This window comes from Tsukamurella sp. USMM236 (assembly GCF_037148755.1).
Lineage (GTDB): Bacteria > Actinomycetota > Actinomycetes > Mycobacteriales > Mycobacteriaceae > Tsukamurella.
In genome coordinates this window covers 1-230,686 of record NZ_JBBCSS010000006.1, presented here as the reverse complement: position 1 = coordinate 230,686, position 230,686 = coordinate 1, and the positions used below count along the sequence as shown (strand labels likewise).

The 230,686-nt window shown below is 72.0% G+C and carries 192 protein-coding genes, 4 tRNA genes, 1 rRNA gene and 2 pseudogenes (1 of these 199 cut by a window edge); 100 read left to right on the top strand and 99 right to left on the bottom strand.

Annotated features, from left to right (window positions below; genetic code table 11):
• Nucleotides 1–590 carry the 3' portion of a homoserine O-acetyltransferase MetA gene (gene metA / locus WFK95_RS19790; RefSeq protein WP_336671682.1) on the top strand. The gene continues 325 nt to the left of window position 1, outside the view, so 590 of the gene's 915 nt are visible here — the last part of the coding sequence; its start codon lies beyond the left edge, outside the window; it ends in the stop codon at nt 588–590.
• Between the two features lie 3 nt (nt 591–593).
• Here the strand turns inward: metA and WFK95_RS19785 are convergent, their stop codons facing one another.
• From WFK95_RS19785 to WFK95_RS19760, 6 genes are all read right to left on the bottom strand, one after another.
• A complete protein-coding gene (locus tag WFK95_RS19785; protein WP_336671681.1) occupies nt 594–1,388 on the bottom strand; it encodes a hypothetical protein in 795 nt (264 codons plus the stop codon).
• A gap of 52 nt (nt 1,389–1,440) precedes the next feature.
• Nucleotides 1,441–1,827 carry a hypothetical protein gene (locus WFK95_RS19780; RefSeq protein WP_336671680.1) on the bottom strand — a complete coding sequence of 129 codons (387 nt, stop codon included), beginning with the start codon at nt 1,825–1,827 and terminating at the stop codon, nt 1,441–1,443.
• Nucleotides 1,828–1,832: 5 nt separating this feature from the next.
• Entirely contained in the window at nt 1,833–2,108 is a 276-nt protein-coding gene (locus tag WFK95_RS19775) for a DUF3618 domain-containing protein (protein ID WP_068526462.1), read from the bottom strand.
• A gap of 17 nt (nt 2,109–2,125) precedes the next feature.
• Nucleotides 2,126–3,121, bottom strand: coding sequence for a PE-PPE domain-containing protein (locus tag WFK95_RS19770; RefSeq protein WP_336671679.1), 996 nt, complete (start codon nt 3,119–3,121; stop codon nt 2,126–2,128).
• Nucleotides 3,122–3,203: 82 nt separating this feature from the next.
• The gene (locus WFK95_RS19765; protein ID WP_336671678.1) at nt 3,204–4,004 is read right to left on the bottom strand and encodes an Fpg/Nei family DNA glycosylase; all 801 of its coding nucleotides are present in this window, start codon (nt 4,002–4,004) and stop codon (nt 3,204–3,206) included.
• 12 nt (nt 4,005–4,016) lie between these two features.
• A complete protein-coding gene (locus tag WFK95_RS19760) occupies nt 4,017–4,499 on the bottom strand; it encodes a ribose-5-phosphate isomerase (RefSeq protein ID WP_224645494.1) in 483 nt (160 codons plus the stop codon).
• 479 nt (nt 4,500–4,978) lie between these two features.
• Between WFK95_RS19760 and WFK95_RS19755 the strand changes: the two are divergent.
• A pseudogene (locus WFK95_RS19755) lies at nt 4,979–5,932 on the top strand (M48 family metallopeptidase); the annotation flags it as partial.
• A 248-nt stretch (nt 5,933–6,180) separates the two neighbouring features.
• Here WFK95_RS19755 and WFK95_RS19750 read toward each other — a convergent pair.
• Complete coding sequence (locus WFK95_RS19750) at nt 6,181–6,810, bottom strand: mycothiol-dependent nitroreductase Rv2466c family protein (protein ID WP_336671677.1); 630 nt, start codon at nt 6,808–6,810, stop codon at nt 6,181–6,183.
• 177 nt (nt 6,811–6,987) lie between these two features.
• Here WFK95_RS19750 and pepN point away from each other — a divergent pair, with 177 nt between their 5' ends.
• Complete coding sequence (gene pepN, locus WFK95_RS19745) at nt 6,988–9,555, top strand: aminopeptidase N (RefSeq protein ID WP_336671676.1); 2,568 nt, start codon at nt 6,988–6,990, stop codon at nt 9,553–9,555.
• 60 nt (nt 9,556–9,615) lie between these two features.
• On the opposite strand, the gene WFK95_RS19740 is transcribed toward pepN, so the two are convergent.
• A complete protein-coding gene (locus WFK95_RS19740; protein WP_224645491.1) occupies nt 9,616–10,077 on the bottom strand; it encodes a nuclear transport factor 2 family protein in 462 nt (153 codons plus the stop codon).
• Between the two features lie 96 nt (nt 10,078–10,173).
• On the opposite strand from WFK95_RS19740, the gene WFK95_RS19735 reads away from it, so the two are divergent.
• Nucleotides 10,174–10,497 carry a YchJ family protein gene (locus tag WFK95_RS19735; RefSeq protein ID WP_224645490.1) on the top strand — a complete coding sequence of 108 codons (324 nt, stop codon included), beginning with the start codon at nt 10,174–10,176 and terminating at the stop codon, nt 10,495–10,497.
• Nucleotides 10,498–10,558: 61 nt separating this feature from the next.
• Here WFK95_RS19735 and WFK95_RS19730 read toward each other — a convergent pair whose 3' ends face one another.
• From WFK95_RS19730 to WFK95_RS19715, 4 genes are all read right to left on the bottom strand, one after another.
• Nucleotides 10,559–11,041 (bottom strand): DUF5130 domain-containing protein, encoded by a 483-nt coding sequence (locus WFK95_RS19730; RefSeq protein ID WP_224645489.1) that lies wholly within the window; start codon nt 11,039–11,041, stop codon nt 10,559–10,561.
• Nucleotides 11,028–11,285 carry an aa3-type cytochrome oxidase subunit CtaJ gene (ctaJ, locus tag WFK95_RS19725; protein ID WP_068526454.1) on the bottom strand — a complete coding sequence of 86 codons (258 nt, stop codon included), beginning with the start codon at nt 11,283–11,285 and terminating at the stop codon, nt 11,028–11,030. The genes WFK95_RS19730 and ctaJ overlap by 14 nt, the downstream gene beginning before the upstream one ends.
• A gap of 65 nt (nt 11,286–11,350) precedes the next feature.
• On the bottom strand, nt 11,351–11,941 hold the full coding sequence (locus WFK95_RS19720) for an HNH endonuclease (RefSeq protein ID WP_224645488.1): 591 nt from the start codon (nt 11,939–11,941) through the stop codon (nt 11,351–11,353).
• Nucleotides 11,942–12,087: 146 nt separating this feature from the next.
• The gene (locus tag WFK95_RS19715) at nt 12,088–13,908 is read right to left on the bottom strand and encodes a PAS domain-containing protein (RefSeq protein WP_224645487.1); all 1,821 of its coding nucleotides are present in this window, start codon (nt 13,906–13,908) and stop codon (nt 12,088–12,090) included.
• 78 nt (nt 13,909–13,986) lie between these two features.
• On the opposite strand from WFK95_RS19715, the gene WFK95_RS19710 reads away from it, so the two are divergent.
• Both WFK95_RS19710 and WFK95_RS19705 read left to right on the top strand, forming a co-directional pair.
• Nucleotides 13,987–14,391, top strand: coding sequence for a globin (locus tag WFK95_RS19710; protein WP_224645486.1), 405 nt, complete (start codon nt 13,987–13,989; stop codon nt 14,389–14,391).
• A gap of 11 nt (nt 14,392–14,402) precedes the next feature.
• A complete protein-coding gene (locus WFK95_RS19705) occupies nt 14,403–16,001 on the top strand; it encodes a glycoside hydrolase family 13 protein (protein WP_224645485.1) in 1,599 nt (532 codons plus the stop codon).
• A 13-nt stretch (nt 16,002–16,014) separates the two neighbouring features.
• Here WFK95_RS19705 and WFK95_RS19700 read toward each other — a convergent pair whose 3' ends face one another.
• Nucleotides 16,015–16,500, bottom strand: coding sequence for a DUF4188 domain-containing protein (locus WFK95_RS19700; protein ID WP_224645484.1), 486 nt, complete (start codon nt 16,498–16,500; stop codon nt 16,015–16,017).
• Nucleotides 16,501–16,582: 82 nt separating this feature from the next.
• Between WFK95_RS19700 and WFK95_RS19695 the strand changes: the two genes are divergently transcribed.
• On the top strand, nt 16,583–17,224 hold the full coding sequence (locus tag WFK95_RS19695; protein ID WP_224645483.1) for a MerR family transcriptional regulator: 642 nt from the start codon (nt 16,583–16,585) through the stop codon (nt 17,222–17,224).
• Here WFK95_RS19695 and WFK95_RS19690 read toward each other — a convergent pair.
• The 4 genes from WFK95_RS19690 to ettA form a co-directional block, all read right to left on the bottom strand.
• Nucleotides 17,213–17,857 carry a hypothetical protein gene (locus WFK95_RS19690; protein ID WP_224645482.1) on the bottom strand — a complete coding sequence of 215 codons (645 nt, stop codon included), beginning with the start codon at nt 17,855–17,857 and terminating at the stop codon, nt 17,213–17,215. The genes WFK95_RS19695 and WFK95_RS19690 overlap by 12 nt on opposite strands.
• Complete coding sequence (locus tag WFK95_RS19685; RefSeq protein WP_308011419.1) at nt 17,854–18,291, bottom strand: acyl-CoA thioesterase; 438 nt, start codon at nt 18,289–18,291, stop codon at nt 17,854–17,856. The genes WFK95_RS19690 and WFK95_RS19685 overlap by 4 nt, the downstream gene beginning before the upstream one ends.
• Nucleotides 18,292–18,358: 67 nt before the next feature.
• Nucleotides 18,359–22,579, bottom strand: a complete 4,221-nt coding sequence (locus WFK95_RS19680; protein ID WP_336671675.1) for an NAD-glutamate dehydrogenase — start codon at nt 22,577–22,579, stop codon at nt 18,359–18,361.
• Nucleotides 22,580–22,771: 192 nt separating this feature from the next.
• Nucleotides 22,772–24,445: an energy-dependent translational throttle protein EttA gene (gene ettA, locus WFK95_RS19675; protein WP_224645479.1), complete on the bottom strand. Its 1,674-nt coding sequence runs from the start codon at nt 24,443–24,445 to the stop codon at nt 22,772–22,774.
• A gap of 398 nt (nt 24,446–24,843) precedes the next feature.
• Between ettA and WFK95_RS19670 the strand changes: the two genes are divergently transcribed.
• Genes WFK95_RS19670 through WFK95_RS19650 form a run of 5 tightly spaced genes read left to right on the top strand, consistent with a single transcriptional unit; the run spans nt 24,844 to nt 38,017 of the window.
• A complete protein-coding gene (locus WFK95_RS19670; protein WP_336671674.1) occupies nt 24,844–30,327 on the top strand; it encodes a type I polyketide synthase in 5,484 nt (1,827 codons plus the stop codon).
• Entirely contained in the window at nt 30,324–34,769 is a 4,446-nt protein-coding gene (locus WFK95_RS19665) for a non-ribosomal peptide synthetase (protein ID WP_336671673.1), read from the top strand. The genes WFK95_RS19670 and WFK95_RS19665 overlap by 4 nt, the downstream gene beginning before the upstream one ends.
• Nucleotides 34,766–36,187 (top strand): ABC transporter ATP-binding protein, encoded by a 1,422-nt coding sequence (locus WFK95_RS19660; RefSeq protein WP_336671672.1) that lies wholly within the window; start codon nt 34,766–34,768, stop codon nt 36,185–36,187. The genes WFK95_RS19665 and WFK95_RS19660 overlap by 4 nt, the downstream gene beginning before the upstream one ends.
• Nucleotides 36,184–37,059, top strand: coding sequence for an ABC transporter permease (locus tag WFK95_RS19655; RefSeq protein WP_336671671.1), 876 nt, complete (start codon nt 36,184–36,186; stop codon nt 37,057–37,059). The genes WFK95_RS19660 and WFK95_RS19655 overlap by 4 nt, the downstream gene beginning before the upstream one ends.
• A gap of 19 nt (nt 37,060–37,078) precedes the next feature.
• Nucleotides 37,079–38,017 carry an LLM class flavin-dependent oxidoreductase gene (locus WFK95_RS19650; RefSeq protein ID WP_336671670.1) on the top strand — a complete coding sequence of 313 codons (939 nt, stop codon included), beginning with the start codon at nt 37,079–37,081 and terminating at the stop codon, nt 38,015–38,017.
• A 42-nt stretch (nt 38,018–38,059) separates the two neighbouring features.
• Here WFK95_RS19650 and WFK95_RS19645 read toward each other — a convergent pair whose 3' ends face one another.
• Nucleotides 38,060–38,779 carry a fibronectin type III domain-containing protein gene (locus WFK95_RS19645; RefSeq protein WP_336671669.1) on the bottom strand — a complete coding sequence of 240 codons (720 nt, stop codon included), beginning with the start codon at nt 38,777–38,779 and terminating at the stop codon, nt 38,060–38,062.
• A gap of 262 nt (nt 38,780–39,041) precedes the next feature.
• Between WFK95_RS19645 and WFK95_RS19640 the strand changes: the two genes are divergently transcribed.
• The 6 genes from WFK95_RS19640 (at nt 39,042) to WFK95_RS19615 (ending at nt 49,045) form a co-directional block, all read left to right on the top strand.
• A complete protein-coding gene (locus tag WFK95_RS19640; protein ID WP_336671668.1) occupies nt 39,042–42,938 on the top strand; it encodes a bifunctional nitrate reductase/sulfite reductase flavoprotein subunit alpha in 3,897 nt (1,298 codons plus the stop codon).
• Complete coding sequence (locus WFK95_RS19635; RefSeq protein WP_336671667.1) at nt 42,925–44,607, top strand: NTP transferase domain-containing protein; 1,683 nt, start codon at nt 42,925–42,927, stop codon at nt 44,605–44,607. The genes WFK95_RS19640 and WFK95_RS19635 overlap by 14 nt, the downstream gene beginning before the upstream one ends.
• 126 nt (nt 44,608–44,733) lie before the next feature.
• A complete protein-coding gene (gene nirB / locus WFK95_RS19630; protein ID WP_336671666.1) occupies nt 44,734–47,265 on the top strand; it encodes a nitrite reductase large subunit NirB in 2,532 nt (843 codons plus the stop codon).
• Entirely contained in the window at nt 47,262–47,669 is a 408-nt protein-coding gene (gene nirD, locus WFK95_RS19625; protein WP_224645469.1) for a nitrite reductase small subunit NirD, read from the top strand. The genes nirB and nirD overlap by 4 nt, the downstream gene beginning before the upstream one ends.
• A gap of 44 nt (nt 47,670–47,713) precedes the next feature.
• On the top strand, nt 47,714–48,388 hold the full coding sequence (locus tag WFK95_RS19620) for a hypothetical protein (protein WP_336671665.1): 675 nt from the start codon (nt 47,714–47,716) through the stop codon (nt 48,386–48,388).
• Nucleotides 48,389–48,400: 12 nt separating this feature from the next.
• Complete coding sequence (locus WFK95_RS19615; RefSeq protein ID WP_336671664.1) at nt 48,401–49,045, top strand: hypothetical protein; 645 nt, start codon at nt 48,401–48,403, stop codon at nt 49,043–49,045.
• A gap of 58 nt (nt 49,046–49,103) precedes the next feature.
• Here the strand turns inward: WFK95_RS19615 and WFK95_RS19610 are convergent, their stop codons facing one another.
• From WFK95_RS19610 to WFK95_RS19600, 3 genes are read right to left on the bottom strand one after another with little or no spacing between them, the layout of a single operon-like run.
• A complete protein-coding gene (locus tag WFK95_RS19610; protein ID WP_336671663.1) occupies nt 49,104–49,826 on the bottom strand; it encodes a sirohydrochlorin chelatase in 723 nt (240 codons plus the stop codon).
• A 1-nt stretch (nt 49,827) separates the two neighbouring features.
• Nucleotides 49,828–50,985, bottom strand: coding sequence for a uroporphyrinogen-III synthase (locus tag WFK95_RS19605; protein WP_336671662.1), 1,158 nt, complete (start codon nt 50,983–50,985; stop codon nt 49,828–49,830).
• Nucleotides 50,982–52,394 carry a nitrate/nitrite transporter gene (locus WFK95_RS19600; RefSeq protein ID WP_224645464.1) on the bottom strand — a complete coding sequence of 471 codons (1,413 nt, stop codon included), beginning with the start codon at nt 52,392–52,394 and terminating at the stop codon, nt 50,982–50,984. The genes WFK95_RS19605 and WFK95_RS19600 overlap by 4 nt, the downstream gene beginning before the upstream one ends.
• A 152-nt stretch (nt 52,395–52,546) precedes the next feature.
• On the opposite strand from WFK95_RS19600, the gene WFK95_RS19595 reads away from it, so the two are divergent.
• A complete protein-coding gene (locus tag WFK95_RS19595) occupies nt 52,547–53,752 on the top strand; it encodes a cation:proton antiporter domain-containing protein (protein WP_336671661.1) in 1,206 nt (401 codons plus the stop codon).
• A 37-nt stretch (nt 53,753–53,789) separates the two neighbouring features.
• On the opposite strand, the gene WFK95_RS19590 is transcribed toward WFK95_RS19595, so the two are convergent.
• Nucleotides 53,790–54,368, bottom strand: a complete 579-nt coding sequence (locus WFK95_RS19590; protein ID WP_336671660.1) for a single-stranded DNA-binding protein — start codon at nt 54,366–54,368, stop codon at nt 53,790–53,792.
• A 177-nt stretch (nt 54,369–54,545) separates the two neighbouring features.
• Nucleotides 54,546–57,854, bottom strand: coding sequence for a carboxylic acid reductase (car, locus tag WFK95_RS19585; protein ID WP_224645461.1), 3,309 nt, complete (start codon nt 57,852–57,854; stop codon nt 54,546–54,548).
• 233 nt (nt 57,855–58,087) lie between these two features.
• On the opposite strand from car, the gene WFK95_RS19580 reads away from it, so the two are divergent.
• Genes WFK95_RS19580 through WFK95_RS19565 form a run of 4 tightly spaced genes read left to right on the top strand, consistent with a single transcriptional unit; the run spans nt 58,088 to nt 62,598 of the window.
• Nucleotides 58,088–59,206, top strand: coding sequence for an LLM class flavin-dependent oxidoreductase (locus WFK95_RS19580; RefSeq protein WP_224645544.1), 1,119 nt, complete (start codon nt 58,088–58,090; stop codon nt 59,204–59,206).
• A gap of 18 nt (nt 59,207–59,224) precedes the next feature.
• Nucleotides 59,225–60,334, top strand: a complete 1,110-nt coding sequence (sfnG, locus tag WFK95_RS19575; RefSeq protein WP_224645460.1) for a dimethylsulfone monooxygenase SfnG — start codon at nt 59,225–59,227, stop codon at nt 60,332–60,334.
• On the top strand, nt 60,331–61,518 hold the full coding sequence (locus tag WFK95_RS19570; protein ID WP_224645459.1) for an SfnB family sulfur acquisition oxidoreductase: 1,188 nt from the start codon (nt 60,331–60,333) through the stop codon (nt 61,516–61,518). The genes sfnG and WFK95_RS19570 overlap by 4 nt, the downstream gene beginning before the upstream one ends.
• A gap of 45 nt (nt 61,519–61,563) precedes the next feature.
• Nucleotides 61,564–62,598 (top strand): Atu2307/SP_0267 family LLM class monooxygenase, encoded by a 1,035-nt coding sequence (locus WFK95_RS19565; protein WP_443081578.1) that lies wholly within the window; start codon nt 61,564–61,566, stop codon nt 62,596–62,598.
• A gap of 22 nt (nt 62,599–62,620) precedes the next feature.
• On the opposite strand, the gene WFK95_RS19560 is transcribed toward WFK95_RS19565, so the two are convergent.
• A complete protein-coding gene (locus WFK95_RS19560) occupies nt 62,621–63,277 on the bottom strand; it encodes a maleylpyruvate isomerase family mycothiol-dependent enzyme (RefSeq protein ID WP_224645457.1) in 657 nt (218 codons plus the stop codon).
• A 71-nt stretch (nt 63,278–63,348) separates the two neighbouring features.
• Between WFK95_RS19560 and WFK95_RS19555 the strand changes: the two genes are divergently transcribed.
• Nucleotides 63,349–63,756, top strand: a complete 408-nt coding sequence (locus WFK95_RS19555; RefSeq protein WP_224645543.1) for a MarR family winged helix-turn-helix transcriptional regulator — start codon at nt 63,349–63,351, stop codon at nt 63,754–63,756.
• On the opposite strand, the gene WFK95_RS19550 is transcribed toward WFK95_RS19555, so the two are convergent.
• Nucleotides 63,737–64,411 carry an SPFH domain-containing protein gene (locus tag WFK95_RS19550; RefSeq protein WP_336671658.1) on the bottom strand — a complete coding sequence of 225 codons (675 nt, stop codon included), beginning with the start codon at nt 64,409–64,411 and terminating at the stop codon, nt 63,737–63,739. The two genes, WFK95_RS19555 and WFK95_RS19550, sit on opposite strands and share 20 nt — an antisense overlap.
• 361 nt (nt 64,412–64,772) lie before the next feature.
• Here WFK95_RS19550 and WFK95_RS19545 point away from each other — a divergent pair, with 361 nt between their 5' ends.
• On the top strand, nt 64,773–67,226 hold the full coding sequence (locus tag WFK95_RS19545; protein ID WP_224645455.1) for an alpha/beta fold hydrolase: 2,454 nt from the start codon (nt 64,773–64,775) through the stop codon (nt 67,224–67,226).
• Complete coding sequence (locus WFK95_RS19540) at nt 67,223–68,110, top strand: ABC transporter permease (protein ID WP_336671657.1); 888 nt, start codon at nt 67,223–67,225, stop codon at nt 68,108–68,110. Before WFK95_RS19545 ends, WFK95_RS19540 begins: the two co-directional genes overlap by 4 nt.
• Here the strand turns inward: WFK95_RS19540 and WFK95_RS19535 are convergent.
• From WFK95_RS19535 to WFK95_RS19525, 3 genes are read right to left on the bottom strand one after another with little or no spacing between them, the layout of a single operon-like run.
• Nucleotides 68,103–69,524 carry an aldehyde dehydrogenase family protein gene (locus WFK95_RS19535; RefSeq protein ID WP_336671656.1) on the bottom strand — a complete coding sequence of 474 codons (1,422 nt, stop codon included), beginning with the start codon at nt 69,522–69,524 and terminating at the stop codon, nt 68,103–68,105. The genes WFK95_RS19540 and WFK95_RS19535 overlap by 8 nt on opposite strands.
• A 34-nt stretch (nt 69,525–69,558) precedes the next feature.
• Nucleotides 69,559–70,815, bottom strand: coding sequence for an acyl-CoA dehydrogenase family protein (locus tag WFK95_RS19530; RefSeq protein ID WP_336671655.1), 1,257 nt, complete (start codon nt 70,813–70,815; stop codon nt 69,559–69,561).
• A gap of 26 nt (nt 70,816–70,841) precedes the next feature.
• Nucleotides 70,842–72,359 carry a GMC family oxidoreductase gene (locus WFK95_RS19525; protein WP_224645451.1) on the bottom strand — a complete coding sequence of 506 codons (1,518 nt, stop codon included), beginning with the start codon at nt 72,357–72,359 and terminating at the stop codon, nt 70,842–70,844.
• Nucleotides 72,360–72,539: 180 nt separating this feature from the next.
• Between WFK95_RS19525 and WFK95_RS19520 the strand changes: the two genes are divergently transcribed.
• Entirely contained in the window at nt 72,540–73,559 is a 1,020-nt protein-coding gene (locus WFK95_RS19520; RefSeq protein ID WP_336671654.1) for a helix-turn-helix domain-containing protein, read from the top strand.
• 6 nt (nt 73,560–73,565) lie between these two features.
• Here WFK95_RS19520 and paaI read toward each other — a convergent pair whose 3' ends face one another.
• From paaI to WFK95_RS19505, 3 genes are all read right to left on the bottom strand, one after another.
• Nucleotides 73,566–73,985, bottom strand: coding sequence for a hydroxyphenylacetyl-CoA thioesterase PaaI (paaI, locus tag WFK95_RS19515; RefSeq protein WP_336671653.1), 420 nt, complete (start codon nt 73,983–73,985; stop codon nt 73,566–73,568).
• Nucleotides 73,985–76,036, bottom strand: a complete 2,052-nt coding sequence (gene paaZ, locus WFK95_RS19510; protein WP_336671652.1) for a phenylacetic acid degradation bifunctional protein PaaZ — start codon at nt 76,034–76,036, stop codon at nt 73,985–73,987. Before paaZ ends, paaI begins: the two co-directional genes overlap by 1 nt.
• Nucleotides 76,037–76,124: 88 nt before the next feature.
• Nucleotides 76,125–76,736 (bottom strand): TetR/AcrR family transcriptional regulator, encoded by a 612-nt coding sequence (locus WFK95_RS19505; protein ID WP_224645447.1) that lies wholly within the window; start codon nt 76,734–76,736, stop codon nt 76,125–76,127.
• A 100-nt stretch (nt 76,737–76,836) separates the two neighbouring features.
• Here WFK95_RS19505 and WFK95_RS19500 point away from each other — a divergent pair, with 100 nt between their 5' ends.
• Genes WFK95_RS19500 through paaK form a run of 9 tightly spaced genes read left to right on the top strand, consistent with a single transcriptional unit; the run spans nt 76,837 to nt 84,400 of the window.
• Nucleotides 76,837–77,595, top strand: coding sequence for an enoyl-CoA hydratase/isomerase family protein (locus WFK95_RS19500; protein ID WP_336671651.1), 759 nt, complete (start codon nt 76,837–76,839; stop codon nt 77,593–77,595).
• Nucleotides 77,592–78,443 carry a 3-hydroxyacyl-CoA dehydrogenase family protein gene (locus tag WFK95_RS19495; protein WP_224645445.1) on the top strand — a complete coding sequence of 284 codons (852 nt, stop codon included), beginning with the start codon at nt 77,592–77,594 and terminating at the stop codon, nt 78,441–78,443. Before WFK95_RS19500 ends, WFK95_RS19495 begins: the two co-directional genes overlap by 4 nt.
• 28 nt (nt 78,444–78,471) lie before the next feature.
• A complete protein-coding gene (locus WFK95_RS19490) occupies nt 78,472–79,254 on the top strand; it encodes an enoyl-CoA hydratase-related protein (protein WP_336671650.1) in 783 nt (260 codons plus the stop codon).
• 27 nt (nt 79,255–79,281) lie between these two features.
• Nucleotides 79,282–80,226: a 1,2-phenylacetyl-CoA epoxidase subunit PaaA gene (gene paaA, locus WFK95_RS19485; protein WP_336671649.1), complete on the top strand. Its 945-nt coding sequence runs from the start codon at nt 79,282–79,284 to the stop codon at nt 80,224–80,226.
• 2 nt (nt 80,227–80,228) lie between these two features.
• Nucleotides 80,229–80,525 carry a 1,2-phenylacetyl-CoA epoxidase subunit PaaB gene (paaB, locus tag WFK95_RS19480; protein WP_224645442.1) on the top strand — a complete coding sequence of 99 codons (297 nt, stop codon included), beginning with the start codon at nt 80,229–80,231 and terminating at the stop codon, nt 80,523–80,525.
• A 37-nt stretch (nt 80,526–80,562) separates the two neighbouring features.
• Nucleotides 80,563–81,480: a 1,2-phenylacetyl-CoA epoxidase subunit PaaC gene (paaC, locus tag WFK95_RS19475; protein WP_224645441.1), complete on the top strand. Its 918-nt coding sequence runs from the start codon at nt 80,563–80,565 to the stop codon at nt 81,478–81,480.
• A gap of 1 nt (nt 81,481) precedes the next feature.
• Entirely contained in the window at nt 81,482–81,991 is a 510-nt protein-coding gene (paaD, locus tag WFK95_RS19470; protein WP_336671648.1) for a 1,2-phenylacetyl-CoA epoxidase subunit PaaD, read from the top strand.
• Nucleotides 81,991–83,070, top strand: a complete 1,080-nt coding sequence (gene paaE, locus WFK95_RS19465) for a 1,2-phenylacetyl-CoA epoxidase subunit PaaE (RefSeq protein WP_336671647.1) — start codon at nt 81,991–81,993, stop codon at nt 83,068–83,070. Before paaD ends, paaE begins: the two co-directional genes overlap by 1 nt.
• A gap of 40 nt (nt 83,071–83,110) precedes the next feature.
• Nucleotides 83,111–84,400, top strand: coding sequence for a phenylacetate--CoA ligase PaaK (paaK, locus tag WFK95_RS19460; protein ID WP_336671646.1), 1,290 nt, complete (start codon nt 83,111–83,113; stop codon nt 84,398–84,400).
• A 12-nt stretch (nt 84,401–84,412) separates the two neighbouring features.
• On the opposite strand, the gene WFK95_RS19455 is transcribed toward paaK, so the two are convergent.
• The 5 genes from WFK95_RS19455 to WFK95_RS19435 form a co-directional block, all read right to left on the bottom strand.
• Nucleotides 84,413–86,302 carry a S9 family peptidase gene (locus tag WFK95_RS19455; protein WP_336671645.1) on the bottom strand — a complete coding sequence of 630 codons (1,890 nt, stop codon included), beginning with the start codon at nt 86,300–86,302 and terminating at the stop codon, nt 84,413–84,415.
• Between the two features lie 84 nt (nt 86,303–86,386).
• Entirely contained in the window at nt 86,387–87,571 is a 1,185-nt protein-coding gene (locus WFK95_RS19450; RefSeq protein ID WP_224645436.1) for an alpha/beta hydrolase family protein, read from the bottom strand.
• 86 nt (nt 87,572–87,657) lie between these two features.
• Nucleotides 87,658–88,317: a response regulator gene (locus tag WFK95_RS19445; RefSeq protein WP_224645435.1), complete on the bottom strand. Its 660-nt coding sequence runs from the start codon at nt 88,315–88,317 to the stop codon at nt 87,658–87,660.
• On the bottom strand, nt 88,310–89,935 hold the full coding sequence (locus tag WFK95_RS19440) for a sensor histidine kinase (protein ID WP_336671644.1): 1,626 nt from the start codon (nt 89,933–89,935) through the stop codon (nt 88,310–88,312). Before WFK95_RS19440 ends, WFK95_RS19445 begins: the two co-directional genes overlap by 8 nt.
• 28 nt (nt 89,936–89,963) lie before the next feature.
• Nucleotides 89,964–91,334 (bottom strand): CitMHS family transporter, encoded by a 1,371-nt coding sequence (locus tag WFK95_RS19435; RefSeq protein WP_336671643.1) that lies wholly within the window; start codon nt 91,332–91,334, stop codon nt 89,964–89,966.
• A 131-nt stretch (nt 91,335–91,465) separates the two neighbouring features.
• Between WFK95_RS19435 and WFK95_RS19430 the strand changes: the two genes are divergently transcribed.
• Nucleotides 91,466–91,936, top strand: coding sequence for an NUDIX hydrolase (locus WFK95_RS19430; RefSeq protein ID WP_224645432.1), 471 nt, complete (start codon nt 91,466–91,468; stop codon nt 91,934–91,936).
• Here the strand turns inward: WFK95_RS19430 and WFK95_RS19425 are convergent.
• From WFK95_RS19425 to WFK95_RS19405, 4 genes and pseudogenes are all read right to left on the bottom strand, one after another.
• Nucleotides 91,915–93,608: pseudogene (locus tag WFK95_RS19425) on the bottom strand (redoxin domain-containing protein). The gene WFK95_RS19430 and the pseudogene WFK95_RS19425 overlap by 22 nt on opposite strands.
• A gap of 1 nt (nt 93,609) precedes the next feature.
• A complete protein-coding gene (locus WFK95_RS19415; protein WP_068526402.1) occupies nt 93,610–93,882 on the bottom strand; it encodes a hypothetical protein in 273 nt (90 codons plus the stop codon).
• 77 nt (nt 93,883–93,959) lie between these two features.
• The gene (locus tag WFK95_RS19410) at nt 93,960–95,390 is read right to left on the bottom strand and encodes an NAD(P)/FAD-dependent oxidoreductase (RefSeq protein ID WP_224645430.1); all 1,431 of its coding nucleotides are present in this window, start codon (nt 95,388–95,390) and stop codon (nt 93,960–93,962) included.
• Entirely contained in the window at nt 95,387–96,088 is a 702-nt protein-coding gene (locus WFK95_RS19405) for a transporter (protein WP_224645429.1), read from the bottom strand. Before WFK95_RS19405 ends, WFK95_RS19410 begins: the two co-directional genes overlap by 4 nt.
• A gap of 289 nt (nt 96,089–96,377) precedes the next feature.
• Between WFK95_RS19405 and WFK95_RS19400 the strand changes: the two genes are divergently transcribed.
• The 11 genes from WFK95_RS19400 to WFK95_RS19350 all read left to right on the top strand — a co-directional run bounded on the left by WFK95_RS19400 (nt 96,378) and on the right by WFK95_RS19350 (nt 110,333).
• On the top strand, nt 96,378–97,886 hold the full coding sequence (locus WFK95_RS19400) for a flavin-containing monooxygenase (protein ID WP_336671641.1): 1,509 nt from the start codon (nt 96,378–96,380) through the stop codon (nt 97,884–97,886).
• Entirely contained in the window at nt 97,879–98,778 is a 900-nt protein-coding gene (locus tag WFK95_RS19395) for an alpha/beta fold hydrolase (protein WP_224645427.1), read from the top strand. The genes WFK95_RS19400 and WFK95_RS19395 overlap by 8 nt, the downstream gene beginning before the upstream one ends.
• A complete protein-coding gene (locus tag WFK95_RS19390) occupies nt 98,775–100,175 on the top strand; it encodes a flavin monoamine oxidase family protein (RefSeq protein WP_224645426.1) in 1,401 nt (466 codons plus the stop codon). Before WFK95_RS19395 ends, WFK95_RS19390 begins: the two co-directional genes overlap by 4 nt.
• Nucleotides 100,172–101,596 carry an APC family permease gene (locus WFK95_RS19385; protein ID WP_224645425.1) on the top strand — a complete coding sequence of 475 codons (1,425 nt, stop codon included), beginning with the start codon at nt 100,172–100,174 and terminating at the stop codon, nt 101,594–101,596. Before WFK95_RS19390 ends, WFK95_RS19385 begins: the two co-directional genes overlap by 4 nt.
• A gap of 65 nt (nt 101,597–101,661) precedes the next feature.
• On the top strand, nt 101,662–102,309 hold the full coding sequence (locus WFK95_RS19380; RefSeq protein WP_224645424.1) for a hypothetical protein: 648 nt from the start codon (nt 101,662–101,664) through the stop codon (nt 102,307–102,309).
• Entirely contained in the window at nt 102,302–103,660 is a 1,359-nt protein-coding gene (locus tag WFK95_RS19375; protein ID WP_224645423.1) for a glutamine synthetase family protein, read from the top strand. The genes WFK95_RS19380 and WFK95_RS19375 overlap by 8 nt, the downstream gene beginning before the upstream one ends.
• Nucleotides 103,657–104,418 carry a gamma-glutamyl-gamma-aminobutyrate hydrolase family protein gene (locus tag WFK95_RS19370; protein WP_224645422.1) on the top strand — a complete coding sequence of 254 codons (762 nt, stop codon included), beginning with the start codon at nt 103,657–103,659 and terminating at the stop codon, nt 104,416–104,418. Before WFK95_RS19375 ends, WFK95_RS19370 begins: the two co-directional genes overlap by 4 nt.
• Entirely contained in the window at nt 104,409–106,841 is a 2,433-nt protein-coding gene (locus WFK95_RS19365) for an AMP-binding protein (protein WP_224645421.1), read from the top strand. Before WFK95_RS19370 ends, WFK95_RS19365 begins: the two co-directional genes overlap by 10 nt.
• Nucleotides 106,838–107,956: a Zn-dependent alcohol dehydrogenase gene (locus tag WFK95_RS19360; RefSeq protein ID WP_224645420.1), complete on the top strand. Its 1,119-nt coding sequence runs from the start codon at nt 106,838–106,840 to the stop codon at nt 107,954–107,956. Before WFK95_RS19365 ends, WFK95_RS19360 begins: the two co-directional genes overlap by 4 nt.
• The gene (locus WFK95_RS19355) at nt 107,953–109,419 is read left to right on the top strand and encodes an aldehyde dehydrogenase family protein (protein ID WP_336671640.1); all 1,467 of its coding nucleotides are present in this window, start codon (nt 107,953–107,955) and stop codon (nt 109,417–109,419) included. Before WFK95_RS19360 ends, WFK95_RS19355 begins: the two co-directional genes overlap by 4 nt.
• A gap of 35 nt (nt 109,420–109,454) precedes the next feature.
• Nucleotides 109,455–110,333, top strand: coding sequence for an NAD(P)-binding domain-containing protein (locus tag WFK95_RS19350; RefSeq protein ID WP_224645418.1), 879 nt, complete (start codon nt 109,455–109,457; stop codon nt 110,331–110,333).
• Between the two features lie 37 nt (nt 110,334–110,370).
• On the opposite strand, the gene WFK95_RS19345 is transcribed toward WFK95_RS19350, so the two are convergent.
• The gene (locus WFK95_RS19345; protein ID WP_224645417.1) at nt 110,371–111,591 is read right to left on the bottom strand and encodes a PucR family transcriptional regulator; all 1,221 of its coding nucleotides are present in this window, start codon (nt 111,589–111,591) and stop codon (nt 110,371–110,373) included.
• Between the two features lie 108 nt (nt 111,592–111,699).
• Between WFK95_RS19345 and WFK95_RS19340 the strand changes: the two genes are divergently transcribed.
• The 5 genes from WFK95_RS19340 (at nt 111,700) to WFK95_RS19320 (ending at nt 116,339) form a co-directional block, all read left to right on the top strand.
• Nucleotides 111,700–112,338, top strand: coding sequence for a TetR/AcrR family transcriptional regulator (locus tag WFK95_RS19340; RefSeq protein WP_224645416.1), 639 nt, complete (start codon nt 111,700–111,702; stop codon nt 112,336–112,338).
• Nucleotides 112,339–112,548: 210 nt separating this feature from the next.
• Nucleotides 112,549–113,385, top strand: coding sequence for a phytanoyl-CoA dioxygenase family protein (locus tag WFK95_RS19335; RefSeq protein WP_224645415.1), 837 nt, complete (start codon nt 112,549–112,551; stop codon nt 113,383–113,385).
• Nucleotides 113,382–113,816 (top strand): RidA family protein, encoded by a 435-nt coding sequence (locus WFK95_RS19330; RefSeq protein WP_224645414.1) that lies wholly within the window; start codon nt 113,382–113,384, stop codon nt 113,814–113,816. Before WFK95_RS19335 ends, WFK95_RS19330 begins: the two co-directional genes overlap by 4 nt.
• Before the next feature lie 122 nt (nt 113,817–113,938).
• Complete coding sequence (locus WFK95_RS19325) at nt 113,939–115,351, top strand: MFS transporter (protein WP_336671639.1); 1,413 nt, start codon at nt 113,939–113,941, stop codon at nt 115,349–115,351.
• A gap of 16 nt (nt 115,352–115,367) precedes the next feature.
• Nucleotides 115,368–116,339 (top strand): hypothetical protein, encoded by a 972-nt coding sequence (locus WFK95_RS19320; RefSeq protein ID WP_224645412.1) that lies wholly within the window; start codon nt 115,368–115,370, stop codon nt 116,337–116,339.
• Nucleotides 116,340–116,342: 3 nt separating this feature from the next.
• On the opposite strand, the gene WFK95_RS19315 is transcribed toward WFK95_RS19320, so the two are convergent.
• A tRNA-Arg gene (locus tag WFK95_RS19315) sits at nt 116,343–116,416 on the bottom strand.
• A gap of 108 nt (nt 116,417–116,524) precedes the next feature.
• On the opposite strand from WFK95_RS19315, the gene WFK95_RS19310 reads away from it, so the two are divergent.
• Entirely contained in the window at nt 116,525–117,058 is a 534-nt protein-coding gene (locus tag WFK95_RS19310) for a PadR family transcriptional regulator (RefSeq protein WP_224645411.1), read from the top strand.
• A gap of 50 nt (nt 117,059–117,108) precedes the next feature.
• On the top strand, nt 117,109–119,139 hold the full coding sequence (locus WFK95_RS19305) for an NADPH-dependent 2,4-dienoyl-CoA reductase (RefSeq protein WP_336671638.1): 2,031 nt from the start codon (nt 117,109–117,111) through the stop codon (nt 119,137–119,139).
• Here WFK95_RS19305 and WFK95_RS19300 read toward each other — a convergent pair.
• Together WFK95_RS19300 and WFK95_RS19295 are read right to left on the bottom strand one after the other, a co-directional pair.
• Nucleotides 119,136–119,537, bottom strand: coding sequence for a PPOX class F420-dependent oxidoreductase (locus tag WFK95_RS19300; protein WP_336671637.1), 402 nt, complete (start codon nt 119,535–119,537; stop codon nt 119,136–119,138). The genes WFK95_RS19305 and WFK95_RS19300 overlap by 4 nt on opposite strands.
• Nucleotides 119,534–119,992, bottom strand: a complete 459-nt coding sequence (locus WFK95_RS19295; protein WP_336671636.1) for a DoxX family protein — start codon at nt 119,990–119,992, stop codon at nt 119,534–119,536. The genes WFK95_RS19300 and WFK95_RS19295 overlap by 4 nt, the downstream gene beginning before the upstream one ends.
• 188 nt (nt 119,993–120,180) lie before the next feature.
• On the opposite strand from WFK95_RS19295, the gene cmrA reads away from it, so the two are divergent.
• A complete protein-coding gene (gene cmrA, locus WFK95_RS19290; protein ID WP_336671635.1) occupies nt 120,181–120,987 on the top strand; it encodes a mycolate reductase in 807 nt (268 codons plus the stop codon).
• The gene (locus WFK95_RS19285) at nt 120,987–121,499 is read left to right on the top strand and encodes a hypothetical protein (RefSeq protein ID WP_336671634.1); all 513 of its coding nucleotides are present in this window, start codon (nt 120,987–120,989) and stop codon (nt 121,497–121,499) included. The genes cmrA and WFK95_RS19285 overlap by 1 nt, the downstream gene beginning before the upstream one ends.
• 82 nt (nt 121,500–121,581) lie before the next feature.
• On the opposite strand, the gene WFK95_RS19280 is transcribed toward WFK95_RS19285, so the two are convergent.
• Both WFK95_RS19280 and WFK95_RS19275 read right to left on the bottom strand, forming a co-directional pair.
• Nucleotides 121,582–123,129, bottom strand: coding sequence for a helicase HerA-like domain-containing protein (locus WFK95_RS19280; RefSeq protein WP_336671633.1), 1,548 nt, complete (start codon nt 123,127–123,129; stop codon nt 121,582–121,584).
• 27 nt (nt 123,130–123,156) lie between these two features.
• Nucleotides 123,157–124,164, bottom strand: a complete 1,008-nt coding sequence (locus WFK95_RS19275; protein ID WP_336671632.1) for a pyridoxamine 5'-phosphate oxidase family protein — start codon at nt 124,162–124,164, stop codon at nt 123,157–123,159.
• 66 nt (nt 124,165–124,230) lie between these two features.
• On the opposite strand from WFK95_RS19275, the gene orn reads away from it, so the two are divergent.
• Entirely contained in the window at nt 124,231–124,827 is a 597-nt protein-coding gene (gene orn / locus WFK95_RS19270) for an oligoribonuclease (RefSeq protein ID WP_224645405.1), read from the top strand.
• Between the two features lie 101 nt (nt 124,828–124,928).
• Nucleotides 124,929–125,004: transfer RNA gene (locus WFK95_RS19265), tRNA-His, on the top strand.
• 56 nt (nt 125,005–125,060) lie between these two features.
• Here WFK95_RS19265 and WFK95_RS19260 read toward each other — a convergent pair.
• Entirely contained in the window at nt 125,061–125,585 is a 525-nt protein-coding gene (locus WFK95_RS19260; protein WP_336671631.1) for a GNAT family N-acetyltransferase, read from the bottom strand.
• A gap of 131 nt (nt 125,586–125,716) precedes the next feature.
• On the opposite strand from WFK95_RS19260, the gene WFK95_RS19255 reads away from it, so the two are divergent.
• From WFK95_RS19255 to WFK95_RS19240, 4 genes are read left to right on the top strand one after another with little or no spacing between them, the layout of a single operon-like run.
• Entirely contained in the window at nt 125,717–131,251 is a 5,535-nt protein-coding gene (locus WFK95_RS19255) for a glutamate synthase-related protein (protein WP_336671630.1), read from the top strand.
• Nucleotides 131,248–133,029 (top strand): sulfite reductase subunit alpha, encoded by a 1,782-nt coding sequence (locus WFK95_RS19250; protein WP_336671629.1) that lies wholly within the window; start codon nt 131,248–131,250, stop codon nt 133,027–133,029. Before WFK95_RS19255 ends, WFK95_RS19250 begins: the two co-directional genes overlap by 4 nt.
• The gene (locus WFK95_RS19245) at nt 133,029–133,958 is read left to right on the top strand and encodes a hypothetical protein (protein ID WP_336671628.1); all 930 of its coding nucleotides are present in this window, start codon (nt 133,029–133,031) and stop codon (nt 133,956–133,958) included. Before WFK95_RS19250 ends, WFK95_RS19245 begins: the two co-directional genes overlap by 1 nt.
• 42 nt (nt 133,959–134,000) lie before the next feature.
• Nucleotides 134,001–135,032 (top strand): iron-siderophore ABC transporter substrate-binding protein, encoded by a 1,032-nt coding sequence (locus WFK95_RS19240; RefSeq protein WP_336671627.1) that lies wholly within the window; start codon nt 134,001–134,003, stop codon nt 135,030–135,032.
• On the opposite strand, the gene WFK95_RS19235 is transcribed toward WFK95_RS19240, so the two are convergent.
• The 3 genes from WFK95_RS19235 to WFK95_RS19225 all read right to left on the bottom strand — a co-directional run bounded on the left by WFK95_RS19235 (nt 135,022) and on the right by WFK95_RS19225 (nt 138,255).
• Nucleotides 135,022–136,248, bottom strand: coding sequence for an MFS transporter (locus tag WFK95_RS19235; protein ID WP_336671626.1), 1,227 nt, complete (start codon nt 136,246–136,248; stop codon nt 135,022–135,024). The two genes, WFK95_RS19240 and WFK95_RS19235, sit on opposite strands and share 11 nt — an antisense overlap.
• Before the next feature lie 30 nt (nt 136,249–136,278).
• The gene (gene putP, locus WFK95_RS19230) at nt 136,279–137,778 is read right to left on the bottom strand and encodes a sodium/proline symporter PutP (RefSeq protein ID WP_336671625.1); all 1,500 of its coding nucleotides are present in this window, start codon (nt 137,776–137,778) and stop codon (nt 136,279–136,281) included.
• Nucleotides 137,779–137,958: 180 nt separating this feature from the next.
• A complete protein-coding gene (locus WFK95_RS19225) occupies nt 137,959–138,255 on the bottom strand; it encodes a hypothetical protein (RefSeq protein WP_336671624.1) in 297 nt (98 codons plus the stop codon).
• 67 nt (nt 138,256–138,322) lie between these two features.
• Here WFK95_RS19225 and WFK95_RS19220 point away from each other — a divergent pair, with 67 nt between their 5' ends.
• Nucleotides 138,323–138,871, top strand: coding sequence for a peptidase S1 (locus WFK95_RS19220; protein WP_336671623.1), 549 nt, complete (start codon nt 138,323–138,325; stop codon nt 138,869–138,871).
• 40 nt (nt 138,872–138,911) lie between these two features.
• A complete protein-coding gene (locus WFK95_RS19215; protein ID WP_224646289.1) occupies nt 138,912–139,391 on the top strand; it encodes a nitroreductase family deazaflavin-dependent oxidoreductase in 480 nt (159 codons plus the stop codon).
• Here the strand turns inward: WFK95_RS19215 and WFK95_RS19210 are convergent.
• Nucleotides 139,378–140,895, bottom strand: a complete 1,518-nt coding sequence (locus WFK95_RS19210) for a PH domain-containing protein (RefSeq protein WP_336671622.1) — start codon at nt 140,893–140,895, stop codon at nt 139,378–139,380. The two genes, WFK95_RS19215 and WFK95_RS19210, sit on opposite strands and share 14 nt — an antisense overlap.
• Nucleotides 140,882–141,406, bottom strand: a complete 525-nt coding sequence (locus WFK95_RS19205; protein ID WP_224646292.1) for a PH domain-containing protein — start codon at nt 141,404–141,406, stop codon at nt 140,882–140,884. Before WFK95_RS19205 ends, WFK95_RS19210 begins: the two co-directional genes overlap by 14 nt.
• A gap of 70 nt (nt 141,407–141,476) precedes the next feature.
• On the opposite strand from WFK95_RS19205, the gene WFK95_RS19200 reads away from it, so the two are divergent.
• On the top strand, nt 141,477–142,646 hold the full coding sequence (locus WFK95_RS19200; protein ID WP_336671621.1) for an acyl-CoA dehydrogenase family protein: 1,170 nt from the start codon (nt 141,477–141,479) through the stop codon (nt 142,644–142,646).
• A gap of 93 nt (nt 142,647–142,739) precedes the next feature.
• Nucleotides 142,740–142,812: transfer RNA gene (locus WFK95_RS19195), tRNA-Lys, on the top strand.
• A gap of 103 nt (nt 142,813–142,915) precedes the next feature.
• On the opposite strand, the gene WFK95_RS19190 is transcribed toward WFK95_RS19195, so the two are convergent.
• On the bottom strand, nt 142,916–143,113 hold the full coding sequence (locus tag WFK95_RS19190; protein WP_336671620.1) for a hypothetical protein: 198 nt from the start codon (nt 143,111–143,113) through the stop codon (nt 142,916–142,918).
• Between WFK95_RS19190 and WFK95_RS19185 the strand changes: the two genes are divergently transcribed.
• Entirely contained in the window at nt 143,100–143,462 is a 363-nt protein-coding gene (locus tag WFK95_RS19185) for a hypothetical protein (protein WP_336671619.1), read from the top strand. The genes WFK95_RS19190 and WFK95_RS19185 overlap by 14 nt on opposite strands.
• Nucleotides 143,463–143,707: 245 nt before the next feature.
• On the opposite strand, the gene WFK95_RS19180 is transcribed toward WFK95_RS19185, so the two are convergent.
• Both WFK95_RS19180 and WFK95_RS19175 read right to left on the bottom strand, forming a co-directional pair.
• Nucleotides 143,708–144,106 carry a hypothetical protein gene (locus WFK95_RS19180; protein ID WP_336671618.1) on the bottom strand — a complete coding sequence of 133 codons (399 nt, stop codon included), beginning with the start codon at nt 144,104–144,106 and terminating at the stop codon, nt 143,708–143,710.
• Between the two features lie 243 nt (nt 144,107–144,349).
• Nucleotides 144,350–144,583 carry a hypothetical protein gene (locus WFK95_RS19175; protein ID WP_336671617.1) on the bottom strand — a complete coding sequence of 78 codons (234 nt, stop codon included), beginning with the start codon at nt 144,581–144,583 and terminating at the stop codon, nt 144,350–144,352.
• 99 nt (nt 144,584–144,682) lie between these two features.
• Between WFK95_RS19175 and WFK95_RS19170 the strand changes: the two genes are divergently transcribed.
• On the top strand, nt 144,683–145,903 hold the full coding sequence (locus WFK95_RS19170) for a L,D-transpeptidase (protein ID WP_336671616.1): 1,221 nt from the start codon (nt 144,683–144,685) through the stop codon (nt 145,901–145,903).
• On the opposite strand, the gene WFK95_RS19165 is transcribed toward WFK95_RS19170, so the two are convergent.
• Complete coding sequence (locus WFK95_RS19165) at nt 145,841–147,175, bottom strand: NAD(P)/FAD-dependent oxidoreductase (RefSeq protein ID WP_336671615.1); 1,335 nt, start codon at nt 147,173–147,175, stop codon at nt 145,841–145,843. The two genes, WFK95_RS19170 and WFK95_RS19165, sit on opposite strands and share 63 nt — an antisense overlap.
• A gap of 124 nt (nt 147,176–147,299) precedes the next feature.
• Between WFK95_RS19165 and WFK95_RS19160 the strand changes: the two genes are divergently transcribed.
• Entirely contained in the window at nt 147,300–148,163 is an 864-nt protein-coding gene (locus WFK95_RS19160; RefSeq protein ID WP_336671614.1) for a LysR family transcriptional regulator, read from the top strand.
• Between the two features lie 17 nt (nt 148,164–148,180).
• On the opposite strand, the gene WFK95_RS19155 is transcribed toward WFK95_RS19160, so the two are convergent.
• Complete coding sequence (locus tag WFK95_RS19155; protein ID WP_336671613.1) at nt 148,181–148,576, bottom strand: hypothetical protein; 396 nt, start codon at nt 148,574–148,576, stop codon at nt 148,181–148,183.
• An 18-nt stretch (nt 148,577–148,594) separates the two neighbouring features.
• Here WFK95_RS19155 and bcp point away from each other — a divergent pair, with 18 nt between their 5' ends.
• Complete coding sequence (bcp, locus tag WFK95_RS19150) at nt 148,595–149,068, top strand: thioredoxin-dependent thiol peroxidase (RefSeq protein WP_224646309.1); 474 nt, start codon at nt 148,595–148,597, stop codon at nt 149,066–149,068.
• A gap of 16 nt (nt 149,069–149,084) precedes the next feature.
• On the top strand, nt 149,085–150,230 hold the full coding sequence (locus tag WFK95_RS19145) for an acyl-CoA dehydrogenase family protein (RefSeq protein ID WP_336671612.1): 1,146 nt from the start codon (nt 149,085–149,087) through the stop codon (nt 150,228–150,230).
• A 309-nt stretch (nt 150,231–150,539) separates the two neighbouring features.
• Here WFK95_RS19145 and WFK95_RS19140 read toward each other — a convergent pair whose 3' ends face one another.
• Genes WFK95_RS19140 through WFK95_RS19130 form a run of 3 tightly spaced genes read right to left on the bottom strand, consistent with a single transcriptional unit; the run spans nt 150,540 to nt 165,753 of the window.
• The gene (locus WFK95_RS19140) at nt 150,540–155,993 is read right to left on the bottom strand and encodes an ATP-binding protein (RefSeq protein ID WP_336671611.1); all 5,454 of its coding nucleotides are present in this window, start codon (nt 155,991–155,993) and stop codon (nt 150,540–150,542) included.
• A 20-nt stretch (nt 155,994–156,013) separates the two neighbouring features.
• Complete coding sequence (gene acpS, locus WFK95_RS19135; protein WP_224646315.1) at nt 156,014–156,439, bottom strand: holo-ACP synthase AcpS; 426 nt, start codon at nt 156,437–156,439, stop codon at nt 156,014–156,016.
• A gap of 17 nt (nt 156,440–156,456) precedes the next feature.
• Nucleotides 156,457–165,753 (bottom strand): fatty acid synthase subunit beta domain-containing protein, encoded by a 9,297-nt coding sequence (locus WFK95_RS19130; protein WP_336671610.1) that lies wholly within the window; start codon nt 165,751–165,753, stop codon nt 156,457–156,459.
• Nucleotides 165,754–166,061: 308 nt separating this feature from the next.
• Between WFK95_RS19130 and WFK95_RS19125 the strand changes: the two genes are divergently transcribed.
• Nucleotides 166,062–166,880: an SIR2 family NAD-dependent protein deacylase gene (locus tag WFK95_RS19125; RefSeq protein WP_224646319.1), complete on the top strand. Its 819-nt coding sequence runs from the start codon at nt 166,062–166,064 to the stop codon at nt 166,878–166,880.
• Here WFK95_RS19125 and WFK95_RS19120 read toward each other — a convergent pair.
• Complete coding sequence (locus tag WFK95_RS19120; RefSeq protein WP_336671609.1) at nt 166,855–168,153, bottom strand: hypothetical protein; 1,299 nt, start codon at nt 168,151–168,153, stop codon at nt 166,855–166,857. The two genes, WFK95_RS19125 and WFK95_RS19120, sit on opposite strands and share 26 nt — an antisense overlap.
• A 78-nt stretch (nt 168,154–168,231) precedes the next feature.
• Here WFK95_RS19120 and WFK95_RS19115 point away from each other — a divergent pair, with 78 nt between their 5' ends.
• On the top strand, nt 168,232–169,038 hold the full coding sequence (locus WFK95_RS19115; protein ID WP_224646414.1) for a shikimate 5-dehydrogenase: 807 nt from the start codon (nt 168,232–168,234) through the stop codon (nt 169,036–169,038).
• 27 nt (nt 169,039–169,065) lie between these two features.
• On the opposite strand, the gene WFK95_RS19110 is transcribed toward WFK95_RS19115, so the two are convergent.
• Together WFK95_RS19110 and WFK95_RS19105 are read right to left on the bottom strand one after the other, a co-directional pair.
• A complete protein-coding gene (locus WFK95_RS19110; protein ID WP_224646323.1) occupies nt 169,066–173,283 on the bottom strand; it encodes an AAA domain-containing protein in 4,218 nt (1,405 codons plus the stop codon).
• A 109-nt stretch (nt 173,284–173,392) separates the two neighbouring features.
• Complete coding sequence (locus WFK95_RS19105) at nt 173,393–175,204, bottom strand: DEAD/DEAH box helicase (protein ID WP_224646325.1); 1,812 nt, start codon at nt 175,202–175,204, stop codon at nt 173,393–173,395.
• A gap of 100 nt (nt 175,205–175,304) precedes the next feature.
• On the opposite strand from WFK95_RS19105, the gene WFK95_RS19100 reads away from it, so the two are divergent.
• A complete protein-coding gene (locus tag WFK95_RS19100) occupies nt 175,305–177,089 on the top strand; it encodes an AMP-dependent synthetase/ligase (protein WP_224646327.1) in 1,785 nt (594 codons plus the stop codon).
• Nucleotides 177,090–177,155: 66 nt separating this feature from the next.
• Here the strand turns inward: WFK95_RS19100 and WFK95_RS19095 are convergent, their stop codons facing one another.
• Both WFK95_RS19095 and WFK95_RS19090 read right to left on the bottom strand, forming a co-directional pair.
• Nucleotides 177,156–177,533 (bottom strand): DUF3817 domain-containing protein, encoded by a 378-nt coding sequence (locus WFK95_RS19095; RefSeq protein ID WP_224646328.1) that lies wholly within the window; start codon nt 177,531–177,533, stop codon nt 177,156–177,158.
• Nucleotides 177,530–178,000, bottom strand: coding sequence for a hypothetical protein (locus tag WFK95_RS19090; protein WP_224646330.1), 471 nt, complete (start codon nt 177,998–178,000; stop codon nt 177,530–177,532). Before WFK95_RS19090 ends, WFK95_RS19095 begins: the two co-directional genes overlap by 4 nt.
• Nucleotides 178,001–178,086: 86 nt before the next feature.
• Here WFK95_RS19090 and WFK95_RS19085 point away from each other — a divergent pair.
• Together WFK95_RS19085 and WFK95_RS19080 are read left to right on the top strand one after the other, a co-directional pair.
• Nucleotides 178,087–178,168 (top strand) — tRNA-Leu (locus WFK95_RS19085).
• A 38-nt stretch (nt 178,169–178,206) separates the two neighbouring features.
• Nucleotides 178,207–178,713: a hypothetical protein gene (locus tag WFK95_RS19080; RefSeq protein WP_224646332.1), complete on the top strand. Its 507-nt coding sequence runs from the start codon at nt 178,207–178,209 to the stop codon at nt 178,711–178,713.
• Nucleotides 178,714–178,878: 165 nt separating this feature from the next.
• Here the strand turns inward: WFK95_RS19080 and WFK95_RS19075 are convergent, their stop codons facing one another.
• A complete protein-coding gene (locus WFK95_RS19075; RefSeq protein ID WP_336671608.1) occupies nt 178,879–179,307 on the bottom strand; it encodes a hypothetical protein in 429 nt (142 codons plus the stop codon).
• Between the two features lie 339 nt (nt 179,308–179,646).
• Between WFK95_RS19075 and WFK95_RS19070 the strand changes: the two genes are divergently transcribed.
• Nucleotides 179,647–180,003: a hemophore-related protein gene (locus WFK95_RS19070; RefSeq protein ID WP_224646336.1), complete on the top strand. Its 357-nt coding sequence runs from the start codon at nt 179,647–179,649 to the stop codon at nt 180,001–180,003.
• Between the two features lie 69 nt (nt 180,004–180,072).
• On the opposite strand, the gene trbK is transcribed toward WFK95_RS19070, so the two are convergent.
• The 11 genes from trbK to clpS are packed head-to-tail and all read right to left on the bottom strand — an operon-like array spanning nt 180,073 to nt 187,260.
• Entirely contained in the window at nt 180,073–180,354 is a 282-nt protein-coding gene (gene trbK / locus WFK95_RS19065) for an entry exclusion lipoprotein TrbK (RefSeq protein WP_336671607.1), read from the bottom strand.
• Between the two features lie 57 nt (nt 180,355–180,411).
• Nucleotides 180,412–181,659, bottom strand: coding sequence for an LCP family protein (locus WFK95_RS19060; protein ID WP_336671606.1), 1,248 nt, complete (start codon nt 181,657–181,659; stop codon nt 180,412–180,414).
• Between the two features lie 27 nt (nt 181,660–181,686).
• The gene (gene rdgB / locus WFK95_RS19055) at nt 181,687–182,307 is read right to left on the bottom strand and encodes an RdgB/HAM1 family non-canonical purine NTP pyrophosphatase (protein WP_336671605.1); all 621 of its coding nucleotides are present in this window, start codon (nt 182,305–182,307) and stop codon (nt 181,687–181,689) included.
• The gene (rph, locus tag WFK95_RS19050; RefSeq protein ID WP_224646344.1) at nt 182,304–183,086 is read right to left on the bottom strand and encodes a ribonuclease PH; all 783 of its coding nucleotides are present in this window, start codon (nt 183,084–183,086) and stop codon (nt 182,304–182,306) included. The genes rdgB and rph overlap by 4 nt, the downstream gene beginning before the upstream one ends.
• A 34-nt stretch (nt 183,087–183,120) precedes the next feature.
• The gene (locus tag WFK95_RS19045) at nt 183,121–183,882 is read right to left on the bottom strand and encodes a cyclic nucleotide-degrading phosphodiesterase (RefSeq protein WP_224646347.1); all 762 of its coding nucleotides are present in this window, start codon (nt 183,880–183,882) and stop codon (nt 183,121–183,123) included.
• Between the two features lie 28 nt (nt 183,883–183,910).
• Nucleotides 183,911–184,561, bottom strand: a complete 651-nt coding sequence (locus WFK95_RS19040) for a rhomboid family intramembrane serine protease (protein ID WP_336671604.1) — start codon at nt 184,559–184,561, stop codon at nt 183,911–183,913.
• 36 nt (nt 184,562–184,597) lie between these two features.
• Entirely contained in the window at nt 184,598–185,566 is a 969-nt protein-coding gene (locus tag WFK95_RS19035) for a PLP-dependent cysteine synthase family protein (RefSeq protein ID WP_336671603.1), read from the bottom strand.
• Nucleotides 185,563–185,835: a MoaD/ThiS family protein gene (locus WFK95_RS19030; protein WP_224646353.1), complete on the bottom strand. Its 273-nt coding sequence runs from the start codon at nt 185,833–185,835 to the stop codon at nt 185,563–185,565. Before WFK95_RS19030 ends, WFK95_RS19035 begins: the two co-directional genes overlap by 4 nt.
• Nucleotides 185,835–186,275 (bottom strand): M67 family metallopeptidase, encoded by a 441-nt coding sequence (locus WFK95_RS19025; RefSeq protein WP_336671602.1) that lies wholly within the window; start codon nt 186,273–186,275, stop codon nt 185,835–185,837. The genes WFK95_RS19030 and WFK95_RS19025 overlap by 1 nt, the downstream gene beginning before the upstream one ends.
• A gap of 28 nt (nt 186,276–186,303) precedes the next feature.
• Nucleotides 186,304–186,912 carry a DUF2017 domain-containing protein gene (locus WFK95_RS19020; RefSeq protein WP_224646357.1) on the bottom strand — a complete coding sequence of 203 codons (609 nt, stop codon included), beginning with the start codon at nt 186,910–186,912 and terminating at the stop codon, nt 186,304–186,306.
• Nucleotides 186,913–187,260 carry an ATP-dependent Clp protease adapter ClpS gene (clpS, locus tag WFK95_RS19015; protein WP_224646359.1) on the bottom strand — a complete coding sequence of 116 codons (348 nt, stop codon included), beginning with the start codon at nt 187,258–187,260 and terminating at the stop codon, nt 186,913–186,915. It lies immediately after the preceding gene.
• An 18-nt stretch (nt 187,261–187,278) separates the two neighbouring features.
• Between clpS and WFK95_RS19010 the strand changes: the two genes are divergently transcribed.
• On the top strand, nt 187,279–188,613 hold the full coding sequence (locus tag WFK95_RS19010) for a nicotinate phosphoribosyltransferase (protein ID WP_336671601.1): 1,335 nt from the start codon (nt 187,279–187,281) through the stop codon (nt 188,611–188,613).
• On the top strand, nt 188,610–189,158 hold the full coding sequence (locus WFK95_RS19005; protein ID WP_336671600.1) for an isochorismatase family protein: 549 nt from the start codon (nt 188,610–188,612) through the stop codon (nt 189,156–189,158). Before WFK95_RS19010 ends, WFK95_RS19005 begins: the two co-directional genes overlap by 4 nt.
• A 3-nt stretch (nt 189,159–189,161) precedes the next feature.
• On the opposite strand, the gene WFK95_RS19000 is transcribed toward WFK95_RS19005, so the two are convergent.
• Both WFK95_RS19000 and WFK95_RS18995 read right to left on the bottom strand, forming a co-directional pair.
• On the bottom strand, nt 189,162–189,464 hold the full coding sequence (locus tag WFK95_RS19000; protein ID WP_336671599.1) for a type II toxin-antitoxin system VapC family toxin: 303 nt from the start codon (nt 189,462–189,464) through the stop codon (nt 189,162–189,164).
• 52 nt (nt 189,465–189,516) lie between these two features.
• A complete protein-coding gene (locus tag WFK95_RS18995; protein ID WP_336671598.1) occupies nt 189,517–190,488 on the bottom strand; it encodes an alpha/beta fold hydrolase in 972 nt (323 codons plus the stop codon).
• A 71-nt stretch (nt 190,489–190,559) separates the two neighbouring features.
• Between WFK95_RS18995 and WFK95_RS18990 the strand changes: the two genes are divergently transcribed.
• The 11 genes from WFK95_RS18990 to WFK95_RS18940 all read left to right on the top strand — a co-directional run bounded on the left by WFK95_RS18990 (nt 190,560) and on the right by WFK95_RS18940 (nt 200,091).
• The gene (locus WFK95_RS18990; protein ID WP_336671597.1) at nt 190,560–191,105 is read left to right on the top strand and encodes a TetR/AcrR family transcriptional regulator; all 546 of its coding nucleotides are present in this window, start codon (nt 190,560–190,562) and stop codon (nt 191,103–191,105) included.
• 112 nt (nt 191,106–191,217) lie between these two features.
• Nucleotides 191,218–191,460, top strand: coding sequence for a thiamine-binding protein (locus tag WFK95_RS18985; protein ID WP_224646370.1), 243 nt, complete (start codon nt 191,218–191,220; stop codon nt 191,458–191,460).
• Nucleotides 191,453–191,833, top strand: coding sequence for a helix-turn-helix domain-containing protein (locus WFK95_RS18980; RefSeq protein ID WP_336671596.1), 381 nt, complete (start codon nt 191,453–191,455; stop codon nt 191,831–191,833). Before WFK95_RS18985 ends, WFK95_RS18980 begins: the two co-directional genes overlap by 8 nt.
• A gap of 61 nt (nt 191,834–191,894) precedes the next feature.
• Nucleotides 191,895–192,473, top strand: a complete 579-nt coding sequence (uraD, locus tag WFK95_RS18975; protein WP_336671595.1) for a 2-oxo-4-hydroxy-4-carboxy-5-ureidoimidazoline decarboxylase — start codon at nt 191,895–191,897, stop codon at nt 192,471–192,473.
• Nucleotides 192,470–192,817, top strand: a complete 348-nt coding sequence (gene uraH / locus WFK95_RS18970; RefSeq protein WP_336671594.1) for a hydroxyisourate hydrolase — start codon at nt 192,470–192,472, stop codon at nt 192,815–192,817. Before uraD ends, uraH begins: the two co-directional genes overlap by 4 nt.
• A gap of 5 nt (nt 192,818–192,822) precedes the next feature.
• Nucleotides 192,823–193,728, top strand: a complete 906-nt coding sequence (gene pucL / locus WFK95_RS18965; protein WP_336671593.1) for a factor-independent urate hydroxylase — start codon at nt 192,823–192,825, stop codon at nt 193,726–193,728.
• A 13-nt stretch (nt 193,729–193,741) separates the two neighbouring features.
• On the top strand, nt 193,742–195,115 hold the full coding sequence (locus WFK95_RS18960) for a nucleobase:cation symporter-2 family protein (RefSeq protein WP_336671592.1): 1,374 nt from the start codon (nt 193,742–193,744) through the stop codon (nt 195,113–195,115).
• A 223-nt stretch (nt 195,116–195,338) separates the two neighbouring features.
• Complete coding sequence (locus tag WFK95_RS18955; RefSeq protein WP_336671591.1) at nt 195,339–196,175, top strand: hydroxypyruvate isomerase family protein; 837 nt, start codon at nt 195,339–195,341, stop codon at nt 196,173–196,175.
• A gap of 50 nt (nt 196,176–196,225) precedes the next feature.
• On the top strand, nt 196,226–197,107 hold the full coding sequence (locus tag WFK95_RS18950; protein ID WP_336671590.1) for a 2-hydroxy-3-oxopropionate reductase: 882 nt from the start codon (nt 196,226–196,228) through the stop codon (nt 197,105–197,107).
• A 23-nt stretch (nt 197,108–197,130) separates the two neighbouring features.
• Nucleotides 197,131–198,951 carry a glyoxylate carboligase gene (gene gcl / locus WFK95_RS18945; protein ID WP_224646381.1) on the top strand — a complete coding sequence of 607 codons (1,821 nt, stop codon included), beginning with the start codon at nt 197,131–197,133 and terminating at the stop codon, nt 198,949–198,951.
• A 9-nt stretch (nt 198,952–198,960) separates the two neighbouring features.
• Nucleotides 198,961–200,091, top strand: coding sequence for a glycerate kinase (locus tag WFK95_RS18940; RefSeq protein WP_336671589.1), 1,131 nt, complete (start codon nt 198,961–198,963; stop codon nt 200,089–200,091).
• Nucleotides 200,092–200,123: 32 nt separating this feature from the next.
• Here WFK95_RS18940 and WFK95_RS18935 read toward each other — a convergent pair whose 3' ends face one another.
• The 3 genes from WFK95_RS18935 to WFK95_RS18925 all read right to left on the bottom strand — a co-directional run bounded on the left by WFK95_RS18935 (nt 200,124) and on the right by WFK95_RS18925 (nt 202,422).
• The gene (locus WFK95_RS18935) at nt 200,124–201,302 is read right to left on the bottom strand and encodes an oxygenase MpaB family protein (RefSeq protein WP_224646383.1); all 1,179 of its coding nucleotides are present in this window, start codon (nt 201,300–201,302) and stop codon (nt 200,124–200,126) included.
• 65 nt (nt 201,303–201,367) lie between these two features.
• Complete coding sequence (locus tag WFK95_RS18930) at nt 201,368–202,030, bottom strand: TetR/AcrR family transcriptional regulator (RefSeq protein WP_336671588.1); 663 nt, start codon at nt 202,028–202,030, stop codon at nt 201,368–201,370.
• A gap of 32 nt (nt 202,031–202,062) precedes the next feature.
• Complete coding sequence (locus tag WFK95_RS18925; protein WP_336671587.1) at nt 202,063–202,422, bottom strand: nuclear transport factor 2 family protein; 360 nt, start codon at nt 202,420–202,422, stop codon at nt 202,063–202,065.
• A 70-nt stretch (nt 202,423–202,492) separates the two neighbouring features.
• On the opposite strand from WFK95_RS18925, the gene WFK95_RS18920 reads away from it, so the two are divergent.
• Entirely contained in the window at nt 202,493–203,452 is a 960-nt protein-coding gene (locus WFK95_RS18920) for a LysR family transcriptional regulator (RefSeq protein WP_336671586.1), read from the top strand.
• Here the strand turns inward: WFK95_RS18920 and WFK95_RS18915 are convergent.
• Complete coding sequence (locus WFK95_RS18915) at nt 203,365–204,603, bottom strand: MFS transporter (protein ID WP_336671585.1); 1,239 nt, start codon at nt 204,601–204,603, stop codon at nt 203,365–203,367. The two genes, WFK95_RS18920 and WFK95_RS18915, sit on opposite strands and share 88 nt — an antisense overlap.
• 90 nt (nt 204,604–204,693) lie before the next feature.
• Between WFK95_RS18915 and WFK95_RS18910 the strand changes: the two genes are divergently transcribed.
• From WFK95_RS18910 to WFK95_RS18890, 5 genes are all read left to right on the top strand, one after another.
• On the top strand, nt 204,694–205,344 hold the full coding sequence (locus WFK95_RS18910) for a GntR family transcriptional regulator (RefSeq protein ID WP_336671584.1): 651 nt from the start codon (nt 204,694–204,696) through the stop codon (nt 205,342–205,344).
• 51 nt (nt 205,345–205,395) lie between these two features.
• Complete coding sequence (locus WFK95_RS18905) at nt 205,396–207,441, top strand: ATP-dependent DNA helicase (protein WP_336671583.1); 2,046 nt, start codon at nt 205,396–205,398, stop codon at nt 207,439–207,441.
• 120 nt (nt 207,442–207,561) lie between these two features.
• A complete protein-coding gene (locus tag WFK95_RS18900; RefSeq protein WP_224646390.1) occupies nt 207,562–209,562 on the top strand; it encodes an alpha-1,4-glucan--maltose-1-phosphate maltosyltransferase in 2,001 nt (666 codons plus the stop codon).
• Between the two features lie 42 nt (nt 209,563–209,604).
• Nucleotides 209,605–211,800, top strand: coding sequence for a 1,4-alpha-glucan branching protein GlgB (glgB, locus tag WFK95_RS18895; protein ID WP_336671582.1), 2,196 nt, complete (start codon nt 209,605–209,607; stop codon nt 211,798–211,800).
• Entirely contained in the window at nt 211,800–212,540 is a 741-nt protein-coding gene (locus tag WFK95_RS18890; RefSeq protein WP_224646392.1) for an MBL fold metallo-hydrolase, read from the top strand. Before glgB ends, WFK95_RS18890 begins: the two co-directional genes overlap by 1 nt.
• Here WFK95_RS18890 and WFK95_RS18885 read toward each other — a convergent pair.
• From WFK95_RS18885 to WFK95_RS18875, 3 genes are all read right to left on the bottom strand, one after another.
• A complete protein-coding gene (locus WFK95_RS18885) occupies nt 212,527–212,964 on the bottom strand; it encodes a lipoprotein LpqH (RefSeq protein ID WP_224646393.1) in 438 nt (145 codons plus the stop codon). The two genes, WFK95_RS18890 and WFK95_RS18885, sit on opposite strands and share 14 nt — an antisense overlap.
• 23 nt (nt 212,965–212,987) lie before the next feature.
• Nucleotides 212,988–213,452: a lipoprotein LpqH gene (locus WFK95_RS18880; protein ID WP_224646394.1), complete on the bottom strand. Its 465-nt coding sequence runs from the start codon at nt 213,450–213,452 to the stop codon at nt 212,988–212,990.
• A gap of 63 nt (nt 213,453–213,515) precedes the next feature.
• Nucleotides 213,516–214,910, bottom strand: coding sequence for a malate:quinone oxidoreductase (locus tag WFK95_RS18875; protein WP_336671581.1), 1,395 nt, complete (start codon nt 214,908–214,910; stop codon nt 213,516–213,518).
• A gap of 88 nt (nt 214,911–214,998) precedes the next feature.
• Here WFK95_RS18875 and WFK95_RS18870 point away from each other — a divergent pair, with 88 nt between their 5' ends.
• Complete coding sequence (locus WFK95_RS18870) at nt 214,999–215,892, top strand: LysR family transcriptional regulator (RefSeq protein ID WP_336671580.1); 894 nt, start codon at nt 214,999–215,001, stop codon at nt 215,890–215,892.
• Nucleotides 215,893–215,920: 28 nt separating this feature from the next.
• On the opposite strand, the gene WFK95_RS18865 is transcribed toward WFK95_RS18870, so the two are convergent.
• The 10 genes from WFK95_RS18865 to WFK95_RS18820 all read right to left on the bottom strand — a co-directional run bounded on the left by WFK95_RS18865 (nt 215,921) and on the right by WFK95_RS18820 (nt 227,699).
• Nucleotides 215,921–216,406 (bottom strand): lipoprotein LpqH, encoded by a 486-nt coding sequence (locus WFK95_RS18865; protein WP_336671579.1) that lies wholly within the window; start codon nt 216,404–216,406, stop codon nt 215,921–215,923.
• 24 nt (nt 216,407–216,430) lie between these two features.
• Nucleotides 216,431–217,849, bottom strand: coding sequence for an acyl-CoA synthetase (locus WFK95_RS18860; protein ID WP_336671578.1), 1,419 nt, complete (start codon nt 217,847–217,849; stop codon nt 216,431–216,433).
• 29 nt (nt 217,850–217,878) lie between these two features.
• Complete coding sequence (locus tag WFK95_RS18855; RefSeq protein ID WP_336671577.1) at nt 217,879–218,835, bottom strand: alpha/beta hydrolase; 957 nt, start codon at nt 218,833–218,835, stop codon at nt 217,879–217,881.
• A gap of 152 nt (nt 218,836–218,987) precedes the next feature.
• Entirely contained in the window at nt 218,988–219,803 is an 816-nt protein-coding gene (locus tag WFK95_RS18850; RefSeq protein WP_336671576.1) for a carbohydrate ABC transporter permease, read from the bottom strand.
• Nucleotides 219,800–220,753, bottom strand: coding sequence for a carbohydrate ABC transporter permease (locus WFK95_RS18845; RefSeq protein WP_336671575.1), 954 nt, complete (start codon nt 220,751–220,753; stop codon nt 219,800–219,802). Before WFK95_RS18845 ends, WFK95_RS18850 begins: the two co-directional genes overlap by 4 nt.
• The gene (locus tag WFK95_RS18840; RefSeq protein ID WP_336671574.1) at nt 220,753–222,012 is read right to left on the bottom strand and encodes an ABC transporter substrate-binding protein; all 1,260 of its coding nucleotides are present in this window, start codon (nt 222,010–222,012) and stop codon (nt 220,753–220,755) included. Before WFK95_RS18840 ends, WFK95_RS18845 begins: the two co-directional genes overlap by 1 nt.
• Nucleotides 222,013–222,058: 46 nt before the next feature.
• Nucleotides 222,059–223,036, bottom strand: a complete 978-nt coding sequence (locus WFK95_RS18835) for a tetratricopeptide repeat protein (RefSeq protein WP_426001425.1) — start codon at nt 223,034–223,036, stop codon at nt 222,059–222,061.
• 58 nt (nt 223,037–223,094) lie between these two features.
• The gene (locus WFK95_RS18830; RefSeq protein ID WP_336671573.1) at nt 223,095–226,040 is read right to left on the bottom strand and encodes an AMP-binding protein; all 2,946 of its coding nucleotides are present in this window, start codon (nt 226,038–226,040) and stop codon (nt 223,095–223,097) included.
• 65 nt (nt 226,041–226,105) lie between these two features.
• Nucleotides 226,106–226,471: a DUF3817 domain-containing protein gene (locus tag WFK95_RS18825; RefSeq protein WP_224646407.1), complete on the bottom strand. Its 366-nt coding sequence runs from the start codon at nt 226,469–226,471 to the stop codon at nt 226,106–226,108.
• A gap of 13 nt (nt 226,472–226,484) precedes the next feature.
• On the bottom strand, nt 226,485–227,699 hold the full coding sequence (locus tag WFK95_RS18820; protein WP_224646409.1) for an acetyl-CoA C-acetyltransferase: 1,215 nt from the start codon (nt 227,697–227,699) through the stop codon (nt 226,485–226,487).
• Nucleotides 227,700–227,751: 52 nt separating this feature from the next.
• Here WFK95_RS18820 and mce point away from each other — a divergent pair, with 52 nt between their 5' ends.
• The gene (gene mce / locus WFK95_RS18815; RefSeq protein WP_443081577.1) at nt 227,752–228,267 is read left to right on the top strand and encodes a methylmalonyl-CoA epimerase; all 516 of its coding nucleotides are present in this window, start codon (nt 227,752–227,754) and stop codon (nt 228,265–228,267) included.
• A 77-nt stretch (nt 228,268–228,344) separates the two neighbouring features.
• The gene (locus tag WFK95_RS18810) at nt 228,345–229,403 is read left to right on the top strand and encodes a hypothetical protein (protein ID WP_336671572.1); all 1,059 of its coding nucleotides are present in this window, start codon (nt 228,345–228,347) and stop codon (nt 229,401–229,403) included.
• Here the strand turns inward: WFK95_RS18810 and WFK95_RS18805 are convergent.
• The 3 genes from WFK95_RS18805 to rrf all read right to left on the bottom strand — a co-directional run.
• Entirely contained in the window at nt 229,400–229,693 is a 294-nt protein-coding gene (locus WFK95_RS18805; protein WP_336671571.1) for a hypothetical protein, read from the bottom strand. The genes WFK95_RS18810 and WFK95_RS18805 overlap by 4 nt on opposite strands.
• Nucleotides 229,693–230,388, bottom strand: a complete 696-nt coding sequence (nucS, locus tag WFK95_RS18800) for an endonuclease NucS (protein WP_224646413.1) — start codon at nt 230,386–230,388, stop codon at nt 229,693–229,695. Before nucS ends, WFK95_RS18805 begins: the two co-directional genes overlap by 1 nt.
• A gap of 204 nt (nt 230,389–230,592) precedes the next feature.
• Nucleotides 230,593–230,686, bottom strand: a 5S ribosomal RNA gene (rrf, locus tag WFK95_RS18795); the annotation flags it as partial.

The window sequence follows — 230,686 nt, the reverse complement described above, 5'->3', positions numbered from 1 at the left end:
CGGTCGAGCGGCTCGACTTCGAGGACGTCGACTACTGGCCGGAGATGACCCGGATCCTCGACTGGACGCGGACCAACGTGCAGTCCACCCTGCACGTCTGCTGGGGCGCCCAGGCGGCGCTGTACCACCACTACGGCGTCGGCAAACACGAACTGCCCCAGAAGCTCTCGGGCGTCTACCCGCACCGTCTCACCGCGGCGCGATCGCCCGTCGTCACCGGCTTCGACGACGAATTCCTGGCCCCGCACTCGCGGCACACGGACGTCGAGGCGACCGACGTCGAGGCGACCGGCCACGTGGACGTGCTGGCCGTCAGCGCGGAGGCCGGCGTGTACCTCGCGGCCAGCCGGGACGGTCGGCAGGTCTACGTGACGGGCCATCCGGAGTACGACGCGGACACCCTGGCCCGCGAGTACGCGCGGGACAGCGGGCAGGGCCTCCCGGTCGCTCCGCCCGCCCACTACTTCCCGGACGACGATCCCGCGCAGCTCCCGCGCAACCGCTGGCGCGGCCACGGGAACCTGCTCTACAGCAACTGGCTCAACTACTGCGTCTACCAGGAGACGCCGTTCGACCCGGACGGCGCGTAGCGCTCAGCCCTGCGCGGGCGGATCGCCGCCGTCCGCCGCGGGAGCCTCGGTCGCGGTCGCAGTCGGGGGCTCGGGCGCGGCCGGAGCTCCGGGCGCCTCGGGCTGGACCTCGACGGCCTCCACCTCGACGACCGAGGCGACGACGACCGCTGGCGGGACCGCGACCGACGGGGCCGCCACGACCCGGGCCGGCCTGGGTTGGCGCGGCTGCGCCGCCTTGGCGACCTCGCTCGCGGTGCGCAGGGCGAACTTCGGCAAGCTCGAGAGCAGGTCGGTCACGGGCTCGGCGACGGTGTTCGCCGCGCCGACCACCGTCTCGATGTCGCCCAACCGCTGCCCCATCGCGGCGATCGTCGGCGTGAGCTTGTTCATCGCCTCGGTCACCTCCGCGAGCTTCTGCACCACGCCGTCCTCCGCGGTGAAGGCGTCGACGATGCCGCCCTCCCGGGTGGCGCGATCGAGCGGACCGTCGGGCCGGATCACGCGGTCGACGGCGCCGCCCTCGTCGAACAGGTCCGCCACCCGGTCGGCCGCGCCGCCGGGGCCCACCACGCGATGGATGGCGCCGTCGTCGCTCAGCAGGTCGGACACGCGGTGCACGATGTGGGGCACGCGCTGCGCGGCGGTGATCAGGTTCTCGTGGCGGGTGCCTCCGCCCGAGCCGGGATCGATCTTGTCCGCGGCCATCGACACGACGTCGCGCGCCACACCGACCGAGGTCTCGGCGGCGGCGAGGCCCAGGCCCGCCGCGGCCAGCCCGACGCGGGCAGGGGCGAGCAGTGCTTTCGGAAACTCCATGGATCCAGCGTAGCGCCGATCCGCGATGGCGGAATCAGGAGATTCCCTGAGGTCAGGCGCCGGGCGTGGGGCTCACGACGTAGGTCACGTCACCGTCGTTCGACGAGATCCCGACGGTGAAGCCGTGGCCGCGGTACACGGCCCCGATCCGGCCGGCGTCGAGCGGGACGCCCGGCGCGACGGGGGTCAGGCCCGCCGCGAGCAGCGCACGAGCCGCTGCCACGGTGTCACGCCCCTCGACGGTGACCCGCCACATCGCGTGCCCGACCTCGATGGTCTCGGCCTTGCGGATCTCGCCGACCACCGGGACCTGCTGCGCCGGGAAGCCCGCGGGCAGCGCGACTGGGCCCGCCGCGGGGCCGCTGCATCCGGCCACGAGGAGCCCGGAGACGACGAAGGCGGCGCCGATGCCGGCGCCGCCTCGTTTCGTGCGATCCATGCGGGTCAGAGCGAGATCTTGCCCTCGGCGATCGCGCGGATGAGCTGCTTCTCGCGACGTGCCCGCTTGAAGCGCGACCCGATCACGAGCGCGGCCAGCACCGCGACGCCGGCCGCGGCGGCGAGCACCGGCGGCTTCGTCACGGTGGCGATCACCGACTGCTGCGCCTGCTCGGCGAGCTTGCGAGGGTCCGCCCGCTCGCCCAGCTGGTCCAGCGTTGCCGCCAGCTGCTCCCGGGCGCGCTCGATATCGCGCTCGATGCTCTCGGTGTCACGTGCCACTTCGCTCTACCTCCGGGTCAGCCAGCCTGCAAATACTTCACCGACTCTAGACCAGCGGCCGCGGGCGCACCGCTCTGCGGGGCCCCGGCGGCGCGATCCGGCTCCGCCGGGAGGGCGAAGGTGGCCTGGACCTGCAGCCATTGCGCCAGGATCTGGCAGCCCGTGAGCTCGTAGTCCTCGTGCCGCAGCCGCGCGAGCGGCTCGGTGGCGTACGCGGTGTGCCGGTTTCCGCGCAGGTTGTAGTCGCGGCCGCGGTACTGCACCCGCGGCAGGTAGCCGAGGATCTCCCGGCCCGCCGTGCGCAACCGGTCCACGTCGCGCCGCCACTGCCGGGAGCCGAACGCCGTGCGGGTGGCGTTCTGGAAGCGGTGGCCGAGGTACTCCCCCGCCGCGCGGGGCGCCCACGTCGCCAGGTCGCGCAACGTCAGGTAGGCGGTGGCGTCGGCGATGTCGCGGACGAAGGAGTCGACGCTGGCGTTGCAGATCACGTCCTGCGGGTGCGAGATCCACTGCAGCGGCAGCCCGTCGGGCACCGACGGGCCGTCACCCGCGACGCCGGAGCCGCACAGCGCCGGGTCGCTGCCGTGCGGCCGTTCGGGGTCGGAGATCAGGCCGGCGGCGAGCACGTTCGGCGCGAGCACGGGCCCGTCGGCCATCGCGCCGAGCACCCGGCGGACCACGGTGCAGCCCTGCGAGTAGCCGATGAGGACGACGGGGCCGTCGGCGTCGGCGATCGCGGTCAGAAGGCGCTCGACGCCGATCGACACGGACTCCGCGAAGGAGATCCCGTCGCGCGCAGGCACCGGCCCGTAGGAGGCGGGATAGCCCACCCAGCGGGCGCCGAAGCGCTCGTCGAGCTCGGCCACCACGTGGCTGAGCATGCCGGTCACCTCGGTGCGGGGATCGTCGATCCAGGACTCGCCCGTGCCCCCGACGGCGAGCACGGTGATCCGGGCCCGGCCGGCGTCCGCCGGTCGCCGGGCCGCCCTGCTGTGGACGGTCAGCGTGTTCATGGGACAACCCTTGCGCCCGCGGATGAGAACGAGCTGAAATCCATGTTAAGAAACCGCTGATGTGTCCGAGCTAACAGCGGCGTCAACTCTGACAGGTGGCGCACCAGTACAGGTTCCGCGCCTCCATGACCTCGGTCCGCACGGGCGTGCCGCACACGCGGCAGGGGTCGCCGGTGCGCCGGTACACGTAGGTCCGCGGCCGGTCCTCGGCGTACGACGGTGCGCCGTGGTCGTGCTCGGGCCGGACCACGTGCATCCGGCCGCGCTCGACGCCGATCGGCATGAGGGCGACCAGATCCGCCCAGATCTCGTCGAACTCCGCACGGGAGACGTCGCGACCCTCGCGGTGCGGGTCGATCCCGGCGCGGAAGAGCACCTCGGCGCGGTAGACGTTGCCGACGCCGGCCATCACCTTCTGGTCCATCAGCAGCGCGCCGACGGGCCGTCGCGACCGCTCGATGCGGCGCCACGCGTCGTCGGGATCGGAATCGGGCCGCAGCGGGTCGGGGCCGAGGCGGGCGAGGACGCCGTCGACCTGTTCCTCGGTGACGAGCTCGCACGCGGTGGGTCCGCGCAGGTCGGTGCCGCCGCGCGGCCCGACGATGCGGTACCGCACCTGTCCGATGGGAGCGGGCGCACCGTCGGACACCCCGAAATCGGTGAAGGCGCCGTACAGGCCCAGATGGACGTGGACGATCAGCCCGCCGTCGTAGCGGTGCCAGAGATGCTTGCCCCACGAGTCGGCGCGCTCGAAGACGCGGCCGTCGAGGCGCTTCGCCTCCGGGGCGAACCTGCCCTGGGGGCTGGAGACGCGGACGCCCTCGCCCGCGAACAGTGCGTCGTGGGCGAGGGCGAGCCGGTGGAGTGTGTGCCCTTCGGGCATCGTCGGTGCCGGTCAGGCCTCGGGGGCGCCGGGAACGGCGGGCGCGACGCCGGTGCGCTCGTACTCGGCGAGGATGTCGATGCGGCGCTGGTGTCGGGGCTCCTCCGACCACGCCTGCCCGAGGAAGGCGTCGACAATGGCCAGCGCCTCCTCCTTGCTGTGCATTCGGCCGCCGATGCCGATCAGCTGCGCATTGTTGTGCTCGCGCGCCAGCTTCGCGGTCTCGACGCTCCAGGCGAGGGCGCAGCGGGCGCCGGGCACCTTGTTCGCGGCGATCTGCTCGCCGTTGCCGCTGCCGCCGAGGACGATGCCGAGGCTGCCGGGGTCGGCGACGACGCGGGTTGCGGCGTCGATGCAGAACGCGGGGTAATCGTCGACGGCGTCGTAGGTGTGGGCGCCGCAGTCGACGGCCTCGTGACCGTTCGCCGTCAGGTGCTCGATGATCTGGGACTTCAGTTCGAATCCGGCGTGGTCGCCGCCGAGGTAAACGCGCATGAATACAAGTCTGACACGCGCCGCGCGCGCATCGATGAGCGGCACAGCCTACATTCGATGGCATGGATGACAGCACCGAGCAGACACCGGGCCGGGAGCCGCAGGGCGACTCCTCCCCCACCGCGTCCGCCCGCACCGGGGCCTTCAGCTCCGAACCGGACGAATCGACGATGCCGAGCACGGGCTTCTTCCCCGTGGTGCAGCCCGACGAACCGGCGGCGGACCCGTCGCCGTCCGACGCGGCGACCTCCGCCATCCCCGCCGCGGACTTCCCGACCGAGCGGCACCACTCCGGCGGGCACCACGCGCTGCCCGAGCTCGGCGCACACGACCCGTCGGTGACCGCGGGCCTGGGCGCCCCCGCCCAGCAGCCCGGCGGCCCGCAGTTCGGCTCGGGCCACTTCCCGGGCGCGCACGTCCCCGGCGGACACTTCCCCGGCGGACACTTCCCGGGTGGCCCCGGCGGCCCCGTTCCGCCGGTGCCGCAGGCCCCGTCGTACGCCGGGCCGCCGCGGCGCCATCCCTGGGAGATCCCGCTGCTGGTGATCGTGATCCTCGTGACCCTGCTGATCTACGGGGGCGCGCTGGTCCTGGCCGCGGTCGGAGTGGTCAACGAGTACCTGCTGCTCGCACTCCTCGCGCCGATCGTCGTGTTCCTCATCCGAGGCATCACCTGGGCCTCGCCCCGCGTCCAGGGGGTGCAGATGACCCCGACGCAGTTCCCCGAGGGCTATCGGATGGTGCGTGAGGCGGCGGCCCGGTACGGCATGCGCGAGGTCCCCGACGCCTTCGTGGTGATCGGCAACGGCCAGATCAACGCCTTCGCCTCGGGCCACGGCTTCCGCCGCTTCGTGGTGGTCTACAGCGACCTGTTCGAGATCGGCGGCGAGGCCCGCGACCCCGAGGCGCTCGCGTACATCGTCGGCCACGAGGTCGGCCACATCGCGGCGGGCCATGTGTCCTACTGGCGGCAGCTCGGGTCGTTCGCGATGAGCTACCTGCCGGTGATCGGCGCGGCCCTGTCCCGCTCGCAGGAGTACACGGCCGACAACTACGGTTACTTCAATCAGCCCGCGGGTACGCCCGGCGGCATGGGTGTCCTCGGCGCCGGCAAGTACCTCGGCAAGGAGGTCGACTTCGACCAGCTCGCCGACCGCGCGTCCACCGACAAGGGCTTCTTCACCTGGCTGGTGAACCTCACCGCATCGCATCCCGTGCTCACCTGGCGCGCGGCCGCGCTGCGCAACCGCACCAAGGCCGGCTCGCTGTGGTTCGCCCCCAGCGGCCCGATGCGCGGCGTCGGCGGCGGCGCGGTCGTGCCGGCCGGCCCGGTGCCGACGTACACCCAGCAGGAGGTGCTGGCGCCCGCCCCCGGGCAGGTGCAGGCGGCCCCCGTCGGGCCGGGTCCCGTGCACCAGGTCCCGACGGGACCGTACGGCCCCACCCACGTCCCGACGGAGCAGCCGGCACCCGCGCAGCAGAGTCAGCCCTACCCGGAGGGCGGCTACTTCGCGCAGCGGCACGCCCCGCAGGGCGACTCCGGCGCGCAGGCCGGAAAGGCTCCCGACGGGACGCCCGAGCAGCCTGGGCAGAACGAGAACCCGCCGGCCGGCTCCTAGCCCTCGAACCGACGAACCCCGCCGCACCGTTGCCGGTGCGGCGGGGTTCTGCGTTCGCGGTGTCAGTCGAACGCGGGCTCCTCGTGGCGGCTCCTCTTGAGCTCGAAGAAATGCGGGTAGCTCGCGAGGAGCACCGCGCCGTCCCACACGCGGCCCGCGACGTCACCACGCGGGATGCGCGAGAGCACGGGTCCGAAGAAGGCGGTGCCGTTGACGTGGATGGTCGGCGTACCGACGTCGGGGCCCACCTTGTCCATGCCCGCGTGGTGGCTCGCGCGCAGGGCCTCGTCGAAGTCGGTGCTGTCCGCGGCGGCGGCCAAGTCCGACTCGAGGCCGGTCTCGGCCAGCGACTCGGCGATCACGACGGCGAGATCCTTGTTCTGCTCGTTGTGGATCCGGGTGCCCATGGCGGTGTACAGCTTCGGCAGCACGTCGTCGCCGTGGCGCTGCGCGGCGGCGATGAGCACGCGCACCGGGCCCCACGCCGTCTTCATGAGTTCCCGGTAGATCTCGGGCAGGTCGTCGCGGCCCTCGTTGAGGACGGCCAGGCTCATGACGTGGAACTGCACGTCGATGTCGCGCACCTTCTCGACCTCGAGGATCCACCGCGAGGTGATCCAGCACCACGGACACAGCGGGTCGAACCAGAACTCGACGCGATCCTTGGCGGTGGACGGGGCGGTATCGGTCACTTCGGCTCCTGCTCGTGGGACGGTCACTTCTCAAGAAGATCCTGCTCCCCCGTGCAACGTCGCGCACGCCGATCTGCTTCCCGCGCGGGCACGCGGGGGCGGCGGGTGGCATTGTGGGACGGGTCGAGCCGGTGCGTCCGGTTCCGCCGTCCGCCGAGTCCAGAAGGAGCGTCCCCTTTGTCCGCGCCCAACCTCACCCGGGTCCAGGCCGCCGAGCGCGCCGCGACCGTCGCCGTCTCGCGCTACGCGATCGACCTCGACCTCACCGACGGGGCGGATGCGCCCGGCGACAAGACCTTCGGGTCGACCACGACGATCACGTTCACGGCGACGCCGGGTGCGGAGACGTTCATCGACCTCATCGCCAGCGGCATCACGGCCACGCTCAACGGGCGGCCCGTCGACACGTCCGGCTACACCGAGGAGGGCGGGCTCGCCCTGCACGGCCTCGCGGCCGAGAACGAGCTGGTGATCTCGGGGCGGTTCTTCTACTCCAACACCGGCGAGGGCCTGCACCGCTTCGTCGATCCCGCGGACGGCGCGGTCTACCTGTACTCGCAGTTCGAGACGGCCGACGCCAAGCGCATGTTCGCGTGCTTCGACCAGCCCGACCTCAAGGCCGTCTTCGACGTGGCCGCGACGGCACCGTCGGACTGGACCGTGGTGACGGGCGGCGCGGAGGCGACCCGGGAGCCGCTGCCGACCGGCGCGCACCGCTGGACCTTCGTCACGACCGAGCCGATGTCGACCTACCTGGTGGCGCTCATCGCGGGCCCGTACGCGGTGTGGACGGACGCGTACACGGACGAGCACGGCACCATCGACCTGCGCCTGTTCTGCCGTGCCAGCCTCGGCGAGTACATGGACGCCGAGCGGCTGTTCACCGAGACCAAGCAGGGTTTCGGCTTCTACCACAAGAACTTCGGCATCCCCTACGCCTTCGGCAAGTACGACCAGCTGTTCGTGCCGGAGTTCAACGCGGGCGCGATGGAGAACGCCGGCGCGGTCACCTTCCTCGAGGACTACGTCTTCCGGTCGAAGGTCACGCGCTACCTCTACGAGCGCCGCTGCGAGACCGTGCTGCACGAGATGGCGCACATGTGGTTCGGCGACCTGGTCACCATGCGCTGGTGGGACGACCTGTGGCTGAACGAGTCCTTCGCGACCTTCGCGTCGGTGCTCAGCCAGGCGGAGGCCACCGAGTACACCTCGGCGTGGACCACCTTCGCGAACGTCGAGAAGTCCTGGGCGTACCGGCAGGACCAGCTCCCGTCGACGCACCCCGTCGCGGCCGACATCCCCGACCTGCAGGCCGTCGAGGTCAACTTCGACGGCATCACCTACGCCAAGGGCGCGTCGGTGCTCAAGCAGCTCGTCGCCTACGTGGGCCTCGAGCCCTTCCTCGCCGGCCTGCGCACGTACTTCGTGGAGCACAAGTTCGGCAACGCCACCTTCGACGACCTGCTGCGCGCGCTGGAGGCCTCGTCGGGCCGCGACCTGTCGGACTGGGGCGCCCAGTGGCTCAAGACCACCGGCATCAACATCCTGCGCCCCGACTTCGAGGTCGACGGCGACGGGAACTTCACCCGGTTCGCCATCGTCCAGGAGGGCGCGGAGCCGGGCGCCGGCGAGCTGCGCACGCACCGCCTCGCCGTGGGCGTGTACGCCGATCAGGACGGGAAGCTGGTGCGCACGCAGCGCGTCGAGCTCGACGTCGCCGGTGCGCGCACCGACGTCCCGGAGCTGGTGGGCGTGCACCGCGGCGAGCTCGTTCTGGTCAACGACGACGACCTCACCTACTGCTCGGTGCGGCTGGACCCGGTCTCGCTGGCGACGGTGACGAGCCGCATCGCGGACATCGCCGACTCGCTCCCCCGCACGCTCGGCTGGTCCGCGGCCTGGGAGATGACGCGGCAGGCCGAGATGAAGGCCCGCGACTTCGTCGAGCTGGTGCTCGGCGGTATCGGCGCCGAGACCGAGGTGGGCGTGGTGCAGCGCGTCGTGCTGCAGGCGCAGACGGCCGTCGAGTCCTACGCCGACCCCGCCTGGGCCGCCGCGGAGGGCCGCGAGCGGCTCGCCTCCGGCCTGCTCGGACTGGCCCGCGATGCCGAGGCGGGCTCGGACTTCCAGCTCGCCTTCGTCAACGCCCTCGCGGCGTCGGCGCTGGGGCGCGCCGAGGTCGAGGCGCTGCAGGCGCTGTACGACGGTGCCGAGCCCGCCACCGTCGGGCTGGCCGGGCTGACCGTCGACACCGACCTGCGGTGGCGCCTCCTGACCGCCCTGGCGCGCGCCGGGGCCGCGGGCACCGACGAGATCGAGGCCGAGGTGCTGCGCGACCCGACCGCCGCGGGCGAGCGGTCCGCCGCGGCCGCGCTGGCCGCCCGGCCGGACGTCCGGGTCAAGGAGGAGGCCTGGGAGAAGGTGTTCGGCGACGACTCGCTGTCGAACACGCTGACCCGCGCGATCTCCGCGGGCATCGTCGCGCCCGGGCAGGGCGAGCTGCTGGCGCCCTTCACGGCGCGCTACTTCGACTCGATCGACCAGGTGTGGGGGCGCCGGTCCTCCGAGGTCGCGCAGACGGTGGTCGTGGGCCTGTACCCGTCGTGGGACATCTCCGACGGGGCCGTGGCCGCCGCGGACGCCTGGCTCGCGGGCGACAAGCCCCCGGCCCTGCGCCGCCTCGTGCTCGAGGGCCGCGCGGGCATCGTCCGCTCGCTGGCGGCGCGGGCCTTCGACCGCGCCTGACGCTCATACGACGGCGGCCCCGGGATCGTTCGATCCCGGGGCCGCGGTCGTGTGCGGGGCTCAGCTGATGAACGGGTGGCCGCTCACCGTCTTGCCCGGGTCGTCCTGGATGACGTCCCAGTGCTCGACGATCTTGCCGTTCGCGACGCGGAAGATGTCGGCGACCGCCTGCGCCTTGCCGTCGTAGACCGACTTCGCGTAGACCACGACGATGTCGCCGTCCGCGACGACGCGCACGATGGACGTGCTGTACTTCGGGTCCTTCACGACGGGCCCGAGGACCTTGACGAAGGCGTCGCGGCCGTCGGCGACCTCGGGGTTGTGCTGGATGTAGTGGTCGCCGATGTAGCGCTGCGCCGCACCCGCGATGTCCCGCTGCACGAAGCCCTCGGTGTAGAAGGCCGTCACGACCTCCCGCGGGGTCGACGGTGCCGCGCTCGCCTGGGCGGCGACGCCGAGGACCAGTGCGCCGACGGTGAGCACGGCGGCGACGGCGTTACGGATCGTCCGGTTGAGGTTCATACCGTGTCCAATCATTGAAACTTCAATACTTTGATTCGATCAGAACACGATCGGGCGCCGAGCACAACGTGATGACCATCGCCGTACGCTGCACGAATGGACGCACACCACACACCCGAGACCGCCGAGGCGCTGATGCGCTCCCGGTTCGCCGCCTTCCGCGACGGCGACGCGGCGTGGCTGCTCGCCTCGTGGCACCCGAGCACCCGCCCGGCGGACCTCGAGCTCGACGAGGACGTGCGGTGGCGCGGCCTGCAGATCGTGGACACCGTCGCCGGCGCCGCGACCGACGACACGGGCATCGTCGAGTTCCGGGCGACGTACGTCGCGGACGGCGCGCACGGCGTCCTCCACGAACGCTCCCGCTTCGTCCGCGAGGACGGGCGGTGGTTCTACGTCGACGGGGACTTCCCCGAGTAGCCCCCGGGAACGAGACAGGCCCACCGGACGGATCCGGTGGGCCTGTCGCGTGTCGAAGCGCTTACGCCGTGGGCGGCTTCACGGCCGAGGCCATGACGCGCAGGGCGGCGATGACGCCGTCGATCAGATCGCCGGCCTGGAAGGGCGGGATCGCGGCGGTGACGCCGAGCTGCGCGACCTTGTCGCCCAGGCGGTCGGCGACGCCGCTACCGGTGAGCACGACGATGTCGCGCGTGTTCGGGGAGACGGCGATGAGGGCGGCGTACTCGGGCTCGGGAGCCTGGCGGAGCACGGCCTCGGCGCCGGCGTGCGCGTCGTCACCCAGGTCGCCGATGTACACCGAGAACCGGGCGTTCGCGTCGCGGGTCGCGCGGATCAGCGCCTCGTCGAGGCCGATCAGCTCCTCACGGGAGAACGGCGGGTTGGCCGGGCTGTCGCTCGCCTGGCGCGCCGCCGAGATGCGGCCGCTCGACGTGATGGCCGTACCGATGGGCAGCTCGCCCTGCGGAACGGCGACGGTCTGCGTCTGGTCACCACTTGCCACGAGCGGCACCCCCGATCAGGTTCTCGTTGTCATGGTCGCCGTGGTGCGCACCGTGCGGGCCCACGGGGGCCTCGTCGACCGCGCTGAACAGCATGGGCTCGCGGGTCCACGGCTCACCGAGCTTGTACTCGCCCGGCTGCTGGTACTTCTCGTTGCGGCCGGTGGCCATCGAGATGACACACAGGACGACGATCACGATCGTCGCGACGACGGTGATCCCGCCGACGATGTTGAGCAAGCTCACTGTGGGCCCCTTTCCTTCTCTGTCGGACGCCCGACGGCGCTGGTCGGTCTGTGGAACAACTTAGCCTATGCCGCATCGAGGTCGAGATACCGACTCCACATCGGGTCGACCTCCTTGAGCGTCGACAGGAGGCGCCAATGCCGCCCCTGCGGCGCCCGCGGCTCGGTGCGCAGCTTCCAGCCGATTTCGGACAGCAGCCGGTCGGCCTTGCGGTGGTTGCAGGACGCGCAGCAGGCGACGCAGTTCTCCCAACCGTGACCGCCGCCGCGGGAGCGCGGCAGGACGTGGTCGATGGTGTCCGCCTTGCCGCCGCAGTAGCCGCAGCGGAACCGGTCGCGGTGCATCAGCGCCGCGCGCGTCATGGGCACCTGGGCGCGGTACGGCACGCGGACGTACGTCCGCAAGCGGATGACCGACGGCACAGACAGCGAACGGTCCGCTGAATGAACCAGCGGACCGTTCGGATCGTCGTGGACCACGTCGGCCCTATCCCTGAGCATGAGGACTATCGCCCTCCGCATCGAGATCGCGGTCAGTGGCTCGTAGGTGGCGTTGAGCAGCAGCACCCTGCGCGTGCCCCACACGGCACCACCGGAACGGGAGTCGTCGGCGAGCGCCGTGGTCGCGGGGCCACCCGCGGCGTGCGTTCGCTTCATCGACACTCCTCACCGTCGCGCGGGCCCCGCCGGTCGGCCGAGGCCCTTCGCCTCTAGTAGTGCACCACGGCCGACGGCGATCCGCACGGTGATTTCCGCGCATTTCCCGAGGCGAATCGGCGGATACCGGGTGAACGTCAGGTGACCTAACCGGCGACGACCCGGTTGCGGCCGTCCGCCTTCGCCCGGTACAGCCGACGGTCCGCCTCGTGCAGCAGCAGGCCCGGAGCCGTGGTCGACGCCGTCGCGGACACCCCGCCGATGCTGACCGAGACCGGCAGCCCGTTCGGCGCGAGCCCGAGCGCGAGGATGTCGCGCCGGACCGACTCGAGCACCGCGGCCAGGTCGACGTCGCCCACCAGCAGCAGCGCCAACTCGTCGCCGCCGTACCGCGCCGCGACCTCGCCCCGGCGGGACGGGATCCGCGCGATCACCGCGGCCAGCTCGCGCAGCACGTGATCCCCGACGACGTGCCCGTGGGTGTCGTTGTAGGTCTTGAAGCCGTCGACGTCGATGAGGGCGAGGTGCACGAGGTCCCCGACGTCGGCCGCCTCGCGCAGTGCGGCGTCGAGCGCGCGACCGAAGCCCCGGCGGTTCGCGATCCCGGTCAGCTCGTCGATCTCCGCGAGCCGGCTGAGTTCCTGCGCCGCGTCCTGGAGCGCGCGCCGCTCGGCGATCTCGGCCGTGACGTCGGTCAGGCTGCCGATGATCCGCACGATCGCGCCGGTCTCGGACCGCTCGATGACGCGCCCCCGGCCGCGCACCCACAGGTACTCGCCCGACTTCGTCCGGATCCTGTGCTCGCAGCGATACTCCGCGGTCTCGCCGCGCATGTGCCGGTTCATGGCGCGCAGGGCGGCCTCCAGGTCGTCGGGATGCACCCGACGCTCCCACTCGTTCGTGGTGTCGCCGATCTCGTCGGCGCCGTAGCCCAGCATGCTCTTCCAGCGGGGCGAGTAGTAGACCTCCCGCGAAGCGAGGTCCCAGTCCCAGATGCCCTCGCCGGCCGTGTCGAGCGCGAACTGCCAGCGCGCCTCGGCGCGCAGGAGGCGGGCCTCCATCTGCCGGGTCGCCGTCACGTCGCGCGAGATCCCGACGAGCCCGATCACACGGCCGGACTCGTCGCGGTACGGCGCCTTGAGCGAACGGACGGTGCGCCATCGGCCGTCGATCAGGGCCGACTCGTCGACCTCCTGCGCGATCCCGGTCTCCATCACCTCCTGGTCGGTGCCCATGACCCGCGCAGCGGCCCGGGCGTCGAGGAAGTCGTCGTCGGTGCTCCCGAGCACCTCGCCGATGGGCAACTCGGTGGCCTGCAGGACGCGCACCGCGGCACGGTTGAGGAACATGAATCGCCCCTGGCGATCCTTGACGTAGACGGAGTCGGGCGCGGCGTCGGCGATGGCCTGGAAGGTGCGGAAGGTGGCGAAATCGGCACCCGAGACCGGGCCGGGATTCGCCGCAGCGGTCGCGGCGGCCTGGAGCGCCCGCAACCTGGCGACCTCCTCGGCGGTGCTGCGGGTGTCGGTGATGTCGCGGGACACGCCGATCAGCCCGACGATCTCGCCGTCGGCGTCGCGGTACGGGGACTTCGTGGACAGGAACGTCCGCGCCAGGCCGTCGACGGTCGTCGACTCCTCGAGTTCCTGCCCGACCCCGGTGCGCATGATCTCGCGGTCCGTCTCCCGCAGTTGCGCCGCCGCCGCCGCGTCGAACATCTGCCGGTCGTCGTTGCCGAGGAAGTCGGCCACCCGGACCCCGTAGAGCCGGGCGACGGCGTCGTTGACGAACAGGTACCGGCCCGCGAGGTCCTTGACGTAGATGAGGTCCGTCGCCGCCTCGGCGATCGCCCGGAACATGGGCAGGGACCGCCGGGTGTCGTCGAGCTCGGCGGTCAGCGATGCGACGCGCTCGCGCAGGCGCCGGACCGTGGCACCGTCGCCGGCGTCGATCGATTCCTCGCTCATCGTCCCGACAGTATGCGAGTCCGGCGCGACGACGAACCTCGAACGGCCGTCGAGACGGCCCGTGCGAGACTGGAGGGCGTGAGCACGCCGGACCAGCAGAGCTTCTACGACGCCGTCGGCGGCGCGGACACCTTCGCGGAGTTGATCCACCGCTTCTACCAGGAGGTGGCGCGCGACGAGCTGCTCCGCCCCCTGTATCCGGAAGAGGACCTCGGCCCCGCGGAAGTGCGGTTGCGGATGTTCTTCGAGCAGTACTGGGGCGGGCCGCGTACCTACTCCGAGCAGCGCGGACACCCGCGACTCCGCATGCGGCACGTGCCCTTCCGCATCACCGAGATCGAGCGCGACGCCTGGCTGCGGTGCATGGACGTGGCGATCGCCTCGATCGACGACGCGCGGATGAGCCCGGATCGCAAGCAGCAGCTCAGGAACTACTGTGAGATGGCCGCACAGATGCTCGTGAACACCCCCATGGGCGCTTGAACAGGAGTGAGATGACGCCACCCGTCCGCACGCCCCACTACATCGAGGCCCCGTGGTGGAAGGACGCGATCTTCTACCAGGTGTACCCCCGGTCGTTCTCGGACGCGAACGGCGACGGAGTCGGCGATCTGCGCGGCGTGATCGACCGGCTGGGCTACCTGGAGCTGCTCGGGGTCGACGCGCTGTGGCTCTCGCCCGTGATGCGCTCCCCCATGGCCGATCACGGCTACGACGTCTCCGATCCCCGGGACATCGACCCCCTCTTCGGCACCCTGCAGGACATGGACGAGCTGATCGCGGCGGCGCACGCCCACCGGATCCGCGTGACCATGGACCTGGTGCCGAACCACACGTCCGATCGGCACCCGTGGTTCCAGGCGGCGTTGGCCGCGGGGCCCGGCAGCCCGGAGCGCGACCGGTACGTCTTCCGCGACGGCCGCGGGCCGCACGGCGACGAGCCCCCCAACAACTGGCCCAGCATCTTCGGCGGCCCGGCATGGCACCGCGTCACCGAGGCCGACGGCACCCCCGGCCAGTGGTACCTGCACATCTTCGCGCCCGAGCAGCCCGACCTGAACTGGCAGAACGAGGACGTCTTCCAGGACCTGGCCGAGACCCTGCGGTTCTGGCTGAACCGCGGCGTCGACGGCTTCCGGATCGACGTGGCGCACGGCATGGCGAAGCCCGCGGGCCTGCCGGACATGGACCTGGTCAACAACCAGATCATGGACAACGACGAGAACGACCTGCGGTTCAACGATCCCGGCGTGCACGCGATCCATCGGCGCATCCGCCGGGTGATGGACGAGTTCCCCGGCCGGGTGACCGTCGGCGAGATCTGGGTCAAGGACAACGACCGGTTCGCCGAGTACATCCGGCCCGACGAGCTGCACCTGGGATTCAACTTCCGGCTCGCGGAGGCGGAGTGGGACGCGCGCGGGATCCGCGAGGCGATCGACAACTCGCTGATCGCGGTCGAGTCGGTGAACGGCATCCCGACGTGGACGCTCTCCAATCACGACGTGCCGCGCGAGGTGACCCGGTTCGGCGGCGGCGAGCTGGGGACGGCCCGCGCGCGGGCGATGATCCTGGTGGAGCTGGCGCTCCCGGGAACGGCCTTCCTCTACAACGGCTCCGAGCTGGGCCTGCCGAACGTCGACCTGCCCGACGAGGCCCTCCAGGACCCGACCTGGGAGCGGTCCGGGCACACCGAGCGCGGCCGCGACGGCTGCCGGGTGCCGCTCCCCTGGCAGGGGACGCTGCCGCCGTACGGCTTCTCGACGAGCCCGGACACCTGGCTCCCGATGCCGGACGACTGGAAGGACCTCACGGCCGAGGCCGAGCTCGAGGACCTCGATTCGACGCTGACGCTCTACCGCACCGCCATCGAGCTGCGCCGGATGCGGCCGGAGTTCCGCGGCGACGCCATCGAGTGGTACGGCGCGCCGCGCCCCGGCGCGCTGGCCTTCCGGCGCACCGACGGCCGCCTGACCTGCGTGCTCAACGCGTCGGACGGCCCCGTCGAGCTGCCGGGTGGCGAAGTCATCCTCTCCAGCGCACCGCTGGTCGACGGTCTGCTGCCGCCGAACGCCGCCTGCTGGCTCGCCTGACCGGATCGACGCCTCAGGCGCCGATCCGCTCCCGCGAGGTCCGGCCCCGTCGGGCCAGCGGCTGCGCGCCGACGGCGGCGGCGAGCCCGACCGGGGCCGACAGGTCCGCGTAGATCGACTCGTGCGCGCCGGCCGGAACCCGGTAGGTCTCGTGCCAGATGCCGACGGTCGAGCGGCCCTCGGCGTGGGCCATCTTGTAGAACTGCAGCCAGGCCGGCCGGTGCGCGAAATCGGTGGAGTGCGAGTACGTCTCGAGCTCCTCGAAGCTGCGCCAGTACTGCACGAGGAGCGGGCCGCCCGGCGCGATCGCCTTGAATCCGCCCAGGTAGCCCAGCGCACCGCCGCGCTTCCGGTCGCGCTCGATCTCGGCCTGCATCCTGCGCAGGGAGCGCCCGACGAACGCCGCCTGTCCCAGGCGCCACGTGCGCCGCGGGCGCATGCCGAGCAGGAACACCACCAGGTCACCGTCGTGGGTATCGGTCTGCAGATCGTGGTTCATGAGTCTCTCCCTGCCGGAGCCAGCTTGGATAGTGCCACTACCCATATTGGAGAGTGAAGCTATCCCGTGTCAAGATCAAGGGATGAAATTGTCGGAACTCTCCACGGAGACCGGCGTGAGCACCGCCTCGCTCAAGTACTACCTGCGCGAGTCGCTGCTCGCGCCCGGCGAGCCGGTCACCAAGACGCAGTCCGAGTACGGGCCCGCCCACGTCGAGCGGGTGCGGCTGATCCGCGCGCTGGTCGACTCCGGCGGCCTCTCCCTGGCCCAGGTCCGGCGCGTGATCGACGCCCTGGACAGCCCGACGGTGCCGCGGCACGAGCTGCTCGGGGTCGCGCAGGAGGCGCTCATGGACGCCGCGCAGTTCGACGAGGACGCCGAGTGGACCGCCCTGGCGACCGAGTTCGTGGACCAGCGCGGCTGGCGGATCCAGGACGGCGACGTGCTGCTGCCCCAGCTCGGCGCGCAGCTCAAGGCGCTCGCCGAGACGTGCGAGGTGGGCGGCCGGGAGACCCTGGAACGCTGGGCCGACGCCGCGGAGACGGTGGCCGCGTCCGACCTCGACACCCTCACCGGGGACGACGCCGAGGCGCTGCGGACGGCGATCGTCGGCACCGTACTCTCCGACAAGGTCCTGCAGACGCTGCGCCGGCTGGCACAGCAGAACCGGACCGCGCAGCTCTACGAGGCCTCGACGCGCGCGGACGGCGGATCAGACGAGTAGGCCCGGCCCCGCCTCACGCCGCTGGTACAGCGAGCCGAACCGGGCGTCCACCCGCACCCAGGTCGCCGACGCGGACACCCGGACCGGCTCATCGGCACCGTCGGCGGCGAATCCCATGGCCTCCAACGCGAACGCGGTGCGCAGGCTGATCGGCACGGTGGTCCCGTCGGTGCTCACGCTGACCACCGCAGAGTCGAGTAGGGACGCGGGCGGGCCCGCCGGTCCACCGGTCTCGCGGCCCACCTCGACGCCGCGCGCCGCGACCGCGCGGAGCGCCTGCGCCGGAACGTCGTCCACCGGCTGGAAGCCCGTCGCGGGCGGCAGCGCCCCGCGCCACGCGGAGTCCAGGGCGAAGCCCACGTCCACGTAGCCGCCCTCGTCCGACGGCGCCGCGCGCAGGGAGTCGAGCACGGTCGCGGCGCTGCACACCAGCGACTCCGGCGCGACGGCCCCCGTCAGCACCCGCACCGCGAGCACCCCGAAGCCCGTCCTCCCCCAGACCTCCACGTGCTGCTCGTCGCGGCGCCGCACGCGGATCACGGCCGAGTCATCGGTGCGCAGTAGGCGGGTGACGAAGGCCGCGAGGTTCGAGCGCGGACCCGCGCCCGACACCGTCAGGCGTCGATCGCTCACCGGGAGAACGACTTCAGGTAGTCGCGCTGCTCCCCCGACAGCCGCCGCACGCGCTGTTCCGCCACGTCGAAGGCGGCGAGCCGCACCTGCGCGACCACCGCCGGCGCGGTGGCGAGCGCGGCGCCGGCGGGCCGGACTTCGTGGTGCACCACGAAGTCCGCCGCGCGCACGGCGGAGGTCCACAGCGTGATCTGCAGCGGCGAGTCCTGATGCCGCAGCTGCCCGCGGTACTCGACCTCCAGCTTCGCCAGCAGCAGCCCGTCGAGCAGGTCGCGCGTGGGCGCGTCCGGCGCGAAGAGGAGCGGGATCCGCGCCTCCTCCAGCAGCGTCACCATCCGCGCGTTGTTGATGTGCTGGTAGACGTCCATGTCGGACCAGCGCACGTCCACGGGCACCGTCAGGCTCGCGGCACCGTCGTCGGCGACGGTGCGCACGCCCGTGACGCCCGCCGCGGTGAAGCTGTATTCGGTCACGGCTCCACGCTAGCGGACCGCCCCGGGGCTACCCCACGTGCCGCAGCAGCGACCGCAACGCGCGGGTCGCGACGGAGAGCCGCGACTCGTCGTTGGCGATGGGGCTGGTGCCGTCGGCGGGGTCGAGGATCTCGCCGAGCAGCGCGCCGACCCGCTCGAGGCGACGCGCGTTGTGCGAGGCCCAGTCGCCGATCTTCTGCGTCGCCGGCTCGGTGGGATCGGTGAAGTTGAGCACCTCGATCGTCAGCCCCCGCAGCGCGCCGTACAGGTCGTCGCGCAGCGCGAGCCGCGCCATCTCGCTCCACCGGTCGCCGCGCGGCAGTTCGGCGACGGCCGCCAGCATCTCGTCCACCCGCAGGCGCTGCATGAGGGCGAAGTACAGCTGCCCGACCTCGTCGTCCTCGCGCTCGGCGATGTCCGCGATGTCCACCACGTCCAGGAGGCTGAACCGGTACAGCGCACGGCCCACGGTGTACGCCAGCTCGTCCGGCACGCCCGCGGCGATCGCGCGGTCCGACGAGGCGCACGCGTGCCGGTCGTAGCGCAGGTCCCACGAGCCCATGGCGGCCGACAGCGCGGCGATCCGGTCGGCGTAGCGGTTGACCTCCGCGCCGATCGCGATCGGCTGCGGCCGGTTGGTGAGCATCCACCGGGCGCCGCGGTCGAGCACGCGGCGGCTCTCGGCGAGCAGCGCCGCGGTCTCGCCCGCCGAGACGGGCACCTCCTTGAGCTCCGCCCAGGTGCGCGGCAGGCCGAAGACGCGGCTCACCGCGACGAAGGCACGCACGGCGTCGGCCGCGCCGGCCCCGGTCTCCTCGGCGAGGCGGTAGACGAAGCTGACGCCCGCGTTGTCAACCATCTCGTTCACCGTCTGGGTGGCGACGATCTCGCGGCGCAGCGGGTGCGCGAAGACGGCCTCGCCGGCGCGCTCGCGCAGCCGGTCCGGGAAGTACTCCGGCAGCTTCGCGACGAGCACGTCGTTGTCCGGCAGGTCCCCGGACAGCACGTCGTCCTTGACGGCGAGCTTGACGTGGGCCATGAGGTTGGACAGCTCCGGCGAGCTCAGCCCCAGGCCCGCGGCCTGCAGCTTGTCGGTCTCCTTGCGGGTCGGCAGCGCCTCCAGGCGCAGGTCGACGCCGCGGTTGCGGGACAGGTCCGCGAGGATCCGGGCGTGCACGTCGACCATCTTCGGGGCGAGCGAGCGCTCGACCGACAGCGCCGTGTTCTGCGAGACGTTGTCGGCGAGCACCAGGCGCGAGACGTCGTCCGTCATCGAGACCAGCAGGTCGTGCCGCTCGCCCGCGGGGATCGCGCCCGCGGCGATCTGCCGGTCGAGCAGGATCTTGATGTTGACCTCGTGGTCGGAGCAGTCCACGCCCGCGGAGTTGTCCATGGCGTCGGTGTTGATCCGGCCGCCGGCGCGGTCGAACTCGATGCGGCCGAGCGGGGTCACCCCCAGGTTGCCGCCCTCGCCGACCACCTTCGCGCGAACCTCCTGCCCGTCGACGCGGATCGCGTCGTTGGCGCGGTCGCCCACGTCCAGGTTGGTCTCGGTGGACGCCTTGATGTACGTGCCGATGCCGCCGTTCCACAGCAGGTCGACGGGGGCCAGCAGCACCGCGCGCATGAGCTCCGGCGGGGTCATCTCGGTGACGTCGTCGGCGAGGCCGAGAGCCGCGCGCACCTGCGGGCTGATCGGCACCGACTTCTGGTCGCGGCTGAAGACGCCGCCGCCCTCGCTGATCTTGCTGGTGTCGTAGTCCTTCCACGACGACCGCGGCAGCGCGAACAGCCGCTCGCGCTCGGCGAAACCGGTGGCCGCGTCGGGGTTCGGGTCGAGGAAGATGTCGCGGTGGTCGAACGCGGCGACCAGCCGGATGTTCTCGGAGAGCAGCATGCCGTTGCCGAAGACGTCGCCGCTCATGTCGCCCACGCCGACCGTCGTGAAGTCCTCGGACTGCGTGTCGACGCCCATTTCGCGGAAGTGCATCTTGACCGACTCCCAGGCGCCGCGGGCGGTGATGCCCATGCCCTTGTGGTCATAGCCCTCGGAGCCGCCGGAGGCGAAGGCGTCGCCGAGCCAGAAGCCGTAGCCGGCCGCGACGTCGTTGGCGATGTCGGAGAAGGAGGCGGTGCCCTTGTCCGCGGCGACCACCAGGTAGGTGTCGTCGGGGTCCCGGCGCACCACGCGCTCGGGCGGGAGCACGTCCCCGTCGGGGCCGAGGTTGTCGGTCACGTCGAGCAGGCCGGAGATGAACATGCGGTAGCAGGCGACGCCCTCGGCGCGCTGCGCGTCCCGGTCGACGGCGGCGTCCCCCGTGACCTCCGGCGGCTGCTTCACGACGAAGCCGCCCTTGGCGCCCACGGGCACGATGACCGCGTTCTTGACCGCCTGGGCCTTCACCAGGCCCAGGATCTCGGTGCGGAAGTCCTCCCGGCGGTCGGACCAGCGCAGCCCGCCGCGGGCGACCATCCCGAACCGCAGGTGGACGCCCTCGACGCGCGGCGAGTACACGAAGATCTCGAACCGCGGGCGCGGCTTGGGCGCCTCGGGGATACGGCCGGGCTCCAGCTTGATGGAGATCACCGGCTTGTCGGCGTAGAAGTTGGTGCGCACGGCCGCCTGCACGACGTGCAGGTAGGCGCGCAGGATCCGGTCGGCGTCGAGGCTGGTCACGGCCGCGAAGGCGGCCTTGAGGTCGGCCTCCGCCGCCTCCGCCGCGTCGGAGTCCGCCGCGATCGGGTCGAACGTCGCGGTCCACAGCCGGCCCAGCGCGAGGACCGCGTCGCGGTGCTCGAGCAGCACCTGCGCCATGTGGCCCGGGCTGTACGGGAAGCCGCACTGCCGCAGGTACTGGCCGATGGCACGGAGCAGCGCGACGCTGCGCCAGTCCAGGCCGAACGCGAAGATCAGCTCGTTGAACTTGTCCACCTCGGCCTCGCCGCGCCAGACGGCGGCGGCGCCCTCGCTCGCCAGCCCGCGCAGGCGCGCCAGGTGCGCCGGAAGATCCGCCTCGGCGACGCCCTCGGCCGCGGTCGCCCGCAGCACGGGCGAGACCCGCAGCCCGAAGTCGTAGACCGAGCACAGCGCACCGTCGGGCCGGCGGACCGTGTAGGGCCGCTCGTCGAGCACGTCGACGCCCAGGGACTGCAGGACCGGCAGCACCTGCGAGAGCGTGACCTGCCCGCCGGTCATGTACATGGTGAACCCGAGGTTGGCGCCCCGGCCCTCCGGCGGGTCGTAGAAGACGAGGTCGCTGCCCTGCGCGGGGAGCGCCGCGATGCGGTTGATGTCGAGCAGCGCGACCTCGGGGGTCTGGTCCTCCTTGTAGTTGGGCGAGATGCCCGGGAGGTACGCGGAGACGGTGGCGGCGTCCGCGCCGGCGGCTGCGGCGGCGGAGAGGACGTCCTCGTCCCAGGTGCGGCTCACGTCGCCGAGCCGGGCGCGGATCCGCGCCTCGTCGGCGGCCTGGAAGACGGGGACGGTGTCCTCGCCGCGCGGCAGCAGCACGAACTGGATCCGGGCGATCGCCGATTCGGTGACGCGGGCGGTGAACCGGTCGACGTGCATGCCGGTCTCGTCCTCGAGCACGTCGATCAGGACGCCGCGGGCCCGCGAGGTGTAGCGGTCGCGGGGCAGGTAGACGAGGGCGCGCGCGAACCGGGCCAGCTTGTCGGTGCGCAGGAACAGGGCCAGGTCGTCGTCACCCAGGTCGCGCAGGGCGCCGAAGACGCGGGCCAGCTCGTCCTCGTCGGCGACGACGAGCCGCAGGCGGGGGTAGGTCTGGATGTACTCCATGAGGCGCTGATTGGCCGGGTCCGTCCGGTCCACGCCGATCCGGGCGAGCACGCGCTCGATCTTCGCGCCCACCATGGGGATGCCGAAGACGTTGTGGTGCAGGCCGAGCACAGTGAGGGCCATCGCGAACAGGTCCACCGCGCCGCCGTCCGAGGGCGCCGCGGCCAGAAGGAAGGGCGAGCCCGCCGCGTCGCCGAGCGGCTGCGCCAGCTCCACCACGGCGATGGCGCCCGGCTCGGGCGCGGGCATCGCGTCGATCACGGCCTGGAGCTTCGCATCGGGGTCGGCGAGGACGCCGGTACCGACACCGTCGACCCGGCTCCCGAGGACGCGGGCGTTGTCCTCCGACAGCCACGTCAGGAAGTCGGACGGTGACCTTCCGGGCGGCTGCGTGGCCACGACGGACGCGACGCGAGTGAAGACGGACGGATCGATCGCGGACTGCGCCACGGGCGTGCTCCTCCTGCGGGGTCGTGACAGCGGCACGCCAAATGCGGGGTCAGCACGCGGCGCCGTTGCCATGGTGTGACGGAGCCTGTCGGCTCCGGGCACCACACTACGACCGGGAGGGGGGCTACGCGCCAGTAATGACGACGAAGCCCGCGACCGGTGCGGTCGCGGGCTTCGTCGCTGCGCTCGATCTCAGTCGCGCGTGAGCTTGCGGTGCGTCACGGCGTGCGGGCGCGCCGCCTCCGCGCCGAGGCGCTCGATCTTGTTCGCCTCGTACGCCTCGAAGTTGCCCTCGAACCAGAACCACTGCCCCTCGGAGACGTTGCCCTCCCACGCCAGGATGTGCGTGCAGGTCCGGTCCAGGAACCACCGATCGTGGGAGATCACCACGGCGCAGCCGGGGAACTGCTCCAGCGCGTTCTCCAGGCTGGACAGCGTCTCGACGTCCAGGTCGTTGGTCGGCTCATCGAGGAGGATCAGGTTGCCGCCCTCCTTGAGCGTGAGCGCCAGGTTCAGGCGGTTGCGCTCACCACCGGAGAGCACCTCGGACGGCTTCTGCTGGTCCGGCCCCTTGAAGCCGAACGCGCTGACGTAGGCGCGGGCCGGCATCTCGTTCTGGCCGACGGTGATGTAGTCGAGCCCGTCCGAGACCACCTGGAAGACGGACTTCTTCGGGTCGATGTTGGCGCGGTTCTGGTCGACGTAGCTGAGCTTGACCGTCTCGCCCACCTTGACCTCGCCCGAGTCCGGGCTCTCGAGGCCGACGATGGTCTTGAACAGCGTGGTCTTGCCGACGCCGTTCGGGCCGATCACGCCGACGATGCCGTTGCGCGGCAGGGTGAACGACAGATCCTTGATCAGCACGCGGCCGTCGAAGCCCTTGTCGAGGTTCTTGACCTCGACCACCACGTTGCCCAGGCGCGGCGGCGTGGGGATCTGGATCTCCTCGAAGTCGAGCTTGCGGTGCTTCTCGGCTTCGGCCGCCATCTCGTCGTAGCGCTCGAGGCGGGCCTTGTTCTTGGTCTGCCGGGCCTTGGCGCCGGAGCGCACCCAGGCGAGTTCCTCCTTGAGCCGCTTCTGCAGCTTCTGGTCCTTCTTGCCCTGCACCTCGAGGCGCTCGGCCTTCTTCTCGAGGTACGCCGAGTAGTTGCCCTCGTAGCCGTGCAGCTTGCCGCGGTCGACCTCGCAGATCCACTGCGCGACGTGGTCCAGGAAGTACCGGTCGTGGGTCACGGCCAGGACGGCGCCGGCGTAGCCCGCGAGGTGCTGCTCGAGCCAGAGCACCGACTCGGCGTCCAGGTGGTTGGTGGGCTCGTCGAGGAGCAGCAGGTCGGGCTTGCTCAGCAGCAGCTTGCACAGCGCGACGCGACGCTTCTCACCACCGGAGAGGTTCTCCACCGACGAGTCGCCCGGCGGGCAGCGCAGCGCGTCCATGGCCTGCTCGATCTGCGAGTCGACCTCCCAGGCGTCGACGGCGTCGAGCTGCTCCTGCAACTGCCCCATCTCCTCCATCAGTTCGTCCGTGTAGTCGGTGGCCATCAGCTCGGCCACCTCGTTGTAGCGGCGCAGGTTGACCATCGTCTGGCCGAGGCCGTCCTCGACGTTCTCCTTGACCGTCTTGGTCTCGTCGAGCTTCGGCTCCTGCATCAGGATGCCGACGGTGGCGTCCGGGTCCAGGAAGGCCTCGCCGTTGGACGGCTGGTCGAGGCCGGCCATGATCTTGAGGATCGACGACTTGCCCGCGCCGTTCGGGCCGACCACGCCGATCTTCGCGCCCGGGTAGAACGACATCGTCACGTCATCGAGAATGACCTTGTCGCCGTGCGCCTTGCGCACCTTCTTCATGGTGTAGATGAACTCAGCCACAGTCCCTGCCCTGTCTCACGCGAAAACGACCCACCGGTGTGCCGGGGGCAAACGACTCCAGCCTACCGACCGGCACCCGCGGGCGGGTACCAGACCGGGGCGAGCGCACGCGACCCACGCGGTGCACGCGCGGCGGACCGGGTAGCGCGCCGCCCCGGAATCGAGTAGTCGGCCACTCGCGCGCCGCACCCCGCCCCGCGTTTGACTCGTGCGATGACGAGGCGAACGGACGGCGCAGGTCTCGGCTCCGCGCCGCGATCCGCGCCCGCTCCAGCGGCTCCCCCGCGGCGACTGGCCCGTAACAAGCGGGCCTTAAGGACCGAACGAGACAGTAGGAGCACGGTCGCTGGGGAGCGACCGTCGGACCGCAATCGTCCACAGGGGATAGGGGATTCGTCGTGAGGGATGAGGTAAGTGCAACCCGGGTGTGCGGAGAACCGGCGCACCGCGAGCCGATCGCCGTCGTCGGCATCGGATGCCGCCTGCCGGGCGGTGTGCGCTCCGCCGACGACTTCTGGAAGCTGCTCGACGAGGGGCGCGACGCGATCGTCGACATCCCCGCCGACCGGTGGAGCACGGACCGGTACTACGAGTCCGAGCGCACGCCGGGCAAGAGCCGGGTGCGACGCGGCGGCTTCCTGACCGACCCGGTGGACGAGTTCGATCCGGCGTTCTTCGGGATCTCCCCGGTCGAGGCGAGCTCGATGGACCCGCAGCAGCGGCTCCTGCTCGAGGTCGCGTGGGAATCGATCGAGGACGCCGGGCTGCGCGCCGAGGACCTCGAGCGCTCGCAGACCTCGGTCTTCACCGGGGGCTTCACCCTCGACTACAGCCAGATGCACTTCTCCACGTCCGCCGCGGAACCGCCGACGGTCGCCGCGCACACCGCGACCGGCGTCGTGATGACGATGCTGTCCAACCGCATCTCGCACGCCTTCGACCTGCTCGGACCCAGCATGTCCGTCGATACGGCGTGCTCGTCGTCGCTGGTCGCGATCCACCTCGCGTGCCAGTCGATCTGGAACGGCGAGAGCGAGCTCGCCCTCGCCGGCGGCGTCAACCTGATGCTCAGCCCGAACTTCACCATCGCCGCGTCCACGGGCGGCTTCCTCTCCCCCACCAGCACGTCGCGGGCGTTCGACGCGGCGGCCAACGGTTACGTCCGCGGCGAGGGCGCCGCCCTCGTCGTGCTCAAGCCGCTCGCGCGGGCCCGCGCCGACGGCGACCGGATCTACGCGACGGTGCTCGGCACCGCCGTCAGCCAGGACGGGCGCACGAACGGCATCACCGTGCCCAACGGCGACAGCCAGAAGCGCGCCATCGAGGCCGCGCTCGCCCGCGCGGGCGTCGCCGCGGACTCCGTGGACTACGTCGAGGCGCACGGCACGGGCACCCCGGTCGGCGATCCGATCGAGGCCACCGCGATCGGCGAGATCTACGGCGCCGACCGGCCGGCGGACCGCCCGCTGGTGATCGGCTCGGTCAAGACGAACCTGGGGCACCTCGAGGCCGCGGCGGGCGTCGTGGGCTTCATCAAGTCCGCCCTCGCGCTCGGTCACCGGCGCGTGCCGCGGCACCTGCACCTCGACGCGCTCAACCCCGCCATCGACCTCGACCGGCTGCGGATCCGGATCGCCACCGAGCCGACCCCGCTCCGCCCCGACGGGCCCCTGCGCGCGGGCGTGAACTCCTTCGGCTTCGGCGGCACCAACGCGCACGCGATCCTCGAGTCCGCCCCCACCGCCGACGCGCCCGCCGCGCCTGCCGAGGACGTCGTGCGCGACGGGATCGCGGTCGTGCTGCCCCTCGCGGCGCGCGGCGAGGACGCCCTCGCGCAGCTCGCGGGCGCCTACGCCGGACTCGCGGCGACCGAGGGCGCAGCGCCGCTGGCCGGAGCGCTCAGCCACCGGCGCAGCGCCCACCGCGCCGCGCGCCTCGCGGTGATCGCCGCGGACGCCGCCGCGACCGCGGACGCGCTGCACGCCGCCGCGGAGGGCGTCCCGCACCAGGCGGTCCGGACGGGATCCGCGCTCGCCGACGCCCGGCCCCTCGCCTTCGTCTACACCGGCATGGGCCCGCAGTGGTGGGGCATGGCGCGCGGCCTGCTGCAGCACAACGCCGTCTTCCGCGCCGCGGTCGACCGCTGCGACGCCGCGATCGCGCCGCTCGCCGGCTGGTCGCTCACGGCCGAGCTGCTGGCTCCGGAGGCGACGTCCCGCATGCAGGAGTCCGTGGTCGCCCAGATCGCGAACTTCGGCGTGCAGTACGCGCTGACCCGGCTGTGGGAGTCGTTCGGCGTCCGGCCCGATCTCATCGTCGGACACAGCGCCGGCGAGGTCGCCGCCGCACTCGAGGCCGGGGCCCTGACCTTCGACGACGCGATCACCGTGATCGTGCATCGCGCCCGCCTCCAGCACACGGCGAGCGGGACCGGCCGGCTGCTGGCCGTCGCACTCGGCGAGGCCGCGGCCTCCGAGCTGCCCGAGGTCGCGCGCGGCGAGGTCGAGTTCGCCGCCGTCAACAGCCCCGGATCGGTGGCCCTCGTCGGGGCGCTCCCCGTCCTGGAGTCGCTCGCGGAACGGCTCGGCTCCGAGGGCGTCTTCGCGCGCCTCGTTCCCGGCGACGTCCCGTACCACAGCCGCGCGATGGACCCGCTCGAGGCGGAGCTCCGCACGGTCCTCGCCGGGCTCGCCCCCGGCGCACCGTCGATCCCCCTCTACTCGACGGTGACCGGCGCCCGGGTTCCGGCCGACGGCTCCGCGCAGCACGACGCCGCGTACTGGTGGGGCAACATCCGCCGGCCGGTGCTGTTCGGCGCGGCCGCCGACGCCATGCTCGCCGACGACGCCGTGACCTTCCTGGAGATCGGCCCCACGGCAGTGGTGGGCCGGGCGATCGCCGAGACCGCCGGCGCCCGCGGGCGCCCGGTGACGACGGGCGCGTCGCTGCGCCGCGACGGCGAGGACGCCGAATCCTTCGCCGCGGCGCTGGCGGACCTGTGGGTCCACGGCATCGACGTGGACTTCTCCCCGCTCGCACCCCGCGCCCCGATGCTGCCGCTGCCCGCCTACCCGTGGCAGACGGGCCGGTACTGGTCCGAGGGCGACGCCGGGCGCCGGGAGCGGCTGGCGGACACCGTCGAGCCCTATCTCGGCAACCGTTCCGACGGTGCCCTGCCCGCCTGGCGGCGCCTGCTGGACGGCACCGCGCCGCGGTCGCTCGCCGACCACGTGGTGCACGGCGCGACGCTGTTCCCCGGTGCGGGCTACCTCGAGATCGCGGCCGAGGTCGCGCGCGACGAGTACGGCGCCGCCGCGTGCACCCTGCAGGGCGTCGAGTTCGAGACCGCGCTGGTGCACGGCGGCGGCGGGACGTACCTGATCGACACCAGCCTCGACGCCGATTCCGGCCGGATCGCGATCCACGGCAAGGTGCCCGGCGCCGGCCGGTGGTCGCGGCACGCGACCGCGACGCTGCGGCCCGCGCCGTCGGTCGCACCCCGCGTCGACCTCGCCCCGATCGCGGGCGCGCCGGTCCCGGAGGACGAACTGTACGGGCTGTTCCGCGACGCCGGCTTCGTCTACGGGCCCGCGTACCGCCTGCTGCACGACGTGACCGTCGGCGATGGCGCCGCTTCGGCCCGGATCCGGGCCGTCTCCGCGGAGCCCGTCGCGGACCGGGCGCCGATCCTCGAGCCGAGCGTCCTCGACGCGGCCTTCCAGCTGCTGCTCCCGCTGGCCTTCCAGCGCGCGGAGGGCGCCAAGCTCATTCCCGTCGGCGTCGACCGCGTGGTGATCCACGGGCGGCCCGAGGGCCCCGTCGTCGCCCGGGCCACCGCCCGGACCTCGCCCGACCCCGCCACGATCAGCGGCGACGTGATCCTCGCCGGCGACGACGGCCGGGTCCTCACCGAGGTGGAGGGCTTCACCGTTCGGATCCTCGACGACGCCGCCGCGGCGCCGCAGCGCGTGGGCACCGACTGGGTGTACGAGCAGGCCTGGGAGCCGCAGCCCGCGGACGACGCCGAGCGCGCCTCCGCCGAGGGCGTGTGGCTGCTCCTCGCGGACCGCACCGGCGCCGCCGACGGCCTCGCCGAGCGACTGTCCGCCGCGGGCGGCACCCCGGTGCTGCTCCGCACGGGCGCCGTCGCCGACGGTGCCCTGCCGCCCGCCGACCGCGCGGCCCTGGCCGCCGCGCTGGACCGCACCGTCCCCGACGCGGGCCTGCGGGGCATCGTCCACCTCTGGTCGCTCGACGCCCGGCCCGACGCACCCGACCCGCTGCGCTGGACCGCGCACGAGGCGGTCCTCTCGGTGGTGCACCTCGCGGCCGAGCTCGAGCAGCGCGGCCTGGCGGCGCCGACCTTCCTGGTCACGGACGGCGCCCAGCCCGTCGCCGGCGGCGTGTCCGCGGCGGGGCTGCTGCAGTCCACGCTGCTCGGCGTCGGCCGGGTCCTGCACCACGAGCTGAGCGGGCTGCAGGCCCGCCTGGTGGACCTCGATCCGCAGGACCGGGACGCCAGTGCCGCCCTGCTGTTCGACGAGCTCACCGTCACCGGCAGCGACGAGGACCAGGTGTCCTTCCGCGGCGGGGCGCGGTTGGTCGCGCGCCTGTACCCGTCGGCCCGCTCCGGCGGCCGGATCCCCGCACGGATGCGCCCCGACGGTTCGTACCTCGTCACGGGCGGCCTCGGCGCGCTCGGCAGGCTGGTGCTCGTCGCCCTCGCGGAGCGCGGCGCGGGCCACCTGATCGTGACCAGTCGTTCGGGCCTCCCGGCGCGGGAGACCTGGGACGACCTCACCGATCCCGCGCAGCTCGATGCCGTCGTCGCGGTCCGCGCGGCGGAGGCGGCGGGCGCGACCGTGCACGTCGTGGCCGTGGACGTGACGGACGCCGGCGCCCTCACCACGTGCCTGGCGCGGCTCCGGTCGAGCGGCGCGCCCGCGCTGCGGGGCGTGATCCACTCCGCCGGCGCGGTGGACGACCAGATCCTGGTCCGGATGACGCAGGAGCAGGTCGAGCACGTCGTGCGGCCCAAGGTGCTGGGCGCCTGGGCCCTGCACGAGGCGACGGCCGGCGAGCCGCTCGACTTCTTCGCCCTCTTCTCGTCGATCTCGGCGGTCATTCCATCGCCGGGCCAGGGCAACTACGCCGCCGGCAACGCCTTCCTGGACGCGCTGGCCCACTACCGCCGGGCGCAGGGCCTGCCGGCGCTGTCGATCAACTGGGGCCCGTGGGACGCCGGGATGATCGCCAGTCTCGGCCTCCGCGACCTGTACGGGCAGCGCGGGATCGACCTCATCGACCCCGCGACGGGCATGGACCTCCTCGCGGAGCTGCTCGGCTCCGGCGAGGTGCAGCAGGGCGTGGTGTCCGCGCACTGGCCCACCGTGGTCGAGAGCTACGCGCTCACCCCGACCCTCGTCGCCCACCTGGGCCGGACGGAGGGAGACGCGGAGGGAGACGGCGAGTCGATCCTCGACCGGCTCGGCTCCGCCGCGGCGGACGACCGCGCGCCGATTGCCGCGGACGGGGTGCGGCTCACCGTGTCCCGCGTGCTGCGGATGGCGGAGGAGCACATCCCCGACGACGAGCCGCTCGGCCGCCTGGGCGTGGACTCGATGCTCGCCACCGAGCTGCGGATCCGCGTGGAGCAGCAGTTCCGCGCCGCCCCGTCGATCGCCTTCCTCCTCGACGGCGCGACGGTGGCGACGATCGCCGCCGAGCTGCTCGCGACCCTCGACTTCTCCGCGGGCGACGTCGAACCCGACGCCGAGGTCGACGACCTCGCGTCCCTGCTCGCGGACCTGGACGACGAGGCCGTCGCCGCCCTGCTCGCCCAGTCCGAGACCACCGAACCCAACGCCGGAGGCCCCCGATGACCGAGATCGAAGACCGCCTGGCGGCGCTCAGTCCCGCCCAGCGCCGCGCCCTCCTGGCCCGGCTCGGGAAGGCACCGTCGGCCGCGCCCGCCGCGGCGCCGATCACGCGCCGCGTGCGCGAGGGCGACGCCGTGCGGCTCTCGGCCACACAGGAGAACATGTGGTTCCTGGAGCAGTTCCACCCCGGCACGACCATGCACGTCATGTCCGGCGTCGCTCGGCTGCCGATCGACGTCCCCCTCGACGTCTTCACCGACTGCCTGGCCGAGGTGATCGCGCGGCACCCGGTGCTGCGCACGCGGTTCGGCATGGAGGACGGTGAGCCGGTCGCCCGGATCGCACCCGCCGAGCGGCCCGAGGTCGGGTTCCTCGACGGTGTCGACGACGAGCGGATGTGGGACCGGTTCCGCGAGGACGCACGGACCCCGTTCGACATCGCCCGCGAGCCGCTGCTGCGGGCGACCCTCGCGCGCAGCGCCTCCGGCGGCACGTGGGTGCAGATCACGCTGCACCATATGGTGGCCGACGGCTACTCCACCGGCATCCTCTTCGCCGAGCTGGGCCGGCTCGCCACGGGCCGGCTCGTCGGCCGGCTGCAGCAACTCCCCGAGGTCCCGTTCCAGTACGCCGACGTGGCGCTCTGGGAGCGGGAGCGCGCGGAGGCCGACGCCGACGCCGCGGACATCGCCTACTGGACCGGGCGGCTCGACGGTGCGCCGACCGCGCTGACCCTCCCGACGGACCACCCCCGCCCGGCCCGTCAGGCCTACCGCGGCCGCCGGACCGAGTTCGCGCTCACCGCCGAGCAGACCGCGGCGATCCGCACGTTCAGCGCCGAGCACGGCGTCACCCCCTTCGTGACGGTGCTCGGCGCGTACGCGGTGGTCCTGGGCCGCTGGTCCGCACAGGACGGCGTCGTCGTCGGCGTTCCCGTCGCACAGCGCTCCCAGCCGGGGTCGGAACAGGTGATCGGCCCGTTCCTCAACACGCTCGCGCTGCCCGTCGCGCTCGAGCCGGGCGAGACGGTCAAGGGCCTTCTCGCGCAGGTGAACGCCACCGTGCGCGAGGGCTTCACGCATCAGGACGCGCGCTTCGACCGCGTGCTCTCGGCGCTCGATCTCGGCCGTGACCCGGCGCGCCCGCCGCTGTTCCAGGCGATCCTCAACATGCAGGAGGACCGCAGCGCGCCCGAGATGCAGCTGCGCGACCTGTACAACGGCTGCGCCAAGTTCGACGTGCTGCTGAACGTCACCACCACGCCCACCACGATGACCGGCACGCTCGACGTCGCGGCGGACCTGTTCGATCAGGAGACCGCCGACGCGCTGATCGACTCCGTCGTCGCGGTGCTCGAGGCGGTGACCGCGCCCGGATCCCCTACGGGAACCGAGATCTCGACGTTGCCGCTCTCGACCGTCCCGGCCCCGGCCGACTCGCCGGCCCCGCAGCCCGCCACCCCCGCGCTCGACGCGTACGTGCTCGCCGCGGCACGCGGTTCCGCCGACCGCACCGCGATCGTCGCCGGCGCGGAGCGGATCACGTACGCCGAGTTGGACGCCCGGGTCGAGCGGCTCGCCGCCCGGATCGCCGAGCGGCTCGATGCACCGCCGCAGACGCCGGTGGGCCTGCTCCTCCCGCGGTCGGCGGAGGTCATCGTCGCCATGCTCGCGACGCTCCGGGCCGGCTACTCGTTCGTGCCGCTCGACCCCGCCTATCCGGCCGAGCGCCTCGAATTCATCTGCGCCGACGCGGGCATCCCCGCGCTGATCACCACGGCCGGGAACCTGGCCGAGGTGCCGGGCCTGAACCTGCCGTGGATCGACGCGACCGACGTCGCCGACGCGCCCGCCGGGCCGGTCCCGGCCCCGTCGACGGAGGACCCCGCGACCCGGACCGCGTACATGCTGTACACCTCCGGCTCCACGGGGCGCCCGAAGGGCGTGCGGGTCTCGCACCGCAACGTCGTCACCTTCCTCGAGGCGATGCGCACCGAGCCGGGCATGGCACCGTCGGACACGCTGCTGGCCGTCACCAGCCCGTCCTTCGACATCGCGATCCTCGAGCTGCTGCTCCCGCTCGCCACCGGGGCGCGGGTCGTCATCGCCGACGGTGACGACGCCCGCGACGGCGACCGGCTCGCGGCGCTGCTCGACGAGCACGCGGTCACGGTCATGCAGGCCACCCCCACCACGTGGCACCTGCTGCTCGACGCCGGCTGGTCCGGCACCCGCGGGCTGCGGGCGCTGTGCGGCGGGGAGGCGATGCCCGCCGTGCTCGCGGGCCGGCTCCTCGCCGGCACCGACGAGCTGTGGAACATGTACGGCCCCACCGAGACCACCATCTGGTCGACGGTGCACCGGGTCACCGAGGCCGACGTCGCCGCGGGTGCGATCCCGATCGGCCACCCGATCCGCGGCACCGGCATCGTGGTCGCGGACGCCACCGCCGCCCCCGTCCCCGACGGGGTGTTCGGCGAGCTGTGCATCATCGGCGACGGCGTCACCCTGGGCTACCACGCGCGCCCCGAGCTCACCGCCGACCGCTTCGTGACGCTGGCCGGGTCGGCGCGCGCCCGCGCCTACCGGACGGGCGACCTGGTGCGCCGATTCCGGGACGGGCGGATCGAGTTCGGCGGCCGGATCGACACCCAGGTGAAGGTGCGCGGCTTCCGCGTCGAGCTGGGCGAGATCGAGAGCGCCCTCGAGACCGTGCTGCCCGGCGTCCGCGCGATCGCCGCCGTGGACGCGGCCGGTGCTGCGATCACCGCCTACCTCGAATGCCCGGCGGAACGGCTGGGCGACACCGGCGCCCTGCTCGCGAGCCTGCGGGAGACGCTGCCGCCGTACATGGTGCCGAGCGCGTTCGCCGTCGTCGACGCGTTCCCGCTGACGCCGAACCGCAAGATCGACCGCAAGGCCCTCGCCGCCGCCGGCGGTGCGCCCGTGGCCCTGGCCGCCGCGAGCGGCACCGAGTACCTCGCCGCCCGCACCGACCTGGAGCGCGACCTCACCGCGATCTGGACCGACCTGCTGTCGTTGCAGACGGCGCCCGGCGTCCGCGACGACTTCTTCCTCCTCGGCGGCCACTCACTCCTCGCGACGAAGCTGGTCTTCCGGGTGCGGGAGAAGCTCGGCCGGGTGGTGCCCCTGCCCGCCCTGTTCGCAGGCGAGCTGACGATCGAGCGGCTGGCGGCGATCCTCGAACAGGGCGGCGCGGGCTTCGAGAGCTCGTTGGTCCTCGCCGACGAGGTCGTTCTGCCGGAGCACATCCGGCCCGCGCCGGGCGCGCCCGTGCGCGACGTCACCGACCCCCGGAACCTGTTCGTCACGGGCGCGACGGGCTTCGTCGGCGCATTCCTCCTCGCGGAGCTGCTGGACACCTCGTCGGCCACCATGCACTGCCTGGTCCGCGCCGGCTCGCCCGACGAGGGGTTCGACCGGATCCGGAGGACGATGCGCGACTACGGGATCTGGCGCGACGCCTACGCCGCCCGGATCGTCGCGGTGCCGGGCGATCTGACGCGCCCCCGGCTCGGCCTCGACGACGCCGCCTGGACGGAACTGGCCGCCACCGCGGACGGCATCATGCACTGCGGCGCCGACGTGAACTTCCTTCGGCCCTATCCGACGCTGAAGCCCGCGAACGTCGACGGCACGGTGCAGGTGCTCGCGCTCGCGTGCGACGGCCCCGTCAAGCCCGTGCACTTCGTGTCGACGACCTACGTCTTCTCGCGGTTCTCGTACCCGCAGGACACCGTCTTCGCCGAGGACGACCGCAGCCCGGTCCAGGATCCGCGCTTCACCTTCGGCTACACCCAGTCCAAGTGGGTGGGCGAACAGCTCGTCTTCGAGGCCCGTTCACGGGGCGTGCCGACGTTCGTCTACCGCACGGGCCGCGTCGCGGGCCACAGCCGCACCGGGGCGTGCCAGCTGTCGGACTTCCTGTGGCAGACGATCCGGCTCGGCGTCGCCCTGGGCGCGGCGCCGACGATGGACATGTCGACCGACATCACCCCCGTCGACTACGTGGTCGGCGCGATCGCGCACCTGGCGCGGCAGCAGCACCTCGCCGGGCGCACGTTCCACGTCGTCTCGTCGGAGACGGTCGCGGTGCCGGACCTGGTGCGGTGGATGTCCGACTTCGGTTACGCCGGCGAGGAACTGCCGTTCGGCCAGTGGTGCGAGCGCGCCGCGGACCTCGCCGAGCGCGAGGGCGACGAGACGGCCGCCGCGCTGGCGCCGTTCCTCTCGGCGACGCCGCTGGACAACATGCCCGATGCGACCTTCGACGACGCGAACGTGCGGGAGGGCCTGGCCGGCACCGGCATCGCCTGCCCGCCGATCGACGGCGCGCTGCTGCGACGCTACTTCGAGTGGTTCATCGACTGCGGGTACCTCCCGGCGCCGTCGTCCCTGGATCTCCCGGAGAGCGCGGCGTCATGACCGATTCCACCTCCCGCGCCTCCGTGGAGCGGACGACCACGACGCTCCGCGAGCGGCGCCGCCGCACACCGGTGCCGCCCGCCAACCCGCCGACGCTGCCCACCGGGCGGATGAGAGCGTCCCGCCCGGCGGTGTCCGCGTCCCGGCCCATACCGACCGTGGCACGACCGCTCCCCTCCGGGCCCGCGCGCCCGGCGGCGCGCGTGTCACCGCCCGCCGACCCGCCGCAACAGGCGCGCCCGGCGGTGGCCACCACTGCGTGGCCGACGGCCGTCGGCTCGTCCGCCCCGCCCGTGTCGGCGGCCCCGGCGCCCGCTGCCGCACCGTCCGCCACGCCGGCTCCGTCGGCCCCGCCTGGCCAGTCCGCTCCGGCCGCTCCGGCCGACCGGACGTCGATCCCGCAGCCGCCCGTCCGCCCGACGGCTCCGCCCGCGCGACCGTCCACACCCGCGTACCCGCCCGGGCCGGGGCGGCCCGCGCCGGCCGGCCGCGCGGCGCCCGGCGCCGGACCCGGTGCTCCGCCGGTCATCAGCGTCCGGAACCTGGCCAAGAGCTACGGCGACGTACGCGCGGTCGACGGCGTCTCCTTCGACGTGGCGGGCGGCAGCACGTTCGCCTTCCTCGGCACCAACGGCGCGGGCAAGTCGACGACGATCAGCTGCATCACCACGCTGAAGTCCGTGTCGTCCGGCTCGATCCACGTCGCGGGCCTGGAGGTGGGCAAGCAGGACCTCGACATCCGCCGGGCCATCGGCGTCGTCTTCCAGGAATCCCTGCTGGATCCGGTGTTGTCCGTCCGGGAGAACCTGGCACTGCGGGCGACCTTCTACGGCATCGACGCGAAGACGACCAAGGAGCGGATCGCCGGGCTGTCGTCGCTACTCGGGCTGGAGGAGTTCCTCACCCGCAGGTACAAGGCGCTGTCGGGCGGGCAGAAGCGGCGCGCCGACATCGCGCGCGCCCTGATCCACCAGCCCCGCATCCTGTTCCTCGACGAGCCGACGACGGGCCTGGACCCGGACTCGCGCGACCGCGTGTGGTCGACGATCCTCGACCTGCAGAAGCGGCTGCGGCTGACCGTCTTCCTCACCACGCACTACATGGAGGAGGCCGAGCGCGCCGACCGCATCGCGATCATCGATCACGGCCGGATCGTCACGGCGGGAACGCCGACGGAGCTGCGGAGCGCTCACGCGAAGGACGAGTTGCGGGTCACGCTGCGGGACCCGCGGCGCTTCGACCAGCGGTTCGGGCCGCGCGCGCGGAGCAACGGCAGCGAGCGGAGGATCGCCGTCGAGTCCAGCGACGAGGCCAGGGCCCTGCTGCGCGACTTCGACGCCGAGATCGCCGATTTCGAGTTCCGGCACGGCACGATGGACGACGTCTTCCTGGCCATCACCCGGGGAGGTGCGCGATGACACTCGCGAACCTGACCCGGCGCAACGTCGTCGTCTTCTTCCGCGACCCTGCGGCGGTGTTCTTCTCCCTGCTCTCGCCGATCATCCTGTTCGTGCTGTTCTCCGCCTTCCTCGGCGGTGTGCAGACCGATGCGCTGCAGAAGTCCCTGCCCACCGCGAACGCCGACGACGTCGACGCCTTCGTCTACTCCTGGGTGATCGCCAACCTGGTGATGATCACCACGGCCACGACCAGCCTGTCGGCGCTGGTGGTGTTCGTGAACGACCGGGTGGGCAACGTCTTCCGCGACTTCCTGGTCTCGCCGATCAGCCGGTTCCAGCTGATCCTGAGCTACCTGCTCGGCGCCTTCGTGGTGTCGACGGCCCTGAGCACCACGGTGTTCGTGCTCGCGGACGTCTACCTCGGTGTCGTCCATTCGGCGGCGCTGTCGGCGGGCGCGTTCGCGCAGGCCCTGGCGCAACTGGTCGGCTTCTGCCTGCTGTTCTCCGCGATCTGGAGCTTCGTCGTCACGTTCATCGGTTCCGCCGGCGTGTTCACCTCGGTCGCGACGATCGTCGGCACGGCGGGCGGCTTCCTGGCGGGCGCCTACATCACCGTCGGCGCCCTGCCGAGCGGCGTGGTGACCTTCATGAACGTCCTCCCGCTGAACCAGGCCGCGACCCTGATGCGCGGGCCGTTCACCCGCGGTCCGCTCGACGCGCTCGTCGGATCCTCCGAGCCTGCCCGCGCGACGGTCGAAGCGGAGTACGGCCTCCTCCCGTACATCGCGTCCGCGCAGGTCCCGGCCTGGGCGATCTGGTTGCTCTTCGCGGCGCTGTTCGTCGTCTTCGTCCTCCTCGGCGCCTGGCGCATCGGGCGCAGGATCGGGTGAGCGGTCGTAGCCTGGCCTCATGAGCCCCGCGAGTTTCTCCGTCTCGATCCCGCAGATCCTCGACGGCGCCTTCGACGCCGCCGGCGTCCGCGACTACCTGATCCGGGCGGAGGAGCTCGGCTTCGAGGGCGCGTGGACGTCGGAGCAGACGGTCGGCGGCGCGGCGATGCTCGCGCCCCTGGAGCTGCTGTCCTGGGCGGCTGCGTGCACCAGCCGGCTGCGCCTCGGGGTGGGGGTGATCGTGTCCTCGCTGCACGATCCGCTGCAACTGGCGGCCGCGGCCACGTCCGTCGACAGGCTCAGCCACGGGCGCCTCGACCTGGGGCTCGGCTCGGGCGGCGACTTCCGCCCGTTCGCCGCGTTCGGCGTCGCCCGCGAGAGCTTCATCTCCTCGTACACCGAGGGCGTCGAGCTCATGAAGGCCGCGTGGGCGGACGGTCCGACGGTCACCTTCCACGGGCGCTTCCGTCAGGCCGACGGGGTGTCGATACCGCTCAAGCCGGTGCAGCGCCCGCACCCGCCGCTGTGGTTCGGCGGCGGCGCCCCGAAGGCGCTCGCCCGCGCCGTCCGACTCGGTGACGGCTTCCTGGGCGCGGGGTCGTCGACCACCGCGCACTTCCGCGGGGCCGCCGCCACCGTCCGCGAGGAACTGGCGCGGCACGGACGGGACGCCGACGGGTTCCGGATCGGCAAGCGGGTCTACCTCGCGATCGACGACGATCCCGCCCGCGCGCGCCGCGCGGCGGAGGAGGGCCTGTCCCGGATCTACGGCGCGCTGGCGACACGGTTCGGCGACGTCGCGGTGACGGGGACGCCGGAACAGGTCGCCTCCGGCATCGCCGAGGTCGTCGACGCGGGCGCGCAGACAGTCCTGCTCAATCCGATGGGCTTCGACGTCGCCGCGGACCGCGAGCAACTCGAGCGGCTGCACGCCGAGGTCCTCCCCCTGCTCGGTTGACAGGCCCTCCGCAGCAGGGACCGGTCGCGCGGTCCCCGCGGGTCATCCCAGTACCCGGCGGCTCGATGCCGCGGCGTTGTCCGCGTGGGCCCGGCTGCGCGAGGCGGGCGTCACGCACACCACGTCGCCGGCGTACGCCTCCCGCCAGACGAAGCCCTGCCGGCAGGTGTTGGGCCCGTACGCCCCGCCGCCCGGCTGCCGACGGGATGCCGCGAGCCGGTTCTCCTCCGCCGTCGCGGTCCGGGTGGACGGCGTCACGCAGACGTGATCGGAGGTGCGGGCCTCGCGCCAGACGAAGCCCTGCTTGCAGGTGTCCGGGCCGTACGGCAGGTTCGGTCGGGCCGTGATCGACGCCTCCTCCCAGGGCGAGCACGTCGAGCTGCTCAGGACGTGGGTCTCGCAGCCCTGGACCTTCACGGTGTACGTGACGCCCGGGTTCACGGTGGTGATCCGGAAGCTTCCGCGGCGGCCACCGGCGACCGCGTGCTGCGTCTCCGCCCGGCCCGGGCGGCTCCACCGGACGTTGTACGCGTCCCACTCCTGATCGCCCTTCCACTCGACCACGATCGTGGTCCCCGTCTGGTACAGGTTGTCGATGCACGGCTGACCCACCGCGCACAGCACCTGATCGCCGCCGACCGGCACGGCCGTGGCGGGGGCGGGAACGGCGAGGACGCCGCACACGACGGCGCCCCAGGCCACCGCCGCCCCGAGATACCGCGTACCGCGGGGACGATCGCTCCTGTTTGTCCGAGTGCTCATGATGTCTCCTTCGGCCGGGCTGCTGATCCGCCGAGTCAACCGCCGCCACGGCCGCGTGGATAGCGTGCCGGACTACTCGATTCCGGGGCCGCGCTACTCGATCCGCCCGGCGGCGGACGGGCGGACCGAGTAGCGCACGAACGCCGCGCGCCGTCCCGCCGCCCCGCCTCACGCCGCTCACCGCGGTGCGGCGCGCACCAGGTCACGTCGCCGTAACAATGCGGCCCGAACCCGGAAACACCGCGCGGGCACCGTGGGCGGCATGGATGTGGAGACGGTGTGCGGGTACTGCGGGGTGGGCTGCGGCCTCACCCTGCATGTGCGCGACGGTGCCGTCACGGGTTCGGTGGGGACGAAGCACCACCCCGCGAACCGCGGGCGGCTGTGCACCAAGGGCACCACCACCGTCGACCTGCTCGCCGCCGGTGGCCGGCAGACCCGCGCGGAGGTGCGTGCGGACCGCGACGCCGACCGCGGCACCGTCGAGCTCGCGGAGGCGATCGCGGCGACCGGACGGCGCCTGCGGGAGATCCGGGACGCGCACGGGCCCGACGCGATCGCCCTGTACGTGAGCGGGCAGATGACGCTGGAGGCGCAGTACCTCGCGACCAAGCTGGCGAAGGGCTTCCTGCGCACGAAGTGGATCGAGTCCAACTCCCGGCTGTGCATGGCGAGCGCGGGAACGGGCTACAAGCAGTCCCTCGGCTCCGACGGGCCGCCCGGCAGCTACGACGATCTCGACCACGCCGACGTCTTCCTCGTCACCGGCGCCAACATGGCCGACTGCCACCCGATCCTGTTCCTGCGCATGATGGACCGGGTCAAGGCGGGCGCGAAGCTGATCGTGGTCGACCCGCGGCGCACCGCGACCGCGGCGAAGGCCGACCTGCACCTGCCGATCCGCCCGGGCACCGACCTCGCGCTGCTCAACGGCCTGCTCGCATTGCTCGTCGACCGCGGCGCCGTGGACCGGGAGTTCGTCGACGCGCACACCGAGGGCTGGGACGCCATGCCCGCCTTCCTCGAGGACTATCCGGTGGATCGCGTCGCCGAGATCACCGGACTCGACGCGGCCGACATCGAGCGCGCGGCCGAGCTCATCGGCGGCGCCGCGAACTGGACCAGTCTGTGGACCATGGGCCTGAACCAGTCCACCCACGGCACCTGGAACACCATCGCGCTCTGCAACCTGCACCTGGCCACCGGCGCGATCTGCCGCACCGGCTCGGGCCCGTTCAGCCTGACCGGCCAGCCGAACGCGATGGGCGGCCGCGAGATGGGCTACATGGGGCCGGGCCTCCCCGGCCAGCGCTCCGTGCTCGACGACGGCGACCGCGCCCGCACCGAGGCCCTGTGGGGCCTGCCGGAGGGCACGATCCGGGCCGAAGCCGGCCAGGGCACCGTCGAGATGTACCGGGAGCTGGCGGCCGGGAACCTCAAGGCCGCGTGGATCATCTGCAGCAACCCGGCGGCGTCGATGGCCAACCGGTCCACCGTGATCGACGCCCTTCGCTCGGCGGAGCTGGTGGTCGTGCAGGACGCCTACACCGCCACCGAGACCTCCGCCTACGCCGACATCGTGCTGCCCGCCGCGCTCTGGGCCGAGACCGACGGCGTGATGGTCAACTCGGAGCGCTCCCTCACCCGCACCGCCGCCGCGACTGCGCCGCCCGGCGACGCGCTCCCCGATTGGAAGCTGATCTGCCTGATCGCCGCCGAGCTCGGTCACGGCGCCGACTTCGACTATCCCGACGCCGCGGCGGTCTTCGAGGAGCTCAAGGCCTTCCACAATCCCCGCACCGGCTGGGACGTCCGCGGCGTCGACCACGCACGCCTCGCGCAGGGCCCCGTGCAGTGGCCCGCCGCGCCGGGCGGGCCCGACCGGAACCCGATCCGCTACCTCGACGAGGACCGGGGCCTACGGTTCGCGACGCCGACGGGCCGCGCGCGCTTCCTCCCCCGCCCGTACCTGCCGCCCGCGGAGCTGCCGGACGACGAGTACCCGCTGATCCTCACCACCGGTCGCCTCGCGCACCAGTGGCACACCATGACCAAGACCGGCCGTGTCGCCAAGCTCAATCGACTCAACCCCGCGCCCTTCCTCCAGCTCAACCCGGAGGACGCCCACCGGCTCGGTCTCGCCGACGGCGCGCGGGTGCGGGTCTCCACCCGGCGCGGCGGGGCGACCCTGCCGGTGGCCGTCGACGACGCCGTCCGGCCGGGAGTCTGCTTCGCCCCCATGCACTTCGCCGACACCTTCGGAGAGGATGTGGCCGTGAACGCGGTGACCAACGACGCCGTCGACCCCGAATCGCTGCAGCCCGAGTTCAAGGTGAGCGCCGTCGCGCTCACGCCCGTCCCGGCGGACCCGCCCGCCCCCGTCGAGGCGCCGGCGTCCCCGCTCGCCGCGGCGCTCGCGCCGTACGCCTCGGGCCCCGGCGAACTGACCGCGGAGGCGTCGGGCTACCTCGGCGGCCTGCTCACGGGCCTGAGCGCCGCGCCCCCGTCCGGGGTGCCGACGGTGCCCGGCGACGCCCCGCTTGCCCCGATCGCGCGGGCCTGGCTCGAGGGTGTCCTGGCGGGCGTGTTCGGCGGCGCCCCGCAGGCCCCGGCGGCGACGGTGACCGTCGTCTGGGCGTCGCAGACGGGCACGGCCGAGGCCTACGCGACGGACTGCGCCGCAGCGCTGGACGGCGCGGGCATGACGGCGAGGGTCCTCGGCGCCGAACAGGTCTCGCCCGCACAGCTGACGGGAACCGTGTTGTTCCTGGTCGCCACGACCGGCGACGGCGAGGCCCCCGACAACGGCGTCGCGCTGTGGGACGCGCTGGCCGGGGCGGAGCCCGGCGACCTGGGCGGCCTGCGGTTCTCCGTCCTCGGCTTCGGCGACCCCTCGTACGCCGACTTCTGCGGCTTCGCCCGCAAGCTGGACGCCCGGCTCGAGCACCTCGGGGGCGCCCGGCTCGCCCCGCGCGCCTCCTGCGAGCCCGACTACGCCGAGACCGCCGCCGCCTGGCTCGGCGCGGTGGTGTCCGCGCTGGATCCGGAGGCCGCGCCGCCGCAGCCTGCGGCACCGGAGCCGACCGGCCACTCCCGCACCCATCCGTTGCGCACCCGCCTGCTGGAATCCGAGCGGCTCTCCGGCGACGGTTCGGCGAAGGACGTGCGCCGCTTCACCTTCGCGCTCCCGTCCGACGCACTCACCTACCGCGCCGGCGACGCCCTGGGAATCTGGCCGGTGAACTCGGGCGCCGTCATCGAGGAGTTCTGCGCCCGCACCGGCGTCCACCGCGACTGCCCCGGCCTGGACCGCAAGGACCTCACCCGGATCACCCCCGAGCTGCTGCGCTTCGTCGCGGACCGTTGCGAGGTGGGCGACGAGCTGCGCGGGGTCCTCGACGAGCCCACGACATTCGCCTCGTGGACCTGGGGCCGCCAGCTGCTCGACCTGCTCGCCGAGCACCCGGTGCAGGCGGAACCGGAGGAGTGGGAGGCGCTGCTACGGCCGCTCACGCCGCGGCTCTACTCGATCTCCTCGAGTCCCCGCGAGGACGCCGACCGGGTCTCGGTCACCGTCTCCGTCGTCGGCTTCGACCACGACGGCAGGCGCCGCGGCGGCGCCTGCTCGACGCACCTCGCCGGCCTCGAGGCCGACGGAGAGGTGGACGTCTTCGTCCAGCCGACCCGTGGCTTCCTGCCGCCGGAGGACGCCGACGCGCCGGCGATCATGATCGGCCCGGGCACGGGCATCGCGCCCTTCCGCGGCTTCCTGCACGACCGGGCGCGCAGCGGCGCGACGGGGCCGAACTGGCTGTTCTTCGGCGAGCAGCACGAGGCCACCGACTTCTACTACCGCGCGGAGCTCGACGGCCTCGCCGCGGACGGGGTGCTCACCCGGCTCGACACCGCCTTCTCCCGGGACTCCGACCGGAAGGTGTACGTACAGGACCGGATGCGCGAGCACGCCGCCGAACTGTGGGAATGGATCCGCGCCGGCGCGCACCTCTACGTGTGCGGCGATGCGGCGCACATGGCCCGCGACGTGGACGAGGCCCTGCGCGGTATCGTCGCCGAACACGGCCACATGGCCCCGCGCAGCGCGGACGCCTACCTGGCGGCGCTGTCCGCCGAACGGAGATACGTGCGTGACGTCTACTGACCACGACCCGGCCGCGTCCTGTGACGCGGCCGTCGTCGTGGCCGGTGGCGCAGCCCGTCGCCTCGGGCTCGACAAGCCCGAGCTCGTGGTCGGCGGCCGCCGGTTGCTCGACGCCGCGATCGCTGCTGCCGGCGAGGCGGCCGTGGTCGTGGTGGGACCGCCGCGCGCCGTGCCGGAGCACGTCGTCGTGGTCCGCGAGGACCCGCCCGGCGGTGGTCCCCTCGCCGCCATCGCCGCGGGGCTCGCCGCCGTTCCCGCGACGGCGCGGACGGTCGCGGTGCTCGCTGCGGACCTGCCCGAGGTGGAACCGTCGACCCTGGCCCGCCTCGCCGCGCTCCGCGCCGAGACCGCGGCGCCGGTGGCGCTCGCCGAGGACCCGCACGGGCACCCCCAGTACCTGCTGGCGGTGTGGGACGCCGCCGCCCTCCGCGCCGCGCTCGCCGGGATCGGCAGCGCCGAGAACGCCCCCGTCCGCGCGATCCTCCCGCCCGACGCGCCCCGGCTGCGCCTCCCGCTCGAGGACGCCGACACCCCCGCGGACCTGGCGCGCGCCGAGAAGTCTCCCCTCGCGATCCGCCGCCTCCTGCGGGCCGCCCTCCCTGCGCTCCCGGCGGCCGGCGGCCCGCCGGTGCCGGGTGCCGCGCTCGCGGAGGCGCTCGTGGCGGCCGCACCGTTCCCGCCGTTCGACCAGTCCGCGATGGACGGCTGGGCCGTGGCGGGCCCTCCGCCCTGGCGCCCCGTCGACGGCGCCGCGCTCGCGGGGCACGCCGCCCCGCCGCTGGAACCCGGCACCGCGGTACGAATCGCCACCGGCGCGCGCCTGCCTGTGGGCGCCGACCGGGTGATCCGCGACGAGGAGATCGTCACCGACGGGCTGGCCCTGAACTGCACCGATGCCGCCCGCAACGACGTCCGCCCGGCCGGATCCGCGTGGCCGGACGGCGCGACGCTGGCTCCGGCCGGCGCCGCGATCGACCCGGCGCTGGTCTCGCTGGCCACCGCCGCCGGCGTGACCGCGATCGCCGCCCGCGGACCCCTGCGGATCCGCCTGCACACCTCCGGCGACGAGGTCGGGGCCGCGGGCCGCGCGGGCCTCCCCGAGACGGCCTGGGGCCCCGTCGCCGCGGTCTTCGAGGCCTCGGGCGCGCGCGTGCTCCGGGGACCCCACCTGCCGGACGCGCCCGCCTCCTTCCGCGCCGCCCTCCTCCCCGACGGTGCCGACGTCGTCGCCGTCATCGGCGCCACCGGCCGCGGCGCCGCGGACCGGCTGCGGGGCGCCCTCGCCGAGGCCGGCGCGACGCTGCTGGTCAACGGGGTGGACGTGCGCCCCGGCGGCTCCCTCCTCGTGGCGACGGTGCCGGACGGCCCGATCGTGCTCGGCCTGGGCGGAAACCCGATGGCGGCTCTGCTCGGGGCCGCGCTCCTCGCGCGGCCGCTGCGTGCGGCGCTGCTGCGCGAGACCCCGCCGGCCGCGGAACTGCTCGCCCTCGCCGATCCCAACCCCGACGACCGGTGGCGCATGCTGCCCGTCGAGCCCGACGGGGCCGGACGGTGGCGCCTGCCCGCCACGGTGGCGACGCCGCACCTCCGCGACGCCGCCGGGCGCCGCGGCATCGCGCTGGTGCCCCCGCTGGCGCAGCCCGGCGACCTCGTCGAACGCCTGGCCTGACCCTCCTCACGACCGCGCGACGCTCTCCGTGAGGAAGGCGTGATCGACGGGCAACACGGCGGCACAACCCCGCAACACCACCTCCTTACATTCGGTGCCAACGGTTTCCGACGAGAGGAGAGGTCCATGGTCACCCAGCGCACCGTCGTCGTGGTGGGTCACGGCATGGTCGGGCACAGGTTCGTGGAGGCGCTGCGCGCCCGCGACGAGGCGGGGGCCTGGCGGATCGTCGTCCTGGGCGAGGAGGCCGACGGCGCCTACGACCGGGTGGGGCTGTCGTCCTACGTCGGCACGTGGGACCGCTCCGAACTGGCGCTCGCGGGCAACGACTACGCCGGCGATCCGCTGGTCGAGCTGCGGCTCGGGGCGCGGGTGACCGGCATCGACCGGGCCGCGCGAACGGTGACGACGGCCGACGGCCCCGTCTCCTACGACGCCCTGGTCCTCGCGACCGGCTCGTACGCCTTCGTGCCGCCGGTACCCGGCCACGACCTGCCGGGATGCCACGTCTACCGCACCCTCGACGACCTGGACGCGATCCGCGCCGACGCCGACGCGGCGCTCGCCCGCTCGGCGGAGCCCGTCGGCATGGTGGTCGGCGGCGGCCTGCTCGGCCTGGAGGCCGCGAACGCCCTCCGCACGCTGGGCCTGCGGCCGCACGTGGTGGAGGTCAACCCGCGGCTGATGCCGCAGCAGGTCGACACCGGCGGCGGCGAGCACCTGGCGCGGATGATCGGCGACCTCGGCATCGACATCACCCTCTCGTCCGGCACCACCGACATCGCCCCCGGCCAGCACGGGCTGGCGGTGACGCTCAAGGACGAGAGCGTCGTGGACGCGGCGGTCGTGGTCTTCGCCGCGGGCGTCCGCCCGCGCGACGAGCTGGCCCGCGAGGCCGGGCTCGACCTCGCCGAGCGCGGCGGCGTCCTCACCGACCTGTCCTGCGTCACCTCGGATCCCGCGGTGTTCGCGATCGGCGAGGTCGCCGCGATCGAGGGCCGCTGCTACGGCCTCGTCGGCCCCGGCTACGCGACGGCCGAGGTGGTCGCCGACCGCCTGCTCGGCGGCGACGCCCGGTTCCCCGGCGCGGATCTGTCCACCAAGCTCAAGCTCCTCGGCGTCGACGTGGCCTCGTTCGGCGACGCCCACGGCGCCACCCCGGGCGCACTCGACGTCGTGGTCAGCGACCCGATCGGCGGCACCTACGCCAAGCTGGTGCTCTCCGACGACGCCTCGACCCTGCTCGGCGGCGTCCTGGTCGGCGACGCCTCGCAGTACGGCGTGCTGCGGCCGCTCGTCGGGTCGTCGCTGCCGGGCGACCCGGTCTCGCTCATCGCGCCCGCCGGCGGCGACTCCCCGGGCATCGGCATCGGCGCACTCCCCGATGCGGCGCAGGTCTGCTCGTGCAACGACGTCTCCAAGGGCACGCTGTGTTCGGCGATCGCCGACGGGGCGTGCACCGTCGCCGAGCTCAAGGGCTGCACGAACGCGGGCACGTCCTGCGGTTCGTGCGTGCCGCTGCTCTCGCAGCTGCTGGAGGCCGAGGGCGTCACAGTGTCGAAGTCGCTGTGCGAGCACTTCACCCAGTCCCGCGCGGAACTCTTCGAGCTGGTCCAGGCGAGCGGGATCCGCACCTTCTCGGGCCTGATCGAGCGCTTCGGGTCGGGCACGGGCTGCGACCTCTGCAAGCCGACGGTGGCATCGATCCTCGCGTCCACCAGCTCGGACCACATCCACTCCGGCGAGCAGGCGTCCCTGCAGGACAGCAACGACCACTTCCTCGCGAACATCCAGCGCAACGGCACCTACTCGGTGGTGCCGCGCATGCCGGGCGGCGACGTCACCGCCGAGCAGCTCATCGTGATCGGCGAGATCGCCCGCGACTTCGGGCTGTACACCAAGATCACCGGCGGCCAGCGGATCGACCTGTTCGGCGCCACCGTCGACCAGCTGCCGCTGATCTGGCGGCGCCTCGTGGACGCCGGCATGGAATCCGGTCAGGCCTACGGCAAGTCGCTCCGCACCGTGAAGAGCTGCGTCGGCAGCGACTGGTGCCGGTACGGCCAGCAGGACTCGGTGCAGATGGCCATCGACCTCGAGCTCCGCTACCGCGGGCTGCGGTCGCCGCACAAGATCAAGATGGGCGTCTCCGGCTGCGCCCGCGAGTGCGCGGAGGCCCGCGGCAAGGACGTCGGCGTGATCGCCACCGAGTCCGGCTGGAACCTCTACGTGGGCGGCAACGGCGGCATGACGCCGAAGCACGCGCAGCTCCTCGCGGGCGACCTGGACCGGGAGACGCTGATCCGGTACGTCGACCGGTTCCTCATGTACTACATCCGCACCGCCGACCGGTTGCAGCGGACGGCGCCGTGGGTCGAGGACCTCGGCATGGACCGCCTCCGCGAGGTCGTCATCGACGACGCGCTCGGCCTGGGCGCGGACTTCGAGGCCACCGTCGAGCGGCACGTCGACGGCTACGGCTGCGAGTGGAAGGGCGTCCTGGACGACCCCGACAAGCTCGCCCGGTTCGTCTCCTTCGTCAACGCCCCCGGCGCCCCCGATCCGACCGTCGACTTCGGCGAGAAGAACGGCCGCAAGGTGCCGATCCTGCTGGGCACCCCCACCCCGTCCATGCCCTCGAGGGAGGACCGCGCATGACCACCGCACCCTTCGACCTGCACCGCTGGACCCGCGACTGGACGGCGGCGTGCCCCGCCACCCGCCTCGAGCCGCTGCGCGGCGTCGCCGTCCTGTTGCCCGACGGGGCCCAGGTGGCCCTGTTCCGACTGGCGGACGACAGCATCCGCGCGATCGGCAACATCGACCCCATCGGCCGGGCGGCGGTGATGTCCCGCGGGATCGTCGGCGACCGGGGCGGATTCCCCGTGGTCCAGTCGCCTCTGAAGAAGCAGGCCTTCAGCTTGCTCGACGGCCGCTGCCTCGACGCTCCGGGCGTCTCGATCCCGGTGTACGACACGCGGATCTCGCTCGACGGCGTCGTCTTCGTCGCGAACTCGCCCGAGGTGCGCTTCGGCTTCCGTCCCCGTCCCCGCGCTGTGTGATCGCACCACCGCTACTCTGCTCCTGACAGCTGAAGGAGTAGGCGATGACAGGTCCCGGCGACCCTTCCGTTCGACTGCACGACCGGCGTCCCATGGCGGCCGCCGACGTCGGGTACCTCATCGGCTCGATCGCGCCCGTCATCGACGACCGCGGCCGCGCCGGTGCACCGCACGGGCGGATCAGCCCGACCGCCCTGTCCGTCGATTCCGCGGGCGCCCCGCGACTGATCGACGTCCCGGACAGCGACGAGGCGCTGTTGTACGCGGCGCCGGAGATCCACGACACGGGACTCATCACCGGCCAGTCCGAGGTGTACTCCCTCGGGAGCACCACGTACACGCTGCTGACGGGCCACCCGCCGAATCCGTACGGGTTCGCGACGGTGCGCCGGGATCGGCCCGATCTCGGACCCGGTGTCGACGGCGTCCTGCTCCAGGCGACCGCTCGGACGCCGGAGCTGAGGTTCGCGACGGCGACCGCGTTCGCCGAGGCGCTGGCGGAGGCTCTCGAGCAGCCCGTGCACGCGTCAGCGATACCGGTGCGGTCCCCGGCACCCCTGCCGGAGCCCCAGTTGGTCGTCGACGTCCCCGCACCCCCGGAGCCGCCGGCCCCGAGCCGCCCGTTCGAGATCCCCGAGGCCGCGCTGCCGATCGTCTTCCTCCTGCTGGTCGTCCTGGCCGCGGCGGGTTTCATGGCCCTGTTCCTCAGCGGATCCTGAACCGGGCATCGGATGACCGACGGCGACGACTTCGCGTCCCTGGTCCGCGCGACCGGACCGCTGCCCGCCGACCGGGTCGCCCGCGCCGTCGCGGAGGCGGCGGCCGAGGTGGACCGCCTGCTGGCCGAGGGACATCCGCACGGCCGGATCAGCCCCGCGGCGATCATCGCGCCTGCGGACGGCCGCATCGCCCTCGCCGACCCGGCCTCCCTCGGCGGCTCCCCCGACACCGGCGCGCATGCCGCACCGGAGATCTTCGCGGGCTCCCCGCCCGATGCGCGGTCCGAGGTGTTCTCGCTGGCCAGCACCGCGTACACGCTCCTCACCGGGACCGCGCCGAACTCCTTCGGCATCGCCAACGCTCGCCGGGCGCGGCCCGATCTGGGCCCGGGTCTCGAGGCCGCGCTCACGCGGGCGACCTCGCGCGACCCGGCGTTCCGATTCCAGTCCGCAGGCGATTTCGCCCGGGCGCTCGCGGAGGCCCTCGCGCCGGCACCCGATGCCGCCCCGCAGGACTCCACCGCGGAGGTGTCCCGCGCCGCCGGACGGCCGCGGCGGGTCTCCGCATCGACGCTGCTCGCCCTGGTCGCCGGCGCGCTCGCGGTGCTCAGCGCGCTGCTGTGGGGCGCGATCTTCGTCGTGCAGAACCTGTTCTGACCCCGTACCGGCCCGGCTCGGACCGGGACGGGCCGGACGGGCCGGACGGGCCGCGAGGTCAGCGCCCGACGACGGCGTCCACGCCCTTCGACGCGGCAAGTCCGGCGTGGCTGCGACGCAGGCAGGCGAGGCGCACCACCGACGGGTGCAGGCCCAGCGGTTCGGCGACCACGTCGGCGCCGGAGTCGCGCAGGCGCTGCTGGAACAGCCCCTCCGCCAACAGATACGACGCGACCGCCACCGACGGGGCACCGTCGGACCGGACGCGGGCGACGACCTCGGGGACCGAGGGGTAGCCCTCGCTCTGCTGGCTGGGCGCGGCGAAGGCGATGGACACCCGGCTCCCCACCAACGCCGACAGGGCGGCGGCCGTCCGCCGCAACTCTCCCTGCGCGTGCACGTCCCGCGTGCCGGCGGCGGCCATGACGACCGCGTCGCCGCGCTGCCACCCCGACTCCAGCAGCCGCCCGAGCATCGCGCGGGCGAGCTCCGGAGACGGGCCGAGTGCGGGCGTCACCGTGGCGGCGCGGTGGCCGGACTCGGCGACCTCACGGGGCAGGTCGTGGCGCACGTGGAAGCCGCTGGACAGGAAGGCGGGCACGACCACGGTGGGCTCGTGGTCGAGCGCGGTCAGGACCTCCGAGGGCGTCGGTCCGAGGACGTCGACGAACGCCACGCGGACCGTCTCCGCCAGTCGCGCGGACATCGCCGCGGCGAGGTCGCCGACCATCGCGACGCCGTGCTCGCTGCGGGTGCCGTGCGCCACCAGGAGGGTTCCCATGTCAGTGCTCCTCATCGATCGCGAGGCGGTAGCCCCGCTTGACCACGGTCGCCACGATCTCCTTGTGGCCCAGGCCCGATCGCAGCCGCCCGACGGCGGCCTCGACGGCGTGCGGATCGTCGCCACCGAGCGCGGCGAGGAGGTCCTCGCGGGAGACGACGGCGCCGGGCTCGCGGGAGAGCATGCGCAGCAGGACGATCGAGGTGGGCGTCAGCTCGCGCTCCTCGCCGTCGACGACCGCGCCCCGGGCGCGCAGGCCGAGGCGGTGGCCCGCGACCGGGAGGTCGGGGCGGCGCGCGGGCAGGTCCTGTTCGACCAGCCGGGCCAGGGCACCGAGGCGCATGCGTTCGGGGGTGACGGAGGCGATCCCGAGTCGGTCGAGCGGCGTCGCGGTCACCGGGCCCACGCAGTACGGCACGACCGGGCCGGTGAGCGCACCGCGGACGGCGCCGTCGAGCCCCAGTTCGGCGGCGCGCTCGAGGACCGACGCCACGGCCGGCGCGGACGTGAACGTGACGGCGTCGACGGCCGACGTGGCGATCGCCTCGACGATCCGGTCGAGGCCGGTCAGGTCGGCGGGCCGCTCCCAGCGGTAGACGGGCACCTCGACGATCTCCGCGCCGAGCGCGCGCAGCCCGTCGAGCAGGCCGGGGTTCGGGTCCCACTTGTCCGTGGCGCCGTGCAGCTGGACCGCGACGCGCTGACCGGTGAGGTCGGTGCCGGAGAGGTGGCTGAGCACCTCGGCGGAGGACTCCGACTCCGGCGACCACTCCTCGCGCAGCCCCGCGGCCCGCAGCGCGCCCGTCGCCTTCGGCCCCCGGGAGATGACCCGGCCGGCGCCGAGCGCCGCGATCAGCCGCTCCGCGAGCCCCCACCCCTCGGCCGCCTCGAGCCAGCCGCGGAAGCCGATGCCGGTGGTCGCGACCAGCAGGTCGGGTGGGGTGGCGAGGAGTTCCTCGGTCGCGGCGCGCAGCCGGTCGTCGTCGGACAGCGGGACCATCGCGATCGCGGGCGCCGCGAGCACGGCGGCGCCGCGCCGCTCGAGCAGGGTGGCCAGCTCGTCGGCGCGGCGCGCGGCCGTGATGGCCACGGTGAATCCGAGAAGGGGGCGGGCCGGCGCCTCGGTCATCGGATCGGGCTCCTTCAGTGGGACGGTCATCGGGTGTCGGCGACGGTGAGGGCATCGTCGCGCGACGTGTGCTCCAGCGTCCCATGCCCGCGCGGCGCGGGCGTACGCACGTACACCTTCCAGGTGACCACCGCGGCGAGGACGTAGAAGGCGCCGAACACCCAGAACGCGATGGTCGCGGTGCCCGAGGACTGGTACGAGGCGCGCAGGACCAGGTTGATCCCGACGCCGCCGAGGCCGCCGATCGCGCCGGCGATGCCGATCACGGCGCCGGACATCGCGCGGGAGTAGTGCGTCCGCGTCGCCTCGTCGGCGTCGAGCGAGCGGGCCTTGGCCTCGAAGATCGACGGGATCATCTTGTACACGGAGCCGTTGCCCAGGCCGCTGAGCAGGAACAGGGCGATGAAACCGAGGACGTACGCGCCCAGCACCGCGCCGGACGGGGCGCCGGAACCCGCGGTCGTGGCCGCCGCGATGAGCACACCGCCGGCGGCGATCATCCCGGCGAAGACGTACAGGGTCACCCGGCCGCCGCCGAGCCGGTCGGCGAGCTTGCCGCCGTACACCCGCGAGATCGAGCCCAGCAGCGGACCGAGGAAGGCGATCTGTGCGGCGTGCAGCGAGGCCTGCGCGGCCGTCTCGCCGCCGGCCCGGAACGTCGCCTGCAGCACCTGTCCGAAGGCGAAGGAGAAGCCGATGAAGGAGCCGAAGGTGCCGATGTACAGCAGGGAGACGATCCAGGTGTCGCGATCCTTCGTGGCGGCCCGCATCGCCGCGGTGTCGACCGTCGGGACCTGCAGGTTGTCCATGAACAACGCGGCACCGATGCCTGCCACGGCCAGCAGCACCAGGTAGACGGCGCACACCCAGTAGGGCTCGCGGTTGCCGAAGGTCGCGATGACGAGGAGCCCCACGAGCTGCACCGCCGGGACGCCGATGTTGCCGCCGCCCGCGTTGAGCCCGAGGGCCCAGCCCTTGAGCCGCTGCGGGAAGAAGGCGTTGATGTTGGTCATCGACGAGGCGAAGTTGCCGCCGCCGAATCCGGTGAGCGCGGCGCACGCGAGGTACACCCACAGCGGCTGCCCCGGGTTGGCGAGGATCACCATCGTGGCGATCACCGGGACCGCGAGGACGAAGGCGCTGAAGATCGTCCAGTTGCGCCCGCCGAAACGAGCCGTGGCCAGGGTGTACGGGATCCGCAGGCAGGAGCCGACCAGGGTGGCGGTGGCGCCGATGAGGAACTTGTCGGCCGTGCTCAGGCCGTAGACGTCCTGCGGCATGAACAGGACCATGACGGACCACAGGGACCAGACGGAGAAGCCCACGTGCTCCGCGATGACGGACCAGAGGAGGTTGCGCTTCGCGACCTTCTCCCCGCCCGACTCCCACTGCTGCCGGTTCTCCGGATCCCAGTCCGTGATCGTGTGTGATCGGCTCATGTCCAGACCTCCCGGTGCGTCGACGATCTCTCTGGCGTCGAAGGTAGGCAGGCGATGTTGCGGCGCCGGTTCCCGCGGTGTCCGCCCCGTGAACTCGACCTCACGCCACCGCACCACGCGATGTGAGGAACCGCGTACGGAATAATCGCGGCGTGATTCCGGCGACCCTGATCGCAGCCGCGACGTTCCTGCTCTGGTGCCTGCTCTCCGGGCGCATGGATCGGTGGGGCGTCTCCGCGCCGCTGGTCATGGCCATCGCCGGGGGCGCCGTGGGCATCGGCGCGCACGGCGCGATCGCCGAAGCGCTGAACACCGGGGCGGCGCAGCGGGCCGCCGAGATCATCCTCGCGGTGCTGCTGTTCGTGGACGCCACGCACGTGCGCGGATCGCTCCTCGGCCGCCACCCGCGCCTCGTCCTGCGATCGCTGCTGATCGGCATCCCCGTCGGACTGGCGCTGTCCGTTGTCGTCGGCTGGCTGCTGCTCCCCCATCTCGGTTGGTCGGTGCTGCTGCTGGTCGCGTGCGTCATCGCCCCGATCGATTTCGCCTCGGCGCCCTCGCTGCTGCGCGATCGACACGTGCCCGCGCGGGTCCGCGACGTACTGACCGTCGAATCGGGATACACGGACGGCCTGGTGACCCCCGTGTTCCTGTTCGCGCTGTACTGGGCCGGCCCGGGCCACGGCGACGACGACCCGGCCCCCGCGCTGCTGGCCGCCGCCCCGCAGGCCGCGATCGCGCTGGCGGTCGGCGCGGCGCTGGGCGCGGCGATCGCGGCGGGCGTGCAGTACACCGAGCGCGCCGGGCTCGCCTCCGAGAGCGGGCGGCGGCTCGCGATCGCCGCCACCCCGCTCCTGACGTACGCAGCCGCGGTGGGCCTCGGCGGCAACGGCTTCGTCGCCGCGTTCGTCTGCGGCATCGTCTACCGACTGCGCCGCGGCGCCGAGACGTCCGACGACGTCGGGCTCACCGACGACGTCGGCTTCCTCCTCGCCGCCGCGATGTGGTTCGTCTTCGGGTCCGTCGCCGTGGTCGGGCTGTTCGACGGCGTCGACTGGCGGACGATCGTCTTCGTCGCGGCGGCGCTGACCGTGCTCCGCGTCCTCCCGATCGCGGTCGCGATGACCGGTAGCGGGCTGCCGCGGAAGCAGGTGCTCCAGCTGGGGTGGCTCCGCCCTCGCGGTACGTCCACGATCGTCTTCGCGCTCATCGCCTTCAACACGCTGCCCGACGGCCCGGTCGCCGACCTCACGCTCACCCTCGCCGTTCTCGTCGTGCTGGGCAGCGTCGTGCTGCACACGGTCGGCGTCCCGGTGGCGATCGCCGGTCACGACCGACGGGTCCGCGGCCGGGCGTGACCGCCCGCGGCGGGGCGTGATCCCGCGCCGCCGGACGCTAGAAGTCCGGCGCCCCGCCCACCGCGGCCGGCTCGCGCCCCGCCGCCTCGCCGTCCTCCGCGAAGCCCTGCACGACGACCAGTCCGTCACGCCCCGGGCCGGCCGGCGCACCGCCGGGAGCGCCGTCCGCGCCCGGCGCTCCCGACGCCGGCGCGGCCGCCGGATCCGCGCCGACCGTCTCGAGCGGCGGCGGGGCGACCTCGCGGTACCGCTCCCCCGTGCCCACGTACTGGCTCGCGCACATCCGCAGGTTGAGCCCGATCGCGTCGGCCTTGAGGTCCAGCGAGCTGTGCCGCTGGCCGTCCGCGCCGTCGAAGGTCTCGTGCTTGAGCTCACCGTGCACGATGACCGGTCGCCCCTTCGCGATCACGGCGCGCGCGTTGCGGGCCAGCGCGCCGAAGGCCTTGACGTTGAGCCAGACCGTGCTGGTCTGCTTCCACTCGCCGTTGTCGTCCAGGTAACCGTTGTTGGCCGCCATCGTGAAGCTCAGGAAGTCGTGCCGCTGATCGCGGGCCGACTCCCGGTAGGTCAGGTCGTTCGTGACGTTCCCCGCTGCGAAAACAAGCACCCCGGGCATGGTCGCCTCCTCGTCGATTCCGCGGCCGGCGGATCCCGGCCGTCGTCGACGAGTGTCGCGCGCAGGGCCCGCCCCGGACGGCGTCCGAGGCGGGCCCTGTGGAGGAAAAACGTTACGTACGCTTAGTTGTGGATGAAGGGCGTTTTCGCGGCGTCCACGTCGCACCGCCGTGGCAGGTCACCGGGCCAGCCAGCCCGCCGCGACGAAGCCGTCGAGGTACCGCTCGATCAGTGCGTGATCGAGGCGCGGAAGGTCACCCCCACCGACGTTCTCGGAACGCACGGCCTCCCGGAACCGGTCGGCGGTCAGCGCGGTCCCCGCGCCGGCGTCGGCCGGCCGGGCGAAGGAGTGCAGCAGCGGGAGCACCGACCGGTGGCGGTCCTCCGCGGGCAGGGCGCGCAGCGCCGCCTCGAACCGCGCGAGCCACTCGTCGTAGTCCGCGATCCGCTCGATCGGCCGGTCCTCGCCGATCCAGTCGACGAAGTCGTCGAGCCCCGCGCCGCCCTCGGCGACGTTGAGCACGTGGAACGTACGGAATCCGGTACGCCCCGCGGCGCCGAGGCGGGTGATCGCCTCCGCGGTGAAGTCCACCGGCAGGCCGTCGTAGTGCGCGCGCGGCCCGCTCGGGTCGGCGGAGAACGAGGCGGGTGCGAGGCCGGTCTCGGCGATGCTCAGCAGCAGCCGTGTGAACTGGTCCACGGGGTTGTACTGGCCGCGGAATCGGCTGTGCGCCAGGATCATGTTCGAGCGGAAGACCCGCACCGGCAGGCCCGCGATTTCCGCGGCCTCGCGGAGCAGCACCTCGCCCGCCCACTTGCTCACCGCGTACCCGTTCGCGTAGGCCTCGGCACCGATCCGCCGCTCCGTACCCGCGACGCGGACGTCGTCGTCCTCCACGAGCAGGCGGCCGTCGTCCTGCGGGACCACCGCCACCGTCGAGACGTAGTCGATCGATTTGCGGCGCACGGTGAGCGCGAGCCGGGCGATCTCCGCGGTCCCGACGACGTTCGGGCCGAACAGCTGGTCGTAGGGCAGCACGTGGTTGACCATCGCGCCGCAGTGCACCACGTGGTCCACGCGGTCGCTGAGCGCGTCCCAGGTCGCGGCGCCGAGCCCCAGCGACGGCGCACCGAAGTCGCCGACGAAGACCTCCAGGTGACGCTCGGCGAGCGCCTCGAACTCCGCGATCAGCGCGGGATCCGACGTCCCGATCGCGTCGGCGAGGCGTCGGCGCGCGTCGTCGCCGTCCGCGGCGCGGACCAGCGCGACGACCGTCCCGTCGTGCGGGGCGACCCGGCGCAACCATTCGAGCAGGAGGAATCGGCCGAGGTATCCGGTCCCGCCGGTGAGCAGCACCGTCGCGGGCTCGCCGTGCGGCGCGGGGAGAGACGGGGCCGCCGCCAGCAGCGCGGGGTCGATGAAGCGGTCGAGCCGGAGGTCGGACGCGTGGGCGACCTCGGCGTCGGGACCGTGGATCGACGCGGCGGTGGGCGCCTGCACGCCGCCCGCCCGGACCTCCTCGATGTGGGCGATCACGCCGCGCAGCGTCGCGGTGGGGCCGACGATCGCCTGCACCGGAACGGGCAGGTCGTAGACCCCTTCGAGCGTCGTCGCGAGCGACAGAGCGGACAGCGAGTCGCCGCCCAGGTCGAGGAACCGGGTGTCCTCGTCGAGCTCCTCGGGCAGCACGCCGAGGGTCAGGGCCGCCGCCCGCACGACGGTCTCCGTCACGGAGCCGTCGGCGTCGAGGGCCCGCAGGCCGTCGCGGCGGCGCTCCTCGGCAGCGGCGTACAGCGCCTCCAGCTCGTCGCCGTACCGGGCGGTCAGCGCGGGACGGACGAGCTTGCCGATGCCCGAGCGCAGTCCGTTCTCCTGGGAGAAGGGCTCGCGCTCGACGATCACGTCGCGGGGAAGCTCGTACGCGGCCAGGTCCTTCTCGCGGGCGATCGCCCCGAGTCCGTCGAGCACGCGACTGCGGGCGTCCGCATCGGTCTCGCCGTCAGGGCCGGGCGCGGGGACCACGACGGCGAGGAGGTAGGAGCGCTCACTGGTGCCGTACAGGAAGATCTGGTGGACGTCGGGGCCGGCGGCGTAGGTGGCCTCGAGCTGCGCGATCGGCACGAACTCGCCCTGCGCCAGCTTGATGACGTTGCTGCGGCGGTCGACGTACTCGAGGTGGTCGGGCGCGAGCTCGGCCATGACGTCGCCAGTGCGGTAGAAGCCCTCGTCGTCGCGGATCCGCTTGTCGGAGTTGTAGTACCCCGGAATCAGCTGGGTCGACTTCACCAGGAGCTCGCCGCGCGGGTGCGGGGAGTCGGTGACGAAGTAGCCGAGTTCGGGCACGTCGATGAGCTTGTACTCGGTGACCGGCGGGCGGACGACCACGCGGTCGCGGATGACGCCGCCGGCCTCGGTGGAGCCGTAGCCGATCTGGATGTCGATGCCCAGCAGCCATTCCATGAAGGCCTGCAGCTCCGCGGACAGCGCGGCGCTGCCGCACATGGCGGCCTGCAGGCGTCCGCCGAGGACCCGGTCCCGCAGCTCGACGCGCGCGGTCTCCGTGTCGGTCTCCGCCTCGACGGCGAGGAACCTCTGGTGGATCAGCTCGCACACGCGGGGGACGAGGCCGATCGCGGTGGGGCGCGCGGCGGCGAGGTCGTCGAACAGGGTCGACATGTCGGACGCGCCGGCGAAGTAGCCGGTGCCGCCGGAGGCCAGGCCGGCGATCAGCCAGTTCCGGCCGTACATGTGACTCATGGGCAGGAAGTGCAGCAGCGATTCGGACGGCAGGTCGATGTCGACGATGCTGTCCACCTTGAGCCAGGCGTCGGAGACCAGCTGCTCGGTGTACATCGCGCCCTTCGGGGTGCCCGTGCTACCCGAGGTGTAGATCAGGGTCACGAGGGGGTCCGTGCCCGGCTCGGGCGCGAAGAACTCGGGCGCGGGCAGGGCCTCGCCCGCGAGGACGTCGGCCTCGATGCCCTCGTAGCCGGCGTGCTCACCGTCGAAGACGACGACGCGAGGCGTCGCGGAGGACTCGGCGAGGGCCTGCTCCGCGAGGCCCACCTGATCGGCGCTGACGGCGAAGATCGTCGGCCGGGTCTCGTCCAGGATGGCGGCGATCCGGGCGGCCGGGGCGCCGGCCTGCAGCGGCACGTTCGGTGCGCCGAGCAGTGTGGTCGCCAGGTCGACGGTCACGAAGTCCGCACTGGTGAAGCCCAGGATCGCGACGAAGTCCCCCGCTGCCAGCTCGCCCTGCCAGGCCGCCGCCAGCGCCGTGACCCGGCGCCAGATCGCGCCGTAGGTCACGCTCGCGTAGGGGGCGCTGGGGCCGCCCGCGCGGGTCGCGAAGGCCGGACGGTCCGCGTACCGGGCGAAGATCCGGGCGATCACCTGGGGAAGCCGCTCGGCCTGCGCGCCGGCCGGGGCGGCCGCCGCAGCGCCGCTGGTGGCGGGGTCACCGCCGTGCATCGTCTCGATCGACATCCAACACACCTCATTTCACTACGGAACTCTAACTAACTCTTTCCCTAGCTTAGCTACTGACCGGTAGGTGTGCATGTTCGACGCATCACGAGTCGAAACCTGGCCGCCGCGTCCGCGCGGTGATGGACTGGCGCTTCGTATCCCCGCTCCCCCGACGGAAGGCCGACGTGAGCTCGCGCACCCCTCTCCACCTGCACTGGTTCCTGCCCACGTACGGCGACTCGCGGAACCTCATGGCGGGTGGGCACGGCAGTGGCATGAGCGGAGATCGCCCCGCGAACCTGCACTACCTCAAGCAACTGGCCCTCGCCGCCGAGGCGAACGAGTTCGAGGCCGTGCTCATCCCCACCGGCCTGTGGTGCGAGGACTCCTGGCTGACCGCCGCGCTCCTCACCGAGTCCACGGAGAAGCTCAAGTTCCTGGTCGCACTGCGCCCGGGCCTGGTCAGCCCTCTCCTCTCGGCGCAGATGGCGAGCACCCTGCAGTGGCAGTCCGGCGGCCGGGTCCTGCTCAACGTGGTGACCGGCGGCGAGTCGTCCGAGCAGCGCGCCTTCGGCGACACGCTCAGCAAGGACGAGCGCTACGCCCGGTGCGGCGAATTCCTCGACATCACCAAGCAGCTGTGGACCTCGTCCGAGCCGGTGAACGTCGCCGGGAAGTACGTCTCCGCGGAGAACGCGCTCCTCGCCCGCCGGCCCGATCCGGCCCCGCCGATCTTCTTCGGCGGCAGCTCGCCCGCCGCGGGCGACGTGGCCGCGAAGCACGCCGACACCTACCTCACCTGGGGCGAGCCGCCCGCGCAGGTGAAGAAGAAGCTGGACTGGATCCGCGGCCTCGCCGCGGAGCAGGGCCGCGAACTGACCTACGGCATCCGCCTGCACGTGATCTCGCGCGACACCAGCGAAGAGGCGTGGGCCGAGGCCAACCGGCTGCTGGGCAACCTCGACCCCGCGGCGGTGCGCGCCGCGCAGGCCAACCTGGCCCGGAGCGAGTCCGAGGGGCAGCGCCTCATGCGCGAACTGCACGGCGGCGGCGCGGCCTTCGACGAGGCCGCCGACGCCCGCTCGCTCCAGGTCTACCCGGGCCTGTGGACCGGCGTCGGCCTGGTGCGCGGCGGCGCCGGCACGGCGCTCGTCGGCTCCCACGACGAAGTGGCCGACCTCATCGCCGAGTACGCGGCGCTGGGGCTCGACCACTTCATCCTCTCCGGGTACCCGCACCTGGAGGAGGCCTACCACTTCGGCGAGGGCGTGCGCCCCCGCCTCGCGGCGCGCGGCCTGCTCGGCGCCTCCGACGCACCGTCGGAACCCGTGCGCGGCGCCTTCCTGCCCGACCTCTCCCCCACCTCCTAGCCGCGAAGGACCACACGGATGACGACCGAGAAGATCGCCGACGAGATCAAGTTCGCCTACTGGGTTCCGAACGTCTCGGGCGGCCTGGTGACCAGCGACATCGAGCAGCGCACCAGCTGGGACTTCGAGTACAACAAGAAGCTGGCGCAGACGGCCGAGCGCGTGGGCTTCGAGTACGCCCTCTCGCAGGTGCGGTACATGGCCAGTTACGGCGCCGAGTACCAGCACGAGTCGACGTCGTTCAGCCTGGCCCTGCTCGGCGCGACCGAGAAGCTCAAGGTGATCGCGGCCGTGCACCCCGGCCTGTGGCACCCCGCGGTCCTCGCGAAGTTCGGTGCCACCGCCGACCACCTGTCGAACGGGCGCTTCGCGATCAACGTGGTCTCCGGCTGGTTCGCGGGTGAGTTCAAGGCGCTCGGCGAGCCCTGGCTCGAGCACGACGAGCGCTACCGCCGCAGCGCGGAGTTCCTCGAGGTGATCCGCAAGATCTGGACCGAGGACAACGTCGACTTCGGCGGCGACTTCTACCGGATCCGCGACTTCACGCTGAAGCCGAAGCCGCTCAACACGGCGGAGCGCCCCAACCCGGAGCTGTTCCAGGGCGGCAACTCCTCCGCCGCGCGCGTCAACGGTGGCAAGTACGCCGACTGGTACTTCTCCAACGGCAAGGACTTCGACGGCGTCACCGATCAGCTCGACGACCTGCGCCGCGTCGCTCGAGAGGCGCAGCGCGAGGTCAAGTTCGGCCTCAACGGCTTCATCATCGCCCGCGACACCGAGAAGGAGGCGCGGGACACCCTGCGCGAGATCGTGGAGAAGGCCAACAAGCCCGCCGTCGAGGGTTTCCGCGACGCCGTGCAGCAGGCCGGCAAGTCCACCTCGGACGGCCGCGGCATGTGGGCGGACTCCAGCTTCGAGGACCTGGTCCAGTACAACGACGGCTTCCGCACGCAGCTGATCGGCACGCCCGAGCAGGTCGCCGAACGCATCGTCGCCTACAAGGAGCTCGGCGTCGACCTCATCCTGGGCGGCTTCCTGCACTTCCAGGAGGAGATCGAGTACTTCGGCGAGAAGGTGCTCCCCCTGGTCCGCGAGATCGAGGCGAGCCGCGCCGGGGCACTGGTGTGACCCTCGCGTCCGCGATCGACTCCGCCGAGGCCGCCGTCGACGCGGCGCGGGAACTCGCGGCGCGGTTCGCCGACGGTGCCGCCGAACGCGACCGGGAGCGACGCCTGCCGCACGCCGAGGTCGAATACCTCTCCGACGCCGGGCTGTTCGCGCTGACGGTGCCCGCCCGCTTCGGCGGGCCCGACCTGCCGCCGTCCGCAGTCGCCGAGGTCTTCCGCATCCTCGCGACCGCCGACGGCTCGCTGGCGCAGATCCCGCACAGCCACTACGTGTACCTCACCGCCCTACGCCTGGCGGGGCCGGAGGAGCTGCAGCGCAGGATCTTCGACCAGGTGCTCGACGGGGCCCGGATCGCCAACGCGCAATCGGAACGCGGCGGGAGGACCGTCGCCGACGTGGCCACCACGCTCACCCGCACCCCCGACGGCGCACACCTCGACGGTGAGAAGTTCTACTGCACGGGTTCGCCCTACGCACACCTCCTCGCGGTGCTCGCCCGGGACGCGGAATCGGGCGAGCAGATCATCGCCTTCGTCCCGGCGGACACCCCCGGCGTCGCCATCGCCGACGATTGGAACGGCCTCGGCCAGCGGACCACCGGCAGCGGCACCGTCCGCTTCGACGACGTGGCCGTGCCGCTCGACGCCGTCGTCACCCGCTCCCCCGCGGTGTCCGAGCCCACCGGCTACGGCGCGTTCGCGCAGCTGTTGCACGTCGCCATCGACGCCGGGATCGCGCGGGGAGCGCTCGACGCCGCGGCCGACTTCGTCCGCACCAAGTCCCGTCCCTGGTTCGAGGCCGGCGTCGACCGGGCGCAGGACGATCCGCTCGTGATCCAGCGCTTCGGCGAGCTGACGGTGACGGTCCGCGCCGCGGAGGCGGCGCTCGCCGTCGCCGGGCAGGCGGTGGACGCCGCGTTCGCCACCCCCGGTTCCGACACCGCGGCCGAGGCCTCCCTGGCCGTCGCCACCGCGAAGGTGCTCGCGGACCGCGCGGCGACCGAGGTGCCGTCGGCCCTGTTCGAGGTGTCCGGCACCCGGAGCGCCGGCGGCGACACGGGGCTCGATCGGTACTGGCGGGACGCGCGCACACACACCCTGCACGACCCGGTGCGATACAAGGTCCTCCACCTCGGCCGATTCACCCTGAACGAGGAGCGGCCGCCGCTGCACGGCGTCGTCTGACCCACCGGAAACAAATTCGGACCCTAGTCCGTTTATACCGGTACTATGACTGACATGAAGATTCCCGAGTTCGGCGTGGACACGTTCGGCGGCGTCACGAAGGACGCGAAGGGTGAGCCGCTGCCCCATCCCCAGGTGATCCGCGACCTCGTCGAGGAGGCCGTCGCCGCGGACGGCGCGGGCCTCGACTTCTTCGGCGTCGGCGAGCACCACCGCGCGGACTTCGCCGTCTCGAGCCCGGAGATGGTGCTCGCGGCGATCGCGGCGCGCACCGAGTCCATCCGCCTCGGTTCCACGGTGACCGTGCTGAGTTCCGACGATCCGGTGCGCGTCTTCGAGCGCTTCGCGACCCTGGACGCCGTCTCGAACGGCCGGGCCGAGATCGTCGCCGGGCGGGGCTCGTTCACCGAGTCCTTCCCCCTGTTCGGCTACGACCTGCAGGACTACGAGGTGCTGTTCGAGGAGAAGCTGGAACTCCTTGCGGCGCTGCTCACCGAGGATCCGGTCACCTGGTCGGGCACCACGCGCGCGGCCCTGTCCGAGCAACGCGTCTTCCCCACCACCGCGGACGGCATCCGCGCCTGGGTGGGCGTCGGCGGCAGCCCCGAGTCCGTCGTCCGCACCGCGCGGTACGGCTTCGGCCTCTTCCTGGCGATCATCGGCGGCCCGGCGGATCGCTTCGCGGCGTACACCGACCTGTTCCGGCGGGCCGAGAACGAGTTCGGCGGGTCGCCGCAGCCGATCGCCGTCCACTCGCCCGGCCTGATCGCGGAGACCGACGAGCAGGCCCGCGCGCTCGTCCACGACGGCTGGCTGCGGATGCGGCAGCGCATGGTCGCCGAGCGGGGCTGGCCGCCGCCCGCGCTGGGCGATTTCGAGCGCGAGGTCGAGACCGGTTCGCTGTACGTGGGGTCGCCGGAGACGGTCGCGCGCCGGATCGCGGCGACGGTCCGCACGCTCGGCGTCGACCGGTTCGACCTCAAGTACGACCAGCCCGTGACCCACGCCGATCTGATGCGGTCGATCACCCTCTACGGCGAGAAGATCGTCCCCCTGGTCAAGGACATGCTCAGCGACTGAGCCCGTCCACAGCTGGCGCGAATCACGGCAGGACGCCGAGCCCGGCCGCGGCGAGGGGCGCGCCGGCACCGTCGAGCCCGGACAGGCCGGCGGGTCGACCCGACAGCACGAGCAGCAGGTCGGCGATCGGACCGCGCGCGACGGGGCCGTCGCCCGCGGACCAGTCCGCGTCGACGGCCTCGAAACGCACGCCCGCGAACCGCTTCCGCGCGCCGAACAGGTAGCCGACCCGCCAGATCCGCTCCGCCCCCTGGGCCGCGGCGGCGGTGTCCATCGGCAGGTGCAGCCCGAGCGGGCGGGCGATGTCCTGGGCGTGGATCTGCGTGTCGAACAGGATGTTCCGCCAGTTGGTCAGGCGCGGCAGCGCGGTGACGCCCGCCTCCTCCCGCAGCATGACGGCCGAGCGGGTGCCGTACTCGGCAGCGGCCTCCCGGGAGAGCAGGTCGATCATGCCGTGCAGCCGGCCGCGGGCACGAACGGCCGCCGAGATCATCGCCCCCGCGGGCGCCGGGCGGAGCACCGCCGCGAGGTGGCCGGCGACGTCGGTCACCGTCCACCCCGCGCACAGCGACGGCGCGGCCCACTGCTCCGCGGTCAGCCCGTCGAGGAGTTCCGCGACCGCCACGCGCTGTTCCGCGATCACCCGCCACGCCTGCTGCTCGTCCATGACGACCTCCATTGGTCAAATTATCTGACCAATATTAGTCAGTCTCTTGTACCATTGCAAGGGTGGAGATCGGAACCGGCGTGATGCTGTTCGTCGCCTATCGGGCCATGGAGACGCGCGCCATGACCGCGGCCAGGGAGGCCGGCTACACTGACATCACGCTCGCGCAGGCACGCATCGGTCAGCGCATCGGCCCCGAGGGCACCCGCCTCACCGACCTCGCCGAACAGGCGCAGGTCACCAAGCAGACCGCGGGCTTCCTGGTCGATCAGCTCGAGCGCGCCGGATATGTCGAGCGCGTCCCCGATCCCGCCGACGGCCGCGCGCGCCTCATCCGCCTGTCCGCCCGCGGCGCCGGGGTCGCCGACGTCGCGAACGCCGAGGTGGCCCTCGTGGAACGGGAGTGGGAGGACCACCTCGGCGCCGCCGCCTATCGGGACCTGCGCGGCGCGCTGCTGAAGCTGCGCGAGGTCACCGACCCGTATCGCTGAGGACGATCGTCGCGCCGGGCGGCGCCGCCTCGATCATCCGGATCCGGGCCAGCGCGGGCGAGCCGTCGAGCATGCGGCCAGCGTTGGCGAGCGCACGCAGCGCGGCCGTCTCGGCCCGCGCCTCCTCCAGCCGGGCGGCGCCCCGTGCCTTGGCGGTGATCAGGCCTACCGCGGCGCTCCGGATCTCGGTCGGCAGCACCACGTCCTTGACCACGACGGCGAGCACCTCGACGCCCACGGTCTCGGCGGTCGCGCCGACGCGCGAGCGGATCGCCTCGCCGTCGACGGCCGCCGTGCGACGGGCCAGGTCGTCGATACCGATGCCGCCCAGCGCCTCCCGCAGCGCGACCTGCGCGGCCAGGTAGACCACGGCGTCCGGATCGGCGGCGCGCTCGAGGTACGCGACCGGGTCGGCGACACGGATGCGCAGCGCCATCGACACCCGGACCGGGACGGACTCGGCGGTGACGACCTCCTGCGGGGCGACGGCGAGCAGCCGTTCGGCGACGACGACCGGGACGACGGTGTGCGCCCGGCGGACCCGATGAGGGCCGGGCCCGAGGACGCGGGCGACGGCGCCGTCCCGGTACTCGACGGCGCGGCGGCCCACCGGCACGACGATGCGTCGGCCGCGGATCGCGGTGATGATCGACACGGTGGCTCTCCTCTCGTGGTGGCCCGGGGGCCTCGGTGGTTGCGGCACCGCCCCGCCGGGCGGGCAGCGGCGGCGGGATGCCCCGGGTAATGGCCGGGGCATCGCAGGGCCGCCGCCGCCCGCGCTTCCGGCGGAACGGCGTTCGAGGGACTCGAACCCTCTGGGCCCCGATGGGGCCGTGCCACTGGTCGGTTCTGCCGGATCGAACGCGCGGAACCGGTCGCGGTACCCCGCTCCGGCCGCTCCCCGGACAGTGCCGGAACCACTCTGACAGCCGCCGATGACCTATCGCAAAGCCTTTTTCGCCGTGGGCGGAATCCAGGCAGCGGCGAGCACGGACGAGCGCACATATCCTGGTCGGGTGCCCCCACCTCGCGCTCTGCGCGGCGCCGCCGCGCGCCCCCTCGTCACCGGTGCGGCGCTGGTCGCCGTCGTGATCATCCTCGCCGCGTTCGCGGCGTGCGGCCTGGGCGGGAGGAGCGCACCGTCGTTCCAGCGCACCGACCAGGCGATCGACGGGGCCGGGGTGCGCCTGGACACCTCCTTCTTCCGGCCCGACGGTGCCGGCCCCGCCCCCGCGGTGCTCCTCGCACACGGCTTCGGCGGCTCCAAGGACGACGTTCGCGCCGAGGCCGAACAGCTGGCGGGCCGGGGATATGCGGTGCTGACCTACACCGCGCGCGGTTTCGGGAAGTCGACGGGCCTCGTCGGCCTCGACTCCCCCGACGCCGAGGTCGCGGACGCGCGCAAGCTCCTCGACTGGCTCGCGACGCGCTCCGACGTGCAGCAGGACCGGCCCGGCGATCCCCGGGTCGGCGTCGCCGGCGGCAGCTACGGCGGCGCCCTGGCGCTCCTGCTCGCCGGGCACGACAAGCGCGTCGACGCCATCGCCCCGCGAATCACGTACTGGGACTTGGAGCAGGCCCTGTTCCCCGGCGGCGTCTACAAGAAGCAGTGGGCGGGCATCCTGTTCACGATGGGCGGCGGCTGCGCCCGGTTCGAGCCGGCCGTCTGCGAGATGTACACCCGGATCGCGCAGGGCGGCACGCTCACCGACGCCGATCGAGCGCTGCTCGCGGCGCGGAGCCCCGCCTCGGTGGGTGCGGAGATCCGCGTCCCCACGTACCTCGCGCAGGGCGAGCTCGACTCGCTGTTCCCGCTCGATCACGCCGATGCGGCGGCGCAGCGCATCGCGGCGAACGGCGCGCCCGTCGCGGTCGACTGGATCGCCGGCGGGCACGACGCGGGCAGCGCCGAGGACGCCCGGGTGAACGCCCGCACGGCGGAGTGGTTCGATCGCTACCTCAAGGGCGAAGACGCTCCGGCGGTGCCCGCCTTCCAGGTCTCCCGGTCCGGCGGCGTCGACCGCGAAACCGGCGAGCGCACCGTCCGCGCGTCGAGCACCGACGCCTACCCCGGGCTCGCCGGGACCATCACGCGCACCGTCGCCCTGCCCGGCGAGCCGCAGCGGGCGGAGAATCCCGCGGGCGGTGCGCCACCGTCGATCTCGGGAGTGCCCGGCCTCGGCGGCCTGGCCTCGTCCGCGGCGGCGCTCGGTTCCTTCGGGCTCTCGCGCGACCTTCCGGCGCAGGCCGCGATCGTCGACTCGGAACCGCTGAGCGGACCGGTCACCGTGACCGGCGCCCCGACGGTGACGATCAAGGTCGACTCCCCCGCGTCCGACGCGGTGCTCTTCGCGAAGCTCTACGACGTGGGCCCCGAGGGCACGCAGATCCTCCCGCAGCAGCTCGCCGCGCCGATCCGCATCCCGATCACCGCGGGCACGGCGACGGCGACCATCCGGTTGCCCGTCATCGACCACGAGTTCGCGGCCGGGCACCGCATGCGGCTCGCCCTCGCCACCACCGACCTGGCCTACCTCTCCCCGTCCGCGCCCGCGACGCACACGATCACGGTGACGAGCCCCCTCACGGTTCCGGAAGTACCGGCGCTGAAGACCGCGCCGGCGCCCCTGCCCACCTGGGTGTGGGTACTGCCGCTGGTCGCGCTGGCGATCGCCGCGGCGTTGCTCCTCGTCCGCCGTCCGCGCCCCGCGCCGCCCGCCGACCCGGAGCTCGCCGATGTGGCGCTCCAGGTGACCGGGCTGTCCAAGAAGTACGCGGGCGGCGACGGCTACAGCGTGCGCGACGTGACCTTCCGGGTGGAGCGCGGCCAGGTCCTCGGCCTGCTGGGCCCGAACGGCGCCGGCAAGACCACCACGCTGCGGATGCTGATGGGCCTCATCACGCCGGACGAGGGCGGGATCCGGGTCTTCGGGCACGAGATCCGGCCCGGTGCGCCGGTGCTCTCCCGCGTGGGCGCCTTCGTCGAGGGCGCGGGCTTCCTGCCGCACCTGTCGGGCCGCGCGAACCTGGACCTGTACTGGCGGGCTACCGGCCGCCCCGCCGACCAGGCGCACCTCGAGGAGGCCCTCGAGATCGCGGACCTCGGTAGCGCGCTCGAGCGCCCGGTGCGCACGTACTCGCAGGGCATGCGGCAGCGGCTCGCGATCGCGCAGGCCATGCTCGGCCTGCCGGACGTGCTGGTCCTCGACGAGCCGACCAACGGCCTCGACCCCTCGCAGATCCGCGAGATGCGGGACGCGATCGTCCGATACGGCGCCACCGGCCGCACCGTGATCGTCTCCAGCCACTTGCTGGCCGAGGTCGAGCAGACCTGCACGCACGTCGTGGTGCTGCGCCGCGGCGAGCTCATCGCCGCCGGCACCGTCGACGAGATCGTGCAGGCGGGCGAGGGCGGCGGGTCCCGCACCCTCGAAGACGCGTTCCTCCAGCTGACGGGAGACGGGGCATGACCACCACGAAGGACTCCGCGGCCGGACGCGACGCGACGCACGGCGCTGCACCGGGCTACGCGCCGGGGCACACCCTGACGGTGCGCGTGGAACTCGCCCGCCAGCTGAAACGCCGCCGCACCCTGGTGATGGCGGCCCTGCTCGCGGCTCTGCCGATCGTGCTCATCATCGCGCTCGCCGTGGGCACCGACGACGGGGGCAACGGCAACGGACGGCCGTCGATGTTCGACGTCGCCACCGCCTCCGGGCTGAACCTCACGGCCACCGTCCTCATCGCGGGCACCGGCTTCCTGCTGGTGATCCCCGTCGCCCTGTACTTCGGCGACGCAGTGGCCTCGGAGGCGGACTGGTCGTCGCTGCGGTACCTGCTGGCCGCGCCCGTCCCGCGGACGCGGCTGCTGGTGACCAAGGCGATCGTCGCGCTGATCCTGTCTGTCGCCTCTGTTGCCCTGCTCACCGCGGTCGCGCTGATCGCGGGCACCCTCGCCTACGGCTGGGGGCCGCTGCAGACGCCGGCGAACACCGCGATTCCGGCGGCCGACGGCCTCTGGCGGCTGTTGCTCGCGGCGGGCTTCATCATCGTCTCCGAGCTGGCCACCGCCGGCCTCGCCCTGTGGCTCTCGACCCGCACCGACGCGCCGCTCGCGGCGGTCGGCGGGGCCGTGGGCCTGACGGTGATCGGCAGCGTCCTCGACCAGGTCACCGCTCTCGGCGGCCTCCGCGCCGCGCTGCCCGCGCACTGGCAGTACGCGTGGACCGACCTGCTCCAGCCGAGCATCGAGTGGGCGGCGATGGCCCAGGGTGCGTCGTTGTCGGTGAGCATCGCCATCGTCCTCTTCGCCCTCGCCGTGCGCGGCTTCCGGACGAAGGACGTCGTCAGCTGACTGACGCGGCGAACGAGCCTGCAGCCCCCTTGATCGCGACGGCCTGTGCGCACTCCAGGAGGCCCGCCCGGGCGAATTCGACGCCGTAGCCCGACTGCTTGGCGCCGCCGAAGGGCACACGGGGGTCGATCGCGCCGTGCTCGTTGATCCACACGGTCCCCGCGTCCAGACGGTGGGCCACGTCGCGGGCGCGCTCGGGCGACGGGGTCCACACCGAGGCACCCAGTCCCACGTCGAGCCCGTTCGCCCAGGCGATCGCCTCGCCGAGGCTGGAGTACCGGACGATCGGGAGCGCCGGCCCGAACTGCTCGCGCGCGACCAGCGGGTTGTCGTTCGGCAGGTCCGCGACCAGCGTCGTCGGGTAGAAGTTGCCGGGTCCGTCGGCCGGATCACCGCCGATCAGCACCCGGCCGCCGCCCGCCCGCGCCTCGTCGACCAGGCTCGCGACGATGTCGTACTGCTTGCGGTTCTGCAGGGGTCCGAGCACGTTCTGCTCGTCGAGCCCGACGCCCATCGGCATGGCGGCGGCCACCTTCGTCAGCTCCTCGCAGACGGCGTCGTACAGCGAATCCGGCACGTACAGGCGCTTGAGCGCGGCGCAGGTCTGCCCCGTGTTGATGAAGGCGCCCCAGAACAGCCCCTCGGCGATCGCGGCGGGATCGGCGTCGTCCAGGACGATGCCGGCGTCGTTGCCGCCGAGTTCCACGGTGACGCGCTTCACCGAGTCGGCGGAGGCGCGGATGATCGCCTTGCCCGTCACGGTGGAGCCGGTGAACATGAGCTTGTCGACGCCCGGGTGCGAGGACAGCGCCTCGCCGACGTCCCGGCCACCCGGTACCGCGATCAGGACGTCCTCGGGCAGTGCGGTGTTCAGTACGTGCGCCAGGGCGAGCACGGACAGCGGGGTGTACTCGCTCGGCTTGATCACGACGGTGTTCCCCATGCGCAGTGCGGGGGCGAGCTGCCAGACGGAGATCATCATCGGCCAGTTCCACGGCCCGATGGCGCCGACGACGCCGAGCGGACGATGGTGGATCTCCGCGTAGGTCTCGCCGTCGTCCACCGCCACCTCGGGGTCGAGCGGCACGGCGAGGGTCGCGCGCAGCCATGTGACGCACGCCTCCAGCTCGAACCGCGCGTTGGGGCCGTTGAGCGGCTTTCCCTGTTCGCGCGACAGCAGGACGGCGAGCTCCTCCGCGTGCGCCTCGACGGCGTCGGCGGCGGCGCTCAGCAGCGCCGAGCGGCCGGCGTCGCCGCGCGCGGCCCAGTCCGGTTGGGCGGCACGGGCCGCGGCGACGGCGGCGTCGAGGTCCGCGACGCCCGGTTCGGCCACCCGGCCCACGATCTCGTCCGTGGCGGGGTCGGTGATCGTGCGTCCGCCGGTCGCGGGCTGGACGGATTCGAGAATGGTCATGGTGCTCTCCGTTTCGAGGTCTGGGTGGAGTCGTTCAGGACTGAGGTCGGCCGGCCATCGCGGCGAGCGGGTCGTAGTCGGGCGAGGCGAACATGCGCTGCAGTTGGAGCCGTCGGACGCCGACATTGCCGCCGTCGAAGAGCGGGTAGGCCAGGGTGTCGCGCAGGATCTCGAACAACGGCTGATGCTCGGTGTAGGACTCGACGCCGACGAGCCGCATCGCGTCCCAGACCACCTGCACCGCGGTCTCGGACGCGTAGATCTTCGTGGCGATCGCGAGTTCCGAACCGGCGCCACCGGTCTTGTCGAAGTAGTCGCACGCCTTCCAGGTGAGGTACCGCGCGGCCTCGATCTTCGCCTTCATGTCCGCGAGGATGGTGCCGACGTTCTGGTGCTCGACGATGGCGACCCGCCCGCCCCGCTTCTCGTCGCGGGCGAAGTTCAGCGCCACGTCGAAGGCGTGGCGCATGACGCCGACGGAGAACGCGCCCACGAGGGCCGCGGTCGCGGTGAACGCGGTCTCGAGGATCGCGATGCCGTCGCCGACGTTCCCCAGCAGGTTCCCAGCCGGCACCCGAACGTCGTCGAAGCGGATGCGGGTGACGAGGGCCGCCCGGTGCCCGACCGTCGGGAGCGCGGATTCGACGGTGACGCCCGCGGCGGTCCCCGGTACCAGGATCACGGCCATCGACTCCTCCGGCGGGCGGGTCGGATCGACGCGCACGGCCACGGCGAGCAGGTCGGCGCCGGATCCGTCCCAGCCCGATGCGTGCGGAACGAACTGCTTGTGCCCGTTGATGACCCACTCGTCGCCATCGAGCCGGGCGGTGGCGGCGAAGCCCACCTCCGGGTCCGAGTCCCGGTAGTTCGCGGACCCGCCGACCTCGGAGAACGCGAGCCCCGCGAGCGGCTCGCCCTCGCCGGAGAGGAACGGCGGCAGGAACCGCCCGAGCTGATCCGCGTCGCCGAAGAACAGCAGCGGCATCAGGCCGAGGCCGGTGGAGAACACGGACAGCGGGACGCTCGTCTCCACCGCCATGTACTCCTCCGCCTCGAGAGCGAGGTCGAGCAGGCTCGTCATCTCGCCGCCGGCGGGTGGCGGGATGAGGCGCCGGAGCACCCCCGCCTGCACCAATGCGCGGTAGTGCGGTCGGGACGCGCGGAATCGCTCGTCCGGCGTGCCCTGATGGTGCGTCTCGTTCGCGGCGGCGCTCAGCACGTCGCTCGCCAGCCGGCGGGCGTTCTGCTGCAGTTCCTGCTGAGCCTCGCTGAGGCTGAAGTCGATGGGCATGTCTCGTTCCTTCGTCGGAGCGGCGTTCAGACGCCGAGGAGGAGGTCGGCGGCCTTCTCGCCGACCATGATCGCGGGTGCGTTGGTGTTGCCGCGGGGCACGACGGGCATGATCGAGGCGTCAGCGACCCGCAGCCCGTCGACGCCGCGCACCCGCAGAGCGGGATCGACGACCGAGTCGTCCGTGACGCCCATCGCGCAGGTACCGACCTGGTGGTGGTACGTGCCGGCGAGGCGCCGAACGAGCGCGCGCAGTGCATCCCGGTCGGCCGGTTCGGACGACGGGACGTACTCGGTGGGCCGGAACGGGGCGAAGGCGTCCTGGGCGCCGATCTCGCGGCACAGGATCACCGCGTCGACCAGCGCTTCCACGTCGTAGTCGTCGGCGAGGATGTTGGGATCCACCAGCGGGGCCGCGGCCGGATCGGCGGACGCGAGGCGCAGCGTGCCGCGCGAGCGCGGAGCCACCAGGCCGGGGGCGATCGTGTAGCCGTCGGCGGGCGCGTCGCCGCCGTCCGTCGGGTACGGCAGATGCAGGAACAGCGGCTGCAGGTCGGGCGCCGCGTCGTCCGTCTGCTGCGAGTGCGCGAAGAGCTGGGCCTCGAGCAGGTTGTTCCGCCCGGGCGCGAGCGCGCCCGCCGTCGCGTAGAGATTGCCGACGAGGAGGTGGTCGTGCAGGTTCTTCCCGACACCGGGCAGGTCGACGAGGGTCTCGACACCGACGGCCGCCAGGTCGGCGCGGTCGCCGATGCCTGAGAGCTGCAGGATCTTCGGCGACCCGATGGCACCGGCGGAGAGGACGATCTCGGCGGCCGCCCGGGCGGTGCGGAGCTCGCCGGCGACGAGGTACTCGACCGCCGTGGCGCGGCCGTCGTCGAGCACGATCCGGGTGACGAGCGCCCCGGTGGTCACCGTCAGGCGCGGCGAGTCCAGCACCGGCGCCACGAAGGCCTGCCACGCGCTGTGCCGGCGGCCGCCCTTGATCGTCGCGTGGTTGAAGCCGACGCCCTCCATGAGGTCTCCGTTGAAGTCCTCGGTCGGCTTGTGGCCCACGGCAACCGCGGCGTCGACGAAGGCCTGCGCGGCGGGGTGACGGTCGCGAAGCACCGAGACGTGCAGCGGGCCGCCCGCACCATGCCATGCGGAGGCGCCGTCCTCGTGATCCTCGCTGCGCTTGAACAGCTCGAGGACGGTGTCCCAGCCCCACCCCTGGTTGCCGGCGGCCTCCCAGGCGTCGTAGTCGTCGCGGTGCCCGCGGATGTAGATCATGCCGTTGAGCGAGCTGGAACCGCCGAGCACCTTGCCGCGGGGCCAGAACAGCGATCGCCCCGCGGCGTGCTCCTGGCCGGTGGTCATGACGGCCCAGTCGTTGGGGCCGGTCAGCAGTGCCGGCCACCCCTGCGGGCTGTGGATGTTCGGGTCCTCGTCCGCGGCACCCGCCTCGATGACGTGCACGGTGTGCCCGGCGTCGACGAGGCGCCGGGTGAGGGCGCTCCCGGCGGATCCGGCTCCGATGATGACGTAGTCGCTGTCCCGTGGGCTCATTCCTGCTCCTTGCCGTCCGTCCGGCGCGTTCCGCCGCATGGGATCGAGCCTGGCCGTCGCGACGCCGACGGGCATTGGCGTGACCCGCACGCCGGTGTGCCCCACACGCGGAAACGTGATGCGCGTCACGCCGGGGCCCCGATCTGTGGTGACATGGAGGGACACGAAGGAGAGACGACGATGAGTTCAGGCGCGGTCGAGGTCTTCGACGCCGCGACCCTTGCGGCGCCGGACCGGTTCGACGCCTGGCGGGAGGCGGTGAACACGGCGTTCGTGCCGCTGCGGGCCACCCTGCACGGCGGTGACCTGGCGACGCCCGCCCTGCCCGCGCGGTCGGGGGACGACGGATCGTCCGCCTTCCGCGGAGTGGTCCGCAGCCAGGACCTGGGCGCGGCGGCGGCCACCGAGGTCGCGGGCGGCCCGGTGACCGTCTGGCGCGACCGCGCCACCATCGCCGATGCGGACCCCGGCGGGTACAAGCTGGGCGTGCAGCTGCACGGCTACAGCGTGCTCACTCAGGACGGCCGCGAGGCGGCGCTGACACCCGGCGACCTCGCCATCTACGACACCACCCGGCCGTATTCGCTCGACTTCGCGGACGAGTTCAGCATGTTCGTGCTCCTGATCCCGCGGGACCGGCTGGGGCTGACGCCGCGTCAGGTCGCCGGGCTGACGGCGCAGCGGATCTCGGGCCGGCACGGCCTCGGCGCGCTCGCCTCGTCGCTGCTCACCGGGCTCGGGCGGCAGCTGCGGACGGGCGGGGTGGATCCCGACCCACGGGCGGTGCACGCGGTCCTGGAACTGGTGGACGCCACCCTGATGCGTCGCCTCGAACCCGTGGAGGCGGTGCCGACGGCCGACGTGGTCTTCGCCGGCGCGACGGCGTACATCGACGCGCACCTGGGTCTTCCGGGCTTGAGCGTGGAGTCGGTGGCCGCCGCGCAGCACGTGTCGGTGCGGTACCTGCAGCAACTGTTCGCGGAGCGCGGCTCGACGCCGAGCAGTTGGATCCGGCGACGCCGGATGGACGAGGTGAGCGCGGCGCTGGCCGATCCCGCACAAGCGGTGCGGCCCGTCGCGGCGATCGGCGCGCAGTGGGGCTTCTCCGACGCCTCGGGCTTCGCGCGGGCCTTCAAAGCGGCGACGGGGACGAGCCCGGGCGAGTACCGCGCCCGGCACCTCGGCCCCGCCGCCGGCTGATCGCCGTCAGACGCCGGACGGGATGGTGCGGCTGTCGCCGCGGAACTCGGCGATCACGTCCTCGCCGCGGCGCACCGTCACGTCGTAGAGGCCGTTGCGGCCGAACCGCTCCCGCTCGACCGCGGTCGCGGTGAGCACGTCGCCGAGCCTGGTGGCGCGGAGGAACCGGACGTCCGCCCGGGCGGCGACCGCGGCGTCGCCCCGCGAATTGCAGGCGAGGGCGAACGTGGTGTCCGCGAGCAGGAAGACGTAGCCGCCGTGGGTGATCCCGTGGCCGTTGACCATCGTCTCCCCTACCGTCACCGTCGTGGTCGCGGTGCCGGGACGCAGGTCGACGATCTCGATGCCGAGCGCCCGGGAGGCGCTGTCGGCGGCGAACATCGACCGCGCCGGCTCGCACTCCTCGATGCGTGCGGACGCGGTCATCACGCCTCGCCCCCGTCCCGTGTCTTGGCGACGAGGGTCAGCACGTCGTAGGTGGCGACCGGCGCGCCGTCCTGGTTGGTGACCACCGCGTCCCAGCGGACCTCGCCGTAGTCGGCGCCGCTGCGCGGGGTGATCTGCTTGGCCGTGAGCGTGACGGTGAGCGCGTCGTCCGCGCGCACCGGGGTCAGGAAGCGGAGCGAATCGACGCCGAAGTTCGCCAGGACCGGGCCCGGCGCGGGGTCGACGAACAGGCCGGCCGCCAGGGAGACCACGAGGTAGCCGTGCGCGACGATGCCGCCGAACAGCGGGTTCGCCGCCGCTGCCTCGGGATCGGTGTGGGCGTAGAAGGTGTCGCCGGTGAAGTCCGCGAAGTGGCCGATGTCCGCGAGGGTGACGGTGCGCGGGCCGCCCACGATGGTGTCTCCCAGGCGGAGCTCGGCGAGGGACTTGCGGAACGGGTGCTCGGCGCCCTCGGTGCGCGGGGCGCCGGCGACCCACTGTCCGGTCGCCGCGGCCAGCACCTCCGGGGTGCCCTGGATCGCGGTGCGCTGCATGTGATGCAGGACGCCGCGGATGCCGCCGAGCTCCTCGCCGCCGCCGGCGCGGCCGGGTCCGCCGTGCACGAGCACGGGCAGCGGGGAGCCGTGGCCGGTGGACTCGCGGGCGTCCTCGGCGTTGAGTACCAGCAGGCGGCCGTGGTACGGCGCGATCCCGAGCAGGACCTCCCGCGCGAGTTGCGGGTCGGCGGTGACGAGCGAGGCGACGAGGCTGCCCCCGCCGCGGGCGATCAACTCCACCGCGTGCGCGGTGTCGCGGTAGCCGATGACCGTCGCCACCGGCCCGAAGGCCTCGATCTCGTGCACCTCGGGCGCCTCGGGATCGGTGCTGCGCAACAGCATCGGCGGCAGGTAGGCGCCGGTCTCCGCGTCCCCGCCGACGACCGCGACGCGGTCCGGGTCGCCGACCACCAGATCGGCGGCGGCGCGGAGCTTGCCGACCGCCGCGAGCACGTCGGTGCGCTGCGAGAGGGAGACGACGGGGCCCATCGTGACGCCCTCGGCGCCCGGAGCACCGACGACCACCCGGTCCAGCCGGGCCCGGGCCGCGTCGATCACCGCGTCGACCATCGGCTCGGGGACGAGCGCGCGGCGGATGGCGGTGCACTTCTGCCCGGCCTTGACGGTCATCTCGGTGGTGAGTTGCTTGACGTACAGCTCGAACTCGGGGGCGTCGGTCGTGACGTCCGCGCCGAGGACGGAGGCGTTGAGCGAATCGGCCTCCGCGGTGAAGTGCACGCTGTTCGCCACGAGAACGGGATGCGCGCGCAGCGTCGCCGCGGTGTGCGCGGACCCGGTGAAGGCGACGGAGTCCTGCCCGCCGAGGGCGTCGAGGAGCGGGGCCGGATCGCCGCACAGGAGCTGCACGGAACCCTCGGGGAGCAGGCCCGATTCGATGATCCGGCGGAAGACGAGCTCGGTGAGGTACGAGGTCTGGGTGGCCGGCTTGACGATGGTCGGCACGCCCGCGATGAAGGCGGGCGCGAGCTTCTCGAGGAAGCCCCAGACGGGGAAGTTGTAGGCGTTGATCTGCACTGCGACGCCGCGGCGCGCGGTGTGGACGTGCCGGGCCACGAAGGTGCCCTTCTTACCGAGCTGCTCGACGGGGCCGTCGAGGTGGATCACGTCGTTGGGCAGCTCGCGCTTGGCCTTGCTCGCGTAACTGAGCAGGGTCCCGAAGCCGCCGTCGATGTCGACGGCCGAGTCCCGCTCGGTGGCACCGGTCCGGGCGGACTCGGCGTAGAACTCGGCCTTCCCCGCCATGAGGGTCAGGCCGAGCGCCTTGAGTGCCGCGGCACGCTCGTGGAAGGTCAGCGCGGCGAGCGCGGGTCCGCCCGTCTCCCTGCCGTAGGCCGCCATCGCGGCGACGTCCAGCCCGGTCGACGAGACCCGCGCGACCTCGGCCCCGTCGACGGGGCTGATCACCGCCCGCCCCTCGTCCGTCGCCCGGTGCCACCGGCCGCACGCGTAGCTCTCCACCATCCTGCTGTCCATCAAGCACGCTCCTATTACCGTATGTTCGGTCGGTAATCAGGGTGGCCCGAGACGCCCTCCCCTGTCAAGGGGGTCGGTCGATCTTCGATCAGGTCCGGCGGAGGCCGGCGAAGGCGATCGCCACGAGGGCGTCGGCGACCTCGCCGACGGGGTGATCCGGCCGTGGCCGGTACCACTCGATGAGCGAGTTGACCATGCCGAACAGGAGACGGCTGGTGACGGCGGGGTCGGCGTCCGCGCGCACGTCGCCCTCCTCCACGGCGCCCGCCACCAGGTCGGCGATGACGGTGTCGAACTCGCGGCGGCGCGCCAGCGCCCGCCGCTCCACCTCCGAATTGCCCCGCACCCGCAGCAACAGCGTCACGTAGGGCAGCTCCGCCACCAGCACCTCGACGCTCCGGCGCAGCACGTACTCGAGCCGGTCCACCGACCTGCCGGTGGTCGCGCCCGTCTCCGTGGTGACCGCGAACAACCCGCTCAGCGCGCGGTTGAGCGCCAGCTCGAGGAGCTCCTCCTTGCCGGCGACGTGGTGGTAGATCGAGGACTTCGTCAGCCCCAGATTCTTCGCCAGCACGTCCATGCTGGTGGCGTCGTAGCCGCGCTCGTTGAAGACGCGGACCGCGACCGCCAGCAGGGAGTCGAGGTCGTAGCCGGGACGCCCCGGCGAGCCGGTACGCCGCCGGACGGGTGTGGTGCTCATGAACAGATTCTCCCATCCGGACCCGACTTCCGATCAAGACCTTGTTACCTACCGAATGATCGGTTATTATTTCGGGGCACCGACCGAAGAGGACAGCGCTATGACCGAAGCCCTGACGGCCGTACTCCCCGGCCTCCGCACCGTCTCCGTCGTGCGGACGGAGGACCGGTACGTCGTGACGCTCGACCGCCCCGCGGCGCGCAACGCCATCGACGCCGCGATGATCGCCGAGCTGCACACCGTCTGCGGCGCGATCGAGTCCGATCCCACGCCCGTCCTGCTCACCGGCGCCGGCGACCACTTCGCGGGCGGCGCCGACATCGGGGAGCTCCGCGACCGGGGCCGCGACCAGGCGCTCGCCGGGATCAACCGCACGCTGTTCGACCGGTTCGCCGCACTCCCCCTGCCCACCGTCGCCGCGGTGAGTGGCTACGCGCTCGGCGGCGGCGCGGAACTCAGCTACGCCTGCGACCTCCGGATCGCCACCGACACCGCCGTCTTCGGCAACCCGGAGCCCGGCCTCGGCATCCTCGCCGCCGCGGGTGCCACCTACCGGCTGCCCGCCCTGGTCGGCCAGTCTGTCGCCAAGCAGGTGCTGCTCGCGGGCCGCACGCTCGACGCCGCGGCCGCGCTCCGGTGCGGCCTCGTCATGGACGTCGTCCCCGCCGGCGAGCACATCGCCGCGGCCCATCGGGCCATCGACCGCATCACGGCCTCGTCCGCGCTGGCGCTGCGCCTGACCAAATCGATCATCGACGGCACGGGCCGGGTGGAGGACATCGCCCAGGCCGTCCTGTTCGACACCACCGACAAGCAGGAGCGCATGACCGCCTTCCTGGAGAAGAGGAACCGCAGATGAGCACAGCACCGTCGAAGGTGGGCGTCGTCGGCGGAGGCCGGATGGGCGCGGGCATCGCGCAGGTCTTCGCGACGCTCGGCGCCACCGTCGTCCTCGCCGAGAGCGGTGACCGGGAGGCGGCGCGGGACCGCGTCGTCACCGGCCTGCGGCGCGCCGCCGAGCGCGACAAGCTCGGCGGACGCACGCCCGAGGACGTGGCCGCTCGGCTCACCGTGGTCGCCGACATCGAGGACCTGCCCGCCGACGCCGACGTGGTCATCGAGGCCGTGCCGGAGCGCATCGACCTCAAGCTCGACGTGCTGCACCGCGTGGAGCGCGCCGTGGGCGACACCTGCGTCGTCGCGAGCAACACCAGCTCGCTCTCGATCGCCTCCCTCGCCGCCGCGCTCGACGACCCGAGGCGGCTGGTGGGCATGCACTTCTTCAACCCCGTGCCGGCGTCGACGCTCGTCGAGATCATCCGCACCCCGGACACCGACGAGGCCGTCGTCGACCGCGTGCGCGGCTGGGTGGAGCTGTTGGGCAAGCAGGAGGTGCTGGTCAACGACTCCCCCGGCTTCGCCACCAGCCGACTCGGCGTGTGCCTGGGTCTCGAGGCGATCCGCATGCTCGAGGAGGGCGTCGCCGACGCGGAGTCGATCGACCGGGCGATGGAGCTCGGCTACCGCCACCCCATGGGGCCGCTGCGGTCCACCGACCTCGTGGGCCTCGACGTCCGGCTCGCGATCGCCGAGCACCTGGCGTCGACGCTGGGCGATCGGTTCACGCCACCGCAGCTGTTGCGCGACAAGGTCGCGAGCGGCGAGCTCGGCCGCAAGAGCGGCCGCGGCTTCCACACCTGGTCCTGACCCGCCGACATCGATCCGAGGAGACCCCATGGATTCCGCCACCCTCACCGTCGCCGACGGCCTCGCCGTCCTCACTCTGAACCGCCCGCAGGCCGCCAACGCGCTCGACGTCGCGCTCAAGACCGCCCTTCTCGACGCCGTCCGGTCCATCGCCGCGGACGACGCCGTGCGCGCCGTCCTGATCCGCGCCGAGGGCCGCAACTTCTGCGTGGGCCAGGACCTCGGCGAGCACGCGGACGCGCTGAGCCGCTCGCCCGAGCGCGCCATGGATACCGTCGCCGAGCACTACAACCCCCTGATCTCCGGCATCGCCGCGCTCGAGGTCCCGGTGGTCGCCGCGGTCCAGGGCGCCTGCGTCGGTGCAGGACTCGGCCTCGCGCTCGCGGCCGACGTGGTCGTGGCCGCCGAGAGCGCGAGCTTCGCGACGGCCTTCACCGCTATCGGCCTGGCGTCCGACTCGGGCCTGACCCGGACGCTCGTCGACGCCATCGGCGCGGTCCGCACGCGGGCGTTCATCCTGCTCGGCACCAAGATCTCCGCCGCGCAGGCCCTCGACTGGGGCCTCATCGCACAGGTCGCCGCCGACGACGAGGCCGCCGCCACCGCCGAGGCCGTCGCGCGCCGGCTCGCCGCCGGACCCACCGCGGCGTTCGCCGCCGTGAAATCGCTCGTCGCCGCCTCCCTCCCGCCGCTCGACGAAGCGCTCGAGCGCGAGCGCGCCGGAGCGGTCCCCCTCGCCGCCACCGCCGATCACTCGGGCGCCGTCGAGGCGTTCCTCGCCAAGCGCCGGCCCGCGTTCACCGGTCGCTGAACACCAGCCGCACGGAAGGCACAGCCCATGACAGAGACCACCGCCGATCTCGAGACCGAGTTCGACCGCATCGTCCAGTCCGACCAGCGCATCGAGCCGCGCGACTGGATGCCGGACGGGTACCGCAAGACCCTGATCCGGCAGATCGCCCAGCACGCGCACTCCGAGATCATCGGCATGCAGCCGGAGGGCAACTGGCTCACCCGCGCGCCGTCGCTGCGCCGCAAAGCCATCCTCATGGCCAAGGTGCAGGACGAGGCCGGCCACGGCCTCTACCTGTACTCCGCTACGGAGACGCTCGGCGTCGACCGCGCGGAGCTCACGGAGAACCTCATCGAGGGCCGCCAGAAGTACTCGTCGATCTTCAACTACCCCACGCTCTCCTACGCGGACGTCGGCGTGATCGGGTGGCTGGTCGACGGTGCCGCCATCTGCAACCAGGTGCCGCTGTGCCGCAGCTCGTACGGCCCGTACGGGCGGGCGATGATCCGGGTGTGCAAGGAGGAGTCCTTCCACCAGCGCCAGGGTTTCGAGATGCTGATGACGATGATGTCCGGCACGCAGGCGCAGCGGGACATGGTGCAGGAGTCCGTGAACCGGTGGTGGTGGCCGGCCCTCATGATGTTCGGGCCGCCGGACGACCGCTCGCCGAACTCGGCGCAGTCGATGGCGTGGCGGATCAAGCGGCACACCAACGACGAGCTGCGCCAGCGCTTCGTCGACATGTCGGTGCCGCAGGCCGAGGTCCTCGGGGTGACCTTCCCGGACCCCGACCTGGCGTGGAACGCAGATCGCGGCGCGTACGACTTCGGCGAGCCCGACTGGGACGAGTTCATGCAGGTGGTCAAGGGCAACGGCGCGACCAGCGTCGAGCGGATCGCGAACCGTCGCGCCGCGCACGAGAACGGCGCCTGGGTGCGGGCCGCCGCCGGCGCCTTCGCCGCCCGCACCGCAGCATCGGAGAAGGAGTAGACATGACCGAGCAGACCCGTATCGAGTGGCCGCTGTACGAGGTGTTCCTGCGCGGCAAGCGCGGACTGAACCACGTGCACGTCGGATCCCTGCACGCCGCGGACGCCGAGATGGCGCTGCGCAACGCCCGCGACGTGTACACGCGCCGCAACGAGGGCGTGAGCATCTGGGTGGTCCGGTCGACGGACGTCGTCGCCTCCAGCCCGTCCGAGAAGGACCCGTTCTTCGCGCCGAGCGGCGACAAGGTCTACCGCCACCCGACCTTCTACGAGATCCCCGAGTCCGTCCCGCACATGTGACCACCCCTCGCTCAGCCCGCGAACAGGAATGACAGCCATGATCGATCACGACAACGCCTACGAGGGCCTCGTCGACTCGGACTCCCACGGCCAGTGGGCCTTCGGCACCAGCTTCGACGAGCCCCTCGCCGGGGTGGACACGACGGTGCCGGACGACGCCGACCCGCACGCCCTCGCCGTCTACTGCCTGATGCTCGGCGACGACGCGCTGATCTCCGCACAGCGCCTCGCCGAATGGAGCACCCGCGCCCCCGAACTCGAGGAGGAGGTCGCGCTCGCCAACGTCGGCCTCGACCTCATCGGGCAGGCCCGGCTGCTGCTCGCCCGCGCGGCGGCCGCCGACCCCGCCGTGGTGCCGCACGTCTCGGACACCTCGCCCGTGCCCGCCGAGGACGCCCTGGCCTTCTTCCGCGACGACGCGGCCTTCCGCAACGTCCGGCTCGTCGAGCTCGACAACGGCGACTTCGCCGTCTCGATGGTGCGGCTGCTGGTGTTCGCGACCGCCCGCCTGGCGCTGTTCGACCGCCTGAGGGAGTCCCGCGACCCGGTGCTCGCCGCGGTGGCGGCCAAGGGCGTCAAGGAGATCACCTACCACCGCGACTACGCCGCGCGCTGGGTGGTCACCCTCGCCCAGGGCACCGACGAGTCGCGGCGACGGACCGAGGCGGCGATCGCCCGCGTATGGCCGTACGTCCCCGAGCTGTTCGAGCCGTCGACCGAGGAACTCGCGCTCACCGCGTCCGGCATCGGCGTGGATCCGAGCGGTCTGCGCCCGGAGTTCGACGCGGTCATGGCACTCACCTTCGGCGCTGCCGGCCTCCCGATCCCGGACGCGCCGGGGGTGGCCCGCGTCGGCGGGCGGGCCGGGCGCCAGGGGCTGCACACCGAGGAGCTCAGCCGCATCCTCGCCGAGATGCAGTCCGTCGCGCGCGCCCATCCCGAAGGGACGTGGTGACGTGCACGCCACCGCGACCCGTTCCGCCCTCGCCGTCGTCGGCGCCGTGCTCGACCCCGAGATGCCGCAGGTCACCCTCGCGGACCTCGGCATCGTCCGCGACGTCGCCGAGGCCGCAGGCGGCGTAGTGACCGTGACCATCACCCCCACCTACTCGGGCTGCCCGGCGATGGGCACGATCCGCGCCGACATCGAGAGCGCTCTCCGCGGCGCCGGTTTCGGCGAGATCACCATCGAGACCGCGCTCTCCCCCGCGTGGACCACCGACTGGATCACCGACGCCGGCCGCGCGAAGCTCCGCGCCGCCGGGTACTCGACGCCGGGCCCCGCGCCGCGCCGCGGCGACGGTCCCGTCCCGCTGACCCTGCAGCCCGCGCCCCGCCGGATCGCGTGCCCCGCGTGCGGCTCCACCGCCACTCGGCTCGACTCCGAGTTCAGCGCGACGCCCTGCAAGGCGCTCTACCGCTGCCTGGACTGCCGCGAGCCCTTCGACCACGTCAAGGAGATCTGATGACCGTCACCGCCACCCGTGGCCGCGCCTTCCACGCGCTCACCGTCGCCGACGTCGAGTCGCTCTGCGACGACGCGGTCGCCGTCACCTTCGACGTCCCGGCCGGCCTCGCCGACGAGTTCGCCTTCGTCGCCGGGCAGTCGCTCACCCTGCGGCGCACCGTCGACGGCGTCGAGCACCGCCGGTCCTACTCGATCTGCGCGCCGGTCGGCGAGCGCCCCCGGGTCGGCGTCCGCGAGGTCACCGACGGCCTGTTCTCCTCCTGGCTGGTCCACCGGGTCCGCCCGGGCGACACCATCGAGGTCCAGGGCCCGACGGGGACCTTCGCCGCGGACCCCGACGCGGGCGGCGTGCACGTGCTCATCGCGGCCGGTTCCGGCATCACCCCGATGCTGTCCATCGCCGGGACCGTGCTCGCCAATCCCGCTGCCCGCGTGATCCTCATCTACGGCAACCGGCGCACCCGCTCGGTGATGTTCGCCGACGAGATCGCCGACCTCAAGGACCGCTACCACGACCGGCTCGACGTGATCCACGTCCTCTCCCGCGAGCCCCGCGACGTCGAGCTGTTCACCGGTCGCGTCGACGCCGAACGCCTGCGGGAGCTGCTGCGCACCGTCGTCCCCACCGCCGACGTCGACCACTTCTGGCTCTGCGGCCCGCACGGCATGGTCACCGACTCGGAGGCGGTCCTCGCCGAGCTCGGGGTCGCCCGTAGTGCGATCCACCGCGAGCTCTTCTACGTCGACGACGGCACCCCGCCGCCGCAGGAGCGGCATCGCGAGCCCGGCGTCACCGGGCCGAGCAGCGCGGTCACCGTCGTCCTCGACGGACGGAGCGCGACCGGCACCATCGCGCAGGACGACACCCTGCTCGACGGCGCCGAGAACTTCCGGCCCGACCTGCCCTTCGCGTGCAAGGGCGGCGTGTGCGGCACGTGCCGCGCGAAGGTGCTGTGCGGCACCGTCGACATGCGCCGCAACTACGCCCTCGAGGACGACGAGGTGGCCGCCGGCTTCGTCCTGACCTGCCAGACGTACCCGACCAGCGACACCGTCACCGTCGATTTCGACGCCTGACCCCGCCGCGACCAGCCGCCCCAGCCCGAGGAAGCCAGCCATGACATCGACCGTCCCCACCGACGACATCGAGTTCGCGACCCGCGACCGGATCTCCGCCCTGCAGCTCGAGCGCATGCAGTGGTCGGTCACGCACGCCTACGAGAACGTGCCGCACTACCGCCGCGCGTTCGACGAGGCCGGCGTGCACCCGTCCGACCTCAAGGAGCTCGCCGACCTCGCCAAGTTCCCCTTCACGACGAAGGCGGACCTGCGCGAGAACTACCCGTTCGGGATGTTCGCCGTGCCGCGCGAGCGCGTCTCCCGGATCCACGCCTCGTCCGGCACCACCGGCCGGCCGACGGTGGTGGGCTACACCGCCGACGACATCGGCATGTGGGCCGACGTGGTCGCCCGGTCGCTGCGCGCCGCGGGCGTCCGCGCGGGCGACCGCGTGCACGTCTCGTACGGCTACGGCCTGTTCACCGGCGGGCTCGGCGCGCACTACGGCGCGGAGCGCCTGGGCGCCACCGTGATCCCCATGTCCGGAGGGCAGACCGAGAAGCAGATCCAGCTGATCCAGGACTTCGAGCCCGACGCCATCATGGTGACCCCGAGCTACATGCTCACCATCGTGGACACCATGCGTGCCATGGGGATCGATCCGCGGGCGACCTCCCTGCGGACGGGCGTCTTCGGCGCCGAGCCCTGGACGGACCGGATGCGCACCGAGCTCGAGCAGGAGGTCGGTATCGACGCCGTCGACATCTACGGCCTGTCCGAGGTGATCGGCCCCGGCGTAGCGATGGAGTGCGTCGAGACCAAGGACGGCCTGCACATCTGGGAGGACCACTTCTACCCCGAGGTCATCGATCCGATGACCGGAGAGGTGCTTCCGGACGGCGAGCACGGCGAGCTGGTGTTCACCTCGCTGACCAAGCAGGCCACGCCGATCATCCGGTACCGCACGCGTGACCTCACCCGGCTGCTCGCCGGGACCGCCCGCACGATGCGGCGGATGGAGAAGGTCACGGGCCGCACCGACGACATGATGATCCTGCGCGGCGTCAACGTCTTCCCCACGCAGATCGAGGAACTGATCCTCGGGATCGACGCCCTGGCACCGCAGTTCCAGTGCGTCCTCGACCGTCCCGGTCGTATGGATCGGCTGACGGTGAAGGTCGAACATCGGCACGACCGGCCCCACGACGAGCACGCCGGCGGCACGCTCGGCAAGCTCATCAAGGACAAGATCGGCATCACGGTCGACGTGGACGTCCTCGCGCCCGGCGGGATCGAGCGGACCGTCGGGAAGGCCCGGCGGCTGGTCGACAACCGACCGAAGGACTGAGGGGCGTGCGCGTCAGGCCAGTGCGGCGCGCCCGCCGAGGTGCTGCGCGAGGAAGCGCTCGGTCGCCCGGAACATGTCGATCGTGTTCTCCGGGTTGACGAAGCCGTGTCCCTCGTCGGCCTTGATCATGTACTCCACCTCGACGCCACGGGCCCGGAGCGCCTCCACCAGGTTGTCGGACTCGGCCTGCACCACGCGGGGATCGTTCGCGCCCTGGACGACGAGGAGCGGGGTGCGGATCTCGTCGACCTTCGTGATCGGCGAGCGGGCGAGCATGTCGGCCAACCGATCCGGATCCGACGGGTCGCCCACGTACCGGAACCAGTTGTTGGCCAGGTACGGCCGCGCGATCTCGGGCAGCGTCGCCATGAAGTTCGGCAGACTCGAGATCCCGACGTAGTCGATGGCGGCGGCGAAGACGTCGGGGGTGAACGTGACGCCGACCAGCGTCGCGTAGCCGCCGTAGGAGCCGCCGAAGATCGCGAGCCGCTCAGGGTCCGCGATGCCCTCCGCGACGGCCCAGTCGATGGCGTCGATGAGGTCGTCGTGCATCGCGCCGGCGAGTTCGCCTATGCCCGCCTGCATGTGCGCCTTCCCGTAGCCCGTGGAGCCGCGGAAGTTGACCTGCAGCACCGCGTAGCCGCGGTTCGCCAGGAGTTGCACCTCGCCGTGGTAGCCCCAGGTGTCGCGGAACCACGGGCCGCCGTGCACGAGCAGCACGAGGGGCAGGCCGACGGGGTCGACGCCCTGCGGCAGGGTGAGGTACGAGGGCAGCGCACGCCCGTCGCGCGCCGTGATGGTGACCGGCTCCATCGGCGCGAGCGCGGCCGGGTCGAGGTGCGGGAACGGACGGAAGAGCAGCCGCGACTCCCCCGTGCGGTGGTCGTAGAGGTAGGTCGCGCCGGGGTCGCGGTCGTGCACGAACGAGACCACCCAGCGGTTCCCGTCGAGATCGGAGGTCAGGGCGCCGATGTCGCGGTCCGACAGGGCGCGCAGGGCGTCGAGCACCTCCCCGAAGCGCGGGTCCAGCGCCCGGATCTCCTGGCGCTCACCGAGGTAGCGCACGCCGAGCAGCGCGCCGGTCCTCGGGTCGACGATGAGCGGCTGCGGCATCGTGGGTGCGACGAGGCCGGTGGTGTCCAGATTCAGCGTCGGGTGCGCCGCGACCTCCGTCTCCTCCCCCGTCGCGCCATCCAGGTGGACGACGCGGGTGCGGTCGGTGCCGCGGTTCGATCCGAGCCACAAGCCACCGTCGGGCGAGGGCACGATGGGGAAGACGCCCAGCGGGTAGTCGATACCGTCGAACTCCGCGATCGGGCGCAGCTCGCGCGCCTCGGTGTCCCAGCGGCAGATCGCGATCGCGCCCTCCGGGTCCTGGGTGGAGGCGAACAGGGTGCCGTCGGCGCCGTAGACCCACCCGGCGACGTTGCCCGGGTTGCGCTCGATCTCGGTGAGCGCGCCGGTGGCGATGTCGAGCTCGAAGACGTCGAACTCGTCGACCTTGCGGGCGTTGGTCGAGATGATCGCGATCCCCGGGCGCGTGATCGGCAGATCCATGAGGAAGGTCGTGGAGCCGTCGAACGGGGTCAGGTCCACGGCGGGCGCGTCCGGGTCGTCGAGGTCGGCTCGCATCAGGTGCCAGCGCTCGTCGCCGCCATCGTCCTGCAGGTAGATCAGCCAGCGCGGGTCGGTGGTCCAGGAGAACATCTGGACGCTGCGGGTCGCGTCCGCGGTCACGCGCCGGGCGGGCGCGTCGCCGTCGAGATCCTCGACCCAGACGTTCAGGCGGTCGTTCGACGGTGCGAGGAAGGCGATCCGGGTGCCGTCGGGCGAGATCTTCGCTGCGGCGCGGACCGGCGCCGAGAAGAACTCCTCGACGGTGATGAGGGTCGGCAGTGGCATGGTGGTACTCCTTTCGGCGGGTGACTCCAGGAGAAACCATGCCGTCGGGGCACGGTCAAGCGCCGCCTCCGCGCAGCCGTGCGATCAGGCGAAGACGCGGGCGAGGAAGGGGGTCGAGTCCTTCATGGATTCGAGGACGGCGCCGCTGTGGTCGGCGTTCGGGTACTGGTGCAGCTCGACCGTCGTGCCGCTCTTCTTCAGCGCGGCGGCGAGGGCGATCGAGGACTGGACGGGCACGTCGGTGTCCTTGAGGCCGACGCCGAGGAACACCGGCCGGTCGTAGCCCGACGTGGGGGTACCCATGTACCGGTCGAGGGCGGCGCTCGCGCCGGGGACCGTGCTGACCTTCGCGGTGAGGAAGTCCGTCGGCTTCTGCCCGGCGAGGGTCGTGCTGAGCTGCGCGTAGCACTGCACCTCGGCCTTCGCGGCGGCCGCCCTGCCGCGCGGGGTGAGGACCGAGTCGAAGTCCACGCCGGGGTTCGCCTCGCGGACCCCCGCCAGGATGTAGGCGGTGTACGACGTCGCGGCGGAGCTGAGTCCGCCGGGCAGACCACTCGCGGGCCCGACGTTCTTCACGACCTCCTCTATCTTGAACGGTGTGCCCGTGGCCACGACGCCGCGGAAGTCCAGGCCGCTCCCGGCGCTGAACTCGGTCGCCCACCGGGCGCTGTTGACGGCGGCGCCGCCACCCTGCGACTGGCCGACGATCGCCCACTTCTTCGACAGCTGCAGCGACGGGTCCTGGTGCGCCGCGACGACGGAGTCGACCACGTTGTGCGCAGTCGAGACGCTGTTGAGGTAGCTCATGAGGCCCGGCGTCCCGAGCCCGGCGTAGTCGGAGGCGACGACGGCGTACCGCTGCGACAACCAGTGCCCGAGGTACTCGCGGTCGCGGGCGGACCGGGGATTCGCCGACGGGGCGCAGGTGTCACCGAGGCCGACGGTGCCGTGCGCCCACGCGATGACCGGCCAGCCGCCCGCGGGCGCGGGCCCCTTCGGCACGAAGATCGCACCGGTGCTGGTCGCGGGCTTGCCGTGCTGATCGGTCGTCGAGTAGAGCACCCGCTTGGCCGTCCCCGCGCCGGGGATCGAGAGCGCGGGATCGAGGTCCACGGACCGGATCTGCTGGCCGCCCTTCGCGGGGATCGGCCCGGCGTAGTTCGCGACGTCGAGGCCGGACCAGTTCGGCGCGGCGCCGGCCGGGGCGAGGAACAGCCCGGATCCGACGAGTGCGGTGATGCCGGCGAGCGCGAACCGAGTGATTCTCATGGCTTCGGACTCTAGCGCCACCGGGGGCGCGGTACCCGGCGAGTCGGTCGATCCGCTCGCGGACATCGCGCGGTGCGGAAGACGGCTCAGCTCAGCGTGTACCGCTGGCGCGGCCGGCCCGTCGCGCCGTACTGCAAGGCCATCGTCAGCGTGCCCTCCCGAACCAGTTCCGCGAGGTACCGGCGGGCGGTCGCCGGCGAGACGCCGACCTCGGCGGCGATGTCGTCGGCGAGCATCGGGCCGTCGGCGGCGCGCAGCGCTTCGACGATCCGTCGTTCGGTGACCGAACCGCCCTCGTCGCGGCGCGGGGCGGGCCGTTCGCTGCGCAGTACGGAGGCGGCGGCATCGACCTGCTCCTGGGTGACCTCCGCCGTGCCGAGGATCCGGCGGTACGCCGTGTAGGCGCCGAGCCGGCGCGCGAGCTCCGTGGTCGCGAAGGGCTTGATGAGGTACTGCAGCGCGCCCGCAGCAAGGCCCGCCCGGACGCTGGCGGCATCGTCCGCGGCGCCGAGGATGAAGGCGTCGCAGCGCATCTCACGCACCAGGTCGATGCCGGAGCCGTCCGGCAGATAGACGTCGACCAGGGCGAGGTCGACCCGGTCCCGCTCGAGAATGGCCCGCGCCTCCGACAGCGTGCGCGCGGAGCCCGCCGTCGTCAGGCCGACCATGGCGTCCACGATCTTCGCGTGCATCGCGGCCACCCGGAAGTCGTCGTCGACGACGAGGATCCGCAGCTCGTCAGGCATCGTCGCGCACCCCTTCCGGCAGCGTTGCCATCACCGTGGTGGGCTCGCCGTCGCCGCCCCGGGCCACCACTGTCACGTCTCCCCCGTGCCCGCGGGCGACCTGTCGGGCGATGACCAGTCCCAGCCCGCGGCCGCCGGGCACCGTCGGGTCGGTGCGGGTGCTGACCCCCTCGACGAACGGGTCGTCGACGGCGAAGCCCGGGCCGCTGTCGACGACGATGACGGCGAGATCGTCGCCGTCGCGGAGCACGTCGAGTTCGACCTCCCGTGGTTCGGGGCCGTCGCCCGCGGCGTCGATGGCGTTGTCGAGGAGGTTGCCGACGAGGGTGGTGGTGTCGACGGGGTGTGTGAGCACGCCGACGAGCGCGGTGTCGGCGCCGACGCGCAGGACGACGCCCCGCTCGCGGGCGCGCGCCGCCTTGGCGGAGACGAAGGCCCGCAGGTGCGGCTCGTCGAGTCGATCGAGGCCGGAGACCGGGAGGACGCCCGCGCGGCCGGCGATCTCGTCCAGGTAGGCCAGGGCCTCGTCGGTGCGTCCGTCGCGGAGCAGCCCGGCGACGACGTGCACCCGGTTCGCGGACTCGTGCCGCTGCGCCCGCAGTGCCGCGCTCATCGCCTGCACCGAATCGAGCTCGCGGGTGAGCGCCTCGACGTCGGTGCGGTCGACCGCGGTGAGGACGGTGCCCAGGTCGGTGTCGCCGCGGTGGACCCGGCGCGAGGCGACGAGGACGACCCGCTCGTTCACGGCGGCGGCGACGGGCACCTCGGTGGGCGTCGCGACGACGCTCGCGACCCGGTCCGTGAGCCCGAGGCCGGCGAGCGGGGTGCCCGCCTCCGCGGTGACCCCGAGCAGCTCGCGGGCGCGGTCGTTGATGACCCGGGCGACGCCCTGCGCGTCGATGGCGATCACGCCCTCCGAGCCCGAGTACAGCACCGCGTTCTGCTCGCGGATGAGCTCCGCCATCTCCTCCGGCTCGAGGCCCAGAGTGAGGCGGCGCCACCGTCGGGCGAGCAGGCCGGAACCGAGGATCCCGACGGCGAGTGCGAGGGCGGCCAATGCCGCCAGCAGGAGCAGCGTGCGCCGGGCCGCCTCGGCCACGGTCTCGGTGGAGATGCCGACGCTGACCAGCCCGACGACGGCACCGTCGTTACCGAGCACCGGAGCCTTCGCGCGGACGGAGTCGCCGAGGGTGCCCCGCTGCTGGGTCACCTCGATCTCGCCGCCCAGGGCGGTGGACGGGTCCGTGCTCAACGGCGCCCCGAGCTGGGCGGAGTCCGGGTGGGCGATGCGGTAGCCCGCGTCGTCGGCTATCACGACGAAGAGGACGCCCGTGCGCTCGGTGATGGCGACCGCCTGGCGCTGAAGCGGCGCGGCGGCGAGTTCCTGCTGGCTGGCCGGGTGGCCCGCGCGCCGCGCCGCCGACTGGGCGGCGGCTCCGGCGCGGACGTCGGTGTCCGAGGCGACCGTCTCGGCGATCGCCTCGGCCCGATGGCCGTACTCGGTGCGGGTGTCCGCGTCCACGCGGTGCAGGACGATGCCGAAGCCGGCGGCGAGGCTGACGATGATGATCACCACCTGGAGCAGGAGGATCTGCGTGCGCAGCCGGATCCTGGGCATCGGCTCAGCCTAGCCATCCGATCCGCGCTCAGAAGGGGATCTGGCCGAGGAGGACACCGACCACGAGCATCACGATCGAGACGACGAAGGCGCGCCACAGCACCTTCTTGTGATGATCCGCCAGGCCGACGCCCGCGAGCGCGATGAGCAGCAGGATGGCCGGCACCAGCGGGCTCTGCATGTGGAAGGGCTGGCCGGTGATCGAGGCGCGTGCCATCTCGGCGGCGCTGATCCCGTAGTGGCTCGCCGTCTCGGAGAGCACGGGCAGGATGCCGAAGTAGAAGGCGTCGTTGGACATCAGGAAGGTGAACGGGATCGACAGGATGCCGGTGATGACGGCCAGGTGCGGGCCCATCGACGACGGGATGATGCCGGTGACCCAGGCGGCGACGGCGTCCACCATGCCGGTGCCCTTGAAGACGCCGGTGAGAACCGCTGCGGCGAAGACCATTCCGACCACGGAGACGATCGACTTCGAGTGCCGGGTGATGGCCTCCTGCTGATCGGCGACCTGCGGGAAGTTGACGGCCAGCGCGATCGCGGCGGCGATCATGAAGAGCACGGGGATCGCCAGCAGGTCGAGCGTGAGCACCGACAGCAGGGCGACGGTGAGTCCGGCGTTGAACCACATCAGCTTCGGGTTGCCGTGCGCGCCGGTGACCGCGGTCAGGGCGCTGTCGCCGGTGCCGCCGGCGGGCGGGACGGGTGCGTCGGTGCCGCCGTCGCCGCCGACGGTGCCGCCGGTGGCGCCCGCGCCGGCGAGGACGCGCTCGCGGATCACGATGCTGCCGAGGCGCTTGCGCTCCATGAGCCCGAGGTGCCAGGCGAAGGCGAGGACCACCAGCATGCCCGCGATGAGCGAGGGGATCATCGGCACGAAGACCTCGGACGGCGAGATCTTCAGCGCCGCCGCGGCGCGGGCGGTGGGCCCGCCCCACGGGAGGATGTTCATGGTGCCGTTGGCGAGGCCCGCGACCACGGTGAGCACGACCGGGCTGACGCCGAGCTTGAGGTACAGCGGCAGCAGCGCGGAGGTGGTGACGATGAACGTGGTCGAGCCGTCACCGTCGAGCGAGACCACCCCCGCCAGGACAGCGGTGCCGAGCACGAGCTTGGCCGGGTCCTCGCCGACGACGCGGACCACCGCCCGCACGACCGGGTCGAAGAGCCCGACGTCGATCATCACGCCGAAGAAGATGATGGCGAAGAAGAGCATCGCGGCGGTCGGCGCGAGGTCCTCGATGCCGCCGGTGATCATCTTGCCGATGCCCGTGCCGGCACCGGCCAGCAGGCCGAAGATCACCGGGACGGCGATCAGCGCGACGATGGGCGTCGCGCGGCGGGTCATGATGACGACCATGAACGCCGCGACCATGGTCAGTCCCAGGACTGTCAGCATGGGGTTTCTCCTCGTGGATGAGTGATCGGGGTAACACGAGGAGCATGGGGGTGACGACGTTCACAGCGCGCGCTTGTGCGTGTTAGTCGCCCTTTTGCGCGTTTCGCGCGGGCCGGTCCTACGCTGAGTCGATGCACTTCACCGAGTTCCACACACGCCTCGCGGTGTACGGCCTCGTCGTGAACGAGGCCGACGAGCTCCTCTTGACCTGGTTCAACGGCAGCACGGGCGCGCCGCCCTGCTGGACCATGCCGGGCGGGGGCGTGGAGTTCGACGAGACCCTCCACGACGCGCTGGTCCGCGAGTTCGAGGAGGAGACCGGCTACCGGGTGACCCCGGGCCGGTTCCTGGCGGAGAACCACATCACGGTGCCCGCCACCGCGACCCGCGCGCCGGTGCGCTCGCAGCGGTTCCTCGTCGAGGTCGCCATCGACTCCGGCGCGCTCGGCACCATCGAGGTCGGCGGCACCACGGATTTCGCGGAATGGGTCCCGCTCGAACGGGCCCGGGAGCTGCAGCCCCGCGCGGAGATCGTCGACGTCGCCCTCGGGGTGCTCACGCGCGGGCGAGCCTCGGGCGCTCAGCCGAACGTGAACGAGTAGGCGGTCAGGCCGGGACTGAGGGCGACGGTGACGGTGCCCACCCCGGAGGCCGGGCGGTCGACGACGGTGCGGATGTCGGGCGGACCGTCGACGGGGATCGTGCGGGTCGCTCCGCCCTCGGTGACGGTGAGCGTGCCGGTGCCGCCGACGTCGAGGTAGACGCGCTGCGCCGTGTAGGCGAGCGTGAGGGCGGCGCGCTCCCCCGCGCGGATGTCCTCGGAGCCGACGGTCCAGGCCCCGTCGAGGGCGAAGGTGTTGGGCTGCACGGTCGCCGGGAGGGTGAACACGCGGGTGCCGACCTCGTAGTCGCCGGGGCCGCCGTAGCCCTGCTGCTTCTCGGCGCCGAGGTAGAGCTCGGGCGTCCGGTCCTTGTTGCGGGGCGTCGCGTCGGGGACGTCGGTGGCGGGTGGGAGGGTCGCGCCGGGGCGCGCGGCGAGCAGGAGGGAGCGGATCGCGGTCTCGGCCTTGTCGTAGTGCCCCTCGCCGAGGGTGACGAGGCGGATGGTCCCGGTGGCGTCGACGAGGTAGCCGGCGGGCCAGGCCACGTTGCGGTAGGCGCTCCACGTGGCGGTGCGGTTGTCGACGGCGATCGGGAAGGTCAGCCCCAGCTTGCGCGCGCCCGCGGTGACGTTGCCGACGTCGTGCTCGAAGGCGTACTCCGGCGTGTGCACGCCGATCACCTCGAAGCCGAGGTCGCGGTAGTTCTTCCACCACGCCTCGGCGTGCGGGAGCTCGCGCTGGCAGTTGATGCACGAGTAGGCCCAGAAGTCGATGAGGACGACCTTGCCGCGCAGGCCCGCCATCGTGCGCGCCGCGCCGCCGAGCCACGGGTCGATGCCGGCGAACTCGGGAGCCGGCCCGCAGTCCGCGAGCTGCGCGGTCCCGGTGAACGCGGCCTGCTGGCACTGCTGACGGGAGCCCGTGCCCGCCACCTGCGGGGCGATCGCCGCGGCGCCGAGCCGGTCGCCGACGGCCTGGGTGTAGTCGGGCACCCGGCGCTGGATGAGGTCGGTGACGCCGAGCGCGAGAGCGACCGCGAGGGCGATGACGAGGACGCCGCCGACCGCGCGGATCGTGCGCTGACGCCGCTGCAGCGCGCGCACCCATCGGCCAGGCGGTGGCCGGTGAGGGCGATCGCGAGCAACGGGATCGCGGTGCCGACGGCGAACGCCGCGGTGAGGATCAGGGTGCGTGGGCCGATGGTGTCGGTGGCGCCCGCCAGCGCGATCGCGGCGAGCACCGGCCCGGCGCAGGGCACGTAGACCGCGCCGAGGGCGACGCCGAGCGCGAAGCCGCCCGCTGCGCCGTCGCCCTTGAGGCCCGGAACGCGCTGCGGCAGGCGGGCGAAGGGCCGTTCGCGCAGCTGCTCCAGCGGCGGTACCAGCATCGCGACGCCTAGCAGGAGCAGCCCCCCGATCCCGATCCAGCGGATCAGCCCCGCGGGCAGGTGCAGCAGCGAGAGGACGACGGTGCCGAACAGCGTGAACAGCGAGAAGCTGAGCACCAGGCCGGCGACGATCGCGACCGGCCGGGCGCGCGAGGTGCGGGCACCGTCGGACCCGGTCCCGGCGCTGCCGAGCAGGACGACGGGCAGGACCGGGAGCACGCACGGGGAGACTCCCGCGAGGACGCCACCGACGAGGCCGACGAGCGGGAGCGCGAGCTCGCTCACGTCACCAGGTGGTCCCGTTCATGCCGGGGATCACGCAGTGACCCCACTTGTCGACGCGGCCGATGATCATCATGTCGTAGCCCGTGCACGAGGAGTTGACCTTCGCGCAGGTGCGGATCGTGGTGATCACCTTGTTCTCGCCGGGTTTGCCGCACGTCGACCCGACCGGGGGCGGCGCCGGGGTGGGATCGGCGGAGGCAGCGCCCGCACCGCCTCCTCCGAACAGCGCGACCGCGCACGCCGCCACCGCGAATGTCCGTACCGTCCGCTTCATCGAGCACCTCCTGTGAGGCCCCCACGTCCACCGCTGATCTTAACGCCGGACGGCGTCGCACACCAGAGGCCGAGTGTTCATTTCCGCAGGTCGCAGGCGGGTATGCGGTCAGAGCGGGGTAGCGCGCCGGGAGGCGGCGGGGGCGGTCCCTCCGATCGGCCGGCCGCGAAACCACGTCGGGCGATGCGTCGACTGCCATTGACCGCGTCGTTGAACCGGTCGAGCGCCCAGGCGGCGCGGACCCCGAGGCGACCCATGAGCAGCCCCACGGCGCGGCCGAACCGCGGCACATCGGCCCACACGGTGCGCAGGTCCTCCGGCATCGCGCCGGTCGCGATCCGGTCGGCGATGAGGGCACCGATGTACGGCGCCTGCGCCAGGCCGTGACCGTTGCACGCGAGGGAGTAATAGACGTTGCCTCCGGTCGTTCCGGCCACGGGCAGCCAGCTCGCCGTGATGCCGATCCAGCCGCCCCACGCCCGCGCGACGGCCACGTCGGCCAGCGGCGGGAACCGGCGGTGAAAGGCCTCCGTCAGCTCGGCGACCACGGACGGATCCGGATTGCGCTCGGGGAGAGGGTATTCGACGGCGCGCTGGATCCTGCGCACCCCGAACACGATGGTGTTGCGTGCGGTGAGGCGGTAGTTCTCCATGAGGTTGTGCTGCGTCACGAGCCCGGACCGGCTCGTCCAGCCGAGCGCGGCGAGCCGCTCCGGATCGATCGGCTCGGTCTCGACCTCGGTCACCCACATCGGGGAGGACAACCACTTCGGGGTGATGTCCCACTCGCCCGCGTAGGCGTTCGTGGCGAGGACGACGGTGCCGGCCCGGACGATTCCGCCGGGTGTCTCGACGACCACGTCGGCCCCATCCCGGATGATGTCGGTGACCTTGGACTGCTCGAAGACCCGGGCCGACGAGCCGAGCACCGCCGTGCGCAGCCCGCGGAGAAACTTCCCCGGGTTCATGATGCCGCCGTGGACCTCCCGCATACCGCCGAGGAATCCGTGGGGGATCCCCAGCTCGCGGGCATTGCCCTCCTCGACCTCGGCGCCGGCCCTGCGCAAGATGTTCGCGATCCGCCGCGTCCGCCCCAGCTGACCGCGGGAGACCGCGGCGAAGACGTTGCCGGTGGCCTCGTAGTCGCAGTCGATCCCCCGCGCCGCAATGAGCTCTTCCACGTGCGCGGCCGCGTTCTCGGTGAGGCGGATGATCGCCGGCATCCGCTTGCGGTACAACAGATCCAGGAGCTGAATGTCACCGCCCGGCGCGCTGGCCAGCTGCCCAGCGTTGCGTGAACCTGCACCCCGACCACAGAACGCGGCTTCGAGCAAGATCGTGTCCACGCCGTACTCCGCGAGCCGCAGCGCTGTCGCCATCCCGGCGAGCCCACCGCCGATCACCGCGACGGAGCAGGTCACGTTCTCCCCCAGCGGAGGACGTACGTCGGCGGGCGGATCGATCCATCCAGAGAAGTCGGTGTAGACCGTGTTCGTCGTCGCGCTCATGCCTGCTCAACCCCCTGAACGACGGCCGTGCCGGCGCTGCCCGCAGCGTCCGCGGCGCGGTTGTCCGCGTCGAAGGCCACGTACGAGCGGTAGATCACAAGCATGGCCAGGCCCCAGGTGAACAGCGCGAGGATGTAGAACAACGTGTGGTTGGCGTCGTCGCCCGGGATGTGCCAGAAGTCGTAGATGGACGCGACTACAACGTTGAGGGCCGTGGCGATCCACACCCAGACGGCGTGAGCGTGCTCGCCGAGCGCCCATAGTCGCTGCCCGTAGTACACGAGGAAGGCGCTGACGCCGAGCGCCATCACGAGGAAGAAGACCTTGCCAGGGGTGCCGATCTCGATGGCGAACTCGGAGAGGAAGAACCCGAGCACCGCCGCGAGGGCGAACGCGCCCACCTCGATGGCCGTCGTGGGCTTGTACCGGTGCGTGACCATGAGCAGGCCGAGCACCAGGATCACCGTGAACCCGATCGACCGGGAGAACGCGTCCAGGAAGAACGCGAAGTGGTACATCGGCGAGTCGGTGCCGGCCTTGGTGACGCCGTAGATCAGGAAGTTCGTGCCCGAGGTGGCCATGATGATCCACTCAAGGCCGATCAGCCAGTTCGAGTAGTTCCTGATGAACTTCAGGCCGCAGATGAATCCGATGGCGATCATCCAGATGTCCGCTGCGGCGAAGAGCAAGTCGCGCATGGTTCGTTCCTCCGTGAGATGTGATCCGTGTCTCGTGACGTTTCTCACGCTCTCGCGGCGAACCCCGCGCGCGCTACAACGAGGTGCAACACCCAGGCCCGAGTGGCGCAACACCTTGCACCAGACGATGCGATCTCCGATGGCCGTCCCCAGGGAGCGTGTGCACATTGCACTACCCCTTCGAAGAACTAGGAGCAGTGTGTTGTGGCTCACACGATGTCTGACCCGGCACCGTCGTAGGCACAACGAAGTGACCACCGACACAACGTCACCACCGAGAGGGCCCACGATGAAGACACTTCCGCAGACCGAAGAATTCGACATCGTCATCATCGGCGCCGGGATCTCCGGCATCGGTGCCGCGAAGTACATCACCGAGGCATTCCCCGGCAAGCGGGTGGTGATCCTCGAGGGCCGCGCGAACATCGGCGGCACCTGGGATCTGTTCAAGTACCCCGGCATCCGTTCCGACAACGGCCTGCACACCTTCGGTTACGAGTTCAAGCCCTGGACGGACCCGGATGCCATCGCGGAGGCCCCGAAGATCGTGAACTACCTGCAGGAGACGCTCGACGAGTTCGACCTCGCGCCGCTTCTGCGGTTGGAGCACGCCGTGCAGCGCGCCTCGTGGTCGAGCACCGACGCCCGGTGGACCCTCGAGGTGAGCACTCCGGACGGTGACCGGAGCATCACCGCGAACTGGATCTTCGCCGGCACCGGCTACTACCGCTACGACGAGGGTTACACCCCGCACTTCGAGGGCCGCGAGGACTTCCAGGGCGACATCCTGCACCCGCAGCACTGGCCTGAGGACTACGACTACTCGGGCAAGAAGGTCGTGGTCATCGGTAGTGGCGCGACGGCGGTCACGCTGATCCCGTCGATGCTCAACCACGACGGTGCCGCCGCGCACGTGACGATGCTGCAGCGCACGCCGACCTACGTGGTGCCGTGGCCCAAGGTCGACAGCTTCGCACAGCGGCTGAGCCGGACGTTCGGCGAGAAGCGCGGCTACGCGTTGACCCGGTTCACCAACATCACGACCGACCTCGCCCAGGTCAAGTTCATGCGCGCCTTCCCGAAGCTCACCCGCAAGATCATCCGCCGCGTCAACGCCAAGTCCCTGCCGGAGGGGTACGACGTGGACACCCACTTCAACCCGCCGTACAACCCGTGGGATCAGCGCCTGTGCCTGTGCCCCGACGGCGACTTCTTCGAAGCCCTGAGCGACGGCAGCGCCTCCATCGCCACCGACAAGATCGTCCGGTTCACCGAGACCGGGATCGCGCTCGAATCCGGCGAGCACCTCGACGCCGACCTGATCGTCACCGCGACCGGCCTGAACATGCGCATGCTCGGCGGGATCGACCTCGAGGTCGACGGCACCCCGGTCAACCTGCCGGACACGGTCGCCTACCGCGGCGCGCTGCTCTCCGGGCTCCCCAACCTGGCCATCTCGATCGGCTACACCACGTCCGCCTGGACGCTCAAGGTCGGGATCCTCGCCCGCTACTTCTGCGACCTGGTCACGCACATGGACGCCTTCGGCTACGACAGCGTCCGCGTCGAAGCCGATCCCGCGATGGAGCGCCGGCCGATCCTGGACCTGAGCTCCGGCTACGCCCAGCGCGCCAAGGACATCATCCCCAAGCAGGGCACGGGCCTGTTCCAGCAGTCCATGTCCTACCAGCAGGACGCGAAGATCCTCCGCGGCCCCCTGCTCGACGACGCTCTGCAGTTCGGCTCCACGACGGACGACCCAGCACCGTCGACGGCGAAGGAGGCCGTCCGTGCCTGAGCACACCGAGGACAGGTTCGCCCAGCTCCCGGGCGGAACCCGGATCTGCTACCGGATGGACGGCCACGTCGGCGCCCCGCCCGTGCTGCTCATCGCCGGCCTCGCGGAGGACCTCACGACCTGGTCAGACCGGTTCGTCTCCGCTCTGACCGCTACAGGATTCCTGGTGATCCGCATGGACAACCGCGACTGCGGCCGGTCGACCTACGCCACGACCCCTCCGCCGAACACGCTGCAACAGCTGCTCGGCAAAGCGCGCCGCGACGCCTACACGTTGGCGGACATGGCCGACGACGCGGCCCAGCTGGTCGAGCACCTCGGGCTCGGACCCACGCACGTCGTGGGGCGGTCGATGGGCGGCATGATCGCGCAGACCGTGGCCGCGCGGTACCCCGAACTGACCGCGTCGCTGACGTCGCTGTACTCCACCACCGGCAACCCGAAGGTGGGGCAACCCGCGGCTTCGACGATGGCGCTCATCGCGAGCCCACCCCCGCGCGACCGGGTGGGCGCCGTCCGGGCGCACCTGCGGATGACGGCGCACCTCGCCGGCACGGCGTACCCGATCGACGAGGTCGAGGAGGCGGCGCACGCCGTCACCACCTGGAACCGCACGGCGGGCGACGGTGTCGCCGGCACCGCACGGCAGATCCAGGCGATCGCGGCGTCGGGCGACCGCACCGCCGAGCTGGCCCGGATCACCGCGCCCACCTTGGTGATCAACGGCGACCGCGACCTCATCGTGGCGCCGTCGGGAGGCGACGCGACGGCCGCCGCGATCCCGCACGCCCGCCACATCGTCATCCCGGGCATGGGGCATCACCTTCCCGACGCGCTCGCCCTGCGCATCGCGGACCACGTCGTCTCGCACATCGAGAAGGTGGCGGTATGACCGAGCAGCGCACCGTAGACGTCGTGGTGATCGGCGCCGGGGTCTCCGGGCTGACGGCCGCACGCCGGCTCACCCAGGCCGGACGTTCCGTGGCGGTGATCGAGGCCGGCGACCGCGTCGGCGGCCGCACGATGAATCTGCAGGTGACCGACGGCGTGATCACCGAGGGTGGCGGCCAGTGGGTCGGCCCCGGCCAGGACCGCGTCCTCGCACTCATCGACGAGCTGGGCCTCACGACCTTCAAGACCTACCTCAACGGCAAGTCGATCTACCACCGGCGCGGCCGTTCCAAGCGCTACGACGGAACCATCCCGCCGATGAGTCCCCTCGCGATCGCGGACTTCGCCCAGCTGCAGCTGCGGCTGGAGCGGATGGCGAAATCGATTCCCCTCGAAGCGCCGTGGACGGCCCGCCGGGCACAGGAGTGGGACGCGACCACCTTCGGCCGGTGGCTGGACGCACACGCGTTCACCGCGGAGGCCAGGGAGATGTTCACGATGGCCTTCACCGTGACCAACGCCGAGGACCTGCACAGCACCTCGTTGCTGGTCCAGCTCGCGCGGATCAAAAGCGGCGGCGGGATCGACCACGCCGTCAACATCACCGACGGCGCGCAGGAATCGCGCGTGGTGGGCGGGACGGTGGCGATCGCCGACCGGATGGCGGCCGACCTCGGGCCGGCCGTGGTGCTCGACTCTCCCGTGTCCGACGTCCACCAGGATGCCGACGGGGTGCTGGTCCGGTCCCTGCGGCTCGACGTGCGCGCCGACCGCGTCATCGTCGCGATGTCGCCCGCGGACGCGACCCGCATCCGATTCACGCCCGACCTACCGACCCGGCGCAGCATGCTGCAGCGACGGTGGAGCACCGGCTCCGAGAACAAGCTGTTCGCGGTCTACGATCAGCCCTTCTGGCGCGAGCAGGGCCTGAACGGCCAGGCCGTCACCGACCTCCCGGTCGCGAACTACGTGGTCGACAACTCGCCGCCCGACGCGAGCGTCGGCATCCTGCTGACCTTCCACGGCACCGCCGGCGCGGGCTGCGGCCAGCACTGGTCCGACGCGATCCTCGACGATCCCGCGGCGCGCCGCGACGCCTTCCTCGCCGACCTGACCACCCTATTCGGGCCCGAGGCCGCCAATCCGGTGGCGTACCTGGAGAAGGACTGGACCCACGAGCAGTGGATCAGCGGCTGCGTCGGCTCCCGCGCGCCCGGATCTCTGACCCAGTACACCGACGCGGACCGCCGGCCCATCGGGCGGATCCATTGGGCCGGAACGGAGACGGCGATCCTGAACCAGGGCTACATCGACGGTGCCGTCAGCGCAGCGGAGCGCGCCGCATCGGAGGTTCTTACCGCCGCGGGCGCCCGGGTCGGCGGGAGCGTGCTCTCGTGACGCAGCAGCGCGAAGTGCAGGCACCCGTCGGCACCGGCCTCGAGCGGACGCTCGGCGTGCCGCAGATCGTCCTCATGGTCGTGGCGTTCGCTGCGCCGTTGACGGTGTTCGCCGGGCTGATCCCGCTCATGCTGGGCACGGGCAACGGCATCGGGACGCCCGTCGACTTCGTGATCGTCGGGATCGTGCTGGTGCTGTTCACGGTCGGGTATTCCGCGATGACCCCCGAGGTCCGGAACGCCGGGGCCTTCTACTCGTACGTGCAGCGCGGCCTGGGCACCGCCGTCGGTATCGGTGCCGCGGCGCTCGCCCTGGTCACCTACGCCGTCCTGATGGTGTCCGTGACGGGCTACCTCGGTGCCGCGGCCCGCAACGTGATCACCACGTTCACCGGGGTGTCGGTGCCCTGGTGGATCCTCTCCGCTGCCGGGCTCGCAGCGATCGGCTACCTGGGCTACCGCAACGTCGAGGTGAGCGCGCGCGTCCTCGGTGTGCTGCTGGTCGCGGAGATCGGGATCGTCGCGCTGGTCGACCTCGCGATCGTGCTCCGCGGCGGCGCCGAAGGACTGTCGGCCCAGCCGCTGTCCTGGGGCGCGTTCACCAGTGGCGCCACCGGAACCGGGATCATGTTCGCGGTCTTCGGATTCGTCGGATTCGAGGCGACCGCGGTGTTCCGGTCCGAGGCGAAGGACCCCGACCGCACCGTCCCGCGCGCGACCTACATCGCGGTGATCCTCATCGCCGTGATCTACGCCCTCTCTTCTTGGGCGATGATCAACGGTCTCGGGGTGTCCCGCGCCGCCGAGCTCGCCGCGCAGGATCCCGAGGGCCTCGCGCCCGGGCTTGCGACGCGCTACATCTCGCAGGTCGCGCACGACGGGGTGCAGGTGCTCCTGGTCACCAGCTTCTTCGCGTGCATCCTCACCGCGCACAACGTGGTCTCGCGGTACCTGTTCGCCCTCGGCCGGCAGGACGCGCTGCCGCCGCGTCTCGGTGAGGTGCACCCCGAGCACCGGTCGCCGCACGTGGCGTCGCTCCTCACCTCCGCGGTGATCAGCGTGCTTGTCGCGGTCACCGCGATCGCCGGGCTCGACCCCGTCACACAGGTGTACGCGTGGTTCGGCGGCGCGGGGACGCTCGGACTGATCACCCTGCTGGCCCTCACTTCGGCCGCGATCGTCGTGCACTTCCTCCGGGAGCGGACGACGAGCCTGTGGCGCGGCACCGTCGCCCCTGTTCTCGCACTCGTCGCGCTCAGCGCGATCCTCGTGCTGGTCGTGAGCAACTTCGACGTACTCATCGGCTCGGCCACCCTCGCCGACGTCTTCCTCGCCGTGCTGGCCGCCGCGTTCGTCGCCGGCCTCCTGTGGGCGCTCGCGCTGCGCCGCACCCGGCCGGACGTGTACGCGACCCTCGAATGACACCCGCGCACAACATCGGCCGCATCGCCGGAAACATCTTCCCTCACTACCGATTAGGACACGCCATGCAAACCACTACCAGCCCTCCGGTCCCGGTCACGGGCGGTGCCCGGGTCGTCATCGACGACGATGCGACGCCGATCGTCCGGCTGCTCGGCCGCACCCTGCGGGACTCGTTTCGGATCGGACACGCCGTCGATGCGCTCGAGCGCCTCTCGGGCTCCGTCGCCGTACGGTCGCACAACACCCCCCAAGCCGCCACCGTCGTCCTGCGCGACGGTGCCGCGACCGTCACCGGTGGCGTGACCGGCGGCACGGACGCCGCGCTCGTCGTCGACCTCGACTCCCGCGTCGCCGTCGTCGCTTCCGACGGCGATCCCCTGCTGGCCGAAGCCGTGCGGCAGGCGTTGTGTCCGCAGCTGCCGGCGTGGCGCGACGCGGCCGCGCGGTTCTGGGACCTCACCCGCGGAATCCGCGGAATACCGGACGTCCTGGTCGCGGTGGCGCTGGGTCCGGACGGCCCCGAGGAGGCCCGCTTCGGCGCGGGCCCGGACACCTACCGCATCGTCGGCAGCCCGGATCAGCTCGCCGGTGTGTTCACCGGCGCCGACTACCTGCTCTCCGCCCTGGACCACGGCGTGCGCGTGCAGGGGACGCTCTCCCAACTGTCCGTCATGACCGCCGCCTCCTGGAAGGTTCGATTCGATGTCTGATCTCTCTACGCCGGACGTGGACGCCCCCGCCAAGGCCTTCCGCCTCGAGGCCACCAACCACGACGGCAGCTTCATGGGCAAGAACGTGACACCGGCGAAGTTCGCGTCGGGCCGGGAATCCGGCTTCGCGTTCGCCGACGTCCTGTTCGCCATCGACATGGGTACCGACATCGTCTTCGGCGACGCCTACCCCGACTGGCGCGGCAACCTCTACGACATCTCGATGATCCCCGACATGAGCACGCTGGTGCGGTGGAAGCCCGGCGTCGATTCCGTGATCGGCGACTTCTGGCTCAAGGACGGCCGCCCCGTGCCGATCTGCCCTCGGAACATGGTCCGCCGGCTGATCGACCGGCTCGCGGCGCTGGGCTACACCGCCACCGTGGCTGTGGAGATCGAGACGACGCTGTTCGAGGAGTCGATCCAGGAGGCTCGTACCCGCGGCTACCGCGACCTGATGCCGCTGGGCGGCGATACCGGATCGACCTACTGCCTCGCACGGTCCGCCGACTGGATCGACTACATGGAGGCCGTCACCGACCGCCTGGACGAGCTCGGCATCGTCTGGGAGGCGTGGACCGACGAGGCCGCGCCCGGCCAGACCGAACTGAACATCGCTCCCGCGGAGCCGCTGGCACTCGCCGACGCGTGGGTGCGGACCAAGCAGGTCATGCGCGAGATCGCCTGCGAGAAAGGCCGTTCGGTCACTTTCATGGCCAAACCGACGGCCGGTTTCGGGCAGGGCGCACACATCAACCTGTCGCTGCAGCGCGACGGCGTGAATCAGTTCTACTCGCCCGACGGTCCGTCCGAGGTGATGCTGCAGGCGGTGGGCGGACTCATGGCGACGATGGCCGGCAACACGCTGCTCGCGCTGCCGCAGATCACCTCGTACCGGCGCCTGGTGGACGTGTCGGGGCCGCCGACCACCATCTCGTGGGGCGTGAACAACAAGACCGCGGCGCTGCGTGCCATTGCCGGTCACCCGAAGTACTCGCGCCTCGAGTACCGCGTGCCCGGATCGGACGTGAATCCGTACTACGCGCTGGCCGGCGTCCTGGCGGGTGTCGTCGCAGGCATCGAGCGGAAGATGCAGGCCCCACCCCAGGTCGACGACATGGCGTGGTGCCTGCCCGACGACTGCGGCGTCGCGCGCATCCCCGACTCCATCACCAAGGCGATCGCCGCGCTCGACGCAGACGAGATCCTCCGCGAATATCTCGGCGACGAGTTCGTGGAATTCTGGACGGCGTCGCGCCGCTGGGAGTGGATGGAGTTCCACACCAAAGGCGGCGACCCGTACGCCGAACTCTCCGAGTGGGAGTCCCGACGCTACTTCGAGTTCTCATGAGCCGCCGGCCACTGATCGGGATCACCGGCCGCCGTTTCGAACTGAGCCTGATCGCCGGATCCGACCCCCGCTACGGCAAGGCGTGCATGGACTCGTTCATGTCCGCGTTCGCGACCCGCATCGCGCAGGCCGGCGGCGTGCCAGTGCACCTGCCCTACGACGCCGACCCCGTCGACGCCTGCGAGTGGCTGTCGGGCGTGGTGATCACCGGCGGGCAGGACGTGCACCCCTCCCGCTGGGGCGGAGACACCTCCGTCGTCCGCGACGTGGACCCGCGCACCGACACGAACGCGCACGACCCGGAACGCGACGAGTACGAGTTCGCCCTCACCCGCGCGGCCGTCGACCGCGGCACCCCGCTGCTCGGAGTGTGCCGCGGTCTGCAGGTGCTCAACACCGCGCTCGGCGGGACGCTTGTCGCGGACCTTCCACCCGGGCCGATCCCGCACCTGTCCCCGCAGTCCGCGCCCACCGACGGCGACGCCGTTCACGTGGTGCGATTCGAGGCCGGCTCCATCGCCGCTCGGGTCTTCGGCCCCAGCATGACGACGAACTCGTGGCATCACCAGGCCGTGGACCGGTGCGGCGACGGCCTGATCGTCACGGGCCGCACGTCCGACGGGGTCGTCGAAGCGGTGGAGGCGCCCGGCGCGCCGATCCTCGGGGTGCAGTGGCACCCCGAGTGGATGGACAGCGACGACCCGGCGATGAGCTGGATCGTCGACGAATCGAAGAACCGACTGGAGGCATGGCAGTGACCACCACCTCGCACACCGAAGACACCGCGCGGCGGGTCGCCGTCAACCCGAGCGAGCTCGGCGACGCCCCCCGGATCGGCACCGTCACAGGACTTCTAGCCGACGGCGCCGCCCGCACGCCGGGCACGGAGCTGCTGCGATTCGGCGACGAGTCCTGGACGTACGAGCAGGTCGACGCGGCGTCGTCGCGGCTCGCGCACCTGCTGATCTCGGACCACGGCATCGCCCCGGGCGACCGCGTCGCGATCATGCTGCCGAACGTCGCCGGGTGGCCGCTCACCTGGTTCGCCGTGCTCAAGGCCGGTGCGGTCGCAGTGCCCGTCAACTCCGCCTATCGCGCGGCCGATCTGCGGTTCGTGCTGGAGGATTCCGGCACCCGCGTGATCGTGACCGACGCGGACCACCTGCCGCTGGTGCGCGACGTGATCGCGAGTGATGAGGCGGTGGCCGGCGTCGGCGTGGTCGACATCGCGGAGACCACCGGAACCGAGCACCCGCCCACCGCGCCTGGCGTGGACATCCGCCCGGAGACCCTGGCGAACCTGCAGTACACGTCGGGCACCACCGGTTTCCCGAAGGCGTGCATGCTCACGCACGACTACTGGACCCGGATCGGCTGGACGTGCGCCGGAGCGGCCGGCCTCGGTCCCGACGACGTACTGCTGACGGCCCAGCCCTTCTCGTACATGGACCCGCAGTGGAACGCCGTGCTGGCGTTGACGACCGGCGCTCCGCTGGTGGTGCTGCCGAAGTTCTCGGCGTCCGGATTCATGCGCGACGTGCGCCGCCACGGCGCGACGTTCTGCTACGTGCTCGGATCGATGCCCACGCTGCTGTTCAAGCAGCCGCCCGGCCCCGACGATCGCGCGAACCGGCTCCGTGGCGTGTTCTGCTCCGCGATCCCCGTGGCGCTGCACTCCGCGCTGGAGGAGCGCTGGGGCGCGCCCTGGCGCGAGGTCTACGGCATGACGGAGAGCGGAATCGACCTGTTCAGCCCGTTCGACGACGCCGCCGCCGTCGGCAGCGGAACCCTCGGGCATCCCGTGCCCAACAAGCAGGTCCGGATCGTCGACGCCGACGGTGCCGAGGTCCCGGCCGGGACGCCGGGCGAGCTGACCGTGGCAGGTGCGCCTATGATGCTCGGCTACTGGAACCGCCCCGAGGAGACCGCCCGGACCCTCCGCTGCGGCCGCCTGCACACGGGCGACCTGGCCGTCATGGACGAGCACGGCGGGATCCGACTCGTCGGCCGCCTCAAGGACATGGTGCGGCGCGGCGGGGAGAACGTGGCCGCCGCCGAGGTGGAGGCCGCGCTCGAGCGCGACGACGCCGTGGTCGCGACCGCCGTGGTCGCCGAACCCGACGACGTGCTCGGCGAGGAGGTCAAGGCCTTCGTGCAGCTCGCGGTGGATGTCCCCGCGGACCGTCCGACGGCCGAGGCGATCGTCGCCCGCGTCGCGGAGCGACTCGCCCGATTCAAGGTTCCACGCTACGTCGAATTCGTCGCGGACTTCCCGCGCACCCCGTCCGAGCGGGTGTCCAAACCCGCACTCAAAGCCCGCGCCGCGCAGGCCCCCGGCACCGTCCACGACCTGCGCGCGCCGGCACCGTCGAACAAGGAGAACCAAGTGGAAAGCACCGACCAGGGGACCGAGCACGTGCTCGTCGAGGTGACCCGCGAGGTCGCCGTCATCACGCTGCGCCGCCCCGAGAAGCTGAACGCGCTGACCGCGCCGATGCGCCGGCGCCTGTCCGCGCTGATCCGCGAGTACGGCGCCGGCGACAAGGCCAGGGGCATCGTGCTGACCGGCACCGGACGCGCGTTCAGCGCGGGCGAGGACCTCGCCGCCGCGCCCACGACCTTCGAGGAGATGCGGGAGAGTTTCGAGAGCTTCCACGACGTGACCCGCGCCGTGATCGAGACCCGCGTGCCCGTGATCGCGGCGATCAACGGCATCGCCGTGGGCGGCGCGTCGGAGATCACGCTGTGCTGCGACGCCCGCCTCGGCACGCCCCGGACGGAGTACTACCAGCCCGAGAACGGACGAGGTCTGACCATCTCCAACGCCTCCAGCATCCTGCTGCCCCGCATCGTCCGCGGCCACGCGATGCGGATGGTCCTGGCCTCCGAACGCGTCGGCGCCGACGAGGCACTGGAGATCGGCCTGCTCGACGAGATCGTCGAACCGGAAGCGCTGCTGGACCGCGCCATCGACACCGTGCACGCGTGGAACCCCGAGGGCGTCAACAACACCGCCCTGCACCTGGAGCTGCTGCGGCCGTCTATCTCGGAGATCGAGCGCGCCTTCGAGCGCGAGGACGCCGCGGCCGACGAGTCCTGGAACAGCGGCGCACTCACCGCCGGCGTGCAGGGCTTCTGGGACGCACGCACACCCGCCACCGCGAACGGAGCGAACCGATGATCACCACCCGCGCCGCCGTGCTCACCGAGGTGGGCCGGCCCCTGCACCTGACCGACATCCACGTCGACGATCCCGAGCCGAACGAGGTGCGGGTCGCCGTCACCCACGTGGGGCTGTGCCACAGCGACCTGCACTACATGACCGGCACCGTCGAATCCGAGATCCCGGTCGTCGTAGGGCACGAGGTCGCAGGCGTCGTCGAGTCGGTCGGCTCCGCCGTCACCGACCTCAAGCCCGGGGACCGAGTGACCGGCGCGCTCACCCCGTCGTGCGGGCAGTGCGCGAACTGCAACGCCGGCCGCTCCACCCAGTGCCAGCGGCAGGCGGAGATCCGGCGCCGCCCCCGGCCCTCGTACGCGTTGCCCGACGGGAAGCCCGTCGCGCGCCTCGGCGACGTGGGTGCGTTCTCCGAGCACATCCTGCTCCGCGCGAACGCCGCGGTGAAGCTGCCCGACGACGTGCCCACCCGCGTCGGCTGCCTGCTGTCCTGCTGCATCGTGACCGGCGTCGGCGCGGTGTTCCGCGGGGCGCAGGTACGCCCAGGATCCACCGTCGCGGTGATCGGCTGCGGCGGAGTCGGTTCGGCCATCATCCAGGGCGCGCGGCTGGCCGGCGCATCGGCGATCGTCGGCATCGACCTCGACGACGCCCGGCTCAAGGCCGCGCACGGGTACGGCGCCACACACACCATCAACGGTGCGGGCGATGTGCGGGGCGAGATCACCGAGCTGCTCGGCGACGGGGTGGACTACGCCTTCGAGGCCGTCGGCTCGGCGCGCACCGCCGCGACGGCGCTCGCGATCGTGCGGGCCACCGGCACCGCGTGCCTGGTGGGCATCGCACCCGACGGGACCGACGTGCCCGTCCCCGCCTCCGACTTCTTCTTCAGCGAGAAGCGCCTGATCGGCTCGTACATGGGCTCCGGCCAGGCGCGCGAGGACATCGGGCAGTTCGCCCGCCTGTACCAGCAGGGCCGACTGCTGCTCGACGAGATGGTCACGGACGTCATTCCGTTCGAGGAGATCAACGAGGGCTTCGAGGCCATGAAGTCGGGTGACGTCACGCGGATCGTCGTCGCCATGCCCACCAGTTCCGAGACCGAGGTGACCCAGTGACCACCGAAACCACCACCACCCTCGCCCAGCCCCGCAGCTACATCGCCGGGGAGTGGGTCGAGTGCGAGACGCTCGACACCTGGAACGTCGACCCGAACACCGGCGAGCCCGTGCACCGCACGGTGACCACCACCCACGCCGATCTGGACCGGGCGCTGGACCTCGCGCAGCGCGTCTACGACGCGACGGACTTCACCACCGACGACGTCCGGATCGAACGCGCCGAGGCGCTGGAACGGGCCGCGGGATTCGTCGAGCAGCGGCTCGAGGAGATCGCGCGGGTCGACGCGCTCACCAGCGGCACGGCGATCGGCGCCACCCGCAAGCTCGCGGCGTTCCTCCCCCACCGCCTGCGCGGCGCGGCCGCCGAGGCGCGGAACATCGCCCGCGTCACCGCGCTCTCCGCGGGCGGCCGCGACGTTCGGTTGCACCGGATCCCGTGGGGCCCCGCGGCGATCCTCACCCCGTGGAACGGGCCGAGCTTCATCCCGGCTGCGAAGACGGCCAGTGCGATCGCCGCGGGCTGCCCCGTCATCCTCAAGCCGTCCGAGCACGCGCCCGCCAGCGCGCAGGTGATCGCCGAGTGTTTCGTCGATGCCGGCTTGCCCGACGGGGCCCTCCAGTTGGTGCACGGCACCGGCGACATCGGCGCCGCACTGACGGGCGACCGCCGTGTCCAGGTGGTCTCCTTCACGGGCGGCCCCGGCGCGGGACGGGCGATCGCCCGGGCGGCCGCGGAGGACTTCAAGGTCCTGCAGCTGGAGCTGGGCGGCAACAACCCCGTGATCGTGCTCGACGACGCCGACGTCGACGTGACCGCCGACGGGATCCTCACGGGCATGACGAATCTCAACGGCCAGTGGTGCGAGGGCCCCGGCAAGGTGCTCGCGCCGCAGCACCTCGTGCAGCCGCTCCGCGAGGCGCTGGGCGAACGCATCGCGCAGCTGCGGATCGGGCACTCGTTGGACGAGGCCACCGACATCGGCCCCATCTCCAACGAGCCGCACTACCGTACCCTCCGGCAGCGGATCGACGGCCTGCGCGGGCTGGGCGCCGAGATCGACGCGCCCGGCGTGCTGCCTGACCTCGCGGGCTTCTTCCTGTCCCCCACAGTGGCCACCGGATCGGATCCCGACCGCACGACCGCGGAGCTGTTCGGCCCGGTCGTCTCCCTGCACGGCGTGGAGTCCGAGGAGGAGGCGCTGCGGGCGGCGAACGCGCACCCGTCCGGCCTGGACGCGTACGTCTTCGGCACCGACACCGACCGGGCGATCGCCGTCGGCGCACGGATCAAGTCCGGCGAGGTGCGCGTCAACGGCGCGAAGGTCGCCGACCTCGGCGACGACTCCGCGCAGAGCTTCTGGGGACCGTCCGGCATCGGCGGGCACGGCCCCGCCGAGTCGATCCGGGTGTTCTGCGGCGACCGGGTGGTCGGCGTGGACTCGCCGGACCTTCCGATGTAGGCCGAGCCGGACCCGAACGAAGAGGAGGAACACCGATGGAGAAGAACACAGCTCACGACGTCACAGTGCTCGGCTGCGGGCTGATGGGTGCCGCACTCGCACGCACACTGGCCGGCGCCGGCCACGATGTCGCCGTGTGGAACCGGACGCACGCCAAGGCCGAGGCGCTGGCGAGCGAGGCGATCACCCCCGTGCGGGAGGCCGCCGACGCGGTCGGCACCGCACCGCTCGTGCTGGTCTGCCTGTCCACCTACGACGATGCCCTCGCCGTCCTGCGGGACGTGCCGGACTGGACGGGCGTCACGCTCGTCAACGTGGGCAGTGGCACTCCCATGGAGGTCGAGGCGTTCGGCGAGTGGGCTCGCGGACGCGGCGCCGCCTACCTGGACGGCTCGATCCTCGGCTACCCCGCCGACATCGGCACCGAGGCGGCGGCGATCCTCTATTCCGGATCCGAATCCGAATGGGCCGCACACGGCCAGGCCCTCACGGCCCTGACACCGATGTCGGTGTGGGTGTCGCCGGAGGACAGGACGGCCAGCGTCCTCAACGCGGGACTCGTCGGCATGTTCCTCGTGCCCGCGGTCAGTGCGTACGTCGAGGCGGCGACCTACATGCTGGGTCAGGGCGTCGATCTGTCCCTGCTCGAGAACCTGACGCCGGCGGTGTTCGCATCCATTCAGGCAGAGACCGCCAGGGCCGCAGCCGCGATCGACGGCGGCGACTTCGCGACGGACCAGGCCACGATCGCGACGTACGCGCAGGGCCTCGACGGTGCCGCCGCCATCATGGCGGAGGCGGGCATCCGGGCCCGAGTGTTCACCGCCGCCGTCGAGAACCTCAATGCCGCTGTGGACGCCGGCCTCGGCGATCTCGGGTTCGCGGCCCAGGCGAGGATCGTCGCCGCGGGGTGAGCCTGGGCGAGACAACCCCATCGGGACGCCGCGGATGTCAGTCGCGCAGCTGCACGAGCATGAGCGCTGCGACGACACTCGCGGCGTTCTCGGCGAGCGGCACGGGCAGGAGTTGGTCGGCTCGCGCCAGCCTCCGCTCGACGGTGTTCCTGTGCGTGAACAGGCGCTCGGCGGCCGCGGAGCCGTTGAACCGCTCCTGGACGTAGGTGAGCACGGTCTCGCGCAACGCGGGGTCGGCCGTGGCCAGGTCGCCCAGCGTGTCGGCGACGAACTGATCGGCCTGCGCCATGTCGGCGGTGAGCACCGAGACCAGAGCGACGTCCTCGTAGCGCACGACAGTCCGGGTCGAGCCGAGTCGGGCCAGCATGCGCTGCGCGGACGCCGCGTCGAGGTGGCTGCGGCGGAAGCCTTCGAGGTCCTGGCCCGGGCGGCCGAAGGCGAGGTGGATCCCCGGTGTTTCGGCCACGATCTGTTCGGCGGCCTCGGTCGGGGGGACCCCGTGCGCCGGCACCCAGACCCACAGGGCCGTGGTACTCGCGTTGAGGGTGAGCCGGCGCCCGGCACCGCACATCCGCATCACGGCCTCCGCCGCAGTGTCGAGGCCCGCCGCCTGCTCTGCCGAATCGCTCCAGATGATCGCGGCCACGTGGTCCCCCGTCAGTGCGTAGCCGAGGCGCGATTCCGCCCTCGCGCGACCGATCGGCGCGCCTTCGAGCAGCAGTTGGACGGTGGCGTGCCGTTCGGCGTTCGCCCCCTTGGCGAGAACGGCGCGCTCCTCGTCCACGAACTCGTCGAGCGCGGCGATCGAATCGTCGATGAACGTCGCCATCGAGCGCTCGGACACCTTCATCAGGTCCCGAAGCTCGTCGAGGTCGGTGGTGGCTGCGAAGCAGCCGTCGACCCACATCGACCACGCCCCGTGCTGCGCGCCGCGCCAGGAACCCAGGTCGTGCAGATCCAGGCCGCGGCGCACAACGTCCCGCGCGAATTGCAGGATCTCCGGATCCATGCTGGGCGGAACCCGCATTCCCGGCTCCTGGATGTTCGCGGACAGCCAGTGGAGCATGTTGGTCCGGTTCATTCGTCGGTCCGCATCGAGCAGTTGCGGGTCGTCGAGGAGGGCGCGGTATTCCGCCGACTCGTGGGCCGCCGCCGTCACCTCTTCCGCAGCGGTGTCGGCCGCGGCGAGCATGTGCTCCGCAACCAGCCGGATGAGCGCCGAGATGCGCACGCTCGGACGCGGCCACGATGTTTCCACCGTCGCACTCTAGCGCTGCGGACAGCCGATCGGTCCCGCTCCGACGAGCACCGCGAGTGCGACGCCGGGCCGCGCCGCTGGTCCGGTCCGACGTATAGGCTTCCGGTAATGGCAGAAGATTCGAAGCCGGATCGGGGCCGCGGTTCCGCTGCGCGGCGCGGCCGCCCGCCGGGAGATCACGCCGAACGGCGTGCCGAACTGCTGCGCGCCGCGACCTCGATCATCGCCGCCGACGGCTACGGGGCGTGTTCGCTGAGGAAGGTCGCCGATGCCGCGGGATGCACCACGGGCGCTGTCACCTACTACTTCACGAACAAGTCCGAACTGATCGCAGCGCTCGCCGAGCAGCGTTTCGACACGTACGAGAGCCTGGTGCACCCGGACGAGGAACGCGCGGGTGTCCGGTCGATGCTCGAGCGCTGGCTCGCCATGACTGTCGGCGACCGCGAGCAGTGGCCGGTCATGAGCCAACTGGTCTCCTCCGCGCGACAGGAGCCCGCCCTCGCGCACATCTTCCAACGGCGCTACGCACGGTTCCGGGCGAAGCTCGCCGACACCATCAGCGAGGGGCAACGTCGCGGCACGATCCGTACGGACATCCGCGCAGACATCCTCGCCGAGAACATCACCGGGATGGGCGACGGATGGGCGATGCTCGCCCCTGTCGAACCGGACCGGTTCACCCCCGCTCGGGTCGACGAACTACTCGACGCGGTCGAGACCCTGCTGCGGCCCGCCGCGGGCTGACTTCCCTGCCACGTACGTCGCGCGCTCACTGCGCGCGGCGTGGCTCGACGCGGTTCGGCATGCCCCTGCGACCACGTTCAGCACACCGTCCGACCACGCGAATGCAAAAGGGCAAGAAGCCTTCCCGATTTTCATAACAGCCGTTGTGTAAATCTGCGAACGGCGCTACTGTGGCTCGCATCACATCGTGAAAACATAGAAGGAGCAGCCATGAAGGTGACCGACGAGCAGACCCGTCAGTTCCGCGAGGACGGGATCACCGTCGTCCGGAACTGCCTGAACGAAGCACAGCTCGCAGCGTGTTACGAGACGTTCACGTGGAACGTCGCGAACCCCGGCCCCTACCACTTCCGGGCGCTCGAGGGGACCTCGCTCGCGACGCACATCGACAACGCGAACCCACACTCGAAGGCGAAGCTCGACGCGCTGGTCCAGACGCTTCCGTTCGCCGGAATCTTCCAGCAGCTCTGGGGATCCGAACACGTCTGGTACTTCGCCGAGGAGGTTTTCGTCAAGGAGGGCGGCAACAGCGGCCGCGGGCCGTTCCACCAGGACACCGCCAACCTTCCGTGGGCGGGCCCGCACTGGGGCAACGCGTGGATCTCGTTCCAGCACATCCCGAAAGCCAATTCACTGGAGGTCGTCCGCGGAAGCTGGGCAGGGATCGAGTACGACGGTTCCACATTCGCCAATGCCGACGATCCGACGGAGCCGCTTCACAACGACGGCGTGCTCCCCCGGCTTCCGCACATCGACAGGGATCTCGCCGCCAACCCGGACTCGTGGGACCTGGTTTCGTACGAGGTCAATCCCGGCGACGTCGTCTTCCTCCACCCTCGATCGGTCCACGGCGGCGCCCAAGTGGACGCTGCGACCCCCGATCGCCACACCCTGGTGCTCCGGTTCTTCGGCGACGAGTCTCGGTTCCGGGAACTTCCTACCTCGAATCCCAGGTACGCGCGGAACGGAGTCCTCTTCGCCGACGAGATGTCCAAGCTCAACGAGGGCGACCTCTTCCGCTCGCCGATCTTCCAGCAGGTCGCATGAGCGCCGCCGTGAAGACGCCCGTCGCGAAGCCGGCTCGCGAGTTCTTCAACCCCGGCGACCGAGCCCGGAAGTACTACGACACACTCCACTTCGCCACGGCGACCCGGTACGGGGACCTCGTGTGGGTCTCCGGCCAGGTGGGGATCGACCCCGCCACCGGGCTGCCCGCGGAAGGCATCGAAGCGCAGGCCCGCCACGCCTTCGAGGGAGTGCGGACGGCGCTCGAAGCCGCCGGCTCATCGCTCGCCAACGTCATCGAGCTCTCCACGTTCCACACGCACCTCTCTCGGGACTCTGCGGCGTTCATGGCGGTCAAGGACGAGTTTCTGGCCGAGCCGTACCCGTGTTGGACCGGCGTCGGCGTCACCGAGCTCGCCCGGCCGGAACTCCTTGTCGAGATCCGCGTCGTCGCGTTCACCGACGCCGCCTGAGCCGCGCAGGCTCCACCCTCCCCAGCGACCGCGGTCGCCATTTCCCAAGCGAGTGACCCATGTCCGAAATCCTCGTCCCCCACCACTCCGACGTCGTACGAGGTCGCGAAATCCTGGCCCGGATGGACCGCCTCCCCGTTCTGCGATCACATCTGCTGTGGATCGTCCTGCTGGCGGTCAACATGATGATCGAGTACTACGACAACGGCCTGAACATCCCGCTGGCCACCGAACTCCCCCGCGATCCCCGGACCGGCGTCGCGCCCGAGGCCGTCGGCAACGTGATCTCGATCTTCTACGCCGGCATGATCGCGGGTGCGATCGTCGGCGGCCGACTGGCCGACCGGTTCGGCAGACGTCCGGTCCTGATCTGGGGCACGGTGCTGTATTCGTGCGCCTCACTGGCCACCGCCGCATTCCCGCATTACGAGATGCTTCTTGTGTCGAGATTCATCACAGGCATCGGCGTCCAAGCCGTGACCTCGGCGCTGGTGATGTACATCGCCGAGCTCTTCCCGTCGGCGAAGCGCGGCCGGTTCGTGGCAGTCTCAACGATCTCGTTCACGGTGACGGCGCCCATCCTCGCAGCACTCGCGGCATTCATCCTTCCCGCCAACCCGCCGGGTGCGTGGCGGATCCTTCCCCTGGTGGGCGCGGTCGGGCTGTTCATGGTCCCGTTCGTCCGCGTTCTGCTGCCCGAATCGCCGCGGTGGCTGGTGACGAATGGGCGGATCGACGACGCCGAGCGCCTCGTCGATCGACTCGAGCGCGAGGCACGGCGGCGGGGCCACGAACTCGCTCCCGTCCAATCCGTTCCCGAGAGCGCCGGTTCGCGGCTCTCGGTCCGGGCCCTGATCATGAACCCCGCCCTGTTCCGCGTGGTGGCGGTCGTCGGATTCGGATGGTTCGGCGCCACCCTGGGGCTGTACCTCTATCAGAATTTCATGGTGGACGTGCTATACGCGATGCACCTGCACGCCGGGAGCGCCGAGGGCGCGGCACTCACGAGCTCGTACCGGTCGTACCTGATCTGGTCGTCGATCTACGTCATCACGCCCGTCCTCACGTTCTTCCTGATCAGCGTGCTCGAACGCAAGACACTGATCCTCCTCGCGTCGATCGCCTCCGCCGCGTCGATCGCGGTCATGGGATTCGGTGGCATCCCGGCCTACAACGCCGCGGCGGCGATCGCCACCATCCTCACGGGTGTCGTGTTCTCCGCGTACTACGCCTACATACCCGAGGTCGTGCCCACGGAGGCCCGCGGCATAGCGTCCGGCGTCATCTTCGGAATCGGTCGGACCGGAGCCATGGTCACAGGCGTGCTGTTCACCGCCCTGTATTACCCGGCCCCGAAGGGCACCTTCGGATTCGACCGCGCCGGGGTCATGCTCTTCGCCGCCGGCTCCTACCTCGTTGCCGCGATCGTCGTGGCCGCGTTCGGACCGAAGACCGCGGGCCGCTCGCTCGAAGAAGTCGCGAACCGAGAAATCCGTCACCGACGTGAGGAACGCCATGCCGACCCGGCCCACTGAGAGGGAACCCCTACCGATGCATTCGAGACGAATCGGCCTCTACGGCACAGGCCGCGCGGCGGCGCGAGTCCTCGACGAAATCTGCGCGAGCCGTCACCGGCTGACCGCCGCCGTCGCGTACCTAGACGCCGAGGCCGGACAGGACATCGGAACGCTCGTGGGCGGATCGCCGGCGGGCGTGCGCACCACGACCGACCTCGAGGCCGCGATCGGATCGGAGGCGTTCGACGTCCTGGTGTATTGCGGCCTATCCGGACCGGTCCTCGACCGCGCGATCGACGCGTGCACCGCCCGCGGCGTCGATCTCGTCCACGCCAACTTCGTGCACCCACGTGTCGTTATGCCCGCCCACCGGTTCGACGAGCTGAACGATCGAGCCCGTCGAACCGGGGCACGGATCGTCGGCACCGGGATGCTGCCCGGGTTCTGGCTCGACGTACTACCGGCGCTGCTGACGAGCGCCCTGCCCGGTCCCGTCTCGGTGGAGGGGATTTCGCGCGCGGACATCACGTCCTGGGGACCGCAGGTCCTCACCGACGAACTGGGCATCGGTCGTTCCCCGGATGCGCAGCCCGACGCGATCAGCGGCATGCTCCGCCAGTCCGCGACCATGATCGCGGAGGTCCTCAGGCTCGGATCGACCGAGGCCACGGCATCGGGAGGGCCGATCACGGCGACAGAACCCTTCGAGGTCGCGGGCATCGACGTGCCCCGCGGCGCGTGCATCGGCTTCGAACGGAGCGCAACGGTGTCGGACTCGGGCGGCGAGCGCGTCCGCGTCTCGTGGACCGGCCTACCCGCTGGCTACCAGCAGTTCAGATCCAGCCTGACGATCGCCGCCACCGGAGCGGACGGCACCGTCATCCGGATCGACACAGAGCGCCCCGCCGACCCCTACCCCGGCACCGCCGCCCGCCTCATCCACGCGGCCGGGGCTGTGGCGAAGCTTCCGGGCGGACTCCACACCACGATCGCACTTCCCATCTGAGAGCGCCCCCGGCAGGAATCGAACCTGCGACATTCGGATTAGAAGGCCGATGCTCTATCCAACTGAGCTACGGAGGCAGTGGTGCGGTCGACATCTTATCGGCACCCTCGCGAGGCTCCGAGTTGTGCATACAAGCGCAGTGCAACTAGTTGCATAGTTGCGATCGCCCCGGTAGCGTCGCGGGCGTGGCCCTCGAACACGCACTGCTCGTCTCCCTGAGCGAGCGCTCGGGCACCGGGTACCAGCTCACCCGGCGCTTCGACCGCTCGATCGGGCACTGGTGGCGCGCCTCGCACCAGCAGATCTACAAGACGCTGGCGCGGATGACCGAGAACGGCCTCGTCACCTACGTCGAACAGGCGCAGGACGGCAAGCCCGACAAGAAGGTCTACTCGATCACCGACACCGGGCGGAAGACCCTCTCGGAATGGATCCGTACCCCCGGCAAGGACGTCACCGACCGGCGCGAGTTGGCCACCAAGATCCGCGGGGCGGCACCGTCCGACCTGGCCGACCTGATGGCCGAGGTCCGGCGCGTGCGCGACCTGCACGCCGAGCGGGCAGAGCTCTTCCGCAGCCTCGAGGCCCGCGACTACCCCGAGCCCACCACGCTCACCGGCACGGACCTGCAGCAGCACCTCGTGCTGCGCGGGGGCGTGTACTCCGAACAGGGCACCGTCGACTGGCTCGACGAAGTGCTCGCCGCCCTCACCCCCTGAACCAGCCCTCCCATCAGCCCGGATCGATCAGCCGAATTAAGGATCAGCCCATGTCAGCGAAGTACCCCCACCTCTTCGAGCCCCTCGACCTCGGCCACACCACGCTGAAGAACCGCGTCGTGATGGGCTCGATGCACACCGGACTCGAGGACATGCCGTGGGACATTGGCAAGCTCGCCGCCTACTTCGCCGCGCGCGCCAAGGGCGGCGTCGGCCTCATCATCACCGGCGGCTACTCCCCCAACATCACCGGCTGGCTGCTGCCCGCCGGCGCGAAGATGTCGTCGCCGATCGATTCCCTCCTGCACAAGCGGGTGACCGACGCGGTGCACAAGGAGGGCGGCAAGATCGCGATGCAGCTGCTGCATGCGGGCCGCTACTCCTACAACCCGCTCAGCGCCTCCGCCAGCGCGATCAAGGCGCCGATCAACCCGTTCAAGCCCCGCGCGATGTCGGGCTTCGAGGTGCGCAAGACCATCCGCGACTTCGGCAACGCGGCTCGGACCGCGCAGAAGGCCGGCTACGACGGCGTCGAGGTGATGGGTGGCGAGGGCTACCTGATCAACCAGTTCCTCGCGGCACACACCAACAAGCGCACCGACGAGTGGGGCGGCTCCGCCGAGAACCGGCAGCGGTTCCCCGTCGAGATCGTGCGGGAGATCCGCAAGCGGTGCGGCAAGGACTTCATCGTCGTCTTCCGGCTGTCGATGGCGGACTTCGTCCCCGACGGCCAAACCCGCGACGAGATCCTCTCCCTGGCGCACAAGCTCGAGGACGCCGGCGTCGACATCCTCAACACCGACATCGGCTGGCACGAGGCGCGCGTCCCGACGATCGTGACCTCGGTCCCCCGCGCGGCCTTCGCGGCGTTCACCGCCGACGTGACCCGTGCCGTGAACATCCCCGTGTGCGCGGCGAACCGGATCAACATGCCCGCCACCGCCGAGGAGCTCCTTGAGCGCGGCGACGCCCAGCTCGTCCAGATCGCCCGGCCGCTGCTCGCCGACCCCGAGTGGGCGAACAAGGCGCGCGACGAGCGCGCCGACGAGATCAACACCTGCATCGGCTGCAACCAGGCCTGCCTGGACCACGCCTTCGTGCACAAGAAGGTCTCGTGCCTGGTGAACCCGCGCGCCGGCCGCGAGACGGACCTCGTGCTCGCGCCGACCCGCGCCGCCAAGCGCGTCGCCGTGGTCGGTGCCGGGCCCGCCGGGCTCGCCGCCGCCGTCAGCGCGGCCGAGTGCGGCCACAAGGTGGACCTCTTCGAGGCCGGCGATCACGTGGGCGGCCAGTTCGGCTACGCCGCGAAGATCCCCGGCAAGGAGGAGTTCAACGAGACCATCCGGTATTTCACCACGATGCTGGACCGGAACCAGGTGACCGTGCACCTGAACACCGAGGCGACCGTCGACGACCTGGCCGGCAAGTTCGACGAGGTCATCATCGCGACCGGCGTCGTGCCGCGCGTCCCGTCGTTCCCGGGCGTCGACCACCCGAAGGTCATCACCTACGCCGAGGCGATCAGCGGCGCCAAGGAGATCGGCGACACCGTCGCGATCATGGGCGCCGGCGGCATCGGCTTCGACGTGGCCGAGTTCGTCACGACCGACAAGTCCCCCACCCTGCACCTCGACGAGTGGAACGCCGAGTGGGGCGTCACCCGCCAGGGCGACGTGCCCGGCTTCATCACCAAGCCGGCCCCCGCACCGTCGACCCGGTCCAAGGTGTACATGCTGCAGCGCAAGAGCACCCCGCAGGGCATCGGCCTCGGCAAGACCACGGGCTGGGTGCATCGCGCGACGGTGAAGATGAAGGGCGTCGAGCAGCTTCGCGGCGTGAACTACGAGAAGGTCGACGACGCGGGCCTGCACATCACCTTCGGCGAGGAGCGCAAGGACGCGCGGGTGCTCGACGTGGAGACCGTGATCCTGTGCACCGGCCAGGAATCGGTGCGCGACCTCGACGCGGCGCTCGCGGACCGCGGCGTCAAGGCGCACGTGATCGGCGGCGCCGCGCTGGCCGCCGAGCTCGATGCGAAGCGGGCGATCCGTCAGGGCACCGAGCTCGCGGCCTCGCTCTAGCCCCGAAGAGCGTTGCCGCTGAACCGGGTGGGGCGGATCGCGATCTTGACGCGATCCGCCGCATCCGGCGGCACGACCGAGCCCTGGCCGTACCGCTCCGCGAGGCGCGTGTACAGAGACCCCGTCGGGTCGGGCTCGATCCGGTCGAGCTCGCCCCGGATCTCCAAGTAGGCGTACGGATTCCCCTCGGGCAGGATCGAGATCGCCACCCGCGGCTCATGCTGGAGGTTCCGGAACTTCTGCCGGAAGTCGGTGTGCGTGAACCAGATCAGCTCGTCCTCGAAGAGGAACCACATCGGGTTGACCTGCGGACCGCCGTCGGGGCGGACCGTCGCCAGGTCGACGACGAGGGCCTGATCGAGGAGAGCGCGCGCGGCTTCGGGGATGTCAGTGGTCATACCGCCGACTCTGCCGCATCCTTCTCGTCGGCGCGGTCCGACGGGGCCTTTCCCTCAGCCTGACCCCCTGCCCGCAGGCGGCCGATCACTGCGTCGACGCTGATCGGCCCGGCGCCGGTGAACGCGAAGAGCAGGAGCACCCAGCAGTAGAGGACCGAGAGCTCGCCGTCGTTGGCGAGCGGCGAGAGCCCGTCGCCGGCGTGGAAGGCGAAGTAGGCGTACGCCATGGAGCCGGAGGCGATGATCGCGGCCGGCCGGGTCAGGGCGCCGGCGGCGATGAGGAGGCCGCCCACGAGCTGGATCGCGGCACCCCACCAGCTCGGCCAGGCGAAGACGTCCGGGCTCGACCGGCGACCGTCGAGGAAGCCCCAGAAGGTCGCGGCACCGTGGAGCGCGAACAGCACGCCCGTCACGATCCGGAGAGCGGACAGGTAGTACGGGGCCCAGCGGTTCATGTCTTCCACCTTCAGCTCGTGACAATGGCGAGGCTAACCTAATAGCAGCGCAGCGCGGGCGCCACTTGAAACGCATCGCCGCAGGTCCAGCGTGCGCGAAATCGCCCGACGGCCCTCCGCGACCAGAGCGGTCACAGTGCGATCTTCGCGATGTCGACCCGTGCGTGCCCTCCCGTACGATCTGACCCATGCCAGTACCCGCACCCCATCAGTCCGCCCGCGCCGTCGTCACCGGCGGCTCCTCCGGCATCGGTGTCGCCCTCGCCACGGAGCTCGCCCGCCGCGGCCACTCGGTCATCCTCGTCGCCCGCAGCACCGGCCCCATGGAGGAGCTGGCCGCGAAGCTGCGCGCCGAGTTCGGCGTCGAGGCCGAGGTCCGCGGCGTCGACCTCTCCGATCATGCCGCGCGCGCCGTGCTCTGCGAGGAGCTCGCCTCGCGCGAGATCTCCATCCTGTGCAACAACGCCGGCACCGCGACCTTCGGCCGCGTCATCGACCTGGACTTCGACTACGAGCGCGCGCAGCTCGAGCTCAACGCCAACGCCGTCCACGACCTGACCCTGGCGGTGCTGCCGCAGATGGTGAAGCGGGGCAACGGCGGCATCATGATCACCGGCTCGGCGGCCGGTAACATGCCGATCCCGAACAACGCCACCTACGCGGCCTCGAAGGCCTTCGCCAACACCTTCTCCGAGTCGCTGCGCGGCGAGCTCAAGAAGACCGGCGTGCACGTCACCCTGCTCGCGCCCGGCCCCGTGCGCACCGAGCTCCCCGACCCCGAGGACCGCTCCACGGTCGAGAAGGTCGTGCCCGAGTTCCTCTGGGTCAACACGGAGTACACCGCCCGCGTGACCCTGGACGCGCTGGAGAAGAACAAGATGCGCGTCGTGCCGGGCCTGCTCTCGAAGGGCATGTCCATGGCGGGCCACTACACCCCGCGCGCCATCATGGCGCCCGTCGTCGGCGAGATGTACAAGAAGCTCGCGGGCAACTGATGCACCCCGCTGGGCCGACACTCCGGGAACGCCCGTTCCCGCCGATCCAGCACCAGTGGATCGCCGGGCCGGGCGACGCGTCGCGCGTCGCTTGGGCCGTCGCTCGGGCGATGATGTGGAACAAGCCGATGTGGGGGCTCTACGCGTTCATCGCCGCCGTGACGGTGTGGGACTTCACCCGCATGGGCTGGCTGGGAGTGTTCAGCGTCGTCCTCTTCTCCCTCGTTCTGGGCCTGCTCTTCCTCGTCTACTTCGGGTACTACCTGTCGGCGACGAGAGCGCTGCTGTCTCCGGGCGCAGTGTGGGCAACGGGCTTCGGCCCGGCAGAACTCTCACTGATCAGCCCGATCTCGACGAGCGTGATCGACTACGCGGCGATCACCGGAGCGCGCCGCGTGGGTCCGGTCGTTGTGATCCGGTATCGCGGCGGCGTTCTCTACGACGGGATCCCGTCCCAGCTGGTCCCCGACCGCGAATTCGAGATGCTCCGTCGGGCGGCGAAGGCGACGTAGCTCCTCCGGTATGAAGAAAGTCCGGTCATCGGATCCCACGATCGTGGGGACCGATGACCGGACTTTCGTCCGTCGTGCTCGCTCAGCGGCGACGCTTGGTGCCGAAGATGCTGCGGGACAGCTCGCGACCAGCGCTGGAGGCCGCGGACCGGAGGAAGGACTTCACGGCGGGGTTGCTCATCACGTCGGAGACCCAGCCGGACTCTTCCTCCTCCTTCTTGGGCGCGGGCGGGGGCGGCGGCGCCTGCTCGGCGGGCGCGTTCTCCTGCTGCGCCTGCTGCGCGTTCTGCGACAGCTTCTCGAAGGCCGAGAGGTTGTCGACGGTCTGCGCGTACTTGCCCCACAGCGGCGATGCCTGCGCGGCCGAGCGGATCGCATCGTCGCCGATCGCGGACATCAGCGAGCGCGGGGCCCGCAGACGGGTCCACGCCACCGGCGTCGGGGCGCCCTTGTCGGAGAGCACGGTGACGATCGCCTCGCCGATGCCGAGGCTGGTCAGGGCCTCGTCGAGCTTGTAGGCGGGCGAGGTCGGGTAGGTCTTGACCGTCTTGCTCAGCGCGGCCTGATCCTCCGGCGTGAAGGCGCGCAGCGCGTGCTGGATGCGCGCGCCGAGCTGGCTGAGCACCGGATTCGGGATGTCGGTGGGCAGCTGCGAGCAGAAGAAGACGCCCACGCCCTTCGAGCGGATCAGCTTGACGGTCTGCTCGACCTGGTCCTTGAAGGCCTTCGACGCGTCCGCGAACAGCAGGTGCGCCTCGTCGAAGATGAAGACGAGCTTCGGCTTGTCCAGGTCGCCCGCCTCGGGCAGATACTGGAACAGGTCGGCGAGGACCCACATCAGGAAGGTGGAGAACAGCGTGGGCCGCGCGGCCTGGTCGCCCAGCTCGAACAGGGTGACCACACCCTGGCCGCCCGCGGTGCGCAGCAGGTCGCCCATGTCGATCTCGGGCTCGCCGAAGAAGGTGTCGCCGCCCTCGGCCTCGAGGTTGACCAGGGCCCGCAGGATCACGCCGGCGGTCTGCTTGCTGACGCCGCCGATGCCCTCCAGGTCGGCCTTGCCCTCGGCGGAGGTGAGGTACTGGATCACCGAGCGCAGGTCCTTGAGATCCAGCAGCTCGAGCTGATTCTGGTCGGCCCAGTGGAAGATCAGGCCGAGCGTCGACTCCTGCGTCGCGTTGAGGCCGAGCACCTTCGACAGCAGGATCGGGCCGAACGAGGAGATGGTGGCGCGGATCGGGACGCCGACGCCCTTGGTGCCGAGGGAGACGAACTCCGTGGGCACATTGGCGGGCTTCCAGTCATCGCCGGTGTCGGTGGCGCGCGACGCGGTCTTGTCGTTGGCCTCGCCGGGCTTGGACAGGCCCGCGAGGTCGCCCTTGATATCGGCGAGCACGACGGGCACGCCGTTGGCGGACAGCTGCTCGACGATGAGCTGCAGCGTCTTCGTCTTGCCGGTGCCGGTGGCGCCGGCGACGAGGCCGTGGCGGTTCATCATGGCCAGCGGGATCCGCACCTTGGCCGACGGGTCGACGGTGCCGTCCACGAGGACGGTCCCGAGCTCCAGGGCGGGCCCCGAGAATTCGTAGCCGGCGGCGATGGTCTGCGCCGGGGAGTTCGCGTTGTCAGTCACGGTGCAAACCCTAGCGTGAGACCTGGGTCAATAGAGGTTCTGGCGGTAGTCGAGGTCGACTCCGGCCCGCATGACCCTTTCGTTCGCCACGGCCCGCAGCACTCGCGCGCCGACACCGCCGGTCGTGTTGCGTTTGACGTGGTCGGTCCAGACGGCGGACGGGCGCGGCAGTTCCGCGGTGTCCGCATGCCGACCGAGGTCCCACAGCGCCGCGGCGGCGATCCCCTCGCTCCGGGCGAGGCGCGCGCGGGAGACCTCGACGACGATCACCGCCTTCGGCGCCTTCCCGCGCTCGGCGAGTTGCTCGCGCAGTGCGGGATCGGTGCTGATGGTGGCCGTCCCGGTCAGCTCCACCGCCCGGCCGTCGCCGGGGACCAGGGCGAGCAGAGCGACCTCGGGATTGCTGACGATGTTGTGCAGGGTGTCGGTGCGCTTGTTGCCGGGGCGGTCGGCGATCGCGACGGTGGTGGGCCCGAGCACGCGCAGGTCGCCGGCGGGGTCGCCGCGGGGGCTGCTGTCGGCGCGACCGTCCTCGTCGCGGGAGCTGATCACCGCGAACGGGGCGGCGGCGAGGAACGCGGCCGCGTCGGGTCCGATGGTGGCGGCGTCGGCCTCCGCGGTGGCCGCGCTGGGCGGCGCCGGCTGCCAGAGCCCGGAGCGGATCACCGCCTTTCCGCAGTGCAGGTAGGCCTCGAGGACCGCGAAGCCGCCGGCGCCGACGGTGCCGTTCACGCGCAGCGTCTCGCGCCAGCCGGGAACGAGGATCAACAGCGAGGCCCCGCCCGGCGCGGCGTCGTCCGGGAGTGCGATCTCCAGGCCTGTGGGCGAGGCCTCCGACAGGAAGCCCGGCGCGCCGCCGAGGAGCCTCGTGCGCTGCACACCGTCGTGGTCGACGTAGCCGAGGACGGCCGCTGTGGACACCGCGAGGATCGTCCGGCAGTGCTCGTCGAGGTGGTCGATCGTCTTGAGCATCATCGCCGCGACGGGCTTCCCGACGGCCTTCTCGAGCTCCGGCACCGATCCGACTGGATTCATGAGGCCAGGCTACCCTCGCACTTCGCTCCAGCCCGGCACCTGACGGCGTTGACTACGCTGATCGGCGTGGACGACAAACTCGTGTGGGTCGATTGTGAAATGACCGGCCTCGACCTGACCTCCGACCGACTCATCGAGATCGCCGCCCTGGTGACCGACGGCGACCTGAACGTCCTCGGCGAGGGCGTGGACCTGGTGATCCACGCGGACGACGCCGCGCTCGCGGCCATGCCACCGGTGGTACAGGAGATGCACGCCCGCTCGGGCCTGACGGAGGAGGTCCGGGCGTCGACGGTGACCGTGCGCGAAGCCGAGGAGGCCGTGCTCGCCTACCTCCGCGAGCACATCGAGGCGGGCGCCGTGCCGCTCGCGGGCAATTCGATCGCCACCGACCGTCGGTTCATCGCCAAGGAGATGCCGGAGCTGGACGGCTTCCTGCACTACCGGATGGTGGACGTCAGCTCGATCAAGGAGCTGTCCCGCCGCTGGTACCCGCGGATCTACTTCGGCCAGCCCGACAAGGGACTGGCGCACCGCGCGCTCGCGGACATCCGCGAGTCGATCCGGGAGCTCAAGTACTACCGGAGCACCGCCTTCGTGCCGGCTCCCGGGCCGTCGACCGAGCAGATCGCAGCGGCCGTCGAGGAGCTCGGCCCGGCCTGAATCTGCTGGTCACCGCGCTCGACGGGGTGGAGGCCATACCGATTGGATTCCGCCGGAACCGTCGGGTAAAGTTCTTCGAGCCTGGCGATCCCAGGCACCTGGTGGGTGTAGTTCAGTTGGTAGAGCACCAGATTGTGATTCTGGCTGTCGCGGGTTCGAGTCCCGTCATCCACCCCAATCGGTGAAGGCCGGTTGATCAGCAGAAATGCTGGTCGGCCGGCCTTCGTCGTTCGTCAGGCCGGCCGCGAGAGCAGCCCGCCGACCCACCAGTCCTGCGGCTCGCCGTGGAGCATCGCCCGCTGCCTCAACGTTCCCTCGACGACGAACCCGATCGACTCCGCGACCGACCGGGACCCATCGTTGCCCACCACCGCCCACCAATCGATGCGATGAATGCCGAGCGTGTCGAAACCCCACTGGCACAGCCGATGTGACGCTTCCGCGGTGTAGCCGCGGCGACGCTGCCCGGGTGCCGCCCAGTACCCCAGCTCGACGAACCCGGCCCCCTTGCGGGTGAGCTGCGCCATGCCGGCGAGAGCGTCGCCCACATGCACGGCGAAGGCGTACGACTCGTCCGCCTCCCATTCCCGAACCGCCGTCGCCACGAACTCGCACGCATCAGCCTCCGTGTACGGCGACGGGACGGGCACGTACCGCTGGACCCACGGATCCGCGCACGCCGCCGCGATCGCCGGTACATCGGCGACCAAGGGGCGACGGAGCGTGAGGCGATCGGTGAGCAGCTCGACGGGGTCCATCCCCGCAGTCTGCGGCGCGCGCTGCTCCGCGGCAATCGAGATTCCGGAGTGACCGACCCCACATGGCACAATCATAAGGTTAGCCTTACCATTCTGACTTCAGGTACCGCGCCCCGAGTGAGAGTGATCCGTTGAACGAACCACGCACCGGTCTGTACGACCCCACCCGGGAGTCGAGCGCCTGCGGCGTCGGCTTCATCACCCGCAAGGACGGCACCCAGCATCACGACGTGATCGCCTACGGCGAGCACGCGCTGTGCGCCATCCCCCACCGCGGCGGCATGTCCGCGGAGGGCGTGGGCGACGGGGCCGGGGTCAACGTCGACCTGTCCGTGGAGTTCTTCCGCGCGATCACCGGCCGCGAGCTGCAGCGCGGCCGGTTCGGCGTCGCCAACCTGTTCCTGCCCTCCGACCCGGAGCGGGGACCGGCCGCGCGGGAACTCGTCCGCGCGACGCTCGCGGACCATGGCTTCGAGGTGATCACCGAGCGCGACGTCCCCGTCGACCCCTCCGCGATCCGCGCGGCGGCACTCCGCTATCAGCTCCCCGTCACGCAGTGGGTGTTCACGGCACCGTCGGGCGTCCCGCGGATCGACGTGGACCGCGCCGCGAACGCGGCCCTCCTCGCGATCGAGCAGATCGCTTACGGCACCCCGGATCTCGCCGGGCTGTACCCGCTGTCGCTGAGCACCCGCACCCAGACGCTCAAGGGGCGACTCAACGCCGACGAGGTGATCCGCTACTTCACCGACCTCGCGGACCCGCGGCACTCGGTGTGCACCTTGTACTTCCACACGCGGTTCTCCACGAACACCGAGCCGCATCCCTCGATGGCTCAGCCGTTCCGACTGATGGCGCACAACGGTGAGCTCAACACGGACCGCAAGAACCGCCTGGCCGACGATGCCGTCGCCCGCGCCAAAGCGCGCACCATCGTCCGTCCGCCCGGCCAGTCGGATTCGAGCCGGCTCGATCAGTCGCTGCAGAGCCGGGTCTTCGACGACGGGCTGGGCCTGGTCGAGGCGGTCGTCTCGCTCATGCCGCCGGCGTGGGAGAACGACGGCACGGTGCCGCAACCGGTCCGGGACATGCTCGAGTACTTCTCCCTCGGCGAGGAGAAGAACGACGGCCCGGCCGCGCTCATCTTCTCCGACGGTGACGTGGTCGGCGCGCGCCTGGACCGGCTCGGCCTGCGTCCGCTGCGCACCGTCGAAACGGCGGAGTACGTCGTCGTCGCCTCGGAGGCCGGGCAGGTCCCGTTCCCCGCGGACTCGGTGGTCCACCGCGGCCGCATCGAGGCCGGCGGCATGCTCTACGTGGATCACCGGGCCGGCGACGGTCGGGTCCGCCGTACGCGCGAGGCACTCGACCTGCTGGCCGCGCGCCGCGACTACGCCGAACTCCTCGGCGCCGCGCGCGTGAACCTCGCCGATATCGCGCCACCGCCCATCCAGCGCGACGCCGGGACCCTCGGCTACCCCGGCGATCTCAGCCTGCACGGCCGGTACGTCGCCTACTCGCTCAACCAGGAGAGCTTCCGGTTCCTGCTCGACCCGATGCTGGCCGACGGCGCGGAGCGGATCTCGGCGATGGGCTACGGCAACGCGATCAACGCCCTGTCGGACCACGAGGGCGGCATGGCGAAGTACTTCTCCCAGCGCTTCGCGCAGGTGACGAACCCGCCGCTGGACTCGATCCGCGAGGCCGACGCGATGAGCATGCGAGTGGCGCTGGGCAACGCGGAACACGGCCACCGCGCCCCGCAGATCGTGATCGACTCGCCGATTCTCAGCCACCTCGAGATGGTGAAACTACGCGACCAGCAGGTGACCCCGGTCCAGCACTTCGACCTGCTGTACCGCCCCGAGGTCGACGATGCGGAAGCGAACGCCGGCGCGGTGCTCGCGGCCGTCGAGCGGCTGTGCGACGACGTCGAGGCCTTCGCCCGCGACGGCGGCGGCATCGCCGTCCTCACCGACCGCGGCGTCTCCACTGCGCAGGCGCCCCTCCCCCTCCTGCTCGCTCTCGCCGCCGTGGACGTCCGGCTCACCGAGACCGGCCTGCGCCTGCGGCTCTCGCTCCTCGCCGAGAGCGGCCAGTTGCCGTCCTCGCATCACATCGCCTCGGCGCTGGGATTCGGCGCGTCCGCGGTGTACTCCCTCTCGGCGCGGCTGCGGGCGGAGGAGCGGTTCCCCGCCGACGCGGCGCCCGCCGGTGAGCTCACCGATACGGACCGCGCCTTCGACCGGTTCCGCAAGGCGGCGGAGAAGTCGCTCGCCAAGACGATGGGCCGGGTGGGCCTGTGCACGGCGGAGTCGTACATCGGCGGCCAGTTCTTCGAGCCCAATTACCTGGACACGCGGGATCCGGTGCTGTCCCGCTACTTCCCGCACCTGGACGCCCCCGTCGGCGGGGTCGGCTTCGCGCGGATCGCGGAGGCGAACTCCGACTGGCACGAACGGGCGGCCTCCGTGGCGGAGGAGCGCGACGTGCCGCTGCTCGGCCTGTTCAAGGAGCGCTCCGACGGTGCCGGGCACTCGTACGGCATCAACGCCGTCCGCGGCTTCACCCGGATGGCCGAGGAGCCCCTGGCCCTCACCGGTCCCGACGGCATCGGCTCCACGTCGCTGCGGCTACTCACGCTCTCGCGCCTCGACGACGCCTTCGGGCTCGACGACGCCGCGTACCGCAACAGTGGCTTCAAAGCGCTGCTGCCGCGCCAGATCGACGGCTTCGAGATCACCGACGGCTACCGCGAATTCCTCGCCGCCACCCTGGTCGAGCGCGAGCGCCGCCCCTCCGCGCTGCGCGACGTGCTCGCATTGCCCGCGGACGTCACGATGCTCACGACGGCCCAGGAGTTCCATCGCCAGCTGGCCCGGTTCTCCCTGGAGGGCAACGCGAGCCTGCCGACCCGTGGCCTGACCGTCGACACCGCGCCGGACGGCCGGTTCGTCGTGCGTTTGACCGACACCCCGGAGCACCAGGCGGACACCGCCTACGCCGGGTTCGCGCAGTTCCTCCGCGAGCTGTTCGCGGACGAGGTCGAGGTCGAGACGAGCCCCGATGCCGGCGCCGTGATCGCCGCCACCGGACGGGCGCACACCTATCTGACGCTGCTGTGCACCGCGCCCCGCTCCCTGCGGCTCGACGAGGTGCAGCCCGCGCACGAGATCACCCGCACGCTGGCCTCCGGCGCGATGAGCCACGGCGCCCTCGTCGCCACCGCCCACGAGGCGGTCGCGCACGGCACCAACATGGTCGGCGGCATGTCGAACTGCGGCGAGGGCGGCGAGCACCGCACCCGCTACGGCACCATCCGCGGTTCGCGGATCAAGCAGTTCGCCTCCGGCCGATTCGGCATCTGGTCCGGATACCTCGCGGACCCGATGCTCGAGGAGCTCGAGATCAAGATCGGCCAGGGCGCCAAGCCCGGAGAGGGCGGGCAGCTGCCGGGGCCGAAGGTCACCGTCGACATCGCGGCGGCCCGCGGCGGCACCCCGGGCATCGAGCTGATCTCTCCCCCACCGCATCACGACACCTACTCGATCGAGGACCTGGCGCAGCTCATCCACGACTGCAAAGCGGCCCGCGTGCGGGTGATCGTCAAACTCGTCTCCTCTGAGGGCATCGGCACGATCGCCGTCGGCGTCGCGAAGGCCGGCGCCGACGTGATCAACGTGGCCGGCAACACCGGCGGGACCGGTGCGGCGGCGGTGACCAGCCTCAAGTACGCCGGACGCTCCGCGGAGATCGGCGTGGCCGAGGTGCACCAGGCGCTGGTCGCGAACGGCCTGCGCGACAAGGTGACCCTCCGGTGCTCCGGCGCGCACCAGACCGGCGGCGACGTCGTGGTCTCCGCGCTCCTCGGCGGCGACTCGTTCGAGTTCGGGACGACCGCCCTGATGATGCTCAAGTGCGTCATGGCCAAGAACTGCAACCTCAAGTGCCCGGCCGGACTCACCACGAATCCCGAGGTCTTCGACGGGGACCCGCGGGCGCTCGCGCAGTACCTGCTCAACATCGCGCACGACGTCCGCACGCTTCTCGCCCGACTCGGACTGCGGTCGCTGCGCGAGGCGCGCGGGCGCACCGATCTCCTACAGCTGCTGGAACATCCCGCGGCGGTCGGCCACCTCGACGTGCGTGCGATGCTGCACGCGCCCGCGCCGCGGACCGTCATCGATCCCGTGTACCTCGAGAAGGACTACGCGGTGGACGACCGCCTCCTCGCGGAGGTCCGGAACCGCCTGCTCGACGGTGGCGCGGAGTCGATCACCGTCGACGACGTGGCACTCGCGAACCCGAACAAGTCGGTGGGCGGCCAGCTCGCCGTCGACCTGGAACGCCTGCTCAACCACCCCGCGGCCGACCAGCGCGGGGCCTTCACCGGCGTGCCGGTGCCCGACTGTCACCCCGCGGTGCTCACCGACGAGCGCGGCCGCCGCTTCCTCGCCGACGGTGCCGTCGTCGTCCGCTCGCACGGCAGCGCGGGGCAGTCCTTCGGCGTCTTCTGCACGGACGGGATGGACCTGCAGCACACCGGAACCGCCAACGACGGCGTCGCGAAGAGCCAGTGCGGCGGCCGCGTCGTGGTCCGCTCCCCCGGTGGCGGCGGCGCCGACGCCGGGGCCAACGTCCTGATCGGCAATTTCGCGCTCTTCGGCGCGACGGGCGGCCGCACTTTCGTGCAGGGCGAGGCGGGCGACCGCTTCGCCGTGCGGAACTCGGGCGCCACCGCCGTCGTCGAGGGGGTCGGCGAGTACTGCTGCGAGTACATGACCGGCGGCGCCGTACTCAACCTCGGCGGCTTCGGCAAGGGCCTGGGCAACGGCATGAGCGGCGGCTTCGTCTACCAATACGATCCCGAGGGCCGGGCCGCCGGCGCGGCGAGCTCGTCGCTGCACGTCGAGACCCTCGTCGGCCCGCACACCCCGCCCTTCCACGAGGTCGCGGTGCGGACCATGCTCGCCTGGCACGCGGAGGCGACCGGATCGCCGCTCGCCGCACGCCTCCTCGCGGACTGGGCGGGCACCCGCGACAACATCGTCGTCGGCACTCCCCTCGCGCTGATGCACTACCAGGACGCCGACCACATCTGGGCCGCACACGGCCGCAAGGAACTGCTCGATGAGCTGGCGGGCTCCGTCGCCGCGGACCGCCTGCGCGAGTTCAAGCGCTCGCTGCGCGCGGGTACACCCGTCGGCGGCGGCACGGCGCCGAAGTTCGGCGACACCCGTTCCCGGCACGCCTTCTCCCTGCTCTCGTCGTTCACGGTCCTGTCGCTCGCACAGGAGGTGGCCGCCGAACGCGTGCCGGGCGCGACGGGGCACGACGACCCGCGGGTGTCCGCCCGCGCCCGGAACCTGGTGCTCACCGAGGATTTCGCGGTCCGGCAACGGATCACGAAGTACCTGCGCGCCCGGCTCGACACCTTCGAGGACGCGGAGCTCGCGGCGCTCATCGCGACGAAACGCCTCGGCGATTACACCACCTCGCTCGAGGAGCGGAACGTGTTGAGCATGGACGCCCCCGGCACCTACGGCTGGATCCTGTACCACCGCGCCCGCAACGCCGCGGCCCTCGACGGCGCCGCCGTCAACGCCATGCTGGTCGAGGGTGCGATGCCGGACCTGGTGCGATTCGCGAAGGAGACGCTGGCATGAGCGCCCCCACCTATGTCCTCCCCGAGGCGGATTCGTCCGCCCTCATCGACGTCTTCACCGGTGACCAGCGGGCGTGGCTGTCGGGATTCCTGGCGGGCCTGGCCGCGGTGCAGGCCGAGCAGACGGTCACCGCGACCACCGCCACGCTCCATGCGACCGTGCTCTACGGGACGCAGACCGGCAACAGCGAGGAGCTCGCGGAGCGGCTGGTCGGGCTGCTGCGGGAGAACGGCCTCGGGGCCGACCTCGCCGCACTCGACGACGCCGACCCCGACCGGCTGGCGGCCGCCTCGCATCTACTGGTGGTCACGTCCACCTACGGCGAGGGCGAGATGCCCGACAACGCGGAGCTCTTCTGGGAGGGGCTGTCCGCCGACACCGCCCCGCGCCTGGAGCACCTCCAGTTCTCGGTACTGGCGCTGGGCGACAGCGGCTACGAGGGCTTCTGCCGGGCCGGGCAGATCATCGACACCCGGCTGGAACAGCTCGGCGCCGCGCGCCTCGCATCGCGGGTGGACTGCGACGTCGACTTCGAGGAGCCCGCGTCGGCGTGGCTCGCCGAGGTGGTCTCCCGGCTGCGGGCGGTCGCCGATCACCTGGATCCCGCCGACGCCGCCGCAGTACCCGTCGCGGCCGCGCCCGCGACACCGTCGAAGCCGAAATCACGGTGGAACAAGAAGAACCCGTTCCCCTCCAGGCTCGTGGAGAACCGACTGCTCTCCGGAAGCGGAAGCGCCAAGGAGATCCGGCACGTCGAGTTCGACCTCGCCGACAGCAGGATCGAGTACGCGGCCGGCGACGCCCTGAACGTGATGCCCCGCAACGCGCCCGCCCTCGTCGACGCCGTCCTCGGGGCACTCGGCGCCACCCCGGACACCGACATCGACGGTGCCCCGCTCGCGGCGCGGCTGACCACCGACTGGGAGATCTCCACGCCGTCGAAGGACCTGCTCAAGACGCTCGCCGAGCGCGCACCCGAGTCCGAGCTGGCCGCGGTCCTGGCGCGCGGCGAGCGTGAGACGCTGGACGCGTGGCTCTGGGGGCGCGACGTCCTCGACCTCCTGCACGCGTGCGAGGGCGCGCGCATCGATCCCACGGAGCTCCCGGACCTGCTGCGGCCCCTGCAGCCGCGGGCGTACTCGATCTCGTCGAGCCCGCTGGCCAGCCCCGACCGCATCCACCTGACGGTGGCGGCGGTGCGGCACGGCGCGGAGGCGGGACGCGAACACCAGGGGGTGTGCTCGACCTTCCTCGCCGACCGCTGTTCCGAGACGGACGAGGTCGGGATCTCGTTGCAGCCCAACGCCGCCTTCCGGGTGCCCGCGGACCCCGACCGGCCGATGATCATGGTCGGCCCCGGCACGGGCATCGCCCCGTTCCGGGCGTTCCTGCACGAACGCGCGGCATCGTCCGCGGCGGGCCGGAACTGGCTGTTGTTCGGCGACCAGCACCGGGCGAGCGACTACATCTACGCCGACGAGCTGGCCGGATTCACCGAGCAGGGCGTGCTGCACCGCCTCGACCTGGCCTTCTCCCGGGACCAGGCGGAGAAGATCTACGTGCAGACCCGCATGCTCGAGGCGGCGCGGGAACTCTACGGGTGGCTGGAGGACGGCGGACACTTCTACGTGTGCGGCGACGCCTCGCGCATGGCCAAGGACGTGGACCGGGCGCTGCGCGAGGTGATCGCCGGGCAGCGCGGCCGCGGCGCGGACGACGCCGACGAGTACGTCGCGACCCTCAAGCGGGAGAAGCGCTACGTGCGGGACGTCTACTGATGCGGCCCGCGTCCTGCCCCGGCTGCGGTCGCGGGCGCTGCCCGCTGCAGCGGGCCCGGGGGTGCACGAGCGTCGAGGACGCGACCGCGATCGACGTGGCCGGGGCGCTGCCCCTGCTCGATCATGCGGTGGCGGTGACGGACTCGATGGTCGCCACGCTGGCCCACGAGGGCCGGTACTCTCCGCCGACCCTGCCCGGTGATCCGTTCGCGGTGCCCCCGGGGCGGATCGCGCTCCGGATCGCACCCGACCGGGTAGTCGGCGCGATCACGGACGACGACGCTCCCGGAGGTCCGGCCGACGCCAGCATGGTCGGACTAGTGGACCGTCGCGGTGGAGCCCTCCATCGCACGTTCGTGACGGCCGAGCCGGATCGGATGGTGGTCCGCGCGCTCGGCCACCTCTCCCCCGCGGATCCGCACCGCGAGATCCTGTTCCCGTCGAGCGGCGACGTCGGGCCCGAGCGGGCGGCACCTGCCCCACATGCTGATCCCGTCGATGCGATCCTCGCGGACGAGGGCGCGCGGCGCGTGCGTGGACTGTGTGCGCTCGGCGATCAGCGGTACTGTCAGATCCCACCGTCCCGTATCGCGCAGGTCCTCGAATTCCTCTGCGAGACCGGCATCCCCGTCGGAATCGCCGTGTTCGCGAGCGGCATCGCACAAGCCTGCAGCGGACGGATCGAGGCGGTCCTCCCCGAGGGACCGCGACTGCTCACCGGCTTCCACGACGCGGCCGTCGACATCGATCTCGCCCGCGTGGACAACTGCGCCGTGGTGCGCACCGCCGGCGACGAGCACGCCGCGGCGATCGAGCTCTACGACGCGAGCGGGGCGTGTTGCGCGCTCCTGACCCAGTTCGCCGGCGCGGACCGGACCGCCCGGCTCGAGTGGGATGCGGCCGCGGCGTCCCTGCGCGAAGCCACATAGCTTAGGCTCGCCTTCTTCACCGGTTCGAGACAGGGACATCGCATGGCCACATCAATGGATCGACGCACCGCACTCCGGCTGGGCTTCACCTCGCTCGCCTCCGTCACCGCCGCCGCGCTCGCCACCGCGTGCGGCACCGGGGGCGACGAGGGCGCGGCGCCCAGTAGCGCCGGCGCGGCCGCCGAGCCGGGCGCCTTCCCGGTCACGATCGAGCACCAGCACGGCACGACCACGCTGACCGCACCCCCGCAGCGGGTCGCGGTCGTGGGCATCGGCGACCAGGATTCGCTCCTGGCGCTGGGGATCACGCCCGTCCTCGTACCCGTCTGGACCGGCTCGACGGTTACCGGCGTCGGGCGATGGTCCCAGGAACTGGTGCACGGCTCACCGACCTCGCTCCCGAACGCGACGAGCGCGTTCTCGCTCGAGCAGGTCGCGGCAGCACGTCCCGATCTGATCCTGGCGGTGAACAACGCCATCACCGCGGAGCGCTATCAGCAGCTCAGCGCTATCGCCCCGACGGTGCTGCATGCGGCCGGCCAGACGGACTGGGCACTCCCCTGGCAGGACGTGACGCGCCGGGTGGGACGGGCGGTGGGCAGGCCGAAGCAGGCCGACGAGCTGATCGCCGGCGCAGAGGCCACCGTCGCGCGGGCCAAGGCGGCGAACCCGGCCTTCGCGGGGAAGACCGCGGTTCTCGTGATCCGGTGGAAGGACGGCAAACTGCGCGCCTTCGGCCCCGACGCCGCGCGGTTCCAGATCCTGCGCGGCTTGGGCTTCACCCCACCGGCGGCCCTCGCCGACAGGTTCGCGGGCGGCGCGCTCAACACCGAGCTCTCCGCCGAGAACTTCCACCTCCTCGACGCTGACGTCCTCGTGTTCGACAACTGGGAGCGCGACCGCGCGCAGGTGGAGGGCGAACCGGCGTTCGCCTCCCTCCCTGTCGTCGCGCAGAAGCGACTCGTCGGGCTGGATCCGGTGGTCAGCGACGCGCTCTCGATGCCGAACCCGGTGACCATCCCCTACGTCACGAACGACATCGTCGGCCGGCTGGCCGCCGTCCTCACGCGCTGACCGGGCCGGCCTGCGGGGTCACCGCCCGCAGGCCGACCGCGGCGACCATCACGATCGCGGCGACCGCCGCCCAGCCCAGCCAGGCGGGAGCACCGTCGGCGACCCGGTCGTAGCCCCACCCGACCGCGAGCGACGCGACCAACGAAGCAGCGCCGCCGAGGGTGGCCAGCATCCCGTAGTGGGCGCCGAGATTCCGTTCCCCGGCGAGGATTCCAACGGCGTCGCGCAGCGGCGGCACGAGCAGCATCTGCCCGAGGTGCAACACCGCGATCCATGCCATCACCGCCGCCAGATGGCGGCCGTCCGGGTGTGCGGCCGTCGCGGCGGGGATGACGAACGACGCCCCCATGACACCGAGCCCCAACCCGACCGCGCGCCGGCGGCCCACCCTTCGGCCGACGGCGACAGCCGCCGGCTGACCGACGATGACGATCACCGCCGCTCCGGCGAAGACCCACCCGAGCCAGGCCTGCTTCCCCGCCCGCAGCAGCTCCACCGGCAGAACGATGTAGATCAGGCCGTAGGCGCCGAGCTGTACCGAGCCGAACGCGGCGAACAGCATGAAGCGGCCGTTGCCGGTCACCGTCCGCCAGGCGACGGCGAGCTTCGCGCCCGCATCGCCCGGGGCGGCATCGTGCGGCAGGAACCGCCAGAATCCCACCCACATGCCCACGAAGAGCAGGGCCGAGACGAGGGTGACGGCGGCGAACGGCGCCCAGATCAACGCCGCTCCGAGCGCGGGACCGACGACGTTCCCGGCGCGGCTGCACATCTGCTCCAGACCGAACAGCTCCGCCCGCGGGAGCACCCCGTCGTCCTCGAGCCGACGGCCCCAGGCCGCGTCGGTGGACTCGACCGCGGGCGCGAACAGCGCGGCAGCGAAACCGGTGAGCACTGTCCCCACGACCACCGAGACGACCCCGCCGGCGAACGCGAGGACGACGAAACCCACCACCCGCATGGCGATGCCGGACAGGATCATCCGGCGCGCGCCGAATCTGTCCGACAGCGCACCGCCCACGAAGAACATGCCTTGCTGGGAGAAGGTGCGCAGCCCGAGAACCAGGCCGATCATCGCGCCCGTCATCCCGAGTGCGCCGAGATGCCCGGCCAGGAACGGGACGACGAGGTAGAAGCCGACGTTGAACAGGAAGAAGGAGGCGAGCAGCAGGTGCACCGTGGCCGGCAGACGTCGGATCCGCGCGACAGTGGGCATCCGCCGAGCCTAGCGGGGCGCGGGTTCCGCTCAGGCCGGCTGCTTCTCCGCGAGCCGCGCTGCCTCGTCGAACTCGGCGTCGACGGCAGCGTCGGGCTTGTAGGTGGCGAGGCTGACGCCGACCGCGACCACCAGGTTGGCGAGGAAGCCGGGCACGATCTCGTAGAGCTCGAAGGGCGGCCACTGGCCCCAGACGAAGGCGACGGCCGCGCCGACGATGAGGCCCGCCAACGCACCCGGGGCGGTGAGCTTGCGCCAGAACAGCGCGAGCAGCACGACCGGACCGAACGAGGAGCCGAAGCCGGCCCACGCGAAGCCGACGAGCTCGAGGATGCTGTCCGACGGATCGATCGCGAGCAGCACCGCGATCACCGCGACGATGAGCACTCCGAGCCGCCCGAGGCGCACGTACGTCTTGTCGCTGATCTCCGTGTCGCGGCCCGACTTCTCCGCGAAGATCTTGAACAGGTCCTCCACCAGCGCCGACGAGCACACGACCAGCTGCGAGGACACCGTCGACATGATCGCGGCGAGGACGGCGGCGAGCACCAGGCCCGCGACGAACGGGTGGAACAGGATCTGCGCGAGCACGAGGAAGACGGTCTCGGGGTCCTTGGGCGCCTTCTCGGGATGGAGCGCGAAGTAGGCGATGCCGATGAATGCGGTGGAGATGGCACCGAGCGCGGTGGCGACCATCCAGCTGATGCCGAACCGGCGGGCGGTGGAGGCCTCCTGCGGCGAGCGCAGCGCCATGAACCGCACGATGATGTGGGGCTGACCGAAGTAGCCGAGGCCCCACGCGGCCGCCGAGATGATGCCGAGGGCGGTGCCGCCCGCGAACAGGCTGAAGAAGGTCGGGTTCACGGAGTTCACGGTGTCGACGGTGACCGTCGGTCCGCCCACCTCGATGAGGGCGACGATCGGCACGGCGACGAGGGCGGCGAGCATCAGCAGGCCCTGCGCGACGTCGGTGAGGGTGGCGCCGAGGAAGCCGCCGAAGAGCGTGTAGACCATCGTCACCACGGCGACGATGAGCATGCCGTGGATGTACTGCACGCCGAAGGTGCTGTCGAAGAACTTGCCGGCGGCGACCATGCCGCTGGAGACGTAGAACGTGAAGAAGACCAGGATGATGAGGCCGCAGACGATGCGGAGCGACCGCGAGCCGTCGCGCAGCCGGTGCTCGAGGAAGCTCGGGATCGTGATCGAGTTGCCCGCGACCTCGGTGTACGAGCGCAGCCGCGGCGCGACGAACTTCCAGTTGAGCCACGCGCCGATCGTCAGGCCGATCGCGATCCAGGACTCCACGAGGCCCTTGGCGTAGATCGCGCCGGGCAGACCCATCAGCAGCCAGCCGGACATGTCCGACGCGCCCGCGCTGAGCGCGGCGACCCACGGTTTGAGGCCGCGCCCCGCCAGCATGTAGTCGTCGAGGTTGTCGCGCGTCTTCCGGTACGCACTCCAACCGATGTACAACATGGCTGCGAAGTACAGGGTTACTGCGATCGTCTGATAGGTCTGGTCAGACACTAGGGGGTCTCCTCAGGTCCAGGAACCGAAACTCGCCGTTCGTACATGGTCTATACAACCAGCGAAATCCCAGTACGGTGAACTGATCTCGCACGAAGTCAGTCATGCGGAATGGTAAGCTCGGCCACGATTTTCTGCGGCGCTTTCTTCAGGCGCCCCTCGATCACCACGACCCACACCCTAGGAGGGTTCGACCTTGACCGACGGGACGCGCATCGGTGCGGTACTGCGACGCGGATCGATCGGGGTGGTCACCTTGCTGGTGTCGGGAGCCCTTCTGACGCCCGCGTTCGCGTCGGGCGCGCCGACCACCCCGGCACCGTCGCCGAAGCCCGCTTCGCCGAGCACGCCGACGAAGCCGAGCGCGACCCCGAAGCCCGCGCCGGGCGCACCGTCGACGCCCGCCAAGCCGAGCGCGCCGACGCCCGCCCCCACGCAGACCCCCGCCCCGAAGTCGGTCGCACCGGGTGATCGCATCGACATCCTGCAGCGCTCCCTGGGCGGCGGCCGGTTCGAGTCGCTGCAGTGCACCATGGGGTTCGCGGTGACCGCGCCGGACGGCGAGCGGCTCGGCGTGACCGCGGGGCACTGCGGCGCGCCGCAGCAGCCGGTCGGCGTGAAGAAGTGGATCGTCGGCGAGGTCGTGCAGTCGAAGTCCCCCGAGGTCAAGGAGGACCCGAACCGTCCCGGGCACTACTCCCCCGTCGACCCGTTCGGGCCCGACTGGGCGACGTTCCGGCTGACCGATCCGCAGGTGAAGCTCCTCGCGTCGGCGCCCGGAATGGCACCGCGGTCGGTGGGCACGGCGCGCGTCGGGGACCCGGTGTGCCAGCTGGGCTCGGTGAACGGTCGCCGTTGCGGCAAGGTGACGAAGGTCCTGGGTGACTGGGTCGTCGCCGACATCGTGACCACGCAGGGCGACAGCGGCGGGCCGCTCATCCGGACGTCGGACAACGCCGCGATCGGCATCATCACCGACGCCGTCACGCTGACCGACCGCGACTCCGGCAAGGTCACGCAGCGACTCACGCAGTACTACTCGCTGAACGCGGCGCTCCGCGCGGCGGGCGGCGCGCGACTCGCGACCAACTGATCGGGGCCCGGTGGCGGGCCGCGTTCACTACACTGCCGCCATGACCGTCGTGGACGACCTCAAGTCGCGTTTCCTGCAGCTCGGGCGACACCGTGCGGTGTCCCGCATGGTCCGGGCCACCGTCCCGCTCGACAAGGCGGTGACCCGGATCAGTCGCGGCTCGGTGCACCTCATCCCCGAGGCGCTGCTCCCCCAGCTCACGTTGACCACGGTGGGGCGGCGCAGCGGCGTCGCGCGCGCGGTCCCGCTGCTGTACGTGCGCGACGGCGAGGACTTCGTGGTGATCGCCTCCAACTTCGGGCAGAAGCACCACCCCGCGTGGTCGTTCAACCTGGAGGCGACGCCGGACGCCGAGGTGCTCCTGGGCACGCGCCGCATCCCGGTGCGGGCGCGCCGTGTCTCCGAGTCGGACCGGAAGCGCCTGTGGCCCAGCATCGTCGCCGTCTGGCCCGCCTACGACGACTACATCGAGTGGGCCGGCGGCCGGACGATCAAGCTGTTCCGGCTCACGCCTCGCTGACGAGGAAGCCGGTCACGATCTCGGGGTGGACGGTGCGCGCGACCTGCGCCGCGCGCTCGGGCGTCACGTCGACGGCGCCGAACGCACCGGCCGCGGTGGCGACGGTCAGGGTCGCGACGCCCGCGCGCCGCTGGAAGAACGTCTCCCGGGTGACGAACCCGGTCACCCCGTCGAACTCGAGCGCGGTGCGCGTGCGTGCGACGGTGCCCGCACCGAGGACCACGGCGTCGCCGGTGATGACGGTGCCGAGGTTGGCGTAGCGCAGGCGCGCGAGCGCCACCGACAGGATCGCCACGAGGACCGCCCCGGCGAGGGGCAGCGCCTTCCACGCGCCGGGCGCGACGACGCCGAGCGCCACCAGCACGACGATCGGCACGAACGCGCCCAGCACCGCGCGGGTGTAGCGGCGACGCAGGGCCACCGGCCCGTGCGCCTCCAGACGCGTCTCGATGACACCGGGGCGCCCCAGGATCTCGTCGGCCACCTGCACGGCCTCGGCGCGCGGCGCGGGCGGTAGCAGCGTGGGATTGCGATCCGTGCCCGTGGCGATCGCGCGCAACTTCGCGCCGCCCGGCAGACGCATGAGGACGGGCTCGTGCAGCTGCACGCCGCGCACCCGCTTGCGCTCGATCGTCGCCGCCACCGTCGAGATCAGGCCGCGGCTGGTGTGCAGCGCACCGTCGGCCCGGCGGACCAGGCGGAAGCCCCAGAAGGCGAGCACGTAGGCCAGCACCGAGACCAGGATCGACACCATGATCACGAGCACCACGGCGGCCGGGATCACCACGGCCGCACCGAGGTCGAGGATCCTCGCCAGCCAAGACTCGGCGAGCTCGGAGCCGCGCTCGCGCAGGCCCGCCTCGTCGACGATGCGGAAGCCGATGCCGGCGCCCGCCGCGACGACGGCGAAGCCCGTCAGCGAGAACGGGGCGAACCGGATCCACTCCGGCCGCAGGCGGGCGAGCTCCTCCTCGGGAGCGTTCGGCTGGGGCGCCACCTCGGCCCCGTCCTCGCCGGGCGTCTCCGTGGCCGACGGTGTCGCGGTGCGGCGCAGGAGGTCCCGCCCGAGTTGCTCGGCCACCTCGGCGGGGATCGGATCCAGGACGAGCGCGGACTCCTTGCCGCCGACGCCGGTACCGACCACCACCTTGCGCAGCTTCAGCGCGCGCTCGATGGGTCCGGCGGTGACGTCGACGCTGCGGATCCGGTCGCGGCGGGCGGTCGCGGAGACCTTGCGCACCAGGCCGTGCCGCAGTTCCAACTGATCGTCGGTAACCCGCCAGCGAGTGGTGAGCCAGGGCAGCAGGCCGACCAGCACGCTGATGGCGACGCCGGCGATCACGAAGAACACCGGGCCGGCGGCGCGGCCGAGGAAGAAGACGCCGATGAGGGCGGGGATGAGGGACGGGACCGCCTTGATGACGCGGGTGCCGATGCCCCACGGCGAGAGCCGGTTCCAGCCGTCGTCGACGGCCGGTGCGATCACCTGGTCAGGTCGCGTCATCGGTGTCCTCCGCGGCGCTCACGGTCAGCCCGGCGGCGATGGCCTGCGCGGTCTCCGTGGGTAGGCCAGAGATGCGCACCGTGCCCGCCGACGAGGCGGTGGTGACGGTGACCGTCGACAGCCCGAAGGAGCGCTCCAGCGGCCCGGCGACGGTGTCGATCACCTGCACGCGCGAGATCGGGATGAGGACGCGGGTCCGGGTGAGCCAGCCCGCCTGCGAGTACACCGCCACCGCGTTGATCTCCCAGCGGTGGAACGCGTAGCGGAAGCGCGGCATCACGATCAGGTGCGCCGCTGCGACTGCGGCCAGCACGAGGAAGGCCGCGGCGGCCACATACCAGGGCACGTCCGGGATCACCGCGAGCACCACCGTGACCAGCGGGATCACGATCACCCAGCGGATCGCGGCGCGGACCGTCCACCAGGTCTTCGCGCGCGGCGAGACCTGGTGCGCGGGCTGCCTGAGCACCTCTGCGGCGCCCGCGGGGGCGGGGGTTCCGGGAAGGGTCATGCGCCCAGCTAAGCACGACATTCCGCTCCGCTGCCACCACGCCCGGCTAGGGTGGCGCCGAGGAGGCACCATGACCACACATCCCGATGAGCTGGCGGGCCTGACCGGCCTGTTCACCGACCAGGAGCGCGCGATCGCCGATTCCGTCCGCGCGTTGACCGCCCGCGAGGTGGAGCCGTACGTCGCCGACTGGTTCGAGCGCGGCGAACTCGACGACCCGCGCGGCCTCATGCGGAAGCTCGGCGCGCTCGGCCTGCTGGGCATGCACCTCGACGGATACGGCTGCGCCGGAACGACCGCCACCGAGTACGGCGTGGCCTGCCTCGAGCTGGAGGCCTGCGACTCGGGCCTGCGTTCCATGGTCTCCGTGCAGGGATCGCTGGCGATGTATGCGATCTGGAAGTGGGCGAGCGAGGAGGAGAAGCAGCGCTGGCTGCCCGGCATGGCCGCCGGCGAGCTCATCGGCTGCTTCGGGCTGACCGAGCCGGACCACGGATCCGACCCTGCGAACATGCGCACCCGGGCGCGCCGCGACGGCGGCGACTGGATCCTCGACGGCCGGAAGATGTGGATCACCAACGGCTCCCTCGCCGACGTCGCCGTGATCTGGGCGCAGACCGACGAGGGCGTCCGCGGCTTCGCCGTCCCCACCGACACCGCGGGCTTCGCCGCGAACACCATCGAGCACAAGATGTCGCTGCGCGCGTCGGTGACCGCCGAGCTGGTGCTCGACGGTGTGCGCGTCCCCGACTCCGCCGCCTTCCCCGAGGTCCGCGGCCTGCGCGGCCCGCTGTCATGCCTGAGCGAGGCGCGGTACGGCATCGTCTGGGGCGCAATGGGTGCCGCTCGGACCGCACTGGAATGCGCGCAGCGGTACGCGGTGGAGCGCGAGCAGTTCGGCAGGCCGATCGGCGGCTTCCAGCTGACCCAGCAGAAGCTCGCCGACATGACCCTGGAGTACACGAAGGGCGTGCTGCTCGCGGTGCACCTGGGCCGCCTCAAGGACGCCGGGACACTGCGGCCCGAGCAGGTGTCCCTGGGCAAGCTGAACAACGTGCGCGAGGCGATCGACATCTGCCGCACCGCCCGCACGATCCTGGGCGCGAACGGCATCTCGCTCGAGTACCCGGTGATCCGGCACGCGAACAACCTGGAGAGCGTGCTCACGTACGAGGGCACCGTCGAGATGCACACCCTGATCCTGGGCCAGAAGCTCACCGGGCAGAGCGCCTTCCAGTGACCCGCCGTTAGCCCAGAAACCCACCCTGACCAGCCGATTTCACCTTTCGTGGCACTCCTTGCTAATGTATTCCAGCACGCAGCGAGCGAGCATGCGCCATTAGCTCAATTGGCAGAGCAGCTGACTCTTAATCAGCGGGTTCGGGGTTCGAGTCCCTGATGGCGCACAATCGAGAAGCCCCCTCCACCTCGGAGGGGGCTTTTTGGTCTCGTCGGTACTCCAGACTCACTCTGACATTGTCCTGGATGGTCTCGTCCTCCGGGCCGAGGTCATCGAACACTGCTACGGTCCCGTCCCGTGAAGAAGACGCTACTCATAGCTGCCGGAATCACCGCAGTCTCGCTGGTCGCCAGCTGCGGATCGACCGAGACCGCGAGCGCGCCGGCCACGTCAACGACGTCCTCCACGCCGCCGAGCGCATCACCGAATGAGGTCGCGCCATCGTCATCAACCGTGGCGACCACCACTGTGCGCCCCGCAGCGGCGACCACCACAACATCCATCCCGGTCGGCGGAAGCCCATCCGAGCACTACACCGAGGGCACCACGCCCGAAGCTCCTGGAACCACCTGCGGGGCAGCGACCGGAACGCGCCTGATCACCATCGCGCAAGGCTCCATCTCTTGTCTCGAGGCGAGACTGACGGTCGAGCAGTACCTGGCGATCCCGGTCGACGGAGCGCACGGCAACGCCAATGTCCGGCAGTTCGGCAACGGGTGGACCTGCTCGACCCCGACCGCAGGCGCCCAGGCCCGCAACGGCTGGCGGTACAGCTGCAGCAACGACGCGCGAGGCGTACAGCTGCACTCGTACTAGCCCGAGCTGGAGAGCGACGACACTGCACGCGCTGGCGCGTCCGGCCAGTGACTGGTCGGACCGAGCCGTGGACGCTCCCGGCGGCGGATCGTCGAACCCAACCTCGTACAGCTCCGCGAGCAAAGGAACCGAATCGACCGAGCCGCCAAATTCCTCGAGCACACCCTGCTCTGCGCATACCCGATCATCGATGACTGCGAGGTTTGTGCGGGGTTCGCGCGCGGCACGTGGCACCAGCTTGGTAGCTACAACTGTTCCGGCCACGGCGCGGCGATCAGATCGTCAACTGATCGCGCGACGAACACCGAATTGAATCGGTCTTCCGGAGGAAGCTGGCTCCGGACCTCGTCCGACGGCACCACCACGTTCTCAGAGGCGTCGCCGAGCCCAGCTCCGCAGGCGACCATCAGGTCGTACATGAGGTTCCAGACCGTTCCCGTTGTGGGCCTCTCGAAGCCGACGTACCCAGGGTCCACGGTGATCTCGGTCCACAGGTCGTCCGGATCCGACGCATCGCGGTGCAGCCGCTGCCGGTCTCCCGCACCGCCGACACCGTGGCGCGCGAGCAGCTGCTCGACCACCTCGAGGTCCAATTCCGCCTCAGCGCCGCCGCGGTACGCGACGAGGAATGCATCCCAGCCCATGAAGGTGAGTCTATTCGGAAGCTTCGAGCCCAAGACGTCCAGACGGACGTAATCCGGATCGCCCGCCTGACGCTTCGACGGCACCGCTGGAGGCCACCGTGACCACGGTCGCAGAATTGAATCTTCTAAATTTACCTACGCTAAGTTAGTCTGGCAAACGAGCGTGGGGAGCAACCACCTCACCTGCCGCCCGCAGCGTTCTCCCCAGGCTCTCACCCAAGTCGGGACGACGGGGCCGGCGAGTCAGTCGGCCTCGTCATCCTTACCGGCCCCGTAGGCGAAGGCGATGCCCAGGGCGAGGCCGATCCCGACGCCCAGCGCGGGATTCCCCAGCGCCGTCCCGATGCTCGCGCCGAAGACCACGCCGATCGCGAGCCCCAGCGCCAGCTTGTTGTAGCCCTTGTCGCCCCACGGCCCCGACGGGCGGTCACCGTCGTTCTGCGCTCCGGAATCGGGCCGGTCACCGTCGTCGCTCACACCCCGCACCGTACCGGCAGCGCCCTCCGCGGGACCGGTAGAATCGGGATCAATCGGTCCCGTGGGCCGAATCCGACTGAGCCTTTCTGGAGCTGAGCCATGCGCAACCGTCCCGCCGTGTATCGACGTATCCCGACGGCGGTGACGGCACTGCTCGTCTCCGCCGCCCTGGTCGCCGGGTGCACGTCGTCGACCGGCGACGCGGCACTGCCGGACGAGAGCCAGAAGATCACCGACTCGACGCCCTTCTTCGACCTGCTGCGCCCGCAGATCACCTCGAGCGTGCGCAACGGCGCGCTCGACGTGCAGCCCGGCGTCCCCGTGAAGGTGAGCGCGAGCGGCGGCACGCTGACCAGGGTCGTGATGACGAACGCGGACGGCAAGGAGGTGGCCGGCAAGCTCGCCGAGGACGGCCGCTCCTGGATCAACGCCGAGCCGCTGGGCTACAACAAGACCTACAAGCTGCGGGCCGAGGCCAACGGCATCGGCGGCGTCAACGTCGCGAACGAGACCTTCAGCACGCAGTCGCCGAACAACCTGGCGCAGGCGTACTTCACCACCGCCGACAACTCGACGGTGGGCGTCGGCCAGACCGTGGGCGTGAAGTTCGACGAGCGCATCGCCGACCGGATGGCCGCGCAGCGCGCGATCAAGATCGTCACCGACCCGCCGGTCGAGGGCGCCTTCTACTGGATCAGCCCGTCCGAGGTGCGCTGGCGTCCGGAGAGCTACTTCAAGCCGGGCACCAAGGTCAGCGTGGACGTGAAGATCTACGGCGTGGACCTCGGCGGCGGCACCTTCGGCCAGAAGGACGCCTCCACCCGGTTCACCGTGGGCGACGAGGTGATCACCACCGTCTCCGACAAGGACAAGATCGTTCGCGTCACGAAGAACGGCAAGCTCATCAAGACGATGCCCACCTCGATGGGCGGCCCCGGCAACGAGACCCCGAACGGCGTCTACCTCATCGGCGATCACCGCGAGAACATGATCATGGACTCGTCGACCTACGGCGTTCCGGTGAACTCCCCCAACGGCTACCGCACGCTGGTCGACTACGCCGTGCAGATGTCCTACAGCGGCATCTACCTGCACAGCGCCCCGTGGTCGGTGAACCAGCAGGGCTCCACCAACGTGAGCCACGGCTGCCTCAACGTGAGCACCGAGAACGCCCTGTGGTTCCTGCAGAACACTAAGCGCGGCGACATCGTCAAGGTCACGGACACCTCCGGGCCCGTGCTCGAGGGCACGGACGGGCTAGGCGACTGGAACCTGCCGTGGTCCGTCTGGCGTGCCGGCAACGCCAAGTCCGCCGGGTAGCTCCTCCCCCGCCTCCGGGGCTCCGACGGTGACCGTCGGCGCACCGTCGGGCAGCGCGGCGGTGGCGGTGAAGCCGGGCCGGGCGGTGCCGACGAAGGCGCGCAGCCAGTCCCGGAGCACCGCCACGCGGTTGCCCATGCCGGCGAGGTAGTACAGGTGCACGGCCAGCCAGCCGGCCCACGCGACGATGCCGGTGAGGCCGGGCAGCCCGAGCGGCGGCTGGATGACGGCGTGCGGGGTGTCGATCATCGCCATGCTGCCCTTGTCGAGGTAGCGGAAGTGCGTGCCGGGGCCCGTCTTCCCACGGATGATGTCCGCGGCGTGGCGACCCTGCTGCATGGCGACGGGGCTCTGCCCGGGAAGGCCGTTCAGGTTGGTCATGTCGCCGAGGGCGAAGACGTCGGCCCGGCCGCCGACCGTGAGATCGCGGTTGATGAGGAGGCGGCCGTTGCGGTCGGTCTCGCAGCCGGTGGCCTCGGCGATCACGCCCGCGAGCGGGGTGGCCTGGACGCCCGCCGACCAGACCACGGTGCCCGCGGCGATCTCGCGCTCGGCGCCCGCCTTGTCCTTGACGGTGACGACGTCGTCCTCGATCGCGGTGACGAACGTGCCGGTGTGCACCGTGACGCCCGCCTTCTCCAGCGCGGCGAGGGTGTAGCCCGAGAGGGTGCCGCCGTAGAAGGGCAGCACGTCGTCGGCGCCCTCGACCAGGTGGATGCGGATCTCCGCGTCGTCGTGGAAGCGGCGCGCGAGCTCGGCGACCTGGCCCGCGACCTCGACGCCCGTGGCGCCGGCGCCGACCACGACGACGGTGCGCGCGGCGCTCTCGGCGGGTGCGTCGAAGGCGGCGCGCAGCCGAGTCCGGAGGTTCTCTGCGTCCTCGAGGGTCTTCAGGGCGAAGGTGCGGTCGGCCCACTCGTCGTGGCCGAAGTACGCCTGCGCGGCGCCCGCGGCGACGATGAGGTAGGTGTAGCCGATCTGCTCGATGCCGTCGGCGGTCGCGTAGGTGACCACCTTGCGCTCGGCGTCGACCTCGGTGACGTAGCCGGTCACGACGTCGACGGTGCGGCGCCGGCGCAGCACCTCGGCGATGGGCGGCGCGATGCGCTCGCCGACGGTGACGCCGGTGGCCACCTGGTAGAGCAGGGGCTGGAAGAGGTGGGTGCCGTTCGCCGAGATGAGGGTGGTCTCGATGTCCGACTTGGCCAGCTGCTTCGCGACGGCGAGGCCGCCGAATCCCGAGCCGATCACCACGACGTGGGTGCTGCGCATGATCTTCTCCTCCTTCAAGACGTCGTTGTCTACTACCAGATTGGTGCATGGATGATCACGCTTCAACCTGGTAGATCACCGTCCTGATGATGCGATCCATCGCATCTGTTCATACAATGGCGGTATGGAATTCCGGCAACTCGAGTACCTCGTCGCGGTGGCCGATCACGGCGGCTTCTCGCGCGCGGCCAAGCAGTGCTTCGTCTCGCAGTCGGCGGTGAGCCACCAGATCGCGACCCTCGAGAAGGAGCTGGGCGCCGAGCTCTTCGAGCGGGCCGGGCGGCGCGTCCGCCTCACCGACGCCGGCGAGTCCCTGCTCCCCCGCGCCCGCGAACTGCTCCGGCAGCGGGACGAGGCGATCGACGCGGTGCGCCCGCGGCCGGACCGGATCCGGCTCGCGGCGAACATGTCGTTCGCCCGATCCGCGCTGGCCGCCGCCTCCGACGTGCGCGAGCGGCACCCGGGCGCGGAGATCGACTTCCTCATCAAGCCCTTCGCACAGCGCATCGCCGCGGTGAAGTCGGGCGAGGCCGACCTCGCGCTCATCCGCGGCCGCCTGGACGAGCCCGGCCTCTACCTGGAGCCGCTGTGGGTGGACAACCCGCTCATCGCCTTCTCCACGCGGCATCCCCTCGCGGCCCTCGGCCGGGCACCGTCGACCACGGAGCTGGCGCAGTACCCGCTGCTCCTGCCGCCCCCGCACCAGCAGGTGCTGCTGCACCGGCTCGTCGACAAGGTCTTCACCGCCGACGGGCTGGAGGTGCGGCTCGGCCCCGAGATCCGCGACGACCACCCCGTCGCCTTCGAGTTGATCAACAACCCCGAGGGGTGGACGCTGCTGTACGAGGACCCGCGCCAGCCCGGCATCGCGAGCCGGCCGGCGCCCGGCTTCACGCTGCCCGTGTCCGCGGTGCTGCGCACCGACGCCACACCGAACCCACTGGTGGCGGAGCTGCTGGTGGGGCTGTCGAACGGATACCGCCGGTAGCCGCGCGCCGGTCGCGGTCAGTCGCGGTGCAGGAACCTCCGGCTCAGCGCCCCGACGGTGTCGACCGGTCCCGCGATCGCCTTCTCCGCGACCGAGAGCACCGCGTTGGGAGCACTGAGCAGTGCATTGACCTTCGTGATGGCCGCGTCGGTGCGCGCGACCGTCGCGGCGATCGCCGACATCAGGCGCTCGAACTCCTCGAGGTCGCGGTTCATGCGGACCAACGTCGAATCGAAGTCGGTCATCGTCCGGTCCATGTTCTCCATGGTCGTGCCCAGACCGTCGAGCATCGCCGTCGCCTGATCGATGGTGACGTCGGCGTTGAGCGCAGCGCTCGCCAGGTTGCGGATCCTCGTGCGACCCCGGCCGCCGGCTGCGCCGGTAGCTCCGGAGGTGTCGTCCTGTGTGGCCATGCCAGATACGGTAACTGCATGACTACATCTGCGCGGCTGGAGCCGGGAGTTAATGCACCTTCTTTCACTTTGCCGGACCAGGACGGCAAGCCTGTTTCGCTCGCCGACTACCGTGGCCAGCGGGTTGTCCTCTACTTCTACCCCGCTGCGATGACGCCGGGCTGCACCAAGCAGGCCTGCGATTTCCGCGACAACCTCTCCGATTTCGCCGACGCCGGGCTCACCGTGCTGGGCATCTCCCCCGACAAGCCGGAGAAGCTCAAGAAGTTCCAGGAGCGCGACTCGATCACATTTCCGCTCCTCTCCGATCCGGATAAGCAGGTGCTTACCGAATACGGGGCCTTCGGTGAGAAGATGATGTACGGCAAGACCGTGACGGGCGTCATCAGGTCGACGTTCGTCATCGGCGCGGACGGCACCATCGAGGTGGCGCAGTACAACGTGCGCGCGACCGGCCATGTCGCCAAGTTGCGCCGCGACCTGAAGCTCTAGAGAGGAACCCACCGACGTGGAACGCACCATCTACTCCGAGGACCACCTGCAGTTCGGCTCGGCGGTCCGGGACTACCTGCAGAAGCAGGTGCTGCCGCACGCCGAGCAGTACATCGACGACAAGCTGATCGCCCGCGACGTGTGGCGCGGTCTCGGCGAGCAGGGCGTCCTCGGACTGGAGATCCCGGAGTCGTACGGCGGCGGCGAGGCGGACGACTACCGCTTCAACGCCATCGCGCAGGAGGAGCTGGCCAAGGTCTCGATGGCCTTCGCGAGCTCGGTGGGCATCGACTTCGACATCACCACGCCGTACATCGTGCGCCTGGGCACCGACGAGGCGAAGCAGCAGTGGCTGCCCGCCATCGCCGCCGGCGAGGCCGTGGCCGCGATCGGCATGACCGAGCCGTCCGCGGGTTCCGATCTGGCCGGCATCAAGTCCACGGCGGTGCGCAGCGGCGACGACTGGATCCTCAACGGCTCCAAGACCTTCATCACCAACGGCTACACCTGCGACGTCGCGGTGATCGCCGCGAAGACCAACCCCGACGCCAAGGCCCGCGGCATCTCGCTGTTCGCCGTGGACTGCTCGCTGCCCGGTTTCGAGCGCGGCCGCAAGCTCGACAAGGTGGGCCAGCCCGAGGCCGACACCGCGGAGCTCTTCTACTCGGACCTGCGGGTCCCCGCCAGCGCCCTCATCGGCGAGGTGGACCGCGGTTTCTACCACATGATGGAGAAGCTGCCCCAGGAGCGCATCGGCTCCGCGGTGGGCAACGTGGCGCACGCCAAGCAGATCCTGGCCGAGACCATCGAGTACGCCCGCGAGCGCAAGGCCTTCGGCGCCTCGATCGGCTCGTTCCAGCACAACAAGTTCCTGCTGGCCGACCTGGTGACCCAGATCGAGATGGCCCAGGCCTACGTGGACCAGGCCGTGCTCGCGCACGCCGAGGGCACGCTGACCGCCGTCGACGCCGCGAAGGTCAAGTACATCTCCGCCGAGATCCAGAACAAGGTGCTGGACTCCTGCGTGCAGCTGCACGGCGGCTACGGCTACATGCGCGAGTACCGCGCCGCCCGCGCGTGGATAGACGCCCGCGTCACCCGCATCTGGGCCGGCTCGTCCGAGATCATGAAGGAGATCATCGGGCGCGACCTGGCGCTGTAGTTTTCGACGACGACGGCCGGGGTGCGAGGGCGCGCCCCGGCCTTTCGTCGTTTCTCGGCGGGTACGACGGGTGCCACAGGGTTTCCGGCCGCACGACTCTCGAATTCTGTCCGGATCGGACAGCGTGTCCACAGCGGACAGAATCCGAGAGCGCCGTGCGAGGCACCTCGGGCTCCCGCGGGGAGTCTTCACCGAGCATCGGGTTGCAACCCACTGTCGAGGACGAAGTCCCCGCGGGAAGCCCCACGTCCGCTGGAACGACGAAGGGCACCGTCGGGATGTCCCGACGGTGCCCTTCGTACGTGAGTCCTACTGCGCGGCCTCGATCACCGAGATGATCTTCGGGCGCAGGTCGGCGGCGGCGATGATCTCGTCGACCGAGCCGACCTCCACGGCGCGACGGATGCTGTGCACCCCGTCGAACTCGGAGGCGACCTCGCCCAGCTTCTCGGCGCGGACGGAGCCCCGCACCTCGTCGAGCTCGGCGAGCAGCGCCGCGCGCTCGGTGCCAGTGGCCTCGGCGACCTGCGCCTCGAGGTCCTTGACCCGCGCGTCGTTGCCGGTGCGGGAGTTGACCTCGCCCGAGAACACCACCGCGGCCGCGGGGGCGCCGCCGAGCACCGAGGCGAAGGAGCCCTCGATGGCCAGCACCGTCATGTTCGGGTTCAGCTGCTTGCTGAACACCACGAACGCGCCGCCGTGGTACCGCGAGATCACGCAGAACACGATCGGGCCCGAGAAGTTGACGATCGCGCGGCCGATCTCGGCGCCGTACTCCAGCTGGAGCTTGCGCAGCGACTCCGGCGAACCGTCGAAGCCCGAGAGGTTGGCGAGCACGACCAGCGGCCGGTTGTCGCTCGCCGCGTTGATCGCGCGCGCCGCCTTCTTCGACGACTGCGGGAACAACGTGCCGGCGGTGTAGGTGTCCGGGCCGTCCGTCGCCGGGAAGCCCAGGCGCGGCACCGACTTCGACTCGATGCCGAGCAGGCAGACCGGGATGCCGCCGATGTGCACGTCCTGCACGACCGCGGTCTCGGCGTCGGCCATGCCGGCCCAGCGCTCGAGCACCTCGTGGTCCTGGTCGGACAGCGCGCGCATCACGGTGCGGATGTCGAAGGGCTTCTTGCGGTCCGGGTTCTTCTCCGCGGAGAAGATGTCGCCGACGGTCGTGAAGTCGCTGTCGGCGAGCACGTGCGGGAACGTCGTGATGTCGCGATCGGACGGGTCCGTGGTCGCGGCACGACGCGGCGCCTGCTCGCCGGGGGCGATGTAGGTGTGCGCGTAGTGCCCCATCAGGATCTGGTGCGCGCCCATGAGATCCGCCGCCCAGTACTGCGCCTGGCCGTTCGGGCCCATGATGCGGTCGTAGCCGCCGATGCCGAAGTTGTCCTCCGCCGAGACGCCGCCGGAGAAGTCCAGCGACTGCTTGCCGGTGAGCACCATCGCCGACTCCGGCGTCATGATCAGCACGCCCTTGGTGTGCATGAGCATCGTCGCCTCGGCGTTCCAGTACGGCTGCGCGCCCACGTTGATGCCCGCGGAGACGATGTTGATCTCGCCGCCCTGCTGCGTGAACTCGACGATCTTCTTCAGCGCCGCCGCGACCCAGTCCATGTTCTCGGTGCCCGAGTCCATCGAGATGCGGGCACCCGCGGAGAGCGCGTACCACTCGACGGGCAGCTCCATCCGGTGCGCGAGGTCGATCGCCGCGCTGATCCGGCGGCACTCCGCCTCGGCGAGCGCGCCCAGCGACTTGGTCGGATCGCCCAGCAGCAGAACGCGCTTGACGCCCTCCGGGTACAGCTCGGTCGCGGTCGAGATGACGCCGACCACGATGCCCGCGGTGTTGCGGCCCTTCGGCCGGTCGGTGGGCACCAGCACGTCGGCGATGTCGCCCTCGGCCAGCTCGTACTCGACGAAATCGCCCAGCGCGGCGGTCAGCTCGTACGGGTAGACGGTGTTGCGGCTCGCGGCGCGCAGCACCTTCTGGCGGTAGCCGTCGATCGGCTCGACGGTGTCCTCGACCGGCTCGCCGATGTGCAGGTCGGCACGACCGGTGGGGCTGAAGGACACCCGCACCTCGGTCTTGACGAGCTCGCCGGACGCCGCGTCGCGGCGACGGCCGATGAGCAGCACCTCCTCGAGGCCCGCGCCGACCGTGGTCGACCCGATGTGGCCGGCGAGCGCCTCGAGCTCCGCGTCGCTGAGGTCCACCGGCGGCCAGATGTACATGACGATCCGGTTGGTGGGCAGCCGCTTCGCGCTGGGGCGGGCGGCCTGTGCCCGGCGGATCGAGTCCACGCACGTGGCGAGCGCGATCTCCGCGGTCGGCAGCGCCAGCAGGCGGCCCTCGCCGTCGCGGACGGCGGCCAGGTCACGGACCTGGGCGAAGGCGACCAGGCGGTCATCGGCCGGGTTCTCCTTGGCGACCGCGCGGTAGAGGTACACCTCCTCGTCGTCCGACGAGGTGAGGCGCGTCAGGTCGAAGCGGCGAAGCCGCTCCAGCTGCATGCGCTGCGCGATGTACGGGTGCAGGCCGCGGATCAGGCGGTCCTCGACGACCCCGTTGGTCGCGGCGCGGAACGTGAAGTGGTGGTGCATGACCGCGCCGCCGCTGCCCGCGACGGTGATCGTCACGCGCCGGACCTGCGCCGGCAGCGGGTGCGCCGACAGCACGCTGTCGAAGGCCGCCACCATCTCGTCCTGGTCCTCGGGCTGCTGCTCCCAGCTGAGGTAGATATCGGCGTCGACCGACGCCGCGCCCTCCGCGACCTGCGCCAGCCCGGCGACCGCGTCGCTGAGCCCGTCGTAGGCCACGGCGGCAGAGGCGAGCAGGGCACCGTCGCGCTCGGCGACGACCCACTCCGTGCCCGCGACGTCCTGCGTGCGGACCTCGGCGAGGCCCTTGTTGCCGTAGTAGCGGCGGGTGAGGACCTCGAGCATGACCGCGTTGTCGGTGGGGTGATCCCCCGCCAGGCGCTCGCCCAGGAGCAGGACCAGCGGCTCGGTGCTGCGCACCATCTCCGCGACCCGGTCGGAACGGTCTGCGGCCGTGGGGTTCTGGTCGAGGTGCGTCAGGTGCGCACGGACCGCCGAGTACACGCCCTCGCGGTTGCCGCGCAGCAGCGGCTGACCGAACCAGGCGAAGACCACGCCGCGGGCGAGGTCGGCGATCACCGGGTAGCGCGACTGCGTCGCGTCCATGAGCCGCTCGAGCACGGCGCGCGCGTCGCCGCCCTCCTCGACCGACGGTGCCGGCTCGCGCAGCCACTTGCGCAGCAGCGCGGTGATGGCGCGGACGCCGACCTTGGGCCGCTGCTGCGCCAGGAAGACGCGGAAGACGGCCGACTCGAGGTCGGTCGTGCGGTCGAGCTCGGCGACGCCGTAGTGGCCGAGGGCCGCGGCGAGCTTGGCCCGGTAGGAGTCCGGCAGTCCGGCGCGGTCGGCGTCGAGGCTGCGGAGGTAGGTGTGGAAGTGCTCGCGGGGGCTGTGCACCTCGTCGTCCCCGCCCACCGAGCGGCGCAGGCCCAGCTCGGCGAGATCGGCGAAGACGCCGGCCAGCGCGAGCTCCGCGCCGGCGGGAGCGGCGCCCTCGAGCTCCGCGGCGACGCGGTCCACGAGGTACTCGTCGAGCAGACGGCTCTCGTCGGCCGGGTCGACGTCGTAGCCCAGCAGCTGGCTGCGCAGGGCGTCGCGGCCCGCGGCGGCGCGCTCGACGGCGCCCACCTGCGCGGGCTCCGCCGGCAGGTCGATGGGACCGGCGGCACTGCCGGCGGCCTCCTCGTCGCCGTCGCCGAGGGGCTCGAGGCGCAGCAGCGGCGCGCCCGCCTCGACCTGGCTGCCGACGGTGACCGCGCACTCCTTGAGGCGCGCCGAGAAGGGCGAGCGGAGCACCGTCTCCATCTTCATCGACTCGAGGACGAGGATCGGCGCACCGGCCTCGACCTCGTCGCCGACGGCGACCGGGACGGCGACCACGAGCGCCGGCGCGGGCGAGCGGACCACGCCGCCCTCGTCGCGGCTGACGCGGTGGGTGACGCCGTCCACGTCGACCACGTGGACGGGGCCGTGCGTGCCGGTGGTGAGCCGGTACCGGACGCCGTTGACCACGGCCTGGCCGGTGTGGTTGTCGAAGCGCTCCAGGTCGACGTCGGCGGTGCGGGTCTCCGCGCCGGTGTCGATGACGAGCCGGAAGTTGTGGGCGCCGGTGCGGGCGACGCGGACGCGGTAGCTCGCGCCGCGGAGCTTGAAGTCCAGCGGGGTGCCGCTCTCGTGCTGCACCTGCGGGCGGCCGCCCGACGCGGTCGTGAGCAGGCGGGTGAGCTCGGCGCGCTCCTCGTCCTCGTAGGCGTCGATCGCCGCGGAGGCCAGCGCCACCGACGTGTGGCGGTCGGCGACCAGGCGGCCCTCGCCGCGGACCCGGTCGATCCAGCCGGTGTCGGCGCTGCCGTCGATCACCTCGGGCTGGTTCAGCAGGTCGAGCACGAAGCTCTTGTTGGTGGCGCCGCCCTCGATGATGACGCGGGTCTCGTTCATGGCGCGGCGCAGGCGGCCCAGCGCCTGGTCGCGGTCGCTGCCGTACGCGATGACCTTGGCGATCATCGAGTCGAAGTCGGCGGGGATGGTGTCGCCCTGCGAGACGCCCGTGTCGATGCGGATGCCGGGGCCCGCGGGCAGGTCCAGCAGCGCGATGCGGCCAGGGGCGGGAGCGAAGTCGCGGTCCGGATCCTCGGCGTTGAGGCGGGCCTCGATGGCGTGGCCGCGCTCGACGGGGCGCTCGCCGTCGAGCTTGCCGCCGGAGGCGACGTGCAGCTGCGCGCGGACGAGGTCGAAGTCGTTGGTGACCTCGGTGATCGGGTGTTCGACCTGGAGGCGGGTGTTCACCTCGAGGAAGGCGAGCAGGTCGTCGCCCGGGTGGTAGAGGAACTCGACGGTGGCGGCGCCGCGGTAGCCGACCTTGATGGCGAGGCGCTCCGCGGACTCCTTGAGCCGCTGCACCTGCTCGGGGCCGAGCACCGGGGAGGCGGACTCCTCGATGACCTTCTGGTTGCGGCGCTGCACGGAGCAGTCGCGCACGCCGAGGGCCCACGCGGTCTCGCCGTCGGAGATGACCTGCACCTCGACGTGGCGGGCGCCGGTGACCAGGCGCTCCAGGAAGACGACGCCGCTGCCGAAGGCGCGCTCGGCCTCGTCGCGGGTGCGCAGGTAGGCGTCCTCGAGATCGGCGTCCGAGGCGACCATGCGGATGCCGCGCCCGCCGCCGCCGGCGGTGGCCTTGAGCATGAGGGGGTAGCCGATGTCCTTGGCCTTGGCCTTGGCGTCCTCGAGCGTCTCGACGGGGCCGCGGCTCCACGGCGCGACGGGGACGCCGACCTCCTCGGCGATCAGCTTGGCGCCGATCTTGTCGCCGAGCTGCCGCATCGCCTCGGGGCTCGGGCCGACGAAGGTCACGCCGACCTCGGCGCACTTCTCCGCGAAGACGGGATCCTCGGCGACGAAGCCCCAGCCGACCCACGCCGCGTCGGCGCCGGTCTCCTGCAGGGCGGTGCCGAGCAGCTCGTAGTTGAGGTACGGCCGCGCAGCGGCAGGCCCCAGGTCGTACGCGATGTCGGCCTCGCGGACGAAGGTCGCAGTGCGGTCGACGTCGGTGTAGAGGGCGACGGTCTCGATCTGCTGCCCGGTCTCGGCGGCCAGGTCGCGGACCGCATGGATGAGGCGCATCGCGGCCTCACCTCGGTTCACGATGGCGATTCGGCTGAACACTCGCTTGTTCCCTTTCGGCTCTATCCGGTGCGCGACTCGGTCCCTACCGGACCGTCGCGCTCTTCAGTTCTCTCGATCACCGCGAACGCCGCCGCGGTGTCACCGTCGTGGGTGAGTGACACATGGATCGTCGCACCCGGCCCGAGATCGGCCGCTATGCGGCCGTACACCCGTACCGCCGGGCGTCCCCAAGCATCGGAGACCACCTCCACCTCCCGCGCGCCGACCTCCTTCTCGGCCGGCCGCTGGGCGTAGAAGCCCGACGAGAACGCCTTGAAGACGGCCTCTTTGGCCGCCCACCGGGCGGCCAGAGAGCGCACGTCGCCCGCGGCGTCCCGTCGTTCGGCGGGACTGAACGACGAGAGCATCGTGGTCCCGGGTTGCGCGAGTTGCTCCGCGAACCCGGGCACGTGCACCACGTCGATCCCGACTCCCACCACGGCCATGGCGGAAGCCTATCGGGCTACCGGCATCCGTCGGCGCAGTACGTGCCGTCGGGTCCCAGCCGCACGGCCTCGTCGAGCAGCAGGGCCGCCTCGGTCCGGTCCGTCGCCTCCGAGGTCGCGTCGGCGCCGAAGCGCCGGCCCGCCGGGGGCTTGCGGTACAGGCCCGACCGGCCGCACATCGCCGAGAGCACCGCGCGCCGACCCGCGACCTCGCGCTCCCGCGCCGCCGCCAGGTACTCGGCGCGCGCCGCCGGGTCGAGCGAGGCCAGGAAGGCGTCGCGGTGCACGACCGCGATGAGGCCCGAGACGTGGCCGAAGCCGAGCGAGGTCAGCAGGCCCGCCTTGGGACGGAAGCCCTCGTCGAACCGGTGCGTCTCCCGCAGCCAGACGAGGTGCGGGAACTTCCGCATCTCGTCGTCGACGCAGTCGAGGCTGCGGTTCGGCGGGAGCACCTGCTCGTTGAGCATCTGGCACATGCCGATCAGTTGGAAGGCGGCGGCGCCGCCCTTGGCGTGACCCGTCAGCGACTTCTGCGAGACCACGAACATCGGGGCGCCCTCGGAGCGACCGATCGACGCGGCGATCCGCTCGTGCAGGTTCGCCTCGTTCGGGTCGTTCGCGTTGGTCGACGTGTCGTGCTTGCTGATGATCGAGACGTCGTCCGCCGCGACACCCAGCTGCCGCAGGCTGCGGGCCATCGGGGCCTCCGGGCCGCCGGCGGCCACAGACAGCGCGCCCATGCCCGGCGCCGGGATGGAGGTGTGCACGCCGTCGCCGAAGCTCTGCGCCCAGGCCACCACGCCGAGCACCGGCAGGCCCATCTTCGCCGCGACGTCGCCGCGGGCCAGGAGGACGGTGCCGCCACCGTTGGACTCGACGAAGCCGCCGCGACGGCGGTCGTTGGCGCGGGAGAAGCGGCGCGGGCTGATGCCCTTGGCCAGCATCTTCTCGCTGTCCGCGGTGGCCTGCATCATGCCGAAGCCGGTGATGCCCTCGATCGACAGGTCGTCGAAGCCGCCGGTCACCGCGAACAGGGCCTTGCCGACCTTGATCTTGTCGACGCCCTCCTCGACCGAGACCGCCGCCGTGGCGCAGGCCGCCACGGGGTGGATCATCGCGCCGTAGCTGCCGATGTAGCTCTGCACGACGTGCGCGGCGACGACGTTCGGCAGGGCCTCCTGCAGGATGTCGTTCTGGTTCGGCTCGCCCAGCAGGGTGTTGATGAACAGGTCGCGCATCGAGCTCATGCCGCCCATGCCCGTGCCCTGCGTGTTGGCGACGTGCGAGGGGTGCACGTACTCCATCAGCTCGGCCGGCTCGAAGCCCGCGGAGATGAAGGCGTCGACGGTGGCGACCAGGTTCCACAGGGCCAGGCGGTCGACCGACTCGATCATCTCGGGCGTGATGCCCCAGTGCGTGGGGTCGAAGCCGTCCGGGATCTGCCCGCCGACGCTGCGCAGCAGCTTGGTGCGGCGCGGCACGCGGATCTCGGTGCCGGCCTTGCGGGTGATCCGCCACTCCCCCGTCTCCATCGGCACGGCGACGGTGTTCTCCGGATCGGCGTCGACGAAGGCGCGGGCCTCCGCCTCGTTCGCCACCACGAAGGACATGTCCTCGGGCAGGAAGACGGACACCAGCAGCGGAGCCGTCTGGTCGATGATGTCGCCGTCGTCGCTGAACTCGCGGATGCCGCAGCGCTCCACGACCGCGTCGTGGTACTTGTCGGCCAGCTCGGCCTCGGGCACCAGGTCGCCCGACTCGGCGTCGTACCAGCCCGGCTCCGGGTCGTTCTCCCAGGTGATCATGCCGGTCACCCAGGCGAGCTCGGCGACGCCCGCGGCGGAGAGCCGCTCGTCGACCTCCATCTCGAAGCGGGTGCGCGAGCTGCCGTACGGGCCGACCTCGCCGGCGCCGACGATGACGACCATGTCCTCGGGCCGGGCCTCGATGGCGTCCCAGTCCGGCTCGCGCAGCGTGGCGACCGGGGCACCGGGGAGGGCCGCGATGGTGCCCTCGTCCTCGGCCTCGGCGGCCTCGGCGAGGCGGGCCTCCATGGCCTGCTCGGCGAGCGCCTTCATGTCCAGGTTCACACCGCCCAGGCCGCCGGTGAGGTCGTCGAACAGCGGGGCCGTCCCGGCCCGCTCCCGCGCCTCGGCGCTGGCGTTCGCGAGCAGCTTGTCGGCCATCTCGAAGGTCGACCAGGTGCGCACGCCAGCCGCCTCGACGGCCTCGACCAGCGGGTCGTTGCCGCCCATGAGGCCCGTGCCACGGACCCAGCCGATGATCGCGTGGGCCAGGGTGACCCGCTCCGACCAGGACTTCTCGGCGTTCCAGCGGGTGACGAGGGCGTCCAGGGAGGCCTTCGACTCGCCGTAGGCGCCGTCGCCGCCGAACATGCCGCGGTTCGGGGAGCCCGGGAGCACGACGTGCAGCCGCGAGGCCAGGTCGGTGTCCTTGCCGATGGCGGCGAGGCCGGCGATGAGCCGCTCGACCGACCACAGCAGGATCTTCATCTCGAGCTCGGCGCGCGGCCCGGCGTCCGACATGTCGCCCGAGACGCGGGGCGCCGCGAACGGGAACAGCATCGTCGGGACCAGGGCCTCCTTGTGGACCGTGGTGTACGGGCCCACGGTCTCGGCCTGGCGCTCACCGATCCACTCGACGAGCCCGTCGACGTCGGCGTAGCTCGCCATGTTCGCCGGGACGATCCACAGGGCGGCGTCGGTCCGGGCGCTGGTGCGGTAGAGCTCCTTGAAGAAGTCGAGGCGCTTGTCGTCGAGCCGGCTGGTCGTCGCGATCACCGTCGCGCCGCCCGCGAGCAGGCGCGCGGCCACCGCCGCGGCGATCGACCCGGCGGAGGCGCCCGTGACGACGGCGACCTCACCCGCGTAGACGCCCGGCTCCGGGCTGCTCTTGGCCAGGCCGGAGAGGAAGGCGTACGCCCGGGCGTGCTCGGTGCGGCCGGCCTCGGTGGCCTTCTTCTCCCACCACTGCGCCTGGTCCTGCAGCGCCTTGCCGGCGCCCTTGGCGGTCTCCAGGATGTGCTTGCTGTAGGTCGGGAAGGTCGCCGGGTCCATGTTCCACACGCGGAGCAGGTCCTCGCGGGCGCTGGCCCAGCGGTCGTCGATGAGGACGGCCTTGTTGGCGTCGAAGGCCGGCGCGACCGCGTTCGCCCAGTCGTCGCCCAGCTCGGTGGCGATCAGCGCGGCGAGCCGCTCCGACTCGTCGTCGAGCGAGGGCAGTCCGCCCTCGACGGTCCCCAGGCCCAGCTTCTGCAGCAGCACGCGGGCCGACGCGGCGAGCGCGCCGTCCTCCCCCGTGATCGCGGAGGTGAACTCGGCGAGCGCCGCGGCGTCGACGGTCGCGCCGCCGCCCCCGCCGCCGGCGGAGGGCTTGCCGACCGGCACGCCCTGCGCGGCGCCGACCTCGGCGACCGCGCGGTCGATCAGCGCGTCGAGCGCTGCCGCGTTGGAGACGGCACCGTCGAGCAGCGTCGCGAGGTCGCCGCCGCGGACCGAGGCGCCCTCGCGGGTGCCGGTGGCCAGCGCGAGCACGGTGTGCTGGGCCCAGCCCGGGCCGAGCTCCCACGTGCCGGTGACGTACTCGGTGATGTAGTTCGGACGCTTGCCGGTGGAGCCCAGCAGCTTGCGCAGCTGGTTGCCGACGGTCTCCGAGAGCACCGGGCCGAGCGGCTTGTAGGTGCGCGCCAGCTTGGTGACCGTGCCGGCCAGCGTGGGCAGGTCGGCCTCCGCGGCACCGTCGATGGCGCCGAGGTTGAGCTCGCTGCCCAGGTCGAGGAGCAGCTGGTTGCGGCGCGAACTCACGCCGTCGCACAACGTCTCGATGGTGTCGGTCTTCTCCAGCTGGTCCGGACGCATCTTGGTCCAGATCGCGATCATGGCGCGGGTGGCGTCCGCGGCGTCGAAGCCGAGGTCGGCCGGGCGGGGGCCGCCCGACGGTGCGCTCGCCACCGGTGCGGCAGCGGGTGCTGCGGCCGGGGCGGCAGCGGCGGGCGCCGCGGCCTCGGCGGGCGCGTCGGTGCCCTCGTCCTCCTCCACGTCCTCGTCGGTCGCGAAGACCTTCGCGGCGTCGCGCTCAGCGTTGAGCACCGTCGCGGCGGCGCGCTGGTACGAGGCCAGGGCCAGGGTGCGGCTGGCGAGGTTCGCGAGCGTCGGGGCGGACGCGAGGCCCACCTCGATGAACCGCTCGACGCCCAGGCCGCCGTGGTCGGTGTCGATGAGCAGCTGATCCTGCGTCTCGATCCACCGGACCGGGCTGGCGAACTGCCACGCCAGCAGCTCGATGAGCAGCGTGCGGGCCGTGGCCATCGGGTTCGCGGCGGCCGCGTCCCAGTCGGCGACGAGCTCACGCACCGGCTCGCTGGGCACCACGTCGAGGATCGAGACCGCGAAGTCGGCGGTCAGCTCGAACGGGCGGGCCACCAGGTTCGGCAGGTACTTGCCGACGAGCTTGGTGTAGTCGAACTCGGCGGGCACCAGCTCCTGCAGGCGCGCGGCGAACTCCGGCACGCCGTCGCGCAGGACCGAGGAGTGGAACGGGATGTCGATGCCCGGCACCAGCTGGAAGGCCTTCGGGCTGCCCGTGCGCTCGGCGATCGCCTTCTCCAGCGCGTCGAGCCCGGCCTGGTTGCCGACCACGACGTACTGCGCGCCGCGCAGGTTGAGGTTGACGATCTCGGCGAACTCGTCGGCGCCCTCGAGGTTGCCCTCGACCCAGTCGGAGATCTCGGCGTCGTCGACGTCGAAGAGCTCGGGGCGGAGCGCGGCCATCGCGTAGGGGCTGCGGCCCTGCTCATCGCGGGGCACCAGCTGCTGCATGATGCGGCCGCGGTGGAAGACGGTCTCGAGGATCGTGCCGAGCGGCAGCACGCCGGCGGAGGCCAGCGCGTTGTACTCGCCCACGGAGTGGCCGGCGATGATCGGATCGTCGACGCGGGCGCCGATCTCGGTGAGCTCGGCGAGCTGCGCGCAGGCCACGGTCGCCATCGCAACCTGGGTGAACTCGGTCAGGTACAGCACACCGTCGGGATGGGTGTAGACGGTGCCGTTCGCGCGGATCGACAGCGGGTTGTCGCGGACCACGGCGAGGATGGAGAAGCCCAGGTTCTCGCGGGTGTGCGCGTCCGCTGCGTCCCAGACCTCGCGCGCGGCCTTGCTGCGCGAGCGCTGGTTCAGCCCCATGCCCTTGCCCTGGATGCCCTGTCCCGGGAAGACGTACGCGGTGACGGCCGGGAAGGCCACGGCCGACGCGGCCATCACGAGATCGTCGCCGACCCGCGCGGTGACCTCGAGCAGCTCGCCGCCGCGGTCGATGCCGACGCGCTCGACGGTGAACTGCACCTCGTCGCCCGGGAGGACCATGCCGAGGAAGCGCGTGGTCCAGCCGCGGATCTTGCGGTGCATGACGTCGCCGTTGGAGGCGGAGGCCACCTGCTGCGCGGCGGCCGAGAGCCACATGCCGTGGACGATCGGGCCGGGCAGGCCGGCCAGGCTGGCGGCGACCTGCGAGGTGTGGATCGGGTTGTGGTCGCCGGAGACGGCGGCGAAGCCGCTCATGTCCTGCGGGGCGTTGACGACGGCCTGGCGGAGTCGCTTGCGCGGGGTCTCGGTGGCGGTCTCGCCGCGCGCGCCGCCCGCGGGCTGCGGGTCGGCCAGCTCGGCGGCGCCGGTGCGGCCGCGGATCGCGAAGCGCTCGGTCATGACGACCGCCGGGGCGTCGGCGCCCGGGGCGCGGACGTCGATGCCGACGGTGACCACGGTGCCGATGTCGGTGGCGGTCACGTCCTCGAGGCGCGCGGTCGCGCGGTACACGCCTGGCGTCGGGTTCGCGGCCAGCTCGATCGCGTGGTCGAGGTGCACCAGGTCGAGCATGCCCTCGACGACGGGGCGGCCCTCGGCCGTGGTGGCGGCGCCGACCACGGCGAAGGACGCGGGCCAGCACAGGCCGACGAAGGCGTCCGGCACGGCCAGCTGCTCGTCGCCGTACAGGGCCGACAGGCCCACGGGGAGGCTGTCCGCCGTGATCGCCGCGTGGTCGGCGGCGTCCTCGGCGCGGAACTCGAAGTCGATGGTCGCGGCGCCGTCGGCGACGGCGGGCAGGTCGCCCGCGGCGGCCAGGGCCACCAGCTTCGACATGGACTCGCTGGCAGCGCCGAGCTCGATGACGGGCACGCCGCCGTCGGCGCAGCTGTCCGGGACCTGGATCGGGATCACGAGGTCGGTGCCCGAGACCGGGATCTCCAGGACGACCGCGTTCGGGCCGGTCACCCGCAGGCGGGCGCCGGTGGCGGAGTGCAGGGCGGAGTCACCGTCGGCCTCGACGGTCCAGGTGCTGCCGGCGCCCAGGCGGGCGATCGGGCTGTGCACGAGGCGGCCGGCCCACAGGATGTTCGTGGCGGCCAGGGCCCGCGCGAGCGGCACAGACTGGACGCCCGGCACGACGCGGCGGCCGGCGACGGCCTCCGCGACGACGCCTTCGCCGAGGCGGCGACGGACCAGCTCGGCCTCGAAGCGGTTGAGCAGGTCGCCGACGGGCTCGTCGACGCGGGTGATGCCGGCGACGGCCTCCGGGCCGGGGATGATGCACACCTCGTCGGCCGAGTAGCGCGGCGAGTGCGCCTGCCACAGCGAGTCGGAGCGCCACCAGCGGCGGACGTCCTTGTCGACGACGGGCACGAAGTTCACCGGCTTGCCGGGGGTGCGGCACAGCGAGACGAAGAAGGGCACGTCGGCCGGGTGCAGCCGGGTGTCGGCCGCCTCCGGGTAGCGCTGCAGCAGCCGATCGAGCGCCGCGTAGGCGTCGTCGGTCGCGGTGACGTCCGCGAAGCCGGTCTCGATGGGGCCGCGGTCCTCGGGCGCGAGGCGGGCCTCGGCGCGGTGCAGCATCGACAGGAAGCGGTCCTGGTGGGTGATGTCCAGCCAGCCGTAGTCGCCGAAGCGGCTCGCGTCGGCGGCGGCGAGCTGCTCGCGGGTGCCGACCGAGAGCTCGAGGTAGCGCTCGAGCCACTGCGCGTAGGTCATCGCGTCGGCGTCGCCGAAGTAGGGCTTGGCGGTGCCGGCCATCGCGGCGACGATCTCGTCGCGGCGCTCGGCCACGGCGTCGCCGTCACCGGCGACCTCGTCGAGCAGGCGGCCGCACGCGGAGGCGGTGTTGTCGATCTCGTGGATGTCGGCGCCCAGCTGGCTGCGGCCCGACGCCATGCCGCCGCCGGCGTGGCCGGCGCCGATCCAGGCGGGGGTGCCGGGGATCTCGGCGAGCAGGCGCTTGACGTCGTCCGACGTCGTGGCCTCGAGCGTCGCCATCGCGGCGGTGCCGACGAGGATGCCGTCGACGGGCATCGCGGGGGCGCCGTACTTGCGCGACCACTCGCCGGAGAGGTACTGGGCCGCCAGCTCGGGCGTGCCGATGCCGCCGCCGACCGCGAGGACGACGTTGTTGCGGTCGCGGAGCTCGGCGTAGGTCACGAGCAGCAGCTCGTCGAGGTCCTCCCAGGAGTGGTGGCCGCCGGCCTTACCGCCCTCGACGTGCACGATCACGGGGAACTGCGGGACCTCGGCGGCGATGCGCGCCACCTGGCGGATCTGCTCGACGGTGCCCGGCTTGAAGGCGACGTGCCGCATGCCGGCCTCGGTGAGCTCCTCGACGAGGGCCGTGGCCTCCTCCAGCTCGGGGATGCCGGCCGTGATGATCACGCCGTCGAGCGGGGCGCCCGTAGCGCGGGCCTTCTGCACGATGCGCTTGCCGCCGAGCTGCAGCTTCCACAGGTACGGGTCGAGGAAGAGCGAGTTGAACTGCGCGGCGCGGCCCGGCTCGAGGAGCGCGGTCAGCTTCTCGACGTTGTCGGCGAAGATCGGCTCGGTCACCTGGCCACCGCCCGCCAGCTCGGCCCAGTGGCCGGCGTTGGCGGCCGCGGCGACGATGCCGGGATCGACGGTGGTCGGGGTCATGCCGGCGAGCAGGATGGGGCTGCGGCCGGTGAGCTCGGTGAAGCGGGTGGACAGCACGGTGCGGCCGTCGGGCAGGGTCACCAGGCGCGGCGAGAACTCCGACCAGGCGAGCGGGAGCTCCGGCACGCCGCCGGGCGAGAAGAGGTTGCGGGCGCCGCGCAGCGTGGTGGCGGGCACGAGGCCGACGCCGCGGCCGCGCGCGGGGGCTGCGGAGAGCTTGGTGGCGATGTCCTCGGGGCCGAGGTCGATGAGCCAGCGGGCGCCCTTGCCGATCGCGCCGTCGACCTCGTCGACCCAGTCCACGGGCTCCACGAGGACGGCCGCGGCGAGGCGGGCGGCGGTGGCGGCGTCGAGGCCGCAGCGCTCGGCCCACTCCGTGACCAGGCCGACGCCGTCGGCGAGGGCGGGGTGGTGGAAGCCGATGTCGACCGCGACGTCCTCGAACTTCGGCGCGAAGGCGGCGCCGCCGGTGAGCTTCTCCTTGCGCTGTTCCTCCTCGGCCTCGGCGACGGACTCGCAGAACTCGCGGAAGCCGGCGAGCAGCTTCGGGGTGCCGGTGAGCACGAAGGAGTTGCGGTTGTTGCGCACGGCGAGCACGGGGCCGCAGGCGTCGAAGGCGACGGTGGCGGTGAAGTCGGCGAGCAGCTTCTCGAGCTTGTCCCGGCGGACGCCGGTGACGGCCATCATCGGGGTGGCGCCGCCGAGGGCGACGAGGCCCTTGCGGCGGGCGACGACGCGGCCCGCGGCGCCGATGAGACGCGCGATGGCAAGGAGGTCGCCTTCGTTGCCGCGCGAGGCGAAGGCGGAGACGGCGAGCAGGCCCTGCGAGTGGCCGATGGCGGCGACGGGCGGCACGTCCCACGGGTCGAGGCCCTGGGCCTCGAGGCCGTACAGGGCGACGAGCTGCGCGAACAGCACGCCGGGCACGGAGAAGACGGCACCGTCGACCTGCGGGGCGAGCAGCCGGCGCGCCGCCGGACCCGCGGCGGCCTGCGCCTGGTCCTCGTCCTCGTCGGTGGTCTCGGCCTCGGAGGCGGCGATCGAGGCGTCGCGCCAGCGCATCGGGTCGAAGGTCAGGGCCTGCGCCCGGAGCAGCTCGGCGCGGACGGGCTCGAGCACGCTGTCGGCGCGCGCGACGAAGCCGTCGAAGAGGTCGCGGTACTCGGGATCGTCGGCCAGGCCGGTCTGCTCCAGGAGCGAGACCAGACCGGGCAGCCAGGGGCCGCCCTGGCCGCCGAAGGTGAGCGCGTACTGCTCCCCCGCTGCCAACCTGTCCACCAGCGCGTCGTTGCTCCGCGGTCCCTTGGCGGTGCGTGCATTGGCGGTGACGAAGTCGTCGACAGTCATGAATCTCCTCGGATCAGCTCGCTGCGCGCCGCTATGACGGCACGTCCGCGGCAGGCCCGCGGAAAACCCGTATTCCATGAGACCACAGGATTCGCACTACCTCTGACGTGCAGATATGTAACCAGTCGGTATACCGGCGAGTAGCTTGGAGATATCGATTCACGGGTGTATCCGACTGCCGATACACCCATGAATCCACGCAGGTCCACCACCACGTGACCACGATCACCGATGTTTCCCGCGAGTAGCAGTTGTTATCGAATCGTTACCTACCCCATCGCCCCGTCGACGGTCGGTAGTCTGTGCCGATGCAGCCCGGAATGCACCCTTCCGACCGCCCCGCCGCAATCCCCGTCCCCGCCGCCGTGGCGGAGTTGGTGCGTTCCGCCGAGTCCATCGCGGTGCTCACCGGCGCGGGCATGAGCCGCGAATCCGGCATCGCCACCTTCCGCGAGGCGCAGACGGGTCTCTGGGAGCAGTACGACCCGGAGGCGATCGCCTCCGTCGACGGCTGGAGCCGCGACAACGCCCTGGTCTGGGGCTGGTACCAGTGGCGCGCGCACGTCGCGCGGCAGGCCGATCCCAACGACGGTCATATCGCCCTCGCCGAGCTGGCCTCGCACCGCACCGTCTCGATCGTCACGCAGAACGTCGACGACCTGCACGAGCGGGCCGGCTCGCGGGTCATCTCGCACCTGCACGGCAGCCTGTTCGCGCCGCGCTGCGAGCACTGCGGGACGCCCTACCTCGGGGCGGACGCGTTCCTCCCCGACGACGCCGACGTGGAGCCGACGCTGCGCGCCACGCCGCCCACCTGCATGCACTGTCTGTCGCTGGTGCGGCCCGGCATCGTCTGGTTCGGCGAGCCGCTGCCCATGGACGCGTGGAGCCGCGCCGAGGCCGCGGTGGTCATGGCCGACGTGGTGCTCGTGATCGGCACGTCGAACATCGTCTATCCCGCGGCGCGCCTGCCCGAGACGGCGCTCGCGGCGGGGATCCCGGTGATCGAGATCAATCCGGAGGCCACGCCGCTCAGCGAGGCCGCCTCGTACCACTGGCGGGGCACCGCCGCGACGACGCTGCCCGCCCTGGTCGCGGCGATCAACGCGGGCGCGGCTCGCCAGTAGCGGGCGGCGCCGAAGGCGCCTGCGGGCGCGGGGAGTCCGGCGGACCGTCGGACTTCCACTGGCCGATGACGCCGGGGCCGACCAGCGGCATGCCGCCCACGATCTCCTCGCCGTTCTTCCGATCGATGAGGTACGCGGGCAGCCGGTGCCGGCCGTCGCCCTGACCGCGCTGCGCGCCCGCGCCGGCCGCCGGCATGCCGTAGGGCCCCGTCGAGGGCCGCGCGCCCGTGGTGGTCGCTCCCGTTCCGACCTGCGGCGCCGCGGATCGCGCGACCGCGGCGTCCTGCCGCAGGCCGAGCGGCGAGGCGGTGCGCCCGACGTCGCCGCGGCCGCCGATCCCCGACAGCCCGGCGCCGGTGCGGGCCGCAGACGTGACGGGGACGCCCGTGGACGGCGAGAGCAGCGACGACGGCGTCGCGGTGTCGGCGAGCGGATCGTAGGTCGCGTCGTCCGTCGTCGGGTCGCTGCCACCCCCGAGCCCCTCGCCCGCGCCCGCGCCGGTGTCGCCGCCGCCGGTGCCGCTCCCCGTTCCCGCGCCGCCACCCGTCCCCGTCCCCGTTCCCGTGCCGGTGCCGGTCTCGTCCGCGGCGGTGTCCGTGCCCGTCGTCGCAGTGTCGACGGGGTCCGTCCCGGTCACCGCCGTGTCGGTCCCGGCACCGGTGCCCGTGTCCGTCGTCCCGCCGTCGCCCGCGCCGGCGCCGTCGGTCGGGGACACCGTCCCGGGCTCCGTCGGCGCCCCGGTGCCCGCGGCGTTGTTCTTGGTCGCCGCGGGCCCGACGTGGCGGAAGTCGGTGCGGCCGCGGCTCTCGCCCAGCGGCAGGGTGGACGCGGATGTCTGGACCGGCGCGGAGTAGGTGCTGCGCACGCTCTCCGCGACCTGGTTCCGATAGCCGGAGTTCGACCACGCCTCGTCGCGGGAGGGCGGATCGGGCAGGTCGCTGAACTTCCCGTTCGTGGTCGTCGCGGTGTCGGACAGATCCTCGACGTCGCCCACCAGCCGGCGCAGCGCGACGGCGTTCGTGTACGCGCGGTCGGTGTACTGGCCGATCTCGACGTACGACTGGTCCTTGGCCTCGCCGCGCCAGCGGGCGCTCAGGAGACCCGCGTCGCGCTGCAGCTCCGCCAGGCTGTCGGCGTGCGAGTTCCCCGCGCTGCCGATCGCACGCGCGTCCGCCGCGACCCCCGAACCGGAGAGCCCGCGCGCGAAGTGCCGTATCTCGGAGACCGACATCTGCTCCCACGCGGTCTGACCGATGCCCTGGAAATCCGTCACATCAATTGGACGCACCAGGTGCGCCCGCGGTTCCCGATCCGCCGGATTAGGGTGAGCGGGGTGAACGACTCGATCGCCATGCCCGACCGCGACACCGTGCTGTGCATGTCGCTGTCCGGCCGACCCAGCAGCATCGGCACCCGGTTCCACAACTACCTGTACCGCGAGCTCGGCCTGAACTACCTCTACAAGGCCTTCACCACCTCGGACCTGCCCGCGGCCATCGGCGGCGTGCGGGCGCTCGGCGTGCGGGGTTGCGCGATCTCGATGCCGTTCAAGGAGGCCGTGATCGAGCTGGTCGACGTGATGGAGCCGTCGGCGAGTGCGATCGACTCGGTCAACACGATCGTCAACGAGGACGGCGTGCTGCACGCGTACAACACCGATTACGCCGCGGTCGCCTCCCTGCTGGCCTCGCACGGCGTCGATCCGACGCTCCCCGTCGCGGTCCGCGGCTCGGGCGGCATGGCGAAGGCCGTGGTCGCCGCCCTGCGCGACCACGGCTGCGCCGACGTGACCGTGGTGGCCCGCAACGCGGGCGCCGGTTCCGCGCTCGCGGACCTGTACGGCTTCCGACACGCGACCGAGGCGCCCGACGGTGCGCGGGTCCTCGTCAACGCGACACCCGTCGGCATGGCGGGCGGTCCGGCGGCCGAGGACCTCTCCTTCCCGGCGGCGCTCATCGCGGCGGCGGACACCGTCTTCGACGTGGTGGCGATGCCGCCCGAGACGCCGCTGGTGCGGGCCGGGCGCGCCGCGGGCACGACGGTGATCACCGGTGCGGAGGTCATCGCGCTGCAGGCCGCGGAGCAGTTCGTGCTCTACACGGGCGTCCGCCCCGACCCCGAGCTGGTCCGGGTGGCGTCGGAGTACTCGCGCGCCTGATCCGGGGTCGCCCGGGTGTCGGGCGGCCTACTCCGTATCGATGTCGAGCCCGACGGGCTCCCACAGCTCGACGGAGCCGTCGTCGGCGCGCTCGCCGACGGTGAGGGCGCGCTGCAGGGTCAGCGGGCGGACGCCCCGGCGGTCCAGCGCCTGCACCACGACGGACATCGCGGCGTCGGCGTCGGTCGCGAAGACGGACTCGCGGACGCGGACGAACTCCCAGCCGCACCGTCGGAGCTCGCGCTCGCGCTCGATGTCGGACCGGGCCTGCTCGGGCGTCGAGGCGAAGTCGGCGCTGTCGCACTCGACGGCGAGCCGGCCCTGCTCGCCGGTGACCACGAGGTCGATGGAGCGGTTGTTCACCACGACCTTCGGGTTGACGTGGTAGCCCATGTCGCGCAGCCGCACGAAGACCTGCTGCTCGAAGAGGTTGTCGAAGGGCTCGACGCGACGATCCGTCGGCACGTCGGGCGGCATCGGCTGCGCCACTTCGACGTCCGCACGGGTGACGTAGCGCAGCAGCGAGGCGCGCAGGTCGTTCGCCTTGAGGTCCTGCTCGTCGACGGACGTGAACAGCCACAGCTGATCGCGGGCGCGGGACGCGGCGACGTTGAACCGGCGCTGGAAGTCGCGGCCGGTCAGCGCGCGGAAGCGGTAGTCCGGCGCGACGACCATCGACAGGAGCACGACGTCACGCTCGTCGCCCTGGAAGTCGGGGGGCGTACCCACGCGCAGGCGACGGGCGTCCCACTCGTCGGGGTCGATGCTCTCGCGCAGCCGCCGGTACAGCTCGTCGACCTGCCCCTGGCCCTGCAGCGCGATCACGCCGAAGGTGCGTCCGGCGTAGAGCGGGTCGGCGAAGCAGCGCACCAACTGGTCGACGATGGCCTGCGCCTCCGTCGGGTTGCTGATCCGCGCGCCCTCGCCCACGACCTTCGCCTTCGGCACGTGCGTGACGCGCAGGGGGACGGGGCGGTCGGCGCCGTAGTGCCGCACCGGGATCAGCGGCGCATCGCTGTAGAACTGCCGCGAGCTGAAGTCGATGATCTCCGGCATGCACCGGAAGTGCTCGCGGAGCCGCACGGTGTGCCCGAAGCGGGTGCGCAGCAGGGTGAACAGGCTGGACCGCGGGGTCAGCGAGTCGCGCAGGTAGGGCGGGATGTCGGGCAGCTGGGCGTCCAGCCGGGCGAAGACGTCGTCGAGGCTGACGCCGGTGAACGCCGAGGGCGCGCACTGGTTCTCGTCGCCCACGACGATCACGCGCGGAGCGAGCCACAGCAGGAAGGAGCTGGTGATGTCGGCCTGGCTGGCCTCGTCGACGATGACCACGTCGAAGGCGTTGCGCTCCGGGGAGATCGACGCGACGACCTGCGAGATCGGCATGATCCACGCGGGGACGGCGGACTGCGCCTGCCGCATCGCCTCGCGCGCCGCGACGCGGAAGCGCTCGGCGTGCCGGCCGGAGCCGCGCCCGATCGAGGAGACATGGTCGCGGTAGGCGTGCAGCGCCTGGATCTCGTCGAAGGTCATGCGGCGCAGGCACTGCCGCCACGCGCTCGCCGTCGCGATCCGGGTGGTGTAGTGCGCCACGTCCTGCTCCGCGGCCTGCAGGTCGGCCTCGAGCTGGGCGTCGTCGCCGGGGTGCACGCGGGACGCGGCCCAGGTGACCGCGCGGCGCCACGACCAGGCCGCGGCCAGTTCGGGCACCCGGACGTCCCACACGGGGTCGTCGGCGGTGCGGGCGACGAGGTCGAACAGGGCGGGCGCCTTGGTCCGCAGGCGCAGCGCGAGGAGGTCCAGCGCGCCGCGGTCGTCGCGCTCGGCGCGGGCGGCGTCCCAGGCGCGGCGGGCGTCGCGGATCGCGGGGTACTTGTAGCCGCGCAGGGCGGCGACCATCGCGTCGCCCTCGGGCGACGGTCCGCGCTCGACCATCTCCTGCACCTGCACCCGGATGGCGTCGAGCCGGCTGTGCGCGTCGCGCGCACCGGCGGCGGCGGAGATCGCGATCACCTGGCGGGCGGTCTGATCCGTCTCGGCGAGGTCCTTGGGTCGCGGCGCGTGCTCGGAGAGGGCCTGCATGGCCTCCACCAGGCGATCCCGTTCGGCGACGAGGCGCACGACGGTGCGTGCGCGCAGCAGCTGGTCGGCGGCCTGGCTGAGCCGCTCGCTGCGGCCCCGGGTCGCGGTGCGCCCGGACGGGTCGGTCGCGGGCGCCTCGAGCCCCAGCGCGCGCAGCACGTCGCCGACGCGGCCGATCACGTCCTCGACCTTGAGATGCTGTGCGGCGGCGCGCAGGTGCGCCTTGTCGGCCCCGTCGACACCGTCGACGACGATGCCGAGACCGGTCGCCTCGAACTGCTTCTGCTCGGGCTTGCGGAACCGCTTGCGCGGCTCGTTGCCCAGGGAGAGGTGGCGCGCGTAGTCCTCGATCGCGGCGCGATCGTTGGCGTCCGGGGTGTCGCTGAGCTGGACGACGACGCCCTCGAGCTCGCCGTCGGCGTTGCGGGCCGTGGCGATCTGCTCCTCCAGGCCGCCCAACCTCGCGGCGAGGTGCGCGCGGTCCCCGATGAGCATGTCCTCGGCCAGCAGCTGCGCGGACGGCGGGTAGCGGCGCACCCGCCCCACGAGTTCGTGGATCAGGTCGGCGCGGGCCCGGATCACGGCGAGGCGATCGGCGTCGACGCCGCCGAGGACGTGCGTCAGCGCGCCGCTGTCGGCGCCCGCCAACGGGGAATCGGCGAGGGTGGCGCACAGCGCCTCGAGCTCGTCGGCGTCGGGGACCTCGGAGAGGTTCGGAAGGTTGTGCGCGAGGCGGCGCGAGAAGTTCTCGTCGTTGCGCCGCAGCAGGGCGACGAGGCGGTCGAAATCGCGGGTGTCGAGCGGGGGCACCGCGCCGTCGACGGGGCCGGGCAGCCAGGAGTACTTGTCGGCGTCCCGGCGGACCTGGGCGACGATCTCCGCCGGCTTGCCGGAGTAGGCCGACGCCAGCCAGTCGGAGTCCTCGCTCTCGGCGGTGCGCAGCGACCAGACCTCGCGGACCAGCTCCTCGCGGCGCTCGATCGCGCGGTCCCGCTTGGCCCGCAGGTCGCGGATCTCGGCGTCGGCGAGGGCCTCGGAGTACGTGGACTTGCGGGTGGCGATCTCCGTGACCGACGCGGCGAGCGAGGCCGAGCCGTCCTTGGTCACGTCGGTGACGGACACGACCAGCTGGCGCACCTCCGGCGGCAGCTTCTCCTCGAGCACGGCGAGGGCCTGCGCCTTCTCGGAGACGACCAGCACGCGCTGCCCCTTGGCGAGCAGCGCGGCCAGCAGGTTCGCGATGGTGTGGGTCTTGCCGGTCCCGGGCGGTCCCTCGACCACGACGCCGGAGTCGGCGCCCATGTGCGCCAGGATGTCCCGCTGCTCGACGTTGGACGGCAGCACGTAGTAGGCCTCGTCCAGGAGCTCGAGCGGGCTCATCGCGCCGTCCACCGCGAGCTGCCGGATCCGCTCCTCCGAGCTCACGCCCTCGACGAGCTGCGCGAGCCCGATCGGCACGTCGCGCTCGGGGTCGGCGACGTCGGCCTTCATCGCGTCGTAGAAGCCGAGCAGGGGCGCCGAGCCGCGGGTGCGGAGGACGAGCGCCGGCGCGAACTCGACGTGCGCTCCCCCGTCCTTCGCCGCGGCGCCGAGCCACGTCGACGTGAACTCCTGGCACGCGGGATCGAGCACGGTGCGGGCGTTCTCGCGCAGCTCCGTCTGCAGTTCGGCGGAGCCGGAGAGGTCGAAGGACGGGAGCCCGGCCAGCAGCAGCGAGTCCTCGACGCGCGGCACGGAGTCGCGCGGGAGCACGACCGTCAGCCGCTTGCCGCGCCGGTCGCGCTCGAGCAGCACGGGCTGCGTGAGGAGGTGCGCGCGGATGGCGGTGTCACCGTCGCGGGCGGTGAGCAGGCCGGAGGCGAGCACCAGCTCCACCGACTCCGGGTGGTCGGTCAGCTCGTCGAAGACGCGCAGCAGCCGGGAGTGCGGCGAGTCCGGGGCGTCGTCACGCGGCACCGTGAAGATGGTGGCGCCGGGCTTGGCGTCGGCGTCCCAGCTGTCGGTGAGGGCACCGTCGCCGGTGAGCGGCAGCACCGCGAGGTGATCGTCGAGGTCCCGCGTCACGACGGACCGGGACCGGATCAGCTCGTCCAGGTACTGCAGCAGACGGACGACGCGATCCCGACGGCCACCGGGGCCGTCGCCCTGGTCACCGGCGGCGGTCATGCGCTCCTCGAGTCTCTCGGGTCGGCCGCAGCCGACAGTCGGCGCGCCCGGGTCGAGCTACACCTTGACTAAAGGTTAATACATCTGTGAGCAAACGCCGACACGCTCGTCACCGCTTGCGGCCCGCGCGGAAACGCTGCTTGCCCGCGCTCGGCCGGCCCGACGGTGCGCCCGGGTCGCGCTCGAGGTTGATCAGCTGACCCGAGATGCGGGTCCGCTCCAACGCGTCGAAGACGTCCCGGTCCAGATCGTCCGGCAGCTCCACGATGCTGTGATCCGGGCGGATGCTGATGTGCCCGAAGTCGCTGCGCCGCAGCCCGCCCTCGTTGGCGATCGCGCCGACGATCTGCGACGGGGTGGCGTGCTGCCGCTTCCCCACCGCGATCCGGTACGGCACCATCGGGCGGCCCGTCTTGCGATGGGTCGACGGCTCCCGGTCGTGATCCCGGTCCCGGCCCCGGGCGGGCCGGGCGTCGCGGTCACCGAAGTCGCGGTCCTTGCGGTCGCGGGCGTTGCGCTCGCGCTCCGGCGGATCGGGCTTGAGCAGGAACGAGGCACCGTCGCGCGACTGCAGCGCCAGCGCCGCGGCCACGTCGACCAGGGGCACGTCGTTGGCGCCCACGTAGTCCTCGATCAGCCTGCGGAACATCTGCAGGTGGTCGTTGGTGAGATTCTCGGTGATGGACTCGCCGAACTTCTCCACGCGGTGCGCGTTGACGTCCTCGACCGACGGCAGCCCCATCTCGGTGAGCGGCTGCCGGGTGGCCTTCTCGATGGCGCGCAACAGGTGCCGCTCGCGCGGGGTCACGAAGAGCAGGGCGTCGCCCTTGCGGCCGGCACGGCCGGTACGGCCGATCCGGTGCACGTAGGACTCGGTGTCGTGCGGGATGTCGTAGTTCACGACGTGGCTGATCCGCTCGACGTCGAGGCCGCGGGCGGCGACGTCGGTGGCGACGAGGATGTCGATCTTGCCCTCTTTGAGCTGGCCGATCGTGCGCTCGCGCTGCGCCTGCACGATGTCGCCGTTGATCGCGGCGGCCGCGTGCCCGCGGGCACGCAGCTTCTCGGCGAGCTCCTCGGTGGCCGACTTGGTGCGGACGAAGATGATCATCCCGTCGAACTCCTCCACCTCGAGGAGGCGGGTGAGCGCGTCGAGCTTGCGCTGGTGCGCGACCTGCAGGTAGCGCTGCGTGATGTTCGACGCCGTCGCCGTCTTCGACTTGACGGTGACCTCGACCGGGTCGTGCAGGTACTTTTTGGAGATCTTGCGGATCGCCGGCGGCATGGTCGCCGAGAACAGCGCGACCTGCTTGAACTCCGGGGTGTCGGCGAGGATCCGCTCGACGTCCTCCTGGAAGCCCATGGTGAGCATCTCGTCGGCCTCGTCGAGCACCAGGAACTCGAGGTTCGACAGGTCGAGGGTGCCCTTGGAGAGGTGGTCGATCACGCGGCCCGGGGTACCGACGATGATCTGCGCGCCGCGGCGCAGGCCCGAGAGCTGCACGCCGTAGCTCTGGCCACCGTAGATCGGCAGGACGGTGATGTTGGGCATGTGCACTGCGTACTTGCCGAAGGCCTCCGACACCTGCAGCGCGAGCTCGCGGGTGGGGGCCAGCACGAGCGCCTGCGGCTTGCGGCTGTCTCCGTCGATCTTGGAGAGCACGGGCACGGCGAACGCGGCGGTCTTACCGGTGCCGGTCTGCGCGAGGCCGACGACGTCGCTGCCGGAGAGCAGCGGCGGGATGGTGGCGGCCTGGATCGGCGAGGGGTTCTCGTAGCCGACCTCGGCGAGAGCGCGCAGCACGCGCTCATCGATTCCGAGGTCGAGGAAGGTCACCGGTTCGGCTTCGTTCTCCGGAGCCTGCGCGTCGTTGACGACGGCGGCGGGGGCGGTGCGCTCAGCACCGAATTCATCAGACATTGTTTCCCCAGCATAAGCGGTATCCGCCGCGCACGCGAAACACTATCGGAATCGGACATCCTCCGATAGGTTGTGCTCATTCCACTATCTGCATGAGGAGATGAAGTTGCGCATCGAGTCCACGGAACCGACCCGGACCCACGCACCGTCCGACAATCTGACCACGCGGGTCCGCGATCTCGCGTCGTCGGCACCGTCGACGGAACTGTTCCTGCGCCCCTCCGGTTCCGGCTGGTCGCCCGTGACCGCCGCCCAGTTCAACGAGCAGATCACCGCGGTCGGTAAGGGCCTCATCGCCCGCGGGATCGCGCCGGGCACCCGGATCGCGATCATGAGCCCCACGCGGTACGAGTGGGCGCTCCTCGACTACGCGAACTGGTCCGTCGGCGGTTCGACGGTGGCGGTGTACGAGTCGAACTCGGCCGCGCAGGTCGAGCACATCCTCGCGGACTCCGGGTCCGTCGCGCTCATCACCGACACCCGGGCCACGGCCGACCGGATCGCCGCGGGCGTGCCCGCCGACACGCAGGTGTGGGTCATCGAGGACGGCCTGGTCGACGCCCTGGTGGCCGACGGCGCCGGCGTCTCGGACGAGGACTACCTCGCGCGCGCGACCGCCGTCGACGCCGCCGCGGAGGCGACGCTCGTCTACACGTCGGGCACGACCGGCAAGCCCAAGGGTGTCGTCCTCACCCACGACAACCTGCTCAGCGAGTACGACGCGATCCACGCGGGCCTGGACAAGATGGCCGGGCAGAACGCCAGCACGGTGATGTTCCTGCCGCTCGCCCACATCTTCGCGCGCGCCATCTCCGTCGCCGCGGTCCAGCACTCGATCCGGGTCGCGCACACGGCCGACCTGTCGAACCTGACGGGCCTTTTCGGCGAGCTCAAGCCCACCTACATCCTCAGCGTGCCGCGCGTCTTCGAGAAGGTGTACAACACCATGAGCGCGAAGGCCGAGGAGGCCGGCAAGGGCAAGATCTTCAACGCTGCGGTGGACACCTCCATCGAGTTCAGCAAGGCCCGGGACACGGGCGGCGCCGGGCTCGTGCTCAAGCTCAAGCACGCTCTGTTCGACAAGCTGGTCTACTCCAAGTTGCGCGAGGCGCTCGGCGGCCAGTGCGATTGCGCCGTCTCCGGTGGCGCGCCGCTCGGCGCGCGCCTGGGCCACTTCTTCCGCGGCGCCGGCGTCACCGTCTACGAGGGCTACGGCCTGTCCGAGACGAGCGCGGCCATCACCTGCAACACGCCCACCGAGCAGCGGATCGGCACCGTCGGCCGGCCCGTGCCCGGCAACGAGGTCGCCATCGCGGACGACGGCGAGGTCCTGCTCCGCGGTCCCGTCGTCTTCGGCGGCTACTGGGGCCTGCCCGAGGCGAACGCCGAGGCGCTGCAGGACGGCTGGTTCCACACCGGCGACCTGGGCTCCCTCGACGCCGACGGCTACCTGTCGATCACGGGCCGCAAGAAGGAGATCCTGGTGACCGCGGCAGGCAAGAACGTCGCGCCCGCGCAGACCGAGGACGCGCTGCGCCAGCACCCGCTGGTCTCGCAGGCGATGCTCGTGGGCGACAAGCAGCCCTTCGTCGGCGCGCTCATCACCCTCGATCAGGAGGCGCTGCCGGGCTGGCTCGCGGCGCACGGGCTGCCGGCCGAGATGACGCTCGAGGAGGCCGCCGCCAACGACGTCCTGCTCGCCGAGATCGCGTCCGCCGTGGGGACCGCGAACGCGCTGGTCTCCAAGGCCGAGCAGGTGAAGAAGTGGAGCGTGCTCAGCACCGACTTCACCATCGAGGGCGGCGAGCTCACCCCGACGCTGAAGGTCAAGCGCAACGTCGTCATGGACAAGTACGGCGACGAGGTCGACGCGATCTACGCCTGATCGCCCCCGGACGACGAACGCCGCCCCTCCCCTGCGGGAGTGGGCGGCGTTCGCGTTCGCGGCGCGTCAGAGGTCGAACTGCGCGCGGATCTCGTCCGAGTTCTTCTTCTCGAAGTAGAACGAAGCGAACGGGATCGTGCCGGCGAGGAGCGTGAGGAAGAACCGCTTCGCGGGCCATCGGACCTTCGACCCCAGATCCACGGTGATGATCAGGTAGATGAAGTAGCACCAGCCGTGGACGGCCCCGAAGTAGAACAGCCACTCCGGGCTCTCCCAGCCGAACGCCGGGGCCAAAGCGTACTTGTAGACCATCTCCGCACAGAAGACCAGGAGGATGACACCTGTCAGGGTTGCCATGAAGCGGTAGCGCTTGAGCGCGGCGGCCACCTGGTCACGGCGCTTGGCCGCCAGCTTCTCCGCCGTCGGCGCGGGTGCGTCGGTCACTTCTTCTCCTCGGTCTGCTCGCTCCCCGCCAGTTCGGCGAGGAGCTTGTTGTACTCGTCGTGCGCCGGGTCGTCCGGCGCGGTGTCGGGGGCCGACGGTGCCGCCACCCGGGTGGGCAGGAAGCCGTCCGGGATCGCGGTCAGCGTGCCCGCGGGCGCGACCGTCGACCGCGGCGCGAGGGCCGGTCGCTCGACGGGGGAATCCTCGGGCGCGGCATCCGCGCCTCCCTCGGCCTCGGCGACGAGCCGGTCCTGCAGCTCCGCCTCGTCCTCGAGCTGCACGAACCGGCGGTAGCCCCAGACCGCCGCGACGGCGAAGAGCGGCCACTGCAGGGCGTAGCCGAGGTTCCGCGCGGAGCCCGCGGTGGACTCGAAGCGCCCCCACTGCCACCAGCCGAGCGCCAGGAACGCCACGGCGGCGATCACGACGAACGCGATCAGCGCGGGGCGATGACGACGACGTTTCACGACCTCGACGGTACCCGTCAACCCGGCGGTGTCCGAATGCCGGTATCGTGACCTGCGCCGCAGCGGAGAACCATCCACTGCCGCACGCGCCCGTGGCGGAATTGGCAGACGCGCAGGATTTAGGTTCCTGTCTGGAGACGGGTGGGGGTTCAAGTCCCCCCGGGCGCACTCTCCGAAACACTTCGTCACTAAGGTAAGGTTTACCTATGTGGCTCTCGCACTTCCTCGGCGTTGCACTGCCGCTGCTCCTCCTCCCCACCGTCGCGCTGTTCGCCTGCGCCACGTGGGGCCAGGCGGCTCTCGCGGGTGACTACCCCGCCGACGTCCGCGCCCTGATGCCCGAGTTCTCCGCAGCGGAGCGGCGCCGTGGCACCGCGCTCGCAACGCTCTTTCTGGTGACGCTCGTCGGGGCGGTCTTCACCGCCACCGTCACCTGGATCGACGGTGCCCCCGCCTCCGGGTTCCTGCAGGCCTACGGGATCGCCTTCGCGACCCTGTTCGCGTTCTGCGTGATCGACCTGATCTTCGACTGGATCGTGCTGTGCTGGTGGCGTCCGTCGTGGGTCGTCGTCCGCGGAACCGAATCGGCCGAGGGATGGGGCGACTACATGTTCCACGTCCGCGAGCAGCTGAGCCCGACGGGCCTGGCCGCGATGTTCGGCCTCCCCCTCGTCGTCGCGGCGGCCGCGACGGCCGCCCGCGCGCTGCTCTAGCGTCGAGCCACCGGCCGGAGCTCCTACGCCTCGGGCACTCCGGGCCGGAACGAGGAACGCGCCCGCCGCCGATCAACTCATCCTCCACATCAGCAGCAAGGCAACGAGACCGGCGCAGGTGCGCGCTGCCGATTGCCCCGCGGCGCTCGGCGTGCGGCGTGGCCGTCAGACCTCGCGCGACGGTGCGCCGTCGCCCCGCCCGGGCCGCGTGAAGGTTGCGAGGTGGACCACGAACGCCACGCCTGCAGCCGCCAATGCCACCGCCACCACCTGCCCGAGCCCGACGGCGAACCCGGGTACGTCGCCGCTCGAGATCGCCGACACGGCAGATGCGCCGGCGATCATCGCTCCGACGTCGCAGAGCCCGACCACGACGGCGGCGACGAAGCCGAGAATCCCCGCGCCTCGACCGAGCGACAGCAGGCCCAACCCGCCCAGTGCGCAGACCGCCAAGCCGATCAGCACAAGATCCACCCGGACCTTCGACACCAGATCTGGGCTCAAGCCGTTGAAGCCGGACAGCAGCACCAGCGCGACGAGAGGCAGCGCGAATGCCGAGATCGCCGCGACCTCCGACCGATGACCTGAGTTCATGATGCTTAACATAGCGCACCGAATCGACAACAGTGCAGATGGCAGGCCTCCGAACAGTCGGGCACGCCCGCACGCAACGCACCGCCACTCGCCGCTACCACACCGCCGGCCAATCACCGGCGGACATAGGACAACAGAGGATGCCGTTTGCGGAGATCTCCTCGTCGCTTCTCATGAAAGAAGCTCCAGGCGATAGTGGGTTTTCCCGGCCGAACCCGTCCGCCTCCTGTGAATGCCTGTGAATTCTCTTCGGAGGAACTCAGTTTCACCCCGCTACGTTCGGAGGAGTGGCTCGGACCGCCCACCGGTGGATCCGAGCGACGACGAAGGGAGAACGACATGCTCACACGATGGAAGATCGCCGCCACCGCCGGCGCTGCCGGCGCCCTCGCCCTGGCCCCCGCCGCGATGGCTCAGGCGGCACCGTCCGACCCGGTACCCGGCACGAACTGCACGGTGGCCCAGGTCGAACGCGCGCTGGTCGCCGTCGCGCCCGAGGCGGCGACGATGGTGAATCAGGTGCCCGGCGGCCGCGCCGAGGCCGAACGGATCCTGACGCTGCCGCCCGCCGAGCGCACCGCTCGGATCCACGAGCTGGGCCGGCAGAACCCGCAGCTCGCGGCGTACTACGGCCAGAACCAGGGGAAGATCAATCAGACGATCGGCGTCGTCGCGTCGACCTGCTCGCAGTACTGATCGCCCCACGCACCACGAAGGCGCCGACTCCACCGGGAGTCGGCGCCTTCGCCGTACGAGCACGATCCGTCAGGAGATCGGGATCTCCTTGATCTTCGAATCCGGCTTGCCCGCCGTCTTGCAGTAGACGATCGCCTGCTGCTGCAGTCCTGTGATCACGAGCGCCGAGGGCTCGTCGCCGTGCTTGTCCTTGTACAGCTTCGTCACCTGGTCACGCTGGTCCGCGTCGGACATCTTCTGGTAGTTCTCGCAGGTGGTGTCACCGCCCTGCTTCGTGCAGCCGGTGAGGGTGAGCGCGGCGACGGCGAGCACCGCCGCACCGAGGCGGATTCCGTTCGTGGGCTTCGACATGGGGCACCTTCCGGCTGGATGACGGGACGGGTCGACCCTACCGAGACGCCGGTCGCATCAGTCGACGCAGGGGATCTCGCCGCCGCGCAGGGTCGTCCCGGAGTCGGGCACCGGGCCCGCCGCGGCGGACGTGGGCATCGTCGTCGTACCCGGCGCGCGGGGCGCGGTGAAGCCCACGGGCTTCGGAGCCGGCGTCGCGCCGGCGACCTCGGTGGCGTCGGAGGTCTCCTCGGCGTCATCGGGTTCGGGCACGGACTGCCCGAAGGCCTTCTGCACCTGCGCACGGATGGCCTTCGGATCCACCAGGTTCACGGCCTGCTGGTCGATCATGTCGTAGCCGAGCACTGGCAGCGTCGTGAACGTGAGGTTCGTCCCCGCGATCTGGCCGGCCTGCTGCGCGAACTCCTGCAGGTCCCAGCCGTCGGAGACGACGACGTCCTTCTGCGCCACGGCGATCAGGGACTGCAGCTTCCGGACGTCGCCGAAGACGCCCTGCTTCTGCAGCTGCACCATGACGCCGGCGATGAACGCCTGCTGCCGGTGCGTGCGGTCGAGGTCGCCGTCGGCGAGCCCGTGCCGCTGCCGGACGAAGGCCAGCGACTGCGCGGCGTTCAGCTTCTGCCGACCGGCGGGGAAGGCGGCGCCGGAGTAGCTGTCGCGCACCGGGTTGTTGAGACACACCTCGACGCCGCCCAGGGTCTGCGCGAGGTCGTAGAAGCCGACGAGACTGACCTCCGCGAAGTGATCGATCGGCACACCCACGAGCCGGCCGACGGTGGCGATGGTCGCGGCGCGCGCCGACTCCCGGGCCTTGCTCTCGAGCTCCTTGCGGTCGGAGACGCCCGTCGCGGCCAGCTTGTCCTCGACCTCGGCCTTGCGGGTGCCGTACGCCTCCTTGATCTTCCCCTTCTTCTTCGACTCGACGCCCATGAAGGTCACGTAGTCGTCGCGCGGGATCGAGAAGGCGGTCACCTTCTTCCCGTCCGCGGGCACGTGCAGGAGGATCAGCGTGTTGGTGTTGTAGCCGCCGTTGTCACTGGTACCGGCGTGCAGCTGCTCGAGGACGTCGGCGGGCAGCGGGTCGCCGTTCTGATCACGCCGGGTGTCCAGCCCCATCAGCAGGATGTTCTTCGCACCGCCCGTGGACTTCGCCACCTTGGCCTCGGCGAGCGCGCGCGAGACGTTGAAGCCGCCGATCACCAGATTGGTGCTCCACCAGACGGTTCCGGTGACGGCGAGCACGACGGCCGACAGCAGCGCGATGGCCACGCGGCCACCCCGCGCTCCCGACGGTCTGCGCTTCACGCGGCGACATTACCGCGCGGAGCGGCGCTACTCGGGGACGCGCGCCGCGAGTGCCCGGAGCGGCTCCACCAGCTGGGCGAGCGCCCGCGCGCGGTGGCTGATCGCGTTCTTCTCCTCCGCGGTCAGCTCCGCGGCGGTGCGGTCCGAGCCGTCGGGGAGGAAGACCGGGTCGTAGCCGAACCCGCCGTCGCCGCGGGGCTCCCGCAGGACGGTGCCGCGCCAGGTGCCGCGCACCGTCCGCTCCCCCGTGCCGTCCACGAGGGCGCACGCCGAGACGAACTCGCCGCCGCGCCGCTCGTCCGGGGTGTCGGAGATCTGCGCGAGCAGCAGGGCGGTGTTCGCCGGGTCGTCCCCGTGGCGGCCGGACCAGCGCGCCGAGAGCACGCCGGGCATGCCGTTCAAGGCGTCGACGCAGATGCCGGAATCGTCGGCGAGGCAGGGCAGTCCGGTCCGCTCGTAGCCCTGCCGGGCCTTGATGAGCGCGTTGCCCTCGAACGACGGCGCGTCCTCGGGCAGCTCCTCGAAGGCCGGGACCTCGTCGAGCCCGATGACCTCGAGACCGACGATGCCCGCGTCGGCGACGACCTGCCGCAGCTCGCGGAGCTTCTTCGCGTTGCGCGAGGCGAGCAGCAGCCGGGTGCCGGTCACTGCCCGAACTTCTTCTTCTGTTCGCCCTCGAACTCCGGCAGCACGCCCGGGTACGGCGCCGCGAGCGCCTCCTTCTGCACGGCGAAGAGCTTCTCGGTGCCGGCGACCGCGGAGTCGAGCATCCAGTCGAGGGTGGTGCGGGCGAAGGTGGCTCCCTCGCCCGTGCCCTGCACCTCGACGAGGGTGCCGGTGTCGGTGGCGACGACGTTCATGTCGACCTCGGCGCGCGAATCCTCCTCGTACGGCAGGTCGAGCCGGACGCGGCCGTCGACGACGCCCACCGAGACGGCGGCGATCGCGCACGAGATGGGCTGCGGGTCGGTCAGCTTGCCGGCGGCGCCGAGGTAGGTCACGGCGTCGCACAGCGCGACGTAGGCGCCGGTGATCGACGCGGTGCGGGTGCCGCCGTCGGCCTGCAACACGTCGCAGTCGATGGCGATCGTGTTCTCGCCCAGCGCCGCGAGGTCGATGCAGGCGCGCAGCGACCGGCCGATGAGGCGGGAGATCTCGTGGGTGCGGCCGCCGACCTTGCCCTTGGTGGACTCGCGGCGGCTGCGCTCGTGGGTGGCGCCGGGGAGCATCGAGTACTCGGCGGTCAGCCAACCCTGGCCCGATCCGCGGCGCCAGCCGGGCACGCCCAGCTCGACGCTGGCGGTGCACAGCACCTTGGTGTTGCCGAACTCCACCAGCACCGAACCGGCGGGGTTCTGCGTGAATCCCCGGGTGATGGTCACGGGGCGGAGTTCGTCGTCGGCCCTGCCGTCTGCGCGTCTGCTCACGGCCCCAGCCTATCGCCTCCCGTCGGCGGGGGCGCTAGAGCTCGAAGACGTCGCCGCCCGTCACGGCGTGGACCGGCCCGTCGTAGACGGAGCGCGCCTCGGCGAGCACCGCTTCGCGCGAGGTCCACGGCGGGATGTGGGTGAGCAGCAGCCGCCCGACGCCCGCGTCCGCGGCGGCCTGGCCGGCCTCGACGCCCGAGAGGTGCACGCCCAGCGGGCGGTTCGCGGGGTCGTGCGTCCAGCTGGCCTCGGCCAGCATCACGTCCGCGCCGCGGGCGACCTCGACGAGGTTGTCGCAGACGCCGGTGTCGCCCGTGTACGCGAGGACCTTGCCGCTCGGCGACGTGATCCGCAAGCCGTGCGACTCGGGCGGATGGAACATGCGGAAGGGACGCACGGTGAGGCCGCCCACGACGTGGTCCTCACCCTCGGCCCACGCGGAGAAGTCGAACGTGTCGGAGATGTCGTCGAGCATCGCCGCCGACTCGGCGGAGGCGCGCCCCAGGCGCTCCGGGGTGTCCGCGGGGCCGATCAGGCGGGCGCGGCCCACCGCGGGCTCCGGGTGGTAGCGCCGCCACACGAGCAGCGACGGCACGTCGAGGCAGTGGTCGGCGTGCAGGTGCGAGAGCATGACGGTGACCGTGTTCGGGTCGACTCGCTGTTGCAACTCCCCCAACACCCCGGGTCCGAAATCCATGACGACCGGATCCTGCCCGTCCACCTCCAAGAGGTATCCCGAGCAGGCCGCCCGAGGACCGCCGACGCTGCCGGAACACCCGAGGATGGTGAGACGCATGAAGCACATGCTGCCAGATCCGCGATCGTCACGAGGCAATCGCGCCGACCTCACGGGAATTGCCAGGTCCGGACTCGGTGCGGGCGCGGCGCCCGAGCAGCACCGCCGCGAGCACGCCGCCGACGGCGCCCCACAGGTGCGCCTGCCACGAGACACCGGGCTGACCGGGCAGAACGCCCCACAGCATGCCTCCGTAGAGCACCATGAGCGTCACGCCGACGATGATGTCGAGCGGCTTGCGGGTGAACAGCCCCCGCACCGCCAGGTAGGTCATCCAGCCGAACAGCACCCCCGACAGCCCGATCACCACGGTGTTCGTGCCGCCCGTCACCCACACGCCGACGCCCGACACCAGCCAGATGATCGCGGTGGCGAGCAGGAACCGGCCGGCACCAGCGATCAGGCCCAGGAAACCGAGGATCAGCGCCGGAACGCTGTTGGCGGCCAGGTGCTCCCAACCGCCGTGCAGGAGCGGAGCGGCGGCGATCCCGCGGATCGCGTCGCCACCCTCACGCGGGTGGATGCCCCACTGGTCCAGGGAGTTGCCGGCGACGGTGTCGACGACCTCGATGGCCCATAGCGCGGCGACGAAGACCGCGATCACGATCGCGGACCGTCCGGCCGTGCTCCCGGCCACCCGCCGCACGGGCGACCGCTCGTCCTTGATGGGAACCGTCATGGCGACCTCCTCGCGCGAGCGGAGGCGGTGCTTCACTCACGCCCAGAGCTGGCCGTCGAGGGCCTCCTCCGCATCTTCCAACGTACCGTCGTACGCGCCGGTCGACAGATACTTCCATCCCGCATCCGCGACGACGAAGGCCACATCGGCGCGCTCGCCCGCGGCCAGGGCCTTGTTCGCGACGCCCAGCGCGGCGTGCAGCACCCCGCCGGTGGAGACGCCGGCGAAGATCCCCTCGTCGTCGATGAGCTGCCGCATGCGGCGCACCGCGTCGTAGGCGCCCACGGAGAACCGCCGCGTCAGGACCGTCTCGTCGTAGAGCTCGGGGACGAAGCCCTCATCGAGGTTACGGAGCCCGTAGACGAGCTCGCCGTACCGCGGCTCGGCGGCGACGATCTGCACGCCGGGCACGTGTTCGCGCAGGTAGCGGCCGGTGCCCATGAGCGTGCCCGTCGTGCCGAGACCCGCGACGAAATGCGTGATCTCGGGCAGGTCGGCGAGCAGCTCCGGCCCCGTCCCCGTGTAGTGCGCGCGGGCGTTCGCGGGGTTGCCGTACTGGTAGAGCATCACCCAGTCCGGGTGCTCCGCGGCGAGCTTCTTCGCCTCCGCCACGGCGCGGTTGGAGCCGCCCGCGGCAGGGCTGGAGATGATCTCGGCGCCGTACATGGTGAGCAGCTGGCGCCGCTCCGCGGAGGTGTTCTCGGGCATCACGCACACCAGCCGGTAGCCCTTGAGCTTCGCGGCCATCGCGAGGCTGATCCCGGTGTTGCCGGAGGTGGGCTCGAGGATGGTGTCGCCGGGACGGAGCCGACCGTCGGCCTCCGCCTCCGTGATCATCCGCAGCGCCGGGCGGTCCTTGATCGACCCCGTCGGGTTGCGGTCCTCGAGCTTGGCCCACAGCCGGACGGAGGGCGCACCGTCGGACCCGTCCCAGCGGGGCGACAGGCGCGGCAGCCCGACCAGCGGCGTCCCGCCCAGCGAGTCGAGCAGCGAGTCGAACCTCATCCGCCCGCCACCGCGGGAAGCACCGTGACGGTGCCCCCGTCGGCGACGGGGGTGTCGAGGCCGCCGGTGAACCGCACGTCCTCGTCGTCGACGTAGACGTTGACGAACCGGTGCAGCGCGCCGTCGGCGATGAGCCGGTCCTTGATCCCGGCGTGGCGGGTCTCGAGGTCGTCGATGACGGCGGCGAGCGTCGCGCCGTCGGCGGGCACGCGCTTCTGGTCGCCGGTGAGCGGGCGCAGGATGGTCGGGATGGACACGGTGACGGACATCAATCCTCCAGGATGTGGACGGGCTCTTCGGTGATCACGGAATCGACGATGCGGTAACTGCGGACCTCGGCGTCGGGGCCGAGCTCGTCGCGGGTGGAGATCAGGACGTAGTGGGCGTTCGGCTCGGAGGCGAACTTCACGTCGGTGCGGGAGGGATAGGCCTCGGTGGCCGTGTGCGAGTGGTAGATCACCACCGGCTCCTCGTCGGCGTCGTCCATCCCGCGCCACACGCGCAGTTGCTCGCCCGAGTCGAAGCGGTAGAACGTGGGCGAGCGCTCCGCGTTGAGCATCTCGATGAACCGCTCGGGGCGGTCGGAGCCCTCGGGCCCGGCGATGACGCCGCACGCCTCGTCGGGGTGGTCGCGGCGCGCGTGCGCGATCATCCGCTCCACCAGGTCGCGCCTGATCGTCAACCCGCGCGGCGGGCCCGGCTCCGTCATGTGCCGTGCAACCGCCGCCGGGCGCGCGCTATTCCGGCTCGCGGTCGAGCATCACCGAGACCAGCACGTCGAGCATCGCCGAGAGCCAGTGGTAGACGTCGACGTGCCCGGCCCGGGCCGGGTCCTCGGAGGACGGCCCGTCGGGCAGGTCCGCGGTGATGCCCAGCAGCGTGCCGAGCGCGAGCCGCAGGTCGTTGATGCAGGTCAGCCAGTCCTGCGCCTCGGACTCGGTGAGGGAGACGGTGCCGGCCCGCTCGGGCAGGGTGGCGAGCACCGTCTGTGCGGCATCGCGCTTGGCGTCGATCACCTCGGGCTCGTTGAGGGAGCGGAGCGCGCCGTTGAGGTCGCGGGCCAGCTCGCCCGACGGTGCCTCGGTCGCGCCCGGCGCGTTGGCGTCGGGCCGGTAGAAGTCGGGCAGCAAGCGCTGCAGCACGGTCTCCTGGGGCGGCTCGGCGTGGCCGGTCCGCAGCCCGGTCAGCTCGGCGAGGTCGTCGTGCGGTGCCGAGTCCTCCCGCTCGTCGAACAACTCGACCAGGGATCCGACGAGGGACCGGACGAGGCCGACCTCCTCCGGATCCATCTTCGAGACGAAGCGGACATCGCCGCGCACGCCCCGCTTGACCTGCCAGTTACGCACTCAGTCGTCTCGCTGCATCGTCGCCCACAGGCCGGCCGCATGCAGCTTGCGGACATCGGCCTCCACCTTGTCGCGGTCGCCCGTGGAGACCACGGCCTTCCCCTCGGTGTGCACCTGCATCATCAGTTCCTTGGCTTTGGCCGTGCTGAAGCCGAACAGCTTCCGGAGCACGAAGGTCACGTACGACATGAGGTTCACCGGGTCGTCCCAGACCACGGTGACCCAGGGCTTGTCGAGCGCCTCGTCGGTCTTGCGTTCGAGCACCGCGGACGTACCGGGCTGGGCAGCAGTGGAACCTCCGCCCGGACCACCGTCACTTCCCGGGGCCGCTGCGCTGCTGTCGGTCATGGTTCTAGGGTACCCAGTGTGACGGTAGATGAAAACGGGGCCGACTCCTCCTGGCGCAGCTCCGCCCTGCTCACGGATCAGTACGAGCTCACCATGCTCGCGGCGGCCCTCAAGGACGGCACGGCGCACCGGCCCTGTGTCTTCGAGGTCTTCGCGCGACGGCTGCCCGCCGGCCGGCGATACGGCGTGGTGGCCGGCACCACGCGGGTGCTCGACGAGCTCCGCCGGTTCCGCTTCGGTCCCGCCGAGCTCGCCGTCGTCGAGCGCTTCCTGGACCCCGATACGCTGGCCTGGCTCAAGGACTACCGGTTCACGGGCGAGATCGACGGCTACCGCGAGGGCGAGCTCTACTTCCCCGGTTCCCCGCTCCTGACCGTGCGCGCCACCTTCGCGGAGGGCGTGATCCTGGAGACGCTGATCCTGTCGATCCTCAACCACGACAGCGCGATCGCCTCCGCCGCCGCCCGTATGGTGTCCGCGGCCGCGGGGCGCCCGCTGATCGAGATGGGCTCGCGGCGCACGCACGAGCGGGCCGCGGTGGCCTCCGCCCGCGCGGCCTACCTCGCCGGGTTCGCCACGACCTCCAACATGGAAGCGGCCCGGACGTACGGCGTCCCGTCGGGCGGCACGGCCGCGCACGCCTTCACCCTGCTGCACACCGGCCCGGACGGCCCCGACGAGGAGGCCGCCTTCGCGGCCCAGGTCGCGGCGCAGGGGCCCGGTACCACGCTGCTGGTGGACACCTACGACATCACCGAGGGCGTCAACCGTGCGGTCCGGGCCGCGGGACCGGAGCTCGGCGGCGTCCGGATCGATTCGGGCGACCTCGGCATCATCACCCGGCAGGTGCGGGCGCAGCTCGACGGCCTGGGCGCGACGCGGACCAAGATCGTGGTGTCGGGCGATCTGGACGAGTACGCGATCGGCGCGCTGCGCGCGGAGCCGATCGACGTCTACGGCGTCGGCACCTCGCTCGTCACCGGCTCGGGCGCCCCCACCGCGGGGATGGTCTACAAGCTCGTCGAGGTCGACGGCCTGCCCGTCGCGAAACGCAGCTCGCACAAGGAGACCCAGGGCGGCGAGAAGCGCGCCGTGCGGCTCGCGCGCGGCACCGGCACCATCGTCGAGGAGCTGCTGCACCGGCCCGGGGCCACCCCGACGGTGCCGGCGCACCTCACGGCGACGCCGCTGCAGATCCCGCTGGTGCGCGGCGGCGACCAGGTCGACGGGCTGCCGACCCTCGAGGACGCGCGCGCGCACCTGCGCAACGCCCTGGTGACGCTGCCGTGGGAGGGCCTGGGCCTGTCGAACGGCGAGCCCGCGATTCCGACCCGCCTGGAGGAGAAGCGATGACGACGGCGCTGATCGTCGTGGACGTGCAGAACGACTTCTGCGAGGGCGGCTCGCTGGCCGTCGCGGGCGGCGCGCAGGTGGCGCGGCGCATCCACGACGACCTGCTGGAGTCCTATCCGGTGATCGCCGCGACCCGCGACTGGCACATCGACCCCGGCGCGCACTTCTCCGCGACCCCGGACTTCGTGGACTCGTGGCCGGTGCACTGCCGGGCGCGCACCGAGGGCGCGCAGTTCCACCCGAACCTGCGGCTGCCGGTGCGGGTGCCGGTGTTCAGCAAGGGCGCCTACTCGGCGGCGTACTCGGGTTTCGAGGCGCACGATCCGGACGGCGCTTCGCTCGCGGAATGGCTGGCGGCGCACGACGTCTCGTCGGTCGACGTGGTCGGCATCGCCACCGACCACTGCGTGCGCGCCACCGCCCTCGACGCCGTGGCCGCCGGCCTGACGGTGCGCGTGCTCGCCGACTACACCGCGGGCGTCGCCGAGGAGTCGACGCGGGCCGCGCTGGCGGAGTTCGCGGCCGCCGGGATCACGGTGGCCTGAGAGTCATTCGCCGGATTCGTCGCCGGGGCCCGCGGGGTCGTCGCCGGGATCCGGGAGGTCGTCCGGGTAGATGACGTCGATCTCGCGGATCGACTTCGGGAAGTCCGTGCGGTTGTTGGTCAGGAAGCGATCGGCACCCGCGGCGATCGCCGTCGCGAGGTGCACGGAGTCCGCGGCTCGGAGCCCGTAGGACACCGCGAGCGACAACGCCAGGTGCGCAGTGGGGTCATCCAACGGATACAGGTCGAGCCGGCCGACCAGCTCGAGCAATCGCTTCGTCTCATCCGACGCAAGACCCGCGCGCACTGACGGTGGTCATGGACGGTTTGTACGGCTGTGTACATGTACGTACGACAGGTCACGACGGTTGCCGGGCCTGGACGGCCGACAGTTCGGCAAGGAGCTCGTCGGGGTACTCCATCGGCAGCGAGTGCGTCCCGTCCGGCCAGACGCGGACCGTCGCGTTCGGCAGGGTGCGGGCCCGCTGCTCGGCGGCAGCGGTGTCGGTGACCGTGCTCCGGCCGCCGAGTCCGACGAAGACGGGCATCGTCAGTCGCGCGAGCGCGGCGTCGTCGGGCTGGACGGGCGTCGGGAGCGCGGCGCGGTACCCCGCCGCGCCGGCGTCGATCATGGCGCCGATCGGGCTGCCGGTGGTGTCGGCCTCGTCGGCCCCGCCGATGGACGCGAGTCCCTTCCGCCGCCACGACTCGGGCAGGAAGGGCAACGCCGAGGGCAGCGTCGCGACGTACATCTGCCAGCGCAGCCCGGCGAAGACGAGGATCGGCTCCCACAGCGTCAGGGTGGCGACCCGATCGGGATGGCGCACCGAGAGGTTCGCGGCGCTCCACGCGCCGAAGGAGTGCCCGACGAGGTGCGCGCGGCCGATCCCGAGGGCCGTCATCGTCTCCGCGAGCCAGGCCGCCTGGTCGTCGGCGCCGGCCAGCGGCCGGTCCTGCACGCTCATGCCCGCATCGCCCAGCGCGTCGACGGCGTAGACCTCCCGGTCGCGCAGGCGCGCCACTACGTCCGCCCACATGGGGACACCCGAGGATCGCCCCGGCACCAGCAGGATCGGCGCCTCCCCGGGCCGGGGCGTCCCGAACCGGTAGGCGCGGACGATGCCGTACCCGGTGCGCACGTCCCGCGTCTCCGACGGTGCCGGCAGGTCGCGGAGGGCGCGGTCGTACCGCTCGAGGTACGTCGCGCGGGCGTCCGCCGACCGCCAGTACCCGACGGGGCTCGGATCGCGCACGAGGTAGGCGCCCACCGCACCGAGGACCACCGCCGCCACCGCTCCGACCATCACCGCTCGCCGGATCCGTCGTCCCATGTCGCACCTCCTTGACAATGCATTCGCATTGTAACAAGTTCGCGATGCACTCGCATTGCTACGATCGACGGGTGCCGAAGCAGGTGGACCACGAGGAACGTCGCGCCGAGATCGACCGCGTCGTATGGACGATCATCGCCGAGGAGGGCATCGCCGCCGTCACCCTCCGCGCCATCGCCGCGCGCGGCGACATCTCGATGGGCCGCATCCAGCACTACTTCCCCACCCGCGACGCCATCGTCCGGCACGCACTCACGTCGTACCTGGCGCTGGCGGAGCGGGCCCACCCCGTCCCGGACGATCCGGGCGAGGCCCTGACGATGCTGCTCACCCACGCGATCCCGCGCGACGGCGCGCGACGTCTCGGCGCGAAGGTCTGGTACGCCTACCTCGCCGAGGCGGTCACCGATCCCGGCCTCCGCGCGATCGTCGACGAGACGCTGCGGGGCGCCGAGGACCTCGCGACGGACCTGCTCGACGGTGACCGCGACCGCGCGCGGGCCCTCCTCGCCGCGGCGGACGGCTTCGCCTACCGCGCGCTGATCGGCGTCGTCACCGCCGACGAAGCCGAAGCCGCCGTCCGCGACCTCGCCGGCCCGGCCCCGCGCCGGACCTGACGCGCGCCGGACCCGACCCGCGGGTAGTGAGCGCCGGATGCACACGTTTCCCCAGGAAGCAGTGCGGGCTAACGCTGTTAAGTTCCGATCGGGGCGGGGCTACAGTGCAGACATGCGCCTGACCGCCGAATTCACCAGCGAACCCTTCGAGGGCGAGGGAACGGTGCCGACGCACGCCGACCGCGCCGTCGGAGCACTGCGGGCCGCCGGCCTGGAACACGACTTCGGTCCGCTCGGCACCTCCGTGGAGGGTGACCGCGATTCCGTGCTCGACGCACTGCGGGACGCCCTCGATGCGGCGTTCACAGGCGGCGCGACCCGCGTCACCGTGCAGATCGAGCGGACCGATGACTGAACCCGGACATCCGCTGCTCGAGGCCGTGCGGGACCTCGTGGACCGGATCGACGGCACCGTCGTGACAGTGGCCGAGTTGCGGCCGTCGGACGTGCCGCTGCGCTGGGAGGGCCGCACCGTGGGTGGCGTGCGCCTCTCCGCCGCGGACCCGGCGGAGCCCCTCGCCGGCGACCTGGACACCCTCCTCGAGCGGCTCGCGGAGGAACTGGGAGCACCCCTGAACGAGTTGGACCGCAAGGACAAGCAGCGAGCCGTTCGCCTGCTCGAGGAGCGCGGCGCGTTCACCTTCCGCAAGTCCACCGAGACGGTGGCCGAGGCGCTCGGAGTCACCCGGTTCACGGTGTACAACTACCTCAACCGCCTGCGCGCCTGACCTGGACCGAGCGACGCTCGGCAACATTTTTTCAACAAACTGTTGACGTGACTCAGATCACATGTCATTCTTCGATCAGTGGAAAACCTCTTCCGCAGACCGAAAGAAGGCAGGTCAGATGGACCTCGAAGACTTCAACTCGGCGCCTGAGGCCGATATCCGGGCGACTCTACTCGCGTGTTGCGATGTGCGCTCCTGGAGCGATGCGGTCATCGACGGACGGCCCTACGCCGATGCCTCCGACGCCCTCCGGGCGGCCGGCACCGCGGCCCTGGCGTTCACCCCCGCCGACGTGGATCGCGCACTCGCCTCCCATCCGCGGATCGGCGAGCGCGCCGCGGGCGCCTCCACCGAGGCCGCGTGGTCCCGCAAGGAGCAGTCGGGCGTCGCCACCGACACGCAGACGCAGGCCGCCCTCCTCGCCGGCAACGGCGCCTACGAGGAGCGCTTCGACCGCGTCTTCCTGATCAACGCCGCGGGACTGGACGCGACGACGGTGCTCGCCGAGCTGCACCGGCGGCTCGAGAACGCGCCGGACGCCGAGGCAGCCGAAGTCGCCCGCGAGCTCCGCGGGATCGCGCTGCGCCGCCTCGCCCGGGTCCTCGAACTGGAAGACGAACTCGCAGAGAGGCAGTCATGAGCACGGTCACCACCCACGTCCTCGACACCGCGCGCGGTGTCCCCGCAGCCGGGGTCCCGATCCGGATGGACCGGGTCGGGCCGGACGGCACCGTCGAATCCGTGGCACAGGGCGTCACGGACGACGACGGCCGGATCCGCGACCTCGGCCCGGACGACCTGGCCGCCGGCGTCTACCGCCTGATCTTCGACACCGCGACGTACTCCACGGCCACGGGGCAGGAGAACTTCTTCCCCGAGGTCGCCATCACCTTCCGCCTGATCGCGGTCGACGGCGCCGTTCCCCACCACCACGTCCCGCTCCTCCTCAGCCCGTTCCACTACTCCACCTACAAAGGAAGCTGACCACCATGGCAATCCACTTGGGCCCCAACCAGTACGGCAAGGCGGAGAACCGCGTGGTGCGGATCTACCGCGACACCGCCCGGCACACGATCCGTGACCTCAACGTGTCCTCGGCGCTGCGCGGCGACTTCACCGACGCCCACATCAGCGGCGACCAGGCGGCGGTGCTGCCGACCGACACCCAGAAGAACACCTCGTTCGCCTTCGCCAAGGAGAAGGGCATCGGCGCGATCGAGGACTACGCCCTCACGCTGGGCGGTCATTTCATCGACTCAACCCCCAAGGCCGACGGCGCCCGCATCGAGGTGCACGAGTACCCCTGGGACCGGATCCAGGTCGACGGTGCCGGCCACGACCACGCCTTCGTCCGCTCCGGCGGCGGAGTACGGTCCACCGTCGTCAACGTCGACGGCCGCGGCGCCGACCGCCGCGCGCACGTGGTGTCCGGCATCCACGACCTGACGCTGCTCAAGTCCACCGGCTCGGAGTTCCACGGCTTCCTCAAGGACAAGTACACGACGCTGCAGGAGACCGACGACCGGATCCTCGCCACGTCGCTCGTCGCCAAGTGGCGCTACGACCACACGGACGTGGACTGGGACAAGTCCTTCGACTCGATCCGCGCGATCATGCTCCAGCGGTTCGCCGAGATCCACAGCAAGGCACTGCAGCAGACCCTGTACGGCATGGGCCAGTCCGTGCTCGAGCAGCACCCCGAGGTCGCGGAGATCAAGTTCTCGGCGCCGAACAAGCACCACTTCCTGGTGGACCTCTCCCCCTTCGGCGTGGAGAACCCCGGCGAGGTGTTCATCGCGGCCGACCGCCCCTACGGCCTGATCGAGGCGAGCGTCGTGCGCGACGACGCGTCCGACGCCGGCTCGGCGTGGCACGGCGTGCCCGGATTCTGCTAGCGGGGCGACGACCATGACCACAGCCACCGAGGTCCGGCCCGAGGACGAACGCCTCCCGCTCGGCAAGACCTTCGTCTACGGGCTCCAGCACATCCTGACGATGTACGGCGGCGTCATCGCGCCCCCGCTCATCGTGGGCGGCGCCGCGGGCCTGTCCGCCACGGACATGAGCCTGCTCGTGACCGCGGGCCTGTTCGTGAGCGGCCTCGCGACGATCCTGCAGACCATCGGCATCGGCCCGCTCGGCGCGCGCCTACCGATCGTGCAGGGCCTCTCGTTCGCCAGCGTCTCGACGATGACCGCGATCGCGCAGGACGGCGGCGTGCGGCCCATCTTCGGCGCGATCATCGTCGCCGGCCTGATCGGTCTCGTCCTCAGTTCCGTGTTCGCGAAACTGGTGCGGTACTTCCCGCCCGTGGTGACGGGCACGATCATCACGGTGATCGGCCTGTCGCTGCTGCCCGTGACCTTCAACTGGGCGCAGGGCGGCACCGCCAAGGCCGCCGACTACGGCTCGATGGCCAACATCGGGCTGGCCGGCGCCACGGTGCTGATCATCCTGGTGATCAGCCGCCTGTTCCAGGGCGCGATCTCGCGGCTGTCGATCCTCATCGGCATCGTCGTCGGCACGATCATCGCCGCCTTCATGGGCAAGCTCGACTTCTCGAAGGTCGGTGACGGACCGATCTTCTCGCTGCCGCCGGTCATGCACTTCGGCAGCCCGACGTTCCAGATCGGCGCCATCATCTCGATGACGATCGTGATCCTGGTGATCATGACGGAGACCACGGCCGACATCCTCGCCATCGGCGAGATCGTCGGCACCCCCGTCGATTCCAAGCGGGTCGCCAACGGCCTGCGCGCCGACATGCTCTCGACCGCGGTGGCCCCCGCGTTCAGCGCCTTCCCGTGCAGCGCGTTCGCGCAGAACGTGGGCCTGGTGGCGCTCACGGGGATCAAGAGCCGGTACGTGGTGGCGATGGGCGGCGGCATCCTCGCGTTCCTGGGACTGCTCCCCGTCGTGGGCCGGGTGATCGCGGCGATCCCCTACCCCGTGCTCGGCGGCGCCGGCCTGGTGCTGTTCGGCTCCGTGGCCGCCAGCGGCATCAAGACGCTCTCCCGCGTGAACTTCGACGGCAACCTCAACATGGTGATCGTCGCCGTCTCCATCGGCATGGGCATGATCCCCGTGGCGGCGCCCGACTTCTGGCACGCCTTCCCGACCGCGGTCGGCACGGTCATGCACTCGGGGATCAGCGCCGCCGCCGTGGTCGCGGTGGTCCTGAACTTCCTGTTCAACGAGATCACGGCGGGCAACCGGCCCGACGTCTCGGTGTTCGCGGCGGCCCCCGACGAACGCGGCAACCCGATCCCGAACGGCGACTGAGGCACGCCCGGTCGGCCGCCCGGCCGCACCGCCTCGACGAGAGCCGGAGTGTGCGATGCGCACTCCGGCTCTCCTCTTCCCGAACCCCTTGACGTGATCACCATCACATGCCACAATTCCATTGTACGGAAATGATCTTTCCGACAGGCGAAAGCTTGCAGGTCGTATCGGACCTCGCCAGAACCTGCATCGCCCGTACGCCCCGCCTGATGAAGGAGCCCCCATGAACGCGAACGCCCCCGCCAAGTACACGGTCAACTGCTCGATCCTGCTCGCCGACACCCCGATCTTCGAGCGGCCCCGCACGGTCCGCGAGGCGGGCTTCGAGGCCGTCGAGTTCTGGTGGCCGTTCCCCACGGCCGTGCCGAGCGACCGTCAGGTCGACGCCTTCGTCACGGCGATCGAGGACGCGGGCGTGCAGCTCACGGGCCTGAACTTCGCGGCCGGCGACATGCCCGGCGGCGAGCGCGGCATCCTCTCCGATCCCGCCCGCGTCGCCGAGTTCCGCGACAACATCGACGTCGTCGTCGGCATCGGCGAGCGCCTGGGCATCCCGGCTTTCAACGCCCTGTACGGCAACCGGATCGACGGCGGCGACCCCGCCGAGCAGGACGCCGTCGCCGCCGAGAATCTCGCCGCCGCGGGCCGCGCCGCCGCCGGGATCGGCGCCGTCGTCCTCATCGAGCCGGTCAGCGGCGCCCCGCGCTACCCGCTGCTCACCGCGGCCGACGCCGTGACCGTCATCGACCGCGTCCGGGAGCAGTCCGGCGTCGACTCCCTGCGACTGCTCGCCGACCTGTACCACCTGCAGGTCAACGGCGACGACGTCGCCGCCGCCATCGACACCCACGCCGGCCTGATCGGCCACGTCCAGATCGCCGACGATCCCGGCCGCGGCGAGCCCGGCACCGGGACCCTCGACCTCGACGGCCACCTCGCCCACCTCGAGCGCGTGGGCTACTGCGGGCCGATCGGCCTGGAGTACAAGCAGACCCAGGACGATCCCTTCGCCTGGCTCCCCCGCGAGCAGCGCGCCGCCCGCGTGGTCGCGGCCTCCTGAGCCCCCAAGCCACCCGATCCTCCGATCGACGACCCGACACAAGGAATCTCATGACGAACATCGCCTTCATCGGACTCGGCATCATGGGCAGCCCCATGGCCGTGCACCTCGCGAACGCCGGCCACACGGTGGCGGGCTTCAACCGCACCCCCGAGCGGGCCAAGCCGCTCGTCGACGCCGGCGGCCGCGCCGCCGCCTCGATCGCCGACGCCGTCGCCGACGCCGAGGTCATCGCGGTGATGGTGCCCGACTCCCCCGACGTGCAGGCCGTGCTCGCGGGCGAGGGCGGCGTCTTCGACAACGCCCCCGCCGGCGCGCTGATCATCGACTTCTCCAGCATCCGGCCCGACGTGACGACCGAGCTCGCGAAGCAGGCCGCCGAACGCGGCTTCCGGCTCATCGACGCGCCCGTGTCGGGCGGCGAGGCCGGCGCGATCAACGCAGCGCTGTCGATCATGGTCGGCGGCACGCCCGAGGACTTCGCCGCGGCGCAGCCGGTGCTCGACGTGGTCGGCAAGACCATCGTGCACGTGGGCCCCAACGGCTCCGGGCAGACCGTCAAGGCCGCGAACCAGCTCATCGTGGCCGGCAACATCCAGCTCCTGGCCGAGTCCATCGTCTTCCTCGAGGCGTACGGCGTGGACACCGCCGCCGCCGTCCAGGTGCTCGGCGGCGGGCTCGCGGGCTCCGCCGTGCTCAACCAGAAGGCGCAGAAGATGCTGGACCGCGAGTTCGAGCCCGGCTTCCGGATCGAGCTGCACCACAAGGACCTCGGCATCGTCACCGCCGCCGCCCGCGAGGCCGGCGTCGTCGCACCACTCGGCGGCCTCGTCGCCCAGCTCATGGCCTCCGCCCGCGCCAACGGCGACGGCCCCCTCGACCACTCCGCGCTGCTGCGCGGCGTCGAGCGCCTGTCCGGCCGCACGTCCTAACCCGAAGACATTGGAGAACTGACATGGCTCGTATGCGTGCCGCCGAAGCAGCGGTCAAGATCATGGAGCTCGAGGGCGCCACCCAGGCGTTCGGCGTCCCCGGCGCCGCCATCAACCCCTTCTACGCGGCGATGCGCGCGCACGGCGGCATCGGCCACGTGCTCGCCCGCCACGTCGAGGGCGCCTCGCACATGGCGGAGGGCTTCACCCGCGCCGAGGCCGGCAACATCGGTGTCTGCATCGGCACGTCCGGCCCCGCCGGCACCGACATGATCACCGGGTTGTACTCGGCCATGGCCGATTCCATCCCCATCCTCGCCATCACCGGCCAGGCGCCCGTCGCGCGACTGCACAAGGAGGACTTCCAGGCGGTCGACATCGCGTCCATCGCGAAGACCGTCACCAAGATGGCCGTCACCGTGCTCGAGCCCGCGCAGGTGCCGGGCGTGTTCGCGCAGGCCTTCCACCTCATGCGTTCGGGTCGGCCCGGCCCCGTCCTCATCGATCTGCCCATCGACGTGCAGCTCGCCGAGATCGAGTTCGACCCGGACACCTACACCCCGCTGCCCGTGCACAAGCCCGCCGCGACCCGCGCGCAGGCGGAGAAGGCGCTGGACATGCTGGCCGCAGCCGAGCGCCCGCTCCTCGTGGCCGGCGGCGGCATCATCAACGCCGACGCCTCCGACAAGCTGGTCGAGCTCGCCGAGCTGCTGGACGTCCCGGTCATCCCGACCCTCATGGGCTGGGGCACGATCCCCGACGACCACCGCCTCGCCGCGGGCATGGTGGGCTTGCAGACCGCGCACCGCTACGGCAACGCGACGATGCTCGCCTCGGACTTCGTGCTGGGCATCGGCAACCGCTGGGCGAACCGGCACACCGGCGGGCTCGACACCTACCGCGCGGGCCGGACGTTCGTCCACGTGGACATCGACCCCACCCAGATCGGCCGGGTCTTCGCGCCGGACTACAGCATCGTCTCCGACGCCGGGGCCGCGCTGGAGCAGCTCGTGGAGGTCGCCCGGGAGCGGCGGGCCGCCGGCACGCTGGCGGACCGCTCCGCCTGGGTCGAGTCCTGCGCCGAGCGCAAGCGGACCATGCAGCGCCGCACGCACTTCGACGACGTGCCGATCAAGCCGCAGCGCGTCTACGAGGAGATGAACAAGGCCTTCGGCCGCGACACCCGGTACGTCAGCACGATCGGTCTTTCGCAGATCGCCGGCGGGCAGTTCCTGCACGTCTTCAAGCCGCGCCACTGGATCAACTGCGGCCAGGCCGGCCCGCTGGGCTGGACCATCCCCGCGGCCCTCGGCGTGGTCAAGGCCGCGCCCGGAACCGACGTGGTGGCGCTCTCGGGCGACTACGATTTCCAGTTCATGATCGAGGAACTGGCGGTCGCGGCGCAGTTCAACCTGCCCTACGTCCACGTCGTGGTGAACAACTCGTACCTGGGCCTGATCCGGCAGGCGCAGCGCGCCTTCGACATGGACTTCCAGGTCCAGCTGGGCTTCGACAACATCAACGCCGATGTCGACGACGCCCACAGCACCACCGGCTCGGACCCGATGCCCCTGGCCCCCAAGGGCTACGGCGTCGACCACGTCAAGGTCGCGGAGGGCCTGGGCTGCAAGGCCGTGCGCGTGACCGACCCGGCGGAGATCGCCGCGACGCTCACCCGCGCGCAGCAGATGGCCCGTGAGCACAAGGTGCCCGTGGTCGTCGAGATCTTCCTGGAGCGGGTCACCAACATCGCGATGGGCACCGAGCTCGACAACGTCGCCGAGTTCGAGGATCTCGCGACCGTCGGCACCGACGCGCCCACCGCCCTCCTGCTGCTCGACTAGGAGGACGCGATGACGACGGTGCTGCTCTCGCCCGACAAGTTCAAGGGCTCCCTGTCCGCGGCGGGCGTCGCGGACGCCCTCGCCCGCGGTATCGCGGACGTCGCGCCGGACTGGGTGTGCGTCCGCGCCCCCATCGCCGACGGCGGGGACGGCACCGTCGACGCCGCCGTGGCCGCGGGGTGGGAGCGGGTCGCGGTGGAGACCACCGGCCCGACCGGGGTCCCGCACACGACGTCGTACGCCCGCGGCGGCCCGACGGCCGTGGTCGAGCTCGCCTCGGCCGTCGGCCTGGAGCTGCTGCCCGGCCGCGAGCCGGACGCGCTCGGCGCCACCACCTTCGGCCTGGGCACGGTGATCCGGCACGCGCTCGAACACGGGGCGCAGCACATCGTCCTCGGCCTCGGCGGCAGCGCCTCGACCGACGGCGGCGCCGGCATGCTGCAGGCGCTCGGCGTGTCGATCACAGACCGCGCGGGCGAGCCCGTGCGGCCGGGCGGCACCGCTCTGCTGCAGGCCGCGCGCGTCGACCTCGCCGGCCTGCTCCCCGAGGCGCGCGGCGCGCGGTTCACGCTCGCGTGCGACGTCGACAATCCGCTGCTCGGACCCGACGGCGCGGCCGCGGTCTACGGCCCGCAGAAGGGGGCGACCGCCGCGCAGGTCACCCTGCTCGACGGCGCCCTGCGCACCTGGGCCGACGTGGTCGCGGAGGCGACGGGCGCCGACGTGCGGGAGACGCCGGGCGCGGGGGCCGCGGGCGGCACGGGCTTCGGCGCGATGGCGGTTCTCGGCGCCGAGGCGCGGCCGGGCGTCGACATCGTGCTGGAGCTCGCCGACTTCGCGGACAAGGTCCGGGCGGCGGACCTCGTGATCACGGGCGAGGGGTCACTCGATGCACAATCGCTGCACGGCAAGGCGCCGGTCGGCGTCGCCTCCGCGGCCCGCGCGGCCGGGGTGCCGGTCATCGCGGTGGCGGGGCGCAGCGCGCTCACCGCGGAGCAGATCCACGCGGCGGGCTTCCGGCGCGCGATGGCGCTGTCCGAGATCGAGCCCGATCCCGCGCGCTCGATGGCGAACGCCGCCGAGCTGCTGCGCCGCATCGGCCGGTCCATCGCCGCGGGCGCCGGCGGCCGGCTGGGCTGATCGGCGCCGGCCCGGCCGCCGAGCGGGGACGGTCAGCGGGGGCCGTTGCGGCGCAGCCAGGTGGCGATCTGACGCTCGCCGCGCACCGTCGCCCAGCGCCGAGCGGCGGGCGAGAACCGGGCCGCGACCTGGACGGGCGCGTGGCTCGCCCACGCGACGGGCACGGCCCACGGCAGCTCGGCGGGGAGCCCCAGGTCGCGCAGGCCCTGTCGGCCGGCGAAGACGCCCTCGAGGCTGCCCAGGTAACGCTGATAGAAGCCCCGCCGCAGCCCCTGCGCGACCGGGTACCGGTGCCGGCCCCAGTTGCCGTACAGCGCGCGGCCGAGGACGGCGGAGTCCGCGTCGGGTCCGGGCGCGTACTGGCCGATCTGCACCATGCGGCGCCGGCCCTCCCCCTCGGTCGCGGGCAGGACGTGTTCGTCGAGGCCGAGCAGCCAGCCGACGTAGCGCCACAGCGCCATCACGTCGCGGCCCTCGTCCGCGGAGACGGGCATGCCCAGCGCGCGCAGACCGAGCAGGAAGGTCGTGGAGAAGAGGCCGAGCGTGCCCAATTGGTCGGACTGGTTGATGGGCACGCCCCACTGCGCCCGGTCCCAGTCGTCGCGGCGCAGCAGGGTCGTGTTGGCGAGGCCGTGGATCACCCGGACCTTCACGGCCGACCGCCAGGCGAGCCCGTGCGGTCGCACGTCGCCGCCGATGATCTCCGACCACCACTGCGTGGTCTCGTGGATGCGGGCGTCCACCCCGTCGACCATGCCGCCCGTCGCGACGAGCTGGCGCGTGGTCGCGGAGGTCGTGTACCCGGTCATCAGCGACGCCGTCGCGAGGACGTCGAGCCCGAGCGAACCGGATCGCCGGCAGACGGCGGCGCCGCGCTCGCAGGCGTCGAAGTCCACCCAGGCGGGCGTCGCGGCGGCGCCGACCGCGTCCAGCAGCTCCTGGAGCGCGGGGTTCTCCGTGGCGCCCGACGCCAGCGCCGCGTCGAGGTCGCGCATCGAGTAGGCCCGGTCGTCGATCATCGCGCGGCCGAGCCGGTTGCCGAGCTCGTCGCCGCGGTCCACCGCTTCGCCCGCCCAGGCGATCTCCTCCGCCGTGAACGGGCGGCGATCCTTCTGCAGGAGCCGGAGGGCGCGCACACTGCCGGCGGCCCACTCGGGGTCGCGGTCGAAACGTGCGGGGGTGTCGACGGTGCGGGGGGCTGCGAGGGTCATGGCCCGAGCGTAACCCAATCTGGCTACATCCTGTAGCCACAATCTCGTAACGGTCTCCCCGCCGCCTAGGAGGACACCTCCCGCAGGCGCCTGAGCACCGCGGACAGCTCTCGGTTGCTGAGGATCCCCGCCACCATGATCTCCTCGACCGTCGTTGGCGAGGCGTCGATCCGGCCGGCGCTCGCCGCGATCGCCAGGTGCATCCCGCCCACCGCGATCATCCGCGCCGACAGCTGCGCATCCTCGTGCTCCGGCGGGTCGTCGAGGATCTCCTCGGCCTGGGCCGCCATGGCTCCCGCGAGCAGGTCGATCAGCGCCTCCCGCCGCGCCCGGAGGCCGGGATGCACGTCCGCGCCGACGAGCAGGGCGGACCGGCGCGGATCGGCACTGATCGCGCCGAGCGAGCTGCGCACGCCCGCCCGCACCTTCCGCTCGACGACGTCGGGCGCCTCCGGCGCGACCGCCGCGATCGCGGTGGCGACATCACCCATGAGCTCCGCCGCCATCACGTCGAAGGCAGCGGTGAGCACGTCGTCCGGCGAGTCGAAGGCCTCGCGGAAGTAGCGCGCGTGCAGGCCCGCCTCGGCGCACAGCGAACGCGCGCTCACCGCAGCGACGCCGTCGCGGGCGACCACGGTGAGCGCGGCGTCGAGGAACCGCGCGCGCCGCTCCTCGCGGCGCGCCTCGGCGCTCGCGCCGCTGTAGCGGCGCCCCTCGGTCTCGGTCATCGGGCCAGCGTATCGCCCGCGACGCCCGCGGATCAGGCGGAGGCGGCGAGGATCTCGCGCGGGTCGAAGGTGACGTTCACCGCGGTGATCAGGCCGTCCTCGACGCGGGTCCAGTTCGCGACCGCGGTCGCGGGCGCGCCGCCCATGCCCAGGTCGAACCAGGTGATCACATCGCGATCGTCCGCGAGACGGGCGCGGACCTCGAGCGAGTCGGTGGCCTGCGCCATGCCGCCGAGCCCCTGGAGGAACTCGTCGGGCCCGTGCGCGACGCCGAAGACCCCGGTGAAGACGCAGTCGGGTGCCAGGTACGGGCGGAGCGGGGCGAAGTCCTTGGCCTCCCAGCAGCGGAAGTAGGTCTCGGCGATCCGGCGGGGCGTGCTGTTCTCGGTCATGACTCCACTCTGCGGCCGACGCAGTCAGAAGTCCAACAGCTGTCTCTGATTCGAACTATCATCATCAGTGATGGAACTGCACCAGCTCCGCTACCTCGTCGCCGTCGCCGACCGCGGCTCGTTCACGGCCGCCGCCGACGCACTGCACGTCGCCCAGTCCGGCGTCTCCGCGCAGGTCGCCAAGCTCGAACGCGAACTGGGCCACCGCCTGCTCGAACGCGGGGCGCGCACCGTCGGCCTCACGTCCGAGGGGGCGGAGCTGCTGCCGCACGCCCGGGCCGTGCTCGCCGCCGTGGACGCCGTGCGGACCGTCGCCGACGAGCTGACCGGCGTCGTCCGCGGCCACGTGCGGCTCGGGACCGTCATCGGGTGCACGATCCCGGGCTACCTCACGGGCTTCGCGGCGTTCCGCGTCGCGCACCCCGCGGTCACCGTCGACGTCGTGGAGGGCGATTCGGACGACCTCGTCGCCGACCTCGTGGCCGGAGCGCTCGACGTCGCGCTCGTCGCGCACGCCCGGCCGCTGCCGGAGCCCCTCGCCGCGCACCGGCTGATCCGCGAGCCGCTCACCGTCGTCGTGCCGGAGGGCCACCCCTGGGCCCGGCGGGAGTCCGCCGACTGCGCCGACCTCGCCGGTGCGACGGTGCTGTGCCTGCCGCGCGGCTCCGGCGTGCGCGCCGCGCTCGACATCACGTGCGCCGCGGACCGCACCGTCGTCGAGCCGACGGTGCAGGCGCACTCCCCCGAGGCACTGCTCGCCCTCGTCGAGCACGGGGCGGGGGTCGCGGTGCTCACCGCGTCGATGGCGGCCGGGAGGCCCGGCCTGGCGACGGTGCCCCTGGCCCGGTCGGCCCGGACCGAGTTGTCCCTCGCAACGCGGGCGGCACCGTCGGCGGCCGCGGGCGCGATGACCCGCACGCTGCGCGAGCACCTCGCCGGCGATCAGGCGGCCGCGGGCCGCCACCGGGTCAGGGCCGCGCCGAGCGCGACCACCGTGAGCGCCGCGACGCCGAGCCCGAGCGCCGGGTAGGTCCACGCCGAGACGACCATGCCGGAGGCGAGGCCGCCGCCCGCGCCGGCCACCGCGATGAGCACGTCGACCTTGCCCTGCACCCGGGCCCGGTCGGCGAGGTCGGTCCCGTCGACGACGAGCGCGGTCCCCGCGACCAGCCCGATGTTCCAGCCGACGCCGAGCAGCACGAGCGCGACGATGTTGACCGCCAGCGACTCCCCGGGCACGAGGGCGGAGACCAGGCCCGCGGCGGCGAGCACGACGCCCGAGGCGACCACCATCGGGACGCGACCGATCCGGTCGACGAGGACGCCCGTGATCGGCGACGGGAGGTACATGCCCGCGATGTGCAGGCCGATCACCATGCCGACGGCCCCGAGCCCGTGCGAGTTCGCCGCCATGTGCACGGGCGTCATCGTCATCACCGCGACCATCGCGATCTGGGTGACCACCATGACCGCCGCGCCGAGGAAGGCCGCGGGCCGGACGCCCCCGCCGGGCGCCCCCGCCGCGGCCTCGGGGACGGCGCCGAGCTCGCGGGCGAGCAGCAGTGGGTCCGGACGGAGCAGCACGAGGATCACGGCACCGGCCGCGGCGAAGGCGACACCCGCGAGCAGGAAGGGGCCGGCCAGCGCCGGCAGCCCGAGCCCGCGCGCGAGGGAGCCGAGTGGCGTGACCAGGTTGGGACCGGCCACCGCGCCCAGCGTGGTGGACACCAGCGCGAGGCTCACCGCGGTGGCGCGCTTCGCAGGCGCCGCGAGGTCCGTGCCCGCGTACCGCGCCTGCAGATTCGTCGCCGTCCCCGCGCCGTAGAGCAGGAAGGAGGCGAATAGCAGCGGAACGCTCCCGATGCCCGCGGCGAGGACCACCCCGGCCGCGCCGACGGCGCCGGTCGCGAAGCCCGCCGCGAGCCCGAGCCGCCGGCCGGAGCGCTGGCTGATCCGTCCCACCAGGTAGGCCGCACCCGCGGAGCCGAAGGTGAAAACGGCGACCGGCAGCCCGGAGAGCGCCTCCGAGCCGAGCATCTCCTGCGCGAGCAACGCCCCGACGGTGACGCCCGCCGCGAGCCCGGCGCCGCCGAGCACCTGGGCGAACATGACGACGGCGAGGGTGCGGCGCTGCACCCGCTCCCGCACTGAACCGGCCTCGACCTCGATGTCCACGCTCATGCCCCGTCCTTCCAACTTGTATCCCAGTTGTATCCTAATGAGCCGGGTACTGTCCAGAGGTCCCACGACATCTCGCAGCGAAGGAGCGTCATGCCCGCAGCCGACGGCGCCACCACCGCGGCCGAGCGCGCGCACGCCCACATCCGCGACGCCATCGTGGGCGGCGGTCTCGAACCGGGCACGATGCTCAGCGAGAACGCGCTGGCCGGCGAGCTCTCGATGAGCCGCACTCCCGTGCGCGCCGCGCTGGCGCGGCTGCAGGAGGAGGGCTGGGTCCGCATCTACGCCCAGCGCGGCGCGCAGGTGCAGGGGCTCACCCCGCGGGAGATCCGCGAGTCCGCCCAGTTGCGGCTGGCCCTGGAATCCGCGGGCGTCTTCCACTCCGGCGAGGCGGCGCGGCGGGATCTCGACGAGCGCATGCAGCCGAACCTCGCGGAGCAGGAGCGGGCGCTGCGGGCCGGCGACTTCCCCGCTTTCGCCGAGGCCGCGATGGCCTTCCACAGCGCCTTCGTCGACCTCGCGGACAACGAGTTGATGTCCGCGACCTACGCGCGCCTGCGGGACCGGCAGCGGTTCTCCCTGACCCACCACGCCGGCCGCATCATCGGGGACGCCGACCACACGATCGCCGACCACCGCGCCGTCCTCGCGGCCGCCGTCGCGGGCGACACCATCGAGTTCACGCGGCTCCTCGACGCCCATCAGCGCGACAGCTACGGCACCGGCGGCCCGCACCTGTAGCCCCGGCCGGGCCTCCCCGGCGCGACGCCGCCGGACGGCTAGACTCCCCGGGTGAGCGAACCGCCGATCGTGCCGAAACTGCTGGACACCGCGGTCACCGCGCTCGGCGGCAGCAAGCGCGAGGGCCAGGTGCGGATGGCCGCGGCCGTCGCCCACTCGCTGGACACCGGCGAGCACCTCGCCGTGCAGGCCGGCACCGGCACCGGCAAGTCGCTCGCCTATCTCGTGCCCGCGATCCGGCACGCCGTGACCACCCGCAAGACCGTCGTCGTGAGCACGGCGACCATCGCGCTGCAGCAGCAGCTCGTGGACCGCGACCTGCCCCGCCTGGCGAAGGCGCTGAAGCCGGACCTGGGCCGGGAGCCCGAGTTCGCCATCCTCAAAGGCCGCGGGAACTACCTGTGCCTCAACAAGTTGCACAGCTCGGTCGCCTCCGAGCCCGACAGCGAGGAACTCTTCGACCCCTTCGCCGCGTCGCGGCTCGGCCGGGACATGAAGCGCCTGCGCGAGTGGAGCAGCGACACCGAGACCGGCGACCGCGACGAGCTCACCCCCGCCGTGAGCGACCAGTCCTGGCGGCTGGTCAGCGTCGGCGCCCGCGAGTGCCTCGGCGCCACCAACTGCACCTACGGTCAGGACTGCTTCGCCGAGGCGGCGCGCAAGCGCACCGGCCAGGTGGACGTGGTGGTCACCAACCACGCGCTCCTCGCGATCGACGCGATGACCGAGGTCAAGGTGCTGCCCGAGCACGACGCCGTCATCGTCGACGAGGCGCACGAGCTGGTGGACCGGGTGACCTCGGTCGCCACCGCCGAGCTCACGGGCGCGACCGTCGCGGCGGCGGCCCGCCGCGCGGGCAAGCTCGTCGAGGAGGAGATCGCCGACTCCCTCGTCGCGGCCTCGGAGGGCCTCACCCGCCTGCTCGACGACTCCGGCACGCGGCGCTGGCTCGGCCTGCCCGACGGTGCCGGCCCCGCCCTCGCCGCCGTCCGCGACGCCGCATGGGCCACCCGCACCGCCGTCGGCCCGGCGCGCGGCGCCAACCTCGACGCCGACGCCGCCGCGGCACGCAGCGCAGCACTCACCGCCCTCGACGACGTGCACGACACCGCGGTCCGCGTGCTCACCGCCTTCGACGAGCCCGACGAGTCCAAACGCCGCGACGTGGTGTGGACCTCCGACGTCCCGAACCGCGGCGGCGGCTTCCGTCGGACGCTGTACGTCGCGCCGCTGTCGGTCGGCGGCCTGCTGCGCACGCGCCTGTTCGGCGAGTCGACGGTCGTGCTCACCTCGGCGACGCTCGCGGTGGGCGGCGCCTTCGACTCCGTCGCCGGCTCGTGGGGCCTGCCGCGCGCGGGCGGCGACGCACCGACGCCCGAGCCCGACCGGGACCCGGCGCTGGCGACCGGCAAGAAGCCGGACGGAAACCTCGAGTGGAGCCACATCGACGTCGGCTCGCCCTTCGACTACCCCCGGTCGGGGATCCTGTACGTCGCCACGAAGCTGCCGCCGCCCGGGCGCGACGGCACGGCGCCCGCGATCCTCGACGAGATCGAGACGCTGCTGACGGCCGCGGGCGGGCGCACCCTGGGCCTGTTCAGCTCCACCCGCGCCGCGAAGGCCGCCGCGGAGGCCCTGCGCGAGCGCGTGGACACGCCCATCCTGTGCCAGGGCGAGGGCAACACCGGCCAGCTCGTGCGGGACTTCGCCGCGGACCCGGCGACGTCCCTGTTCGGCACGCTCAGCCTGTGGCAGGGCGTCGACGTGCCGGGGCCGTCGCTCTCGCTCGTGCTCATCGACCGGATCCCCTTCCCGCGGCCGGACGACCCCCTCCTCACGGCCCGGCAGCGCGCCGTCGAATCGCGGGGCGGGAACGGCTTCATGGCGGTCGCGGCCACCCACGCGGCCCTACTGCTCGCGCAGGGCGTGGGCCGCCTCCTGCGCTCCACCGACGACAAGGGTGTGGTCGCCGTCCTGGACTCGCGCCTCGCGACGGCCCGCTACGGCGGCTTCCTGCGCGCCTCGTTGCCGCCGTTCTGGGAGACGGCGGACCGCGCCACCGCGGTGGCGGCGCTGCAGCGCCTCTCGCAGTCCTGACCCGCGGTTCCGGACCCGTCCGGGCACAACCGGAAAGGCCCGCAGGTGGGGCCGCGCGGGGGCCCGCGCGGGGCGGAAGTACTCGCCCGTAAACCGGCCGCTTCGACTACCGTTGACCCGGTGACAGGGCGCATCGGCATCGACGACATCGAACCCGTGGTGTCGGGCGGGCAATACCCGAGCAAGGCGGTCGTCGGCGAGGTCGTGCCGGTGTCCGCCACCGTCTGGCGCGAGGGCCACGACGCCGTCGCGGCGTCCGTCGTCGTGACGGGGCCGGACGGCACGTCGACCTACATCCGCATGTCGCCCGCGGCCGAACCCGACCGGTTCCACGCCGTCTTCCGCCCGGACCTCACGGGCTACTGGTCGCTCCGGATCGAGGGCTGGTCGGACCCGGCCACCACCTGGCGCAGCGCCGTGCAGAAGAAGCTCGCCGCCGGCCAGGGCCCGGCGGAGCTCGCGAACGACCTGGAGCTCGGGGCGCGCCTGTTCGAGCGCGCCGCCGGCGGCGTGCCCGACGGTGACCGCGGCCCGGTCCTCGCCGCGGCCGCCGCGCTCCGGGCCGGCGACCGCAGCCTCGTCGAACGCACCGGCGCCGCACTGCATCCCGACGTCACCCGGCTGCTGCAGCAGTACCCGGTGCGGGAGCTGATCACCAAGTCCCGCACCTACCGGGTCTGGGTGGACCGCACCCGAGCCCTGTTCGGCTCCTGGTACGAGCTCTTCCCGCGCTCCACCGGCGGCTGGGACGCCGAGGGCAGGCCCGTGCACGGCACGTTCCACACCGCGGCGGAGGAGCTGCCCCGCATCGCGGAGATGGGCTTCGACATCGTCTACCTCCCGCCGGTCCATCCGATCGGGAAGGTGAACCGCAAGGGCCGCAACAACACCCTCACGCCCGAGGAGCACGACGTCGGCGTCCCGTGGGCGATCGGCTCCGACGAGGGCGGGCACGACGCCGTGCACCCCGCACTCGGGACGCTCGACGACTTCGACTACTTCACCCAACGCACCCGCGACCTGGGCATGGAGGTCGCACTCGACCTGGCCTTCCAGGCCGCGCCGGATCATCCCTGGGCGAGGGAGCATCCGGAGTGGTTCACGGTGCTGCCCGACGGCACCATCGCCTACGCCGAGAACCCGCCGAAGAAGTACCAGGACATCTACCCGATCAACTTCGACGACGACCGGACCGGCATCTACCGGGAGCTGTTGCGCGTCACCCTGTTCTGGGTGCAGCGCGGCATCGAGATCTTCCGGGTGGACAACCCGCACACCAAGCCGCCGGACTTCTGGTACTGGCTGATCGCCGAGGTGAAGAAGGTCAACCCGAACGTCCTGTTCCTGGCCGAGGCGTTCACCCGCCCGGCGCGGATGTACGGGCTCGCCAAGGCGGGCTTCACGCAGAGCTACACGTACTTCACGTGGCGCACCGCGAAGTGGGAGCTCGAGGAGTTCGCGCGGGAGCACGCGGCGCAGGCCGACGTGTGCCGGCCGAACCTCTGGGTGAACACGCCGGACATCCTGCACGAGAGCCTGCAGCACGGCGGGCCCGGCATGTTCGCGATCCGGGCCGCGCTCGCGAGCACGCTCTCCCCCAGCTGGGGCATGTACTCGGGTTACGAGCTCTACGAGCACGTCCCGGTCCGCGAGGGCAGCGAGGAGTACCTCGACTCCGAGAAGTACGAGCTGCGCCCGCGCGACTACAAGGCGGCACAGAGCCGCGGCGAGTCGCTGGAGCCGTGGATCACCCGGCTCAACGAGATCCGCCGCCGCCACCCCGCCCTGCAGCAGCTGCGCAACCTGCACTTCCACGCCGTCGACAACGACGCTCTGATCGCCTACAGCAAGCACGACGCGACCACGGGCGACCTGGTGCTGGTGGTGGTGAACCTCAACCCGTTCGGGGCGGAGGCGGGCAACGTGTGGCTGGACCTGCCGGCACTCGGCCGGGACTGGCACGAGCGCTTCCCGGTGCGCGACGAGGTCTCCGGCGAGGTGTATCACTGGGGGCAGGCGAACTTCGTCCGACTGGAACCCTGGCGCAACGTGGCCCACATCCTGGTCCTCCCGCAACTCGACCCGCAGCAGCGACGGGAACTGTCCTACCGGGAGCCCTAGCGGCGCAACGGCCCTGCACACTGCTGAGGAAGGCCCCACCCCATGACCGAGAACCCCGCCGCGGCAGCGGCCGTCGACCCCGACACCGCCGCACGCCTGCTCTCCGGCGCCTACCACGATCCGCACGCGATCCTGGGCGCGCACCCCACCTCGCGCGGGACCGTGCTGCGCACTCTGAAGCCGGGCGCCACCGCCGTCGCGGCCGTGATCGGCGGGGAGAGCTACCCGCTGGCGCAGCTGCAGGGCGAGCTGTGGGGCGCCGAGGTGCCGATCAGCGACCTCGCCGACTACCGGTACGAGGTGCTCTACCCCGCCGGCCGCACCGTCGTGGCCGACGGCTACCGCTTCCTGCCGACGATCGGCGAGCTCGACCAGCACCTGATCTCCGAGGGCCGGCACGAGCGGCTGTGGGACGTGCTCGGCGCGCACCTGCGCAGCTACACCACCCCCGACGGCGAGGTCACGGGCACGTCGTTCGCTGTGTGGGCCCCGAACGCCCGCGGCGTCACGGTGATCGGCGATTTCGAGTACTGGTCCGGCGAGTCCTACCCCATGCGCACGCTCGGCTCCTCGGGAGTCTGGGAGGTCTTCGTGCCGGGCGTCGGCGACGGCGCGGCCTACAAGTTCCGGATCTTCACCGAAGGCGGCGGCACCGTCGAGAAGGCGGATCCGATGGCGCGGCGCACCGAGGTGCCCCCGGCCACCGCGTCGATCGTCACGCACAGCACGCACGAGTGGCGGGACGCCGCGTGGATCACCGAGCGGGCCAGGCAGATCCCGACCGACCGACCCATGAGCACCTACGAGGTGCACCTGGGCTCGTGGCGGCAGGGCCTGAGCTACCTGGACCTCGCCCGCGAGCTGGCCGACTACGTCACCGAGACGGGCTTCACGCACGTCGAGCTGATGCCCGTCGCCGAGCACCCCTTCGGCGGCTCCTGGGGCTACCAGGTCACCTCGTACTACGCGCCCACGTCCCGGTTCGGCACCCCGGACGAGTTCCGCGAGTTCGTGGACGTGCTGCACGAGCGCGGGATCGGCATCATCGTGGACTGGGTGCCCGCCCACTTCCCCAAGGACGCCTGGGCGCTCGCGCGGTTCGACGGCAAGGCGCTGTACGAGCACAGCGATCCGCAGCGCGGCGAGCAGCTGGACTGGGGCACCTACGTCTTCGACTTCGGCCGCCGCGAGGTGCGGAACTTCCTGGTGGCCAACGCCCTGTACTGGTTCGACGAGTTCCACATCGACGGCCTGCGGGTGGACGCGGTCGCCTCGATGCTCTACCTCGACTACTCGCGCCCCGAGGGCGGCTGGACCCCGAACGTCTACGGCGGCAGGGAGAACCTCGAGGCGGTGGAGTTCCTGCAGGAGATGAACGCCACCGTGCACAAGCTCTTCCCCGGCGTGGTCACCGTCGCCGAGGAGTCGACGAGCTGGCCGGGCGTCACGCGCCCGACGAACCTCGGCGGCCTCGGCTTCACCATGAAGTGGAACATGGGCTGGATGCACGACACCCTGGGCTATCTCGGGCGCGATCAGGTGCACCGCAACTTCCACCATCACGAGGTCACCTTCTCGCTGATGTACGCGTGGAGCGAGAACTTCGTGCTCCCCATCAGCCACGACGAGGTGGTGCACGGCAAGGGCACGCTGTGGACCCGGATGCCGGGCGACGCGCACACCAAGGCGTCCGGCGTGCGCGCCCTCCTCGCGTACATGTGGGGCCACCCCGGCAAGCAGCTGCTGTTCATGGGCCAGGAGTTCGGGCAGGTCCGCGAGTGGTCGGAGGAGCGCTCCCTGGACTGGGACAGCCTCGACGGCTGGGAGGGCGAGCTGCACGCCGGGATCCAGGCGCTCACGCGGGATCTCAACGCCGCGTACCGCTCGCACCCCGCGCTGTGGAGCCAGGACACCACCCCGTCGGGCTACGAATGGGTGGACGCGAACGACTCGCAGAACAACGTGCTCAGCTTCCTGCGCTGGGGCAGCGACGGTTCCGTGGTGCTGTGCCTGTACAACTTCTCCGGGCAGACCCACGAGCGCTACCGCGTCGGCGTGCCCTTCGCGGGCTCCTGGCGCGAGATCCTCAACACCGACTCCACGGATTACGAGGGCACCGGCGCCGGCAACATGGGCGGCGTCACCGCGGAGGCGCGGTCCTGGCACGGCCGCGAGGCCTCGGCGGAGGTCGTGCTCGGCCCGAACTCCGCCCTCTGGCTGACCTTCGACGGGCAGTGATGCGCGAGCTCGCGCCCGGCGTCTGGTTCGGCGGCGGCACGCACGTCAACTTCCTCGCCCTGGTCGACGGTGCCGACGTCACCCTGATCGACGCGGGCTGGGCCGGCGACGTGGACCGGGTGGAGGCGGAGCTGGCGTCGATCGGCCGCCGCCCCCAGGACGTCCGGGCGATCCTGGTGACGCACGCGCACATCGACCACGTGGGCGGCATCGCGAAGCTGCACGAGCGGTACGGCACGCAGGTACTCGCGCACCCCGACGAACTCGCGCACGCCCGCGGCGAGGCGCACGAGCAGGCGGCCCCGCTGGACCTGCTGCCGATCATGTGGCGGCCCCGCACCTGGAAGTGGATGGCCGACGTCGCCCGCGTGGGCGTGCTGGGGCACGTGGAAATGCCCTACGCCGAGCCCTTCGCACTGCCCGCGGCCGGCGCGCCGCTGGACCTGCCGGGCGCGCCGGTGCCGGTGCCGTGCGCGGGCCACACCTCGGGGCACACCGCCTTCCTGCTGCCGGGCGGCGTCGTCGCGACGGGCGACGCCCTGGTGACCGGCCACCCGCTCTCGGGCACGACGGGGCCGCAGCTGTTGCCGGCGTTCTTCTCCCACGACCCGGCGGCCACGACCGCCGCACTCGACACGATCGCCGTGCTGGACGCCGACCAGCTGGCCCCCGGCCACGGCGAGCCGTGGCGCGGGGACCCGGCGGACGCCGTCACGCAGGCGCGCGCTACCGGCAGGTGACGGCGATCTCGAAGGGCTTGCGGACCACTCCCGCCGCCGGGTCCGCGATGCTCGCGCCCTGTGCGGTACCGGTGATGGTGTAGCGGGTCCCTTCGACCCGCACCGTGGCCTCGCCCACGCCGCCGCCCACCGCGAGGGTGGTGCCGTCGGCGGTGATGCCCACCGTCTGCAGGACCGGCGGGTTGTGGGTGGTCATCGTGACGGCGACGGCGCCGTTCGCGCCGCCGGTACCGATCACGAAGTTCTCCCCCTGCCGGACGCAGGACACGGTCGACAGGTCCACTCCGGAGACGTCCTTGCCGTCGACCTTGACGACCGCGTCGGCGCCGGACCGGACCGACCCCGCGTCCTCGCCCCCGCCGCACGCGGCGAGTCCGAGAGCGGCGAGGGCGACCACCGAGGTGGTGACGAGGGAACGATGCACGGGGGCCTCCTCAGGCACGGGTACTACTTGCAGGTGACGACGATCTCGAAGTCCTTCGAGACCATCCCCGCCATCGGGTTCGAGATGCTGGCGCCGGACGCGGTGCCGCTGATGGTGTAGCGGTCGCCGTCGACCTTGACGGTCGCCTTACCGACGCCGGGACCGACCGCGAGGGCGGTGCCGTCGACGGTGATGCCCACGGTCTCGACGGTGGGCGGGTTGCCGTCCTTGAGGGTCGCGCCGACCCCGCCCGACGCGCCGCCGGCGCCGATCGCGAAGCGATCGCCCTGCTTGGCGCAGCCCACGTTGCTGAGGTCGACGCCCGTGAGGTCCTTGCCGTCGACCTTGACGACGGTCTTCGCGTCGGTGTTCGCCGACGCCGTGTTCGCGGGTGCGGAGTCCGAGCCCTTGTCGGATCCCCCGCCGCAGGCGGTGAGTCCGATCGAGGCGAAGACCACCGCCGAGGCGATGACGAGGGAGCGATTCATAGCGGGCCTCCTTAGGCACGGAACCGAATTCGGGCTTTTCACCCGAGTGGAGGAAAGCACACGTCAGTGCGCGACGGGCGACTTCTCGGAGTTCGATTGCAGTCCCACCGCCGGCTCGATCCCCCACCGCACGAGGAGGTCCTGCATGATCGGCACCGCGGTGCTCGCCCCCGGCGACGCGCCGAGCAGGCCGGCGATGGTGCCGTCGGCGCCCGTGACGAGCTCCGTCCCCTGCTGGAGCACGCCGATGCGACGGCGATCCGGGGTCACCAGCTGTGCCCGCTGGCCCGCGGGGACGAGTTCCCACTGCGCCGGGTCGGCGGCCGGGTAGAACCGCTGCAGCTGGGCGAACCTCGCCCGCCGGCTCGCCGCGAGCTGGGCGACGAGGTACCGCACCAGGGCGAGGTTCTGCAGTCCGGCAGCGGCGATCACGTGCAGGTTGCCGGGCCGCAATGTGGTGAAGAAGTCGGTGAGCCGGCCCCGCTTGAGGAGCTTCGTGCTGAACGTGGCGTACGGGCCGAACAGGAGGTGATCGGCACCGTCGACGTACCGGCGGTCCAGGTGCGGCACCGACATCGGCGGCGCGCCGATGTCGGCCTGCCCGTACACCTTCCCGTCGAGGCGGCGCGCCACCTCGGGGTCTGAGCAACGGAGAAACGCCGCCCCGACGGGGAGCACGGCGTAGCCCCTCACCTCGGGCAGCCGCGCGCTCTGCAGCAGCCGCAAGGCCTTGCCGCCCGCGCCGACGAAGACGCGCCGGGCGCGGATCTCGAAGCGCCCCTGGGGTCCCCGGCCGCGCACCGTCCATCCCGCGAGGGTGCGGCGCAGCCGCGTCACCTCGTGGCCGAAGCGCACCTCGCCGCCGGCGTCGGTGAGGATCGCGGTGAGGCCGCGGGTCAGCGCCCCGAAGTCGACGTCGGTGCCGCCGGGGTGGCGGGTGGCGGCCATGCGGCCCCACATGGACTCGGGTCCGCGGCCCTCCATGACCAGCGGCGCCCACTGCCGGATCGTCTCCGGGTTCTCCGTGTACTCCATCGCCGCGAACTCCGGGTGCGTGCGCAGGGTCTCGAAGCGCTGCCGCAGGTAGGTCATGTCGCGCTCGCCGAAGACGACGTCGAGGTGCGGGGTCGGGTGCAGGAAGCCGCCGTCGAGCAGGCCCGCCGCGACGAGGCCGTCCCACCAGGCGCGGGTGCGCCCGAACTGTTCGACCATCGACACGGGCTTCGTGCCGTCGGCGGGGTCGGGCATGTAGTTGAGCTCGCAGAAGCCGCTGTGGCCGGTGCCGGCGTTGTTCCAGGGCCCGCTGCTCTCGGTGGCGAGCGCGTCGGCGCGCTCGAGCAGCAGGATCCGCCAGTCGGGCCGCTCCTGCGCGAGCATCGCGCCGAGCGTCGCGGACATGATGCCGCCGCCGATCAGGACGACGTCGGCGTCGAATCCCGGGGTGGAGTGGGTGACCATCGGATCCTCCTCTAGGTGGGTTCGGCACCAGCATCGAACGCGCGATACTCATCCGTCCAATGAAGTCTTGCGGAGATATGATCCGAATATGGATCAATGGCTGAGCCTGCTCGCCCCGCAGCTGCAGGCGCTCGCCGCCCTCGCGGCGCACGACGGGCACATGACCCGCGCCGCGGCCGCGCTCGGCATCCCCCAGTCGTCGATGAGCCGCCGGATCCACTCCCTCGAGGGCGATCTGCGGACCCCGCTGCTCGTCCACGCCGGGCGCACCGTGCGCCTGACCGCCGCTGGCGAGGACCTGGCCCGGCGGATCCGGGATCCGCTGCGCGAGCTCGGCCTCGCGATCGACGCGGTGGTGGGCGAGGGCGACGGCGAACACGGCACCGTGCGGTTCGGCTTCCCGCTCACCATGGGCTCGGGCCGCCTACCGGACCTGCTCTCCGCCTTCCGCCGCGCGCACCCCGGGATCACCGTGACGCTCAAGCAGGGGCACGGCTCGGAGCTCGTCCGCGACCTGGAGACCGGCGCCCTGGACCTCGCGGTGACCATTCCGCCGCCGGAGCGGCTGCCGCACACCGTGATCGGATCCCAGGAGATCCTGGCCGCGCTCCCCCGCACCCACCCGCTCGCCGGGGCGAAGAAGATCCGGCTGGCGCAGTTGCGGTCCGAGACCTTCATCGCCAATCCGCCCGACTACCACCTGCGCGGCACCACCGAGCGCTGGTGCACCGCGGCCGGCTTCACGCCCGCGATCGCCGTCGAGGTCACCGAATTCGCGACGATCCGCGAGCTCATCGCCCGGGGGCTCGGCGTCGCCCTGCTCCCGCACGACGACCGCGCACCGTCGGACGTGGCGGAGGTGCCGCTGGCGGGCGAGCACCGCCGCGCCGTCGCCCTGGCCCGCGCGACGACCACCCTCGCGCCGGCCACCCGGCACCTGCACGACTTCATCCTCGACACCGCCGAAGGGCGCCCCGGGTAGGCCGGGGCACTCGGCCCGCGCGGCCGGATCAGCAGGTGATCCTGAGCTCGAAGCGCTGGACGACCCTGCCGAGCGTTCCGTCGGTGACGTCGCCACCGAATCCCTCGACGTTGCCCGTCACGATGTATGCGCCGCCGTCCTTCCGCGCCGAGTAGGTGGACTCCCGCCCGAAGTACACCTTTCCGTTCTCGAGGGTGAGGGCGAGCGTCTCCACCCGCGGGTAGTCAGCGGTGAGGATCGTGATCCCGATGGTCACCGGCGGCTCGCCGGACGCCACCACCAAGGTTCCGGCGAGATCGTCGCACTCGACCGCGATCCGGTCGCCGCCCGGCGGCGCCACACCGTCGAGCGTCAGAGAGGCGTACGAACCACCCCGGCCGCCACCCCCGCCGCCCGCGACCGTGGCCGCGCCACTCCCCGCCGGCACCGCCGTCCCGCTCACGGACGTGGTGCAGCCCGCGATCGACGCCGCCGCGAATACGCACACCACCGCCGAACGCATCCCCTGATCCATACGGCGATCCCACCACATCCGCGGCTACAGGAGCTGCTTCTTCTGCACCTTGCCCATCGGGTTGCGCGGGAGGTCGTCGACGAAGCGGATCTCCCGGGGGCGCTTGTGCTTCGAGAGCGTCTCCCCCACGAACTCGACGATCGCGGCGGCGGCCGCATCGTCGCGCGGGCCGTCGGCGACGAGGAAGGCGACGAGGCGCTGCCCGAGGTCGTCGTCGGGAAGCCCCACGACAGCGGCCTCGCGGACGTCCGCGTGGCCGAGCAGCGCGGCCTCGATCTCACCGGCGCCGACGCGGAAGCCCCCGGTCTTGATGAGGTCGGTGGAGGCGCGGCCCACGATGCGGTGGAAGCCGGTCGAGTCGATCACCGCGACGTCGCCGGTGTCGAACCAGCCGTCGCCCACCCAGGACTCGGCCGTGGCGTCGGGGCGGTTCAGGTACTTCGTGCCGACCATCGGGCCGCGGATCTGCAGCGCCCCGATCGATTCGCCGTCGTGCGGCGCCTCGTCACCCGATTCCGCGATGATCCGCGACTCGACGCCCGTGATCGGCAGGCCGACCCAGCCGGGGCGGCGCTCGCCGTCGACGCGCGCACTCACGGTGATCAGGGTCTCCGTCATGCCGTAGCGCTCCACGATCTCGTGGCCCGTGAGCTCGCAGATCCGCTCGAAGACCGGCGCCGGCAGGGGCGCGCTGCCCGAGACGAGGAGCCGCGCGTCCCGCAGGGCCGCAGCGGATTCCGGGTCGCGGGCGATGCGCGACCAGACGGTGGGCACGCCGAAGTACATCGTGCCGCCCGCCGCCGCGTAGGCCTCCCGGGTCGGCTTGCCGGTGTGCACCAGCGGGCTGCCCACCCGCAGCGGGCCGAGGACGCCGAGGATGAGCCCGTGCACGTGGAACAGCGGAAGGCCGTGCACGAGAGTGTCGTTCGCGGTCCACCCCCAGGCGTCCACGAGCCCGTCGATGCACGCCGCGATGGCCTCCCGGCGGATGGGGACGCCCTTCGGCGCCCCCGTCGTGCCCGAGGTGTACATCAGGAGCGCGGTCGCGGCCGCGGGCGGCTCGGGCAGGGCGTGCCAGCCGCGGGCGTGCTCGCGGACCGGGACCGCGGGTAGCCCGTGCGGATCCTGCGGGGTCGCGCCGAGCCAGGCCTGCGCGCCGGAATCGGCGAGCACGTGGGCGATCTCCGCGGTGCCCGAATCCGGCGGGACGGGAACGACCGGGACGCCGGCGCGAACACCGCCGACGATCGCGATCACGGTGGCGAGCGTCGGCTCGGCCCACACCGCGACGGGGCCGCGCACACCGAGGCCGCCCAGCCGCTCGGCGACCGCCGTGGTGGCGCCGATGAGCTCGGTCCGGGTCAGGGTGCGGCCCCCGACGGTGACGGCCGGCTCACCGTCGGAGCCGGGCGGGACGGGCGTGACCGTGTGCGGCAGCAGCATGGCCCCAGCCTATGCCGCGCGGCGCCCCGTCAGGCGGCGCGGTATTGCAGGCGCGCGTCGAACGCCGCCTCGAGGAAGAGCGTGGTGATCTGGACGGCCTGCGCGCTCTCGGGCGTCACACCCGCGAGCACGGGGAAGGCGTGCACGCCACCCTGGTAGAGGTGCAGGTCGCAGGGCTTGCCGGCGCGGTCGAGGCGCTCGTGCAGGCGCTCGGCGTCGACGCGCAGCATCTCGTCGGTACAGGCGATGACGAGCGCCGGCGGGAACGCCGCGGGCTCGATCTCGGTGGCGTCGTCGTGGCCGCGGAAGGCGACCGGGCCGCGGTCGAAGAAGTCGCGCAGCCCGGCGAGCTTGCCCGCGGTGAGGTAGGCGTCGTCGATGTCGTGCCGCGGATCGTCGTCGGTGACGGTGGGCGTGAGCAGCGGGGAGAAGCCGAAGTAGGCGGCCGGGGTGCGCACGGCGTCGAGGTACGCCAGCTCCACCACCTTGGCCGAGATGTAGCCGCCCGCGGAGTCGCCGCCCACGGCGACCTGCTGGTACCGGCCGGAGTCCGTGACCGCCCGGAACACGCGGTAGCCGTCGTCGACGGACGTGCCGACGCCCACGTCGGGCAGCTGGCGGTAATCCACGTTGAAGACGGTGACGCCGAGGGTGCGCGCGAGGGCCGCCGCCACGCGGCGATGGGTGCCGGGCCCGCCTGCGAGGAAGGCGCCGCCGTGGTAGTAGCAGATCGCGACGTCGGGCCGCAGGTCGCCCGCGGTCGGCACGAGCCGCTCCACGGGGACGCCGGCGAGCTCGATCCGCTCCACCTCGACGTCGTTCGGCGTCCACCCGATGAGGTTCGCCAGGCCCTCGCCCAGGGCGAGCGGCGCGAACGACCAGGCCCGCACCGGGTACAGCGCGATCAGGGGCTTGAGCAGCAGCCGCGCCCCCGCGATCGCCAGCGCCGACTGGGCGCTCACACCGCGGTGTTCGGTGACCGACATCATCGTCTCCTCTCGCCCGACCCGGAGAGGCCGAACAGAACCGGTTCAGACTAGGCCGATGTCATCGATAGATCCAGCGAATCGAGCTATCACCGCTCCCGGCGTGTCCCGGTCGGCAGGCCCCCGACGGCCGTGACGCGGGTCACGCGCGGTCAGCCGGAGATCCCCGTCCGCTCCACGCCGGCGACGATCCAACGTTGTGCTACCAGGAAGAACGCCAGCAAGGGGGCGATCGATACCACGGCGGCGGCGAACATCGCGGGCACGTTCACCGACTGCGCCGTGATGTAGCTCGACAGGACCAACTGGACCGTCCACGACTGCGGATCCTGACCGATCACGAGGGGCCAGAGGAACGCGTTCCAACTCCCGACGAAGGTGATCGTCGCGACCGCCGCCGTCACCGCGCCCGCCCCGGGCAGCGCGACCGCGAGGAACACCCGGGCGGGCCCGGCACCGTCGAGCACGGCGGCCTCCTCGAGCTCCCGGGGGAAGCCGAGGAAGTGCTGCCGGAACAGGAAGACCGCGGTCGCCTGGAACAGGCCGGGCACGACCAGCCCCTGCAGCGACGACACCCAGCCCAGCGTGGAGACCATGACGAAGGTCGGCACGAAGGTCACGGCGGCCGGGACCAGGAGGGTCGCGAGGACGACGGCGAAGACCTTGTCGGCGTACGCCACCCGGATCCGGGCGAAGGCGTACCCGGCCGGCAGCGCGACGGCGACGGTGCCGACCGTCTGCAGCACGGCCACCGTCGTCGAGTTGAGCAGCGCCCGGGCGAGCGGGCGGGCCTCGTCGGAGAAGATCTGCCGGAAGGCGGCGCCGTCGGGGCGACGCGGCAGCCAGTCCCCCGTCGCGACGTCCATCGGCGTGCCGACCGCGCCGCGGGCCAACAGGTACAGCGGCAGCAGGAAGAGGGCGGCGAGGCCGATCAGCAGTACGTACCGCCCCGCGCGGGCCGCGCTCACCGCTCGCCCCGCCCGCGGAACAGCCCCGTGAACCGGCCCTGCGCCAGGGCGATCACCGCGATCAGGGCGGTGAGCAGGATCCCGCCCGCGCCGCCGTGCCCGAAGTCCTGCCCGTTGCCGACGGCCACGTAGTAGAGGTAGATCAGCGGCGGTCGGGCGTACGGCGGATAGCCCTGCGCGGTGGCCATCACGCCGTAGAACTCGTCGAAGGCCTGGAAGGCGTTGACCGTCGCCAGCAGCAGCACCGCGACGGAGACGGCGCGCAGCTGCGGCAGCGTGATGCGCGCGAACGTCGTCCACCCGGACGCGCCGTCCAGCGCGGCCGCCTCGTACAGGTGCCGCGGCACGCGCTGCAGGGCGGCCAGGAACAGGATCGTGTAGAAGCCCAGCTGCAGCCACAGGCGCAGCGTCACCAGCACCAGCCAGTACCAGGGCGGATCGACCACCGACAGCCACGCCACGGGCTCCGCGCCGACGGCCCGGAGCGCCGCGTTGGCGACGCCCGTCGGCACCCCGGGGAAGATCGAGCCGCGCCAGATCAGCGACGCGGCGATGTAGCTGCACGCCAGCGGCAGGAAGAAGACCGAGCGGAAGAAGGCCTGGAACCGGCGCACCCCGTGCACGAGCACCGCGAGCGCGAGCGAGCCCGCGAAGGTCAGCGGCACGACGATCGCCGCGAAGACGACGAACGTGACCAGACTGGAGCGGAAGGCGGGGTCCGCCAGCATGTCCCGGTAGTTGTCCAGGCCCACGAACCGCGTCGGCGTCACCGTGTTGTGCGCGTCGAACAGGCTCAGCCACACGCTCCACCCGATCGGGACGAGGACGAACACCGCGAGGCCCGCGAGGAAGGGCCCCGTCATCAGCCAGAACCAGAGGTGCGGCGAGTCGCGCCACGCCCCGCCCGCGTCGGGCCGGGACGGCGCACGGCGGGCGGGCCGGAGGGACATCAGCGCGGGAACCGCTCGAGTTCCTTCTCGACCACCGACGCGACCTCGCGCAGCTCCGCCATCGGATCGGCGCCACCGCGGATCACCCGGTCCAGGGCGTCGCGGTAGGCGGTGGCGCTGCGCGGCGTCCACAGCAGCGGGGTCTGGGGACGACCGACGGAGTTCACCAGGTCGGCCGCCTCGTTGTAGACGCCGGTAGCGAGCTTCGTGGCCTGCGGTACCAGCGAGCGGCGCGCCGGGACGTGCAGGCCGTAGCCCTGCGCCCAGTCGAGCTGCAGATCGGTGCGGGTGACCCACAGCCACTGTACGAACTTCTTCGCCCGCTCGACGTCGCCGCCGGCGTTGACCGAGGCGCCGTACGCGCCGAAGGGCACGCTCGTCCCGCCGTTCGGGCCGATCGCCGGGAAGGGCCGCACGCCGAAGTCGTCGCCGAGCGCCGCCCGGATCGCGGGCAGCGCCCACAGGCCCGTCCACTGCATCGCCGTCTGCCCCGCGATGAAGGCCCCCGGGTCGGACCAGTCCTGCGGCGCGCCGAGCAGCAGGTCGCCCGACGTGAACAGCCCGCGCATCGCCCGCAGGCCGACCGCGACCTCCTCGTCGACGAAGCCCGGCCTGTGGTCGGGGGTCAGGTAGTCGTGCCCGGACGACCAGAGCAGGACGCCGCCGAGGACGTCCGCGCCACCGCTGTTGCCGAGGAAGAGCCCCTTGACCCGGCCCCGGTTCAGGGCCCGCGCGGCCGACACGAGCTCGTCGAGCGTGCGCGGCGGGACGACGCCCGCCTCGGCGAGCATGGACTTCCGGTAGACCAGCAGCTGGGTGTCCGTGACCTGCGGGATGCCGTACACCCGGCCGTTGTGCGTCATCCGGTCGAGCAGCGCCGGGGTGAAGTCGGATCGCGCGTCGCCCAGCAGGTCGGTGAGGTCGGCGACCTGCCCGGCGGCGATCATGTCGATCGTGGGACCGTTGGCGAATTCGAAGACGTCCGGGCCGTCGCCGCTGACCAGCGCCGACGACACCTTCTGGTCGTAGTCGCCCGGGAAGGCGCTGACCCGCACGCCGCCGTCCGGGTAGTCGCCGGCGTACCGCGTGAGCGCCTCCGGCGCCCCCTGCTCGCCGTACTGGTGGAACCAGGCCCGCAGGTCGCCGCGGGCCCCGCCGCCGCGACCGGTGTTCCCACCGCATGCCGCGAGCGCGCCCGCGAGGGCCACGCCGCCGACGCCCGTCAGCACCGCCCGTCGGGACACACCATAGTCAGACACCGGGTAAGTATCGCAAACCTTCGTCCACGTCGCGGACCGGGCCGCGTCAGAAGAGGGCGCCCGCCAGATCACGCCGGGCCGCGAGCACCACGGGATCCGCAGGGTCGAAGAGCTCGAAGAGCTCCAGCAGCCGGGTGCGCAACGCCGAGCGGTCGTCGCCCGCGGTGACGCGGATCGCGGCGATGAGCCTGTCGAAGGCCCCCTTCGGCGAGCCGGTGAGCAGCTCCTCGTCGGCGGCGGCGAGCGCCGGTGCGACCCGCTCCTCGCCCGTCGCGCCGGCCGCCGCGTCGTCGCGCGCGATCGCCCCGGGCTCGCCCTTCGTGGCGCGGGCGAAGAAGGCCATCTGCTTGACCGCGGCCGCCGCCTCGGCGTCGCCCGGATTCGCGTGCAGGATCGCCTCGTACGCGGCGCGGGCGCCGTCGTAGTCGCCGTCGCCCGCGAGCTGCTCCGCCGCGTCGCGCCGCGGGTCCGACGGGGCCTCCCCCGCCGCCACGCCGCCACCGAACTCGGGCGGCAGCTGGGCGAGCACGTCGTCGAGCCACTGCCGCGCCGCCGGCTCCGGTTGCGCGCCCGCGAAGGCCGTCACCGCGCGCCCCGCGGCGACGGCCACCACCATCGGCACCGACTGCGCGCCGAAGGCCTGCGCGACGCCGGGCGCCCCGTCGACGTCGACGCGGGCGAGGGTCCACCGGCCCGCGTCGTCCGCGGCGAGCTTCTCCAGCACCGCCGCCATCGCCTGCGACTGCTCGCTGTACGACGCGGCCAGCAGCACGACCACCAACCGATTCGCGGACCGGTCGATGACCTCGACCGGGAAGCTCTGGTCCGTCACGTCGACCACGCCGGGCCCGGGGGCGGCGCCGGCCGGGCCCGCCTCGCCCGACGGTGCCGGGCGGGCCTGCTGGGCGGCCTTCGCCTCCGCGCGGGCCTTGAGACCCGAGAGGTCGACCGCGCCGGCCATCGCCGCGGCCGTGCGCAGCGCGCGTGCCTGATCCTGTGGAGATGCGCCTCGAGGTGTAGTCACCCCTCCATCTTGGCACGCCCCGTGCGGCGGCCGCCCGCGGCGACCGTCCGGCCCGGGATCACCGGTAGCGCTGCTGATCCGGGTCGAACCGCCAGGACGTGGGACCGGGCGCGGGCATCCCGGCGGCGGCGAGCGCGCCCCGCCGCGGGCGGTACCAACTGGTGAGCGGCACCTCGTCGACGACGTGCACCGCGTCCGGGTACTGGCCGTGCCGGCCGGCGAAGGCGTCGCTGATCTCGTCGGCCGTCAGCTCCGCGTCGTCCCGCACCGTGACCGCGGCGACGACGCGCGGCACACCGTCGGCCCCGTCGCCGGGCACCTGGTACACGACGGCCTGCTCGACCTGCCCGAGCTGCTCGAGCACGTCGGTGATCGGGATCGAGTACACCGGCCCGCGCTCCGTGACGGCGACGGTGCGGACGTCGTCGACCAGCCAGTAGTCGCCGTCCTCGTCGCGCCGGAAGAGGTGGCCCGTGGAGAACCAGGCGTCGCCCGGCCGGAAGACGCCGCGCAGCAGCACGTCGCGGTGCGTGGCGTCGGGATCGGCGCGGCCGATGAGCACGCCCACCTCGCCGTCCCCGACCTCCTGCAGGAAGCCGTCGCCGTCCTCGACGAAGCGCCCGGAGTCGAAGTAGTAGTCGACGAGGGCCACGTCGGCGCTGCCCGGCAGGCGCCGGCCCTTCGCCCCCGGCTTGCCGGCGCGGACCCTGGCCAGCACGATCTCGCCCTCGGTGGAGGCGTAGAACTCGACGACCTGCGCGTCGAAGGTCTCGCCGACGCGGCGCGAGAGCTCCGCCGACATGCCGGAGCCGATGAAGGCGCGGACCGGGTGGTAGCGCGGGATCTCCAGGCCGGGGGTGTCGAGCACCGCGCGCATGAGGTTCCAGGTGTAGCAGACCACCGTGACCCCGTAGCGCTGCACCTCGACCATGAACCGCTCCGGGTCGAAGTCGCGGGTGAGCGCGATGCGCGAGCCGCCGGCGAGCGCGCCGCCGAGGCTGGTCATGAGGCCCGAGCTGTGGCTGAGCGGGGTGAGGCAGTACACGGTGTCGCTCTGCGACAGCCGCGCGGCCGACGCGGTGCCGAAGGCGGAGAGCGCCCACCGGCCGTTCGTGACCCGCTTGGCCCGCAGCCGCCCGCCGACCTCCGAGAACATCACGAAGGCCAGGTCGCGGCCGAGGCCCGCGTCGGGCCGGTACCAGCGCGGGATCCGCACGTTGTCCGGGTCGACCTGCTCGAGGTCGACCAGCTCCGCGCCGAGGTCCTGCCGGGCGGCACCCGGCCGGTCGCGGCGGTCGCCGCCGCCGACGACGAAGACGCGCTCGGCGACCGCCACGGCCTCCTGCGCGTGCTCGGGGTCCGTGAGGACCGAGGCTGCCTCCCCCAGCCGCAGCGCGGCGGCGTAGTCGGTGCCCGGCGGCAACAGCACGGCCACGGCGCCGAGCCGTGACAGCGCGGCCATCGCGACCAGGGCCGACGGCCGGGTGTGCATGAGCACGCCCACGTGCTCGCCCTGCCGCACCCCGACCTGGATCAGGCCGCTGACGACGCGGTCGATGCGCTCGTTCACCGCGTGCTTGGTGTGCACGCGGTCCTCGTAGAGGAAGAGCTCGCCGTGCGGATCCGCCGCGGCCTGCTCCGCGAGCAGCTTGCCGAGCGAGACCTGGGTGTGCGCCTGCAGCTGCCCGAGGCGGGCCAGCTTCGGCAGCCCGCGGGTCACCTCGCGGGCGACGGCGGAGGCGCCGGCCGCGGCGCCGGAGGCCGCGTCGAGGACGTCGCGCGCGGCGACGAAGCCGACGGTGGCGATGCCGCCCAGGCCCGCGACGAGCGGGTTGACGCCCACGTCGCGGCCGTCGTCGGGCTGCATCGCGACGACGTTCTCCGGCTGCGGGCCGCGGCCCTCCAGCCAGTTGATCCACCGCGTCACCGTCGGATACGTGACCGCGCCCGCCGAGCTGCCGACGACGAGGCCGAAGTGACCGGCTGAGACCTGCGCCTCGTAGACCTCGGCCTTCGGCGCCGCCTGCAGGATCCCGCGGACGGCGCTGGGCCGGCCGATCTGGTCCGACAGGCCGACGAAGGCGAGCACGGGGCTCGTGATGGACGCGAGGGAGACGGCGTCGCCGTCGATGGCGAAGCCGCCGGTGAGCATGCGGTTGTGCACGACGAACTGCTTGAGCAGGTCGGCCACCGCGGGCCCGGCGTAGGCGACCCAGCCGTCGGCCTCGAGGAAGCGGCGCTGGTCCTCGCGCGGCAGCAGGGCGTCGCGGTCGTGCAGCTGCCGGACGAAGTCGAGCCGCGAGCGCACCGCCTTGACGGGGTTGAGCATCTCGAAACCGCGCTGCACCATCCAACTGGGGAGGTAGAAGCGGTTGAAGACGTGGTCGGCGACGAATTCGGCGCCCTTGTTGACCAGCGCGGGCGGCGCGCCGAGCGGCAGGCCCGCCGAGATGTCGACGGGGCTGCCGAAGGTCACGAGGCTCGCGATCGACCGGGACTGCCGGTAGGCGGCCACCTGGTAGCAGAACATGCCGCCCTGGGAGTAGCCGCCGATGTGCACGTCGCGACCGCGGAACACCGCCACCTGCTCGATCGCCTTGGAGATGGCGACGACGTGATCCGCGAGGTTGCGCTCGAGGCCGCCCTCCTCGCGGTCGGGCGCGCCGAAGTCGATGACCCACGGGTCGAGGCCCGCGCGGTGCAGCACCGACACGGCGCCGTTGTTCTCCGTGACGTCGAAGACGTTGGCGTCGACCATCATGGGCGGCACCAGCAGGATCACCGGCCGGTCGTCCACCGCGGGCGCCGGCGCCCGGTCCGCGAAGTACCGCCGGAGGCGGTACATCGGCGAGCGCTCGACGACCGTGAACTGCGAGGGCTTCGCCCCGGTCTCGAGGCCGCCCTGCGTGAGCACCTCGAAGCCGTTGCGCGCCGTGGCCGCCAGGCGGTTCACCGACGCCTCGAGCGCCTTCCCACCGGGCAGCCCGCCCAGGATGTCCACCATGTGCCCCACCTCTCCACAGCTTCCGTCAGCGAGTCAACGTACCGGTAGGCGGGGCGCCGTGCGTCCTAACCGCCGATCGCGTCGGCGGGCTCGGCCTTGTCCGCGGCGGTGGCCGTCGCGGGGGCGTCGAGCTTGCCGGCGCGCTGCGCCCACACCTCGAAGACGACGGAGCAGAAGGGCAGGACCGTGGCGAGCAGGCCGAGGGCGAGGGTCTTCAGGTCCCACTTGCGGGCGTAGGCGACCGCGAGGGTCAGCACGACCAACACCATGAAGACGATGCCGTGCGTCATGCCGGGCACGGCGATCGCGTCGGGCTTGTCCTGTACCCGCTTGATGATCATGCCGATGATCAGCCACACCCAGGTCAGGGCCTCGAGGAAGGCGACGACCTTGAAGGCGGTGACGATCTTGGACGCGAGGGATTCGTTCATGCGGAGTTTCTCTCTACTTCCCGGGGACGGTGATGATGAGCGCGTCGCCCTGGCCGCCGGCGCCGCACAGTCCGGCGGCACCGGTGCCGCCGCCGCGGCGGGCCAGCTCGAGCGCGAGGTGCAGGACGATGCGGGCGCCGGAGGCGCCGAGCGGGTGACCGATGGCGATCGCGCCGCCGTCGACGTTGACCTTGTCGGCGTCGACGCCGAGGTCGGCGGTGGACGCGAGGCCCACGGCGGCGAAGGCCTCGTTGATCTCGAGCAGGTCGAGATCGGCCGGGCTGATGCCCTGCTTGTCGCAGGCCTTCTTGATGGCGTTGGAGGGCTGGTGCTGCAGCGACGAGTCCGGGCCGGCGACGACGCCGTGCGCGCCGATCTCGGCCAGGTAGTCGAGGCCGAGCTCCTGCGCCTTGCTCTTGCGCATGACGACGACGGCGACGGCGCCGTCGGTGAGCTGGCTGGCGTTGCCGGCGGTGATGCTGCCGTCCTTGGCGAACGCCGGCCGCAGCTTGGCCAGCGACTCGGCGGTGGTGTCGCCACGGACGCCCTCGTCCTCGCTGACGCGGATCGGCTCGCCGCGGCGCTGCGGGATCTCGACGGGGACGACCTCGTCGGCGAACTTGCCGGCGGCCCAGGCCTCTGCGGCCTTGCGGTGCGAGTCGGCGGCGAAGGCGTCCTGCTCCTCGCGGGAGTAGGTCACCGTGTCGGTGGTGTTGAGCTGCTCGGTGAGCCCGCCCATCGGCTGGTCGGTGAAGACGTCGTGCAGGCCGTCGTAGGCGGTGTGGTCGAGCATCTCGATGCTGCCGTACTTGTGGCCCTCGCGGCTGCCCGTGAGGATGTGCGGCGCCTGCGTCATCGACTCCTGGCCGCCGGCGACGACGACCTCGTACTCGCCGGCCCGGATGAGCTGGTCGGCGAGCGCGATGGCGTTGATGCCCGACAGGCACATCTTGTTGATGGTCAGGGTGGGCACGTCCCACGGCACGCCGCCCGCGATCGCGGCCTGGCGCGCGGGCATCTGCCCGGCGCCGGCGGTGAGGACCTGGCCCATGATCACGTAGTCGATCGTCTGCGGGTCGACGCCGCTCTTCTCCAGCGCGCCGCGGATGGCGACCGCGCCGAGGTCCGTGCCGGACTGCGACTTGAGCGCGCCGAGCAGCTTGCCGAAGGGCGTCCGAGCGCCGGCGACGATGACCGTGGGGTCCTGATGGGGTGCGGACGGGGCCACTTCGTTCCTCCTAGTGGGCAGGGGTCTTCCACCTCAAAGCTACATTCGAGGCATGACAGAGAGCCAATCGCGACAAACAGATCACACCGCCCACGGCGAGCACCCCGCCGCGCACGCCGTCCCCGCCGAATACGTGCTGGGTATCGACCACGTCGGCGTCGCCGTGTCCGATTTCGACGCGGCCCTCGAGTGGTACGCCCGCGTCCTCGGCATGGTGTGCACGCACGAGGAGATCAACGAGGCGCAGGGCGTGCGCGAGGGCATGCTCTCCCCCGCCTCACTGCTGGCGGCCGACGGCGCACCGTCGAGCGCGGCGCAGCTGCAGGTCCTAGCCCCCTTCACCCCCGAGTCGACGATCGCGAAGTTCCTCGACCGCAACGGCCCGGGCATGCAGCAGCTGGCGTACCGGGTCTCGGACCTCGCGGCCGTCACCGCGCACCTGCAGGAGCAGGGCGTACGGCTGCTGTACGACGCCCCCCGGAACGGCACCGCGGGCTCGCGGATCAACTTCCTGCACCCGAAGGACGCCGGCGGGATCCTCGTCGAACTGGTCGAACCCGCGTCCTGACCCGGCACGGGCCACAATTCGGACCTTTTGCGACTGCTGACGCCGCGAGCGCGGGCCGTCCACGTACCATTCGGAGCATGGCGAATACGGACAACTTCCCGGGCGGCCCGGCGCCCGCACCGTTCGCGGTGGTCCTGCGTGGGTACGACCGGGACCAGGTCACCGAGCAGTTCCACCGGTACCAGGCCGAACTGCGCGTGCTCGCCGCCGACCGCGACGCGGCCTCGGCGCACGCGCGCGAGTTGACGGACCTCCTCGACGAGGCGCAGGACGAGATCGACAACCTGCGCCGCGAGGTGGATCGCCTCAGCGTCCCGCCGACGAGCGCCGAGGGCATGAGCGACCGCATCGCCCGCATGATGCGCCTCGCCTCCGACGAGGCCTCGGAGATCCGTGCCGCAGCCCAGAACGAGTCCGCCGAGGTGCGCTCGCTGGCCCGCCAGGAGGCGGAGACCACCCGGCGCGAGGCCGACCGCATGCGCTCGGACATGACCGCGCGCCGCGAGGCCATGGAGTCCGAGCACGAGAAGACGATGAAGGACGCGCACGCCGAGGCGGAGCGCATCAAGGCCGAGGCGAAGGCCGAGTCCGAGAAGCTGGCTCAGTCGGCCGCGGAGAACCGCGAGCGCGTCCAGAACGACTTCGACATGGCGATGTCGATGCGCCGGGACAAGGCGATCCGCACGATCACCGAGCTCGAGGACGCGTCGAAGGACGAGGCCCGGGATCGCGTCGACTCCGCGAACGAGCGCGCCGAGCAGACCCTCAACACCGCGAACGCCACTGCGGAGCAGAAGCTCGAGGACACGAACACCCGGATCGCCACGCAGGTCGCGAACGCCCGGCGGATCACCGAGGACATGCAGTCGCTGCGCGCGTCGATCCTCGATCAGCTGGAGACGGTGCGCCGACAGCTCTCGCTGGTGCCCGAGGCCCTCGCGACCGGCGACGGCGAGGCGCACGTCGTCGACAAGCGGATCGATCCCGCGTCGTTCGACCCCGCGGCGGCCCCCAAGGCGGAGCACGTCGCCGACGACGCCCCCACCGCGGCGCAGCGCGCGCAGCAGGTCCTGGGCGCGGAGGACTTCGCCGCCGACGAGGCGGTCACGGAGCAGGTCGCGATCGAGAAGCGCTAGCGCGCCCGCCGGCCGGCCTCCCTGGCCCAACAACCGCGGTGCCAGTGGCGCCGGTCGGCGACGCCTCCGCTCTCGGCGGACGGCCACACCACGACGTGCGCGGTCCCCGCGGGGATCGCCTGGTGGCATCCCGGGCAGCGGTACTCCTTGACGGCGCCCGTCCCCGTGACGGTGCGCACCTGGTAGGCCTCGTCGCCGAGGTCGACCCGCGAGCCGAAACCGCCGGCGCTCAGGGGACGGTGCCCGTCCCGCGCCGCCGCACGCTTGCGGGAGACGGGCCTGCGGCCCATCAGAAGAGCTTGTAGGACGTGTCCTCGGTGCCGCGCAGCACGTCGTAATCGACGGTGACGCACCGGATACCGCGGTCCTCGGCGAGGGTGCGGGCCTGGGGCTTGACCTGCTGGGCCGCGAGAATGCCCGTCACGGGCGCGATCAGCGGGTCGCGGTTGAGCAGCTCCAGGTACCGGGTCAGCTGCTCCACGCCGTCGATCTCCGCGCGGCGCTTGACCTCCACCGCCACGGTCCCGCCGTCCGCGTCGCGGCACAGCAGGTCGACGGGGCCGATCGCCGTCATGTACTCGCGCCGGATCAGGGTGTAGCCGTCCCCGAAGGTGTGGGTGTGCTCGGCGAGGAGTTCCTGGAGGTGCGCCTCGACGCCGTCCTTCACGAGGCCCGGGTCGACCCCCAGATCGTGGCTGCTGTCGTGCTCGACCTCGCCGATGAGGATGCGGAGCTGCTCCTCCGCCTTGTTCCGCACGATCCAGAGCTGGTGCCCCTCGGGCACGTCCTTCGCCTCGTCGTCCGACGGGGCGGTCTCGAGCCAACAGGGCGGGCTCATCCAGTTGAGAGGCTTGTAGGCGCGATCGTCCGCGTGAATGCTGACCGAACCGTCGGCCTTGACCAGGATCAGGCGCCGGGCCATCGGGAGGTGGGCGGTCAGCCGGCCCACGTAGTCGACCTGGCATTCGGCAATCACGACACGCACGGGCTCCACCTTACGGCACGGGAACGACGGTGCCCCGCTCCCCGGTGCCGGCCCGAACGGCGTGGTAGCCGGATCCGGAATCGATGCGTGGGCCGCACGGAATCGTGCGGACCCCGGGAATCGTTGTGCGGACACGAAGAAGACCCCCGCGCCGGGAGCATTTCTGCTCACCGACCCGAGGGTCTTCTCCTGTATCTAATTTTAGTCCGGCGGTGTCCTACTCTCCCACACCCTCGCGAGTGCAGTACCATCGGCGCTGGAGGGCTTAGCTTCCGGGTTCGGAATGGAGCCGGGCGTT

Coding starts and splice junctions, on each gene's coding strand:
- WFK95_RS19785 (WP_336671681.1), bottom strand. CDS start 1,388: ATGGAGTTTCCGAAAGCACTGCTCGCCCCTGCCCGCGTCGGGCTGGCC.
- WFK95_RS19780 (WP_336671680.1), bottom strand. CDS start 1,827: ATGGATCGCACGAAACGAGGCGGCGCCGGCATCGGCGCCGCCTTCGTC.
- WFK95_RS19770 (WP_336671679.1), bottom strand. CDS start 3,121: ATGAACACGCTGACCGTCCACAGCAGGGCGGCCCGGCGACCGGCGGAC.
- WFK95_RS19765 (WP_336671678.1), bottom strand. CDS start 4,004: ATGCCCGAAGGGCACACACTCCACCGGCTCGCCCTCGCCCACGACGCA.
- WFK95_RS19760 (WP_224645494.1), bottom strand. CDS start 4,499: ATGCGCGTTTACCTCGGCGGCGACCACGCCGGATTCGAACTGAAGTCC.
- WFK95_RS19740 (WP_224645491.1), bottom strand. CDS start 10,077: ATGAACCTCAACCGGACGATCCGTAACGCCGTCGCCGCCGTGCTCACC.
- WFK95_RS19735 (WP_224645490.1), top strand. CDS start 10,174: ATGGACGCACACCACACACCCGAGACCGCCGAGGCGCTGATGCGCTCC.
- WFK95_RS19720 (WP_224645488.1), bottom strand. CDS start 11,941: ATGAAGCGAACGCACGCCGCGGGTGGCCCCGCGACCACGGCGCTCGCC.
- WFK95_RS19715 (WP_224645487.1), bottom strand. CDS start 13,908: ATGAGCGAGGAATCGATCGACGCCGGCGACGGTGCCACGGTCCGGCGC.
- WFK95_RS19705 (WP_224645485.1), top strand. CDS start 14,403: ATGACGCCACCCGTCCGCACGCCCCACTACATCGAGGCCCCGTGGTGG.
- WFK95_RS19700 (WP_224645484.1), bottom strand. CDS start 16,500: ATGAACCACGATCTGCAGACCGATACCCACGACGGTGACCTGGTGGTG.
- WFK95_RS19695 (WP_224645483.1), top strand. CDS start 16,583: ATGAAATTGTCGGAACTCTCCACGGAGACCGGCGTGAGCACCGCCTCG.
- WFK95_RS19665 (WP_336671673.1), top strand. CDS start 30,324: ATGACCGAGATCGAAGACCGCCTGGCGGCGCTCAGTCCCGCCCAGCGC.
- WFK95_RS19660 (WP_336671672.1), top strand. CDS start 34,766: ATGACCGATTCCACCTCCCGCGCCTCCGTGGAGCGGACGACCACGACG.
- WFK95_RS19655 (WP_336671671.1), top strand. CDS start 36,184: ATGACACTCGCGAACCTGACCCGGCGCAACGTCGTCGTCTTCTTCCGC.
- WFK95_RS19650 (WP_336671670.1), top strand. CDS start 37,079: ATGAGCCCCGCGAGTTTCTCCGTCTCGATCCCGCAGATCCTCGACGGC.
- WFK95_RS19645 (WP_336671669.1), bottom strand. CDS start 38,779: ATGAGCACTCGGACAAACAGGAGCGATCGTCCCCGCGGTACGCGGTAT.
- WFK95_RS19640 (WP_336671668.1), top strand. CDS start 39,042: ATGGATGTGGAGACGGTGTGCGGGTACTGCGGGGTGGGCTGCGGCCTC.
- nirB (WP_336671666.1), top strand. CDS start 44,734: ATGGTCACCCAGCGCACCGTCGTCGTGGTGGGTCACGGCATGGTCGGG.
- nirD (WP_224645469.1), top strand. CDS start 47,262: ATGACCACCGCACCCTTCGACCTGCACCGCTGGACCCGCGACTGGACG.
- WFK95_RS19620 (WP_336671665.1), top strand. CDS start 47,714: ATGACAGGTCCCGGCGACCCTTCCGTTCGACTGCACGACCGGCGTCCC.
- WFK95_RS19615 (WP_336671664.1), top strand. CDS start 48,401: ATGACCGACGGCGACGACTTCGCGTCCCTGGTCCGCGCGACCGGACCG.
- WFK95_RS19610 (WP_336671663.1), bottom strand. CDS start 49,826: ATGGGAACCCTCCTGGTGGCGCACGGCACCCGCAGCGAGCACGGCGTC.
- WFK95_RS19605 (WP_336671662.1), bottom strand. CDS start 50,985: ATGACCGTCCCACTGAAGGAGCCCGATCCGATGACCGAGGCGCCGGCC.
- WFK95_RS19600 (WP_224645464.1), bottom strand. CDS start 52,394: ATGAGCCGATCACACACGATCACGGACTGGGATCCGGAGAACCGGCAG.
- WFK95_RS19590 (WP_336671660.1), bottom strand. CDS start 54,368: ATGCCCGGGGTGCTTGTTTTCGCAGCGGGGAACGTCACGAACGACCTG.
- car (WP_224645461.1), bottom strand. CDS start 57,854: ATGTCGATCGAGACGATGCACGGCGGTGACCCCGCCACCAGCGGCGCT.
- WFK95_RS19580 (WP_224645544.1), top strand. CDS start 58,088: ATGGCGGGTGGGCACGGCAGTGGCATGAGCGGAGATCGCCCCGCGAAC.
- sfnG (WP_224645460.1), top strand. CDS start 59,225: ATGACGACCGAGAAGATCGCCGACGAGATCAAGTTCGCCTACTGGGTT.
- WFK95_RS19565 (WP_443081578.1), top strand. CDS start 61,564: ATGACTGACATGAAGATTCCCGAGTTCGGCGTGGACACGTTCGGCGGC.
- WFK95_RS19560 (WP_224645457.1), bottom strand. CDS start 63,277: ATGGAGGTCGTCATGGACGAGCAGCAGGCGTGGCGGGTGATCGCGGAA.
- WFK95_RS19555 (WP_224645543.1), top strand. CDS start 63,349: ATGCTGTTCGTCGCCTATCGGGCCATGGAGACGCGCGCCATGACCGCG.
- WFK95_RS19540 (WP_336671657.1), top strand. CDS start 67,223: ATGACCACCACGAAGGACTCCGCGGCCGGACGCGACGCGACGCACGGC.
- WFK95_RS19535 (WP_336671656.1), bottom strand. CDS start 69,524: ATGACCATTCTCGAATCCGTCCAGCCCGCGACCGGCGGACGCACGATC.
- WFK95_RS19530 (WP_336671655.1), bottom strand. CDS start 70,815: ATGCCCATCGACTTCAGCCTCAGCGAGGCTCAGCAGGAACTGCAGCAG.
- WFK95_RS19525 (WP_224645451.1), bottom strand. CDS start 72,359: ATGAGCCCACGGGACAGCGACTACGTCATCATCGGAGCCGGATCCGCC.
- WFK95_RS19520 (WP_336671654.1), top strand. CDS start 72,540: ATGAGTTCAGGCGCGGTCGAGGTCTTCGACGCCGCGACCCTTGCGGCG.
- paaI (WP_336671653.1), bottom strand. CDS start 73,985: ATGACCGCGTCCGCACGCATCGAGGAGTGCGAGCCGGCGCGGTCGATG.
- paaZ (WP_336671652.1), bottom strand. CDS start 76,036: ATGGACAGCAGGATGGTGGAGAGCTACGCGTGCGGCCGGTGGCACCGG.
- WFK95_RS19505 (WP_224645447.1), bottom strand. CDS start 76,736: ATGAGCACCACACCCGTCCGGCGGCGTACCGGCTCGCCGGGGCGTCCC.
- WFK95_RS19500 (WP_336671651.1), top strand. CDS start 76,837: ATGACCGAAGCCCTGACGGCCGTACTCCCCGGCCTCCGCACCGTCTCC.
- WFK95_RS19495 (WP_224645445.1), top strand. CDS start 77,592: ATGAGCACAGCACCGTCGAAGGTGGGCGTCGTCGGCGGAGGCCGGATG.
- WFK95_RS19490 (WP_336671650.1), top strand. CDS start 78,472: ATGGATTCCGCCACCCTCACCGTCGCCGACGGCCTCGCCGTCCTCACT.
- paaA (WP_336671649.1), top strand. CDS start 79,282: ATGACAGAGACCACCGCCGATCTCGAGACCGAGTTCGACCGCATCGTC.
- paaB (WP_224645442.1), top strand. CDS start 80,229: ATGACCGAGCAGACCCGTATCGAGTGGCCGCTGTACGAGGTGTTCCTG.
- paaC (WP_224645441.1), top strand. CDS start 80,563: ATGATCGATCACGACAACGCCTACGAGGGCCTCGTCGACTCGGACTCC.
- paaE (WP_336671647.1), top strand. CDS start 81,991: ATGACCGTCACCGCCACCCGTGGCCGCGCCTTCCACGCGCTCACCGTC.
- paaK (WP_336671646.1), top strand. CDS start 83,111: ATGACATCGACCGTCCCCACCGACGACATCGAGTTCGCGACCCGCGAC.
- WFK95_RS19455 (WP_336671645.1), bottom strand. CDS start 86,302: ATGCCACTGCCGACCCTCATCACCGTCGAGGAGTTCTTCTCGGCGCCG.
- WFK95_RS19450 (WP_224645436.1), bottom strand. CDS start 87,571: ATGAGAATCACTCGGTTCGCGCTCGCCGGCATCACCGCACTCGTCGGA.
- WFK95_RS19445 (WP_224645435.1), bottom strand. CDS start 88,317: ATGCCTGACGAGCTGCGGATCCTCGTCGTCGACGACGACTTCCGGGTG.
- WFK95_RS19440 (WP_336671644.1), bottom strand. CDS start 89,935: ATGCCCAGGATCCGGCTGCGCACGCAGATCCTCCTGCTCCAGGTGGTG.
- WFK95_RS19435 (WP_336671643.1), bottom strand. CDS start 91,334: ATGCTGACAGTCCTGGGACTGACCATGGTCGCGGCGTTCATGGTCGTC.
- WFK95_RS19430 (WP_224645432.1), top strand. CDS start 91,466: ATGCACTTCACCGAGTTCCACACACGCCTCGCGGTGTACGGCCTCGTC.
- WFK95_RS19415 (WP_068526402.1), bottom strand. CDS start 93,882: ATGAAGCGGACGGTACGGACATTCGCGGTGGCGGCGTGCGCGGTCGCG.
- WFK95_RS19410 (WP_224645430.1), bottom strand. CDS start 95,390: ATGAGCGCGACGACGAACACGGTCTACACCGACTTCTCTGGATGGATC.
- WFK95_RS19405 (WP_224645429.1), bottom strand. CDS start 96,088: ATGCGCGACTTGCTCTTCGCCGCAGCGGACATCTGGATGATCGCCATC.
- WFK95_RS19400 (WP_336671641.1), top strand. CDS start 96,378: ATGAAGACACTTCCGCAGACCGAAGAATTCGACATCGTCATCATCGGC.
- WFK95_RS19390 (WP_224645426.1), top strand. CDS start 98,775: ATGACCGAGCAGCGCACCGTAGACGTCGTGGTGATCGGCGCCGGGGTC.
- WFK95_RS19380 (WP_224645424.1), top strand. CDS start 101,662: ATGCAAACCACTACCAGCCCTCCGGTCCCGGTCACGGGCGGTGCCCGG.
- WFK95_RS19375 (WP_224645423.1), top strand. CDS start 102,302: ATGTCTGATCTCTCTACGCCGGACGTGGACGCCCCCGCCAAGGCCTTC.
- WFK95_RS19370 (WP_224645422.1), top strand. CDS start 103,657: ATGAGCCGCCGGCCACTGATCGGGATCACCGGCCGCCGTTTCGAACTG.
- WFK95_RS19365 (WP_224645421.1), top strand. CDS start 104,409: ATGGCAGTGACCACCACCTCGCACACCGAAGACACCGCGCGGCGGGTC.
- WFK95_RS19360 (WP_224645420.1), top strand. CDS start 106,838: ATGATCACCACCCGCGCCGCCGTGCTCACCGAGGTGGGCCGGCCCCTG.
- WFK95_RS19350 (WP_224645418.1), top strand. CDS start 109,455: ATGGAGAAGAACACAGCTCACGACGTCACAGTGCTCGGCTGCGGGCTG.
- WFK95_RS19340 (WP_224645416.1), top strand. CDS start 111,700: ATGGCAGAAGATTCGAAGCCGGATCGGGGCCGCGGTTCCGCTGCGCGG.
- WFK95_RS19335 (WP_224645415.1), top strand. CDS start 112,549: ATGAAGGTGACCGACGAGCAGACCCGTCAGTTCCGCGAGGACGGGATC.
- WFK95_RS19330 (WP_224645414.1), top strand. CDS start 113,382: ATGAGCGCCGCCGTGAAGACGCCCGTCGCGAAGCCGGCTCGCGAGTTC.
- WFK95_RS19325 (WP_336671639.1), top strand. CDS start 113,939: ATGGACCGCCTCCCCGTTCTGCGATCACATCTGCTGTGGATCGTCCTG.
- WFK95_RS19320 (WP_224645412.1), top strand. CDS start 115,368: ATGCATTCGAGACGAATCGGCCTCTACGGCACAGGCCGCGCGGCGGCG.
- WFK95_RS19305 (WP_336671638.1), top strand. CDS start 117,109: ATGTCAGCGAAGTACCCCCACCTCTTCGAGCCCCTCGACCTCGGCCAC.
- WFK95_RS19300 (WP_336671637.1), bottom strand. CDS start 119,537: ATGACCACTGACATCCCCGAAGCCGCGCGCGCTCTCCTCGATCAGGCC.
- WFK95_RS19295 (WP_336671636.1), bottom strand. CDS start 119,992: ATGAACCGCTGGGCCCCGTACTACCTGTCCGCTCTCCGGATCGTGACG.
- cmrA (WP_336671635.1), top strand. CDS start 120,181: ATGCCAGTACCCGCACCCCATCAGTCCGCCCGCGCCGTCGTCACCGGC.
- WFK95_RS19285 (WP_336671634.1), top strand. CDS start 120,987: ATGCACCCCGCTGGGCCGACACTCCGGGAACGCCCGTTCCCGCCGATC.
- WFK95_RS19275 (WP_336671632.1), bottom strand. CDS start 124,164: ATGAATCCAGTCGGATCGGTGCCGGAGCTCGAGAAGGCCGTCGGGAAG.
- WFK95_RS19260 (WP_336671631.1), bottom strand. CDS start 125,585: ATGGACCCCGTCGAGCTGCTCACCGATCGCCTCACGCTCCGTCGCCCC.
- WFK95_RS19250 (WP_336671629.1), top strand. CDS start 131,248: ATGAGCGCCCCCACCTATGTCCTCCCCGAGGCGGATTCGTCCGCCCTC.
- WFK95_RS19245 (WP_336671628.1), top strand. CDS start 133,029: ATGCGGCCCGCGTCCTGCCCCGGCTGCGGTCGCGGGCGCTGCCCGCTG.
- WFK95_RS19240 (WP_336671627.1), top strand. CDS start 134,001: ATGGCCACATCAATGGATCGACGCACCGCACTCCGGCTGGGCTTCACC.
- WFK95_RS19235 (WP_336671626.1), bottom strand. CDS start 136,248: ATGCCCACTGTCGCGCGGATCCGACGTCTGCCGGCCACGGTGCACCTG.
- WFK95_RS19225 (WP_336671624.1), bottom strand. CDS start 138,255: ATGCGATCACCCGGTGCGACCGACTTCGGGGCGGGGGTCTGCGTGGGG.
- WFK95_RS19215 (WP_224646289.1), top strand. CDS start 138,912: ATGACCGTCGTGGACGACCTCAAGTCGCGTTTCCTGCAGCTCGGGCGA.
- WFK95_RS19210 (WP_336671622.1), bottom strand. CDS start 140,895: ATGACGCGACCTGACCAGGTGATCGCACCGGCCGTCGACGACGGCTGG.
- WFK95_RS19205 (WP_224646292.1), bottom strand. CDS start 141,406: ATGACCCTTCCCGGAACCCCCGCCCCCGCGGGCGCCGCAGAGGTGCTC.
- WFK95_RS19200 (WP_336671621.1), top strand. CDS start 141,477: ATGACCACACATCCCGATGAGCTGGCGGGCCTGACCGGCCTGTTCACC.
- WFK95_RS19180 (WP_336671618.1), bottom strand. CDS start 144,106: ATGGGCTGGGATGCATTCCTCGTCGCGTACCGCGGCGGCGCTGAGGCG.
- WFK95_RS19170 (WP_336671616.1), top strand. CDS start 144,683: ATGCGCAACCGTCCCGCCGTGTATCGACGTATCCCGACGGCGGTGACG.
- WFK95_RS19165 (WP_336671615.1), bottom strand. CDS start 147,175: ATGCGCAGCACCCACGTCGTGGTGATCGGCTCGGGATTCGGCGGCCTC.
- WFK95_RS19160 (WP_336671614.1), top strand. CDS start 147,300: ATGGAATTCCGGCAACTCGAGTACCTCGTCGCGGTGGCCGATCACGGC.
- WFK95_RS19155 (WP_336671613.1), bottom strand. CDS start 148,576: ATGGCCACACAGGACGACACCTCCGGAGCTACCGGCGCAGCCGGCGGC.
- bcp (WP_224646309.1), top strand. CDS start 148,595: ATGACTACATCTGCGCGGCTGGAGCCGGGAGTTAATGCACCTTCTTTC.
- acpS (WP_224646315.1), bottom strand. CDS start 156,439: ATGGCCGTGGTGGGAGTCGGGATCGACGTGGTGCACGTGCCCGGGTTC.
- WFK95_RS19130 (WP_336671610.1), bottom strand. CDS start 165,753: ATGACTGTCGACGACTTCGTCACCGCCAATGCACGCACCGCCAAGGGA.
- WFK95_RS19125 (WP_224646319.1), top strand. CDS start 166,062: ATGCAGCCCGGAATGCACCCTTCCGACCGCCCCGCCGCAATCCCCGTC.
- WFK95_RS19115 (WP_224646414.1), top strand. CDS start 168,232: ATGCCCGACCGCGACACCGTGCTGTGCATGTCGCTGTCCGGCCGACCC.
- WFK95_RS19110 (WP_224646323.1), bottom strand. CDS start 173,283: ATGACCGCCGCCGGTGACCAGGGCGACGGCCCCGGTGGCCGTCGGGAT.
- WFK95_RS19105 (WP_224646325.1), bottom strand. CDS start 175,204: ATGTCTGATGAATTCGGTGCTGAGCGCACCGCCCCCGCCGCCGTCGTC.
- WFK95_RS19100 (WP_224646327.1), top strand. CDS start 175,305: ATGAAGTTGCGCATCGAGTCCACGGAACCGACCCGGACCCACGCACCG.
- WFK95_RS19080 (WP_224646332.1), top strand. CDS start 178,207: ATGTGGCTCTCGCACTTCCTCGGCGTTGCACTGCCGCTGCTCCTCCTC.
- WFK95_RS19075 (WP_336671608.1), bottom strand. CDS start 179,307: ATGAACTCAGGTCATCGGTCGGAGGTCGCGGCGATCTCGGCATTCGCG.
- WFK95_RS19070 (WP_224646336.1), top strand. CDS start 179,647: ATGCTCACACGATGGAAGATCGCCGCCACCGCCGGCGCTGCCGGCGCC.
- trbK (WP_336671607.1), bottom strand. CDS start 180,354: ATGTCGAAGCCCACGAACGGAATCCGCCTCGGTGCGGCGGTGCTCGCC.
- WFK95_RS19045 (WP_224646347.1), bottom strand. CDS start 183,882: ATGCGTCTCACCATCCTCGGGTGTTCCGGCAGCGTCGGCGGTCCTCGG.
- WFK95_RS19040 (WP_336671604.1), bottom strand. CDS start 184,561: ATGACGGTTCCCATCAAGGACGAGCGGTCGCCCGTGCGGCGGGTGGCC.
- WFK95_RS19035 (WP_336671603.1), bottom strand. CDS start 185,566: ATGAGGTTCGACTCGCTGCTCGACTCGCTGGGCGGGACGCCGCTGGTC.
- WFK95_RS19030 (WP_224646353.1), bottom strand. CDS start 185,835: ATGTCCGTCACCGTGTCCATCCCGACCATCCTGCGCCCGCTCACCGGC.
- WFK95_RS19025 (WP_336671602.1), bottom strand. CDS start 186,275: ATGACGGAGCCGGGCCCGCCGCGCGGGTTGACGATCAGGCGCGACCTG.
- clpS (WP_224646359.1), bottom strand. CDS start 187,260: ATGACCGACAGCAGCGCAGCGGCCCCGGGAAGTGACGGTGGTCCGGGC.
- WFK95_RS19005 (WP_336671600.1), top strand. CDS start 188,610: ATGACGACGGCGCTGATCGTCGTGGACGTGCAGAACGACTTCTGCGAG.
- WFK95_RS18995 (WP_336671598.1), bottom strand. CDS start 190,488: ATGGGACGACGGATCCGGCGAGCGGTGATGGTCGGAGCGGTGGCGGCG.
- WFK95_RS18985 (WP_224646370.1), top strand. CDS start 191,218: ATGCGCCTGACCGCCGAATTCACCAGCGAACCCTTCGAGGGCGAGGGA.
- WFK95_RS18980 (WP_336671596.1), top strand. CDS start 191,453: ATGACTGAACCCGGACATCCGCTGCTCGAGGCCGTGCGGGACCTCGTG.
- uraD (WP_336671595.1), top strand. CDS start 191,895: ATGTCATTCTTCGATCAGTGGAAAACCTCTTCCGCAGACCGAAAGAAG.
- uraH (WP_336671594.1), top strand. CDS start 192,470: ATGAGCACGGTCACCACCCACGTCCTCGACACCGCGCGCGGTGTCCCC.
- pucL (WP_336671593.1), top strand. CDS start 192,823: ATGGCAATCCACTTGGGCCCCAACCAGTACGGCAAGGCGGAGAACCGC.
- WFK95_RS18960 (WP_336671592.1), top strand. CDS start 193,742: ATGACCACAGCCACCGAGGTCCGGCCCGAGGACGAACGCCTCCCGCTC.
- WFK95_RS18955 (WP_336671591.1), top strand. CDS start 195,339: ATGAACGCGAACGCCCCCGCCAAGTACACGGTCAACTGCTCGATCCTG.
- WFK95_RS18950 (WP_336671590.1), top strand. CDS start 196,226: ATGACGAACATCGCCTTCATCGGACTCGGCATCATGGGCAGCCCCATG.
- gcl (WP_224646381.1), top strand. CDS start 197,131: ATGGCTCGTATGCGTGCCGCCGAAGCAGCGGTCAAGATCATGGAGCTC.
- WFK95_RS18940 (WP_336671589.1), top strand. CDS start 198,961: ATGACGACGGTGCTGCTCTCGCCCGACAAGTTCAAGGGCTCCCTGTCC.
- WFK95_RS18935 (WP_224646383.1), bottom strand. CDS start 201,302: ATGACCCTCGCAGCCCCCCGCACCGTCGACACCCCCGCACGTTTCGAC.
- WFK95_RS18930 (WP_336671588.1), bottom strand. CDS start 202,030: ATGACCGAGACCGAGGGGCGCCGCTACAGCGGCGCGAGCGCCGAGGCG.
- WFK95_RS18925 (WP_336671587.1), bottom strand. CDS start 202,422: ATGACCGAGAACAGCACGCCCCGCCGGATCGCCGAGACCTACTTCCGC.
- WFK95_RS18920 (WP_336671586.1), top strand. CDS start 202,493: ATGGAACTGCACCAGCTCCGCTACCTCGTCGCCGTCGCCGACCGCGGC.
- WFK95_RS18915 (WP_336671585.1), bottom strand. CDS start 204,603: ATGAGCGTGGACATCGAGGTCGAGGCCGGTTCAGTGCGGGAGCGGGTG.
- WFK95_RS18910 (WP_336671584.1), top strand. CDS start 204,694: ATGCCCGCAGCCGACGGCGCCACCACCGCGGCCGAGCGCGCGCACGCC.
- glgB (WP_336671582.1), top strand. CDS start 209,605: ATGACCGAGAACCCCGCCGCGGCAGCGGCCGTCGACCCCGACACCGCC.
- WFK95_RS18890 (WP_224646392.1), top strand. CDS start 211,800: ATGCGCGAGCTCGCGCCCGGCGTCTGGTTCGGCGGCGGCACGCACGTC.
- WFK95_RS18880 (WP_224646394.1), bottom strand. CDS start 213,452: ATGAATCGCTCCCTCGTCATCGCCTCGGCGGTGGTCTTCGCCTCGATC.
- WFK95_RS18875 (WP_336671581.1), bottom strand. CDS start 214,910: ATGGTCACCCACTCCACCCCGGGATTCGACGCCGACGTCGTCCTGATC.
- WFK95_RS18870 (WP_336671580.1), top strand. CDS start 214,999: ATGGATCAATGGCTGAGCCTGCTCGCCCCGCAGCTGCAGGCGCTCGCC.
- WFK95_RS18865 (WP_336671579.1), bottom strand. CDS start 216,406: ATGGATCAGGGGATGCGTTCGGCGGTGGTGTGCGTATTCGCGGCGGCG.
- WFK95_RS18860 (WP_336671578.1), bottom strand. CDS start 217,849: ATGCTGCTGCCGCACACGGTCACGCCCGTCCCGCCCGGCTCCGACGGT.
- WFK95_RS18855 (WP_336671577.1), bottom strand. CDS start 218,835: ATGTCGGTCACCGAACACCGCGGTGTGAGCGCCCAGTCGGCGCTGGCG.
- WFK95_RS18845 (WP_336671575.1), bottom strand. CDS start 220,753: ATGTCCCTCCGGCCCGCCCGCCGTGCGCCGTCCCGGCCCGACGCGGGC.
- WFK95_RS18830 (WP_336671573.1), bottom strand. CDS start 226,040: ATGGTGGACATCCTGGGCGGGCTGCCCGGTGGGAAGGCGCTCGAGGCG.
- WFK95_RS18825 (WP_224646407.1), bottom strand. CDS start 226,471: ATGAACGAATCCCTCGCGTCCAAGATCGTCACCGCCTTCAAGGTCGTC.
- mce (WP_443081577.1), top strand. CDS start 227,752: ATGACAGAGAGCCAATCGCGACAAACAGATCACACCGCCCACGGCGAG.
- WFK95_RS18810 (WP_336671572.1), top strand. CDS start 228,345: ATGGCGAATACGGACAACTTCCCGGGCGGCCCGGCGCCCGCACCGTTC.
- WFK95_RS18805 (WP_336671571.1), bottom strand. CDS start 229,693: ATGGGCCGCAGGCCCGTCTCCCGCAAGCGTGCGGCGGCGCGGGACGGG.